General features: G+C 61.0%; 202 protein-coding genes, 1 tRNA gene and 8 pseudogenes (2 of these 211 cut by a window edge). 99 read left to right on the forward strand and 112 right to left on the reverse strand.

All coding sequences use genetic code 11. The features are described 5' to 3' along the window. Positions 1-666: the 3' portion of a transglutaminase family protein gene (locus K6M89_RS11525; protein ID WP_222139525.1), read on the forward strand. 159 nt of this gene lie to the left of the window's left edge; only the last 666 of its 825 coding nucleotides appear in the window; the start codon falls outside the window, past its left edge; it ends in the stop codon at positions 664-666. 113 nt (positions 667-779) lie between these two features. Here the strand turns inward: K6M89_RS11525 and K6M89_RS11530 are convergent, their stop codons facing one another. The 8 genes from K6M89_RS11530 to chvE all read right to left on the reverse strand — a co-directional run bounded on the left by K6M89_RS11530 (position 780) and on the right by chvE (position 9860). Beyond that, positions 780-1190: a type II toxin-antitoxin system VapC family toxin gene (locus tag K6M89_RS11530; protein ID WP_097578395.1), complete on the reverse strand. Its 411-nt coding sequence runs from the start codon at positions 1188-1190 to the stop codon at positions 780-782. Then, positions 1187-1429, reverse strand: coding sequence for a type II toxin-antitoxin system Phd/YefM family antitoxin (locus K6M89_RS11535; RefSeq protein WP_222139526.1), 243 nt, complete (start codon positions 1427-1429; stop codon positions 1187-1189). Before K6M89_RS11535 ends, K6M89_RS11530 begins: the two co-directional genes overlap by 4 nt. Positions 1430-1538: 109 nt before the next feature. After that, positions 1539-3278 carry an L-arabinonate dehydratase gene (gene araD / locus K6M89_RS11540; RefSeq protein ID WP_222139527.1) on the reverse strand — a complete coding sequence of 580 codons (1740 nt, stop codon included), beginning with the start codon at positions 3276-3278 and terminating at the stop codon, positions 1539-1541. 62 nt (positions 3279-3340) lie between these two features. Then, positions 3341-4774 carry an aldehyde dehydrogenase family protein gene (locus K6M89_RS11545; RefSeq protein ID WP_038690636.1) on the reverse strand — a complete coding sequence of 478 codons (1434 nt, stop codon included), beginning with the start codon at positions 4772-4774 and terminating at the stop codon, positions 3341-3343. A 69-nt stretch (positions 4775-4843) separates the two neighbouring features. Further along, positions 4844-5839, reverse strand: coding sequence for an AraD1 family protein (gene araD1, locus K6M89_RS11550; protein ID WP_222139528.1), 996 nt, complete (start codon positions 5837-5839; stop codon positions 4844-4846). 117 nt (positions 5840-5956) lie between these two features. Next, positions 5957-7162, reverse strand: coding sequence for a multiple monosaccharide ABC transporter permease (gene mmsB, locus K6M89_RS11555; protein ID WP_222139529.1), 1206 nt, complete (start codon positions 7160-7162; stop codon positions 5957-5959). After that, positions 7159-8697 carry a multiple monosaccharide ABC transporter ATP-binding protein gene (gene mmsA, locus K6M89_RS11560; RefSeq protein WP_222139530.1) on the reverse strand — a complete coding sequence of 513 codons (1539 nt, stop codon included), beginning with the start codon at positions 8695-8697 and terminating at the stop codon, positions 7159-7161. Before mmsA ends, mmsB begins: the two co-directional genes overlap by 4 nt. Positions 8698-8795: 98 nt before the next feature. Then, entirely contained in the window at positions 8796-9860 is a 1065-nt protein-coding gene (gene chvE / locus K6M89_RS11565) for a multiple monosaccharide ABC transporter substrate-binding protein (protein ID WP_096768932.1), read from the reverse strand. A gap of 271 nt (positions 9861-10131) precedes the next feature. Between chvE and K6M89_RS11570 the strand changes: the two genes are divergently transcribed. Both K6M89_RS11570 and K6M89_RS11575 read left to right on the forward strand, forming a co-directional pair. Further along, a complete protein-coding gene (locus tag K6M89_RS11570) occupies positions 10132-11169 on the forward strand; it encodes a LysR family transcriptional regulator (protein WP_097578385.1) in 1038 nt (345 codons plus the stop codon). 116 nt (positions 11170-11285) lie between these two features. Continuing rightward, entirely contained in the window at positions 11286-11756 is a 471-nt protein-coding gene (locus K6M89_RS11575; RefSeq protein ID WP_222139531.1) for a hypothetical protein, read from the forward strand. Here the strand turns inward: K6M89_RS11575 and K6M89_RS11580 are convergent, their stop codons facing one another. Further along, positions 11757-12041: a hypothetical protein gene (locus K6M89_RS11580; RefSeq protein ID WP_222139532.1), complete on the reverse strand. Its 285-nt coding sequence runs from the start codon at positions 12039-12041 to the stop codon at positions 11757-11759. A gap of 199 nt (positions 12042-12240) precedes the next feature. Between K6M89_RS11580 and iolG the strand changes: the two genes are divergently transcribed. Further along, complete coding sequence (iolG, locus tag K6M89_RS11585) at positions 12241-13233, forward strand: inositol 2-dehydrogenase (RefSeq protein ID WP_222139533.1); 993 nt, start codon at positions 12241-12243, stop codon at positions 13231-13233. An 838-nt stretch (positions 13234-14071) separates the two neighbouring features. Here the strand turns inward: iolG and K6M89_RS11590 are convergent. Continuing rightward, positions 14072-15295, reverse strand: a complete 1224-nt coding sequence (locus K6M89_RS11590; RefSeq protein ID WP_222139683.1) for an ROK family transcriptional regulator — start codon at positions 15293-15295, stop codon at positions 14072-14074. A gap of 227 nt (positions 15296-15522) precedes the next feature. On the opposite strand from K6M89_RS11590, the gene xylF reads away from it, so the two are divergent. The 4 genes from xylF (at position 15523) to K6M89_RS11610 (ending at position 19207) form a co-directional block, all read left to right on the forward strand. Continuing rightward, on the forward strand, positions 15523-16563 hold the full coding sequence (gene xylF / locus K6M89_RS11595) for a D-xylose ABC transporter substrate-binding protein (protein ID WP_183912206.1): 1041 nt from the start codon (positions 15523-15525) through the stop codon (positions 16561-16563). Between the two features lie 259 nt (positions 16564-16822). Next, positions 16823-18136, forward strand: coding sequence for a sugar ABC transporter permease (locus K6M89_RS11600; RefSeq protein WP_222139534.1), 1314 nt, complete (start codon positions 16823-16825; stop codon positions 18134-18136). Positions 18137-18149: 13 nt separating this feature from the next. Continuing rightward, a complete protein-coding gene (locus tag K6M89_RS11605) occupies positions 18150-18932 on the forward strand; it encodes an ATP-binding cassette domain-containing protein (RefSeq protein WP_222139535.1) in 783 nt (260 codons plus the stop codon). A 198-nt stretch (positions 18933-19130) separates the two neighbouring features. After that, positions 19131-19207: transfer RNA gene (locus K6M89_RS11610), tRNA-Arg, on the forward strand. A gap of 275 nt (positions 19208-19482) precedes the next feature. On the opposite strand, the pseudogene K6M89_RS11615 reads toward K6M89_RS11610, so the two are convergent. The 7 genes and pseudogenes from K6M89_RS11615 to K6M89_RS31015 all read right to left on the reverse strand — a co-directional run bounded on the left by K6M89_RS11615 (position 19483) and on the right by K6M89_RS31015 (position 32951). Beyond that, positions 19483-20582: pseudogene (locus K6M89_RS11615) on the reverse strand (IS3 family transposase). Positions 20583-20663: 81 nt separating this feature from the next. After that, positions 20664-20828 (reverse strand): annotated as a pseudogene (locus K6M89_RS31765) (hemagglutinin repeat-containing protein); the annotation flags it as partial. After that, positions 20803-21102 (reverse strand): hypothetical protein, encoded by a 300-nt coding sequence (locus tag K6M89_RS11625; protein WP_222139537.1) that lies wholly within the window; start codon positions 21100-21102, stop codon positions 20803-20805. The pseudogene K6M89_RS31765 and the gene K6M89_RS11625, both read right to left, overlap by 26 nt. Further along, complete coding sequence (locus K6M89_RS11630) at positions 21095-21898, reverse strand: hypothetical protein (protein WP_222139538.1); 804 nt, start codon at positions 21896-21898, stop codon at positions 21095-21097. Before K6M89_RS11630 ends, K6M89_RS11625 begins: the two co-directional genes overlap by 8 nt. Next, on the reverse strand, positions 21898-30384 hold the full coding sequence (locus K6M89_RS11635; protein WP_222139539.1) for a hemagglutinin repeat-containing protein: 8487 nt from the start codon (positions 30382-30384) through the stop codon (positions 21898-21900). The genes K6M89_RS11630 and K6M89_RS11635 overlap by 1 nt, the downstream gene beginning before the upstream one ends. Before the next feature lie 224 nt (positions 30385-30608). Further along, a pseudogene (locus tag K6M89_RS11640) lies at positions 30609-32329 on the reverse strand (ShlB/FhaC/HecB family hemolysin secretion/activation protein). A 12-nt stretch (positions 32330-32341) separates the two neighbouring features. Then, positions 32342-32951, reverse strand: a pseudogene (locus K6M89_RS31015) (invasion associated locus B family protein). Between the two features lie 838 nt (positions 32952-33789). Here K6M89_RS31015 and K6M89_RS11645 point away from each other — a divergent pair. Beyond that, positions 33790-35166, forward strand: a complete 1377-nt coding sequence (locus K6M89_RS11645; protein WP_222139540.1) for a peptidoglycan L,D-endopeptidase MepK — start codon at positions 33790-33792, stop codon at positions 35164-35166. A gap of 327 nt (positions 35167-35493) precedes the next feature. Here K6M89_RS11645 and K6M89_RS11650 read toward each other — a convergent pair whose 3' ends face one another. Next, positions 35494-36027, reverse strand: a complete 534-nt coding sequence (locus K6M89_RS11650) for a YegJ family protein (RefSeq protein ID WP_222139541.1) — start codon at positions 36025-36027, stop codon at positions 35494-35496. A gap of 187 nt (positions 36028-36214) precedes the next feature. Between K6M89_RS11650 and K6M89_RS11655 the strand changes: the two genes are divergently transcribed. Together K6M89_RS11655 and K6M89_RS11660 are read left to right on the forward strand one after the other, a co-directional pair. Then, complete coding sequence (locus tag K6M89_RS11655; RefSeq protein WP_222145464.1) at positions 36215-36529, forward strand: hypothetical protein; 315 nt, start codon at positions 36215-36217, stop codon at positions 36527-36529. Between the two features lie 104 nt (positions 36530-36633). After that, entirely contained in the window at positions 36634-36960 is a 327-nt protein-coding gene (locus K6M89_RS11660; protein WP_222139543.1) for a GYD domain-containing protein, read from the forward strand. 215 nt (positions 36961-37175) lie between these two features. On the opposite strand, the gene K6M89_RS11670 is transcribed toward K6M89_RS11660, so the two are convergent. From K6M89_RS11670 to K6M89_RS11680, 3 genes are all read right to left on the reverse strand, one after another. Continuing rightward, positions 37176-37805, reverse strand: a complete 630-nt coding sequence (locus K6M89_RS11670) for a GNAT family N-acetyltransferase (RefSeq protein WP_246642409.1) — start codon at positions 37803-37805, stop codon at positions 37176-37178. A gap of 285 nt (positions 37806-38090) precedes the next feature. After that, entirely contained in the window at positions 38091-39089 is a 999-nt protein-coding gene (locus tag K6M89_RS11675) for an ABC transporter permease (RefSeq protein ID WP_097578288.1), read from the reverse strand. A 40-nt stretch (positions 39090-39129) separates the two neighbouring features. Then, positions 39130-39873: an ATP-binding cassette domain-containing protein gene (locus tag K6M89_RS11680; RefSeq protein ID WP_246642420.1), complete on the reverse strand. Its 744-nt coding sequence runs from the start codon at positions 39871-39873 to the stop codon at positions 39130-39132. Positions 39874-40118: 245 nt separating this feature from the next. Between K6M89_RS11680 and K6M89_RS11685 the strand changes: the two genes are divergently transcribed. Both K6M89_RS11685 and K6M89_RS11690 read left to right on the forward strand, forming a co-directional pair. After that, a complete protein-coding gene (locus K6M89_RS11685) occupies positions 40119-41099 on the forward strand; it encodes an NAD-dependent epimerase/dehydratase family protein (RefSeq protein ID WP_222139544.1) in 981 nt (326 codons plus the stop codon). A gap of 44 nt (positions 41100-41143) precedes the next feature. Then, complete coding sequence (locus tag K6M89_RS11690; protein WP_097578285.1) at positions 41144-42136, forward strand: sugar-binding protein; 993 nt, start codon at positions 41144-41146, stop codon at positions 42134-42136. A 39-nt stretch (positions 42137-42175) separates the two neighbouring features. Here the strand turns inward: K6M89_RS11690 and K6M89_RS11695 are convergent, their stop codons facing one another. Further along, positions 42176-43045, reverse strand: coding sequence for a LysR family transcriptional regulator (locus tag K6M89_RS11695; protein ID WP_222139545.1), 870 nt, complete (start codon positions 43043-43045; stop codon positions 42176-42178). Positions 43046-43169: 124 nt separating this feature from the next. Here K6M89_RS11695 and ampC point away from each other — a divergent pair, with 124 nt between their 5' ends. The 8 genes from ampC (at position 43170) to K6M89_RS11735 (ending at position 55333) form a co-directional block, all read left to right on the forward strand. Next, positions 43170-44330 carry a class C beta-lactamase gene (gene ampC, locus K6M89_RS11700; RefSeq protein WP_222139546.1) on the forward strand — a complete coding sequence of 387 codons (1161 nt, stop codon included), beginning with the start codon at positions 43170-43172 and terminating at the stop codon, positions 44328-44330. A 382-nt stretch (positions 44331-44712) separates the two neighbouring features. Continuing rightward, a complete protein-coding gene (locus K6M89_RS11705) occupies positions 44713-45666 on the forward strand; it encodes an NAD-dependent epimerase/dehydratase family protein (RefSeq protein ID WP_222139547.1) in 954 nt (317 codons plus the stop codon). An 85-nt stretch (positions 45667-45751) separates the two neighbouring features. Then, the gene (locus tag K6M89_RS11710) at positions 45752-46930 is read left to right on the forward strand and encodes a glycosyltransferase family 2 protein (RefSeq protein ID WP_222139548.1); all 1179 of its coding nucleotides are present in this window, start codon (positions 45752-45754) and stop codon (positions 46928-46930) included. Next, complete coding sequence (locus tag K6M89_RS11715; RefSeq protein ID WP_222139549.1) at positions 46924-49923, forward strand: trifunctional glycosyltransferase/class I SAM-dependent methyltransferase/polysaccharide deacetylase; 3000 nt, start codon at positions 46924-46926, stop codon at positions 49921-49923. Before K6M89_RS11710 ends, K6M89_RS11715 begins: the two co-directional genes overlap by 7 nt. Next, positions 49920-50993 (forward strand): glycosyltransferase family 2 protein, encoded by a 1074-nt coding sequence (locus K6M89_RS11720; protein ID WP_438826582.1) that lies wholly within the window; start codon positions 49920-49922, stop codon positions 50991-50993. Before K6M89_RS11715 ends, K6M89_RS11720 begins: the two co-directional genes overlap by 4 nt. Continuing rightward, positions 50990-52741, forward strand: coding sequence for an ABC transporter ATP-binding protein (locus tag K6M89_RS11725; RefSeq protein WP_222139550.1), 1752 nt, complete (start codon positions 50990-50992; stop codon positions 52739-52741). The genes K6M89_RS11720 and K6M89_RS11725 overlap by 4 nt, the downstream gene beginning before the upstream one ends. Continuing rightward, complete coding sequence (locus K6M89_RS11730; RefSeq protein WP_222139551.1) at positions 52738-53856, forward strand: glycosyltransferase family 2 protein; 1119 nt, start codon at positions 52738-52740, stop codon at positions 53854-53856. Before K6M89_RS11725 ends, K6M89_RS11730 begins: the two co-directional genes overlap by 4 nt. A 1270-nt stretch (positions 53857-55126) precedes the next feature. Beyond that, on the forward strand, positions 55127-55333 hold the full coding sequence (locus tag K6M89_RS11735) for a hypothetical protein (RefSeq protein WP_003542083.1): 207 nt from the start codon (positions 55127-55129) through the stop codon (positions 55331-55333). A 1078-nt stretch (positions 55334-56411) separates the two neighbouring features. Here K6M89_RS11735 and K6M89_RS11740 read toward each other — a convergent pair. The 7 genes from K6M89_RS11740 to K6M89_RS11770 form a co-directional block, all read right to left on the reverse strand. Then, positions 56412-56660: a hypothetical protein gene (locus tag K6M89_RS11740; protein ID WP_222139552.1), complete on the reverse strand. Its 249-nt coding sequence runs from the start codon at positions 56658-56660 to the stop codon at positions 56412-56414. Positions 56661-56762: 102 nt separating this feature from the next. Further along, positions 56763-57470, reverse strand: coding sequence for a TfuA-like protein (locus K6M89_RS11745; protein ID WP_222139553.1), 708 nt, complete (start codon positions 57468-57470; stop codon positions 56763-56765). Continuing rightward, positions 57467-58642 carry a YcaO-like family protein gene (locus K6M89_RS11750; protein WP_222139687.1) on the reverse strand — a complete coding sequence of 392 codons (1176 nt, stop codon included), beginning with the start codon at positions 58640-58642 and terminating at the stop codon, positions 57467-57469. The genes K6M89_RS11745 and K6M89_RS11750 overlap by 4 nt, the downstream gene beginning before the upstream one ends. Before the next feature lie 41 nt (positions 58643-58683). Beyond that, positions 58684-58896 carry a hypothetical protein gene (locus K6M89_RS11755; RefSeq protein WP_097578267.1) on the reverse strand — a complete coding sequence of 71 codons (213 nt, stop codon included), beginning with the start codon at positions 58894-58896 and terminating at the stop codon, positions 58684-58686. A 21-nt stretch (positions 58897-58917) separates the two neighbouring features. After that, complete coding sequence (locus tag K6M89_RS11760; RefSeq protein ID WP_222139554.1) at positions 58918-60759, reverse strand: peptide antibiotic resistance protein; 1842 nt, start codon at positions 60757-60759, stop codon at positions 58918-58920. Between the two features lie 9 nt (positions 60760-60768). Continuing rightward, positions 60769-61194, reverse strand: coding sequence for a helix-turn-helix domain-containing protein (locus K6M89_RS11765; RefSeq protein WP_097578265.1), 426 nt, complete (start codon positions 61192-61194; stop codon positions 60769-60771). A 227-nt stretch (positions 61195-61421) separates the two neighbouring features. After that, complete coding sequence (locus K6M89_RS11770; protein ID WP_222139555.1) at positions 61422-62054, reverse strand: class I SAM-dependent methyltransferase; 633 nt, start codon at positions 62052-62054, stop codon at positions 61422-61424. A 515-nt stretch (positions 62055-62569) separates the two neighbouring features. On the opposite strand from K6M89_RS11770, the gene K6M89_RS11775 reads away from it, so the two are divergent. Further along, positions 62570-63424 (forward strand): DUF6030 family protein, encoded by an 855-nt coding sequence (locus K6M89_RS11775; protein ID WP_376744689.1) that lies wholly within the window; start codon positions 62570-62572, stop codon positions 63422-63424. On the opposite strand, the gene K6M89_RS11780 is transcribed toward K6M89_RS11775, so the two are convergent. Further along, complete coding sequence (locus K6M89_RS11780; RefSeq protein ID WP_246642411.1) at positions 63413-63862, reverse strand: hypothetical protein; 450 nt, start codon at positions 63860-63862, stop codon at positions 63413-63415. The genes K6M89_RS11775 and K6M89_RS11780 overlap by 12 nt on opposite strands. A gap of 192 nt (positions 63863-64054) precedes the next feature. Here K6M89_RS11780 and K6M89_RS11785 point away from each other — a divergent pair, with 192 nt between their 5' ends. The 14 genes from K6M89_RS11785 to K6M89_RS11850 all read left to right on the forward strand — a co-directional run bounded on the left by K6M89_RS11785 (position 64055) and on the right by K6M89_RS11850 (position 78501). Next, the gene (locus K6M89_RS11785; RefSeq protein WP_222139556.1) at positions 64055-65128 is read left to right on the forward strand and encodes an endo-1,4-beta-xylanase; all 1074 of its coding nucleotides are present in this window, start codon (positions 64055-64057) and stop codon (positions 65126-65128) included. 31 nt (positions 65129-65159) lie between these two features. Further along, positions 65160-66311 carry a glycosyltransferase gene (locus K6M89_RS11790; protein ID WP_222139557.1) on the forward strand — a complete coding sequence of 384 codons (1152 nt, stop codon included), beginning with the start codon at positions 65160-65162 and terminating at the stop codon, positions 66309-66311. Beyond that, entirely contained in the window at positions 66311-66823 is a 513-nt protein-coding gene (locus K6M89_RS11795; protein WP_097578258.1) for an acyltransferase, read from the forward strand. The genes K6M89_RS11790 and K6M89_RS11795 overlap by 1 nt, the downstream gene beginning before the upstream one ends. A 16-nt stretch (positions 66824-66839) precedes the next feature. Continuing rightward, positions 66840-67775 (forward strand): glycosyltransferase family 2 protein, encoded by a 936-nt coding sequence (locus K6M89_RS11800; RefSeq protein ID WP_222139558.1) that lies wholly within the window; start codon positions 66840-66842, stop codon positions 67773-67775. Positions 67776-67874: 99 nt separating this feature from the next. Further along, entirely contained in the window at positions 67875-69116 is a 1242-nt protein-coding gene (locus tag K6M89_RS11805) for a glycosyltransferase (RefSeq protein ID WP_222139559.1), read from the forward strand. A 9-nt stretch (positions 69117-69125) separates the two neighbouring features. Next, positions 69126-70466, forward strand: coding sequence for a polysaccharide pyruvyl transferase family protein (locus K6M89_RS11810; RefSeq protein ID WP_222139560.1), 1341 nt, complete (start codon positions 69126-69128; stop codon positions 70464-70466). Next, complete coding sequence (locus K6M89_RS11815) at positions 70463-71983, forward strand: lipopolysaccharide biosynthesis protein (RefSeq protein ID WP_097578250.1); 1521 nt, start codon at positions 70463-70465, stop codon at positions 71981-71983. The genes K6M89_RS11810 and K6M89_RS11815 overlap by 4 nt, the downstream gene beginning before the upstream one ends. 39 nt (positions 71984-72022) lie before the next feature. Next, a complete protein-coding gene (locus tag K6M89_RS11820; RefSeq protein WP_097578248.1) occupies positions 72023-72967 on the forward strand; it encodes a glycosyltransferase family 2 protein in 945 nt (314 codons plus the stop codon). A gap of 126 nt (positions 72968-73093) precedes the next feature. Next, the gene (locus K6M89_RS11825) at positions 73094-73978 is read left to right on the forward strand and encodes a glycosyltransferase family 2 protein (RefSeq protein ID WP_097578247.1); all 885 of its coding nucleotides are present in this window, start codon (positions 73094-73096) and stop codon (positions 73976-73978) included. Further along, positions 73975-74958, forward strand: a complete 984-nt coding sequence (locus K6M89_RS11830) for a glycosyltransferase family A protein (protein WP_222139561.1) — start codon at positions 73975-73977, stop codon at positions 74956-74958. Before K6M89_RS11825 ends, K6M89_RS11830 begins: the two co-directional genes overlap by 4 nt. Positions 74959-74982: 24 nt before the next feature. Further along, positions 74983-76377, forward strand: a complete 1395-nt coding sequence (locus tag K6M89_RS11835; protein WP_097578243.1) for an O-antigen ligase family protein — start codon at positions 74983-74985, stop codon at positions 76375-76377. A gap of 3 nt (positions 76378-76380) precedes the next feature. Next, positions 76381-77421 (forward strand): acyltransferase family protein, encoded by a 1041-nt coding sequence (locus K6M89_RS11840; protein ID WP_222139562.1) that lies wholly within the window; start codon positions 76381-76383, stop codon positions 77419-77421. A 148-nt stretch (positions 77422-77569) separates the two neighbouring features. Next, a complete protein-coding gene (locus K6M89_RS11845) occupies positions 77570-78028 on the forward strand; it encodes a glycosyltransferase family protein (RefSeq protein ID WP_222139563.1) in 459 nt (152 codons plus the stop codon). Then, positions 78025-78501, forward strand: coding sequence for a glycosyltransferase (locus K6M89_RS11850; protein ID WP_222139564.1), 477 nt, complete (start codon positions 78025-78027; stop codon positions 78499-78501). The genes K6M89_RS11845 and K6M89_RS11850 overlap by 4 nt, the downstream gene beginning before the upstream one ends. A gap of 40 nt (positions 78502-78541) precedes the next feature. Here the strand turns inward: K6M89_RS11850 and K6M89_RS11855 are convergent, their stop codons facing one another. The 4 genes from K6M89_RS11855 to K6M89_RS11870 all read right to left on the reverse strand — a co-directional run bounded on the left by K6M89_RS11855 (position 78542) and on the right by K6M89_RS11870 (position 84505). After that, the gene (locus K6M89_RS11855; RefSeq protein WP_222139565.1) at positions 78542-79237 is read right to left on the reverse strand and encodes an SGNH/GDSL hydrolase family protein; all 696 of its coding nucleotides are present in this window, start codon (positions 79235-79237) and stop codon (positions 78542-78544) included. 133 nt (positions 79238-79370) lie between these two features. Continuing rightward, positions 79371-80711, reverse strand: a complete 1341-nt coding sequence (locus tag K6M89_RS11860) for an HlyD family type I secretion periplasmic adaptor subunit (protein ID WP_097578954.1) — start codon at positions 80709-80711, stop codon at positions 79371-79373. 15 nt (positions 80712-80726) lie between these two features. Then, positions 80727-82490, reverse strand: coding sequence for a type I secretion system permease/ATPase (locus K6M89_RS11865; RefSeq protein ID WP_222139566.1), 1764 nt, complete (start codon positions 82488-82490; stop codon positions 80727-80729). 476 nt (positions 82491-82966) lie between these two features. Further along, the gene (locus K6M89_RS11870) at positions 82967-84505 is read right to left on the reverse strand and encodes a right-handed parallel beta-helix repeat-containing protein (RefSeq protein WP_222139567.1); all 1539 of its coding nucleotides are present in this window, start codon (positions 84503-84505) and stop codon (positions 82967-82969) included. A gap of 671 nt (positions 84506-85176) precedes the next feature. Between K6M89_RS11870 and rapA2 the strand changes: the two genes are divergently transcribed. Next, positions 85177-85884 carry a calcium-binding lectin RapA2 gene (gene rapA2, locus K6M89_RS11875; protein WP_222139568.1) on the forward strand — a complete coding sequence of 236 codons (708 nt, stop codon included), beginning with the start codon at positions 85177-85179 and terminating at the stop codon, positions 85882-85884. 194 nt (positions 85885-86078) lie between these two features. Here rapA2 and K6M89_RS11880 read toward each other — a convergent pair whose 3' ends face one another. The 5 genes from K6M89_RS11880 to K6M89_RS11900 form a co-directional block, all read right to left on the reverse strand. Then, entirely contained in the window at positions 86079-86783 is a 705-nt protein-coding gene (locus K6M89_RS11880; protein ID WP_222139689.1) for a hypothetical protein, read from the reverse strand. Next, positions 86783-89056, reverse strand: coding sequence for a succinoglycan biosynthesis protein ExoP (locus K6M89_RS11885; protein WP_097578227.1), 2274 nt, complete (start codon positions 89054-89056; stop codon positions 86783-86785). Before K6M89_RS11885 ends, K6M89_RS11880 begins: the two co-directional genes overlap by 1 nt. 51 nt (positions 89057-89107) lie before the next feature. Beyond that, positions 89108-89815, reverse strand: coding sequence for a sugar transporter (locus K6M89_RS11890; RefSeq protein ID WP_222139690.1), 708 nt, complete (start codon positions 89813-89815; stop codon positions 89108-89110). An 85-nt stretch (positions 89816-89900) separates the two neighbouring features. Further along, complete coding sequence (locus K6M89_RS11895) at positions 89901-91112, reverse strand: polysaccharide biosynthesis/export family protein (RefSeq protein WP_222139691.1); 1212 nt, start codon at positions 91110-91112, stop codon at positions 89901-89903. Positions 91113-91395: 283 nt separating this feature from the next. Further along, the gene (locus K6M89_RS11900; protein ID WP_222139569.1) at positions 91396-92823 is read right to left on the reverse strand and encodes an O-antigen ligase family protein; all 1428 of its coding nucleotides are present in this window, start codon (positions 92821-92823) and stop codon (positions 91396-91398) included. A 304-nt stretch (positions 92824-93127) separates the two neighbouring features. On the opposite strand from K6M89_RS11900, the gene K6M89_RS11905 reads away from it, so the two are divergent. Together K6M89_RS11905 and K6M89_RS11910 are read left to right on the forward strand one after the other, a co-directional pair. After that, positions 93128-93727, forward strand: coding sequence for a transglutaminase-like cysteine peptidase (locus K6M89_RS11905; RefSeq protein ID WP_222139570.1), 600 nt, complete (start codon positions 93128-93130; stop codon positions 93725-93727). Between the two features lie 321 nt (positions 93728-94048). Then, on the forward strand, positions 94049-95374 hold the full coding sequence (locus tag K6M89_RS11910; RefSeq protein WP_222139571.1) for a UDP-glucose dehydrogenase family protein: 1326 nt from the start codon (positions 94049-94051) through the stop codon (positions 95372-95374). 178 nt (positions 95375-95552) lie between these two features. Here K6M89_RS11910 and K6M89_RS11915 read toward each other — a convergent pair whose 3' ends face one another. Next, a complete protein-coding gene (locus tag K6M89_RS11915; RefSeq protein ID WP_222139692.1) occupies positions 95553-96344 on the reverse strand; it encodes a metallophosphoesterase in 792 nt (263 codons plus the stop codon). Between the two features lie 754 nt (positions 96345-97098). Between K6M89_RS11915 and K6M89_RS11920 the strand changes: the two genes are divergently transcribed. Then, entirely contained in the window at positions 97099-97350 is a 252-nt protein-coding gene (locus K6M89_RS11920; protein ID WP_222139572.1) for a KTSC domain-containing protein, read from the forward strand. Positions 97351-97528: 178 nt separating this feature from the next. Here the strand turns inward: K6M89_RS11920 and K6M89_RS11925 are convergent, their stop codons facing one another. The 3 genes from K6M89_RS11925 to ung all read right to left on the reverse strand — a co-directional run bounded on the left by K6M89_RS11925 (position 97529) and on the right by ung (position 99913). After that, positions 97529-98134 carry an alpha/beta hydrolase gene (locus tag K6M89_RS11925; protein ID WP_222139573.1) on the reverse strand — a complete coding sequence of 202 codons (606 nt, stop codon included), beginning with the start codon at positions 98132-98134 and terminating at the stop codon, positions 97529-97531. Positions 98135-98144: 10 nt separating this feature from the next. Continuing rightward, positions 98145-99077 (reverse strand): VOC family protein, encoded by a 933-nt coding sequence (locus K6M89_RS11930; RefSeq protein WP_222139574.1) that lies wholly within the window; start codon positions 99075-99077, stop codon positions 98145-98147. Between the two features lie 134 nt (positions 99078-99211). Then, complete coding sequence (ung, locus tag K6M89_RS11935; RefSeq protein WP_222139575.1) at positions 99212-99913, reverse strand: uracil-DNA glycosylase; 702 nt, start codon at positions 99911-99913, stop codon at positions 99212-99214. Between the two features lie 231 nt (positions 99914-100144). Here ung and K6M89_RS11940 point away from each other — a divergent pair, with 231 nt between their 5' ends. From K6M89_RS11940 to K6M89_RS11950, 3 genes are all read left to right on the forward strand, one after another. Continuing rightward, positions 100145-101569 carry a phosphomannomutase gene (locus tag K6M89_RS11940; RefSeq protein WP_222139576.1) on the forward strand — a complete coding sequence of 475 codons (1425 nt, stop codon included), beginning with the start codon at positions 100145-100147 and terminating at the stop codon, positions 101567-101569. 39 nt (positions 101570-101608) lie between these two features. After that, on the forward strand, positions 101609-103036 hold the full coding sequence (locus tag K6M89_RS11945; protein ID WP_210204038.1) for a mannose-1-phosphate guanylyltransferase/mannose-6-phosphate isomerase: 1428 nt from the start codon (positions 101609-101611) through the stop codon (positions 103034-103036). A 135-nt stretch (positions 103037-103171) separates the two neighbouring features. Continuing rightward, on the forward strand, positions 103172-103477 hold the full coding sequence (locus K6M89_RS11950; protein WP_222139577.1) for a hypothetical protein: 306 nt from the start codon (positions 103172-103174) through the stop codon (positions 103475-103477). Positions 103478-103490: 13 nt separating this feature from the next. Here K6M89_RS11950 and K6M89_RS11955 read toward each other — a convergent pair whose 3' ends face one another. Continuing rightward, positions 103491-104441, reverse strand: a complete 951-nt coding sequence (locus K6M89_RS11955) for an endonuclease/exonuclease/phosphatase family protein (RefSeq protein WP_222139578.1) — start codon at positions 104439-104441, stop codon at positions 103491-103493. Between the two features lie 273 nt (positions 104442-104714). Between K6M89_RS11955 and K6M89_RS11960 the strand changes: the two genes are divergently transcribed. Further along, a complete protein-coding gene (locus K6M89_RS11960) occupies positions 104715-105731 on the forward strand; it encodes an NAD-dependent epimerase/dehydratase family protein (protein ID WP_222139579.1) in 1017 nt (338 codons plus the stop codon). Positions 105732-106229: 498 nt separating this feature from the next. On the opposite strand, the gene K6M89_RS11965 is transcribed toward K6M89_RS11960, so the two are convergent. Beyond that, entirely contained in the window at positions 106230-106502 is a 273-nt protein-coding gene (locus tag K6M89_RS11965) for a hypothetical protein (RefSeq protein WP_222139580.1), read from the reverse strand. Positions 106503-106737: 235 nt separating this feature from the next. Continuing rightward, the gene (locus K6M89_RS11970; protein ID WP_222139581.1) at positions 106738-107052 is read right to left on the reverse strand and encodes a hypothetical protein; all 315 of its coding nucleotides are present in this window, start codon (positions 107050-107052) and stop codon (positions 106738-106740) included. Positions 107053-107849: 797 nt separating this feature from the next. On the opposite strand from K6M89_RS11970, the gene K6M89_RS11975 reads away from it, so the two are divergent. From K6M89_RS11975 to K6M89_RS12000, 6 genes are all read left to right on the forward strand, one after another. Then, positions 107850-108551 (forward strand): CerR family C-terminal domain-containing protein, encoded by a 702-nt coding sequence (locus tag K6M89_RS11975; RefSeq protein ID WP_222139582.1) that lies wholly within the window; start codon positions 107850-107852, stop codon positions 108549-108551. Continuing rightward, positions 108548-109558 (forward strand): secretion protein HlyD, encoded by a 1011-nt coding sequence (gene hlyD, locus K6M89_RS11980; protein WP_222139583.1) that lies wholly within the window; start codon positions 108548-108550, stop codon positions 109556-109558. Before K6M89_RS11975 ends, hlyD begins: the two co-directional genes overlap by 4 nt. Then, positions 109555-111300, forward strand: coding sequence for an ATP-binding cassette domain-containing protein (locus K6M89_RS11985; protein WP_222139584.1), 1746 nt, complete (start codon positions 109555-109557; stop codon positions 111298-111300). Before hlyD ends, K6M89_RS11985 begins: the two co-directional genes overlap by 4 nt. Then, positions 111297-112424 carry an ABC transporter permease gene (locus K6M89_RS11990; protein ID WP_222139585.1) on the forward strand — a complete coding sequence of 376 codons (1128 nt, stop codon included), beginning with the start codon at positions 111297-111299 and terminating at the stop codon, positions 112422-112424. Before K6M89_RS11985 ends, K6M89_RS11990 begins: the two co-directional genes overlap by 4 nt. A gap of 1 nt (position 112425) precedes the next feature. Next, entirely contained in the window at positions 112426-113538 is a 1113-nt protein-coding gene (locus tag K6M89_RS11995; RefSeq protein ID WP_097578203.1) for an ABC transporter permease, read from the forward strand. Positions 113539-113655: 117 nt separating this feature from the next. Continuing rightward, entirely contained in the window at positions 113656-114051 is a 396-nt protein-coding gene (locus K6M89_RS12000; RefSeq protein WP_009984915.1) for a DUF1236 domain-containing protein, read from the forward strand. 120 nt (positions 114052-114171) lie between these two features. On the opposite strand, the gene K6M89_RS12005 is transcribed toward K6M89_RS12000, so the two are convergent. From K6M89_RS12005 to K6M89_RS12025, 5 genes are all read right to left on the reverse strand, one after another. Continuing rightward, on the reverse strand, positions 114172-114609 hold the full coding sequence (locus K6M89_RS12005) for an EamA family transporter (RefSeq protein ID WP_097578202.1): 438 nt from the start codon (positions 114607-114609) through the stop codon (positions 114172-114174). Positions 114610-114647: 38 nt separating this feature from the next. Beyond that, positions 114648-115691, reverse strand: a complete 1044-nt coding sequence (locus K6M89_RS12010) for a Gfo/Idh/MocA family protein (RefSeq protein WP_097578201.1) — start codon at positions 115689-115691, stop codon at positions 114648-114650. Positions 115692-115700: 9 nt separating this feature from the next. Continuing rightward, positions 115701-116486 (reverse strand): ThuA domain-containing protein, encoded by a 786-nt coding sequence (locus K6M89_RS12015; RefSeq protein ID WP_222139586.1) that lies wholly within the window; start codon positions 116484-116486, stop codon positions 115701-115703. Positions 116487-116691: 205 nt separating this feature from the next. Continuing rightward, the gene (locus K6M89_RS12020; protein ID WP_097581888.1) at positions 116692-117033 is read right to left on the reverse strand and encodes an SMR family transporter; all 342 of its coding nucleotides are present in this window, start codon (positions 117031-117033) and stop codon (positions 116692-116694) included. An 18-nt stretch (positions 117034-117051) separates the two neighbouring features. Further along, a complete protein-coding gene (locus tag K6M89_RS12025) occupies positions 117052-117615 on the reverse strand; it encodes a TetR/AcrR family transcriptional regulator (RefSeq protein ID WP_222139587.1) in 564 nt (187 codons plus the stop codon). 160 nt (positions 117616-117775) lie between these two features. Here K6M89_RS12025 and K6M89_RS12030 point away from each other — a divergent pair, with 160 nt between their 5' ends. After that, positions 117776-118171: a group II truncated hemoglobin gene (locus K6M89_RS12030; RefSeq protein ID WP_222139693.1), complete on the forward strand. Its 396-nt coding sequence runs from the start codon at positions 117776-117778 to the stop codon at positions 118169-118171. Continuing rightward, a complete protein-coding gene (locus tag K6M89_RS12035) occupies positions 118168-118539 on the forward strand; it encodes a DUF423 domain-containing protein (protein ID WP_097581890.1) in 372 nt (123 codons plus the stop codon). Before K6M89_RS12030 ends, K6M89_RS12035 begins: the two co-directional genes overlap by 4 nt. Positions 118540-118748: 209 nt before the next feature. On the opposite strand, the gene hmuQ is transcribed toward K6M89_RS12035, so the two are convergent. The 5 genes from hmuQ to K6M89_RS12060 form a co-directional block, all read right to left on the reverse strand. Further along, positions 118749-119063: a heme-degrading protein HmuQ gene (gene hmuQ / locus K6M89_RS12040; RefSeq protein ID WP_097581892.1), complete on the reverse strand. Its 315-nt coding sequence runs from the start codon at positions 119061-119063 to the stop codon at positions 118749-118751. A 9-nt stretch (positions 119064-119072) separates the two neighbouring features. After that, positions 119073-119345 (reverse strand): hypothetical protein, encoded by a 273-nt coding sequence (locus K6M89_RS12045; protein WP_222139588.1) that lies wholly within the window; start codon positions 119343-119345, stop codon positions 119073-119075. Beyond that, positions 119342-119749, reverse strand: coding sequence for a DUF2325 domain-containing protein (locus K6M89_RS12050; RefSeq protein ID WP_039621588.1), 408 nt, complete (start codon positions 119747-119749; stop codon positions 119342-119344). The genes K6M89_RS12045 and K6M89_RS12050 overlap by 4 nt, the downstream gene beginning before the upstream one ends. A 107-nt stretch (positions 119750-119856) precedes the next feature. Beyond that, entirely contained in the window at positions 119857-121182 is a 1326-nt protein-coding gene (locus tag K6M89_RS12055; protein ID WP_222139589.1) for an energy transducer TonB family protein, read from the reverse strand. Between the two features lie 57 nt (positions 121183-121239). After that, positions 121240-121665 carry a hypothetical protein gene (locus tag K6M89_RS12060; RefSeq protein ID WP_222139590.1) on the reverse strand — a complete coding sequence of 142 codons (426 nt, stop codon included), beginning with the start codon at positions 121663-121665 and terminating at the stop codon, positions 121240-121242. 176 nt (positions 121666-121841) lie between these two features. On the opposite strand from K6M89_RS12060, the gene hemP reads away from it, so the two are divergent. From hemP to K6M89_RS12095, 7 genes are all read left to right on the forward strand, one after another. Next, positions 121842-122024, forward strand: a complete 183-nt coding sequence (gene hemP / locus K6M89_RS12065) for a hemin uptake protein HemP (protein WP_222139591.1) — start codon at positions 121842-121844, stop codon at positions 122022-122024. Positions 122025-122044: 20 nt separating this feature from the next. Then, positions 122045-123094 (forward strand): hemin-degrading factor, encoded by a 1050-nt coding sequence (locus tag K6M89_RS12070; RefSeq protein WP_222139592.1) that lies wholly within the window; start codon positions 122045-122047, stop codon positions 123092-123094. Between the two features lie 11 nt (positions 123095-123105). Beyond that, on the forward strand, positions 123106-124035 hold the full coding sequence (locus tag K6M89_RS12075) for a heme/hemin ABC transporter substrate-binding protein (protein ID WP_222139593.1): 930 nt from the start codon (positions 123106-123108) through the stop codon (positions 124033-124035). A 2-nt stretch (positions 124036-124037) separates the two neighbouring features. Then, positions 124038-125150, forward strand: coding sequence for a FecCD family ABC transporter permease (locus tag K6M89_RS12080; RefSeq protein WP_222139594.1), 1113 nt, complete (start codon positions 124038-124040; stop codon positions 125148-125150). 23 nt (positions 125151-125173) lie between these two features. Then, positions 125174-125968 carry a heme ABC transporter ATP-binding protein gene (locus K6M89_RS12085; protein WP_222139595.1) on the forward strand — a complete coding sequence of 265 codons (795 nt, stop codon included), beginning with the start codon at positions 125174-125176 and terminating at the stop codon, positions 125966-125968. A 149-nt stretch (positions 125969-126117) separates the two neighbouring features. Next, complete coding sequence (locus K6M89_RS12090) at positions 126118-126462, forward strand: DUF883 family protein (RefSeq protein WP_097581904.1); 345 nt, start codon at positions 126118-126120, stop codon at positions 126460-126462. Between the two features lie 9 nt (positions 126463-126471). After that, positions 126472-126870 (forward strand): hypothetical protein, encoded by a 399-nt coding sequence (locus K6M89_RS12095; protein ID WP_222139596.1) that lies wholly within the window; start codon positions 126472-126474, stop codon positions 126868-126870. Positions 126871-126983: 113 nt separating this feature from the next. Here K6M89_RS12095 and K6M89_RS12100 read toward each other — a convergent pair whose 3' ends face one another. Both K6M89_RS12100 and K6M89_RS12105 read right to left on the reverse strand, forming a co-directional pair. Next, a complete protein-coding gene (locus tag K6M89_RS12100) occupies positions 126984-127541 on the reverse strand; it encodes an RNA polymerase sigma factor (protein WP_064684848.1) in 558 nt (185 codons plus the stop codon). Positions 127542-127550: 9 nt separating this feature from the next. Next, a complete protein-coding gene (locus K6M89_RS12105; protein WP_012484947.1) occupies positions 127551-127757 on the reverse strand; it encodes a NepR family anti-sigma factor in 207 nt (68 codons plus the stop codon). A 257-nt stretch (positions 127758-128014) separates the two neighbouring features. Between K6M89_RS12105 and K6M89_RS12110 the strand changes: the two genes are divergently transcribed. The 4 genes from K6M89_RS12110 to preA all read left to right on the forward strand — a co-directional run bounded on the left by K6M89_RS12110 (position 128015) and on the right by preA (position 133099). Next, positions 128015-128809, forward strand: a complete 795-nt coding sequence (locus K6M89_RS12110; protein WP_020922074.1) for a response regulator — start codon at positions 128015-128017, stop codon at positions 128807-128809. Between the two features lie 192 nt (positions 128810-129001). Continuing rightward, positions 129002-129997 (forward strand): sensor histidine kinase, encoded by a 996-nt coding sequence (locus tag K6M89_RS12115; protein WP_170964835.1) that lies wholly within the window; start codon positions 129002-129004, stop codon positions 129995-129997. Positions 129998-130408: 411 nt separating this feature from the next. Further along, complete coding sequence (locus K6M89_RS12120) at positions 130409-131770, forward strand: NAD(P)-dependent oxidoreductase (protein WP_222139597.1); 1362 nt, start codon at positions 130409-130411, stop codon at positions 131768-131770. Positions 131771-131785: 15 nt separating this feature from the next. After that, positions 131786-133099, forward strand: coding sequence for an NAD-dependent dihydropyrimidine dehydrogenase subunit PreA (gene preA, locus K6M89_RS12125; RefSeq protein ID WP_183844326.1), 1314 nt, complete (start codon positions 131786-131788; stop codon positions 133097-133099). Positions 133100-133192: 93 nt separating this feature from the next. On the opposite strand, the gene K6M89_RS12130 is transcribed toward preA, so the two are convergent. Both K6M89_RS12130 and ftrA read right to left on the reverse strand, forming a co-directional pair. Then, positions 133193-133684, reverse strand: a complete 492-nt coding sequence (locus K6M89_RS12130; RefSeq protein ID WP_246642414.1) for a DUF6766 family protein — start codon at positions 133682-133684, stop codon at positions 133193-133195. A 362-nt stretch (positions 133685-134046) separates the two neighbouring features. Continuing rightward, on the reverse strand, positions 134047-135048 hold the full coding sequence (gene ftrA, locus K6M89_RS12135; protein ID WP_222139598.1) for a transcriptional regulator FtrA: 1002 nt from the start codon (positions 135046-135048) through the stop codon (positions 134047-134049). A gap of 71 nt (positions 135049-135119) precedes the next feature. Between ftrA and K6M89_RS12140 the strand changes: the two genes are divergently transcribed. Beyond that, positions 135120-135530, forward strand: a complete 411-nt coding sequence (locus K6M89_RS12140; protein ID WP_097581914.1) for a rhodanese-like domain-containing protein — start codon at positions 135120-135122, stop codon at positions 135528-135530. A 39-nt stretch (positions 135531-135569) separates the two neighbouring features. Here the strand turns inward: K6M89_RS12140 and K6M89_RS12145 are convergent, their stop codons facing one another. Then, positions 135570-136592: a zinc-dependent alcohol dehydrogenase family protein gene (locus K6M89_RS12145; protein ID WP_222139599.1), complete on the reverse strand. Its 1023-nt coding sequence runs from the start codon at positions 136590-136592 to the stop codon at positions 135570-135572. Between the two features lie 103 nt (positions 136593-136695). Between K6M89_RS12145 and K6M89_RS12150 the strand changes: the two genes are divergently transcribed. From K6M89_RS12150 to K6M89_RS12160, 3 genes are all read left to right on the forward strand, one after another. Next, positions 136696-137595, forward strand: a complete 900-nt coding sequence (locus K6M89_RS12150; RefSeq protein WP_222139600.1) for a LysR family transcriptional regulator — start codon at positions 136696-136698, stop codon at positions 137593-137595. A 177-nt stretch (positions 137596-137772) separates the two neighbouring features. Continuing rightward, the gene (locus tag K6M89_RS12155) at positions 137773-138309 is read left to right on the forward strand and encodes a biliverdin-producing heme oxygenase (protein WP_222139601.1); all 537 of its coding nucleotides are present in this window, start codon (positions 137773-137775) and stop codon (positions 138307-138309) included. Beyond that, entirely contained in the window at positions 138306-140870 is a 2565-nt protein-coding gene (locus tag K6M89_RS12160; RefSeq protein ID WP_222139602.1) for an HWE histidine kinase domain-containing protein, read from the forward strand. Before K6M89_RS12155 ends, K6M89_RS12160 begins: the two co-directional genes overlap by 4 nt. 3 nt (positions 140871-140873) lie before the next feature. On the opposite strand, the gene K6M89_RS12165 is transcribed toward K6M89_RS12160, so the two are convergent. Next, a complete protein-coding gene (locus K6M89_RS12165; RefSeq protein ID WP_097581921.1) occupies positions 140874-141551 on the reverse strand; it encodes a TetR family transcriptional regulator C-terminal domain-containing protein in 678 nt (225 codons plus the stop codon). Between the two features lie 272 nt (positions 141552-141823). On the opposite strand from K6M89_RS12165, the gene K6M89_RS12170 reads away from it, so the two are divergent. From K6M89_RS12170 to hydA, 3 genes are read left to right on the forward strand one after another with little or no spacing between them, the layout of a single operon-like run. Next, the gene (locus K6M89_RS12170; protein ID WP_222139603.1) at positions 141824-143077 is read left to right on the forward strand and encodes a Zn-dependent hydrolase; all 1254 of its coding nucleotides are present in this window, start codon (positions 141824-141826) and stop codon (positions 143075-143077) included. Further along, positions 143077-143667: an endonuclease domain-containing protein gene (locus K6M89_RS12175; RefSeq protein ID WP_097581924.1), complete on the forward strand. Its 591-nt coding sequence runs from the start codon at positions 143077-143079 to the stop codon at positions 143665-143667. The genes K6M89_RS12170 and K6M89_RS12175 overlap by 1 nt, the downstream gene beginning before the upstream one ends. Then, positions 143664-145118, forward strand: coding sequence for a dihydropyrimidinase (gene hydA, locus K6M89_RS12180; RefSeq protein WP_097581926.1), 1455 nt, complete (start codon positions 143664-143666; stop codon positions 145116-145118). The genes K6M89_RS12175 and hydA overlap by 4 nt, the downstream gene beginning before the upstream one ends. Before the next feature lie 57 nt (positions 145119-145175). Here the strand turns inward: hydA and K6M89_RS12185 are convergent, their stop codons facing one another. Beyond that, positions 145176-145589 carry a cupin domain-containing protein gene (locus K6M89_RS12185; RefSeq protein WP_222139604.1) on the reverse strand — a complete coding sequence of 138 codons (414 nt, stop codon included), beginning with the start codon at positions 145587-145589 and terminating at the stop codon, positions 145176-145178. A gap of 94 nt (positions 145590-145683) precedes the next feature. Here K6M89_RS12185 and K6M89_RS12190 point away from each other — a divergent pair, with 94 nt between their 5' ends. From K6M89_RS12190 to K6M89_RS12220, 7 genes are all read left to right on the forward strand, one after another. Further along, positions 145684-146469 carry an ABC transporter ATP-binding protein gene (locus K6M89_RS12190; RefSeq protein WP_222139605.1) on the forward strand — a complete coding sequence of 262 codons (786 nt, stop codon included), beginning with the start codon at positions 145684-145686 and terminating at the stop codon, positions 146467-146469. Positions 146470-146641: 172 nt separating this feature from the next. Beyond that, positions 146642-147022 (forward strand): endonuclease domain-containing protein, encoded by a 381-nt coding sequence (locus K6M89_RS12195; RefSeq protein WP_222139606.1) that lies wholly within the window; start codon positions 146642-146644, stop codon positions 147020-147022. Then, the gene (locus K6M89_RS12200) at positions 147019-147948 is read left to right on the forward strand and encodes an ABC transporter permease (RefSeq protein WP_097581931.1); all 930 of its coding nucleotides are present in this window, start codon (positions 147019-147021) and stop codon (positions 147946-147948) included. Before K6M89_RS12195 ends, K6M89_RS12200 begins: the two co-directional genes overlap by 4 nt. Continuing rightward, entirely contained in the window at positions 147945-149072 is a 1128-nt protein-coding gene (locus tag K6M89_RS12205; protein ID WP_097581933.1) for an ABC transporter permease, read from the forward strand. The genes K6M89_RS12200 and K6M89_RS12205 overlap by 4 nt, the downstream gene beginning before the upstream one ends. 59 nt (positions 149073-149131) lie before the next feature. Beyond that, positions 149132-150103, forward strand: coding sequence for an ABC transporter substrate-binding protein (locus K6M89_RS12210; protein WP_222139607.1), 972 nt, complete (start codon positions 149132-149134; stop codon positions 150101-150103). Positions 150104-150501: 398 nt separating this feature from the next. Next, positions 150502-151692, forward strand: a complete 1191-nt coding sequence (locus K6M89_RS12215) for an efflux RND transporter periplasmic adaptor subunit (RefSeq protein ID WP_222139608.1) — start codon at positions 150502-150504, stop codon at positions 151690-151692. Between the two features lie 12 nt (positions 151693-151704). Next, a complete protein-coding gene (locus K6M89_RS12220) occupies positions 151705-155031 on the forward strand; it encodes an efflux RND transporter permease subunit (RefSeq protein WP_222139609.1) in 3327 nt (1108 codons plus the stop codon). 86 nt (positions 155032-155117) lie between these two features. Here K6M89_RS12220 and ureG read toward each other — a convergent pair whose 3' ends face one another. From ureG to K6M89_RS12315, 19 genes and pseudogenes are all read right to left on the reverse strand, one after another. Beyond that, positions 155118-155729 carry an urease accessory protein UreG gene (gene ureG, locus K6M89_RS12225; RefSeq protein ID WP_038690830.1) on the reverse strand — a complete coding sequence of 204 codons (612 nt, stop codon included), beginning with the start codon at positions 155727-155729 and terminating at the stop codon, positions 155118-155120. Positions 155730-155818: 89 nt separating this feature from the next. Beyond that, entirely contained in the window at positions 155819-156490 is a 672-nt protein-coding gene (locus K6M89_RS12230; protein WP_222139610.1) for an urease accessory protein UreF, read from the reverse strand. A 6-nt stretch (positions 156491-156496) separates the two neighbouring features. Further along, positions 156497-157078 (reverse strand): urease accessory protein UreE, encoded by a 582-nt coding sequence (ureE, locus tag K6M89_RS12235; RefSeq protein ID WP_222139611.1) that lies wholly within the window; start codon positions 157076-157078, stop codon positions 156497-156499. Between the two features lie 84 nt (positions 157079-157162). Then, positions 157163-158026, reverse strand: a pseudogene (locus tag K6M89_RS12240) (GGDEF domain-containing protein). A 326-nt stretch (positions 158027-158352) separates the two neighbouring features. Then, positions 158353-159024, reverse strand: a complete 672-nt coding sequence (locus K6M89_RS12245; protein WP_222139612.1) for a TIGR02117 family protein — start codon at positions 159022-159024, stop codon at positions 158353-158355. Positions 159025-159057: 33 nt separating this feature from the next. Further along, complete coding sequence (gene ureC / locus K6M89_RS12250) at positions 159058-160770, reverse strand: urease subunit alpha (protein WP_222139613.1); 1713 nt, start codon at positions 160768-160770, stop codon at positions 159058-159060. Between the two features lie 3 nt (positions 160771-160773). After that, a complete protein-coding gene (locus K6M89_RS12255; protein ID WP_222139695.1) occupies positions 160774-161397 on the reverse strand; it encodes a Urease operon accessory protein in 624 nt (207 codons plus the stop codon). Between the two features lie 16 nt (positions 161398-161413). Further along, positions 161414-161821 (reverse strand): lysozyme inhibitor LprI family protein, encoded by a 408-nt coding sequence (locus K6M89_RS12260; RefSeq protein ID WP_222139614.1) that lies wholly within the window; start codon positions 161819-161821, stop codon positions 161414-161416. A gap of 12 nt (positions 161822-161833) precedes the next feature. Next, the gene (locus K6M89_RS12265; RefSeq protein WP_222139615.1) at positions 161834-162139 is read right to left on the reverse strand and encodes an urease subunit beta; all 306 of its coding nucleotides are present in this window, start codon (positions 162137-162139) and stop codon (positions 161834-161836) included. Positions 162140-162149: 10 nt separating this feature from the next. Beyond that, entirely contained in the window at positions 162150-162401 is a 252-nt protein-coding gene (locus K6M89_RS12270; protein WP_222139616.1) for a DUF1272 domain-containing protein, read from the reverse strand. 9 nt (positions 162402-162410) lie between these two features. Beyond that, a complete protein-coding gene (locus tag K6M89_RS12275; RefSeq protein ID WP_003561955.1) occupies positions 162411-162713 on the reverse strand; it encodes an urease subunit gamma in 303 nt (100 codons plus the stop codon). 28 nt (positions 162714-162741) lie between these two features. Next, positions 162742-163563 (reverse strand): urease accessory protein UreD, encoded by an 822-nt coding sequence (locus K6M89_RS12280; protein ID WP_222139617.1) that lies wholly within the window; start codon positions 163561-163563, stop codon positions 162742-162744. 148 nt (positions 163564-163711) lie between these two features. Beyond that, positions 163712-164407 carry an urea ABC transporter ATP-binding subunit UrtE gene (gene urtE / locus K6M89_RS12285; protein WP_222139618.1) on the reverse strand — a complete coding sequence of 232 codons (696 nt, stop codon included), beginning with the start codon at positions 164405-164407 and terminating at the stop codon, positions 163712-163714. 18 nt (positions 164408-164425) lie between these two features. Further along, entirely contained in the window at positions 164426-164944 is a 519-nt protein-coding gene (locus K6M89_RS12290; protein WP_222139619.1) for a hypothetical protein, read from the reverse strand. Between the two features lie 75 nt (positions 164945-165019). After that, positions 165020-165775, reverse strand: coding sequence for an urea ABC transporter ATP-binding protein UrtD (gene urtD / locus K6M89_RS12295; RefSeq protein ID WP_222139620.1), 756 nt, complete (start codon positions 165773-165775; stop codon positions 165020-165022). A gap of 77 nt (positions 165776-165852) precedes the next feature. Further along, positions 165853-166944: pseudogene (gene urtC / locus K6M89_RS12300) on the reverse strand (urea ABC transporter permease subunit UrtC); the annotation flags it as partial. Next, complete coding sequence (gene urtB, locus K6M89_RS12305; RefSeq protein WP_222139622.1) at positions 166941-168563, reverse strand: urea ABC transporter permease subunit UrtB; 1623 nt, start codon at positions 168561-168563, stop codon at positions 166941-166943. The gene urtB and the pseudogene urtC, both read right to left, overlap by 4 nt. A 113-nt stretch (positions 168564-168676) precedes the next feature. Continuing rightward, positions 168677-169969: an urea ABC transporter substrate-binding protein gene (urtA, locus tag K6M89_RS12310; RefSeq protein ID WP_222139623.1), complete on the reverse strand. Its 1293-nt coding sequence runs from the start codon at positions 169967-169969 to the stop codon at positions 168677-168679. 187 nt (positions 169970-170156) lie between these two features. Then, positions 170157-172061 carry an acid phosphatase gene (locus K6M89_RS12315; RefSeq protein ID WP_222139624.1) on the reverse strand — a complete coding sequence of 635 codons (1905 nt, stop codon included), beginning with the start codon at positions 172059-172061 and terminating at the stop codon, positions 170157-170159. A gap of 178 nt (positions 172062-172239) precedes the next feature. Between K6M89_RS12315 and K6M89_RS12320 the strand changes: the two genes are divergently transcribed. Together K6M89_RS12320 and K6M89_RS12325 are read left to right on the forward strand one after the other, a co-directional pair. After that, on the forward strand, positions 172240-175623 hold the full coding sequence (locus K6M89_RS12320; protein WP_222139625.1) for a hybrid sensor histidine kinase/response regulator: 3384 nt from the start codon (positions 172240-172242) through the stop codon (positions 175621-175623). Then, on the forward strand, positions 175616-176533 hold the full coding sequence (locus K6M89_RS12325; RefSeq protein ID WP_222139626.1) for a response regulator: 918 nt from the start codon (positions 175616-175618) through the stop codon (positions 176531-176533). The genes K6M89_RS12320 and K6M89_RS12325 overlap by 8 nt, the downstream gene beginning before the upstream one ends. A 192-nt stretch (positions 176534-176725) precedes the next feature. On the opposite strand, the gene K6M89_RS12330 is transcribed toward K6M89_RS12325, so the two are convergent. From K6M89_RS12330 to K6M89_RS12355, 6 genes are all read right to left on the reverse strand, one after another. Continuing rightward, entirely contained in the window at positions 176726-177847 is a 1122-nt protein-coding gene (locus tag K6M89_RS12330; protein ID WP_097581972.1) for a branched-chain amino acid ABC transporter substrate-binding protein, read from the reverse strand. A 120-nt stretch (positions 177848-177967) separates the two neighbouring features. After that, complete coding sequence (locus K6M89_RS12335) at positions 177968-178321, reverse strand: DUF6867 family protein (protein ID WP_037141013.1); 354 nt, start codon at positions 178319-178321, stop codon at positions 177968-177970. Between the two features lie 18 nt (positions 178322-178339). After that, a complete protein-coding gene (locus K6M89_RS12340; RefSeq protein ID WP_205918885.1) occupies positions 178340-179083 on the reverse strand; it encodes an ABC transporter ATP-binding protein in 744 nt (247 codons plus the stop codon). Then, positions 179083-179958 (reverse strand): ABC transporter ATP-binding protein, encoded by an 876-nt coding sequence (locus K6M89_RS12345; RefSeq protein ID WP_222139627.1) that lies wholly within the window; start codon positions 179956-179958, stop codon positions 179083-179085. The genes K6M89_RS12340 and K6M89_RS12345 overlap by 1 nt, the downstream gene beginning before the upstream one ends. Beyond that, positions 179958-181349: a high-affinity branched-chain amino acid ABC transporter permease LivM gene (gene livM, locus K6M89_RS12350; protein ID WP_097581978.1), complete on the reverse strand. Its 1392-nt coding sequence runs from the start codon at positions 181347-181349 to the stop codon at positions 179958-179960. The genes K6M89_RS12345 and livM overlap by 1 nt, the downstream gene beginning before the upstream one ends. Before the next feature lie 4 nt (positions 181350-181353). After that, positions 181354-182256 (reverse strand): branched-chain amino acid ABC transporter permease, encoded by a 903-nt coding sequence (locus tag K6M89_RS12355; protein ID WP_010051810.1) that lies wholly within the window; start codon positions 182254-182256, stop codon positions 181354-181356. Between the two features lie 534 nt (positions 182257-182790). On the opposite strand from K6M89_RS12355, the gene cysQ reads away from it, so the two are divergent. Together cysQ and K6M89_RS12365 are read left to right on the forward strand one after the other, a co-directional pair. Continuing rightward, a complete protein-coding gene (gene cysQ / locus K6M89_RS12360; protein WP_222139628.1) occupies positions 182791-183588 on the forward strand; it encodes a 3'(2'),5'-bisphosphate nucleotidase CysQ in 798 nt (265 codons plus the stop codon). A 568-nt stretch (positions 183589-184156) separates the two neighbouring features. After that, on the forward strand, positions 184157-184882 hold the full coding sequence (locus K6M89_RS12365; RefSeq protein ID WP_097581981.1) for a sugar transferase: 726 nt from the start codon (positions 184157-184159) through the stop codon (positions 184880-184882). A gap of 270 nt (positions 184883-185152) precedes the next feature. On the opposite strand, the gene K6M89_RS12370 is transcribed toward K6M89_RS12365, so the two are convergent. Continuing rightward, positions 185153-185311 (reverse strand): hypothetical protein, encoded by a 159-nt coding sequence (locus tag K6M89_RS12370; protein WP_222139629.1) that lies wholly within the window; start codon positions 185309-185311, stop codon positions 185153-185155. 346 nt (positions 185312-185657) lie between these two features. Here K6M89_RS12370 and sciP point away from each other — a divergent pair, with 346 nt between their 5' ends. After that, positions 185658-185933, forward strand: a complete 276-nt coding sequence (sciP, locus tag K6M89_RS12375) for a CtrA inhibitor SciP (protein WP_007533628.1) — start codon at positions 185658-185660, stop codon at positions 185931-185933. Between the two features lie 21 nt (positions 185934-185954). Here the strand turns inward: sciP and K6M89_RS12380 are convergent, their stop codons facing one another. Next, complete coding sequence (locus K6M89_RS12380) at positions 185955-186422, reverse strand: paraquat-inducible protein A (RefSeq protein ID WP_038690878.1); 468 nt, start codon at positions 186420-186422, stop codon at positions 185955-185957. A gap of 138 nt (positions 186423-186560) precedes the next feature. Between K6M89_RS12380 and K6M89_RS12385 the strand changes: the two genes are divergently transcribed. Beyond that, a complete protein-coding gene (locus K6M89_RS12385; protein WP_222139630.1) occupies positions 186561-186839 on the forward strand; it encodes a GNAT family N-acetyltransferase in 279 nt (92 codons plus the stop codon). Positions 186840-187082: 243 nt separating this feature from the next. Here K6M89_RS12385 and K6M89_RS12390 read toward each other — a convergent pair whose 3' ends face one another. Further along, entirely contained in the window at positions 187083-187433 is a 351-nt protein-coding gene (locus tag K6M89_RS12390; RefSeq protein ID WP_009991379.1) for a hypothetical protein, read from the reverse strand. Between the two features lie 436 nt (positions 187434-187869). Between K6M89_RS12390 and ctrA the strand changes: the two genes are divergently transcribed. Further along, complete coding sequence (gene ctrA / locus K6M89_RS12395; protein ID WP_003542362.1) at positions 187870-188571, forward strand: response regulator transcription factor CtrA; 702 nt, start codon at positions 187870-187872, stop codon at positions 188569-188571. 228 nt (positions 188572-188799) lie between these two features. On the opposite strand, the gene K6M89_RS12400 is transcribed toward ctrA, so the two are convergent. After that, a complete protein-coding gene (locus K6M89_RS12400; protein ID WP_004675721.1) occupies positions 188800-189162 on the reverse strand; it encodes a response regulator in 363 nt (120 codons plus the stop codon). A gap of 120 nt (positions 189163-189282) precedes the next feature. Then, entirely contained in the window at positions 189283-189930 is a 648-nt protein-coding gene (gene chpT / locus K6M89_RS12405) for a histidine phosphotransferase ChpT (protein WP_097582124.1), read from the reverse strand. A gap of 194 nt (positions 189931-190124) precedes the next feature. Here chpT and K6M89_RS12410 point away from each other — a divergent pair, with 194 nt between their 5' ends. After that, on the forward strand, positions 190125-190715 hold the full coding sequence (locus tag K6M89_RS12410) for a DUF1134 domain-containing protein (RefSeq protein ID WP_097581985.1): 591 nt from the start codon (positions 190125-190127) through the stop codon (positions 190713-190715). Positions 190716-190932: 217 nt separating this feature from the next. Beyond that, on the forward strand, positions 190933-192093 hold the full coding sequence (locus tag K6M89_RS12415) for a coiled-coil domain-containing protein (protein ID WP_222139631.1): 1161 nt from the start codon (positions 190933-190935) through the stop codon (positions 192091-192093). Between the two features lie 107 nt (positions 192094-192200). Here the strand turns inward: K6M89_RS12415 and K6M89_RS12420 are convergent, their stop codons facing one another. Beyond that, positions 192201-193025: a TrmH family RNA methyltransferase gene (locus K6M89_RS12420; RefSeq protein WP_222139632.1), complete on the reverse strand. Its 825-nt coding sequence runs from the start codon at positions 193023-193025 to the stop codon at positions 192201-192203. 7 nt (positions 193026-193032) lie between these two features. Beyond that, positions 193033-193416 (reverse strand): hypothetical protein, encoded by a 384-nt coding sequence (locus K6M89_RS12425; RefSeq protein WP_222139633.1) that lies wholly within the window; start codon positions 193414-193416, stop codon positions 193033-193035. A 41-nt stretch (positions 193417-193457) separates the two neighbouring features. Here K6M89_RS12425 and K6M89_RS12430 point away from each other — a divergent pair, with 41 nt between their 5' ends. Both K6M89_RS12430 and rpoH read left to right on the forward strand, forming a co-directional pair. Beyond that, the gene (locus tag K6M89_RS12430) at positions 193458-194483 is read left to right on the forward strand and encodes an RluA family pseudouridine synthase (protein WP_222139634.1); all 1026 of its coding nucleotides are present in this window, start codon (positions 193458-193460) and stop codon (positions 194481-194483) included. Between the two features lie 189 nt (positions 194484-194672). Next, positions 194673-195581: an RNA polymerase sigma factor RpoH gene (gene rpoH / locus K6M89_RS12435; protein ID WP_222139635.1), complete on the forward strand. Its 909-nt coding sequence runs from the start codon at positions 194673-194675 to the stop codon at positions 195579-195581. A 413-nt stretch (positions 195582-195994) separates the two neighbouring features. Here the strand turns inward: rpoH and K6M89_RS12440 are convergent, their stop codons facing one another. Continuing rightward, the gene (locus tag K6M89_RS12440) at positions 195995-198499 is read right to left on the reverse strand and encodes a hypothetical protein (RefSeq protein ID WP_222139636.1); all 2505 of its coding nucleotides are present in this window, start codon (positions 198497-198499) and stop codon (positions 195995-195997) included. A gap of 61 nt (positions 198500-198560) precedes the next feature. Further along, positions 198561-199859, reverse strand: a complete 1299-nt coding sequence (locus K6M89_RS12445; protein ID WP_097581998.1) for an adenylosuccinate synthase — start codon at positions 199857-199859, stop codon at positions 198561-198563. A gap of 193 nt (positions 199860-200052) precedes the next feature. On the opposite strand from K6M89_RS12445, the gene K6M89_RS12450 reads away from it, so the two are divergent. Continuing rightward, the gene (locus tag K6M89_RS12450) at positions 200053-200970 is read left to right on the forward strand and encodes a DMT family transporter (RefSeq protein ID WP_222139637.1); all 918 of its coding nucleotides are present in this window, start codon (positions 200053-200055) and stop codon (positions 200968-200970) included. Here the strand turns inward: K6M89_RS12450 and K6M89_RS12455 are convergent. The 6 genes from K6M89_RS12455 to K6M89_RS12480 all read right to left on the reverse strand — a co-directional run bounded on the left by K6M89_RS12455 (position 200967) and on the right by K6M89_RS12480 (position 211488). Next, on the reverse strand, positions 200967-201815 hold the full coding sequence (locus tag K6M89_RS12455) for a GNAT family N-acetyltransferase (RefSeq protein WP_222139638.1): 849 nt from the start codon (positions 201813-201815) through the stop codon (positions 200967-200969). The genes K6M89_RS12450 and K6M89_RS12455 overlap by 4 nt on opposite strands. 259 nt (positions 201816-202074) lie before the next feature. After that, the gene (locus K6M89_RS12460; protein WP_222139639.1) at positions 202075-203892 is read right to left on the reverse strand and encodes a putative bifunctional diguanylate cyclase/phosphodiesterase; all 1818 of its coding nucleotides are present in this window, start codon (positions 203890-203892) and stop codon (positions 202075-202077) included. A gap of 132 nt (positions 203893-204024) precedes the next feature. After that, positions 204025-205809: an IlvD/Edd family dehydratase gene (locus K6M89_RS12465; protein ID WP_222139640.1), complete on the reverse strand. Its 1785-nt coding sequence runs from the start codon at positions 205807-205809 to the stop codon at positions 204025-204027. Positions 205810-206098: 289 nt separating this feature from the next. Next, complete coding sequence (locus tag K6M89_RS12470; RefSeq protein WP_222139641.1) at positions 206099-209299, reverse strand: efflux RND transporter permease subunit; 3201 nt, start codon at positions 209297-209299, stop codon at positions 206099-206101. 136 nt (positions 209300-209435) lie between these two features. After that, the gene (locus K6M89_RS12475; protein ID WP_222139642.1) at positions 209436-210626 is read right to left on the reverse strand and encodes an efflux RND transporter periplasmic adaptor subunit; all 1191 of its coding nucleotides are present in this window, start codon (positions 210624-210626) and stop codon (positions 209436-209438) included. Between the two features lie 46 nt (positions 210627-210672). Next, the gene (locus tag K6M89_RS12480) at positions 210673-211488 is read right to left on the reverse strand and encodes an alpha/beta hydrolase fold domain-containing protein (RefSeq protein ID WP_222139643.1); all 816 of its coding nucleotides are present in this window, start codon (positions 211486-211488) and stop codon (positions 210673-210675) included. A 164-nt stretch (positions 211489-211652) separates the two neighbouring features. Here K6M89_RS12480 and K6M89_RS12485 point away from each other — a divergent pair, with 164 nt between their 5' ends. Then, positions 211653-212564, forward strand: coding sequence for a LysR family transcriptional regulator (locus K6M89_RS12485; protein ID WP_097582010.1), 912 nt, complete (start codon positions 211653-211655; stop codon positions 212562-212564). 230 nt (positions 212565-212794) lie between these two features. Here the strand turns inward: K6M89_RS12485 and K6M89_RS12490 are convergent. Continuing rightward, positions 212795-213018 (reverse strand): annotated as a pseudogene (locus tag K6M89_RS12490) (SDR family oxidoreductase); the annotation flags it as partial. On the opposite strand from K6M89_RS12490, the pseudogene K6M89_RS12495 reads away from it, so the two are divergent. The 3 genes and pseudogenes from K6M89_RS12495 to K6M89_RS12505 form a co-directional block, all read left to right on the forward strand. After that, a pseudogene (locus K6M89_RS12495) lies at positions 213004-213120 on the forward strand (LysR family transcriptional regulator); the annotation flags it as partial. The pseudogenes K6M89_RS12490 and K6M89_RS12495 overlap by 15 nt on opposite strands. 40 nt (positions 213121-213160) lie before the next feature. Next, positions 213161-213475 (forward strand): hypothetical protein, encoded by a 315-nt coding sequence (locus K6M89_RS12500; protein WP_222139644.1) that lies wholly within the window; start codon positions 213161-213163, stop codon positions 213473-213475. Between the two features lie 49 nt (positions 213476-213524). Then, complete coding sequence (locus K6M89_RS12505; RefSeq protein ID WP_376744688.1) at positions 213525-214142, forward strand: DNA-3-methyladenine glycosylase; 618 nt, start codon at positions 213525-213527, stop codon at positions 214140-214142. Here the strand turns inward: K6M89_RS12505 and K6M89_RS12510 are convergent, their stop codons facing one another. The 3 genes from K6M89_RS12510 to K6M89_RS12520 are packed head-to-tail and all read right to left on the reverse strand — an operon-like array spanning position 214143 to position 217351. Next, the gene (locus tag K6M89_RS12510; protein WP_222139645.1) at positions 214143-215684 is read right to left on the reverse strand and encodes a DHA2 family efflux MFS transporter permease subunit; all 1542 of its coding nucleotides are present in this window, start codon (positions 215682-215684) and stop codon (positions 214143-214145) included. It lies immediately after the preceding gene. Further along, entirely contained in the window at positions 215677-216894 is a 1218-nt protein-coding gene (locus K6M89_RS12515; protein WP_222139646.1) for an HlyD family secretion protein, read from the reverse strand. The genes K6M89_RS12510 and K6M89_RS12515 overlap by 8 nt, the downstream gene beginning before the upstream one ends. Beyond that, positions 216887-217351, reverse strand: coding sequence for a MarR family winged helix-turn-helix transcriptional regulator (locus tag K6M89_RS12520; RefSeq protein WP_097582019.1), 465 nt, complete (start codon positions 217349-217351; stop codon positions 216887-216889). Before K6M89_RS12520 ends, K6M89_RS12515 begins: the two co-directional genes overlap by 8 nt. 212 nt (positions 217352-217563) lie before the next feature. Here K6M89_RS12520 and K6M89_RS12525 point away from each other — a divergent pair, with 212 nt between their 5' ends. The 3 genes from K6M89_RS12525 (at position 217564) to K6M89_RS12535 (ending at position 223729) form a co-directional block, all read left to right on the forward strand. Beyond that, positions 217564-219108, forward strand: a complete 1545-nt coding sequence (locus tag K6M89_RS12525) for a cation:proton antiporter (RefSeq protein ID WP_222139647.1) — start codon at positions 217564-217566, stop codon at positions 219106-219108. Positions 219109-219371: 263 nt separating this feature from the next. Then, positions 219372-220547: an efflux RND transporter periplasmic adaptor subunit gene (locus K6M89_RS12530; protein WP_222139648.1), complete on the forward strand. Its 1176-nt coding sequence runs from the start codon at positions 219372-219374 to the stop codon at positions 220545-220547. Beyond that, positions 220544-223729 (forward strand): efflux RND transporter permease subunit, encoded by a 3186-nt coding sequence (locus K6M89_RS12535; RefSeq protein ID WP_222139649.1) that lies wholly within the window; start codon positions 220544-220546, stop codon positions 223727-223729. The genes K6M89_RS12530 and K6M89_RS12535 overlap by 4 nt, the downstream gene beginning before the upstream one ends. A 21-nt stretch (positions 223730-223750) precedes the next feature. Here the strand turns inward: K6M89_RS12535 and K6M89_RS12540 are convergent, their stop codons facing one another. Then, positions 223751-224527 carry a metallophosphoesterase gene (locus K6M89_RS12540; RefSeq protein ID WP_222139650.1) on the reverse strand — a complete coding sequence of 259 codons (777 nt, stop codon included), beginning with the start codon at positions 224525-224527 and terminating at the stop codon, positions 223751-223753. Between the two features lie 165 nt (positions 224528-224692). On the opposite strand from K6M89_RS12540, the gene K6M89_RS12545 reads away from it, so the two are divergent. Next, a complete protein-coding gene (locus K6M89_RS12545; protein WP_222139651.1) occupies positions 224693-225811 on the forward strand; it encodes an acyl-CoA dehydrogenase in 1119 nt (372 codons plus the stop codon). 54 nt (positions 225812-225865) lie between these two features. Here the strand turns inward: K6M89_RS12545 and K6M89_RS12550 are convergent, their stop codons facing one another. Both K6M89_RS12550 and K6M89_RS12555 read right to left on the reverse strand, forming a co-directional pair. After that, positions 225866-226330 carry an RrF2 family transcriptional regulator gene (locus K6M89_RS12550; RefSeq protein ID WP_097582028.1) on the reverse strand — a complete coding sequence of 155 codons (465 nt, stop codon included), beginning with the start codon at positions 226328-226330 and terminating at the stop codon, positions 225866-225868. Positions 226331-226619: 289 nt separating this feature from the next. Continuing rightward, positions 226620-227408, reverse strand: a complete 789-nt coding sequence (locus K6M89_RS12555) for an SDR family NAD(P)-dependent oxidoreductase (RefSeq protein ID WP_222139652.1) — start codon at positions 227406-227408, stop codon at positions 226620-226622. 128 nt (positions 227409-227536) lie between these two features. Here K6M89_RS12555 and K6M89_RS12560 point away from each other — a divergent pair, with 128 nt between their 5' ends. Next, positions 227537-228307 (forward strand): TIM barrel protein, encoded by a 771-nt coding sequence (locus K6M89_RS12560; RefSeq protein ID WP_222139653.1) that lies wholly within the window; start codon positions 227537-227539, stop codon positions 228305-228307. Positions 228308-228405: 98 nt separating this feature from the next. Here K6M89_RS12560 and K6M89_RS12565 read toward each other — a convergent pair whose 3' ends face one another. After that, entirely contained in the window at positions 228406-228942 is a 537-nt protein-coding gene (locus K6M89_RS12565; RefSeq protein WP_222139697.1) for a carboxymuconolactone decarboxylase family protein, read from the reverse strand. A 92-nt stretch (positions 228943-229034) separates the two neighbouring features. Here K6M89_RS12565 and K6M89_RS12570 point away from each other — a divergent pair, with 92 nt between their 5' ends. Continuing rightward, complete coding sequence (locus K6M89_RS12570) at positions 229035-229508, forward strand: cupin domain-containing protein (RefSeq protein ID WP_222139654.1); 474 nt, start codon at positions 229035-229037, stop codon at positions 229506-229508. A gap of 21 nt (positions 229509-229529) precedes the next feature. On the opposite strand, the gene K6M89_RS12575 is transcribed toward K6M89_RS12570, so the two are convergent. Then, positions 229530-229847, reverse strand: the end of a protein-coding gene (locus tag K6M89_RS12575; RefSeq protein WP_222139655.1) for a sn-glycerol-3-phosphate import ATP-binding protein UgpC. It continues 792 nt past the right edge of the window; the window shows 318 of its 1110 coding nt (coding positions 793-1110); its start codon lies beyond the right edge, outside the window; the stop codon is at positions 229530-229532.

A 229847-nucleotide genomic window follows, 5' to 3' on the forward strand; every position in this document is an offset into this window, starting at 1 on the left:
GACCAGTACGGCAACCACGTCAATCTGGTCTCGCTGGAAGGCGTGCAGCACGTGACGCGCATCTTGGCCGAGGGCGAGGTCGAGACGGCGGACAATAATGGTGTCACCGGCCCGCACACCGGCTTCTGCCCGCTTTGGCTCTTCCTGCGCGAGACGCCGCTGACCAAGGGCGGCAAGCTCATCAAAGAGCTCGTCAAGAGCGTCGGCGGCGACAACGAGCTTGCCCGCATGCATGCGCTGATGGCGGCAATCCATGTGACGGTCGACTATAAGCCCGGCACCAGCAACGCCGCGACGACGGCCGAACAGGCGCTGGAGAAGAAGAGCGGCGTCTGCCAGGACCATGCGCACATCTTCGTTTCCGCCGCCCGCGCCCTGCAGGTCCCGGCCCGTTACGTCTCCGGCTATCTGATGATGGAGGAAAAGATCGAACAGGCGGCGACCCATGCCTGGGCCGAGGCCCATATTCCCGGCCTCGGCTGGGTCGGCTTCGATCCCGCCAACGAGATCTGCCCGGATGCCCGCTACGTCAGGATCGCCTCCGGCCTCTGCTACCGCGACGCTGCGCCGATCTCCGGCATGCGCATCGGCACGCCGGGCGAAACACTGTCGGTCACCGTGAAGGTGGAAGATGGCGGGCAATTGCAAAGCCAGAGCCAGAGCTGAGCGACATCGGCTGTGAATCTATGTCCCCCTGCGGCCCGGCTGGGGAGCCGGCGACCGGCGCATCCGGCATTCCGACATACTCCGGCGCGTTAAACTCCACACCCAGGCAGCAATCAATCTGCTGCAAAAACCTGGAGGTGGCCACGCCCGCCATAGCTGAGGATCGCCTGATCGGCCGTCATTAACGGCACGCGATGGAAACGGGCTGTAGCGACGATGAGGCGGTCGGCGGGATCGGCATGAAAAGTACCGGGCAACCGAACGCTATCCACTGCAATGGATGGCTCAATCGGTGCCAGTTCAAGTCCCGGCAGAGCCAACGCACTTTCGATCCACCGCCCGACGTCGTCTCCAAGAGCCAAGCGTCCTTTCTGCACAAGCATCGCGATTTCCCAAGGTGTGATCGCCGAAACCAGGATCCGGCTTTTCTCCGTCATCTCGTCGATGATGCGCCGGGCATGTGAACCGAGACGCGCATCGTCATGCATCGCCCAGATCAGGATATGGGTGTCAATGACGATCAACGGACGGCTTCCCAATCCTCCGGCTCGCCTACCGGGGACAGCGGATCGTCATAGCGTAGGACGCTGCCCTTCATCGCGCCAATAATGCTTTTCCGCTCGTTTGCCTCGCGTGCCGGTGAGAGCACCGCAACAGGCCTGCCGCGCTTGGTGATCACGATGGTTTCGTCATCGCTCTGCATCTGATCGATAAGGTTCAGGCATTTCGCCTTGAACTCAGTGGCGCCGACGACCTTCGACATGACCATATCTCCTGTACATCTGTACAGAAATATAGACATTTTCGAAGCAAGCGCAAAGAAAAAGGCGGGATGAAGTGCCCGCCTTTTCCAGCTTCGGATAGATGCCCTGTCAGTGGCTGTCCTTGCCGACAGCATTTCCGCGACATCCCTTGAGGAAGTCGAGGTCGGCGCCGGTATCGGCGCCTTCGACATGCTGCTGGTGCAGGTAGGCGTAGCCCGACGTCGGCAGATCGTGGTTCGGCTGCCATTCGGCAAGCCGCCGCGCCAGTTCCTCGTCGGAAATGTCGAGATGCAGGCGACGGTTCGGCACGTCGAGCTCGATCATATCACCGTTCTTCACGACCGCGAGCGGACCGCCGACGGCCGCTTCCGGAGAGGTGTGCAGCACGACGGTGCCATAGGCGGTACCCGACATGCGGGCGTCGGAAATGCGCACCATGTCGAGAATGCCCTTCTTCAGCACCTTCGGCGGCAGTCCCATGTTGCCGACCTCGGCCATGCCGGGATAGCCCTTCGGCCCGCAATTCTTCATGACCATGACGCAGTTTTCGTCGATGTCGAGATTGTCGTCGTTGATCTTGGCCTTGTAGTCGTCGATATCCTCGAACACGACCGCCCTGCCCTTGTGCACCAGAAGATGCGGCGAGGCGGCCGAAGGCTTCAACACCGCGCCCTTCGGCGCGAGATTGCCGCGCAGCACGACGATGCCGCCCGACGAGGTCAGCGCTTTTTCGGCCGGCAGAATGACGTCTTCGTTCCAGTTGACGACGTCCTTGACCTCATCCCAGACGGTTTCGCCCGAGACGGTCAGCGCGTCCTTGTGCAGGAGCCCGGCCTCGCCGAGGCGCTTCAGCACGACAGGCAGGCCGCCGGCATAGAAGAATTCTTCCATCAGGTACTTGCCCGACGGCATCAGGTTGACGATGGTCGGCACATCGCGGCCGCAGCGGTCCCAGTCGTCGAGCGAAAGATCGATGCCGACGCGGCCGGCGATGGCGAGCAGGTGGATGACGGCGTTGGTCGATCCGCCGATCGCCGCATTGGTGCGGATGGCGTTCTCGAAAGCCTGCTTCGTCATGATCTCGGACGGCTTCAGGTCGTCCTTGACCATCTGCACGATGCGGCGGCCGGTCAGCTGCGCCATCACCTTGCGGCGGGAATCGACGCCGGGGATCGCGGCGTTGCCGGAGAGCGCCATGCCAAGCGCCTCGGCCATCGACGCCATCGTCGAGGCGGTGCCCATGGTGTTGCAGGTGCCCGATGAGCGGCTCATCGAGGCTTCCGCCTCGAGGAACTCGGCCTGCGTCATCTCGCCGGCCTTCACCATTTCGGAGAACTTCCACAGATGCGTGCCGGAGCCGACGCGTTCGCCGCGGAAATAGCCGTTCAGCATCGGTCCGCCGGTGACGACAATCGACGGCAGGTCGCAGGAGGCCGCGCCCATCAGCAGCGACGGCGTGGTCTTGTCGCAGCCGACGAGCAGCACGCAGCCATCCATCGGCTGGCCGCGGATCGCCTCTTCCACCGCGAGCGCGGCGAGGTTGCGGTACATCATCGCGGTCGGACGGAAGGTGTTTTCGGAGGCCGAGAATACCGGCACCTCGAGCGGGAAACCGCCGGCTTCCCATACACCCGCCTTCACCTTCTCGGCGAGCTCTCTCAGATGACCGTTGCACGGGGTCATATCCGACCAGGTGTTGAGGATGCCGATCACCGGCCGGCCATCGAACAGGTCGTGCGGATAACCCTGGTTTTTAAGCCAGCCGCGGTGATAAATCACATCGCGGCTCGTGCCGCCGTACCATTCCTGCGACCTCAGCCGGCGCGGCCATTCCGCTTTCTTTTTCATTTTCTCTGTCCTTCAGGTGAATTGCCGGGCCGCCTCGTACGGCCCGGGTCATCGGATATGTCTCAAGCCAGCGTGTAGGCGGTCTTGACCACCGTAAAGAATTCGCTCGCATACTTGCCCTGCTCGCGCGGACCGTAGGACGAACCCTTGCGGCCGCCGAACGGCACATGGAAGTCGACGCCCGCGGTCGGCAGGTTGACCATGACCATGCCGGCCTCGGCGTTGCGCTTGAAATGCGTCGCATGCTTCAGGCTGGTCGTGGCAATGCCGGCCGAAAGGCCGAACGGCGTGTCGTTGGCCGTCGCTAAGGCCTCGTCATAGTCCTTGACCCGGATCACCGAGACGACAGGTCCGAAGATCTCCTCGCGCGAGATGCGCATCTGGTTGGTCGCTTCGGTAAACAGCGTCGGCTGCAGGTAGAAGCCGGGTGTTTCGCGGGAAATCACTTCGCCGCCGAAAGCGAGCTTGGCGCCTTCCTTTTTGCCGATCTCGATGTAGTCGGTGTCGGTCTTCAGCTGCCGCTCGTCGACGACGGGGCCGATATGCGTGCCGGCCTTCAGCGCGTTGTCGACGACCAGCGTCTTCAGCTTCTCGGTCAACGCCGCGACGAACTTGTCGTGAATGCCTTCGGTGACGATCAGGCGCGACGAAGCGGTGCAGCGCTGGCCGGTCGAGAAAAAGCCGGAATTGGCGGCGGCTTCGACGGCGACGGAGAGATCGGCGTCGTCGAGCACGACCATCGGGTTCTTGCCGCCCATTTCCAGCTGGAACTTGCGGTTATGCTCGATCGAGGCGGCGGCGACGCGGCGGCCGGTGCCGGTCGAGCCGGTGAAGGTGATGCCGGCAACGTCGGGGCTTTCCAGCATGGCCTGGCCGACGACCGAGCCCTTGCCCATGACGAGGTTCAAGACACCCTTCGGCAGCCCTGCCCGATTGAGGATGTCGACAATCGCCCAGGAGCAGGCCGGCACCAGTTCGGCCGGCTTGAAGACGATCGTGTTGCCGTAGCAGAGCGCCGGGGCGATCTTCCAGGCCGGGATGGCGATCGGGAAATTCCACGGCGTGATGATGCCGATGACGCCGAGCGCCTCGCGGGTGATCTCGACGCCGATGTTCGGACGCACCGACGGGATGACCTCGCCGGCAAGCCGCAGCGCTTCGCCTGCGAAGAATTCGAAGATCTGCGAGGCGCGGATGACTTCGCCGGTGGCTTCCGGCAGGGTCTTGCCTTCTTCGCGGGCGAGCAGTGCGCCGAGCTCGTCCTTGCGCGCCATGATCTCGTCGCCGGTCTTCTTCAGGATGACGTGGCGTTCCCATATGCCCGAGCGCGACCAGGCCGGGAAGGCGGCCTTGGCGGCGGCGATGGCGTTCTTGGTATCTTCGGCGCTGCCGTCGGCATAGAGACCGACGACTTCGTTGGTGTCCGACGGATTGATGTTCTTCGTCGCGTTCGTGCCGACCCATTCGCCGGCGATCAGGTTTTGATAAATGGTCATGGGCTCAACAAGCCTCCTTTACCGTTTACAAACAACGGCCCGGCTGCGGATGCAGCCCGACCTCGAAAATCAGAGCTGCTTGACGGAAATCTCTTCTTCGGCCGCTACCTTCAGCGGATTGCGCAGCGGCAGGCCGAATTCGGCGACTTCGATCTCGAAGAGGTCGCCCTCTTCCGTCTTGATGCCGTCGGCAAAGGAAAGTGTCGCCGTGCCGAACATATGGACATGAACATCTCCCGGAACCCGGAAGAGGCCATATTTGAAATGGTGATATTCCAGATTGGCGAAGGTGTGCGACATGTTCGCTTCACCCGACAGGAAGGGCTTTTCGAAGATCACCTTTTCGCCGCGCTTGATGCGTGAGGTGCCGCGGATGTCGTCGGGGGCCGCGCCGATGCGGATTTCCGGACCATAGGCGGCCGGGCGCAGTTTCGAGTGGGCCAGATAGAGATAGTTCATCCGCTCGGTGACGTGATCGGAAAACTCGTTCGACAGGGCAAAGCCGATGCGGAACGGCGTTCCGTCTTTGGCGATGACGTAGATGCCGGCCATTTCAGGCTCTTCTCCGCCATCAAGGGCGAAGAAGGGCGAGACGAGCGGCGCGCCGGGGGCGGCAGTGCCATAGCCGTTGCCCTTGTAGAACCATTCGGGCTGCACGCCCTTTTCGCCAGCTTTCGGCTTGCCGTTCTCGAGACCCATCTTGAACATCTTCATCGAGTCGGTCAGCGTTTCCTCGGCCGCCTCAGTGGTCTTCTTGTGCATGGAATCGCGGGTGGCGGCGGAGCCGAGATGGGTAAGGCCGGTGCCGGTCAGATGCAGGTGGGCAGCGTCCGGATGGGTGATCGGCGGCAGGAAGCGGCCGTCCGCGTAAGCCTTTTCGAGGTCAACGGTTTCGCCGAAACCATGCGCCTCGATGACCGCGGCCAGCGACTTGCCGCCGTCGGCGGCTTCCATCGCCAGCTGATAGACGCTGCCGGCATTGTTGACCGATCTCGCCGCGCCGCCCTGCTCGCGCACGGCGACGACGATCTCTCCGTTGGCACCCTTGATCTGGGAAATAAGCACGACTTTGATCCTTCTCGTTTCCGCGAAGACAGAAAAGCTCCGCCTGTCCGGCTCCATCAGGAGCCGGAATCCATCTTTCATACGACTGCGAATGCCGGGGCTGGCGCCTGTCGGCGCTCAGCCCTTGTTCTTGTTGTAAACGTCGAAGAACACGGCGGCGAGAAGCACCGCACCCTTGACCATCTGCTGGAAGTCGATGCCGAGGCCGACGATCGACATGCCGTTGTTCATGACGCCCATGATGAATGCACCGATGACCGCCCCGGTGATTTTGCCGACACCGCCGGATGCCGAGGCGCCGCCGATGAAGCAGGCCGCAATCACGTCAAGCTCGAAGCCGACGCCGGCCTTCGGCGTTGCCGAGTTCAGGCGAAGCGCGACGATCATGCCGGCGAGGCCCGCAAGCACGCCCATGTTGACGAAGGTGTAGAAGCTGAGGCGCTGCGTGTTGATGCCGGAAAGCTTGGTCGCCTTTTCATTGCCGCCCATGGCATAGATGCGGCGGCCGATCGTCGTGCGCTTGGTGACGAAAGCGTAGATCGCGATCAGCACCAGCATGACGACGAGAACGTTCGGCAGGCCCCGATAGCTCGACAGGAGCCAACCGAGCCAGACAATGGCGACCGAAACGACCACGTTCTGAAGGAGGAAGAAGCCCATTGGCTCGACATCGATCCCGTGGCTCTCGTTCACCTTGCGGCGGCGCCAGGCGAGGTAGAACAGGATGACCGGCAGGATGACGGTCAGGATCAGCGAGGTCGACTGGAGGGGCGTGCCGAAGACGTCGATCATGTCGCCCGGCAGAAAGCCGGTGCTGATGACCTGGAATTCTTTCGGGAACGGGCCGATGTTCTTGCCGTTCAGCACCGTCAGCGTCAGGCCGCGGAAGACGAGCATGCCGGCGAGCGTCACGATGAAGGACGGAATGCGGTGATAGGCGATGAAATAGCCCTGCGCCGCGCCGATGATGCCGCCGACGATGAGACAAATCAGACCGGCGACCCAGAAATTCATGCCCCATGTCACGGTGAAGATCGCCGCGAGCGCGCCGACGAAGGCGACGATCGAACCGACCGAAAGGTCGATATGGCCGGCCACGATGACGAGCAGCATGCCGAGGGCCATGATGACGATGAACGAATTCTGCAGGACCAGGTTCGTCAGGTTGACCGGCTTGAAGAGGATGCCGCCGGTGTAGAACTGGAAGAACACCATGATCGCGACGAGCGCGATGAGCATGCCGTATTCACGAATGTTGCCGCGGATGTAATCGGCAACGGAAACGACGTTGCTTTCCTCGGTTGCTGGGTTAACCGGAGTCATTGTCTCTTCTCCCCTGAGCGCATGATAGCGCGCATGATGGTTTCCTGGCTTGCTTCTCCCTTCGGCAGTTCGGCGACGATGCGTCCTTCGTTCATCACGTAGATGCGGTCACAAGTGCCAAGCAGTTCGGGCATTTCCGATGAGATCATCAGAACGCCCTTCCCATCGGCGGCAAGCTGGTTGATGATAGTATAAATCTCGTACTTTGCGCCAACGTCGATGCCGCGGGTGGGCTCGTCGAGGATCAAAATCTCGGGATCGGAGAATAGCCATTTCGACAGCACGACCTTTTGCTGGTTGCCGCCGGAAAGATTGACCGTTTCCTGGAAGATGCCGTGCGAGCGAATGCGCAGCTTCGACCGGTAATCGGTCGCAACCTTCGTCTCCTTGATGTCGTCGATGACGCTGTTGTTCGAAATTCCGTCGAGATTGGCGAGCGTCGTATTGTGCAGGATCGTGTCGTTGAGCACGAGGCCGAGCTGTTTGCGGTCCTCAGTGACGTAGGCAAGACCCGCATCGATCGCCTTGCGTACGGTGCTGACATCGACCGGCTTGCCGTCGACGAAGACCTCGCCGCTAATCTTGTGCCCGTAGGACTTGCCGAAGACGCTCATGGCGAATTCAGTGCGGCCCGCGCCCATCAGGCCGGCTACGCCGACGACCTCACCCTTGCGGACATTGACGTTGATGTTGTGCAGCACCTGGCGGTCGCGGTGATGCTGGTGATAGGCGTTCCAGTTCTTCACCTCGAAGATCGTCTCGCCGATCGGCACGGAGCGCGGCGGATAACGGTCGGCGAGGTCGCGGCCCACCATGTTCTTGATGATGATGTCTTCGCTGATCTCGTCGGCGTGACAGTCGAGCGTCTTGACGGTCATGCCGTCGCGCAGGACCGTGATCTGGTCGGCGACCTTGCGGATCTCGTTCAGCTTGTGGGAAATGATGATCGAGGTGATGCCCTGATTGCGGAACTCGATCAGGAGATTGAGCAGCGCGTCGGAATCCTTCTCGTTCAGCGACGCTGTGGGCTCGTCGAGGATGAGCAGCTTCACGCTCTTCGACAGCGCCTTGGCGATCTCGACGAGCTGCTGCTTGCCGACGCCGATATCGGTTACCAGCGTATTCGGCGATTCGCGCAGGCCCACCTTCTGCAGCAGCTGCTTCGTGCGGTTATACGTCTCTTCCCAGCTGATGACGCCCTTCTTGGCGTTCTCGTTGCCGAGGAAGATGTTTTCGCCGATCGACAGCAATGGCACGAGCGCCAGTTCCTGGTGAATGATGACGATGCCGATTTCTTCGGAATCCTTCAGTACCTTGAAGTGGCGCGTCTCGCCTTCATAGACGATGTCGCCTTCATAGCTTCCTGTCGGATAGACGCCCGATAGCACTTTCATCAGGGTCGATTTGCCGGCCCCGTTTTCGCCCACCAATGCGTGGATCTCACCTTGGCGAACCTTGAGGTTCACGTTCTCCAGCGCCTTGACGCCCGGGAACGTCTTGGTGATGCTCCGCATTTCGAGGATGGTATTGTCCATAGTCAAAGTTCCAGCGCCTTGAGCCGCCGAGCGGCCTGGCGATCATAAAATCGAAGGCCGGAACCCGCAAGCACGCGGGCTCCGGCCTCGTGTTTAACTTACTTCAGCTTGTCTTCGGTGTAGTAACCGCCGTCGACCAGTATCTGCTTGTAGTTGGTCTTGTCGACCGAAACCGGCTTCAGCAGATAGGACGGAACGATCTTGACGCCGTTGTCGTAGGTCTTCGTGTCGTTGACCTCGGGCTCCTTGCCGGACATGACGGCATCGACCATGGCAACAGTAACCTTGGCGAGTTCGCGGGTGTCCTTGAAGACCGTCGAGTGCTGTTCGCCAGCGATGATCGACTTGACCGACGGGATTTCAGCGTCCTGACCGGAAACGATCGGGAGCGGCTGGTCAGCCGAACCGTAGCCGACGCCCTTCAGCGAGGAGATGATGCCGATCGAGAGACCGTCATAGGGAGACAGGACGGCATCGACCTTGGCGTCGGTGTAGTTGGCCGAGAGCAGGTTGTCCATGCGGGCCTGGGCCGTAGCCGCATCCCAACGCAGGGTGCCGACCTTATCCATGCCGGTCTGGCCGGACTTCACGACGAGCTTGCCCGAGTCGATGTAGGGCTGCAGGACCGACATTGCGCCATCATAGAAGAAGAAGGCGTTGTTGTCGTCCGGCGAACCGCCGAAGAGTTCGATGTTGAACGGGCCCTTGCCATCCTTGAGGCCGAGGGCGTCAACGATGGAGGTTGCCTGCAGAACGCCGACCTGAAAGTTGTCGAAGGTGGCGTAGTAGTCGACGTTGGCCGAGTCGCGGATCAGGCGGTCATAAGCGATGACCTTGATGCCGGCATCGTGAGCCTTCTGAAGAACGTCGGAAAGCGTCGTACCGTCGATCGAAGCGATGACGAGAACCTTGGCGCCCTTGGTGACCATGTTTTCGATCTGCGACAGCTGGTTCGGAATATCGTCGTCAGCATACTGCAGGTCGGTCTTGTAGCCGGCGGCCTCGAGCTGCTTGACGATGTTGTTGCCGTCGTCGATCCAGCGAGCGGAGGACTTGGTCGGCATCGCAATGCCGACGAGCCCCTTGTCCTGCGCCATGGCAGGCATAACGAACGAAGCGACGCCGAAGGCAGCCGCAGCCATCAATGAGATAATGGATTTCATTTCTCTCTCCCTTGTTAATAGTGCAGCGGACGAAAAATCGCCCGCCCCGAAACTGTGGCAGGTTCCGTATTGGATAGTTACTTCAGATGGTGAGAAACGAAGTAGGTCTCCTCCACGATCTCACACGTGTTGAGTGCCAACCAGCACACGGCGGCAAACTGGTATGGATTCCTATAACTGTCAAATAGAATAAGTGGTAATGTGCATAACAATTTTGGTATATCGTTAAAAAGTATTACTTTTGATGGAGCGCAGCGGGGAGGCTGCAACCATGACGATCGTTTCAGAGCCCATTTCCATGGATCACGTCGATATCCACAGCGACAATTTCGGTGATGACAGCCTTTTACGGGCAGGACTTAAGCTGAATCACCTGCGAATGATCGTCGCAATCGAAGATAGCGGACAGATTTCCGCAGCTGCGGAAGTCCTCAACATTTCGCAGCCCGCCGCATCGCGGATGCTGTCCGAAATGGAGGCGATCACCAAGACGCAGCTCTATGAGCGCGTCGCCCGCGGCGTGGTGCTGACGACCTTCGGCGCGGCCCTTGCCAGGCGGGCAAGAAAGATCCTGCTGGAGCTGCGCGAAGCGAGCCGCGAGATCGGCGAATTGAAGAGCGGCAAGGGCGGCTCGGTCTTCATCGGCGCGGTAACGGCGCCGGCCATGAGCCTCGTGGTGCCGGCGATCAACAGGGTACGCAAGGCCTATCCCGGCATCGAGATCAACATCCAGGTGGAAACCAGCAACGTGCTCGCCCGCGAGCTGCTCGCCGCCCGCCACGACTTCATCATCGGCCGCATCCCCGACGACCTCAACCCGCGCCTGTTCGAGGTGACGGAGATTGGCATCGAGCGCGCCTGCCTGATCGTGCGCAAGAGCCATCCGCTTTTAAAGCACAAAGTGAGCAGCCTTGCCGACGTCAGGGATTACGACTGGGTGTTTCAGCCGCCGGGCACGCTCTTACGCCGGACGATCGAGGACTTTTTCCTGGCGCGCGGCGTGGCGCTGCCTGAAAATATCGTCAACACCTCCTCGCTGTTGCTGACCTGCGCCATCGTCTGCGAGACCGACGCGATCGCCCCCGTCGCCGTCGACGTTGCCCACTTCCTGGCGAGCCAGGGCGCCAAGGCCTCCGACGTGCGTGTACTGCCGATCGATTTCGACATCAACGTCAAGCCTTACAGCCTGATCGCGGCAAGCGAACGGGCGCTGCCGCCGAGCGCAAGGCTGCTCTACGACATCATCCTCGAGGAAAGCCGGAAGCAGCGGGATAAGCCCGCAAGCCCGGCGCCATCTTGGCCGGCTTAATGTACACTGGAGCAATTTCGGCAAATGCGCAGCGGTTTCTTGCGTCCGGAAATTGCGTGAAAAAATAGAGCACGTCGGCCGATCGCAGACGCCGGAATGCTCTTCAAGGAAGCGGGATGCTGTTCGGACAGTCGGTATTTCAATCAGTGCTTGAGCGGCTGAAGACGCAGGACGAGACGGTGGAAGACGACGCCGAAGCGCCGGCCGCCCACCGTGTTGCGAGCCTAAGCACCGGCTTCGCCTTCGATGTCATGGAGGGTGTCTCGGTCGCCTCGCAGCGGATCGGCGAAGCCTATTTCGACAATCTGGAACACGAAGCCGCGGCCGGGCGCGTGGAAAAACCGGGGCCGCTGCTTCCACCCGAGCCTGTGATGCCGGATCACCTCACCCGCACGGCCCCGCAAGAGGTTGCCGCCGAACTGGCGATCTCGGCGACCGATACACCGCTGACGCTCGGCGAGAAGCGCCGCGCCTTCGCACGCGCCAATCATCCCGACGGCGTCGCCCTGCCCTTCCGCGATAATGCGACGAAGCGGATGATGCTGGCCAATCTCCTGATCGACGAGGCGCTCAGGCGATTGCGCTGATTATTCCGCCTGCCCGTCCTTCGACGGCTTGTCCGCAGCTGGCGTCGCGGGCTGTTCGTCGTCGTCAGCGTCAGGCACGGCTGCAGGCTCGGCGACCTCGGGCTGCGGATTGAAGCTCCAGAACAGCATATAATAGGCATAGGCGCCCGCCCCGGCCGAGATGACGGCCCAGAAGGGATCGCCGCCGATGATCTCGACCGCAGCCCAGCCGAAGCAGACGGCCACGATGGCAATCCGCACCCAGAGGCGCCGGTATGCCGGATGGTTCGCATCGATCAGTTGCATCTGTGCCCCACAGTCCAATATGTCACACATGCCCCCGGCATGTGTCGCACCCATTGTGGTCAGGTGTCGCGCTTGTCTTTAGTTTGAATCTTGCAAATGTGAAAGAGCCGCGGGCTTGACGCGACGCAGAGAAGATGGAATGAAAATTCCAGATTTTTGGCAATTCGGTTTATTTGTTCCGAATTCAAGGGAGGTTGCAATGACAGTGAGATTTGGTCTTCTCGGCGCCGGCCGCATCGGCAAGGTTCACGCCAAGGCCGTCAGCGGCGACGCCAATGCGACGCTGGTTGCGGTCGCGGATGCCTTTCCCCAGGCAGCCGAAGCCATCGCTTCGGCCTACGGCTGCGAGGTCCGCACCATCGAGGCGATCGAGGCCGCCAAAGATATAGACGCCGTCGTCATCTGCACGCCGACGGACACCCATGCCGACCTGATCGAGCGTTTCGCCCGCGCCGGCAAGGCGATATTCTGCGAAAAGCCGATCGATCTCGACGTCGCCCGCGTCAAAGCCTGCATCGAGGTGGTGGAAGAAACCGGCGCCAAGCTGATGGTCGGCTTCAACCGCCGCTTCGACCCGCATTTCATGGCGGTGCGCAAGGTCATCGACGACGGCAAGATCGGCGATGTCGAAATGGTGACGATCACCTCGCGCGATCCCGGCGCCCCGCCGGTCGACTATATTAAACGCTCCGGCGGCATCTTCCGCGACATGACGATTCACGATTTCGACATGGCCCGCTTCCTGCTCGGCGAAGAGCCGGTCTCGGTGCTGGCGACCGCCGCCGTTCTCGTCGACAAGGCGATCGGCGAAGCCGGCGATTATGACAGCGTCTCGGTGATCCTGCAGACCGCCTCCGGCAAGCAGGCCGTCATCTCCAACTCCCGCCGCGCCACCTATGGCTACGACCAGCGCATCGAAGTGCATGGTGCCAAGGGCATGGCGGCGGCCGAAAACCAGCGTCCGGTTTCGATCGAAGTCGCCAACGGCGACGGCTACACCCGTCCGCCGCTGCATGATTTCTTCATGACCCGCTACACCGAAGCCTACGCCAACGAGATCGCCGCCTTCATCGCCGCGATCGAAAAGGGCACGAAGATCTCGCCCTCCGGCGCCGATGGCCTGGCGGCGCTGGCGCTCGCCGATGCGGCGGTGCAGTCGGTCAAGGAAGGCAAGCTGATCAAGGTTGGCTGACGGCCCTCTCCCGACCGCCAGTCATGCATGAGATGGCCGGGCATACGCCCGGCCGTTTTGCGTTTGTGGTAAAGGCGGCGAGAGCGGCCTTGTCATACCGGCTGCCGGCACCGACCGGAGTCGAGCTGCGACCTCTCCCCACCTTCGCTCCTGTGCTCGTCAAAGGAATCCAGCCACCGCGCGTCGGGCGGTGAATGATTCTGTTTCGCCTTGAAGGGAGTCTCCTGCGCCCAAGGACTTGGGCGCGCTGGATCCCTGTGACGAGCACAGGGATGAGGGAGCAAGAGGAGATGCGACCTGCCCATTGTCGCGGGAGGATGCGGTGTGGATGCTCGGCTCAAGGCCGAGCAGAACGGAGGCTGCGGCCATGGATTCCAGGCTCAAGGCCTGGAATGACGGAGAGCGAGGGCTGCGTTTGCGCCAAACTTACCGTCGGCGCAGCGGATGAGGCGTCCCGGTTCCTGGTCAAAGGCGGCGATAACATGCACCGGGCACCAACCGCCGTCCGAAACCTCGACGGCTCGTTTGGCGGCAACACACCCCCAACCTCCGTCATTCCAGGCCCTGAGCCTGGAATCCAGCCACCGCGCGTCGGCGCGGTGAATGAACCTGTTCGCATTGAAGCGAGTCTGCCGCGCCCAAGGACTTGGGCGCACTGGATCTCTGTGACGAGCACAGGGATGAGGGAGCAAGAGGCGATGCGACTGCCCATTGTCGCTGGAGATGCGGCGCGGATGCTCGGCTCAAGGCCGGGCAGGACGGAGGGTGGGGCCGTGGATTCCAGGCTAGGGTGAGGGTTGTGTTTGCGCCAAGCTGGCCGTCGCTGCAGTTCTGGGCGCTACTCCCCACCCTGCACGCCTGAGACCACGATATCCTGGTCGATCACCGAGAGCGCCCGGTTGAGGTGGCCTTCGAAGACCAAGATGGGTTCTTCGGGGACGATGCGGATTTCCGGCATGCCTTCCATGCGCACGATGTGCGACTGGCCGAGGCCCTCTTCGATGCCCTGGCGCAGCAGATCGTAATAGCGGGTGCCGGGACCGGTGATGGCGATGGGCATGCGTTCGGTGAGGCTGAGCATGCGCGACAGGCCGTTGCCGAGGGCAAGCCCGGCTTGGCGGAAGGCGAAGGCGGAGGTGTGGTGGCCCTGGCGGGCCTTGGCGGCGATCTTGTCGAGTTCGGCGACGGGGACGAATTTGGCGGGGATCGTATCCAGCGGCACTTCGAAGGCGCTGCGCAGGATGGCGTAGAAGCCGGCATAGGCTTCGATGCAGCCGCGCGTGCCGCAGCGACAGAGGCCGCCGCCCGCCATGTGCAGCATGTGGCCGAAATTCGGCGCCGAAACCTCCTGCCCGGTTTGCCCTCCCCGCCGGACGATGCCGAGGCCGATGCTGTGGCCGAGGGAAAGAGCGGCGAGCGAGCGGAAATCGGCGCCCTTGACGATCTCCTCGCGCGCGCCGAGTGCGGCGGCGACCAGCAGCGTCTCGTTATCGAGGATGACCTTGGCCTGCCAATCCGGCCGCAGCGCCGATTCGAAATCGATCTGGTCGCTGCCGAAGATCGGCGACCAGACGAGCACCGGCTCGGTGGAATCGACCAGGCCCTTGCTGCTGATCGAGATCAGCAGCACTTTTTCCTGGGTAATGCGAGAGCGATCGAGAATGCGCGAAAGGCCGGCGCGCACGCCCTCCACGAAGCGGCCAGCCCCTGAGGGATCATGCGAGCGCTCCTCGCTGAAGCGGTCGATTAGCTTGCCGGCATAATCCACCAGCGAATATTGCACCGCATCCGAGGAGATGATGACGACGATGAGATAGCCGCAATCGCGCCGCTGCCGGAGCAGCACGCGCGGCCGGCCGCGGCCGCTTGCCGCCTGCTGCTCGGATTTTTCGATGATCTGGGCGCGTTCCAGATCGGCCGTGATCGCCGAGATGGTGGCCGAGGACAGGCCGGTGAAATCGGAAATTTCGGTGTGAGCAAGCGCGCCGTGACGGCGCAGCACGGACAGCACGAGCACGCTGTTTCTCTGCCGGACCAGCTCCGTGCTCGACTTGGTCAGCATGAATGCCGCCCTCTCCTCCTGCTTGTTCGCCCCTGGTTTCCACTGCATCTCCGGCCGCCGCCGCGCAAGGGGCTGAGGCCGAAAGTCCAGTGTTGACAGCTGAAAAAATCTCTGACATCAAATTTCTCGACTGTCGAGAAAATAATCCGAACTTTCCTCGACAGGCGTATCGCGGTGGCCGGAGGAAGCATGGGCTGGGCCGGCCGCAACTCACTCGGGAGGACATTATGAAGTCTATTTTGAAATTGATGGCAGGCGCCGCCATCCTCGTTTCCGTGCACACCGCCGCCATGGCTGCCGATCTCGTCGTCGGCGTTTCCTGGTCGAATTTCCAGGAAGAGCGCTGGAAGACCGACGAAGCGGCCATCAAGAAGGCTCTCGAAGCCAAGGGCGCCAAGTATATTTCCGCTGACGCGCAGTCTTCGGCCGCAAAGCAGCTGACCGACGTCGAATCGCTGATCTCGCAGGGCGCCAACGCGCTGATCATTCTCGCCCAGGATTCCGACGCCATCGGCCCGGCGATCGAAAAGGCCGCTGCCGAAGGCATCCCCGTTGTCGGCTACGACCGCCTGATCGAAAATCCGGCCGCCTTCTACATCACCTTCGACAACAAGGAAGTCGGCCGCCTGCAGGCTGAAGGCGTCTTCAAGGCGAAGCCGGAAGGCAACTACGTGTTCATCAAGGGCTCGTCCTCCGACCCGAATGCCGACTTCTTGTTCTCGGGCCAGCAGGAAGTGCTGAAGGCCGCGATCGACGCCGGCAAGATCAAGAATGTCGGCGAGGCCTATACCGACGGCTGGCTGCCGGAGAACGCCCAGCGCAACATGGAGCAGTTCCTGACCGCCAACAACAACAAGGTTGACGCCGTCGTCGCCTCCAACGATGGCACGGCCGGCGGCGCGATTGCAGCGCTCGACGCCCAGGGCCTCGCCGGCTCCGTTCCGGTTTCCGGCCAGGACGGCGACAAGGCGGCGCTGAACCGCATCGCTCTCGGCACGCAGACGGTTTCCGTCTGGAAGGACAGCCGCGAACTCGGCAAGCGTGCCGCCGAAATCGCTCTCGACCTCGCCGGCGGCAAGGACATGAGCAAGATCGAAGGCGCACAGGCCTTCAAGGGCGGCCCGAAGGGCGTGGAAATGCAGTCGGTCTTCCTGAAGCCGCTCGCCATCACCAAGGACAATCTGAACGTCGTCATCGACGCCGGCTGGATTTCCAAGGCTGAAGCCTGCCAGGGCGTCAAGGCCGGCACCGTCGCCGCCTGCAAGTAAGCAAGCTTCGAACGAAATGCCGGCGCCGCAGCGGGAAGACCGTTGCGGCGCCGGATGCGGATGCGAACTCCAAGGATGCAGTTCCTCCGCCCCGCCGCACCATCGCGGATTTGCATTCCCTGCCGGAAGGGTGTCGCGACGCCACGCCACGGTTTCCGGAAGCATCACGATGGTCAGTTGAAGAACGGACGATGACGCCGCCGACAGTTTCGGGCACGCCGGCGCACCCGTCCACACACAATGGGGGAACGGCAAACCCATGGCCGAAATGGTAAAATCCACCACATCAAGCGGGCCGCGAACGGCGGAAGCCAACCCGGTGACCCGCTTCTTCCGCGCGACCGAGATCGACACACGCCTGCTCGGCATGATCGGCGCGCTCGTCATCATCTGGATCGGTTTCCACATCATAACCGGCGGTCTGTTCCTGACCCCGCGCAATCTCTGGAACCTCTCGGTCCAGACGACCGACATCGCGATCATGACGACGGGCATGGTGCTGATCATCGTCACCCGCAACATCGACCTTTCGGTCGGCTCCGTGCTCGGCCTCTGCGGCATGATCATGGGCGTGACGCAAGCGAAGATCCTGCCTGAGTATATCGGCTTCGACAGCCCCTTCACCTGGGTGATCACGCTGCTGGTCGGCCTGATCGCGGGCGGCCTGATCGGCACCTTCCAGGGCATGATCATCGCCTTCCTGAACGTTCCCTCCTTCATTGTCACACTCGGCGGCCTGCTCGTCTGGCGCGGCGCGACCTGGCTCGTCACCAGCGGCCAGACGGTTGCCCCGATGGACCAGACCTTCCGCATCATGGGCGGCGGCGCGGAGGGCTCGATCGGCGCCACCTGGAGCTGGATCGTCGGCATCGTTGCCTGCCTTTTCGTCATCGCCAGCATTATCGGCTCGCGCCGCCAACGCCGCCGCTTCGGCTTTCCGCGCCGGCCGATCTGGGCGGAATATTTCCTCGCGACGCTGAGCTGCGTGCTGATCCTCGGCGCCGTCTGGATCGCCAACAGCTATTACTGGCCGATCAACATCGCCAAGAAATATGCCGAGACCAACAATATTCCCTGGCCCGAAACCGGCCTGGATATCCCCTACGGCATCGCCGTGCCGGTGCTGATCGCCATCGTCGTCGGCATCATCATGACCTTCATCGCCACCCGGCTGCGCTTCGGCCGCTATGTCTTCGCGATCGGCGGTAACCCGGAGGCGGCCGAGCTGGCCGGCATCAAGACCCGCTGGGTGACCGTGCGCATCTTCGCGCTGATGGGGGTTTTGGCCGCTATCGCAGCCGCGATTTCCACCGCCCGCCTCAACGCCGCGACCAACTCGCAGGGCACGCTCGACGAGCTCTACACCATCGCCGCCGCCGTGATCGGCGGGACGTCGCTGGCGGGCGGCACCGGCACGATCGCCGGCGCCATGCTCGGCGCGCTCGTCATGCAGTCGCTGCAATCGGGCATGGTGCTCGCGCATGTCGACACCCCGCTGCAGAGCGTTGTCGTCGGCACCGTCCTCGTCGTCGCGGTCTGGCTCGACACCGTCTATCGCGCCCGTGCCAAGTGAGAGGAGCCTCAAAATGACTGATCACCGCACTCCCCTCGTGGAACTGAAAAACATCTCGATCGCCTTCGGCGGCATCCACGCCGTGGACAATGCCTCGGTCGATCTCTACCCCGGCGAAGTCGTCGCCCTGCTCGGCCACAACGGCGCCGGCAAATCAACGCTGATCAAGATCCTGTCCGGCGCCTACAAGCGCGACTCCGGCGAAATCCTGATCAATGGCGAGCCGGCCGACATCCGCAACCCGCGCGATGCCAAGAAATACGGGATCGAGACGATCTACCAGACGCTCGCCGTCGCCGACAATGTCGACGCCGCCGCCAACCTCTATCTCGGCCGCGAGCTGAAGACCCGCTGGGGCACGCTCGACGACGTGGCGATGGAGGCCTCGGCGCGCGAAGTGATGGGACGGCTCAACCCCAACTTCAAGCGCTTCAAGGAGCCGGTGAAGGCGCTTTCGGGCGGCCAGCGGCAATCGGTGGCGATTGCGCGGGCCATCCTCTTCAACGCCCGCATCCTGATCATGGACGAGCCGACGGCGGCCCTCGGGCCGCAGGAGACGGCGCAGGTGGGCGAGCTGATCAAGCAGCTGAAGAAAGAAGGCATCGGCATCTTCCTCATCAGCCACGACATCCACGACGTCTTCGACCTCGCCGACCGCGTCTCGGTGATGAAGAACGGCCAGGTGGTGGGCCACGCCCGCACCGAGGACGTGACCAAGGACGAAGTGCTCGGCATGATCATCCTCGGCAAGGTGCCGCCGAACGCCATCCCCGGCCCCGGCGCCATGCAGATCTGACCGCTGCAAGCTCATCACCCGACGACCGCTCCGCCGCCCGCAAGGCCGGCGGAGTTTTTTATGCGTTCGCGGAGCTGGCGGATAAAATACGCGCCAAATCGCAAGCATCGGTATTTCTGAGAAATTCGCGATTGAAGCCGGCCGCAAGCTAGGCTAAGAACCACCCATCGGACAGGCGATTCAAACCGCCTCAGGCATGCACCCGTAGCTCAGCTGGATAGAGTGTTGGATTCCGATTCCAAAGGTCACAGGTTCGAATCCTGTCGGGTGCGCCAAATTTCGACCACTCCAGAACAAAGCTGCGCACCGTAAGTTAGTGGTAAGCCCGCGAGGGTTTGCACCTAAAGCCCCCAGTCTTGCTTTTTTTTCGCGTTAGGTCTGAACCTGTCTTCGAATTACAGAGGCGGCGGCGCCCACGACGCGCGGCCTTACCGGATGGTCTTCCGCTGACCTGCCACTGAACTTTCATCCGGCGAGGATTAGAGTCTCGGCATTTTTTGAACCGCCCCCAAACTCTGGACCAGCGCAGACTAGAGTTTTCCGGCTTCATTCAGGGAGGCGGGCTGGTTGCGCCTCCCGAATTCATCAGTGAGATCGGCACCTTATTGCCGATGGCACCATGTGGCCGCACCTCATTGTAGTCTCTGCGCCATCCTCCATCTTTTCGCGGGCATCCGCAAGGGTCAGGAACCAATGCTGGTTCAGACATTCGGCTCGGAGCGGCCGTTAAATGCTTCGATGAAGGCATTGTCCGTCGGCTTTCCTGGGCGTGAGAAGTCCAAGGTCACCCCTTGGCATAGGCCCAAAGGTCAAGATCGCGGGATACGAACTCAGTCCCCTGGTCGACACGGATCGTCTTCGGATAGCCGACGTTCCGGCACACCCGTTCCAAGGTCTGCACGACGTCCTCACCACGATAGCTGTGACGCGGATCGAGCACGGGAACATAACGCGAGAAGGTGTCGACCACCGTCAGAACCCGCAGTTTCTTGCCGGTCGACAGTTGATCATGCACGAAGTCCATCGCCCAGACGTCATTTGGTCCGACAGCCATTTGCCGATCCTCGCGAAGTTTCGCCTTCACCCGGCGCTTCGGAGTCTTGTTCCGCAGCTGCAGGCCCAAGTCTCTGTAGATGCGATAGGTTCGCTTGATATTGGTGCCCCAGCCCTCGCGTTCCAAGAGCACATGCACGCGACGATAGCCGTAGCGCACACGCGTCTCACAAATCTCGCGAATACGACGTTCAAGACCGGCCTGATCGGCGCGGCGAGAGGTGTAGTGGTAGGTCGACCGATCGAAGTTCAACGCGCCACAGGCACGCCGGATCGAGATTGCCCAATCGCGGCACATGCCCTTCACCACCTCCCGCTGCCGAGCAGGCCTTAGAGCTTTCGGCGGATGACGTCCTGCAGCATCTCGCGATCCAACGTCAGATCCGCGACGATCTTCTTCAGCCGTGCGTTCTCGTCCTCGAGTTGCTTCAGCTTCTTCATCTCCGGCGGCAACATGCCGGCATACTTTTTCTTCCAGTTGAAGTAGGTCGCCTGGCTGATACCCGCCTTGCGACAAATCTCAGAAACCGACACACCTTCATCACCTTGCTTCAAAATGAACGCCTTCTGCGCGTCCGAAAACTGCGATGCCTTCATCGTCTTCCGTTCCTTTCCCAGCCAGGAAAATGCACCGGAAAACTCTAGCTAAAATTGGTCCAGTTTGAAGGGTTCAGATCAGACCGTGAGATTGCGGACGGCGGCGGTCATGGAATTACTGGTAACGGTGGCGCCTCTCAGAGTGAGGTCGTTGGTAAGAATAGTGAGGTCGCCGGTGCCGTTAACATGGGTATTGTAATGCGCGAGTCCCGTCGTGCCATCATTGCCCTTGCCGTAGGAGCCGGTGGGCCGTTTGGCACGTGTCATCCAGCTGGTAAGTGCCCTCCAGCGTATTGTTGGCCGGCGGCGCACCGGGCAGTTGCTTGCCGGGAATGTCTATGCCGATTTGAGCGCTCAAGCCTTCGTAACCCTTCTGCGCGAGGAAATCGCTGTAGGTCAGTGTAGAAGAGGTCGGCCTGCATTGCGAAACGAGATCGGAACCGACCACCTTCATGCCGGGAGAGTGGTCGGTGATACGTTTTTGGAGATTTTCGATCGAACGCAGCGTACTATCAGCCATACAGGACCTTGCGTAAGCGATCCTGCACCTCGGGAGAGCTGGCTTCTGTGAAAGGACGTTCTGAGACACACAAGCGGATAACGTTTTCAGTTATCTGCCTGATCTCGATTGGAGTAAGTGTCGACAGACGTTCTTTATTATGAAAGCCGACGTAGCTCCAAAATATATCGCTCAGCCACATGACGGATCCCACCGCCTCCACGTACCCAGAGCGAAGCGACCACCGGCCGGGATTATGCGAAATATCGACCACCATTTGTTCAACCGGCGGAGGCAATCCGTTGGAACGCATAGGCAGTGATGAATAATCCCGATTGGCGGCCTGGTATATGATTGGATCCTCAGCATTTTGCCATTTGTCATACTCGACATCAGCAATCCAAGCCTGAACAAAGTGAGGTGATATGACAAACGGCGCCGCCCACAGTTCCCAATCGATTGATGCGCCTGGAATTTTCTCCCTTATCTCAACGTAGCAATGTTCGGCGTCCGCTACGGCGCCATACCTAAAAATAAGCGTTGATGTTTCGATTTGACTGAGTCGATCAGTATTTTTAACGGATGTTATCAATTTTTTTTGTTGTAAAGGCGACCCATGAGCTTGAAATTCCTCGTCAAGCTTCAGCATTCGCAATATTTCGAGAATTTTTTCTAAAGCGTCGATGGCTTTCAGAGCACCATATCGCCTTTCCCCTATCTCAATTCTTGGCATTTCGGCCACAACGGTCGTCCTTCCGCGATTGGGGATAAGGGTAAAGATCAGTTTCAGTTTTTCTTGCCTGATACTCGCCATCATCAAAATTCCTTGATTAGCACTGTTATGCCTTCGCTTCTGCCATAGTCTACTAGAGCCTGCGCAGCGGCCGCTCCTCCAGGCTGAACTCGGATATCGAGTATCTTCTTTGCAGGATTGCCATTGATCGTTATGCCGCTGCCACTGAGCTCGTCAATTGTTCTTTCCATCCTACCCATCCACGACGAACCGGTGGTATTGACCGTCTTTAGGCTGATGACCGTATTCCCGCTCTGGAAATCGATTAGCGGAAAGAATCCATTCTTTTCAGCACCAATGTGAAACCATCCATTCGCGCTGCTATATTCCGTTTGCGCAAGTAACGACTCGACCGAATTACCTCTCACAATGGGATTTAGCGACCAAACTTTTCGACCGAGAATCTGAGTGTCGACCTTCAGAGCTGCTTGTTCGATGGCCTTTTTATCCAGCGTTGTCAGCGCAGATAACCCTACTCCTGTTCCGCCGAGTTCAGGAGCGGAAGCAATGAAATCCTGGAAGAGCAGGTTGATTTGCGTCAGACACACCTGCGATCCCAGTCGGCAGGCTGCGGCGAGTTCGGCGGCCATGGAAGCTGCCGCGGGGCCGGCGACGGCTAGCAAATACTCAACCTGGATCAGCTTGCCGACTTTTGATTCGAAAGCGACATTGCTCATCAATCCGTCGACCAGAGCGTGATTTTCGGTGATGAACTGTTGAAGTGCTGAGCTATTGGACCCCGCAGCGATTGTTACAGCGTTGATCATCCCATCGAGGAGGTTGATATACGTCGTCTCGGATCCGCCGATAGTGTTTTCAAAACCCGTTGAGCCTGCCTGTCCCTGCTCGATAGCGTGGATGGCATCTTTCAGGCCGTTTAGAACGGCCGACGTTTGGGCAGGCGTTGCATCCTTCAGGTCCCCAGAATCATTCGCGGCGGACAAAAGGGCGTGAACATAAGCTGTGTAATACTTGCTTTCGTTTTGGTTCCCGAACCTCTCGTAGAGCTCCTTGTTTTGAGACAGGTACTCGATGTTCATGACGTGGTTGGTGTATTGGTCAGGCGTAGCGGAAAACAGGTTCTGCCCGTCCGGCAAGGCTGAAGAGGCAGCAGCCGCAAGTTTATCGAGAAAGGCAGCCGCCGCGCTCGATTCATTGACATCCGCAAAGAGACTGTCGACGCGCCTCAAGGCCTCCATCGTTAATTCCGCCTCAGCCCTTGTGATGCCTTCGGCCGAGCATGAGTCAACGCTCGCACAGTAACCCTGCTGAACGGCATAGCGGGCTGCGTTTGCGCGAATGAGTTCCCCTTCTTTGATATGAAGCTGACGATTGTATTTCTCCGCATCCAAAGCGATGGCAGCGCCTTGATTTCCTCCGATCACCGCACCGACGAGAGTAGCCGTCCATTGACTAATCGCGTTGCGCTGCTCCTGGGTCAGATTCGGGTTATCCATCAGCGCCTTGTTGATGATCGCGCCAAGCAGTTCTTGCCCGCCGCCGGCCAGCGCTCCAAGTCCGACGTTGCCGCCGGCAACAATGGCTGTGAGCGCACCTGCAGCCGCATGCAGGCCGATCTTCTCGGGACTTCCCTCTGCAAAGCCGAGCTTCTGGGAAATTTCCCCAATCGCCATGTTCAGAAGCTGCGAAACGGCTGCGGCACTCTCCTGCCGGCGTTTCAGCGTTTCGATGTCATAGAAATCAGCCTGCGTATTGGCCTTAGATAGGTCGGCGTTAAGGCCGGTGAGGTCCTGCTTTTGTTCGCTAAGCGTCAACTTGCCCGGCGACAGTGTCGCGAGCGCTACGCCATGATCCTCCTGATTCGCGGGCGTATCGACCGCCGGCAGCGGTATGCCGCTTGGGCTGAGGACGACCCCATAACCGGAGGTGGAGGCGATCGAGGCGTTCGCTATGTTCGAATAAGTCAGCGCCTTGGCGCTCAACTCGTTGTTCCGAGGATCCGTGGTTGAGGCAATGACGCCCCCTTTGAGATCAACGGTGCCGCCGGCAGCCACATGGTACCCGCCACCTCCCGCGACGATCCCACTTTGTTCGGAGACGTTGACATAGTCGCCCTTGACCTTTCCGGTGCTGGCGCCGCCGGACAGTGCGCCAGTGGGCGACAGTCCGATCGATGCGCCGGCCGTCGTTTCCCTGTAGGCGGCCGTATCCTGTTGACTAACGATATTGAGATTACCGCCCACATTCGCAATGACGGTGTTGCCGGAGACAACAGCACCTTTAAGGGTCGTATCATTGCCGGAGTTCAGGGCGACGGCGCCCGTGCCCATGACGTGGCTGTTCAGTTGCGTAACACCGGTTTCGCCGACTTTGCCCATCCCCACGCTGGCGCTGCCAGTTACGCCAATCCCACCCCCGTTGGGACCACCGATTTCCGCGCCGACGCCAATGCTGGCGCCTGCCGACATGCTTTTGCTCGAACTGTCGTTTGTCGCCTGCGCACTCTCCAGCGTGATGTCATGGCCTGCCGACAGCAGCACATTGCCGGCATTCGCATCACCCGAGACCGTCGGATTGCCGTTTGCATCGTAACCGGCGGCGAGCTGCACGCCATGGCCGGTCAGATCGCCTGAGGTTGCCTCTATCGCTATCGCCCCGCCTGCCCGCACCGAGGTGACGACGGGGGAGGAACTGGAAGCAGCATTTTCGTACTTTTGATAGTTAAAGCCTGCCGTCAGCGAAACGGAAGCGAGGCTGCTGTCACCCTTCGAGATGCTGTCGAGCGTCTTATAGGCGTTGAGAGCGGCCAGCACGGTTGGCGCTGCGGCGTAAAGGCCGGCATTGTCGCCGATACCGCTTGCTGCCGATTGCACGCTCTCGGCCGCGCTAACGAGTCCGGATGAGACCGACAGAGTGATGCCCGCGAAGAACTCCTCATGCAGATGCTCATAGTTGGTCTGATCCTGAGCCAAGAGCAAGTTGACGTCGCGACCAGTGAGGATGGCAACATCGTGTTCTGCCGTGACTTGCGCGGCCTGCAGGTTGGCGTCTCGCCCTGCGGATATCGTCAGGTCGCGGCCGGCAGACAGGGTCGAGACGGCGTTGGTCGCCGAGGACTGCGCGGTCTGATCGACCGATTTGCCAAAGCCAATACTAATCGAGGCGCCGCCATTGCCCGAACTGAATGCGATGCCGAAGCCGGAGCGTTTTTCCTTCTCCTCAGACGAAGCGCTTTCGGCTCCCGGTGTGATATTGACATCGCGGGCCGCGTCGAGGGTAAGGTCCTGCCCGGCGTCGATGCTTGAGCCGATGATATTCACATCGGTCTCGCGGGACTTGAGCGCCACGTCCGTTCCGGCAGACAGCACCGAAGCGACGTTGAGCGCGGAGGCCTGGCTGCCACTCTTCTGCTCGGCGCCCCAGAGCGAAATGAAGCCGTTGCCCGAGCCGACGAAGAGGCCGGATTTCTTGCGCGTGATTTCAAGCTCATGCAGTTCGGCCGCGCCGATCAACGAGACGCTGTCACCCTCGATGGAAATCGAGCCATCGGCATTGGCCTTGGAACCCGCAATCACCGCCGCGCCGCCGGCATTCAGGTTGATATTGCCGGATGCGCCAAGCTCGGAGGCAATAGTCGTCTCGTCATAACTCTTATAGCTGGACGAGCCCTTGGACAGGAAGCCGCTGCGCGAGCCCTTGTCGTTCTTGGCGCTGGTATCCATTCCGGAGGCGATGACGAGGTCGCCGCCGGTGGTGATGTTCAGGTTCGCCGCGGCGCCGGCCTCCTTGTCGGCCTCGATCTTCGAGGCCGAGATGACCGTGTCCTTGCCGGATTCAATGTCGACGCCGCCACCGCCTGTGATGGCGGAACCGACGGCCGTCGTTGTTTCCAGATGCGTGGTCGTCTTCTCGCTGCTGCCGAGGAAACCGCCCTTGATGCTGAGCTTGGTGTCGAGGGTAGCGGTGTCGGTGGCTTCGGCGATCGTCACGTCGCCGTCGGCCTTGAGGCCGACCTTCCCGTCGGCGGTAAGCTTGCTGCCGACGATATTGAGGTCGTGATCGCCGCTGCTATTGCCCGCCGTCACCGAGAGGTCGCCGCCGGCCGATATCTCCGAACCGACATGGGTGATCGAAGAGGAGGACTTCTTGCCGAAGGTGGATGCCGAGTGCTCCTGCGCGGCAGTGATGTTGATATCGTCGCCGGCATTCAGCGCGACATTGCCCTTAGCCTCCACGGAGGAGCCGGAGAGCAGGATGTCATCGCCGGTTTTGATCGTCGCATTCGTGCCGGCGGAAAGCTGCGATTGCTGCTGGTCGGTGGAGAGGGTCCTGGTATAGCCGGAATGGTTGTCGCGGGCGACATCGGTCGATACCACGGCCACTGAGCCTTTGTCGGCGGTCACGTCGAGCGTCGTGCCCGCCTTTGCCGAACTGCCGATGACGTTGACATTGTCGTTGGCCTTGATCGTCAGGGCCTTGCCGCCGGCGACCTGAGTACCGGTGGCATTTTGCTGGCCGTCGTTTCCGACCTTGGCGGCATCCAGCGTCACGTTTTGGCCGGAAAGCTTGACGTCGTCTGTGGCATTGACCTTGACGCCCCTGAGAGCGAGATCGCCGCTGCCGCCGGCAAGCTGCAGAGTGCCGCCTGCCGTCACGCCGGCATTGGTATTGACGACGTTCCGGCCGCCGATCGTCATCGTCTGGGCGGCAAGCGTGATGCCGTTGGTGGCATTGAGCGTCGTGTCGCCGCGCGACAGGAACGTGCCGCTGCCCTGGATGGAGCTGCCGGAGACGGTAAGGCCGCCAGCCGACGCGATCAGGCCGGAATTGTCGAGATTGCCGACATTCATATTGACCGAGCCGCCCGCCATGGCCGCGCCGGCGCCGGTCAGCTTCTGCCGGTCAGCGGCGGCAACATAAACGACGGGTGCCAGCACCTGGACGCCGTTGACGGTCTGCCACTGATAGAGGACGATCGACTCGGTGAGGGCCGCCGCTTGCTCAGGCGTGAGACCTTGGCCGACGGCCAGGCCATGATCATTCGCATAGGTGGCACCGTTGTCCAGCAGCGTCTTCATCTGCTTGATGGCGCTGTCGCCGGCGATGAAGGTGCTTCTGCCGAGCCCTTCGCCGACGAGCTGCCGCAACTGCGTGTCGATCAGTTGGTTTTCGAAATAGGCATCTCCGAGGAAGGGAACCGTCGTCTCCGGCTGATAGCCGATTTTGTCCATGAAATAGCCGGAGCCATAGAAGGTGCCGACATCGAGGTAGGCTGCGCGGGTTTCGAACAGGAAGGTCTGGTGGGCTATCTTGCCGCCGAAGCCGCCGGATTTCGGGTTGGCAGGAGGCAGAAGGGCGGCACCGCCGAGTCCTGCATTGACGTTGAACAGCGCACCGCCCGCGGTCAGGCCGCTGAGCGCCGACAGCGGATCGCCGGGACTGCCTGCCGCCGTGACGCTGGCGCCGCCGGCCATCGAGCCGGCCGCCGATGTGTTGCTGACGCTGCCGAAATCGACGGAGAGCGCACCGCCGGCCTTGATGTTGGCCGATACGCCGCCGATCGCCTCGACGGAGCTGACGATCGTCGAGCCGTTGGCGATGTTCTTCGAGGGATTGGCAGTGCCGTTGGCATTATAGGCGGTGCAGGCGCCCTGGGCATGGCAGGTCGTCGTCGTCGTGCGGAAAAGGCTGACGCCGGTATTGGTCAGCGTCGAGCCCTTCAGCGTCGCGCTGCCGCAGGCCTCGATCGAGCTGTAGGCATTGGTCAGATTCGTGGCGTCGACAGTAAGGTTGCGGCTCGCCCGGATCGTCGCTTCCGGGCTGAGTGTGCCAACCAGGCGATCTTCATAGACCGACTGGCTGAGGTGGGACGACCAATCCCAGCTATAGGTGGTGCTTTCGTCCGAGCCGCTGAAATTCACCTCGTCGACGATGAAATAGCGCGACGGATTGTTGGGATCGGCAACGGGATTGCCGTTCGCATCCCTCGGCACCCGGTTCCTGATCCAGTCGATGATCGGCTCGACCTTCTCGGGTCCGTCGGCCGAAATCCAGGTCCAGGCACGATAAGTCGTGCCGTCGGCGAGCGTCGCCTTCGACCAGAGCAGTGGCTGATAATCCTGCCACAGCCCCGGATCGACGCCGGCATAGAGCTGGTACATGTTCTGATCGGCGGTCTCGAGGTAGCCGAAAGGCAGCCCGGCGGCGACGGGGTTCAGCGTGAAGCCGCTGACGACGCCCGAGGAAACCAGCGTCCCGGCCGTCCATTGCGGTGTGACGGCCCGCCGGTTGGTCAGATTGGCCGTCAGGATGGACATGTCGTTTCCAGCCTGGATCAGGCCGGAAATATTGGTGACTTCAGTGTTTCTCAGTCCCGATGTCGTCCCGGCAATCTCAAGATCGTTGCCGGCGAGGATGGCGCCTTGATTGTTGGTGAGCACCTCGCCGATGAACAGGCCCGCGTCGTGGCCGGCATAGGCAAGGCCCGTGGCGCTGTTGGTGAAATTGCCGGATATGTTGAGCGTCAGATCGTCGCCGGCGGCCAATTGGCCGGCATTGGTGAGAGACGGCAGCGTCAGGGTCAGGTCGTGGGCGGCGAGCAGCGCCGTGCCGGCCGAGGTGGAGAGGCCGCCGGCGTTGATGGCGATGTCGCCCGAACCGCCGGCATTGGTGACGGCATTGATCCTGGTGCCGCTGAGATCGGCAGCATCTGATAGATTGAGGGTGAGCCCTCCGAGAGTGAGGCTGTTATTGCTGAGATTGGCGCTATCGGCGTTGAGCATCAGCGTGCCGCCGGCGGCGATGTTGCCTGCGCCGCCATTGGAGAGATCGATAGTGGTGGTGGTGAGCGTCAGGTTTCCCTTGGCGCTGGTGGGATTGCCGTAGCTGATCTGGCCGGAAGCGGAGAGATCGGCGCTGCCGAGGCTCTGCAGCTTGCTATAGGCGAGATTCTGGCCGGCATTGGCCGAAAGATCGCCGCTGCTGAGCAGCGCGTTGGAAACGGTGATCGAACCATTTGTGGCGGCAAGGCTCATGTCGCCCGCCGGCTGCAGCACCAGTGCGGCATTGGCGGATTGGGCGGTGGCGGCGAGATCGACGCCGGAGGCGATCGTCGAGGCTGCGATCGAGCTGCCTGAGGCCGTGACGTCGCCCTCAGCCAGGACATCGCCCGATACGGCGATGTCGGCGCCGGCGGATAGCGTGAGATTGTTGCCGCTGACAAGCGAGGCCGCGGCGATCGTGCCTGATGTCGCGGTGATCGCCAGCGCATCGCCGCTCTTTGCCGCACCGGCAATCTGGATGTCGCCTGAGGTGGCGGACAGGGTAAGCGTCTGCCCGGCCATGACGCTGCCGGCCGCAATACCGGCGTCCGATGCTATTTCAACGTCGGCAGCGCTGCTCACCTCGCCGCCGACACTCAACAATCCGCTGCCGCTGGACAGCAGGATGTCGTCATCGGCGGCGACCGTATCGAGGGTGATGCCCTGGTGCGCCTGAACGGCGATCTTTGCCTTCGAGGTGACCTTGGAAGCCATCACCTTCGCCTTCGAGGAGATCGAAACGCCCTGCTGGCCGGAGACGTTGCCGAGTGAAATTTTGCCGTCGGCCGACAACGACAACTCGTTGGTGTTGGCGGCAAGATTGCCGCTCATGCGCACGCCGGCGCCCTGTTCGGTGACGACGATCTTGATACGGTCGGCCTGCATGGCGCCAAGTGCCGAACCGTCGATCGCATATTCCGGCGTGCCTGATGTCGCGGCAAGCGGCGTGGCGTTGCCGGTGGCATAATCGAATTGATTACGGCCGGCCGTGACGCGAAGGTCCTTGCCATAAACCGGGCCGTTGACGTGCACGGAGCGCGAGACGATGTCGAAGAGGTCGACCGCGCCAGGCCCCGCGGCGAAGTTGCCGCCATTCGGTCCGATAGTGACATCGCCGCCGTTGACCGTGAATCCCTTCAGCGCGCCGTCCGCGCTGATATCGGGGACGCCTGTCGTCAACGTCGCATGCGGCGTGTTGATGAAGCCGCAGCCGTCGCAGGTGATGCCGTTCGGGTTGGCGATGACGACATCGGCGCGCCCGCCGAACACCTCGATCGCGCCGTTCAAGGCAGAGCGGTTGCCGCTGATGACCTCGTTGAGGATGACCGATGCCGGACCTGACGTGTTGAGATTGGCATTGCCCGGCGTGACGCCACCGAGATTGGAATTGCCGATCTCGCCCTTGTAATTGTTGAGGATCAGCCCCGGCGTGCCGACGTTGAAATTGTCGTATTTGTTGTGCGACAAACCCTGGCTGTTCGGCGTGACGATGTCGATGAGCGGCACGCCGTTCGGGGCCGTACCGACGCCCGGCTGGTTGGCCGCCGGCGCCGTGGTGCTCGCCGAGACCGACTGGGCATTGGCAAGCATCGGCTGCAGCACGAGCAAACTGCTGAGCAGGAGCGCCAGCGATTGCCTGAAAAGACGTGCCGGCCTGAGACCAGTTCTTTCATTTGCGCCGGCGACGCCCCTAGTTGCCGCCGTCCGCCCCAACCGCTCTTCGCTCATCACTGTCTTTCGCGCCCTGAAGTCTGCACGGCGGATAAATCCCGCCGCAGTTGTAATTTTTCATAAGGACCGAGACCACAGCCATTGGTCGTGGTCAACTTCCGCCTGTACTTGAGGTAAATGCAATCCGAAGAAGACATCGTCATTTATCGCGGTGCAGCAATCATGCTGGCCATTACTCCCAACCATCCTGGTGGAGAGGGGCATCTTCACTTCTTGCTTCACTACCAATGAGCGGATGCACTAAAATAAAAGAGCCCGCCGTCGACACCGTCGAGGCTGCTTGCAACAATCCCGGAATAGCCGAGGTCGGCACTGATATTGCCGCCGGCGGTCCGGACGCCGAATGTCAAACTGGCGAGATCGCCGCCTGATATATCGAAGCGCTGCTGCGCGTAGACGTGGCAGTAATCGAAGCCGAGATAGGGGCGCAGCTCGCCGAACGCCTTCGCCGCCGCGCCGCCGCCTTGGTTGGACCCCGTTCTCCAGACGATCTCGTTGTGGCTGAACATGCCGTTATTGCCGTAGAGCACACTTTCGCGCGTGCCGCGGACATTGCTGTAGCCGCCAAGCGAGATCTGCTCGGCGCCGAGGAGATTGTCGGGGGAATATTGACCTGTGATGAGCGAGGTCAGCTCGAACTGCCGGCCGGCGGCTTGGAACGGCTGCGTCACGCTGATCATGGCATTGAATTTCGAAAATCGCGGATCGGCGTTGCCGGCGCCAGGATCCCCCGGCTCCACCGCATCGAACAGGCCGAGCCCCTTGTCATAGCTGGCGTCGAACATCCAGATACCGCTGAACATGCGGCGGGAATGGGAAATGCCGATGTCGCCGACCGTATAGCGGCGGCTGCCGACCTCGATCAGATTGCCGAGCAGGAAGTTGTTGGTCTGCTTGTAGGTCAGGCCGCTGCGGACGGTGGTGATCGAATCCTTGTCGCGGAAGACGACGCGATCGATGCCGATGCCGGCCTGCCCCGAATTGCCGGAGCTTTCGAGCGTGCTGAAGTTTCCTTCGACGGCGCTTTCATATTGGTACCAGGAGCCGTTCAGCGAAACGGTGGAATAGCCGTAGGGGACGCTGACACTGCCGGAATAGCTGTTGCCATAGCCGTTTCCGTCATTCTCCCACGGATGATCCGGACCGCTGTGCTCGTATGAGAAATTCCACTGATCGTTGATGCCGAGCAGATCGTCGTAGCCGAGCGATGCCGAGCTGCGGGAAAGGCCGGTGCTCTCCTGCCCCATATTGTTGTTGCCGAGCGAGACATGCCATGGCCGGCCCGGACGGTTTTCGATGTTGAGGATGGAGGTTCCATCCTTGGGACCGGCAGCATGGCCGACTTGGCGTCGTTGATCTGCAGCCGGTTCATCTGGTCGAGTCCCTGCTCGATGTCGCGGATATTGACGACCCGGCCGATCAGGCCGGGAAAGGCGCTCGCCAGCGACCCATCGCCGGCCGCTTTCTTGCCGTTGAGATAGATGTCGGACAGCGTACCTTCAACGACCAGCAGCCGAAGGATCCTGGTCTTGCGGATATCCTGCTGCGGCACATAGGCCCGCGAGGTCACGTAGCCATGATCAATATAGAGATGCGTGACATCCCTCAGCACCCCATTGATCTCGGCAAGCCCGACGCAGCGGTTGCCGTAAGGCGCCGTCACCTTGCCGAGTTCGCTCGGCGACAGCAGATTCGCCCCTTCGATCTCGATGCGGGTGATGTCGAAGCAGGCACCTTTGCCCTGGCCGGCGGGCAAAGGCCTGCTTTCCGTCTCCGCGCCGCCGCCCGGCGTTGCCTGGCGAAGGGCATCCAGCCGCTGCTTTTGCGCCTGTTCTTCCTGGCGGCGCGTGAAATCATCCGCAGGCGACTGCGCGAAGGCGGGCGCGATGCTCATGCCGAAGATGGTGCCGGCGACCAGGAAGGATCGAATTTCTGCGGTCATTTCGAAATTTGGCTACTTCACTGAAATGGATTGGAGTTCGTCGAGGGCCGGCTTCAGCCCTTTCAGCGAAAAGCGAATATTGACGTCCTGGCCGTTCATCAGCCGCACCAGCCCTTCGGCGGTCCGCGCCCTTCTTCAAGGCCGTCGTCGTCTTCGTATCCAGCGCCAGTTACGCCTAGCATCCGGCCTCGTTGCAATTGCGGTAGTCGAGCTTGGCGACCGGTTTGCCGTCGGCCCTGATTGACAGGCCCGAAGGCAAGGAAGACGTTGAGGGGCAGAAGGGCGGTCAGCACCAGCCGTGACTTGCCTTTCTCGCCCTTGCGCTGGGAATCGGCTGGCGCAGTTGATATCGCCAGCGTGAGCACATTGACGTTCTTGCCGTCCGTGGCGATTTGTGCAACCTGCGCGACTTCGCATGCCGCAGCGCTGGTGCAGCGATAATACCAGTGTCGAACTTCTGGGATTTTATGGCAGGCGTCGGTTGAGTCGGCGCCTGTTCCGGCGCTTTATCGGCCGGGATAGGCGATTGCGAAAAAGACGGATTGGCACAAGCAACAACCATCAGAACGGTGGCGACAGTCCGTCCGCCCCGTTTCGTGCCGCTTTTCAAAAATGGTACCATTGAAAATGTAAAGATTTCAATCAGGTGGAAAGCCATGTCGCTACAATTGACTATGCCTGTGTTTGTCGCACACCGGCAAGTTATCGATGTCATGAAAAAGGCTCAGAGAGCGAGACCAATCATCGGCTCGATGGCTTCATAGCAGATCTTGGCGCGATACATCGATAGGTAGTGTTTGCCTCACCTCGATTTACGCTCGTTTTCGGAGAGTTGTGTGGTTAGCGCAACATATGCGCTAACCACACAACTCTCCGTACTCCGACGCATCAGGGTGTGACGCTGCGTGCGCCCAACCACTGTTGACTGACTTGATGCCGGCGGGAGGTGGGATGAGCGTCGAGGGCATCGCTGCGAATTCCGCACTTCGCGCACCAATCGCTCGCATTTGAACGAATCCTGTTCCGGGACAGAAAGACTTCAGCCGGTATGCATCCATGATTGCATACCCTCTGCGAGACGCAAGGCGATGAGTCCAACTGGACGCGTTCTCCCCGTACAATCCTGAGGCGGCTTCGTGAGCGCGATGCCATCAATTCGACTGCCGCCTCTCTTCTCAATGAGTTGATTGCACCAGGCAATGCCGCCGTCACCCGAATGTTGGGAAGTCGAGATAGGTGATCATCGCGCCGTTGAAGGCCCAGACCAAAGCACCGCGCCGCCGGTGGCAATGCCACTTCAATGACGGGCGCAGGATACATCGCGCCTCAGAGAACCCACATCCTCAACCCACTAAGCTTACGCATCCCCTCGTTAGCAATTTATTGACCATAAGCTGGCTTTAGTAAGCCTGATGGATGCGGAGTTCCCGCCCGTCGTCGAGTGTTTGGTGTAGGCGGGATTGTTCGTGTTGAAGTATCCAGTGCAAGGATTATCGGGCCGAGTCTTGGGCGGAGTTTCCACCCTGCTGTCGCAAGCAAAACGCGTCGCAACACAGACCATTGTGCCGGTTTTGTTTGCGCTCTCCGCGCTTGTCGGTTCCGCATCATTGGCCGCAGCGGAAGATCGCGCCCTGAAGCTGTTCTTTACCCATACGGGCGAGAAGGCGACGATTACCTATAAGCGGGATGGAAAATTCGATCCCAAAGGCCTTGCCCAGATCAATCGGTTTCTGCGCGACTGGCGAAGGAACGAGCCGACCCGGATGGATCCGCGGCTGCTCGACCTGGTCTGGGAGGTGTATAAGCGCAGCGGCGGCAAGGATTATATCCACGTCGTTTCGGCCTATCGTTCCCCCAGCACCAACAACATGCTCCGCAACCGCTCGCGCAGCACGGGTGTCGCCAAGAAGAGCCAGCACATGCTGGGTAAGGCGATGGATTTCTATGTTCCCGGCGTGAAGCTTGCGACGCTGCGCGCGATTGCCATGCAGATGCAGGTCGGCGGTGTCGGATATTATCCGACCTCGGGATCGCCCTTCGTACATCTCGACGTCGGCAATGTCAGGGCATGGCCCCGCATGTCGCGGCAGGAACTTGCCCGGATCTTCCCGAATGGGAAGACGATGCATCTTCCGGCCGATGGCCGGCCGCTGCCGGGATATAATCAGGCGGTTGCGAACTACAGGAAGCGCGTCAGTTCCACCGCGATAGAGATCGCCAGCACCGCTGGCGATGACGAAGACGCGGGAGCATCGACCACGCCGAGCGGCGATGCCACCAACGGCAAGCTCGTGACGGCGCTTCTGCCGACGCCGAAAAGCCGGGCGTTGAATGCGCTTGCGCTGCAGACCGGCGCGGGCGAGCGGGATGACGAAGACGCCGCTCCGGATGTTTCATCCTTGCCGATTCCGATACCGGCGATGCGCCCGCCTGCCCTCGCCCATGACGCGGGCGCGGACGACGAACTCAAGACTGCCTCGATCGGCCCGATTGCCGCCCTTCCGGAGAGACCGGCCACGGCATTGCCTGTTCACGCCCGCTTCCATCCCCGCCTTGCTGCAGCGGAGACCGCCAGGCCGAGCGCTGCTTTGATCGCCTCTCTGCCCATGACCGCGTCGTGGGAAGAAGCCAATTTCCTCGGATCGACGTCCGACGCGGCGCTGATGAAATGGGCGCTGCATTCTCCCGGCGAAGTGATGGGATTGAGCATGCCTCGTGTCTCCCCCCGCACGGTTCATCGTGAGGCTGATGTCGCGACGTCAGCTGAGGATGTTACCCCGGTCGCAGCCAGAGGCCCGTTCGATGCCAGCCGGTTTACATCGCCCCCGGAGGGTTGACTGCATTCGTCAGGTTGATGCGCTGCGCCCGTGCCAAAAACGTTTGAATGTCTCCCTCGCCAGCCGGCAGACAGAAGGCTTTCGAGAAGATGGCGGCGGGCGGCCAGTTTTGTTCGGGTGAGGTCGTGGCGGCCGTGGCTCAATGCCCCTCGCTTCGTCTGATAGCGTACGGGAACCTGGCGGATCGCTCATCGTTATAGCCGTGGGATCGCAAAGGTGGCCCCATTTTTGGGTCCGTCCGCTCTTCCTTCCTGCGCGATCCCGTCCTTTCCCCTGATTGCCCCGTTTCGGCGGGGCTTTCTTTTGCCTCGTCCAGCCGGCGTGCGGTCAGTCGCAGACAATGCCGTAGATTTCGCGATATTGCTCCAACTGTTCTTTCGGACCGGCCAGCAGCAGCGGGCAAGCGGTATAGTTGCCCTTGATTTTCCCGTTCTCGGTATAGAGCCAGTCGAAAATATCCGATTTCCCGAACGCGACGCGGTCCCCCTGCTTGATGTTGTGGATGTATTCCGGCCTATCGCCCAGAAGAGCGGTGAAATGGTCACCGGATGCCTCGATCTGGTAGACCCACATGAATTCCACATCCGGCGCCATCTGGTCCGTGGTCAGGACCACGCTCTTGTCCTTGTCCTTGAAACCAAGCTTGAGGCTGTAATTTTCGGTTCCCGCCGGTGGGTTGCGGAGTTTCTCGAGAAAGCCGTCCAGCTCCCCTATCGATTTCTCATGGGCCTTAGCCATGGCCGGATCGCCTGGCGCAATCAGCTGGACGTTTGGATTGTCTTGGGCCAGCGCGCGTTCGGCGGGAATGACCGGAATGGAGAGTACAAGCATTGAGAGGAGTGAAATAACACCGCGCAACATTCGATAGGCCTTAAATTGTTGTGACTATACGAGGCAACATAGCTATCTCAGGTTGATCTTCAATAGCCGCTTGATGCACCGGCGCAGCCGCTGCTAAATCGCTTTAGCCCTTTGTTTTTATGCGTCGTTGTCCCACAACCGCTGCACACTTCCGGGCGACATGGATCGGCTTCGAATGTTGGGGAGAATGGTATTGGTTACCGACGAGTGGGTTGAACTGTGGGTCATGTTCTGCGCGGCATCCGGCCTCTGCGGCTACAGCTGGTATTGGTGCATCCGGTCGATCATCTTCTACCGCAAAAATGATTATGATTTCAGCCAGGATGTCGGCCCGAAAATATATTGGTCCGCGCGTGGAGGTGATGATCGCCTGCTGGCGACGCCGAAAGCGAAGTTCCTGATCGCTATGCCTTTTTCCGTGCTGGCAAGCTCCTTCATGCTGCTCTTCACCGTTCTCGCTCTGGCGGGGATTATCAAGCCTTGTCTCGATTGCCGTCCATAGCGCTTGGCTGATCATTCCAAAGGAAGCCCGATACGCCCATCGAGTGACTGGCATTCCCCTCGGCATGAGCGTTTACTGGATCGCTCTGGCGGAGGAGGCAAACCATGGCCATGTATCTCACGCGCTTCAGCTACACGCCCGAGACCTGGGCGCGCATGATCGAAAAGCCCGAGGATCGCCGGGAGGCGGCACGGAGCTACATTGAATCCGTTGGCGGAAAGCTGCACGGGTTCTGGTACGCCTTCGGCGAGCATGACGGGTGGAATTTGTGGGAGGCGCCCGACAATGTATCGATGGCGGCTGTCGCGCTTGCGATCGGCGCGGGAGGTGCGCTCAGTTCGATTGAGACCACCGTTCTCCTCGACGTCGAGGATACGATCCGAGCCTTGGAAAAGGCGAAGTCGATCCGGTATCGCCCGCCGGCAAGCTAGCCGCCGTACGATTTCAGGCTGAGAGTTCATCGACCCGGCCTGTGGGGAAGACCCCGCCGCTGGAAATCGATCGGCAACGGCAAGCAGCCTGGGGAGATCTCAGTGAACAACTGAAATCACCGAAATTCCGGCTTCCTTCGCGGCGCGAATGAGTGCGGCACGGGCTATCTTGGACGGGATATTGTCCTGGCGGCCGAACAGCATCCAGCGCAGGATCAAGGCTCGAGCGGCTTTCTCATTCTTATGAGAGGCACATTTGCACCGCCGCGGCTGTCTTCCACTCGCTCGATGGCTTGATAACCGCAAACAAGATAGAGCGGTTCACCCGATAGTGTGGCCATCAATTCGATATCACGAAAGCCTTCATTGCGCGCCGCCTCCTCGCAGACAGCCATGATCAGCCGCCCTACGCCACGCCGAGTAAAGTTCGGGTGCGTGTACATCGCCCTTATGCGCGCCGCGTCGTTGGCAGGATCGAGCAGAGCAGCATCGCGGCCGGAAGTGCGATCTCCGCCATACAGTGTTGCTCGTCGGCTCCACCCGCCACAGCCCGCCAAGACGCCGCCGATCTCGACAACAAAATAGGTGCCGTCCTCGATCAACTGGCTATCGAGTCCCATGATGGCTCGGCTCGACGAAATCTGTTCGGGCGTCAGAAAGGCTTTCTGGTTCTCTGAGATGGCCGCATCCATCAACAATTTGAGGTCGGCCAGATCACTATGGCTGGCCAGTCGATGCCTGAGTAGCTCTTGTTCCATCTTGCGCCGGCCTTTGACTTTGGCAGCCCGGTTTGGCCAGTCTGCGGCACGTCTTGCATCTGTGTGGACAGCCGTGCCTTTGGTCATTGTAACAAGCGGGAGGTTTGAATTGAAGTGCGATCCTGCAGCCGGATTACCGCGGCGATCACGCTCAAATCTTCTATCAAAGGGGCAACAGAAGGTTCCCGGCTAGACGTCGACCGGCGGCCAGACTTCGGTTTTGCGATCCGGATTGGTGGTTCGTGCGGCCGATCCGCAGGCGCATCTCCGGATTGTCGGCGCAGGTGGATGCTCGCCGGGAATGTCTCTCAGACGCGCGCCGCCGCCAATAGGCCCACCGACGATCAAACCTGCCGAAACCCCGGAATGCGGCTACTCGCTCTGCCTGAGATTCCGGATTCGATCAAACAGCACGGCCAGCACAATTGCGCCGCCGATAAACGTTCCCTGCCAGAAGGCGTTGATGCCAAGCAGGCCGAGGCTGTTGCGGATCACCTCGATCAGCGCGGCGCCGACCAGGGCGCCGAAGGCGGTGCCGATGCCGCCGGCCAGATTGGCGCCGCCGATGACGGCGGCGGCGATGACCTGCAGCTCCATGCCGGCGCCGATATTGGTGGTGACGGCACCGAGCCAGCCGGTCTGGACGATGCCGGCAATGCCGGCCGAGAGCGCCGATATCATGTAGACGGCGACCTTGATGCGGCGCACGGGAACGCCGGTGAGCGTGGCGGCATGCTCATTGCCGCCGATCGCGAAGATATAGCGGCCGAAGCGGGTCCAGCGCAGCACGAAGCCGGTCAAGAGCGCCAGGACGACCATGTAAAGGACGGGATTGGCGATGCCGAGAAACCAGGCGCCGCCGCCGAGCGCCAAGAGCTTGTCGTGATCGGGGCCGAACTGGAAGACGACGGTGTTGTTGGAGGCGACCATGGCGAGGCTGCGCGCCACCGACAGCATGCCGAGCGTCACCACGAAAGGCGGAAAATCGAGATAGGCGATCATCACGCCGTTGAAGGCGCCGACCAGGAGCGCCGTGCCGATGGCGGCCGCGATGCCGATTTCGATGCCGTAGCCGGCATGCATGGTGACCGCCAGCACCATGCTGCAGAGGCAGAGCACCGAGCCGACCGACAGATCGATGCCGCCGGTGATGATGACGAGCGTCATGCCGAGCGCGATGATGGCGACGAAGGTGACGTTGCGGGTGATGTTGTAGAGGTTCTTCGCCGTGGCGAAGGAATCGGTGGCGACGGAGAGGAAGAGGCAGGCGAGGATAACGGCGATCAGCACCCAGAAGGTCTGGCTGCCGACGAACTCCGACAGCCGGCTTCGCTCTCTCTGTGCAATTGTCTGGTCGAGGGTGACTGCCATCGTTGACCTTCTTTTCTGCCCGTGAACCAAGCTGCGCCGATCAGACTTGTTCGATGGCGCCTGTTATAAGACCCGTCACTTCCTCCGGCGAACTCGCCGCGATTGCCTTATCGGCGACTTTCCGGCCGCGGCGCATGACGATGACGCGGTCGGCGACGGTGAAGACGTCGGGCATGCGATGGCTGATGAGCACGACTGCGATGCCGCGACCGCGCAGCTCGCGGATCAGGTTGAGGACTTCGGCCACCTGACGCACCGATATGGCCGCGGTCGGCTCGTCCATCAGCACGATCTTCGCCTCCGACAGCATGGTGCGCCCGATCGCCACCGCTTGCCGCTGACCGCCGGACATCTGCTTGACGAGATCGCGCGGGCGGGTTTCCGATTTCAGCTCCTTGAAGATCTCGCCGGCGCGCCGGTACATCGTCTTGTAATCGAGGACACGAAACGGGCCAATGCCGCGGCTGAGCTCGCGCCCAAGGAAGACGTTGGCCGCTGCCGTCAGATTGTTGCACAGCGCCAGATCCTGATGGACGATCTCGATGCCGTGCTGGCGCGCCTCGACGGGGCGGTGCATGACGATTTCCTTGCCCTCGAGGCGTATCGTGCCTTCGCTCGGCCGGAAGTTTCCGGCAATCATCTTGACCAGCGTGCTTTTGCCCGCGCCGTTATCGCCCATCAGGCCAACGACCTGGCCGGCTTCGAGCGCAAACGACACGTCATTGACCGCCTGGATGGCGCCGAAATGTTTTGAGATATTGCTGAGTTCAAGAACCGCTGCCAGCCGACCACCCTCCCCGGAACCTGCAGGCCTGCCTTCACTGCCGGCTGCCCCGTCTGGGCGCCTGCGATCTCGCTTTGCCGATCTCCTCCCGGAAAAGCGCTTCGGCTCATTTATGCAAAAGCGCCAGGAATCGTCAATAAAATGTCGCGTGATAGACCGGCCGAGGTAAAAATCTATTTTACCGCGCAAATACAGATTGACGGCGCAAACGCTGCGATATTAGCTGTTACTGGGAGAGAGAGAGCATGCTGATCCTTGTCACCGGGGCTACGGGCAAGGTCGGGCGGCGCTTCATAACTGGGCTGCTTGACGAGCCGAGATTTTCCAATGCCCGCATCCGCGCGCTTTGTCACAATCGCGCGCTCCAAGAGACCGACCGCATCGAGGTCGTCAGGGGTTCGATCGCCGACGCCAATGTCGTTGCGGCGGCGATGGCAGGTGTGACCCATGTGCTGCATCTTGCCACTTGCAAGGAAACGCCAGATGACGTCATGGACGTCACCGTTAAAGGGCTGTTCTGGCTGCTCGAGGCCTTCCGCACGAGCACGAGCGCCCGGCAATTCATCCTGATCGGCGGCGATGCCGGCATTGGGCATTTCTTCTATCGCCATGACGGGCCGGTGACCGAAAAGACGCCGCATCGCGCCTATCCCGGCTGTTACGCGCTTTCCAAGGTGCTGGAAGAGGTGATGCTCGAGCAGTATGCCATTCAATACGGCATCAACACCTGCTGTCTGCGCGCCCCCTGGATCATGGAGAAGGACGATTTCAAGTTCACGCTGTCCTTCGGCGACGATGTGTTCGGCGGGCCGGACTGGAAGACGTTTGTTCCGCCGCCCGAGGCCGAGCGCTACGCCCGCGAGGGCACGGTGCCGCTGCTGCGCGATGCGGATGGGCGGCCGCTGAAACGCAATTTCGTGCATGTCGACGATCTTGTCTCGGCGATATTGGCGGCGATCGACAATCCGCGCGCCAAGGGAGAACTCTTTAATATCGCGATGGATCGTCCCGTCGATTATGGGGAAGTCGCCGCTTACCTCGCCCGCACGCGCGGGCTCGGCTGCGTCGACATCGCAAGCCAGTTTCATTCCAACTGGATGGACAACAGCAAGGCGAAATACCTGCTGGACTGGCGCCCGGTTTACGATCTCGAAAAGCTTATCAATTCGGCCTGGGAATACCAGCGATCAGGGGAGGAGCCTCGCATCGTCTGGTACCCCGGTTGATCAAGCGGCGGGCAATCATGTCCGCCTTTCAAAGGGAGGAAGCTATGAGGAAGGCATTATTGCTTGCAGCTGCTGCAGTGCTGGCGCTGACGGCCGGACAGGCCCTGGCCGCCAAGAAGCAGCTGGTCATCGTCGTCAAGGGCCTCGACAACCCGTTCTTCGAGGCGATCAACCAGGGTTGCCAGAAGTGGAACAAGGAAAACGCCTCGGCCGAATATGAATGCTTCTATACCGGCCCGGCATCGACCTCCGACGAAGCCGGCGAGGCACAGATCGTTCAGGATATGCTGGGTAAGGCCGATACGGCCGCCATCGCCATTTCGCCGTCGAACGCCAAGCTGATCGCCCAGACGCTGAAGACGGCCAATCCGAGCGTGCCCGTCATGACGCTCGATGCCGATCTGGCGGCGGAGGATTCCGCTCTGCGCAAGACCTATCTTGGCACCGACAATTATCTGATGGGCGCCAAGATCGGCGAATATATCAAGAAGGCCAAGCCGAACGGCGGCAAAATCTGCACCATCGAAGGCAATCCCGGCGCCGATAACATCCTGCGCCGTGCCCAGGGAATGCGCGATACGCTGAGCGGCCAGAAGGGGCTGGCGGCCCTGAAGGGCGAAGGCGGCTGGACGGAGGTGGCCGGCTGCCCGGTCTTTACCAATGACGACGGCGCCAAGGGCGTGCAGGCGATGACCGACATCCTCGCCGCCAATCCCGATCTCGACGCCTTCGGCATCATGGGCGGCTGGCCGCTGTTCGGCGCCCCGCAGCCCTATCGCGACCTGTTCAAGCCGATGGCCGACAAGATCGCCAAGAACGAGTTCGTCATCGGCGCCGCCGACACGATCGGCGACGAAGTGGCGATCGCCAAGGAAGGGCTGGTGACCGCGCTGGTCGGCCAGCGGCCGTTCGAAATGGGCTACAAGGCGCCGACCGTGATGATGGACCTGATCGCGGGAAAGAAGGTCGACGATCCGGTCTTCACCGGCCTGGACGAGTGCACCAAGGATACGGTGGATACCTGCATTCAGAAGTGATGCGGCTGGGAGCGTCCGCCCGAGCGGACGCTCCTGATATCACGCCTGTGCAAAGAGCCAATCGGAAAAGGCGCGCATGGCCGGGGTGACCGGCCGTGACTGCAGGCGCGTCAGCCAGTAGCTGCCGAGCGATATGGTGGTGGCGAAGGGCTGGACGATCGCACCTGACGAGAGGTGCCTGGAGAACATCGAAGGCGGCGCCAGCGCGACACCGAGCCCCTGGAGGGCGGCCTCCATCATGGCGACGGAGGAATCGAAGACGATGCCCGCATTCACCTGGTCGGCCGGCGGAACGCCGGCGGCCGCAAACCAGGTGCTCCATTCATCCGTGCGGTAGCTGCGCAGCAGCGTTGCGCCGGCGAGATCAGCCGGCGACCGCAGATCCTCCGCCAGTTTGGGAATGCAGAGAGCCGAGAGCGGCGCTTCGGACAGGCGCTGCGCCTCCGTCCCGTGCCATGAGCCGCTGCCGAAGCGGATGGCAAAGTCGAGCCCCTCGGCGGCGGGATCGACGCGGTTGTTGTTGGTGGAAACCCGTACGTTGATGAAGGGATGCCGGCGCTGGAAATCCGCAAGGCGCGGCAGGAGCCAACCGACGGCGAAAGTGCCGACGACGCCGAGGAACAGCAATTCGCGCACCTGCCCGGCCTCGATCCGGTCGAGCGTCGTCGCCATCTGGTCGAAGGAGGCGGACACCGTCGGCAGCAGCGCCTCGCCTTCCGCGGTGATTTTCAGGCCGCGGGGCAGACGCTGGAACAATGCGACCCCCAGCCGCTTTTCCAGCCCCTTGACCTGCTGGCTGACGGCCGCCTGGGTGACGCAGAGCTCGATTGCGGCGCGGGTAAAGCTCAAATGCCGTGCCGAGGCTTCGAAGGCTCTGAGGCCGTTCAGCGGGAGGAATTGGCGAACCATCTAAGCCCTAGAAATTCTTGCAGCTGCTGCGAGATATCATCGTTTGTCCCTAGAAAACAGAGCCGCTAAACGCCTCCCCGGGCGCATTTTGCGCTCATGGCGACCGCCCTGGCGATTTTGGAGGATGATTGTGAAAAACCTTGGCATAAAATTTTTATCGGCCGCGTTGATCACGGCATGCGCTTGCGCAAGCGCCTTTGCCGCCGACGAGGCTGAAGTGAGAGCGATCGCGGATGCGGCGATCAAGCCGATCATGGAAAAATACGCCATTCCAGGGGTGGCCGTCGGCATTACCGTCGACGGCCGGGATCACATCTTCACCTATGGCGTCGAATCGAAGGAGACCGGCAGACCGGTGGTGCCTGCCACGCTCTTCGAACTGGGCTCGATCAGCAAAACCTTCACCGCGACGCTCGCCTCCTACGCCGAAGCGACGGGCGACCTCTCTTTGTCCGACCCGGTGGCCAAACATCTTCCCGCGATGAAGGGACGGCCGTTCGGCGATGTCGCGCTGATCGATCTCGCCACCCATACGGCCGGCGGTTTTCCGCTGCAGGTGCCGGACGAGATCAAAAGCGAAGGCCAGCTGATGGAATATCTTGCGGCCTGGCACCCTTCCTACGCGGCGGGAACCCAACGCAGCTATGCCAATCCGAGCATCGGCATGCTCGGCCTCATCACGGCGAAAGCCATGCGCGGTGATTTCGCGGAGTTGATGGAGGGCAGGCTGTTTCCCGGCCTCGGATTGAGCAGCACCTTCATCAACGTGCCGAAGTCGCGGCAGGGCAATTACGCCCAGGGCTATAAGCGCAGCGGCGAGCCGGCACGGCTGACACCGGGCCTGCTGTCCGCCGAGGCCTACGGCGTCAGATCCACCGCCGGCGACATGATCCGCTTCGTTGGCGCCAATATGGGCCTGGCCAAACTCGACGGGAAACTGCAGCAGGCGATCGACAAAACCCACACCGGCTTTTTCAGCGTCGGGGCGATGACCCAGGATCTGATCTGGGAGCAATATGCCTATCCCGCCACCCTGCAGAGCTTGCTCGAGGGCAATTCGGCGGCGATGCTGAAGACGATCCCTATCGCTGCGCTGCAACCGCCGATGAAACCGCGGGGCGATGTCTGGATCAACAAGACCGGCTCGACCAACGGCTTCGGCGCCTATGTCGCCTTCATTCCCAGCGAGCGCCTCGGCATCGTCATCCTGGCCAACAAAAACTATCCCAACGAGGACCGGGTTGCCGCGGCCTACCGGGTATTGACGGCGCTTGCGGCCGATTGATTGAAAACAGCTCACGGACGCGGGACCAGGCTGGCGGCGAGGTTTCGCGTCCGTCCGAACCGATGCGCTGTCCTGGAGAGTCGGACTTTAGCCCGATGCGCGTCTTTGCCCGTGTGATAGAGAAATTGCACGAGGAATATGCTGCGGTGCAACAGTGCCACAATCTTGCCAAATACACTGCGAAAAATCGAACGGCGGCAGCACGTACATACCCAGGGTCGCTGCCCTCTCGCCCAACAGGGATAATACTACCCAGGGTAATGCCAGTTAACAATTAATATTAACAGGCGAGTATTTTACAGAATTCTTCGAGGTAATTGCCAGTTCTTGAAGGTGATGCTAATGAATACTCACCTTTTCTTAAGTTAAGAGGCCCAATCCAGTGAAAAACGTATTGATATCTGGCGGAGCAGGGTTCATCGGTTCTCATCTATGCGATCGGCTTTTGCTTCGAAATGACGTTCAGAAGCTCGTCGTTGTTGATAATCTCTGGACAGGACTTTTCGAGAATATTTCGCACATCAGGGATCCCCGCTTTCACTTCGTGAAATCGGACGTCGAGACGCTGCAGACTTCGGAGAAATTCGACGAGATCTATCATCTCGCCTCCCCCGCATCGCCGCCCTGGTACATGAAGGAACCGAAGAGGACGATTTCGGCGAACCTGCTCGGCGCCTTCCGGCTTCTCGACCTGCTGAAGACGGGCGGCCGTTTCGGTTACACCTCCTCCTCGGAAATCTACGGCGATCCTCTGGTGTCGCCGCAGCCGGAAACCTACAAGGGCCAGGTCGACTGTACCGGGCCGCGTTCGTCCTATGACGAGAGCAAGAGATGCACGGAAGCGCTGCTGTTCGAGATGCAGCGCACCAAGGGGCTGAACGTCAAGGTCATCCGCCCCTTTAATATTTATGGTCCCCGCACCCGGCCCGACGATGGCCGCGCCGTCTCCAACTTCGTCACCCAAGCGCTTTCGGGCCGCCCGATCACCGTCTTCGGCGACGGCAAGCAGTCGCGCAGCTGGGGCTATGTCGATGACATCGTCGACGGTTTCGCCCGTTATTTCTGGATCAACGAGACCGACTACAAGGGGCCTCTGAATATCGGCAACGACCGCGAGATCACCGTTCTGGAAGTCGCGAAATATGTTTCCAAGCTGGTCGGCGGCGTGCCGATCGTCTTCGAGCCATCGCCGCCGCAGGATCCCACCAACAGGCGGCCGGACCTGACGAGAGCCTACGCCGTCATGCCCGAGTGGTCGTGCAAGGTCAGCTACGAACAGGGCGTGGCGATGACGCTCGACTGGTTCAGAGAAAAGATAAAAGTGGGCGCGGCGTAATAGCCGCCCGGCTTTCGAGGCCCTTCCCGCATTCCGGGCGCGGCTTTGTGCCGGCCTGTGCTCGTGATGCGTTGAGAGAGTAACGATGCAGGAAATCATTCCGTCCGATCTGGCGACTGTCACTTTTCCCGTACCGATTCACTATCTCGATCTCGCGTCGCATCAGCCGGATGCCGGCGCGGCGCCGATCTCGGCCGGGCTCGTCGTCTTTCTCGCCGACGGCCTGCCCGTCGGACAGGCCTATCTCGATGGGCCTGAGGCCGCGGCCGAGCTTGCCGGGCGTGTCGTGCGGCCGGAGACGCTGTCGCATGCGCGCCAGGTGGCGCAGACAACGCTGCAACATCGCGACGTCAGCATTCTGATCTGCACCAAGGACCGGCCGGACGAGCTGCGCCGGTGCCTCGCCTCGATCCCCGAACAATCGCTGAAGCCGGCCGAGATCATCGTCGTCGACAATGCGTCATCAGGCGATGCAACCCGCCGCGTCGTCGAAGAAGCGGGCGCCACCTATGTCCGCGAAGGCCGGGTCGGGCTGGATTTTGCCCGCAATGCCGCCATCGGCGCGGCGAAAACCGAATTCGTCGCCTTTACCGATGATGACGTCGTTCTCCACCAGCGATGGCTGGAGAACCTGATGAAGGCGTTCGACCGGCCGGAGATCGGCTGCGTCACCGGGCTGATCCTGCCCGGAGAACTCGCAACGCCGGCGCAGTTCATCTTCGAAAAGCACTGGGGTTTCGGCCGCGGCTACATCAGACAGGATTTCGGCCGGGATTTCTACGACAGCCACAAGCGCTACGGCGCGCCGGTCTGGACGATCGGCGCCGGCGCAAGCCAGGCTTTCCGCCGCAAGGTATTCGACGAGATCGGCCTGTTCGACGTCCGACTCGATATGGGCGCGGCCGGCTGCTCGGGCGATTCCGAATATTGGAACCGGCTGCTGCATCACGGCCATGTCTGCCGCTACGAGCCGACCGCGGTCTCCTGGCATTTTCATCGCAAGGATATGCAGGGGCTTGCCAGGCAGATCCAGCAATATATGAGCGGCCATATCGCCGCGCTGCTGGTGCAGTATCAGAACACCGGCAACGGCGGCAACCTTCGGCGCATCCTTATCTCCTTCCCGAAATATTTCGCCGGCAGGCTGCGCAAACGCCTGCGCAAGGGCGCCACCTCGCACGATTTTTTCCTGAAGCAGGAAATGCTCGGCAGCGTCAACGGCGCGCTCTACGTTCTGCGCCGCTGGAAGATGCGCGCATGGTGACAACTGTGGCGCCGGACATTTCCTTCCTCATTCCTGCTTATAACGCCGAGGACACGCTTGCCGAAGCGCTTGCCAGCCTGCAGCGGCAGACGCGGCCGAACTGGCAGGCGGTGGTGGTCGACGACGGTTCGAGCGACCGCACCTGGGAGCTGGTTGAGGCGATTGCCGCAGCCGACAGCCGCATCGTCGCCGCCCGCCAGACCAATGCCGGCGCTGCGGCGGCCAGAAACCATGCCGCCCGCCTCGCCGCCGCCCCCCTGCTCTGCATGCTCGATGCCGACGATTGGCTGGACCCGGCTTTCATCGAAACCATGCTGCCGATGGCCGAGGATAGATCACCGCCCGCCATCGCCTATTGCTCCTACCGCCGGGTCGCCCCGGACGGCCGGCCGATGCCGGTGGAACAGGCGCCCCTACTCGCCGGCGATGCCGCCCGGCGCGAATTCTCGTCCTTCTGTGCGCTCGCCATTCATACGGTGGTCTTTCCCAAAAGCCTTTTCGAGCGCGTCGGCTGCATGGATGAGAGCCTGCAGACCTGCGAGGAGTGGGATCTCTGGCTGCGCATGGCCTTTGCAGGCGCAGAATTTCGTCGTGTCGACGCCTGCCTGGCCTCCTATCGCATGAAGCCGGGCTCGCTTTCCGGCGATCCGACGAAATTGGTGCGTGACGCCATTTGCGTGACGACGAAGGCCGAGGCGCTGCGCCGGCAGCACGGCTTGCCCGCCGAGGGTCCGGAGACCGCCTGGATCACGCCCGCCATCAGCCGATTGCGCATGCTCGTCTGGGTCATCGCGGCCAAACACGATCCGAGCCTGGACATAGCGACCCTCGCCGCATTGCTGCCGGACATCCCGGATGCCGCAGGCTATGAGAGCTTTTTTGCCGGCGTGATCCTGCACGGCCTGCAGACCGGCCTCCTGCCCGACCGGGCCGACGATCTCATCGATGCGCCCGAGCAATGGTGGCCGACTTTCCGTCTGCTCGTCCAGCTGATCCAGCGGCATTCCCTGCCCGGCACCGGCCGCAAGATCCTCGAAGCCGCCGCCTGGCAGCTCTCCGCCGGCAACCTTCGGCGATCCTTCACCCTCGGCACGATCCAGGTGGTGAGCGTCGAGCTCGGCGCCCTTTCCAGGATCGCCCGGGCCGAGCAGGCCGATACGCTGATCATGCACGGCTTTTCCGGCGACGAGCATGTTGGCACCTTCGTCGGGCCGCTCTGGGGTGATCTGTCGATCCGGGCGCAGATCCGGCTGATCCTGCAGGAGATGCAGGCGGGAGAACATCTCGAGCGGCAGCCCACCCTCGCTTATGCCGCCGCATGGACAAGGGAGGCGCTGCGCGGCTACCGAACCTTCGGCGGCCTCATCATCCGCAGCGGCCGGCGGCGCGGGCGGCTCGAAAGGCTGCTGGCGCGGACCGGCCGCAATGCCGTCCTGGCCTTGGCGCCAGGCGACGGACAGGATAATGACGCCCGCCTGTCCGACATCCTGCGCGATCTCGAAGGTGGCCTGCCGCCGGTGCGACGTACAGCCGCCGCAGCGCCGGCGGAGGAAAAGCAGGCCCCCCAGGCTCAGTCGGCAGAAGACTATTGGGAGCAGATTTTCGAACGCCCGGATCCGTGGAATTACCTGTCGGTCTACGAGCAGGTCAAATATGAGCAGACATTGAGCCTGATCCCGCAGGGGACCGAAACGGCGCTGGAACTTGCCTGCGCCGAGGGGATCTTCACCGAGAAGCTGGCGCGCGCAGTCGGCCGGGTGACGGCCACCGATATTTCGCAGCGGGCGGTCGACAGGGCGGCAAAGCGCTGCCGCGATCTCTCCAATGTCGAGCTGCGGGTTCTCGACTTCGTCGGACAAGAGCTTCCACCCGATCAGGATCTCATCCTCTGCTCGGAAGTGCTTTACTACATGAAGGATGAGGAGATGCTTGCGGGCGTCTGCCGCAAGATGGCGGCGGCGCTGAAGCCGGGGGGCTGTCTGATCACCGCCCATGCGCATCTGCGCCAGGACGAGCCCGGCCGAACCGGTTTTGACTGGGGCCATCCTTTCGGGGTCGGGACCATCAGACGGGTTCTGGCCGAACAGGCTGGGCTTGCCCTCGAAGAGACGATCGACACCGCGCTTTACGCCATCCACCGCTTCCGCAAAGCGGCTGTGGCCGATCCCGTCCTGCGGGTCGAGACGCATGGAACGCCGATGGACGTCGATGTGGCAAAGCACATCATCTCAGGACCGGCGGGCGTCGCGCGCGAGACGGCATGGGCAACCGAGGTGACGACCTCGGTCCCCATCCTGATGTATCACCGGATCGCCGAGGATGGCCCCGCCGCGCTGCGGCGCTTCCGCACGCCGCCGGAGATGTTCCGCAAGCAGATGCAATTCCTGCGCCGGCACGGCTATTACGCCGTCACGGCGCCGTCGCTCGCCAATCTTTTGCACAGCGGCAAGCCGATCCAGGGCCGGCCGGTCATGCTGACCTTCGACGACGCCTATCTGGATTTCCACGCCAACGCCTTCCCGATCCTGGCCGAGAATGATTTCAGCGCCGACGTCTTCGTCGTCACCGACAAGGTCGGCGGCCGTTCGGACTGGGATTGTGCCCATGGCGAGCCGGCGGCGCTGATGGCGTGGCCGGATATTCTGGAACTGCAGCAGAAAGGCATCAGCTTCGGCTCTCATCTCGCCTCCCACACGCCGGCGAGCGCAATTGAAAACGACGCCTTGCTCGCCGAAGCCCTGCGGTCGCGCCATGCGCTGGAAAGCCGGCTGGGCAGCCCCGTGGTTTCGATCGCACTGCCCTACGGCGCCACCGACTTCAGGGTGCCGGGCATTCTTTCCCTTGCCGGTTACACGATCGGCTTCACCACACGCGCCGCGACAGCCGCCTTTTCCGACAATGTCTTCGGCCTGCCGCGCCTCGAAGTCCGCGGCGACCGGCCGCTTGAAGCCTTTCCCGCACTGATGGGCCTGCCCGGAGCCTTTATCGGATGACAATCATCACCACTGCAGCGCCCCCTCTGATCACCGTCGTCATCCCGGCCTACAACGCCGAAAAGACGCTTCTCGAAACATTGCAAAGCGTCTCGAACCAATCCTACGACAAGCTCGAAATCCTTGTGGTCGACGACGGATCGCGGGACGGCACCTTCGCGCTTGCGGGCGACTATAGCCTGATCGATCGGCGTGTCCGGGTCCTCCGGCAGGCCAATGGCGGCGTTGCCCGCGCCCGCAACCACGGCATCGGCGAGGCGCGGGGCGCCTATGTGGCGCCTATCGATGCCGACGACATATGGCATCCCGAGAAGATCGAGCGCCAGCTGCAGTCGCTGCAAAAATTTCCCGGCGGCCACGGCGTCGCCTACAACTGGTATGCGGCGATCGACGAAAACGGCGTCATTTTCGGCCATTCACGCCCGGTTCTGCATGAGGGCAACATCTTCGAACCGCTGCTGCGGGAAAACTTCATCGGCAATGGCAGCACGCCGCTGATGCCGCGCGCCGAGGTTCTGCGCTGCGGCGGTTACGACGCCGGGCTGCGCGACAGCGGCGCCGAGGGCTGCGAGGATCTGAAGCTCTACCTCGCTCTCGCCGAGAGCCTGCCCTTTGCGCTGGTTCCCGATTTCCTCACCGGTTACCGCTTCACCCGGGGAAACATGTCGAGCAACGCCCATCGGATGCTGAAATCCCACGCCCTGGTGATGGCGCCGATCATCGACCGCTACCCGCATCTGCGGCGCGATATCGAGACCGCCAAATTCAACACGACGCACTGGTATTTCAACAAGGTCCTGGCAAACCGCGATTATGCCCAGCTCAGGAAGCTGGCGCCGATGATGGCGATGCAATATGGCCCGCAGTTGATCGTCCATGGCCTGCTGCAGAGCTTTCGTCTGGCAAAACGCCATGTCGTGCGCATTGCAAGACAGATCCTGCGAAAACCTTCGGCCCGATCGAAGAACCGCGTTGCCGGTGCGGCCGTCCCGCAGGCAGGCACGCTGTTCAGCGATCGTTTTCATGCCGCTCGGCGGCAGCCCGACATCGTCGCGGATGGCCGACAATGAATAGATTTCGCAAATCCGCCTCCCGGCCGGCCGGCGCCTACAACATGGTCATCGCGGCCCGCTACCGCGAGCTGCTGCAGCTCGTGCCGGCGTTGCGGCTGAAGATGACGGTGATGATCATCCTCGGCATTCTCACCGGATTTTCGGAGATGGTCGGCATCACCTTTCTGGTGAGCCTGGTCTTTATTCTCGGCCAGCAGGGCACAGGTTCCGGCTCCGCCGTTGCCGGGCTTCCGGCGATTTTCGGCGGCGTCGACCTCAGTCTTTCCAAACCGGTGCTGATCGGCATCCTCATCGCCTCCATCCTGCTGCGCATTCTTCTCGGATTCGTCAACTCGCTGATCACCAGCGCGATCAACCACAAGATCAGCGATCGCATGCGCGACCGTCTCTACGCCAAGATCCTGACCATCCCGTTCCAGCGCTTTCAGCACTATGAGCGCAGCGATCTGATCAATGTAATCGCCACCGAAGCCTATGCGGTATCCTCGGCCCATGCGAGCCTGGTGCGTCTCGGTGTCAATTTCGGCACGATCGTCATCTTCGGCATCGGCATGCTTGTCATGGCCTGGCCGATCGCCTTGCTTGGGCTTGTCTTCGGCTTCGTCCATAACTTCGCCTTGGGGTTCTTTGCTGGCGCCTATCGGCGTCTCGGCGCTTCGGCGCTGGCCGCCGTCGAAGCCTTGACGCAGCTGAGCTGGACCACGCTGCAGACCTTGAAGGCGGTCAAAAGCTTCGGCCTCGAGCAGCGCCACCAGCAGCTCTTCGCGACACTATCCAGCGAAGTCGGCCGGACCTGGCGCCACTCGGACTGGATGGGGGCGGCGACCTCGCTGTTGAGCGAAATCCTGACCTTCGGGGTCATCCTGACGATCATCCTGTCCTCGGAATTCCTGCCGGTGGATTTCAAGGCAGCGCTTTCGGCCACCATCCTTCTTTACAGGCTCCAGCCGCACATCAAGGGATTCGACTCCCAGATTCTGCGCCTTTACGAGATGGAAGCGTCGCTGCAGAACGTCCTGGCGCTGCTTTCCGAAAAGGACGACGCTAAGCAGGCGGCGCAAGGGGTGCCGGTCGCCCGCCTGGCGGAAGCCATCGTCTTCCACGACGTCTCCTTCACCTATGAGCAGGCGAACGCACCGGCCGTTCAAAACCTCAACTTTTCGATCAAGGCAGGCGAAACGACGGCTCTGACCGGACCAAGCGGCTCCGGCAAAACGACAATCCTCAACATGATCCTCGATCTCACCCGGCCGACGCGAGGCCGAATCACGATCGACGGCACGGACCTCGCCGATGTCGACCGCGCGAGCTGGCTGCACCTGCTCTCGGTCTCGGGCCAGGATGTCGAACTGATGGAGGGCACGGTCCTCGACAACATCCGCTTCCGTCGCGATATCTCCGATGAGGATGTCAGGTGGGCCGCCGATGTCGCCTGCGCCACGGAATTCATCGAAAATCTGCCGGAAGGCTTCGACGAATGGCTGGGCGACGAGGCTGTGCGGCTTTCAGGCGGACAGCGCCAGCGCATCGGCTTGGCGCGCGCGCTGGCCGGCCGGCCGCAGATCCTGCTCCTGGACGAAGCCACGAGCGCGCTCGATGAAAATACCGAAATGCGGGTGTTTTCGGCAATCAAGGAAGATGCCGGCCGAACGCTGATCGTGGTCAGCCATCGCCCTGCGGTCGCCAGGATGATGAAGAACCAGATCGATCTACGCCCGCCAACACTTGCATCCAAACTCGGGTGACGGCGATGGAGATGTCGACCAGGTCGGAAATTTTAGTGGCGGTCGTGATCCCCGCCTACAATGCCAGTGACTATATCGCCGAGACGCTTCAGTCCGTCATCGATCAGACCCACAAGGCGCTGGAGATCATTGTCGTCGACGACGGCTCGACCGACGAGACGGCCTCCATTTGCCGCCGCTTGGCCGCCGACGATCCGAGGATCCAGCTTCTGTCGACGGAAAACCGCGGCGTCGCCGCGGCGCGCAATACCGGGATCGCAGCATCGAAGGCCGGTTATCTCGCCTTCCTGGATGCGGACGACCTCTGGCATCCGACATATGTCGAAAGAATGCTGTCGGCGCTCCATCCCCTGCCCGAGGCCTGGGGCGCGGTCTATGCCCTTCACCGTATGGTCGATGCCGAGGGATATTGCACGCGGTCCGGCTCGTCGCTCAGCGCCCGGGAATCCATTCTCATCCGCCATCTCGTCTTCCGCTTCGTCGGCAATGGCAGCGGCTTCATGGTGCGCCGTGCCGTCATAGACAAGATCGGCGGCTACGATCCGAGCTATGCCAATCAGGGAATCGGAGGATGCGAAGACTTCGATTTCGAACTCCGCACCGCCGAGCATTTCAAGATCGAGGCGGTGCCACTCGGCCTGGTGGGCTATCGCGTTCATGCCGCGGCCATGTCTGCCGACAGATCCCGAATGGCGCGATCGCTTCTGGCCGTCTATGAGCGATGCGTCGCCCGCAATCCGCAGCTTCCCGCTTTCGTCGTCAGCTGCGCCCGCGCCTCGGCCCACCTCTATGCATTCTCAAAATTTGCGGCTTTGAAAGATTGGCACAGCGCCGCAGCCTCGCTCAAGTACGTCTATCGTCATAGTCCCTTGCTTGCTGCCAGCGTCATCATCAAACTGATCTTTTCAAAAGCCGCCAGAGCCGCAAACAGGGCGCTGTCGAAAGCCCGGCCGCTCTGGCGACAAAAGCAGAAGAAATTCAAAAAATTCGAAGAAATAGACCCTGTTATCCCGCTGGTTGGCGGATGGTCACGTTTCCGAACGAAGGCCTTGTTCCGGCGCTTGTCGGAGATCGACCGTTGCGACGGAGATTGCGCTGCGACCTCGAAGAGATAATGCATTGTCGCCCGGATGTGCGCAGCGGTTCCGGGACAACGACATGCATCAAAACAGAGGACTAAAGGGCGTCGCATGATTCATGTTTGACGCGACGCGCTTTAGAGCATTTCCGGTTCTGAAGGCCGGCACCTCCCCTCCGCTGCCAACTATTTCTTAATTATTCAGTATAAATCGGACACGGCATAAAATATCTGTCGTCGCGAAATGACAAAACTGTGGGAAACTTATAATCTTCCGATAATAGTCTGTGACAATATCATGAATAAGCGCAATCATAGCTACGCACTGTGCAAGAAATCCTACCAGAGGACCCGTCAACCACCCCGGCGGGTCCTCAACTTTGCGAGGGACAGGTTGCCGCGGGGCGCCGTTATGATCGCTGCCGACAGTGATATTCCCTGTTGCGATGGCCTTGCGCAAAGACCTGTATATCCGCAAGCAATGACCGGGCTCGCTCTCAACGCCAAGTGCTTCCGCTTTGCGACGAAATTACCGGACGGAAAATCCGCCCCTGTAGAGATAATGTCGTTATTATAAAGTGATAGACCAGCTCATCTTTATTATTGAAATAAGCACATCTTGCCGTTATTAACCATAAACAGTTCAGTCATCACAAAACCAACTTTTAAATACAACCAGTATCTGAAATATATATTTTTACCTTTTGATAAAATTTTAATTTTATCTTATTTATTACCCGAAGTTATTGCAGATGCCGCTCAACGGCGCCGACTTACATTCTTGTCGAAAAAACATAACACATCCTCACATTCTTTCCCCTTTCCTTCGTCGCAATGGCGCGGCCAGGCAACACTTGGGAAGGAGCAAGCAGGACTAAATCCGACAATCCCGGCATGAGCCGGCCTCGATAGTGCGCAACACAATTCAACTTCGGAGAATGACGATCGTGAAGGCCAACGGAGGTTTAACATCTTGGCAAATCAAATGATTACGGCAGGTCACCCCGCTGCGGATAGACCGGCATTGGCAAGCCTTCGACCGGTCATTTCAAGTCCGTCAGGCGGCCCGAGACCAAAGAGCCGCAGGCTCAAAGACACCCACTCTCGTCGAGCGACTCCCGGCATGAACAGTCAATCCACCTACGCGAATGACTTCACTCAATTCAACCCACCGAAATGCCTTTTGACTGACCAAATCTGTGTCGAAATGGTCGCACCGCGCCATTGAATTAACCGTTCATAAAGCATTTGCTTGCTCAACTTATAATTTGTGTCATGGTCACTGCAAGTAGTGAGGAGCCGACCTGATGAGTGATATAGCATCGCAGATTCCGGAATTTGGTTATGATGAACGCGTGATGATCTGCCGGAAGCAGATCGAGAAAGCGGTTTATCAGTTCATTGCAAACACGAAGGTCGAGGGGTGCGATCCGGCGGAAGTCGCAATGGCCATCGCGGACATTGCCGACGATTACATTTTACTGCTGGCTCAGAAGCGCAATTTGACCCATTGAGATCAGGGATCGGCCGGCCCGGCCGATCAGACGACCACTGAGACCAAACTCGCCGCCGTCTCCCCGCCCGGAGACAACGTCAACGAAACCGCTTACCGTACATTTTGAATGTCTATTGTGCCCGGGTATCGAATACAGCCCGAATAAGCGGCAGCCCAAGACCCACTCCGGATTTCTCCCGGGCCAACTCAAATCGATTTCCGAATAGATCGATTGCGCCGCCCCTGCCCCGGCAGCACTTATCCATTGCCGCAGAGACACCAGTCGCCGGCCTCACCCTTCGAAGCCCCTGCGGGGCGCCTCAGGATGTGGATGGAGAGTAGGGGCGGTATTTTTCGCTAAGGGTGTTGTCGCCCCTATCAGTCGGCCGAGTCCAGCGCGCAAAGCAGACCATCGACGGGAATCGCGGCCAGTCTTTCGCGCTTGATATCGACCCTCCAGGCTTTGACGACGCTCTCCGATCGATAGGAACCATCCGGCTGTTCCACCATCCTGCCGAGCGCAAAGACGAAGTCCTGAGGAACCGGCTCGACGAGCAATAGCCCGGTTGCAGAAGTTCGTGGCGGGGGCTGGGCTTGACAATCGTCACTTGATCGACCGCGCTCCAGACGGCAAGGTTTCCATCCCTGCCGGTCTGGCGCTGCAGCACCAGCGAGAGCTTTGCGCCGCATTTGAGCTCGGCTGCCGAATAGGCTGGGCCTCCGGCCATTCCGCTCAAGGCCGTTCCACTGACTTCCACACAGCCCTTCGCAGCAGGAGGCGTCGATTTTCCCCGCGCCTCGCTGGCATGGCCGGCGGCCGGGATCAGAGCGAGAAAAGCGGCGATCGCAGGAAAAGACCGTGACATGGATAAACCATTGTAACGTGAAGCGGGGGAAGAGGAACGCTGGTGGCCATTAGTGTGAAGGCGTCATTTTTCCCGCCTCGCGCAAAGCAACTGAATTTCACGCGACACCCCTCTACCCGGAAGAGAAGGCCGGAGCCTTGCTCGGAGATGAGGCAATACCCTGCGGATTGCGGAACTTCGGCTGCGGTGGTCGGTCGTCGACCGCGTCCTTCGGGAGCTCCGAAAGCCTGACTAATGTCTCTTTACGCTCACTTGCGGAACCGGGGAGCTCAATTCAGCCAGATCCCTGGTCAGCCCCTCCCCGACTTCCTGCTTCACCGCCTCAAGGGCAAGATCGAGGCAATTCGTCGCGAACGGCAGTTTGACATCCTGAGCGACCTGTCGCGCATAGGCGATCATTCGCGCCAGTGCGACCAGTTCGTCCAGAGCCTCTTCCGCCCTGAGGTCAGCATTTATGTTAGCAGCCGATGTCACGCCCATGCCCATTTCTCCAACGAATTGAAGGAACAATACGCGGGCTGGCGTGGCCAAGCCCGTGAAAAAAGCGTGACACAACTCCCGGTGACGATTGCCGCATTCGTTTCACAATGCGGGCCGTGTAGGAAATGCAGTCTCGTGCAATTCCCACGGCAAATCGGCATTCACGCGGATGTCTGCGGCTGCCTGCACGGCTTTCAATAACTCCAGCGCATCGAGGCGTTTTTGATCGACGGAATGCGCGACCAGGGCCGAAAATAGTTTCGGACGATCCGGCGCAGCTATGCTCGCGCATTGCTCGACGATCGCCCGCCACGTCCGCCTCTTGAAAAAGATCGCGCTGGCGGCATCTTCAAGCTCCCGGCGCACGCCTCCTGGAAGCAATTCACGTCTTTCCATGGCATCGAGCGTGGCGCTGACATTGACCAACGGCACCGTCAACGGTTTGCTGCCGAGCGCGCTCGGCGCGTGCACGAGCGCGACGGCAGCATCATCGACCAGCCGGCCCGAGCGGTAGTCTTCGAAAATGCGGCCGATCCCGATCATGCCGAACGGATGGCATTCTGCAGCCCGCAGCGCGCCCATGCTTGCCGCCCCCAGCACCGTCACGCCAAGCGAGAGAGCGCGGAGAATTTCCTTATGCCAGACCGGCGCGGCATATTCGAAGCCGCCGTCGATCAGGCCGATGACATTGGCACCCTGTTCCGCCACAGCCAGAACATCCCCCTGCGTCGCAGGCGGCTGGACGCGTATCGCCTCGCCGGCAAGTGCGGCTGCGTCGGGAAGACTGGGACCTGCGAAAATAATCTTCAAAAGCCAATCGCCCTCGCCAGCGCCCTTGTTCCCAACCGCCGAGCACGCTCCCCTTCCGGATTTTCGAGCGCGGGAATAACGACCTTGGCGACGCTGAAGGGAAGCGTGTCCTCGCTGAGGCGCACTGCGATGACCGAGCCGATCCCTTTTATTCGCAAAGCCTCCAGCACATGCTGCAGCATCTGTGCCAGATCACGTGACCAATTTTCCGGTGCTGAGCCCGGCGATGCGGGGACTGCGTCGAAGGCTCGTCGCATCAGCGGCGGCAAGGATCTTGAAAACGTGGCCGGAGAAATATCGTCCCTGGCTCCGCTGATATATGTGAGCCGCGATTGCACGGCTTCCGTTACCGCCCGAATAGCCGCGCGCACGGGAGACGGATGGGCCCCCGTGCCGCCGGTCACCTCGACAAGGCGGATGTCCCTGCCGCCGTGGCGATGCCGCGGGTCCGGAACGCAATCCCCGGGGCCCAGCATGGCGGTGAAGCAAGGAATGGCGATGTCGCTGGTGATATCGAAGAGCCTGAGCGCCAATCCCGACGCTTCGATCTTGTCGATCAACCCGTCCAAGGCGCCATCCTGGAAACCGCGGGGATCGACGCAGCCGGCATAACGATCCGCTTCCGCGCTGACTTGCCACAGCACATGCGCGTCCCGCTCGATCCGCTCGAGCACACCTTGAAAAATCGCTTCCTCGAGGTTGTTTCCCGAGGCCAGGCCGTCGGATGACATCCAGTATCGGGCATCCCGCGTACGGTCGAGCACCACCGCTTCAAAGGGGATATAAATCTTCCCGCCGGTGAGCATATCGATGCCGGTCACCCAATCCGTCTCCTCGTCCGGCCCGAGGTCGGGTTTATGGATGGCGATCAGGCAGTCCAGCGCGTCGATCTTGTGCCCCATCGCCCGCAGGCCGGACGCGCTGCTGCGGAGCTGATCGACGAACGGTTCGCCGGCAACGGCCCGTTCCAGGGCTTCCATGACCGTGGACACCTTGGCATCGACATCGGTCAGGCCTTTCCCCTGAGCAATCACGATTGATCTAGAATTCGGGGTATATGCGCACCAGACGGGGATTCCGATGTCGTCGAGCCCGGTATGTCGCGCCACCCTGGTAACCCCGAATCTGGCCAACAAGGGCTCGACGCGGGAAAGAGTTTCCCGCGGCGATATAATCCTGTCGGAATATGTCGACTGGTTCGTCAGATGCCGGCTCAGCCGTCGACGTGGCCGGAAAGAGCGGCCTGCGCCGACGAAACGGCGACGGCCAAGTCGACGCCCTTCACGAATATGCCGCCGGCTTTGCGCAGGCTGCTCGCTGTCGCCAAATCCCCCGTCGGGTTGAGCGGCGTAACCGTGCCCGCGTCGAGATCGGCGATCCAAAGACCAGTCTCGCCCGGTATTCCTATAATGACAACTTTCGCCATGTAAATGCCCCTAAGTTATTGTTAAAAACCGGCCTTCAACAGGCCCTCCCGATACAGCTCTTTTTGCCAATGCTCCTTGAACGGAACGATGGCGAGCCACTTCTCGACGTCGAAAACCGGGTTGATGCTTTCAGCACGCTGCCGATGGAAGAGCGCCCGCTTTCGATCGCCGATCATTGCGCAACTGGCCGCGGCGATGCGATGGGCCGGCGCTTTGTCTTTCATCGCCTCGACGTAGGCGATGGCCTCCTCATACTGTTCCAGAAAGAAGCTCGCTCCCGCAGCACACCAGAGATATGCGTCAGGCGCGAGCGGATTGAGCGAAATCGCTTTTCTGATCTTGGCGAGCGCGTCACCGGGGCGGGATGCATGCACGAGCGTGTCGGCATGGCTGTAGATGACATCGGCAAAATGCGGGCTGAGCTCCTCCGCCAGATGAAGTGAGGCGACACTGGCATCGACATCGCCGAGATAGAGTTTGGTGACGCCAAGCTCGCGATGACCCGCCGCCGACGCCGGATCCCGCTCGATTGCGCGAAGCGCATTCTGCTCTGCCAGATGCAGCAGCTCGTTGTTTCCCTGCGCAGTTACGAGCCATTCACTGGTGAAGGTTCTCGCCAGTCCGGTAAATGAGGCGGAGAAATCCGCTTTATGCGACAGCGACTGCTTGAACGCCTTCCGTGCCCGGCGGATATGCGGCAAGGTCAGCTTGCTCATCAAGCTCGAGCCGACGAGATAAGCGTGATAGGCCCCAGGATTGGCTTCGAAACGTAACCGCTCCTCCTCGTTCTCAGCCAACTCACGCGCCACTGACACAGTCAGTTGCTGGGCAATCACCCGCCTTTGGCGCGGCAATATATCGGGGTTCATCGCAAAGCGGTTGGCCCAGATGATCTCGTCCGTGGGAAAGTAGATCAGCTGCGCAAACAACCCCTCTTCGGAAAATCGGGTGTCCAGAAGATAGGCGATCGAGTGCCGGGCGACCACAGCCGCCTTCTCGGAGTCACGGCGGATCTGGCCGGCCGTATGCGGCGCGACGATGGAAATGTTTCGAAGCGCGCACAGTTCTATGGTGACGTCTTCGATCAGGGCGTTGGCAAGGGCAAGTCCGGCATCGGCATGCTTGGCTGTCGGGGGAAGCAACACCAGACGAGGCAGGATCAGCGGCGGCGCCGATATGCTTTCGATGTCGGTCGGCTGGCTGCCAGGCTCGGAGCGCGTCCCCTCGACCCTTGGATGGCTGTCGCCATTTGCCAATCGGGAAAACGATGAGCCGCGGGATATCTGGTGCAGCAGCGCCCTCACCTGCTCGTCATTCGGATCCCGCTCGAGGATTTGCAGGGCGGCGCTCGAAATGATGCGCGCCGCGCCGGGCTTCTGCACTTCGGGCAGCGCCTCCAGCAATGCCTGACGCAATTGCAGCGCCTGGGCGTCCCGCTGCGCCCTGATCCAAGCATCTATCGGCCTTGTCGCCGGCTTGATATTTCCGATGAAACCGCGCTGGGCCAATTCGGCGATCGCCTGCAGCCGATCCAGCGGCGCACCGCCGGCCCGAAAGACATCCAGATCGCTGGAAACTGCCTGCATGTTGAGGCGAACCGTCGTGGCGGTGAAATCGAAGGCTATTTCAGCGCGTCCGCCGTCCATCTCGCGGATGCGAGACAGCATTTTGCGCAGATTGAGCCGCGCCAACTCCGGCTCGACGTCGCTCCATAGAAACTGTGCCAGTTCATAGCGGCTGAGCTCAGGGCTCGCCCCGGCATAGATATGGGCCATCATCAACAGACCTTTGATCGGATAGCGAACCAGCTCGCCATTCGTCTCGGTCAACCGCAGATCGCCAAATGTCTGCAGATGAAGCACGATCCATCCTCAGTTGTGCGCCACCGGATCCTGCAGCTCGCCGTCGATATCGGGCAAGCCCGTAACGGCCAGGCTTTTGGCCAATGCCACCAGTTTTTGCCTGATATTCGGATCCTCGATGGCGATAAACGCCTTGTTGAGCGCCAGTCCTTCCTTCGACGACAGGAATTTGTTCAACTCGCTCGTCTCACCTTCGATCGGTCCGGCACCGCCGTTCTCGAAGAAAAAGCCGACGGGCACGCGAAGGATTTCGGAAATGCGCTGAAGACGGCTGGCGCCGATGCGATTCGTTCCTTTTTCGTATTTCTGAATTTGCTGAAAGGTAATGCCCAGAAGTTCAGCCAAACCATGCTGGGTCATTCCGAGCGTCTTTCGCCGAACTCTCACGCGGTTGCCAACATAGACGTCGATGGAATTCGGCGATTTAGCCTTCATGAAAATAAGTCTCCCGCTTTATCAGCACGCCCGTTGTATAATGGAGAATTTGCGCAAGAATGCAACTAAAAGTAAATATTTTGTAAGGATTTTTTTCAGCGCCGCGCACAGTACAAACAACCTGTGGATTACCGCAGGCGCGCACCATGACAGCTATATAAGGAGTACATTATCGCGCAAGTCAGAGCGGAGGCGGACCGTCAAAATCTGCCTGCCGCCCTGTCTTCCTAAAGAGGCTTTTCAGCCACGGCGATCATCGACTTGGCAAGAGCAGGTATCCTTCCGACATATTCGAAACGAATACTGTGGAAACCGGCATCAAGCAGCAGCGTGCTCAGCGTGTTTCTCGACCAGAACTTGATATGTCCATGATCTTTCAGCGGCATGAAGTGATCATCCATTTTCCCAAGCGCTGCCAGGGCGACATTCTTCAGATAACCATGATAGGGCGTCGATACCACGGCGATGCCGCCAGGTTTGACCAGATCATACATCGTCGATGTGAAGGCCTTGGGATCATAGACATGCTCGACCACCTCCAGGCTGACCACAGCGTCGAAGGTGCCGTATTCCCCGGAAAGCTCGTCATAGGCCGAACCGACCTTCAACGGCAGCCCGGGGTATTTGACATTGGCTTTGGCGATGCCATCGCTTGAAGGATCGACGCCGACGACGCAATATCCCTCTTTCGCAAGAGCTGCGGCCGCCCCGCCCGTGCCGCATCCCAGATCGAAGACATCAGCCTTCGCCGAGCCGGCAAAATGGCCCTCCAGCACCCCAAGCACAGCTGGCAGGATGTAGGAATGCGCGGTTGCCGTTTTGGCGTGGATATAGGTGGTCGCGTCCAGTTCGACGGACATATCCTCTCCTTTCTGCAAGTTCGCGGCCGAACCTATAGAAAAATACGTCGAAAATTAGGTAAAACCCCGTACAACGGGATGTCGGCTAAGAATATAACCTTTAGTTTTGCAATAAAAAATTTAACCTCCGCGCGAAGTTAAAACAAAGGTCAGCAGGATCAACAGGTGGCTGCACGCGCTGAGATTGAATCGGATCCGGTGACTCTAAAATGCCACCTATAACAACAAGGACAAACTGCAGGGGCCGAGAAGCAACCGGACTGCGGTGACCCGCTTGCCAGTCACGGCCGCGGATCATCCGCGATCCTTCGCCACTGCCGCAGTGTCGGTGCCTTGGAGAGTATCAAAGTCGGGGAACTCAAAACGCTTCTGCCCAAATATGAGCGCGCGCTTCTTGCCGATGACACGCCCAACGGGGCAGAATGCCGAACAGCAAGCCAAAGATATTTAACGGATGGATGTATACTGCTGGATCAAGACAGCCCGACCGAAACCCTTCTCGCGTATCGGAGAAGATGAGCTTGCCCGAGAATCCGTCGCCCGCATATGCGAAACAGCCAGTGGGAAAACCGCGGATTCCCGTGGTCTTCTGGTTGCTGCTGACGATTTCCCTGTCGCTCATCACCGGAACTGTGCTTCTTTCCAACGACATGAAGCATTTGAGGACGATCGATCGCTATTTCGGCTTCGATCTCTTTTCATATGAGGTCAAGCCGCCGCCACCGAAGGCGCTTCCCCGCCCGGCGCCTCCGGCCTCCGTCACGCTGCCTTTACATGCCATCGAACCACCTATGGCGCAGACCGCATCAACCTTTCTCCGGACGTGGCGCATCTCAGGAGCGGCAATGTGCGCGGCCCTGCGCGACGCCGGCATCCAAACCAGCGATTGGGCGGCAGCGAGCTTCAACGCCAATACCTTCGAATGCTTTTTCGAACACAGCGGCAAACGTGAAAAGGATCAACTTCCCACTTCCATCTTCGTCATCGTTCGCGGCGACGCCGCCGGCACGATCAACAACATGCGCGTGAAGATCGTCAATCCAGAGACCGACCAGAACGGCCAGCTCGACCCGAACATCCTGCGGATTTTCGAGGTCATGCTGAGCCAACCGCAATGGCTGGATTTTCATGAAGCGCTGAACGCAATCAAGAATCTGAGGGACATCAAGGAAGACGGCTTCGGCGCCAGCATCACCTTCAGCCGCGAAGTGCTCAATCCCGACCGTTACAATTTTACGCTCTCCCTGGATGCGGCCTCGGGACCTCAAAAGAGAACAAGAAATTACTTTTCCGACAGAACCTGGCTTCCATCGCCGGAGCCGACGGCTGAGACCAACCCCGCGCAACCGGCGCCGGCATCAGGGCAATAAAATCGCGGAATGAGCGGCGGCGGACGCTGGTCGAGGCCGCACGCGGCCTGTCAGGCCGTGCGACTTGCTATCGTCGTGATGCCGGGCCAGAATTTTGTACAGCTCTTTCAAACTGTCCCCGCTCGGTCGTTCGCTGCCGTCACCGCCGGCCAGGCGCCAGACACGCTCGACCTGCAGATCCTGCGTGACCTGGGCAAGGTCGTCGTTCAGCAGGCGAATGGCATCCGCCGATCGACCCAGCTGCCGGGACATCCCCACGAGCGCTGCAAGGAGGATCACGAACACGGCGAAGACCCCGCAAACGACGGCTGCGAACCAAAGGTCATCGAGAACAGCGAGAGCGTTTCGAAGGGTCGCCATAAAAAAAACGGCATTTTGAAATGCCATATGAAAAACGCTCATCACGTCGCTGAACCAATCTTCCATCACGAGCGCCATCCGGGAAGATCTATATCTTGGCACAGGCTGAAAAGTCTAGCGGATACTAACAGTATTCGCTCCTGGGAAAGTATATTTGAGGTTGCATTACTCCGCCAAAGCAAACGCAACTCGGGACGGAACCGCCGCAAGCCGACCCGGCTGCCGCAAGTTCGGTCGCGGACATGAGAAAAGCCCACAGTGAGGGATCGAATGAACAGAAGAGGGTTCCTCGCTTCGCTTCCGCTCGCGCTGTCTTGTGTCCAGGCGGGCGCGGTCCTGGCCACGGTGCCGGCGAAAGCCGGGCTGCGCGCGCTTGCCGACAGCAAATCGTTCCGGTTCGGATCGGCAATCGACCTGCAAAATATCGGCGATCCGGGCGCCTGCGAACTCTATGTCGAGAACGTCAATTCGATAACGCCGCGCAACGAATTGAAGTGGAAAGCGACGGAAAAGAGCCCCGGCATCTTCTCCTTCGCGGGCGCCGACAGGGTGGTTGCATTCGCGCGAAATAACAACATGAGGGTTTATGGGCATACGCTGATCTGGTATCGCGTCCCGGACTGGGTGTCGGAGATCACCGACGCGCAAGCGCTTCGGACGGTCATGAACCGTCATATAAAACAGGTTGTCGCTCGCTATAAGGGGTCGATCGATGCCTGGGATGTGGTGAACGAGCCGTTGGAATATGATGCGCCCGACCTGCGGAATTGTGTTTTCCGACGCCTTCTCGGCGACGATTATATTCGCATGAGCTTCGATATGGCGCATGAGGCCGATCCGGGTGCGACGCTGGTTCTCAACGAAACGCATCTTGAGAAAAAATCCGCCATCTTCGAACAAAAGCGCGTGCACATTCTCAAAATCGTCGAGGATCTCGTCACCAGGAAGACGCCGATCAACGCGGTGGGGCTGCAGGCGCATTTCCGCCCGGGCCTCGACCGGATAGATCCAGAGGGAATGGGGCGATTCTGCGCGGCTCTGAAGGATATGGGTATTGGTGTCTATATCACCGAACTCGATGCGTCCTGCCACTTCCTGAAGCACGACCAACGCTTCACGCAGGCCGCCTACGCCGATATTTTCCGCGACGTGATCACCGTGGCGGCCGAACGCGGCGACTTGCAAGGCGTCACCGTATGGGGCATGTCGGAAAAATACGGCGAGCCCGATGAAACGGGGACCGATGCCGATGGGGCCTGCACGAAGCGCATTAATCTTTACGATGAAAACAACGCGCCGCGCAGTTCAGCTGATGGCATCAGGCAGGCAATAGAGGCGATGTGATGCGCAAGACAACGGAGACATCGACAGATTCATGAAAAAGGCAGTTATTTATGTGGAAAAATTTCTGCCTGCCAGCCAGGCATTTGTTCTCAATCAGGCGGTAGCGTTTCGTTCGTTCGAGGCTGAAATTCTTGCCGGCACGCGAATTTCCTCGGCCCACACCAGAAAATCCACTGTTCCGGTTCACGACATCCGTCGGTCGCCGATCGCGCGGGCCGGTGAACTTCTGTTGAAAATTCCGCAGATCGGCCTGCCTTTCCTCTTTCCCGCGATCGGCCAGGCCGACCTCGTTCACGCGCACTTCGGCAAGAACGGCTATGTCATCGGTCCCTTAGCGCGGGCCGCCGGCAAGCCGCTCGTGACGACGTTTCACGGCTTCGACGCCACCTATCGCGGCGATCCGAAAAAACCGGGCGGCTTCAATCAGGTGCGCTTCTTCGCCAAGGGCCGCAGCGAGATGGCCGGCTGGAACAGCTGGAACATTGCCGTTTCCGATTTCATCCGCGATCGGCTGCTGGCGCTCGGCTTCCGTGCCGACCGCGTCTATCGCCACCACATCGGCATCGATCTCGATCTCTTCAAAATGGAGCCTCGTCCCCGAAAAAAGGGGCTGGTGGTTTCCATCGCCCGTTTCGTCGACTATAAGGGCCACCGCTTCATGATCGACGCGCTATCGCGCGTGGCGGCGACCGGGACGCCGGTCGAATTCGTCATGGTGGGTCAGGGACCGCTGAAAGAGGAAATCGAGGCGCTGGCGCGTCGTTCCTTGCCAAGCGTCACGATCCATGAAAATCTGTCGCAGACTGAGATAAGGGATCTGCTGGCCAGTGCAGAGCTTTATCTCCACGGCAGCGTGACCCTCGACAATGGTCACGCAGAAGCGTTCGGCCTCGCCAATCTCGAGGCCGAGGCCGTCGGTACTCCGGTCGTCGCCTTTCGCTCGGGAGGCGTGGGCGAAGCGATCGAGGAGGGGAAAACTGGCTATCTCGTGGAGGAGCGGGATGTCGCGGGAATGGCGGAAGCGGTCGGAAGGCTGCTCAACGACCAGGCCCTGTGGACAGCCTTCAGCGCGCGGGCACCGCTTCTGGTGGCCGAGCGCTTCGACATACGTCGCCAAACGGGGATGCTCGAGGACTATTACAGTTCCGTGCTAGACGAATTTTCCAGCCGGGGTCGGACTTGATGGTGCAGACAGGAAAGAAGCCGAAGTGGGGACTGAACGTATTTCGGCCGCTGCGGAACGGAATCGTCAGGGCCAAGTGGCTCTATTATACGAAATTCTGGGGCATGGACATCGATCCGACGGCAAGCTTTTCCCTGAGCGTGCGGTTCGATAAGACCAACCCGAAAGGATTGCATATCGGCGCGGAAACCTATGTCGCCTTTGAGGCCGCGATCCTGACCCACGACCTCACGCGCGGTCTTTATCTGCACACGAGGATCGGCAAACGCTGCTTCATCGGCGCTCGCAGCATCATTTTGCCCGGCATCGAAATCGGCGACGAATGCGTCATCGGCTCGGGCTCGGTGGTAACCAAGAGCGTGCCGCCGCGCTCGCTCGTCGCCGGCAACCCGGCAAAGATAATCCGCAGCGACATCAAGATCATTTCGCGTTACGGCCGCATGGCTACGAATGACGAGCGCGATGGTTCGGTTCAGACATCCGAGTTTTCGGAATCCAGACAACCATTCTGATGGTGGGGAAATAGATATGATTCTATTAAGTGTTATTGTGCCTGCATACAATAACGAAAACGATATATCGATCATCCTGGATGCATTTTCGAAGCAGACGCTTGATGTCGATCAAGTTGAATACATAATCGTCAACAATAATAGCAAAGACAACACCAAAGGCTTCGTCAACGAATACGCCAAGAAACTACCTATAAGTGTCAGGTGCGTCGACGAAAACAATATCCAGAGTTCTTACGCCGCTCGCAACGCCGGGATTCGAGCTGCAAGCGGCAACATTCTCCTATTCACTGACTCGGACTGCGTTCCCGAACCTGAGTGGGCCGCACGAATGCTGGAAGCCTTTGACAAGCCGGATATCGGGATCGTTGGTGGTGCAATTCTAGCAAGCCACGGCGATTCTCTGGTCGAAAGATTCAGCTCCGAAGCCAACGTGCTGTCTCAGGAACACAGCCTTAAAAATCCATATCTCCCATTTTTTCAAACGGCAAACGTCGCCTACCGTCGCGAGGCTTTCCAGAAAGCCGGCCTGTTTCGCTCGCGCCTTAAGACAGGCGGCGATGCCGATATGTGCTGGCGGGTGCAGAAGAGCACCGACTTCGAGCTTCGCTACTGTGATGAAGCAAGGGTTCTTCATCGACACCGCACGACGCTGGCCGGATTAAACGAGCAATTCTCTCGCTACGGCCGGTCTGCCGTTTACCTCAACCGCCTGTATGGAACAGAAATACAGCCGGAGCCGAGAACGCAGTATTTTATCCGCAAGGGCGTTTCGTGGGCGTTTCTTCACCTTCCCATTACGCTGGCAAAACGGCTCGTTGGGCAAGCCACGAACATCGATCTGTTTCGTGAACCTTTGCGGCTTTATATTCGCTGGTGCCGCAAAACGGGCATTTCGAGTGCTGAAACCGCCGGCCTGCCCAAGGAGCTTGACATCGAATATCTCGGATAATCCAGGCTGACGCGGTATCGCGAGATCACGGCGATACTTGCCTCGATATATGAACCTGAAACGCAAATAGACCATTCGCCGTCAGACGAGGGCCTGCTGTTGAACGTTACCTATTTTTCTCTCAACTTTCCCGAGTTGACGCAGACGTTCGTTTACAACGAAATGCGGGGTCTCAAAAACCTCGCCGTCGATATTGATGTCGTCGCGTTGCGCCGACCCGCCAGCAATGTATCGAGCCTGCCGGAACAGTACGGATTTTCTGATCGCATTCGGTATGTGCAGGCGGATAAGCGTCGCCTCTCCCGTATCGCCGCGTTAGTTCGAGGAGCGATCCGGCTTCTCGCCCGCGCAGATTTCCGCACCCTCTGGCGCCTCGCCACGATGCGCGACAGCGATATAAGGTTGCCGATCTCTCAGAAATTGCGCCTAGCAGCCAGTCTGCAGCCCGGCAGCTCTCCTTCGAATGTCATTCATTGTCACTTTGGTCCGGCTGGACGCGTTGTCGCGCATTTGAAAAAACTCGGGCTTATAAAAGTTCCGATGACGACTGTCTTCCACGGCTACGATATCACCCAATATACGGATGGTCGCCCGGACATTTACCGCGAGCTCTTTGAGCAGGCGGATTTGCTTCTTCCGATCAGCGATCTCTGGCGCCGGCGTCTGATCGATCTTGGTGCGCCCGCTGAAAAAATAACGACGATACGCTTGGGGGTCGATTGCGACGCTTTCGATTATAGGCTGAGGACCATTCCCGCCGGTCAACGCACGCGTTTCATCACGATTGGACGAATGACGGAGAAGAAGGGGCATCGCTTTACCATCCAAGCGTTTTCTCAGCTTGTTTCCCGTCGCCCGGATCTCGATCTGTCCCTCGATATCGTTGGCAACGGTCCACTGTTTGACGAAATGCGAAGCCTTGCAGAAGCTTCGGGGCACTCGGACAGAATTCAGTTCCATGGAGGCCTGCCGCATCAGGAGATCAAACGCTTGCTGGACGAGGCACATATCTTTGTGCTCCCCAGCGTAACCGCCGCGGACGGAGACATGGAGGGCATCCCGGTCTCGATCATGGAAGCCATGGCGATGGGACTTCCGGTCGTAAGCACACGTCACAGCGGGATCCCGGAATTGGTGGTCGATGGGAACTCCGGACGTCTGGTCGACGAAAAAGATGTTCCTGCTCTATCAAGTGCGATGGAGGAATTGGCCAGTAGCCCCGACCTCGTAGGCACGATGGGATCGCAAGGACGGATGATCATCGAACAGGGCTACAATGAACGGAGTCAAGCTCGTTCGCTGAAGCAATCACTCCAGCAGCTTCAAACAAAAGGGATCTGACAGCTCGCCATGTTGATATTGATAGAGAACACTGTCTGTTTGAATGCGGGTGATGCAGCCATCATGCTGGCGATAATCCGGATATTGCGTCGCACGTTCGGCGAGCAGACTGAGTTTGTTGTTTTTGACAGCAATCCGGAAGTCGCCGCGCGTTACTACCCCGATATCAAGTTCCGCCCGCTGACCACACCCCTCGCAGCGCCACCGTCGATTTCGCTTCCGCTGATCGGGAAGCGCTTGGCGACACGTCTCCGTCGAAAGATTGGCGTGTTGAAAAAGCGAGAGTTCCGCAGATTGCTGACCTCCGCAAAAAACAATAACGGAAGTGTCGGCTGGAGCCCGCTTTTAACGAAGCAAACGCGGGAAAATATTGCCCTTTACGCCAAAGCGGACCTGGTTGTCTCCACAGGGGGCACATACCTGGTTGAGCACTACGATCTTTCAACTCGGTTTGAAGAATTCGAGAAGGATCTGGCACTCAATAAGCCGCTGGTGCTGTTCACACAGTCGCTCGGCCCCTTCAATAAACCGGAAAACCAACAAAGAGTTAAATCCATCATCGATCAGGTTCGAGTGGCGCTTCTGAGGGATGAAAAATCCGAAAACAATCTGCGTGCCATCGGCGTCGAGCACGATCGTCTAAAAGTGATTTCTGATAGCGTTTTTGCCTTTGCAGATATGGAACGCCTGTCAAAGCGGCAGGGATCGGAGCGATCGGAAAAACTCAAGGTCGCCGTCTCCGTCCGTGATTGGGCGCACTTTGAAGGGCTTTCACCGCAAGAAGGCATGGGTCGATATAAGAGTGCGGTCACTCAAGCGATTTCGGAGCTCGTGAAGACGAGGAATGCCGAAGTCACGTTTCTGTCGACATGTCAGGGTATTCCTGAGTACCACTATGACGACTCCATCGTCGCCCAGGCGATTGCCGATGGATTGGATGCAGAAACGCGAAAGTCGGTTTCTGTAGATTCAGGATTTTATGGTCCCGATGCCTTGCTAAAGAAAGTGACTGATTTTGATTTCGTTATCTCCACACGCATGCACATGGCCATTTTATCATTGTGTGCCGGAGTGCCGGTGCTGCCGATTTCCTACGAATTCAAGACGACTGAACTCTATCAAGGTTTGTCTCAGAGCCAATGGGTAACGGACATATCGCATATTGAACCGGTGAGCTTCACCCAACGTGTACTCGATTTCACGGGACATTTGGATGAGTTCTATCAAGCCGCGGCGCCCAGAATTCGCGAACAATCTGCATCGGCTTGGTCGGCAGGCCCCCTCATCCAGGCGTCCTTATCTTCGCAACCAGCCCACCTTGGTGCGAAAGCAATGAAGCAGGCATCATGATGACAACTGCACCCAAGCAAATAGGGGCAAAGACACTCCAGGCATCGTTTTGGTTGATGTCAGGTGTCTTCTACGGTCGGCTCGCAAATTTGGCGATGACGATCATTCTCGCGCGCATTCTCGTACCGGCAGACTTTGGTCTGGTCGCGTTGGGTACGACATTGCTGATCATCCTGACATCCGTGACCGACTTATCGCTCGCAAATGCGCTCATTCATCATCAGGACGTGAAGGAGGAGGATTACCATACCGCGTTTACGCTCAGCGCCATTCGCGGCGTTTTGCTGGCGATTGCCATGGTGATCAGCGGGTTTGTCATGGCCCACCTCTATAACGACCCGAGACTTATCGGTGTTTGTGCAGGACTCGCGTCGCGGCCCCTCTTAAGCGGGTTAGGAAGTCCTTACTACGTGACATTTTCCAAGGAACTCGACTTTGGTACGGTCGCAAAGAACGAGGCGTTGAACTATACGGCGCAGCTGGTGGTAGCCGTAGGCGTTGCTTGGCTGACCAAGAGCTATTGGGCAATCGTCGCCGGGGCGATGGCCGCGTCCATCACCGCGATCGTCGCGACCTACGTGAGAGCGCCCTACATTCCCCACTTCACTTTGTCGTCGTGGCGAAAACTCACGAATTTTTCGGTTTGGCTTACCCTGAATCAATTCGTTACGATCATCGGAAATCGCTTCGATAATTTCCTTGCCGGTGGCCTTCTCGGGATCGCGAGCTTTGGCGCATATAATGTCGGCAACAACGTTGCTGCTATGATCACGCAGTCTGCATTCCAGCCGCTGGAGCGGGTCCTATTCCCCAGTTTTGCGAAGTTGACTGGCGACAAGACAAGATTAAATGAAGCCTTCCAAAAAAGTCAGGCCTCACTGTTTGCGATCGGTTTTCCCATGGGTGTCGGCCTTGCGCTGATAGCCGAACCTTTCGTCTACCTGACACTCGGTCCGAAATGGAGCATCGCCGTCACGGTTATCCAATTCATCGCACCGGTGCTTGGAATGCAGATCGTTTTTGGCCCCTCGAACGCCCTTGCCTATGCTTTGGGCGCCACTCGGACCCTGTTTAACAGAGGTATCGTGCTTCTCATTTTTAGAGTTCCGATCGTGCTCGCCGGTCTATATTTTTTCGGACTAATCGGCTTGCTCGTTGCTAGAGTGATATCCGGCGGCATAGTGGTGTCGGTTGTCAATTTCTACATCGTCAGATCCTTAACCGGGCTCAGCCCCTGGCGGCAGCTTTTCGTGACCTGGCGATCATGGGTCAGCGGCGGTGCGATGATCCTCGCATTGTTGGCCTTGCGTGAACTGACAGGTCCGATCACGAATAATTTCGCCGCCGGTAAAGCCCTTGTCGAAACGGTGCTGCTGGGCGGCGGCGTCTATTGCTCTGTCCATGCTGTACTGTGGATAATTAGTGGCCGATCTCAAATAGGCGTGGAAGCTGAGCTGATGAAGGTAATTTCCGCCATTTTAGGACGCTTCAGGAAGCCACGTGAAAGATCCGTATAAAACCGCACGCCACATAATTCGAAAACGAGGCCCCAAGTCATGACGAATCCCAAACTTAGCGTGGTGTTCTCATCCTATAATGGCGCCAGCCGCCGGCTGCGCCACACTTTGGATTCCTTGTTGTGCCAGGAGCTTTCTCATGACCAATGGGAATTGATTGCCGTTGACAACAACAGCAATGACGGCACGTTTGATCTTTTGAAATCCTATAACGACAAGCTGCCCATCACCATCCTGCAGCACCGCACGCCCGGTAAGTCGGGGGCGCTGAACCTGGCTCTGGATCGGGTGAAGGGCGATCTCATCGTCTTTACCGATGACGATGTCCGCGCCGAACCCAACTGGCTGAAGGCGATCGTCGACTGCGCCGTCGCTCATCCGGGTTACGGCGTCTTCGGCGGCAGAATCGTTCCCGATTGGGAAAAAGAACCCAAAGACCCTTTCATCGAGTGGATTCCGATGGGATCCACCTTTGCCATCGTCGATGAAACGCAAAGCGGACCGTGTGACCCGACAAAGGTCTGGGGTCCGAATACGATCATTCGGCGAGAGCTGCTTGGCACAAGTGTGCGCTATCGCGAAGATATCGGTCCTCTTCCGGGAAAGATTTTCGCCATGGGTGAGGATGCGGAAATCATCATTCGCCTGGCGGCGAATGGCGTCAAATCCTATCGATGCGCCGAGGCCGTGGTTCATCACTGGATTCCGGCTTCCAGCGTCACCGAGGCTTGGGTACAGAAAAGAGGCGAGCGGCTTGGCTACGGCATGCCGGCGCTCTTTCCCGACGAGGTGCCTGAAGGGGTGAGATTGAGCGGAGTTCCGCTTCCGACCTGGATCGAGAGCGCGCAATGGGCTTTCCGGGCAGCGATGCTTTATCTGCTGCCGCAATCGAAGACGCGTTTTTGGGCGATCTGGAAATATTACTACATGCGCGGCTATCGCGCCGGAATTCGCCGATACGCGCCTGGGACCTTGGCGCGGTAATCGATTGGCCTGCTGCATGTTTCCTTAAATCGGAAACAATTTGAGGATAAATCATGCGGCATCTCAACGTGTTACAGCGTCTTTTGCGCGTATGAAAAGACGCGCGGCGCTGTAGGAGACGATAATTTGAAACTCTCGGTGCTGATCAACAATTTCAACTATGGGCAGTTCCTGCGCCCATGCATCGACAGCGTTCTGTCGCAGAACTATCCGGACTTCGAGGTCGTCGTGGTCGACGACGGCTCCACGGATGATTCCAGGGAGATTCTCGCTTCCTACGGGGCGCGCATTCGGTCCGTGCTGAAGGAAAACGGCGGCCAGGCCTCGAGCTTCAATGCCGGTTTTGACGCGGCGAGCGGGGATATCCTATTTCTCCTCGATGCCGACGATACGTTCCTGCCCGGCAAACTAGCGCGGATCGCCGAAATCTATGACCGCAACGAGATTGACTGGTGCTTCGACCGTGTGACGACCAAAGAAGACGACCAGCCTCCCGGGGAGTTGCAGGTGACGCTGTTCGACAAGCGGGAAACATTGCGCAAAGGCGGTTTCCCTTCGCTTCCGGTGCCGACATCCGGCTTGAGTTTCCGCCGCGCCCTGCTGTCGCAGATATTGCCGATGTCGGTGGCGACGGATGTGGTTCTCAGCGACAATTACATCAAGTTCGCGGCGGCCTATCTCGGCCGCGGCGCCATCATCGAGACGCCGCTGACGTTTCAACGCATTCATGCGTCGAACCGCTACACAGGGACGAGCCGGGCAAAGACGCTTCGCCCGCGGATCATGATCGCCACCGGGCTGGAACTGGCGCGCCGCTATGACGGTCTGCAAGCACTCGGCAAGAGCCTGGTGGCCGGTGGTATCGCGCAAACGACATCGCTGCTCAAACTCCGCAGCGAAGCCCGCAACACCGTTGCCGGCGGCCCCTTCGGCCAGGATGCCGCAACCGAAGTGGCCTTGATGGCGGCGCGCAAGCGTCTGGGAAATATGCTGCGCGGAGGACAGTCATGAACCGGCAAGACACTTTCCCGCATTCGTCGGCCGAAGCCGATCAACCAGGCATGCCGCCGTTGAACATCGCCGTCGGCGTGTTGACCTATCGCCGGCTGGACGGGATCGCCAAGCTGCTCAACGTCATGACGCGCCAGACCAGGCATCCGGCTCGCCCCTATCATCTGACCATGGTGATCGTCGACAATGATGCCGCCGGCAGCGCAAGAGCCACCGTCGAAGGCTTTGGCCAGACGGGCGCCTATGATCTGATTTATGTCGTCGAACCGAACCAGGGCATACCCTTTGCGCGTAACCGCGCCATGGATTCAGTTCCTGCCGGCACTGACCTCTTCTGCTTTCTCGACGATGACGAATGGCCCGTCGATGGCTGGCTCGATGCGATGCTGGAGACCCGGGAGAAAAACCGCGCCGATTGCGTCTATGGTCCCGTCCAGCCCGTCTATCCCGACAACCCGCCGGAATATTTCATCAAGGCGAAGGTTTTCGAGCGCAAGAAGAACAAGGACGGTCAACGCATTTCCTATGCGGCTTCGAACAACGTCATGTTCGATTATCCGCTGATCCGCTCATGGAATCTGCGCTTCGAAGAAAAGATGCGCTTCACCGGCGGCACCGATTATCTCTTCTTCAATCAGGCCATTCGCCGCGGCATGCAGGTTTTCTGGGCTGACAAGGCGCTCGTCTATGATATCGTTCCTGCCAGCCGCATGACCTGGAAGTGGGTATTGCAGCGGCAATACCGGCTCGGCAACACTTTCGCAGTCAGCGAAGTTCTGCACGGCAACCTCAAGCGCCGGCTCTATCGCGCCGCCTATGGCGCCTCGAGAGTGATACTCGGGCTGGCCATGCTGCCAGCGATCGTGATTTCACCCTATTGGGGCATGCGGGCGCTGACCCACGTGTTGCGCGGCGCCGGCATGGTCAACGGCATCCTCGGACATGCATACCAGGAATATAAGCCCAATGCCGCCCTCTGATACTGTTTGCAGGAGCGCCCTCGGATGAGTGTCGGCCCTACCTATGTTCGAGACGGAAATATCGGCCTGCAGCCGGCCGCCCGCGCACGGCCGCGCCACGGCATAAAAAAGGAGACGCTCGTCCGTCTGCTCCTGACGGGGATATATTACCTTGCGCTGCTCCGGGCCACCGGCATGTGGTATGGTTATCCTGCGAATTTCGACGAGGGCGTGTCTGTTGATCCGCTTCCTCAGAAGCTGATGCTTTATTCGCTGATCCCGTTGATCGGCCTTTATTGTCTTCTTGAACCGAACCGGTTCCTCGCCTTTTTCCGCGGCATTTCGCCCCTCGCATGCATCGTGATCTTTGCCATCGTGGCTTCATTCGCCGGTTCGCTCGATTTCGGCGCCTCTGTTCGCGGCGCCGCGGCCGTCGGTCTCCTGGCGCTTGGCCCCCTGCTCTTTCGACTGCGCTACGGCAACGAGGAAACCTTACGTCTCCTGGCCAATTTCGCCGTTTTCTCCGCCTTCGCAAATGTCCTTTATACGGCTGCCTTCCCGCGTTTCGGGATCATGGGCGGCTCGCTGGCGGGAGCAGTGAAGGGACTGTTTTATCACAAGAATACGATGGGACAGTTCAGCGCGATCTGCTTTATCGTGCTTATTTCCCATCGCCTGCCCTCCCCCAGGCTCCGCTACAGCGGCTTGTTGAGAAGCTTCGCCATCCTGCTGACCCTGCTCCTTGTCGTGGTCTCCTTGTCGTCGACCGCCGTCGTCATGGTGGCGATCGGTCTCGCCACGATTTTCGGTCTGAAGATGATGGAGAACGTCAGGCACAATATGGCTCGTGCTTTGATCGTGCTCTTCCTCTGCATCCTCATCGGCGTCGCCGGCTCGATCGCCTATCTCGGCGTCGCCCAGGCCGTTGCTGAAGCTTTCGGCAAGGACCTGACGCTATCTGGCCGCTCCGATATCTGGGAACAGGTGATCCCGCTGATCTACGACAGGCCGATCTTCGGCTATGGCTTCGCCACGTTCCGGCAGGCCGACATTGTCGAGGAATATGTCCGTCTCGGCCACACCGTCCGCTCCCTGCACAACACCTATCTCGAGATTTGTCTCAATATCGGTATTCCGGGCTTTCTCTGCTGGATCGCTTTCCTGTTGACGCGGATCTTCAAGAAGATTGCCGCCGTCTACAGGAGCCAACAGCTTCAGACCGTCCAGGCGAAAGAGGTCGCCCTGATCCTTCTTGTCATGATCGGGGCGATGACCGAAGCGGGAATGATGCTCGCGCCGATCGGTCTATGGCCGGTCCTCGTCTCCGTCTTGCCCATGACGACGGAACCCATCGTCCCGCCGCGTCGGCGGCGGCTTCTCTCGAGAAGATCGGCCGGGCGGCGGAGCTTCGACCATTCACAACCCGTTTCAGGAGAGTAGGCAATGACCAGCGCCCCAATGGCCGTGCCGGAATCGAAGAGAGCTGCGGTCAGCGTTGAACGCGAGAAATTGCTGGATATCGAACGCGGCAAAGGCCTCGGCATCCTGCTGGTCGTCTACGGCCACCTCGTCATGCAGGGCACGCTTGGCGAACAGGCATGGTACCAAGCGACGAAAGCCGCGATCTACACGTTCCACATGCCGTTCTTCATGTATCTCAGCGGCTTCGTGTTCTTTTTCACCGGCGCGCACAATGCGCTCGACCGGAATTTCGGCGCGTTCTTCGCCAAGAGATTTGACCGGCTGCTGATCCCGTTTATCGTGATGTGCCTGGTCAACGTCTTCGGCAAGCAGCTCGCCGAGATGTTCATTCACGTCGACGATGGCGTCAGCGGCTTCTGGCAGGGCCCATGGGCTGTGATTTCGAACAGCCCGAACAACCCGACCATTTCGATCTGGTACCTTCTGGTGCTTTTCGTCTATTCGGTGCTGACACCCATCCTGTGGCGGCTGAGCGGCCGGCAGATCGGCATCCTTTTCCTGTTCTCGCTGGCGATCTACTTCATCCCCGCTTCGGAGAGGTTTTATGTCGCGCGAATTCTGAGCTATTTCGTATTCTTCGCCGCGGGAATGCTGAGCTGCAAATACTCGGCCCAGGCGCTTAACATATTCTCCAAATATATCGTCGTCTGGCTGATCGTTTTCGCAGCCGCACTTTATATCGGACGGAGTTTCCCCTATTGGCTTCTTCTATGCGGGGCAGCGTCGATCCCGTTCCTGCATGCTCTGGTCAGATTGCCGATTTTCGAAAACGACAAACTCCTTCTCTGGTTCGGCCAGAATTCAATGGTGATCTATCTGCTCAATACGATCTTCATTGGAATCGCCAAAGGTGTCTATGTGAAAATCCTGCCCTATCACGGGCCATGGTTTGCATTCATGATCGTTATATTGATGATTGCCGGGACGTTATTGCCGATCTTAGCCAAGATGGCGCTTCAGGCAGTGCCGATGGCTGGACCCGTTTATAAGTATGTCAGGTGAGCTGCCCCGAATTGAGATTTTCCCGTCCCATGCGCTCGACCTGCCGGCCAATGATGTTAGAATTCGATTAAACTGCCGTGCTACAGCCACGGTTTCGGTGGAATGGTCTTGCCTCTAATCATCGGTCAAACATAGGAGATGCCTGTCTATGGCTGAGAAAAAATTGAAGGTTCTCGCTGCGTCGTCAGGGGGCGGCCATTGGGAACAGCTGATGACCATGCGCAGCGCCTTCGAGGGCTGCGACATCATTTTTGCAACCACCATCCCGGGGCTGCTTTCGAAATACGAGATTCGGGACGGAGTGGTCCTTCCCGATTGCAGCCGCGACTCGATCACCATGTCGATCCGCTGTTTTTTCAGCGCTTTCGCCATCGTCATCAGGCACAGGCCCGACGTCATCATCTCCACCGGTGCCGCGCCCGGGCTTTTTTGCCTGCTCGCCGGGAAATTGACGGGCAAGCGCACGATCTGGATCGATAGCGTCGCCAATGTCGAGAAACTGTCCCTTTCGGGGAAACTGGCCGGCCATATCGCGACGCTCTGGCTCACGCAATGGCAACATCTGTCGCGGCCGGACGGCCCGCATTACGCAGGAGCTGTCCTTTGATCCTGGTCACCGTCGGAACGCAGCTGCCGTTCGACCGCCTCGTCAAGGCGGTCGACGCCTTCGCCAAAGAATTGAGCCGGCCGGTTCTGGCGCAGATCGGCAAGGGCACCTACACGCCCGAAAACATGAAATGGATCAAGAATATCGAACCTGCCGACTTCGACAGGATGTTTCGCGAGGCGAGCGTCATCGTCTCTCACGCGGGCATCGGCACCGTGCTCACGGCGAAACGTTTCGGCAAACCGATTATTCTCGTTCCCCGCAAGGCAGCCCTTGGCGAGCACCGAAACGATCATCAGCTGGCGACCGTCAGCCAGCTCGTTGACCGGCCGGGCATCTATGTCGCGCATGACGATGACCAACTGAAAGGTTATCTCCTGCAGGACCTCAGCAGTCCCTCTCATGAAGATCCGTCCGATGTCGGCCGGACGTCGCTGGTCAACTATTTGAAGGGTTATCTCGCGGCAGGCTGAGCCCGCGACCGGCCGCAGACATCTCCGAGACGGCGGAAATTCATTCTCCGCAATCGCGGCCGGCGATATGTCCGAGGAGTGCGGGCACGATGATCCTCGCAGCAGCTTCGGGCCGCGGATGCGCGCCGTCGGGAATTGCGGCGGCCCGATCGTCCGGGCTCAGGCGCTCCCAGCCCGGCCGGTGGTCGACGAACTCCAAACCGCGCTTCTGTGCCTCCGCCTGATGGGCCGAGATATAACTGCCGACGAAGGGACGGATCAGTCCCCGCAGTCCCGAAAACGGGTTCATCGCCATGAGGATGATCCGCGCGCGCGGCAGGCGCCGATGCAGCTGATCGAGAATGTCGCCGATATTCTTTCGGCTTTGCGCCAGCGACACGAACCGGTGCAATGTTGCGTCATTGGCGTAGAGCTCGATCAGGATGATATCCGGCTCCTCGGCGACGACGCGGTCCAGCTGGGTCAAGGCCCAGGCCGACGTCTCGCCACTCTTGGCGACGCTCTCGACCCTGACGGGTCTCTGCAGGCAGGCGGCAAGCTTTGCCTCAAGCCCGGCCTGCCATCCCCCGCGCGCCGTCAGCGATGTTCCGAAAGCCACGATTTTCATCGGCGGAAGGTTCTCGGCATCACTCTTCCCCGTCGATGAAACCATGAAGAGGCAGGCCAAAAACAGAACCCGCGCCCATGCCAGTCGCCTCTCCGTCGGCACCGCTCGCCAAAGCCGCAAACATATCATGAAGAGACCCTATCGCGGCGGGAGCTATCCGTCACCCGTCAGGATGGCACAAGGCAAGCTTTGCCTCCAGCCGGATGGGCAAAGCTTGCCTGAGAGGTTGCTATATGCAGCAGCGGCGCGCAGAAGCCGCCGATCATTCCTCACGAAAGACGTGCTGCATCTGATCGGTCAGCGGCTTGGTGAGATAGGAGATGACGGTACGATCGGCAATCTTGATAAAGACCTCCGCCGGCATACCGGGATAGAGCTTCATCGACTTCAGCTTCGCGATACTTTGCGCCTCCGGCTTGACGCGCAGCGGATAGTAGCTGATCCCGGTTCGCTCATCCTTGACGGTATCAGGCGCAATCGAGGTGATCACCGCCCGCACGTCCGGCGTCGTGCGCTGATCAAAGGCGCTGAAACGCACATCGACGGATTGGCCGACATGGAGCTGGTCGATATCGCGGGTGGCGACCTTCGCCTGGACGGTCAGATCGTCGTTTTCGGGAACGACGAGCATCAGCGTCTGGCCCGGCTCAATGACGCCGTTGATCGTATGAACGGCAAGTTCGTGGACCCTGCCGCTCAATGGCGCGGTGATATCGAGACGGCGGAGCTGATCGAGCGCGGTTTCACGGCGCTCTTCATTTTCGGCGATCTTCGCCTCGACATCGGTCAGTTCCTTGGCAATCTCCGAACGGCGATCCTCGTCCAGCTGAATCGACTGGCGATCGATCTCGATCGCCTTGCCTTCGGCCTCCGCCTTTGCGGCGATTTCCTGGCCGCTATTACCCTGAAGGTCGGCGCGTGCGCGCTTGAGCGCGTTCAAGCGCTGCAGTGTGACCAGTCCCTTCTTGTAGAGCGCATCGACGCCTTCCAGTTCCTGTTCGATCAGGCTGAGGGAATCATTGGTGGCGTTGATCTGAACGACCAGACCCTTGATCTGCTCGGCCAGCTGATCCTTGCGAGACGCCAACTGGCTCTTCATTCCGACGAGCGCCGACCTGCGGCTGTCAAACAATTTCTGTTCGCCGTCGAGAAGGTCCCGTGCGGCATTTCTGGACGCCGCCTTGTTGGATGCGGCAGCGCTGGATGTCATGAGATCGCTTATGTTTTCCTCGACCTTGAACGAATCGGCGCCGATCCGTTCAGCCTTGAGACGGGCACGACGCGCATAAAGCTGCGCCAGCGTGCTTTCGACGATCGAGAGCTGCGCTTTCGTCGTCGTTCCATCGAGCCGTATCAACACCTGCCCAGCCGACACATGGTCGTTTTCGGCGACCAGGAGTTTCGACACGATGCCACCGGTCGGGTGTTGGATCTTCTTGACGTCGCCGTCGACGATAACCACGCCTTCGCCGATAACGGCGCTGGAAAGCTCGGTCGTCGCCGCCCAACCGCCGATGCCGCACACCAGCGCGATGGACAGCGCGCCGACAACGGCGACGTGACGGTTGAGGGACCGTTTCGATTCATTGGTGATTTTGCTCATCATCGTCCTTCCGGCCTATTCGGCTGCATTGCCTTCGACCACGACCTTGAGCTGAGCCACGCGCTCGGCAATCGGAGTGCGCGTCGCTTCAGGCCGGCTGACCCGGGCCAGAACTTCTTCCTTGGGGCCGAATGCGATCATTCTGCCCTCCTGCATCATCAGCACGAAGTCGCATACGGCCAGAACGCCGGAGCGATGCGCGATGACGACGACAATGCCGCCGCGTGCCCGCACGCTCATGATCGCAGCGCTCAGCGCCCGCTCGCCTTCCTCATCGAGATTGGAATTCGGCTCGTCGAGCACGACCAGGAACGGTTCACCGTAAAGCGCTCTCGCAAGGGCGATACGCTGTCTCTGACCGGCCGAAAGCGCGGCACCGCCCTCGCCGATTTCAGTCTCGTAACCGTTTGGCAGACGCAGAATGAGATCATGAACGCGGGCAGCCCTCGCCGCCGCGACCACGGCATCCGGCGACATCTCCTTGGCGAAGCGGCATATATTCTGCGCGACGGTGCCGGAGAAAAGCTCCACGTCCTGCGGGAGGTAACCGATATGGCGGCCAAGGGCGTCGCCGTCCCACTGGTCGAGTGCCGCGCCATCCAGGCGAATGGACCCCCTGACCGTCGGCCAGATGCCCATCATCGCCCGCGCCAGCGACGACTTGCCCGAGGCGCTGTAGCCGATGACGCCGAGCGCGCTGCCCGCGCGCAGACCGAAGCTGACATCGGAAATGACCAGCCGCTGGCCGGCCGGCGGTCCGCTGGCTACACCCTCGACCGTGACCTGCTTGCTGGGCGCCGCAAGCGTCAGCGGAGCCGGGATCTCCGGGATCGTCTTCAGCAGGTTCGACAGCCGGCCCCAGCTCTGCTGGGCGGACACGAAACCGCGCCAATTTCCGATCGCCGCTTCCACAGGCGCCAGAGCGCGGGATGTCAGGATGGAGCCGGCGATGATGATGCCCGGAGAGGCCTGTCCCTGAATGACGAGAATGGCGCCGGTCGCCAGCGTTCCCGATTGCAGGGCGATACGGAAAATCTTCGAAAGCGTCGCATAACCATTACCGACATCCGATGCCTGCCGGGTGATCTGCCGGTACTCGCCGTTCTTGCGATCCCAGATCTCGGCCATGGTGCCCGCCATGCCCATGGCGTGGATGACCTCGGAGTTGCGGATCGAGCTCTGCGCAAAACCGTTGCGCATATTGGCGGCTTCCGACTGCTGCTTAGAGAGTGTACGCGTACCCTGGTTGGTCAGGAACGTCAGGAGGGCGAGAACCAGCGATCCGCCGATGGCGATATATCCGATCGCCGGATGGAAGAGGAAACAGATGACGATATAAAAGGGAAGCCAGGGCAGATCGAACATCGCCGTCGGCCCCATGCCGGACAGGAAGGTTCTGATCTGATCGAAATCGCGCAGGGGCTGCAGCCCGTCGCCGCCGACCTTGACCTTCAGCGGCGCCCTGATCAGCGCCCGAAACACCCGCCCGTTCATCATCTCGTCGAGCGCACCGGCGACGCGTACGAGCATTCTGCTCCTGAGAACCTCGAAGGCTCCCTGAAAGGCGTAAAGGGTTAACGCAAGAATTGCCAGCGCGGCGAGCGTCGGTATGCTTTTGCTGGGAATAACCCTGTCATACACCTCAAGCATAAAAAATGAACTTGTAAGGTAGAGGATATTGATAAGCGCGCTGGCTATGCCAATGAAGATCAGCCCGTTTTTGCATTTCCGCAAGGCCTTGGACGGTTCATTGACGTCAGCTGTTGAACTCTGAAACACGAAGCAATCCTCTCCTGCCGCACGCGGACGCAGCGAATACGCCGGTCCGCACTGCAGTTGCAGGCCCCTCAGGCCCGATCATTGACATGGCTGCCCTCGGACCTGGCACCCTCGCCGAACCCGTTGGCACGCTCCTACACTAGTACATGAATCCCACCGAAACGTGACCGAAAATACAAATTTATCACGAACAATTTCAGAGGCCCTAACTTTAACGGTACGATAATCATCCCGTCACAAGCAAGTGAAAAGCGCAAGTCGCCCAATAATGGTCCAAAGCGGCGAAACCGTGGCGCGTTAGCTTCGCAAGCTACTACCGTGTTAACTATAAATGCAATCTATAGTTCGATTTATTCGCGCCGGCGGAACATTTTGCGCCGCTCATCCCGCATATTCCAGTCCGGCAGACGGACCCCGCCCGACCTCGGACGGAGATCGAGCGGCCTCGGTGGGGACATGCCGGGGCCGCTCCAACCTCAGGAAAGCATGTGCGAGCTCTGGCTGCTGTGGAATGTGTCGACATTGATGGAGACGCTCAAGCTGTCGGCGTCAATATGGGAGGCGCCATCGGAGATCTTGTATAGGAAGGATTCGCTGACCTTGCCGCTGAGGCCTGCGAGCTTGGCGGCATCGACCGTGTAACTGTAATCGCCATCGCGTTCCACGTGAATGACGCCGTATTTCCCGGTCAGCGTCAGCCCGTACTTGTCGACCGCGCTGTCGCCGAAGCGGCGAAGCAGTATCGTGCCGTTGCTCGCCTTGTCGTTCTCGAGCAGGTTGCCGTGAAAGGCGCTGCCGGTATCTTCCGTGATCTTCAGGCTGTCATGGACGGCGACAATCTTTTGGGTGGCGGCAGGCACGGCGGCGACAGGCGCAGGAGAGCTGACCTGCGTATCGCCGGTCGCGCTGCCGGCGGCGCTGTCGAGTTCGGCCTGCGCCTGCTCGATCGTCTTGCTTTCGCCGATGGAGAACGTGTTCTGGGCGGCGATTGTGGCGGGCATCGTCAGCGTCGACACGGCGCTGTCGATGATATTGTCGTAGAAGGAGCCCGATGCGGGCTTGTCGACCTTCAGCGCCGACGACGACAGATCGTCGAAAACATTGTCATGGATGACGATATTCTCGCGGATATAGGCGGGATTGCCGATGGCACTGATCAGCACGCCGTATACGCCCCCGTGCAGATAATTCCCGCTGATATCATAGTTTATCGCGTTGCCCTGATCGCCGAGGCCGATGCCGTAGGACCAGCTGTAGCCGCCATATCCCGAGATGTCATTGTCGTGGATGGCGATGTTCGTGCCCGCCTGCGCGCTCAGCCCGAAACCGCCGCCCACCAGCGTATTGCCCTCGACCAGGGCGTTCTGCGCCCGGATCAGCACCAGCACACCCTTGGCGCTGTTGGTTTCGGTCTGCTCCAGATGGTTGTCCTTGACCAGGATATTGCTGCTGTCGTTGAGCTGGATGGCGTCGGCCGCGCTGCCCAGGCTGTTGGTGACCGTATTGTTGACGAGCGTGACGCCCTTGACCTTGTCCATCCAGATGCCGTCGGAATGCACACCGGTCAATGAGCTGTTCTCGATCGTGATGTTCTGGCTGCTCTGGAAGCTGACCGACCCCGGCTTTCCGGCGAGGCCGGTATTCGACACTTCGACATTGCGCACGGTCCAGTTCGAGACATTGCCCGCGTAAATCGCGTTGGCGCCGGTATCGGCGATTTTGATGTTCTCGATGACGATATTCGACGCCTTGGAACCGTGGATCCCGTCATTGCTGCTGCGAATGACCGGCGCCTCACCAATGCCATAGCTGCCGATGGTGATCGGAGCGCTGACGCTGCCGGAATATTTCAGGTCGAACTGTTCGTTAAACACGCTTCCGGCGGCAAGCAGCACGCTATCGCCCGGATTTAACCTCAAGGCTTCAACAGCAGCCAATGTCGCGAAGGCTGAACTCTCACCGGTTCCGTTGTTACTGTCGGATCCTGTCACTGAATTCACGTAGTAGACGGTCATGCTGCGATCTCCCAAGGTAATGGAAAATCTTCTAACCGCCGACCTCTCTCCGGCCGCTAAAATGAAACACTAAAATGCGTGATATCTGGCAATAATTCTTGCGCCATCAATATAAACAGCTTGGTGTACTGATTATACTTAATCGCGACGAGGTTGCAGCCTCACGGCGGCAAGCCGGCTTTACTGGGTCGGATGCAGTTGCCAAGATCCGATCCCGAGCATGCAGAATTTCGGCTGATCTACGCCGCGCCAGGACAACGCTCACGGAAATCCCTGTATGATGGTAATATGATAGGCATTGCCTTCCAGATTCTCCGCCGGAACTTGCAGAAATACCCATAATCCGAAGTGATTACACGCATGCCTCGCAGACGATTACATCATCAGCCATTTTAATTACAATTGCTTCTGAATAACGATTCCTTTAGCGAGAAGAAAGAGCCGTAACAATATGACAACTTGAGACAATCACTTATTATTAAAGCAACATTATCCAAGTCTTTCATTGTCTTATGCACATTGCACGTGTGTCATTATTGATAAAATACACTCATGAAGGTCAATCTGTTGTTAACCATGCGCTTGACTCCATGTGTTTAAGATATACTTAATCGGACGGCTCGCTGAAGTCAAAAATGACCGGTAGAGATCAATTTCAAGGAGAGAGGCACATGGCTATTCACGCAACCGACGATACTGCAACATTTTTGGAAACCGATGTTATTTCGGGTAACCTGCTCAGCAACGACACATCTGACGGCAACCTTTTTCTGCGCGCCTTCGACCAACAGAGCGTCGGCGCCAAACAGCCCGGCCAGGTCACCACGATCCAGGGCGATTACGGCACCTTCTACGTCAAGGCCGACGGCAGCTACACCTATGTGCTGAGCGATGCCGCCAAGATCGGCTTCGCCAACGGCGAACTGCTTCAGGAGAAGGTTTCCTACAAGATCTCCGATGGCGCCGGCCACACCGATATGGGCTTGTTCACCCTGAACATTCAGGGCGTAACACAGGTCAAGCCGGTCGCGGTCGACGACCATTACAGCTTCAACGAAGGCGATCTGATCAGCGGCAACGCGCTGGCCAACGACATTCCGGGCGACAATGGTCAGCTTTTCCTCCGCCAGTTCGACGGCACGAACGTCAACGGCAATAGCGGCGCCGTTACCGATATTCTCGGCACCTATGGCACGTTCCACGTCAAGGCAAATGGCGACTTCACCTATGAGCTGACGCAGGATATTGCTCCCGGCGATCAGGTCACCGAAACCGTCCAGTACTACAAGATCTCCGATGGCGAAGGCCACACGGACGCCGGCATTCTGTCGCTCAACATTACCGGCACCGACGTGGTGTCCGGCGGCGTCGGAGTCTGATCATCGACAACCATCAAGAACAACGCCCGCTGCACAAACAGCGGGCGTTGTCGTCGCGTGAAGGTGAAAATTTCGCGAGCCATTCGGCCGCATCAATGGTGATGGAAGCTGATACCGCGACATCAACTCCTTCGATCATCGTCCACAGCCGCTTCAGGGCGCCGGCTTCAATCGTCGAAGCTTTGCAGCTGGAATCACCGGCTGCAGCGCTGTCGAAACCGCGCCGTCGCCCCTTCACCGACACTCGCCCAGATCCGATCGAAGACCGGACGGAGCTGAGGGCTGATGGCTTTCATGGTGGCATTGACCCTGCAGCGGTCGCCGAGTTTCAACATCGTCGTCAGATCGCCGTCAACGGCACTGCTGGCCGCCGAAAGTGTTGCATCGGTGAAATCGTTCCAGAAATAAAACCGGGTCAAAACGATCGACTCGTCATAGGGCGCAAGAGAGACCGACCGTTTCATCATTTCTGCAATCGCAAGCGGTTCCTCCGCGATTGTCGACTGAACAGCGGCAAGACGAAGCCAGAAATTGCTGTTGGTCGGCATGCAGGAGAGCGCGTGCCGGAGATAGCGGCGGGCATTCGAGGCCGCCGCAACCCAGGCATCGTAGTTGCCATTGACGCTTTGTCGGTCGAGCTGCGCCAGAACGAGCGTGACGCCGGCGGCGACGATGTCCGATCGGCAATAATGTCCGTCAACCACGGCGATGGCGCGCGCCGCATATCTGGCCGCGATCTCATTCGTGACGGTGTCGCCGCGCTCGATCCTTTCGGCAACGATCGAGATGCTGGCCGTTCTTATCGAAGCATACAGATCCCGGCCGGCCAGCACCGCGAAAACCGCGGTCACGATAAGGAAAACGATCCTTGCAGGTGAAATAAGCCGACCGGCGAGCATCACTCGGTATAGTATCGCGAATAACGCTTATAGTAATATTCGCTGGAACCGAATGTCCGGTAGAGTTTCATCTGCGACGGATCGACCTTGGTCAATATCGCGCCGACGCATTTGGTATAGAGATCCGGCTCGGACAACAGGGTCGACTGCACCACCTTGCGCGAGGTCTTGCCCCACTCGATCACGAATACGACGGCATCGAGCTTCGGGTTAATGGCGCGCGCGTCGACGACAGGAGCGAGCGGCGGCAAGTCGACGATAATGTAATCGAAGCTCTGGCGCGCCATCTCAAGCAGCTGATCCATGCCGCGCGAGGCCAACAGCTCCGAAGAGTGCGGAACGCGGTATCGCGCCACCGTCGGCAGGAATGCAAGCTTCGTTTTGGGATCGAGAAGAATGAGATCCTTGAGCGGGCGGTTGTCGACGATTGCTTCAAGCAAGCCGGCTTCGGCATGGCGGCCGATCGCCCGGGTCGCCCCGGGATTTCGCATATCGCCGTCGATCAGCAGGCAACGCGCGCCCTGCATTGCCAGAAGCTTGGCAAAGTTGATGGCTGTCGTCGACTTGCCCTCGCCCGGCAGGCTCGACACGACGCCGATGACCTTGCAGCGCTGATCCGCCGCGCTGATATCGATGGCAATCTTCGCACTTCGAAGCGTCTCGGCGAATGCCGATAGCGGATGCTCCTCGACATAGGTCGTCGTCTTGCCGCCCCTGGCGATGCTGCGCGGATTGCCCGGATCGACGAGGGTCGGATCCTCGACGTTGTTCTCGATCAGCGGCATGACACCGAGAGACTCGACGTCGAGCATGTCCTTGACATCGTCACCCGTGCGGAAGAAGCGATCGCGGAATTCGCGGAAAGCGCCGATGCCGCTACCGAATGCACATCCCAGGAACATGGCAAAAGCGACAACGAGGCTTCTCTTCGGCGCGCTCGGCTTCGTCGGCGTCTCCGCGATTGTGATGATACGTGCGGCGGTAATCGGGAAGCTCTGCTGCTGGATCGCCTCCTGGTAGCGCGTCAGGAAGTTCTGATAGAGGTTCTTATAGGTATCGCGCGTCCGTTCGAGCTCACGAAGCTGAACTTGCGTCTCGCCTGCCGTTGCAGCCACGCCGGTTGCCTGGTCAACGCTGTCGCGCAGCGATTTCTCACGGGATTGCGCAACCTGCAGCTCGCTCTGGTAGCTCTCGGCGATACGATTGAGTTCGTCGAACATCAGCCGTTCATATTCGGCCATTTCGGCGCGAAGCCGGACGGCCTGGACGTGGTCCGGACCGAGCCGTGCCTCGATTTCGGCCTCGAGCTTCGACGCTTCCAGATATTTCTTGCGAAGATCGTTCGAAATCGAGCTGTCGAGCACGTCGGTCACGATCGCATCGGTCTGCTTGGCCTGGATGATCGACTTGATGCGGGCGTATTTCGCCTCAGCCTGGGCCGTCGCGGCCTGGGCGGTGATCAACTGGCTGTTGAGCTCGGAGAGCTGCTGTTCGCTGAGCAGCGTGCCGGATCCTGACTCGACAAGCCCGTGCTCGCTGCGGAATTTCTGCACCGCGAGGTCGGTGTCCAGCGCCTGCTGCCGGAGCTCTTCGATACGCTCCTGCAGCCACTCGCCGGCCCGGCGGGTCGCCTCATATTTGGAATTGAGCTTATCGACCATATAAACGTCGGCGATGGCGGCGGCGATTTCGCGCGCCAGATCCGGCGACTGCGAGGTATAGCTGACATCGAGAACATAGGATTTGCCAACACGTTCGACATCGATATTGCCCGCGACCGTTTCAGCGGCACTTCGCCGCTTCCTTGCCGGATCGGGTGCAACAGCCACGTCATCGGCAAACCAGGAACGAAAATTCACCAGCGATTTCAGCGTTGCGACAGAAAAAAGCGAATTCTTCGGCGCCGTGAACACCGGGTCGTCAACCAGTTTCAGCTTGTCGACGACCGCATAGGCGATCGTGTCCGACTTCAACAGCTCGACCTGGCTGAGAACGGTGCCTTCGTCGTCGTCCAACTGGCCGAAAGCGGCGAGCTGATTGATGACCTGATTGTCGCTGCGGTCGATCAACACGCTCGTATCGGCAGTGTAAACCGGCACGGATGTCAGGACATAGACGACGCCGAGAATGCCAAAAGCGAAAGCACAAGCTGCAACGATCCGCCACTGCCGACGAGCAATGGCGATGAGCTTGTCGAAATCGATGAAATCAGCTTCGTTTCCCGTATCGCGGGAGGGGTCGATACGCGGCGTAAGTTTATCTGGCGACAGCAATTTCGATCTCCAACAAAGGCGTCAAGCGCTAAGATCTACAGGCAATTCCAGCTATTGTGTGACGGGCACACTCTGACTCGTCGATTGCGTCGGGTCGGTTGACGACTGCCCTGCCCCGCCCGTGCTAATCAGTGTCGTCGTTGAGGTCGACGAACTATCGCCGTCCCCTGCATTCGAAACCTGCAGCGTGCCGGCAGTGGTGGCGCTGCCCTCAAACGGCGTACCGTCATCCGCTCCGGGACCGGTGCGACCGATCGATCCGTCATTGCCAATACCGGATGCTGCGGCAGCCGCGCTTGCGCCCGGACCGAGTGCCGCTGTGCCGCCTTCGGCGAGAACTTTTGCAAAGGCTGCCAGCAGCGGCGCAAGGTTAGGATCGGCAGTGGCCGCCTCGGCGACCGCTTTTTCGATCGCCAGCTTGAATTGCGGGTCCGAGACCTGGCAGCTGTTGGCCGCCCGTCCAAGACCGGCCCCGATCGCCGCCATCTGGGCGGCATTGGCCATCTTGGCCTGCTCGATCACCGGCGACAGGGCGTCCTCGCTGCTTCCGACCAATGCGCGTACACGCGATGACAAAACCAATGGATCGGACATGTCGAGCAGAACGGCGGGATTGGCCGTAAATCCGCTGATGTCGACGGGGGTCAGATTTGCCGGCCCCAGGCAAGCAGCCGCAAATGCGCTTGAAGTCATGCCGGCAAAGGCCGCGACGATAATTCCGCTATAAGCAAGCCGACGATAAACAGCTGACCTTGCCATACCCAAAATTTCCTTCATCAAATCCGCTAGCTGATAGGCCGCCGGCCTCGATCATTCACGATCGACGCCGGTCCGCCCATTTCAATCAACGTCCGAGATTGCGCACTGCGTTGCGAGTATCGTTCACGTCGTCCGACACGCCGGCGACAGTGGACGATACCGAGTTTACGATGTCAAGGAACTTGACCAATTCAACAGAGTCCGAATTGGAGATATAGATAACGTCCTTGTCTTCCATCTTGAATTGCTGAGTGGCAAACAAGGTTGCCGGATCGCGAAGATTGGCGCGAACGATCACCGGAATCGTATCGCCAGCAAACCTCGTCGTATCGACATGCATCGCGGCAACCGTCTTCTTCGGGACAAGCCGATAAAGCAGGATCTGAGCCGGATCGGCGCGATCGTCGCGCAGGCCGCCCGCCTTGGCGATAGCCTCTCCAAGGGTGAGGTCGGACTCCTCGAAATCAAAGCGGCCACTGACGCCGGCGGCGCCGAGCGCAAGATAGGTACGGCGCTCATGATCGATCGAGATCGTATCATCCGGCGCGACATAGATATTCTCCGCCGGATTCTTCAACAGCGTATTGTAGGCGACGGTTGCGGTTCTGCCGCGGCGCTGCAGTGTCACGTTCGTTTCGATGTTGTTGGTCGTCAAACCGCCCGCGGCGGAAATGACATCGAGAACGCGCTCCCCGGCCGGGCTGATCGTGACGCGCTGAGGACTGTTGACGTCACCGAGCACGGCCACCTGACTGGAGCGGCTGGTCGTTGTCGTAATAACCACCTGCGGCTCGATCGCGCGGCTGGCCAGCCGGTCTTCGACGTCCTGCTCCACGGTCTCCTTCAGGCGACCGGCAGCCGGAACGCGACCGGCATAGGGGATCGTGATCGTTCCGTTTCTGTCGATGGTCTGCTCCGGCAGAGAGATGTAATTGCCGGGTCGGCTGCCGGCGTCCGACGGAATAAATAACCCACCGGACTGGGCTTCGAAGATCGCGACCTGGACGACGTCGCCATAACCAAGCGGAATTTCAGGCGCCCCACCGCGACCACCGCCAAACCCCTTGAAGGAGGTCGGCTGCGGAGACGTGAAATATGGCAGGACGTTCTTGCTGAGATCAATCAGGGCGTAGTCGATACCGACGCGACGCTCCTTCGTTGTTACTTTCACTGCCGCGCCTCGATCAACATCTTTGTGATCGGGACCGGATCTTGGCAACGACGTGCAGCTTGCCAATATAGTCGTTAGCGCTACAACAATGGCGACGCGTGTACTACCGATAGGAAAACAACCCATAGAATAACCTGTGTTGACGCCCCTGAAGCTACTGCCTCGCAATTTTACAAAATACAAGACAATCCCTGACCAATAATCAATGTAGACGGATTAACATTCCTCTAACTGTGGCAGGCTGGCAACGCCAAGCCCTTCACCAAGCGAAACGCTCGAACCCGGCTTCTCTGTTGCCGGCAACGACCTGAAGGCTGCCCCCGCTATAAAATCTCTTGCGTTTCAGAGTCAACAGCGCGTTACCCACAATCGGCATTTTCGAAAAACCTTCACGAAACCATCTGTTCAATCATCGACTGTTGACCGGCGGCACATATTGCCGTTCCGCTTCGCCGCCGTTGCGTGCAAGGCTGATGGCGACGATGGCGCTGAGGAAAGCGGCAAAAAATACTGCAAAGCCTGGTATTTGCAGCGAAAAATCAACCGCGGCATGAAGGGCGACCAAGACCGTCGCCGCGAGACCAAGAAGAACATAATGTCTCAAGCGGCGCCGTTGCGCGAGCCCCCGCCAAAACACTCTGGCAAGCACCGAGAAGGCAACGAGCGCCGCGATCGGAAATAAAATCCCGAGGCCCAGAAATCCTTCGAGGTAGAAATTATGAGCGCGATCGAAAATCCCGAAAATGCCGCAGGCCGGATCGCGATAGGCGGAAAACACGGTGCGGAAGGTGCCGAGACCCGTCCCCGTCACCCAATGATCCGAAATGGCACGCAAGATACCCGGCAAGATGCAAAAACGATCATCGTCCTCGAGACGCCGCTGTTGCGCACGCAAAATCGCCTGGCCGGCAAACATGCTCAGCAACAGGACGACGAAGGTCATCGCCGAAAGAAGCTTCACTATCGACCACCATCTTGGCGTCTGTCTCATGTGGCGCCTGGAGTTGTTCCAAGAGATAACAAGCCAGGGAAAGTAGATGAGAGCGGCAACAAAGGTCGCGAATATCCCAGCGCGTGATCGGCTCAGCATCAGCGCGGTGAAACATGCGCATAAGAGCAGAATGTAGACCCACACTCTCAAAAGAAGAACGTTTCGGCCCGGCTCGCCGGGCGGATGGTTTGAATAGGAACGGGCTATGTCCCTGACCAGGGTCAGCATGAGCAGCGTCCCCAACCCGAGGAAGGTCGCGGCGGTATTGCGGTTGACGAACACGGCCGTCAGGCTGTCGAGGTAGGCGTGTTTTTCGATGACGATCAGGATGTTGGGAAACATCGAAAATTGTATCAGACTGAAAACCGCGATACCGCCCGCCGTGAGCCCCAGGCTGGTCAGCACTTTCCGCGCCCGTTGATCGGTATCGCACAAGACCAGTCCGGTCAGGAAGGTCACGAAAGGCAGAGCCACCCAAAGAACCGAGGCGAGCGTATCGGCCGGCTCGACGGAGATCGCCGCGTATTGAACGCCCGCCAAGTCACGCGCAGCGCTCCAGGCAGGGTTTGCCAGCCAATTGGCCGGCAGTTCGATTGTCTGGACGAACGTCCACGCCGTCAGCACGACCAGCAGAAACAGAGCGATGCTGAACACCCATCCGGCCTGCCTCGGCTCTCCAAACAGCAGCCCTGCAATAATGGCCAGAGCAAACATCCCGATCGCAGCGAAGGCGAAAGGAAAGGGCGTAACGCTTCCGAACGGAATGAGCGTCAATATTACCAGGCCAATGAAGGCAAAGAGGATCGTCTCCCGTAAGACCTGCCCGTTGATGAGGTTGGATAACATTTGATTCGCTCACCAGCAGCAGCAACGAGAGAGAGATACAACCAATACGGTTAATATACTCGTACTAACATAAGTTGCATATCAAACGCTTGCGTGTTAAAGTGCAACAGAATTCCACATCGTTTAAAATTGTCGCGAAAGGCTTAAGCCAATCGAGACCGGCCCCGATTATGCTCCTTCAAGCAGCAGAAACGGGACAGACGTTCTGTGCCCAATACTTGGCAGATCACTAATCCGCCATGCCATTGACTGAGAAAAAAGGCAAGCCTGATCTCAATCGGTTGCCCTGAACGGGGATTAAGAGATGAAGAAGACGTTCGTTACACTTCTGGCACTGGCTTTTACAGCAGCGAATGCCTGCTCTGCACTTGCCGCCGGTCCCGCAGGGTTCGCCCGCGGCCTGACCAGCGGTTCGGCAGTGAGCTATATCTCTGAAAAAGGAACGATCATTCCGCCCTTCGCCCAGGTGCTGTTCTGCGCCCAGAACCCGGCCGAATGCCGCGACAACAATGGTTTGTCGGTCCTGGCGCTGACCGACAAGGAAATGCTGCAGCTGAAGGATGTGAACAACTCCGTCAATCGCACGATGATCGGCAGAAACGACCCGCGCAACGAACTGAACGGCGATGTCTGGAAGGTGAATGTCCGCAGCGGCGACTGTGAGGATTTTGCGCTGACCAAGCGCAGCCGGCTGATGGCAATGGGCTGGTCGTCGCGCGCTTTGCGAATTGCGACGGCCTATACGCCCTCCGGCGAAGGACACGCCGTCCTTGTGGTCAGAACCGACAAGGGCGACCTGGTGCTCGACAACAGGAAAAGCAGCATCAAGAACTGGCACGATACCGATCTGCGCTGGGATAAAATCCAATCGGATACCGACCCCTACGTCTGGTATCGCCTGTGAAAACGGGCGCGGCTGGGGCAATTCCGGCAAAGCCGTGAAGTGCCTTAGCCTCCGCAATGCCCACATCTAACTAATTGAATCCACCCGTTCCGGGTTGAAGTCGAGCCGGCGCCAATGCGCGGCTCGACTTGTCATATCTTCCACACAAACCTATGTTTTTGCTGTCGACAGGGCAGCTGGCGCGGGTCGCTGCGCCCTGAGTTAGAATTCCGATTTGGGCCAGCAGGCGATCTTCGATGTTGTCTTTTCGCCCAGATTAAGTATGACGGGGGCCATGCTGCGACGCAGCATGACGTTCTACTCTAATGATTTGAGGGAAATATGCGCATCACGATGATTGGATCAGGCTATGTCGGCCTCGTTTCAGGCGTTTGCTTTGCGGATTTCGGCCACGACGTCATCTGCGTCGACAAGGATCTGAGTAAGATCGAGGCCCTTCGCGAAGGTCGCATTCCGATTTACGAGCCAGGTCTCGATCAACTGGTCGCCGAAAACACCAGCACCGGCCGCCTGTCCTTTTCGACGGATGTCGGCGAAAGCGTTCGTGGCGCCGACGTCGTGTTCATCGCGGTCGGCACGCCCTCCCGGCGTGGCGACGGCCATGCCGATCTCTCCTACGTCTATGCGGCGGCACGCGAGATCGCGACCTACGTAGAAGGCTTCACCGTCGTCGTCACCAAGTCGACCGTACCGGTTGGGACCGGGGATGAGGTTGAGCGCATCATCCGCGAAACCAATCCGACAGCCGATGTCGCCGTCGTTTCCAATCCCGAGTTCCTCCGCGAGGGCGCGGCGATCGAAGATTTCAAGCGCCCCGACCGCATCGTCGTCGGTCTGAACGACGACCGGGCGCGCGAAGCCATGACCGAGGTCTATCGTCCGCTTTATCTCAACCAGGCGCCGCTGGTCTTCACTTCCCGCCGCACCTCCGAACTGATCAAATATGCTGCCAACGCCTTCCTCGCGATGAAGATCACCTTCATCAACGAGATCGCCGATCTCTGCGAACGGGTTGATGCAAATGTCCAGGACGTTTCGCGCGGCATCGGTCTCGACGGCCGTATCGGCGCCAAGTTCCTGCACGCCGGCCCGGGTTACGGCGGCTCGTGCTTCCCCAAGGATACGCTGGCCCTGGCCAAGACCGCGCAGGATTTCGACGCGCCGGTCCGTCTCATCGAGACGACGATCTCGATCAACGACAACCGCAAGCGGGCGATGGGACGCAAGGTGATTTCGGCGGTCGGCGGCGACATTCGCGGCAAGAAGATCGCGATCCTCGGCCTGACCTTCAAGCCGAACACCGACGACATGCGCGACAGCCCGGCAATCGCCATCATCCAGACCCTGCAGGACAATGGCGCCCAGGTGGTCGGTTACGATCCCGAGGGTATGGAGAACGCCCGCAAGGTCATCGAGAATATCGAGTATGCGAGCGGCCCCTATGAAGCAGCCGCAGGCGCGGACGCGCTGGTCATCGTCACCGAATGGAACCAGTTCCGCGCGCTCGATTTCAACCGGCTGAAGCAGTCGATGCGGGCTCCGGTCCTAGTCGACCTGCGCAATATCTACCGCAGCGACGAGATCCGCAAACACGGCTTCACCTATACCGGCATCGGCACCAATCTCTTCGAAACGACCAACTCCTGATAAGGTCTGCCGAGATCTGACATCCTGACGCCGCGGAACATAAATTCCGCGGCGTTTTTTTATGCATGACGTGCGGAAGCCTGCAGTGGCACCGGGACAACGACATGGGTGACAAACCAGCAAAAGCGCGTCGTCGAACACCGCAAGCGATTATCGCACGACACCACGCCCTCCTGTTCTACAGCAGTCCGACCCGCGTCCCTTTGATCGTCAGCACGGTCAGGCGGCCCGTCGCCGAAACCGCGGTGTCGATACCGATGCGTTGCGGACCGAATGTCGGGATTCGCGCCGGGGTGTGTCCATGGATCACGAGGAAAGGAAGCTGCGGCCCGTCGTCCAGAAAGGGCTGGCGGATCCACATAAGGTCGCTGTCCTTTTGTCTCTTGAGATCGATGCCAGGTCTGATGCCCGCATGGACAAAGACAACCCTTCCCATCTGCAGCAAGATCGGCAGCGATTCCAGGAATTGGATATGCCGCTCCGGTATCATGTTGTGAATGACGCGGGCGATCATTTCGTTTCCAGCCGCCGATTGCAGCAGATGCTCGATGTCGATGCCATATGAATTCAGCGTCTCCGTCCCGGCAAAACCAAGCCATTCAAGAAGGCGCGTCGGCTTGCGATAGAGCTTCACCAGCTCCGCATCGTGGTTGCCGCACAGGGCGAGACGCTGAAATTCCGGCGGCGGCGGCTTGCTCAGGAATTCCAGCACTGCGCTCGAATCCGGTCCGCGATCGACATAATCGCCGAGCAGGAGAATGAGTTTCGGCCCCGGAATGCGCTCGGCATCCGCTTCGATGCGGCGATGCGCCTCAACGAGTTCGTTATAACATCCGTGGACATCGCTCATCGCATAGACCGCGGCGAAATCGCCTTCGGCAAATGTCAGCCGAGCGCGCTTTTTATGGCTGCCAGTCAATATCGGTATCTGTTGTCGCCACGGGACGAGATAGTTAAACATGTAACCCATTTGTGAAACCCGGCCGTGTGGCGGGCTGTCGGAACCGATCCATTTCTCACCCATCGCCGCAACGGCACGAAGTTTAGTGATCATAAGAAGTTGGCCTGATCGCGGCCGCCTCGACATTGTAGCCGGAACCTGTTGCCACATTCAAAACGACGGTACCCATCGCCCTTTTGCTGAACCGCCTGCGCCGGGGCTCGCCTGGCTTGTCGTGGCCGAATGCTGCGCGTCCAGCACATCGGCAATGACGATCGTCCATCCTCGTCGCGCCCGATGGAAAGCGCAAGCGTCTCCTGCGCGGTCATTATCTGGGCGCCAAGCGCTTGAACGACTTTCGCGTCGCGATGGACCAACGAGAATGCGAGGAATCTCGCCTGCCGATCGGTTGTCGGCGGCACGTGGACAGGGCTCCTCACGCCGCTCGACGGGCATAGAAAAACGGCTGCCACGAACAACGGCACGTCGTATTGATCCATAATTGAGAAGATTTTTCGATCAATATTTCCAAATCTCTTAATATAGGCTGGTTAACGGCTGGTTAAGCTTGTGCTTATTTACCCGCTTCTTCGAAATTTAGCTGCATCATCCAATATTTCTGCGCCTGGAAGAACCGGAGACTGTCAATTTTCCACAGGCGGGGTCTTCGAAAAAGCTGTATTAATCAACTAAAACGAGAGGCGCCAGGAAATAATGAACGTTAAAGCAGATCACGCTTGACGACCTTGCGACACCGCATAAAGATGGCGCGTTGCGAGCGCGAATGACATTCTTGATCCAGAATCTCAGATCCAAAACTGCGGGGTGCAAAGTGGAAACTGCGGTTGATTCGAAACTTATCGAGGCGATTACCTACGACGAAGACAGCCGGCATCTACGGGTCTACCTGACCAACGGTCAGAGGCGAGAATATGAAGGGGTTCCCAAAGGTGTCGTCGTCGGCTTGACGATGGCGGAGTCACCGGGGAATTTTTACATGAAGGCAATCAGGGGCAAATATCCTCCTCGTCCCTAGAACAGGGATGATGTTAGGCCCGGTTGGCCTAACATCTGAATCCTGTTCTCAATTAAAGAGTTAGAGCTCTTTTGGTGGCATCTCTATTGGCGATGCCAAGTCGTCGTTTGAGCCGAGATGCGGGACCGGTTTTCGCCGACCCCGCAATTCGGCCCTCGCCGATTGGCGGTGCAATCGATCAATCGCCGCTGAAGAAGTCGCGAACTGCATCGATTTCGAGCGGCGCGATCTCATGGCCACCGGGATGCCAGACCGTGCCGACCTCGGCGCCGCGGCCTTTCAGGTGTTGCGACAATGCTTCGGTCACGGCCATCGGGGCGATCGGATCCCGCCGCCCGGCCGTCACCAGCACCTTTCTTCCCGCAAGCGTCGAATTGGCTTCCGGTTGAAACGGAATGAGCGGGTGCATCAGCACCGCCAAGTCGAAGATACCCTTCTCGATCAGCACGTTGGCAAGAATGTTGGCGCCGTTCGAAAAGCCCAGGCCAAAAATACGGGAAGCCTGGTACTCGTCAGCGAATGCTTTGACATAGGCGGCCATCTTCTCCGTCGCCCGTGAAAGGTCGACCATGTCGTAGGCCCCTTCACCGCTGCGCCGGAAGAACCGGGCAGCACCGTGTTCGGAAACATCGCCGCGCGGAGCAAGAACCGTCGCTTCCGGCAGCAGCTGTCGACCGAAATCAAAGAGCTGGTTTTCGTCGCCGCCGGTGCCGTGCAACACGATCAGAATTGGTTTGCCAGGTGCGCCGGCATGCAGCCGGTGCACATATCCGCTTTCCGTCATGCCGCCCTCCTTACGCTTCCAGCGGCTGCAAATGCTGTTCAAGCAGCGCTCGAAGATGGGCGTGCTGCTGCGGCAGCTTCAGAGCTTCGCCGAGATGGGCTGTATCCTCGTCGCGGTTGAAGCCGGGTTCATTGGTCGCGACCTCGAACAGAACGCCACCCGGCGTGCGGAAATAGATCGCCCAGAAATAATCGCGGTCGATCACCGGGGTGACCTGATAGCCGGTGTCCATCAGCGCCTTGCGCACTTCGAGCTGCTTTTCACGGTTTTCGACCGAGAAGGCGACATGGTGGACGGAGCCGGCGCCGGGAAGCGCGCGGGCAATATTCGGCATCGTCTCGAGATCGATGAGATGCGCACCGTTGCCGTCAGGCTTGATCAGCCGTTTGACCCCGTCCCTTTCCTCGGCGACTTCATAGCCCATGAACTTCAGCAGTTCGACCGTGGCGCCGTCATCCCGCAGCCGCATGGCGACGGAGTGAAAGCCGCGAATGGCATAATCCTCGCTGATGCCGCCATGCGTCCACGGCTGGCGGCCATCGTCCCTGACCTCGACGAGCGCAAAGCCGTCGCCATCGGGACCGGAGAAATTCAACCGCTTTTCACCGAAGCTTTCATCGGTCTTCAGGCCGCCGACGCCGAGTGCGGCAAAACGATCGCTCCAGAAGCCGAGCGAACCTTGCGGAACCGAAAACACCGTCGTACCCACTTCACCGGTGCCGGGCCGGCCCTGTGCCATCTTCGGGAAGGGGAAATAGGTCATGATCGTGCCGGGCGCACCGGTCTCATCACCATAATAGAGATGATAGACATCCGGGGCGTCGAAATTCACCGTCTTCTTGACGCGGCGAAGGCCGAGCGCATGGGTGAAGAACTGATTGTTGGTGCGGGCGTCCTCCGCCATCGACGTGACGTGGTGCAGACCCTTGATTTGATCGAGCATGTGAGACCCCTTTCTCGCCCGCAGCTTGCGGGCTTTCGATGGATCATAAATGCGCTCGGTCAGGCCTCCGGAATAGAGGTGCAGACCAAAACGCATTGTCTCCTTTTTGTGAACGCTGATCCACGTGCGTTCACTTAAGAGCCGTGAGGATCGAGCGGCAACTGCCAGTCGATCGGCGCGCGCCCGCGGGACTGCAGGAAGGCATTCGCCTTAGAAAAATGCTTGCAGCCAAAAAAGCCATTATGGGCCGAAAGCGGCGACGGATGCGGCGCTTTGAGCACCATATGCCGCGCCGCATCGACAAAGGCTGCCTTGCGCTGAGCATAAGAACCCCAGAGCATGAAGACGACGGATTCGCATTCGTCGTTGACCTTGCGGATGACGGCATCGGTGAAGCGTTCCCAACCCTTGCCCTGATGGGCAGCCGCCTGCCCTTCCTCGACTGTCAGCACGCTGTTAAGCAGGAGCACGCCCTGCAGTGCCCAATGCTCGAGAAAACCGTGACGCGCCGGCGCTATACCGAGATCCGTCTCCATCTCCTTGTAGATATTGACCAGCGAGGGCGGTATGCGGACGCCGGGCCGGACGCTGAAACATAATCCATGCGCCTGCCCTAGCCCGTGATAGGGATCCTGACCGAGAATGACGGCCTTGACGTTGGTGATCGGTGTCAGGTCAAGAGCTCGGAAATATTCGCTGCCTTTGGGAAATATCCGTTTTCCGACCTGCTTCTGCGCGACCAGGAAAGATTTGAGCTGCTGCATGTAGGGGCTTGAAAATTCCCCCTCGAGGGCGGACTTCCAGCTCTCCTCGAGACTGACGGATGTATCGCTCATCGGCAAACCTTCGATATGGAACGAACAATGGATACACGGTTCTAACAAAATAGGCTGAGGCCGCAATGCCTGTCGGTCTCGCGGCGGCTCCGACCCTCGAAACCTGGCGAGCGGGCGCAAACCTTGTTGGTGACTTCACCGCCTGTGTTTAACTATAAGCCCGCTTCGGTATTTACGCCGGCTGGCGGGCTGAGTAGAACTTTGATCGTGACAATCGGAGCTTGTCTTCACATGAAATTCGGCACGAGCGGCCTTCGCGGACTTTCAGTCGATCTCAAGGGACGCGCCTCCGCCCTCTACGCCACCGCATTCGGCAAATATCTGCTGGAGACTGGCAAGGCACGGGCCGGCGACGTCATTCTGATCGGACGCGACTTTCGCGATTCGAGCCCTGAAATCTCGGCAAACTGTGCCGGTGCGCTGACGGCCCTCGGATTCCGTGTCTTCGACTGCGGCAATGTGCCGACGCCGGCCCTCGCCCTTTATGGCCTCGAAAGCAAGGCCGCCTGCCTGATGGTCACGGGCTCGCATATCCCGGCGGACCGCAACGGCATCAAATTCTATCGCCCGGATGGCGAAATCGACAAATCGGACGAGACGGCGATCACCGCACAGGCGGCCGAGATCGAACGAAGCGGCAAAGCGCTGATCCAGGCGCCTGCCAGGACGGAAGATCATGAGGCGATTTGCCGGCAGCTGTTTTTCGAACGCAATACGGCCCTGCTTCCGCAAGGTGCGCTCTCCGGGCTGAAGATCGGCGTCTACCAGCACAGCACGGTCGCTCGCGACCTCCTGATCGACGTTCTCGCCCATTACGGTGCCGAGATCATCGCCCTCGGCCGCTCGGAGAGTTTCATACCGGTCGACACCGAAGCCGTTTCCGACGAGACGATCGCGCTGATGAGGCGCTGGGTCTCCGAGCACAAATTCGATGCGATCGTTTCGACCGACGGCGACGGCGACCGCCCCCTGGTTGCCGATGAAACCGGCACGCCCTTGCGCGGCGACCTTCTCGGCCTGGTGGCAGCCAACTTCTTGCGAGCCCGAACGGTGGTGACGCCGGTAACCTCCAATTCCGGCATCGAGGCCGCCGGCACTTTCGCCGTCAGGCGCACGCGTGTCGGTTCGCCCTTCGTCATATCAGGCATGGAAGAGGCAGTGGCCGCCGGCGACGATCACGTCATGGGCTTTGAAGCCAATGGCGGTCTGCTGACGGCAACCACGTTCGAGATCAACGGCCGAAAACTGCGCGCATTGCCGACGCGTGATTGTTTTATTCCCATGCTCGCAATCCTGTCGCTGGCGGCCGCCCGCAGGCAACCGCTTTCTGCCATTGCCGCCTCCTATAAGCTGCCCTTTGCCGCCGCCGATCGTCTGGAGAATTTCCCCGTCGAGACGAGCGCGGCATTGATGGAATATCTGCGCGCCTCGGATGAAAACCTCGCCTCTTTCCTGCAGCCGATCGGCGCGGTAGCGACAAAATCCGATATCGATGGGCTTCGGGTGACACTGAGAGATGGCGGCATCATCCACTTCCGCCCGTCCGGCAATGCGCCGGAAATGCGCTGCTACGTCGAGGCAGGGAGCGAATCCGCCGCCCTCGACCTGCTGCACAGCGGGCTCGACAGAATAAGAGGCTGGGCAACCGCCCGCTAACATGCAACGAATAAGCCGTTTATTTCAAGGAACACGCCTATGACGCAGAAAATCGTTCCCGTGATCATGGCCGGCGGCAAGGGCACGCGGCTCTGGCCGCTTTCCCGCGCCACCGCGCCGAAACAATTCATTCAGTTCGTCGGCGACAAAACGTTGTTTCAGGAGACGCTCGAACGCGTTTCCGATCCCGAGCTCTACGAAGCCCCGATCGTCGTTACCAATGAAGAGTTCCGCTTTCTGGTCGCCGAGCAGGCGCGCGAGCTCGCCCGTCCGCTCGCCGCCGTCCTGCTCGAACCGGTCGCCCGCAACACTGCCGCGGCGGTCGCTGCCGCGGCGACGCTGGCCGCCGACCTGTTCGGCAAGAATGCCATCATCCAGATGCTCGCCTCGGATCACGAGATCCTCGCCGACAAGAGCTATTTCGATTGTATTCGCATCGCCCGCGAGGCGGCGGCCGACGGCAGGCTCGTCACCTTCGGCATCAATCCGACCGAACCGGCAACGGGTTACGGCTATATCGAGATCGGCGATGCGCTGGAGAACGGTGCTCATAAGGTGAGCCGCTTCGTCGAGAAGCCGGCATTGCAGGAAGCCCAGCGGATGCTCGACGATGGCGGCTTCTACTGGAATTCGGGCATCTTCATGTTCCCGGTGACGGAACTTCTTGCCGAACTGCAGGAACATGCGCCCGAGGTGCTCAAAGCCGCAAGCAAGGCTGTTTCCAAGGCAAGCCGCGACCTCGACTTCACCCGCCTCGATGCCGATCATTTCGCCAAGAGCCCGGATATCTCGATCGACTATGCGATCATGGAAAAGACCTCGAAGGCCGCCGTCGTCCCCTCGCCGTTCCGATGGTCGGATATGGGAAGCTGGGATGCCGTGTGGAAATCGGGAAAACGCGACGATAACGGCAATGTCGCCGCCGCGAACACGACCGTGGTCAACACCCGCAATTCGCTGGTCATGACCCATGGCGTGCATCTTGCCGTCCAGGGCATGGAGGATGTCGCCGTCATCGCCAGCGAGGACGCCGTCTACGTCGGACCGCTCAAGGACAGCCAGAATGTCGGACAATTGGTCAAGATGCTGGCTTCCACATCGGCGACAGCGAAGTTCACTGAAACGCATCCGACGTCCTACCGTCCCTGGGGCGGCTATACCTCCATCTTCAACGGCGATCGATTTCAGGTGAAACGCATCTTCGTCACGCCGGGCAAGAAGCTTTCGCTGCAAAAACACCACCACCGCTCCGAGCATTGGGTCGTCGTCAAGGGAACGGCCGAAGTGACGGTTGGTGAGAATGTACGGATGCTGCGCGAAAACGAAAGCGTCTACATTCCGCTCGGCGAAGTCCATCGTCTCGCCAACCCCGGCAAGATCGTCCTCGAACTGATCGAGGTGCAGACCGGATCCTATCTTGGCGAGGATGACATCATCCGCATCGTCGACGAGTTCGGTAGAACGTAAAGCGGCTTTCGGAACGGCTGGCGGGCTCGAGGCAACGCGCCGCCGGTTCCGTCGCGATCAGCGTTGCTGTTGAATTTCCTCTCGGGGTTCTCGTAGAATGAAGGCGCCGACAGACATGACCGGAGATATCCTCTGATGCGTATCCTGCCCGCCCTCGCCGGATTTCTTTCACTGGTGCTGCCGGCAATCGCATTCGCCCAGACAGCGAATATGCGCGTTGCAAACGAGGCTGAAATTCGCCAGCACCTGCCCGGCACCTCGGAGCTGAAAGAAGCCAGCAACGGCTACGAATATCGCGAAGGCAACAAGAATGGCTACAAGATAGACAACGGCCAGATCTGCGTTCTGTTTCCCAACAAGTCGAAGGACTGCGTCAGCGTGAAGACCGACGGCAAGACCTTCCAGATGATCGACCGGAAAGGCGGCCGAACGCGATTCTGACTTGCCGCATGCGTCACCTCATCGGTGAAGTTTCCTGGCCGAGCGCGAATTCGGCGATCAGACCGGAATGGTTCGAGCCGAGATTGTCGTCGAGACGTTTGAGTGAGATCAGGCGAAGTGGCGCCCGCGCGAATATGTGGTCGATGGCGATCCCGAAGGCGCCGGCAGCGATCGGCCATGTCGCCGGTTCAGGTGCAAGCGTCTTCAGTTTCTGTTCGCGCAGAAGACCCTGGATGCTGGGCGCGATCGCCGACGAATTGAAGTCGCCGGACAGCACCAGAGGGCCGGAGAGCGAACCGAGCGCCTTGCCGAGGTCGTCCAGTTCGCCCATCTGGTAGTCGTCGTAATAGGGTTTGGACAGGTGCGCCGACGCGAGATTGATGACTTGGCCGCCGAAGTCGATGCTTGAGACGACCAGCCTGTCTTTTCGCAGACTGCCGATGCTTGCGACCTGCCGCATCACGAACGGCCGTTTGGACAGGACCAGCGTATCACAGCTATCTTTGCCATTGTCGCAGCCGATATGATAGGGATAGGCCTTGAACAATCGCTGCAGATGAAATGTCAGCGGCTTGGCTTCGAGCAAATTGACGACATCGGCGTTCGAAGCAATCACCATGTCGGCAAGGGCCGTCGAGTTTTTCCAATTGTCGATGGCGATGTTGAACGACATCAGACGGAAAAGCGGCGCGGGACCCGTCTGCTGATCATCCTGCGCAAATTCGCGCAGCATGACGAAACCGTGAGCGGTGAGAAAAAGCGAGGCGAGCAGAAGAACCAAGCCGTAGATCTGCCTTTTGACTGCCAGAATTGCCAGACTGGCGGCAACAAAGATGACCCCGAGATGGATCTGAAAGCTGTAGACAAAGGATAACAGCCAGAAGTTCGTGACATAGCGCAGCGACACGATGGCAATGGCAATGGTCAGAAATGCGCAGAGAATCCAATAGATTATATCTCGCATCGATCCTGATTCCGCTTGCCGACGACTGGGCGGGCATAACATGCAGGCCGGCATGTTGCAACGCAGCATAACGATCGGCCATCATCTCGGCAGATAAGCAATATCGATGGAATGCGCCAAGCAGACCCGCGCCGACGCCCATGAAACCGGCATAGGTGTCGCAGTCTTCTCCCTCAAACACCTATCGACTCGGCCTCTTCTTATCTTGTAAGGGGGGTCACGTGATACGGAATCGGCTCTTTGCCGTCGGCAGGGGGCCAAGAAAAGGTGGGAATGCGCTACTTCATTACAGGGACGGCCGGTTTCATCGGTTTTCATCTGGCCAGGCGCCTGCTGCAGGAGGGGCATGAGGTAACGGGCTTCGACGGCCTCACGCCCTATTACAACGTCAAGCTCAAGGAGATGCGCCATGCGGCCCTCTCCCAGTTTCCGGCCTTCAAACCGGTCATCGCGATGCTCGAGGACCGGCTGGCGCTGGAGGCGGCTGTTCTCGCGGCCAAGCCCGACATTCTGATCCACCTCGCCGCACAGGCCGGCGTACGCTACAGCCTGGAAAATCCCGAAGCCTATATACATTCGAACGTCGAAGGCTCGTGGAATATCATGGAAATCGCCCGGCGGGTCGAAGTCCGCCATCTGATGCTGGCCTCGACATCATCGATCTATGGCGCCAACGCGACCGTCCCCTTCCGCGAGACCGATCGCGCCGACGAGCCGCTGACCATTTACGCCGCGACGAAGAAATCGATGGAGCTGATGGCGCACAGCTATGCCCATCTTCACAAGATTCCGACCACGGCCTTCCGGTTCTTCACCGTCTATGGCCCATGGGGCCGGCCCGATATGGCGCTGTTCAAATTCACCAAGAACATGCTCGACGGCCAGCCGATCGAGATCTACGGCGAAGGCAATATGAGCCGCGATTTCACCTATATCGATGATCTCGTCGAAGCGATCGTCAGGCTGTCGGCCATTGCGCCCGGCGAGGAAAATCGCCTCGACGACGCGGCGGTCGAAACGCTTTCACGCCAGGCGCCCTTCCGCGTCGTCAATATCGGCGGCGGCCAGCCGGTCAGCCTGATGGATTTCGTCGAGACGGTGGAAAAGGCGCTCGGCCGGCCTGCCATTCGCCAGATGCTGGCGATGCAGAAGGGCGATGTGCCGCGCACCTTCGCCGCCCCCGATCTGCTTGTCGCGCTCACGGACTACAAACCGGGAACGACCTTGGACGTCGGCGTCAAGGCTTTCGTCGAATGGTATCTCGATGCGCGCGGCCAGCTCGACGGCTAGATCCGGATGATTTTCAGGCGCGTTCGTAACCGGCTTCCGTGGCGTGGTTTGGGCAGTCTTTGGGAAGCCCGGTCCATGACCAATATCGCTCCCCAGTCACGACATGGGGTCCATCCCAAATATGAGCAAGCCCGCGAACAGGAGCGTGGGCAGGCTCTGTGCCAGCGTAACCATTCTAAGCCAACGAGGGGCTCTACCGAAGCACCAATAGATACCATTGCAGATGCTCGAGACCAGATTTCCGGTACCGAGGACCAGTAGCCCCAGAACAGCGCCAAGGTTGGGAAACAAGCCGCCGCCTGAAGGACTCATAATCAGGAAAGCGCCGAGGAAAATACCGCCGCTCAGAGCTAGGACTGAAAAGACAGCGCAAACCGTAAGTGCGAGACTTCTCATCGCTCTGCGATCCACGAGTTGAGGGGTTATGGGCGCGTCGACCTCTGTAATCGCAAGCCACCGATAGTCATGAGATGCGTGTTCGCGCCGTCCGGCTCCGCATCAACGAGGGAACGATCCGATTTCCAGTTTTGCAATCAACTGGGCAGGAAGATCGCCGCTTATTATGGACGCATCCGCTTTAGCAAAGACCATTTCACCCTCCTGCCATGCATCACATTCCATATCGATCCGCATCCCGTCGCGTTCGACTGCAGCCCAGGAGAAGTCCAGGCCGCCGCCGTTCCGCACGGACCAGCCTGCCGCTGCCAGCGCTTCGATGACCGCCCGCCAGCTTTCTTCCGACAGCCCGGAAAGAGAAATCTGATCAACCATAGCGATGCCTTCCGCCCCAGTGACCAGATCTTTTTGAGCGCGCGCGGGGGCCTTGGCAACCCATTAAGGACCTTCCCGGGGCGTCACCGCTACCCACAGCACGCGCATCAGCAATCTCGTGTTATCCTCGAGGCCGGAACCGCCAGCCAGCTGCGCATGTTGGATGCCATCCATAGGTACGACGATAATATCTACCAGTTGCGCAGGCAGCGCCTCAAGCAGCGCATGATCGATCTCAGCGCCGAAACGTCACCGCCTGCACTGCGTCGACCGTCTTCCACAACACATAGTCGACAACGGCGGCCAGGCTCTGCGAATAGGTCTTGAGTTCGTAACCCTGATCCTCGGCCGCAGCAGGGCTGCGCAGAACGAAAGGAACGACCGGGCGCACGAAACCGGCGCGTGTCGTCAGCGGAACCTCTGGCGAATGGCCGATGGCGGACGTGTACATCAAATCGCGTGCGAGGCTGGCGGGGCCGACGGCGAAGGCCGGCCCGGCAGCGGCAGTCACGGTCAAAGTCAAGGCGATGGCGGCAAGTGCTCTCTGCATGTCAGGTCCCCATTCGTGGATCGGCCGGCGTTCGCTCCGTCCGGCTCCAAACGATCGACGCGTCTGTCCACGCCTCGGCCGCTTTCATGAGACCACTCTACACGCCAGGATTTGCAGGGCTTTTAAGCGGATCGGTCAAATTTTACGAAATTTGACTTTCTCCGGCTTTCTCGGATTTTGAGGACCGAGAGGCGCCCGGGCACATGGCGAACGCATCCGGCGGCCGATACGCCGCCTCGACCAACACGCAATGCCAATGGTGTGAACGCCGGCCCGCAGTCTACAGAATGCGATCCAGCTTCTTGTTGATGTGCAAATTGGGCATCAATCCCGCACTCTGGGCAGCGTGATAGGACTCTCGCGCCGCGTCGAACGAGATCGACCACATAATGGCGCTCAGCAGGAGCGCGATAATATAGATCTGAATACGCATCGAACCGGCGGTACGGAAAGAGCAAGGCGGTTTTGTGTCAAAACATGGCCGGGAAGCAACGAAAGAGCGTCGGCCGCTTGTTTTGCAACCGGCCGACGCCAGACATATCAGTGTCGTGAAAATTAGCGATAGTCGCATCGCTACCCCTGTTGGCAGCCATACCGAGGCTTGGTTCCTCTTCTCACCCCGAGAACCCTGAGAGGTCCGTTCCCACGGGCCTCTTTGCCTTTGCTTATTCGCGCTGCCGTCGATCACCGAATGCAGGCTCGATCGATGTCGACCGTCAGGACGGCGGCGGTGCGAACGGCGCTCCAAAAATAATCAATCGATTGACTTATTTTTCCTGCCATGTTACAAAATCTTCATGATCAAGGAAAAGGCCAATCCACCACCAGCCTCGGCTCGCGCCGATGTCGCGCGGCAGAAGATGCTTTCCGCCGCCCTCGACGTCTTTGGCCGCTATGGCTTCGACGGCGCATCGACCCGCCAGCTGACCGAAGCGGCCGGTGTCAATCTGCAGGCCATCCCCTATTATTTCGGCAGCAAGGAAGGCCTTTACATCGCCACCGCCGAATATCTGATGGCCCGCATCGACACGCATATCGGCGATATGAGAGCGCGCATCGGCACGCATCTGCTGAGCCTGGAGGCCGCAGGCAAACCGCTCGGAGAGGCCGAAGCCCGGCGCTTCCTCACCGACATTCTCCAGACCATGGTGACGCTTTTCGTCGGCAAGGAATCCGAATCCTGGGCGCGCTTTCTGATCCGTGAGCAGATGGAGCCGACGGAAGCCTTCGCCAGGGTCTATCAAGGCATCATGCGGCCGATGATCGAGATCGGCCGGCGGCTGATCGGCGCCATTCTGCGTGAGGATCCGGCTTCGGAACATGTGCGCATGCGCACCTTCAGCCTTCTCGGCAGCATCCTCGTCTTTCGTGTCACTCACGCTGCCGTGCTCGCTCAGATGGAGTGGGACGTCATTGGACCGGAGCAGGTGCAGATCCTGCGCGGGCTGGCCGCCGAACTGGTCGATGTGCTCGGCCCGCCGAAGGAAGGTGCGGCATGAGGCGTATCCTTCCCATCGCTCTCCTTCTCTTCGTTGCCGCAGCGGCCGCGGCCTGGTGGTACGGCCTGCCCGAAAAGCTCGGCTGGTTGCCTGAGGCCCGCCGCGAATTCGTCCTTTACGGCAATGTCGATATCCGCCAGGTTTCGCTCGGTTTCCGCGTCAACGGCCGCCTCTCCGAACTCCGCGTCGATGAGGGCGATGTCGTCAAGAGGGGAACACTGCTGGCGAAACTTGACGCCGCGCCCTATGAATTCGCCGTCCGTTCGGCTGAGGCCAATGCGGCTGCTCTTCGGGCGACGCTCGACAAGCTGAAGGCAGGCCCGCGGCCGACCGAGATTGCCCAGGCGCGCGCCGCCTATGACGAGAGCCTCGCGGATCTGCAGAACGCCAACCTCGCCTATGAACGCGCCCGCCAGCTTCGTCCGCAGGGCACCATTTCCGAGGCTAACCTCGACCAGGCGACCGCCGCAAAGGCGATGGCCGCCGCCCGCTCCCAGTCCGCCAACGAGGCGCTGAAGCTCTTGCAGGAAGGCTCGCGCGTCGAGGATATTGCCGCCGCCGATGCGCAGCTGAAGGCAGCCGAGGCAACGCTGGCCTCGGCCCGCACCTCGCTTGAAGATACCGAGCTTCGCGCCCCGAACGACGGCGTCGTCCTCTCGCGGGTGCGGGAAGACGGTGCGATCGTCTCGCCGGCTGACACCGTCTTTGTGCTGTCCCTGACCGAACCGGTCTGGGTGCGCAGCTATCTCGCCGAGCCCGATCTCGGCCGCATCCACCCCGGCATGAAGGTTTCCGTCACCTCCGATACGGCGCCCGACAAACCCTATGAAGGCACCATCAGTTTCATGTCGCCGGTCGCCGAATTCACCCCGAAATCGGTGGAGACGCCGGAGCTGAGGACCGATCTCGTTTATCGCCTGAGGATCGTCATCGACAAGCCAGGCCCGGACCTGCGCCAGGGCATGCCGGTCACCGTGCGGCCTCCGGCGTCTGCGGTCGGACGATGACCGCCTCCCAGACAGGTTGGGACGACAAGCCGCTCGTCCGGATCGACGCCGTCACGAAACGTTTCGGCGACGCTCCCCCTGCCCTTGACAGCGTCTCCGGCACGATCGCCGGCGGTGCGATCACCGGCCTCGTCGGCCCCGATGGCGCCGGCAAGACGACGCTGATCCGCCTGATGACCGGGCTGATGCTGCCCGACAGCGGAACGGTCGAGGTTCTCGGCTTCGACACCAGGAAGAATGCCGCCGGCATCCAGGCGGCGATCGGCTACATGCCGCAGCGCTTCGGCCTCTATGAAGACCTCTCGGTGCAGGAAAATCTCGATCTCTACGCCGATCTGCGCGGCCTGCCGAAGAGCGAACGCGCGAGAACCTTCGACGAACTGCTGAGCTTCACCGATCTCAAGCGCTTCACCGGCCGGCTGGCCGGCAAACTCTCCGGCGGCATGAAGCAGAAGCTCGGCCTTGCCTGCGCGCTTCTGAAAAAGCCGCGACTGCTGCTGCTCGACGAGCCGGGCGTCGGCGTCGACCCGATCTCGCGCCGCGACCTGTGGAAGATGGTCGAGAACCTGACCAAGGAAGGCATCGGCGTGCTCTGGTCGACCGCCTATCTCGACGAGGCCGAAGCCTGCGACCACGTGCTGCTCCTGAACCAGGGAAAGCTGCTTTTTTCAGGCAAACCCGAACAGATGACCGAGCGCATGAGCGACCGGGTCTTCAGAGTATCCGGCGTCAAAGGTCGCCGCCGGCAGGTGCTCGCCGAACTCCTTGAAGCCAACGGCGTCATCGACGGCGTGATCCAGGGCGAAGCGATCCGTCTCGTTGCGGCAATGGACATGAAACCCGATATCGACACGGCCGGCGGCAGTGCAACGCTCGCTGCCGCCCCGCCCCGCTTCGAGGATGCCTTTGTCGATATGCTGGGCGGCGGCCCCGGCGGCCGCTCCCGGCTGGCCGAAGCACAGGAACCGCTGAAGGCCGAGGGCGATCGGCCAGTGATCGAGGCCAGGGGCCTGACCAAGCGCTTCGGCGATTTCACCGCGGCCGAGGACATCAGCTTCGATATCCGCCGCGGCGAGATCTTCGGCCTGCTCGGCCCGAACGGTGCCGGCAAGTCCACCACCTTCAAGATGCTCTGCGGCCTGTTGAAGCCGACCGGCGGCGAAGGCCGCGTCGCCGGTTTCGATCTTCGCCGCGATGCCGCCGAGGCGCGCAACCAGCTCGGCTACATGGCGCAGAAATTCTCGCTCTACGGCGATCTCACAGTCATGCAGAACCTCGAATTCTTCGCCGGCGTCTACGGCCTTCGCGGACAGCACAGACGCGAGCGCATCGCGCTGATGGCCGATATCTTCGATTTCGGCCGCCATGGCCGCGAGGCCGCCAAGGACCTGCCGCTCGGCCTGAAGCAGCGCCTGGCGCTCGCCTGCGCCGTCATGCACGAGCCGCGCGCCCTCTTCCTGGACGAGCCGACCTCCGGTGTCGACCCGATCACTCGGCGCGAGTTCTGGACGCATATCAACGGATTGGTCGAAAAGGGCGTCACCGTGCTCGTCACCACCCATTTCATGGACGAGGCGGAATATTGCGACCGCATCTCGCTGATCTATCGCGGCCGCTCAATCGCGCTCGGCTCGCCCGATGAATTGAAGGCCAGGGTGGCGACCAAAGAGCAGCCGGACCCGACGATGGAGGATGCCTTCATCGCGCTCGTGCAGCAGTCGGAAGCAGGGGATGCGGCATGAATGCTTCCGGCGGTCGCCTTCGGCGTCTTTTTGCCCTGGTGCGCAAGGAAAGCCTTCAGGCGATCCGCGATCCGAGCAGCATCCTCATCGCCTTCGTGCTGCCGCTGATCCTGCTCTTCCTCTTCGGCTATGGCGTCTCGCTCGATACCACCCGCACCCGCATCGGCTTGGTCGCGGAAGAGATGACGCCGCTGACGCAGGATCTCGCGGCCAGCTTCCGGGCCTCGCGTTATTTCGAGGTGGTGATCGGCCGCGACCGGCGCCTGTTCGAGGAAGATCTTGTGCTCGGCAAGCTGCGCGGCATCGTCGTCATCCCGGCCGATTTCACCACGCGCTACACCGCCGGCAACCGGCCCGACATCCAGGTGATCGTCGATGGCTCCGATCCGAACACCGCGAACTTCGTACAGAATTATGCGCAGGGCGCCATTGCCAATTGGGAACGGCAGAGGCAGGCGGATGTTGCCTCCTCCGGTCCCCCCATCGCGGTCGAACAGCGCTTCTGGTTCAATCCGGAGCTGACCAGCCGCAATTTCCTCGTGCCGGGCTCGATCGCCATCGTCATGACGCTGGTCGGCACGCTTCTGACCTCGCTGGTCGTCGCCCGCGAATGGGAGCGCGGCACGATGGAGGCGATGATGGCGACGCCGGTGACGGCGGTCGAGCTGCTCGCCGGCAAGATCCTTCCCTATTTCCTCCTCGGCCTCACCTCGATGACGCTCTGCGTGCTGCTTGCTGTCTTTCTCTTCGGCGTGCCGTTCCGCGGCTCCGTCGCCGCCCTTTACGCCTTGTCGGCCGCCTTTCTGATCCCGGCGCTCGGCCAGGGTCTGTTGATCTCGACGGCGACGAAGAACCAGTTCCTCGCCTCGCAACTGGCGCTGATCTCCGCTTTTCTGCCGGCCTTCCTGCTGTCGGGCTTCCTGTTCGAGATCAACTCCATGCCTGAGGTCATTCAGTGGATCACCTTCATCGTGCCGGCGCGTTACCTGATCCCCGGTCTGCAGACCGTGTTTCTCGCCGGCGACATCTGGCCGATGTTTGTTCAAGCCATCGCCGTCATGCTGACGATCGGCGCCATCATGTTCGTGCTCGCGGCGCGCAGCACCCGAAAGAGGATCGGCTGAGATGGGATGGACAAGGCTCTACGCCCTCATCGTCAAGGAACTGCTCGCCGTGCTGCGCGACCCCAAGGGCCGCGCCATCCTGATCGGCCCACCGATCGTCCAGCTTCTGGTCTTTTCCTATGCCGCCACGCTCGAAGTGCGCAATGTCGACGTCATGATCCTGAACCGTGACAGCGGCCACTGGGGCCAAGAACTGATCGAGCGCATCGATGGCTCGCCGACCTTTCGCACTATCGAGATCGCCGCCAATCAGGCCGAAGTTCAGGTGGCAATCGACAACCAGACAGTGATCGCAGCGATCGAAATCGGCCCGGATTTCTCCCGCAACATCGAGGCGGAAGCGCCGGCCGATCTGCAGGTGATCCTCGACGGCCGCCGTTCCAATGCCTCGCAGATTGTCGCCGGCTACCTCTCGCAGATCAGCGCGGCCCTTGCCGCCGAGACACCCGCAGGCAGGCGCGCCGGCCCCGAGATGGTTTCGACCATGCCCCGCAACTGGTTCAACCCCAACCTCACCTACCAGTGGTTCATGGTGCCGAACCTGATCGCCAGCATCGCGCTTTTGATCGGCCTGATCGTCACCGCCTTGTCGATCGCCCGCGAGCGCGAACTCGGCACCTTCGATCAGCTGATGGTCTCGCCGCTGCGCCTGCATGAGATCCTGATCGGCAAGCTGATCCCGCCGATGATGATCGGCCTGTTCCACATCACCGTCTATATCCTGGCCGCCGTCTTCCTCTTCGAGGTGCCGCTGCGCGGCTCACTCTTCCTGCTTTACGGCAGCGCCATCTTCTACCTCGGCTCGGTCGCCGGCCTCGGCCTCTTCATCTCGGCGCTGTCGATGACGCAGCAGCAGGCGATCCTCGGCGCCTTCCTGTTCATGGTCCCGGCCATGCTGCTTTCCGGCTTCGCGACCCCGATCGAGAACATGCCGGGCTGGCTGCAGCCAATAACCTTCATCAATCCGCTGCGTTATTTCCTGGTGATCGTCAAAGGCGTTTTCCTCAAGGATATCCCCTTGAGCGAGGTGATAAACCAGACGATCCCGCTGGCGCTGATCGCCACCGTCACGCTCAGCGCCGCCGCCTGGCTCTTCCGCCGGCGGCTGGAATGAGGCGATTTCAGCCGCCTCACAGAATGTGAACCGGGCTTCCAAAGCGTGAATCTCCTGCCGGAACATCGGCCAGGCGGCGTCGTTACCCAGACGCAACCCCAGCAAAGGAGAAGCAAAATGTACAAGATTCTACTTGTCTCCGGCGCCCTTGCGCTTTCGTCTTTCGCCACCAACGCGCTTGCTGACGGCGCTGTCACCGGTGCGGCCGGCGGCGCCATCACCGGCGCGATTGTGGGCGGCCCCGTGGGTGCCGCCGTTGGCGGCATAGCCGGCGGTGTCGCCGGCGCTGTCGTCGATCCGCCGCCGCGCGAGGTCGTCACCTACGTCCAGCAGCAGCCTGCCCCGACTGCCCGTGTAGTGGTTGAGGAGCCGATCGTCGTCGGCAAGCCGCTCCCGGCGGATGTCGTCGTCACTCCGGTGCCCGATAACCCGAAATACGCCTACACGGTCATCAACAATCAGCGCGTGATCGTCGAACCCCGCACGCACCGCGTCGTGCAGGTCATCGAATAATCAAGCGGCCGATGCCGCCCCTGCGGCTCGGCAACCTCCGGCCCCGCTTCGGCGGGGCTTTTTTTCGCGCGATGCACTTCACCGCCGGAGCTTCCTTTGCGTTATGATGGTATCGATGCTTCAAGCCCTGTAGGCTATGAGCACCGCGCCTCCGGCAATCATGATGACGCCGAGCCAGTTCGGCAGCGACAGGCGTTCTCCGAGGAAAAGCACCGCAAAGACGGACACGAAGACGACGGACAGCTTGTCGATCGGCGCAACACGGGCAGCATCGCCGAGCTTCAGAGCCCGGAAATAACAAATCCAGGATGCGCCGGTGGCAAGGCCCGAAAGCACCAGGAAGAACCAGCTCCTGCTCGACACCGAGGACGGCTCCTGCCAGTTGCCGGTCACATAGATCATCACGCCCGCCGCCAGCAGGATGACGATGGTGCGAATGAACGTCGCGAAGTCGGAATTAACGTTCTCGACGCCGACCTTGGCGAAAATCGCGGTGAGCGCTGCGAAGCCGGCGGAAAGAAGCGCCCAAAGCGGCCAGTTTGTGAGAAGGCTTTTCATGCAGCTTGTCCCCGCCCTCGGCTCTTTCTCCCGCAGGATCAGACCTTCAGCTCGCGCCGCTCACGCTCGGTGACCATGGCGAGGTCGAGAACCTTCTGCAGGTTGGCGGCGTGGCGGAAATTGGGATCCGGCTGGATGCGGCTTGCTACCGCCTCGGCGAAGCGCTGGTAGTTGGTCGGCACCGGCGTCACCTCGATCTCCCTCCAGGTGGCGGTCTCGGCATCCTCGCCGAGGCAGCCGCGCAATTCGGAACCGCCGGGGCGATGAATGACCTCGAGGCTGCCTTTCTCGCCGTAGATGCGCAGCTTCAGTTCATTCAGATGGCCCGTCGCCCAGCGGCTGGCATGGATGACGCCGAGCGCGCCGTTGGCGAAATCGACCGACATGGTGAAGCTGTCATTGGCGTCGAGCATATATTCGCCGATCTGGCCGCCCGGCGCCTTATTGAAGGTCTTCAGCCGCGCAAAGACATGATCGATGTCGGTTGCGGCGCCATAGGCGGCGAAATCGAGGATGTGGATGCCGACATCGCCGAGCACGCCGTTCGAGCCATGGCCGGTGGACAGCCGCCATAGCCAGGTCGATTCCGTGCGCCAGTCGCCCCAGGCGCGCGAGACGAGCCAGCTCTGCAGATAGGATGCCTCGACATGTTTGATCGTGCCGAGCTCGCCGGCGAGCACCATCTCGCGGGCGCGCTGCAGCGGCGCGACATTGCGATAGGTGAGGTTGACCATGTTGATGATGCCGGCCTTTTCGGCCGCTTCCGTCATCTCCAGCGCCTTCGGATAATTCTCCGCCAGCGGCTTCTCGCAGAGCACATGTTTGCCGGCGGCGATCAGCGCCAGCGTCGTCGGGTGATGGATGCGGTCGGGCGTGATATTTGTCGCCGCATCGAATTCGCCCCAGGCGATCGCCTCATCCAGCGACAGAAACCGCTTTTCGATGCCGAACTTGTCGGCGAAGGCGGAAAGCCGGTCGGGATCGGTGTCGACGGCGCCGACCACCGTTACGCCGTCGATTTTGCTGAAGTGGGTGAGCTGGTTTTTCGCCATCACGCCCGTGCCAAGAACGAGTAGTCGCATGAATGCTCCTCAGCGGTAACCGGCTTCGCCGGCCTGGTGCAGTTTCGGGCCGCGTTCGATGATCGGCTCCAGCGCCTTTTCTACCGGCACATTTGGAGCGTCGGTAATAGCAGTCAACGCCCCTTGCGGGTTGTACGCCCATTTGACGCCATTGATCAGCACCTTCTGGACGGTGGCGTCGTGATAGGTCGGATAGGTCTCGTGGCCGGGGCGGAAATAGAAGATGTTGCCGGCGCCGCGCCGCCAGGTCAGGCCCGAGCGGAACACTTCGCCGCCCTGGAACCAGGAGATGAACACCGTTTCCAGCGGCTCCGGCACCGAGAACTGCTCGCCGTACATTTCCTCGTTCTCGAGTTCGAAATGCTCGCCGATGCCGGCGGCGATCGGATGGCGCGGGTTGATCGTCCACAGCCGCTCGCGTTCGCCCGCCTCGCGCCATTTCAGCGCGCAGGGCGTGCCCATCAGCCGCTTGAAGATCTTCGAGAAATGACCGGAATGCAGCACCAGCAGGCCCATGCCCTCCCAGACGCGCCTGGCGACACGCTCGACGACGACGTCGGAGACCGCCCCATGATCCTTGTGGCCCCACCAGGTCAGCACATCGGTTTCGGCAAGCCGGGCTTCGCTGAGCCCATGTTCCGGCTCCTGCAGCGTCGCCGTTGTCGCGGAGATGGCTGGATCGCTGTTCAGCGCGTTGGCGATCGCCGTGTGCATGCCCTCGGGATAGATGCCGCGGACGATCTCATTGGTATTCTCGTGAATATTCTCTCCCCAGACGACGGTGCGAATGGCCATGTTGTGCTCCTGTAGAGTGGAAGTCTCGAAAGGCGGGAAGGCAGGAAGGCAGGAAGGCAGGATTCAAAGCGCTTTGGAAAATGGCGCCGCGTGCGCCTCATTCTCCTCCACGTTCAAGCAACACATAGCCCTTTGTCAGGAATTTGACAAAGGGGAAAATTTCTCTCGTGGGCGCACAACGGCTTTAGGTAATATCGCAGCAATATCAATGCGAAACGGATTTCGAAAACAGGTTGACGACGACGACGCCGGATACGATCAGCCCAAGCCCGAGGATTGCCGGCAGGTCGAGCCGTTGCTTGAAGAAGATCAGCCCGACCGAGGAAATCAACACGATTCCCAAAGCGCTCCAAATCGCATAGGCGATACCGACCGGGATGCTCTTCAGCGTCAGCGACAGGCAATAGAAGGCGGCCGCATAACAGGCGACGACGAGCACCGTTGGCCCGATGCGGGTGAACTGCTGCGACAATTGCAGCGCGGTGGTGCCGATGACTTCGAGCACGATGGCGGCAAAAAGCAGCCCGTAAACGGCGGCCTGGCTCATGACGAATTCCCTTTCGGATTACTTGCCGGTCAGCTCCACGAGGCGGCCGATGAGATCCCGCCTCAGGGCACCGTCGATATCGTGGCTTTCCAACGTGTCCGCGAACCAAAGCCCGTCGGCGGCAAACCGCACGATCTGGGCGTCGAGCGAGGAGTCGGTGCCGACATATTCCTCTGCCCGCGCCTGCACCCACTGGCGCCAGCGCAGACGCAGCCGGGGTTCGGCAAGCAGCGCGATCGTCACCTGCGTCCAATTTCTGGAATCGTCGGGACGGTGCTTGAGACCGGATACCGCCATGACATAAGCGCGGGTGAAACGGCCCTGCGGCAGCGGATCTCCCCGCATCAGCTCCTCGATATCGGCGTCGAACGTTTCAAGCAGACTCTCGAACAGGGCGTCGAGCAACGCATTCTTCGTCGGGAAGTGATGCAGCAGCCCGCCCTTGCTGACGCTGGAGGCGGCCGACACCGCATCGAGCGTGACCGCGGCCATGCCTTCGCTCGCAGCAAGACGCGCGGCGACATCCAGCAATTGCTGGCGCACGAGGGCCGGTTGTTTCTTGCGGTGATGAGCGTTCGGCATGCGAGACAAAGATACCGTCCGGACGGTTTTGTCAAGCAGAATCGATGAAACCCTTGCGGCGCCGGCATTATGCGCGAAATGCCGCGGCAGCTTGATGACAGTTGCGATCATTTTCCGCCCGGTGCATGAAGGGGCGGGGAAAGACATCTGGGATGGTTTCGTGACGGAGAAGGTCACCACTCTATATCAAGCGATCGGCGGCGATCCCGCCGTCAGGGCGCTGACGCGCCGTTTCTATGAACTGATGGACAAGCTGCCGGAGGCAAGCAACGTGCGCGCCGTGCACCCGCCGAGCCTTCAGGAGAGCGAAGAGAAATTCTACGAATATATAAGCGGTTATCTCGGCGGCCCGCCGCTCTATACCGACAAACGCGGCCATCCGCGCCTGCGCAGCCGCCATTTCGTCGCCGAGATCGGCCCTGTCGAGCGCGACGAATGGCTCATCTGCTTCCGCCGCGCCCTGGACGAGACGATCAAAAGCCAGGCGCTGCGCGATCTCATCTGGGCGCCGGTCGAGCGCCTCGCCTACCACATGCAGAACAAGGAACAGCCATGAGCCTGAATGCGCGTCTGGAACCGGTGCTCTATCTCTTTGCCGGCCTGTTCGGCGTGGCCGGCGTCGCGCTTGCCGCCCTTGCCGCCCATGGCGGCGGGCAAGCCAACCTGGCCGCATCGGCATCCGCCATGTGCCTGGCGCACGCCCCTGCCCTGCTGGCATTGGCTCTCGGCACCGCAAGGCTCAAAACCGCCTGGCTGGCCGGTTTTCTGATGATCGTCGGAACGCTGCTCTTTGCCGGTGATCTGGTCTCGCTGCGTTTTGCCGGTTCCGGCCTCTTCCCCTATGCCGCGCCGACCGGCGGCTGGGCGATGATGCTTGGCTGGCTGGCGGTTGCGGCTGGTGCGGTCTTGCGGGTTCGGGCGTAGAGTTTGGCTATCGCTGCCGGTTGCTCAACAGCAAACTAGGAGTCGCATGAAGCGCGTGCCGTGTAGCCCCCTCATCCGACCCTTCGGGCCACCTTCTCCCCGAGGGGAGAAGGGAAAACCAGCGCTGCGGCACGTCCCTTCTACCCTCGGGGAGAAGGTACCCGAAGGGCGGATGAGGGGGCTACGGACGCCGAGCCAACTGTTAGCAGCTATATCCCATCGACCACATTGAAGCCTTCAAACACCGGTGGTCCCTTGTACATCGCCTTGCGGTCGCCGGCATTTCGGTGCGCGGCGCGAAAATTCTCGGATTTCGTCCAGTTCTGAAAATCCGCTTCGCTCTTCCAGATCGTGTGCGAGGAATAGAGCGTATAGCCCTCCTCTTCGTTGGCCTTGCCGCGCAGCAGGCGAAATTCGACGAAACCGGGCACCTCGGCCAGGCTGGAATCGCGATTGCGCCAAACCGTCTCGAAATCACTCTCGCTGCCGGCTGCGACCTTGAAGCGGTTCATTGCGATATACATGAAATCACCCTACGCCTTCCGCTTATCCATCCTTGCCGCAAGCGCGGGAAAGGCGAGAATATTATTGCCGTTTGCCGCCGCCGGGCCAAGTGCTCTCGTCGTCGCTTCTCCAGGCATGCGCGCCTCCCAGGTCGGGAACAGCGTCACATTCTGATAGATCCGCTGGCGTTCGGCATGCTGCTGAAAAAGTTCGTAGAGTTCGGGCACGAGGCCGTCGCCGCCCTGCGCAGCGAGCTTGTGCAGGCCGATCATGGTGAAGCCGTCGGGATGCTGGTCGTTCATCGGGAATTGTCTCGTTCGTTCATCGTCTGCAGCGCACGCTCCAGGCTGGATTTGCTGCCGTTGCGCAGCGGGATGAAGGCCTTGCCGAACTTCTTGCAGCCGGTCTTCACCCGAAGGCAGGCATCGTGGCTGATACAGTCGATCGGGCAGAAGACGCAGTCGACCGAGGGAAGCACGGTATCGATGCGGGACACCGCTTCGCGCAGGCCGCCGTCGTGATGAATGAGCTCGGCGCCGAAATTGCTGCAGATTTGGCGAAGATGCGCCACCTGGCAGTCGCGCCCGCCGACATAGAGGAAACTGCGGCCATCCAGTTTGGACCGTCCGGGGGATGCCTGACTTGCGTCCTCGCCCGCGCTGTCGCGGACCTCCCGGTTCGAACCCTTCTTGCCCTTGCGAGCCATTTACCACCCGTTCGCTCGTTGATCGTCACACGATTCCTGCGTGTGCGAACGGACCTTATTAAACTTGATTTTTAGAGTAAAGTATAAAGCTGATTATTTTTATCATATTATCGCGGAGTGACCTCGACGGGGAAGGTGTAGGAACGCGAGGATGCCGCGATCGTGTCCGGCATCGCCGGCAGGTTGCAAGAGGCTACCCTGGCAAGAGCCGCGCTATCAACCTCGGGGAGCCCCGAGCCACGGACAACACTCGATGCGGTGATATCGCCGCTGCGATTGACGGTGATGCGAACGGTCAAGGTGGCCGGAGCCGTACGATACCGAGACTCCATCCGGTCTACGCAACGGAACAACCGCGCGACAAGCTTGCCTTTGTAATTGGCTTCCGACGCACCGCCCGCTCCATTCCGTCCACCGGATGTGCGCGAATTATCGTTCGAATTGGCGTCTGCCTGTCCGTCTGCAGCACCCCGGCGCGACTCCTGCTTGGCATCGCCCTCCGAACCCTGTGCTTTCTTCGGCGGCTGCTTTCTTTCCACCGTCTTCTTTTCTACAGGCTTTTCCAGCTTCGGCTTCGGCTGCGGAGTGACCACCTCAGTCGGAGGCTCCGGCTCGGGAGAAACGGGAGGTACCTCGACAGGCTTGATCTCTTCGGGTTCGGACTGCATTGCGGCTGCCGTTGGGGGTTCGCTAGACATCACCGGCCGCTCCGGCACCACCGTCGACATCGGCTGCACGACAGAAGTTTCGGCAGGGGTTTCGGATACCAGGACTTCAGGTTCCGAAGCCGCAATCGTCTCCGCTGATTGACGTGTAACCTCCTGCACAGGCTGGATGGTTTCGATCGGCTCTGCGTCAGCGGGCTGCACGGTTTCCGGCTGAACGACCTCCGGCTGCACCTCGGCTGTCTCGACTGGCTTAACTGTATCGGGTTCAACAGCCTCTGGGACCACTTCTTCCTGAATGGTCACCTCAGTGTCGCCGGCTGCGCTCTGATCGGCGTCGGAACTGCCGAGCATGACGACGCTGATCGCCTCGCCCGCCTCCATCAGCGTTTCATCCGAGGGCGCAGGCATCACAATAAGCAGCGTGGCGGCCAACGCAGCATGGAAAAAGGCTGAACCGACGCAACTCAGCGCCACCCGCCGCCGCACCGGTGTCTTCTCTGCTTCCTGTTTTTCCACCGCCGCGTCCATCGGCGGCGCGGAAACGGGAGCTGCTGGGGCAGTTTCCGGATGATCCGGGAAGGATGAAATCTGCGCGAAACGCGTGTAGTGGATCACCGTTTCGCCGGCCGGCTGCCGCTGCGCGTGGCGCAATTCGGAAAGCTCGTGGCCGGGATGCATTCCGGGCGTATTATCATTCAGGCTGCCGCCGGCGTCCGCCCCCCCGATGAGCACCTGTCTCGATCTGGTTTTCGCTGAAATCGCCATTGTCTATGCCCCGGACAGCCTGAAACATGCCCGCCGGGGATCATCCCCGGCGTCTTCTTATCCCTCGAAGGGAACGAAAATCTGCGAGCGGGTGACGATACCCTTCATGCATTCGCCGGCAGCCGGCCCGTCGCAGACCGGCGTGTCGTTGATCAGGATGCGGGTCACGCTCTCGCATTTGACATTCGGCATGTCGAACTGACGCACCCGCTTCTTGCCTTGCGGCAGATCGCGGAAATCGAGCACGGTGATGCGGTCGACGGCATTCTTGTCGTTGAAGAAGGCAAGTTCGAAGGACACCTTGTTGATGGCGGCGGGCAGCTGGTTGAGCGCGACGAAGGTCATCATGCAGCCCTTCTGCGAGGGTGCCAGCGCGTTGAGCTCGACATTGAGAGAGGCTGCCGGCGCCGTCTCCTGTGCCTGGCATACGCTCGCAACCGCCATCACCCAGCCGGCCGCAACGGCCGCAAACCTACCCGTCATGATCTTCTCCGCCATTGTCGCCGGCCGCCGGCGGGCAGCCGCAAATCAGCAATCTCAAAAACTTGACTACGTTAGTCTCCTATTGCGTCTTTAAGAAACTATGAGTAAGAAAGTCAAGTTAATTGTCACCACACCGGGGACCACCGATCCCCGGCTTCACGGAATTGCCAACCGACATGATGGTTGAAAAGCCAGATAGCTTTAAGCATGCGCCGCTGCCCAGCGAGCCGGCGGCGCAACATCGGATCGTCGACAGCGCGGATCTTTTCCGCGGCACGAACGAGATCGTGATCAGACACGACGGGCTGGTCTACCGCCTGAAGATCACCCGCCAGGGCAAGCTCATTCTTAATAAATAGGGCCAATAAGTAGGTAAGATATGACTGAACAGAAAAGACCGGCGCCGGCCGAAATCCGTGCGTTTCGCGCCGAAAATCCAAAGATGCGCGAGCGCGATATCGCCGCCCGGCTGAAGATTTCCGAGGCAGCCCTCGTTGCCGCCGAAACCGGCATCAGCGTGACCCGCATCGATGGCAGCGCGCTGAAGCTTCTGGAACGCGTCGCCAGCCTCGGCGAAGTGATGGCGCTGTCGCGCAACGAAAGCGCCGTGCACGAGAAGATCGGCGTTTTCGAAAACATCAAGATGGGCATGCAGAGCGCGATCGTGCTCGGCGAGAACATCGACCTGCGCATCTTCCCGAGCCGCTGGGAGCATGGCTTCGCCGTATCCAGAAAGGATGGCGACCAGGAGCGTCTCAGCCTGCAATATTTCGACAAGGCGGGCAACGCCGTGCACAAGGTGCATCTGCGACCGAATTCGAATGTCGAGGCCTATCACGCGATCGTCGCCGAATTGAAGCTCGAAGACCAGTCGCAGGAATTCGTCGAGGCGGAGATCTCCAATGCCGCCGATGAGGCCGCAGATGTCGACCGCGACGCGCTGCGCGACAACTGGAGCAAGCTCACCGACACGCATGAGTTCTTCGGCATGCTGAAGCGCCTGAAGATTGGCCGCCAGGCGGCCATCCGCAGCGTCGGCGACGACTATGCCTGGAAGCTCGACAACGGCGCGACGGCGGAGATGATGCATGCCTCGGTGAAATCAGGTCTGCCGATCATGTGCTTCGTCACCAATAACGGCATCGTCCAGATCCATTCCGGCCCGATCTTCAACGTGCAGGCGATGGGCCCGTGGGTCAATATCATGGACCCGACCTTCCACCTGCATCTGCGCCAGGATCACATCGCCGAGACCTGGGCCGTGCGCAAGCCGACCAAGGACGGCCACGTCACTTCGCTCGAGGCTTACAATGCCGACGGCGAGATGATCATCCAGTTCTTCGGCAAGCGCAAGGAAGGCTCTGACGAACGCGTGGAATGGCGTGAGATCATCGAAAACCTGCCGCGGGCAGCAAGCGTCGCCGCATAAGGATCGCGACGATGACGATGCGTAACAATCTGCGCCGAATCCGCCCCTGGCAACTGGCGCTGACGGCGGCCGTCATGGCGCTGCCGCTGATCCCTTCGGCGCCGGCGGTCAAAGGCATCGCCTTTGTCCGCGCCGCCCGCGCCGAGGACAGCAAGCTCGACACGTCGCGCCTGGTTTCGGTCGGCGGCGATATCACCGAGATCGTCTATGCGCTCGGCGAGGAACGCCGGCTGATCGCCCGCGACACGACGAGCACCTATCCGGAAGCGGCGCTGAAACTGCCCAATGTCGGTTATATGCGCGCGCTCTCGCCCGAAGGCATCCTCGCCATGAACCCGACAGCGATCATCGCCGTCGAGGGTTCGGGCCCGAAGGAGGCGCTGGCCGTGCTGAAGAATGCCAGCGTGCCCTTCGAGACCGTGCCGAGCCCGTTCACCCGCGACGGCATCATCGCCAAGATCGATCGCGTCGGCGCGCTGCTCGGCGTGCCCGACAAGGCGAAGGCGCTTGAAGGAAAGGTCGCGGCCGATCTCGATGCGGCGATCGCCGACGCCGAAAGGCGCCCGGAGGCCGAACGCAAGCGCGTCCTCTTCATCCTCAGCGCCCAGAACGGCCGGATCATGGCCTCGGGCACCGGCACGGCGGCCGACGGCATCATCCAGCTTGCCGGCGCCGTCAATGCCGTCGGCGCATTCCCCGGTTATAAGCCGCTGACCGACGAGGCGATCATCGAAGCCAAGCCCGACATCATCCTGATGATGGACCGCGGCGATGCCGCCGGCACCAGGAACGAGGACCTGCTGGCCCAGCCGGCGATCGCGCTGACGCCGGCCGGCGAAAAGAAGGCGATCGTGCGGATGGACGGCATCTATATACTCGGCTTCGGCCCGCGCACGGCCGCCGCCGCGCGCGAGCTCAACGCGGCGATCTACGGGGGCTGATCATGGCCCTGCCGCAAGCCATGACGCAACGAAGGCGACGCTTTGCGGTGGCAGAGATCGGCGAAACCAGGCGGGCGGGCGACAGAAGGCGGCTCGCCGTGCTGGCGATCGCGCTGCTTGTCGCCGGCTCCGCCTTCGCGATGCTGTTTTCGGTGACGACAGGCGCCTCGGATGCCTCGATCTTCGACGTCATCGGCAACATGACCGGCTCAGAGGCGGCGCTGAGCGCCCGTGACCGGATCATCATCTTCGATATCCGCCTTCCCCGCACGATCCTCGGCTTTCTGATCGGCGCCTCGCTGGCCGTCTCCGGCACGGTGATGCAGGGCCTGTTCCGCAATCCGCTCGCCGATCCGGGCCTTGTCGGCGTCTCCTCCGGCGCAAGCCTGGGCGCGGTCGCCATGATCGTGCTCGGCAGCGGCCTCGCGGCACCGTTCCAGGCGTTCTTCGGCATCTATGCCTTGCCGGTGGCCGCCTTCGGCGGCGGTCTTGTCACGACGCTGCTGCTCTACCGGATCGCCACCCGTCACGGCCAGACCTCGGTGGCGACGATGCTGCTTGCCGGCATCGCGCTCGGCGCGCTCACCCTCGCCCTCACCGGCCTGCTGATCTACGTCGCCAACGACCAGCAGCTGCGCGACCTGACCTTCTGGAGCATGGGCTCGCTTGCCGGCGCCACATGGACGAAGATCGCCGCCGCCGGCCCGATCATCCTGCTGTCCTTTATGGCCCTGCCCTTCATGGCCCGCGGCCTCAATGCCATCACGCTCGGCGAGGCAGCCGCCTTTCATATGGGCGTGCCGGTGCAGCGGCTGAAGAATGTCGCAATCGTCGGCGTCGCCGCGGCGACCGGCGCTTCCGTCGCCGTCAGCGGCGGCATCGGCTTCGTCGGCATCGTCGTGCCGCACATCCTGCGCATGGCGATCGGCCCGGATCATCGTTTCCTGCTGCCGGCCGCAGCCCTTCTCGGTGGCTCGCTGCTGATCTTCGCGGATGTCCTGGCGCGCACCCTGGTCGCCCCTGCCGAACTGCCGATCGGCATCATTACCGCAGCGGTCGGCGGCCCCTTCTTCCTGTGGATCCTGCTGAAGCAGCGTTCGCGCCTAGCCCTGTGAGCGATCTTGTGAGTGACGTGCAGATGATCAAAGTGTCCGGCCTCTCCGTGCGCCTTTCCGGCAAATTAATCATCAGCGACGTCGACTTCACCGCGAAGGCCGGCGAGCTGACGGCGATTGCCGGGCCGAACGGCTCCGGCAAGACGACGACGATGAAAGCGATCTCCGGCGAGCTCGCCTATGATGGCTCGGTGCGCATCGGCGGCGGCGAGGTGCGAGGACTGAAAGCCTGGCAGCTTGCCGCCATTCGCGGCGTGCTGCCGCAGGCGAGCACCATCTCCTTTCCCTTCACCGTGCGCGAGATCGTCCGCATGGGCCTGACTTCGGGCCTCAACCTCAATCCCGACCAGGCCGATGAGACGGCGGCCGCAGCACTTGCGTCCGTCGACCTCTCCGGCTTCGAAGGCCGTTTCTATCAGGAACTCTCGGGCGGCGAGCAGCAGCGCGTGCAGCTTGCCCGCGTGCTTTGCCAGATCGCCGAGCCCGTCGTCGACGGCAAGTCCCGCTGGCTGCTGCTCGACGAGCCGGTCTCCAGCCTCGACATCAGCCATCAGCTGACCATCATGTCGCTCGCCCGCGATTTCTGCGAACGCGGCGGCGGCGTCATCGCCGTCATGCACGACCTCAACCTGACGGCGCTCTTTGCCGACCGCCTCGTGCTGATGAAATCCGGCCGTCTCGCCGCCGCCGGCGGCATCGATGAGGTGTTGACCGATGAGACTATGCTCTCGGTCTTCGGCTGCGCGTTGCGCATCAATCAGGTGCCTGCCGACGGCACGCCCTTCGTGCTCGCCCACAGCGCCGTTTCCCAGCGCTAACCGCCGAGCCCGGCGGAACTTTTGACCGCCCGGCACGTTGTCGGCAGTGATTTGGGTCAATGCCGCGCGGTCTCCTCTATGCAACGAACGGTGGTGACCCTGGTGCAGAACAGGCGGGCTTGCGCGCGCCCCAGCCAATGGAGACAGCCATGACCTATTCCATCTTTCACTCCGGCCGCAGCCGCCGCAACGGCACTTTCCAAAATTTCGAATCCGGCATCGAGGAACAGATCGAGGCGCTGCGTGACGAGCTCGCGGAACTGACGCGCCTGGTCGGCAAGAGTTCGCGCCATCAGGGCGATAAGATGCGCAGCCAGGCAAGTGCCGGCTATGAGGAACTGCTCAGCCGCAGCGAGGATCTATTACGCGAATTGCAGCATGGTTACGAGCGCGGCGCGACCGAGATGCGCGAGACCGTGCGCAAACATCCGCTGGCAACGATCGGCGCCGCAGCCGCCTTCGGCCTGGCCATCGCCTTCCTCGCGCGGCGCTGAGGAAGCGCGATGCTCTCGATCCTCAGCCTGCTGACGGGCGCAAGCGTGCATCGGACCGTCGCGCGCGCCAAGCGCGCCAGCATCTTCCTTGCGCTCGCCCTGCTCTTCCTCCTCACCGCCTATGCGCTGGCCGTCACCGCCGGCGCCATCTGGCTCGCCGGCATCTACGGCCCGGTCGGCGCCGCCCTCTTCCTGGCCGCTTGTGCGCTGCTGATCGCCGTCATCCTGGTGGTGGTGATGGTGATGATCAACGCCCAGGACAAACGCCGCGCCCGCGAGCGCCGCGCGGCGTTGGAATCGTTGGCGGCAGTCGGGCTCGGCCTCGTCCGCGCCCAGCCCCTGCTGACCGCCGGCGTGCTGGCGGCCATCGTCGCGGCCAATCTGGTGGGATCGAAGCGGGAGGATTGAATTCCTTGCATCGCGCCTCCCCGACGCCGAAGAGGTGGTGCTCCGAATGACGATCGCTCTCTAAAACGATCCAAGCCGGCGCCGCTACAGGCAGCCGGCCTCTCGATCTCTCCTCAGAACGCAAACGCCTTCGAGGTCAGCGGCGCCGATGTAGCATCCGGGCCGAAATCGGCTTCGCCCGAGATTTGCAGCAATTCCTGCAGGCGTTGGCGGGCGCGGTTGACGCGGCTCTTGATCGTGCCGACGGCGCAGCCGCAGATTTCGGCGGCCTCCTCGTAGGAAAAGCCCGAGGCGCCGACGAGGATGATCGCTTCGCGCTGGTCCGGCGGCAGCTGATCGAGCGCCTTCTTGAAGTCCTGCAGATCGAGCGCGCCATATTGCGAGGGGTGCATCGCCATCGATTCGGTGAAGAGGCCGTCGCTGTCCTGCACCTCGCGACCGCTTTTCCGCATCTGGCTGTAGAGCTCGTTGCGAAGGATCGTGAAGAGCCAGGCCTTCATATTGGTGCCCATCTCGAAATGATCCTGCTTGGCCCAGGCTTTCATGATCGTATCCTGGACAAGATCGTCGGCACGGTCGTGGCGGCCGATGAGCGAGATTGCAAAGGCGCGAAGACTGGGCAGGGCCGCCAGCAGTTCCCGCTTGAAGCTGGGTTGCATTTTATCTTCCATGCGGCGATCCTATTCGGCCATCTTGGCGGAAGCCATCATCTCGGCATGGTCGAGCTTTTCGAGAAGATCGAGAAAACGATCCGGGATCGCTTCACCCTGTGCGGCCGCATAAAGCGACCGCAGTTTGACGCCGATCTGGTTGTTCGGGTCCAGGATATCGCTTGCCCGCAGCTCCAGCTTGCGCTGATCGGCTGCTTCTTTCTTGCGTGTGGTCATCAATTCGTCTTCTCGCCGGTTGTCTGTTCTGGGGGCGTGCACGGGCATCATCACGACTTCAACCAGCGAGACCGAGGCTTTCGATTATCGATATCGCCGAAGTTTGCCGCTGCGTGGGTCAAAATGCTACGCCCTTTCTGTGTCGGCTGGAATAATGCGGCGCGGCAAAAAAAGTTCCTGCCGTTCCGGAACTTTTTTATCAAGATGACGTTAATCGGTCATTGAAGCCAATGCCGGCCTGTATACAGGAGCCATATATGACACTTTCTACTCGAATTGCGCCGCACCTGCCTTATCTGCGTCGCTATTCCCGCGCACTGACCGGCACTCAGACTTCGGGCGACGCCTATGTCGCCGCCGTTCTTGAAGCCATCATCGCCGATCTGTCGATTTTCCCGGATACGGCGAATGACCGGGTCGCCCTCTACAAACTGTTTACGCAACTGTTTGGTTCCACTGCAGTCCAGATTCCAGAGCCGACCTCGCCATATGCGTGGGAACAGCGCGCCACCCTCAATCTGTCCAAAGTTTCGCCAGGCGCCCGTCAGGCCTTTCTGCTCGCTTCCGTGGAGAATTTCCGCGTCGCTGAAATCGCAGAAATTCTCGAGCTCGACGAACAGGATGTCATGCAGCTGCTCGACAAGGCTTCGCAGGAGATTTCCCGCCAGGTGGCAACCGATATCATGATCATCGAGGACGAGCCGTTGATCGCCATGGATATCGAACAGATGGTCGAAAGCCTCGGCCACCGCGTCACCGGCATCGCCCGCACGCATGCCGAAGCCGTGGCGCTCTACAATAAGACGAAGCCGAGCATGGTGCTCGCCGACATCCAGCTTGCCGACGGCAGTTCCGGCATCGATGCCGTCAACGACATTCTCAAGACGTCGAGCGTGCCGGTGATCTTCATCACCGCTTTCCCGGAACGGCTACTGACGGGCGAGCGCCCCGAACCGACTTTCCTCGTCACCAAACCTTTCAACCCCGACATGGTCAAGGCACTGATCAGCCAGGCGCTTTTCTTCAATGAATCGACCAAGGTAGCCGCCTGAGACGCAATTTTCCGGCCTTCGGAACCAAACCGTCGAAACAGGCGTTCCGGTGCTGCCGGGACGCGCCGAAGGCCTTAACGGTTTTTGCAGCGCTTTGTTCTAAAGTTGGCAGACGGTTTCTGAAGGGGCGTTCCCTTCAGCGACGTTCAAGACGTCACAAGGAAAGGCGGCCGAGTGAATACGACTGAACCATTGTCGGGCACGCCTTTCACCTTCGAAGGCAAAGCCGCAATGATGGAACGGGCGCTCGGCAGCGCCGGTATTTCAATACTCTGCCAGGACGCCCGGCTTTCAATCTTCTACGCCGAAAATCTGCCGCCGTATTTCGCGGCACGCTTCATGCCCGGCGGCACTGATGCCGGCCTTTTCGGTGATATCCATGGGCAGTATCTGACAGCGCTGAAACACAAGGTGCTGGAGACCGGCATCCCCAACAATGCCGAGGTCGAGATCGACGTCGACGGCGAAATGCGCACCTATGAACTGAAAATCCAGCGCACCGGTGCACGCGGCACGCATGGGCTTCTGTCCGTCATGACGGAGGTCACCGAAAGCCGGCATCGTGAAAAAGTACTGAAATCGCTGCTGCGCGAACTCTCGCACCGCTCGAAGAACCTTCTTGCCATCATCCAGGGCATTGCCACGCAGACGGCGCGCAACACGCTCTCTCTCGACAGCTTCCTCCTGAAGTTCCGCGGGCGGCTGCAGTCGCTTTCCAATTCCCAGGACCTGATCACGGATTCGAGCTGGCGCGGCGCCTATCTCTTCGAACTCGCCGAAAAACAATTCGCCCCCTACTGGCCGGAAACATCAGGCTCCATGCCGATCTACGGCATCAATGCGCATCTGACGCCGAATGCCGCTGTGCATCTTGGACTTGCTCTCCACGAACTCATCGTCAACTCCGCCTCCTATGGCGCAATTGCCGGCGGCGCTGCCTCCATCACGCTCAACTGCCGGGAAGCTGCGATCGGCGACAGAAGGGCGATCGAGATCGCCTGGGCGGAAGTGCTGCAGGATCAGTCGGAAGTCCACGAATTCAGTGACAACAGCTTCGGCCGCACCGTGCTGGAGCGTGTCGTGCCCTCGTCGGTCAACGGCAAGGCGGAACTGAACCTTGTGCCCGGCCGCATCGAATATAGGCTGACCATTCCGGAGACCGAATTCGAGATCTTCAAGCGCATCTGAAGTGCGAAAATAAGACGAGCGAAAACAGAAAAACAGCCGGTGCGAGGGCGGCGCACCGGCTGTCTTCACTCACCGGGAGGGGACCGTGAGTACGTCCGGATAGTGGGTTGGGGGCGCGCATGTTGGGTCGATGCGATCACCATCCGGATATCGCATTAACGACGACGTCCAAATTTGGTTCCCTGCGATCGTAAATAAATTCCATTTTTTTGAATCTTTTTTCGGATGCCCTTGCTCGGCCGAACGCAGAAATATTTCGTCGACCCAAGGCGGCAGTATTTCCTATGCGAAAACAGTAGCTTGCGTGGACGTCCGCAAGAGCGAACCGTCAAAATTTTACCGTTTGATAAATTTTTAAACCTGAGTTACGCTTTCCCTCACAGGCCGTTTACCAATAATGAGGGAACTTCAATGGAACGACTGGAAACTGGGATTCATGCCGGCCGGCTATCGCCCGCCGAGTATGAGGCTAATTTTTCCGATCTGCATCCTCGCCTCGACATTCACGAGGCGCTGGTCGCCGCCGACCGCTGCTATTTCTGTTATGACGCGCCGTGCATGACGGCCTGTCCCACCTCGATCGACATTCCGCTCTTCATCCGGCAGATTTCGACCGGCAATCCGATCGGCTCGGCGAAGACGATCTTCGATCAGAATATCCTCGGCGGCATGTGCGCCCGCGTCTGTCCCACCGAAGAGCTCTGCGAACAGGCCTGTGTGCGCAACACGGCGGAAGAACGGCCTGTCGAGATCGGCCGCCTGCAGCGTTACGCGACCGATGCCGCCATGCAGGCCGGCAAGCAGTTCTATAACAGGGCCGAAGCATCAGGAAAGAAGATCGCCGTCGTCGGCGCCGGCCCGGCAGGACTGGCCGCTGCGCACCGCCTGGCGGTGAAGGGCCACTCGGTCACCATCTACGATGCCAGGGAAAAATCCGGTGGCCTCAACGAATACGGCATCGCCACCTATAAGACGGTCGACGACTTCGCCCAGCAGGAAGTCGATTACATCATCTCGATCGGCGGTATCGAGGTGCGCCACGGCGCCCTTCTCGGCCGCGATTTTTCGCTTTCCGATCTGCAGGCGCAATATGACGCCGTCTTCCTCGGCATCGGCCTCGCCGGCGTCAACGCCTTGCGCATCGAGGGCGAAAACCTTGCCGGTGTCGACGATGCCGTCGATTTCATCGCCAAACTGCGTCAGGCTGAAGACAAGAGCGATATCGCCATCGGCCGCCGCGTCGTCGTCCTCGGCGGCGGCATGACGGCGATCGACGCTGCCGTGCAGGCAAAGCTGCTCGGCGCCGAGGAGGTGACGATCTGCTACCGCCGCGGCAAGGAGCATATGAACGCCTCGGAATACGAGCAGGATCTGGCAAGCTCCAAAGGCGTCATCATCCGCCATTGGCTGGCGCCGAAGTCGATCCTGGCTCAGGACGGCAAGGTCGCCGCCATCGAAGTGGAATACACCAAGCTCGTCGAAGGCCGCCTCGTCGGTACCGGCGAAACCGGCGTGATTGCCGCCGACCAGATCTTCAAGGCGATCGGCCAGACCTTTGACGCCTCCGGCCTCGGTTCGCTTCGCATGGAATCCGGTCGCATCGCGGTCGACGTCGAGGGCCGCACCTCCCTCGACGGCGTCTGGGCCGGCGGCGACTGCGTCTTCGGCGGCGAGGATCTTACGGTTTCCGCCGTCGCGCACGGCCGCGACGCGGCTGAATCCATCCATCGCGCCCTCTCCGCAGCAGCCGCTCCGGCTGTTGCGGTTGCTTGAAGGGGAGAATGAACAATGGCTGATCTCCGCAATAATTTCGTCGGCATCAAATCCCCCAACCCGTTCTGGCTGGCGTCAGCGCCGCCGACCGACAAGGCCTACAACGTCGAGCGCGCCTTCAAGGCCGGCTGGGGCGGCGTGGTCTGGAAGACGCTCGGCGAGGAAGGCCCGCCCGTCGTCAATGTCAACGGCCCGCGCTACGGCGCGATCTGGGGCGCCGACCGCCGGCTGCTCGGACTCAACAATATCGAGCTCATCACCGACCGCGACCTCTATACCAACCTGCGTGAAATGAAGCAGGTCAAGATGAACTGGCCGGACCGGGCGCTGATCGCCTCGATCATGGTGCCTTGCGAGGAGCAGGCCTGGAAGTCGATCCTGCCGCTGGTCGAAGAGACCGGCGCCGACGGCATCGAACTCAATTTCGGCTGTCCGCACGGCATGTCGGAACGCGGCATGGGATCGGCCGTCGGCCAGGTGCCGGAATATATCGAAATGGTCGTGCGCTGGTGCAAGCAGTACACCCGCATGCCCGTCATCACCAAGCTGACGCCCAACATCACCGATATTCGCCGTCCCGCCCGCGCCGCCAAGGCCGGCGGCACCGATGCCGTCTCGCTGATCAACACGATCAATTCGATCGTCTCCGTCGACCTCGACAATTTTGCCCCCAACCCGACAGTCGGCGGCAAGGGCAGCCATGGCGGTTATTGCGGCCCGGCGGTCAAGCCGATCGCCCTCAACATGGTGGCCGAAATCGCCCGTGATCCCGAAACCTACGGCCTGCCGATCTCGGGTATCGGCGGCATCACCACCTGGCGCGACGCCGCCGAATTCCTCGTTCTCGGCGCCGGCAACGTCCAGGTCTGCACCGCGGCGATGACCTACGGCTTCAAGATCGTAGACGAGATGATTTCGGGCCTTTCCGACTGGATGGACGAAAAGGGCCATCGCACTCTCGACGACATCACCGGCCGCGCCGTGCCCAATGTCACCGACTGGCAATATCTGAACCTCAATTACGTCGCCAAGGCGAAGATCGACCAGGATGCCTGCATCAAATGCGGCCGCTGCCACATCGCCTGCGAGGACACCTCGCACCAGGCGATCACCAACGTCGTCAATGGGCTGCGCCATTTCGAGGTGATCGAAGAGGAATGCGTCGGCTGCAATCTCTGCGTCAACGTCTGTCCGGTCGAGAACTGCATCACCATGGAACCGCTGGCTGCCGGCACCCTCGACAAGCGCACCGGCCGCGTCGTCGATCCGAACTATGCCAACTGGACGACGCATCCGAACAACCCGATGGCCCGCCAGGCGGCGGAGTGAACGAATGGCAACGCCGCGGCGAATATCGCCCGCGGCGTGCTTCGGATCGCTGGAGCTGTCGCGCATGTGCGCAGTCGCGTGGCCGGGACTGGCTCAAGTGGCGCCGCCGGTCCTGTGCGGCCCCCTGCGCATCTCCAACTCATGCTCGTATGGTCCCGCATGCCCTCCGGTTCTCATGAAGTGCTTATCGATCTCGGCGATGATCGCTTCGCCCTTCTCTCCGGCATTGAGCCGGATGAGAGCATCGAGTTTTGCTTCCGTGCGGTCATCGTTTTCCTTTGAAGACGGAGAGCCGATGTAAAGAAAATAGGCAAGACCAACGACCTGCCAGAGCAATTGCAGGAATTCGGACTGCCAGTTTTCAAAGGTGTCTCTGCTCATTTCCATGAGATAAGCATTGATATCAGGCGCTTGCCCGTGGCTCTGCTGCTCGCCGACAAAGGCGAACCAACCGAACATCCAATGGCCGACGAGCGAAAATAGAAAGAAGGCGACGGTGATCCAGGCATAGGCGTACTTCTTGAACATGATACCTCCTTTGGAAGGCTTCCCTCCTCGAGTGCCGGCGGTCGCGACCAGCAGCATTTGCCGAGATCCATATCAACCGATCCCGGGCGGCCCTTCAAGCGATCCGGCCCGGAGACCGCGGATGAAGCAATCGGCGCGCCGGTCGTGAACGAGGGTACTTCACGTCCAAAGACGTCGATGGAAAGCGCGCTGATTGCGCCCGACATTGTGAACAGTCCCTACTGGAAACCCCTAACGGTTCTGGAAGGGCGGGGGTTCCTCGAAACCGCTCCGCTCCGGAGGAGGCTTTTGCATAATATCCAGGTGCGGCTGCGAGAAAGTCCTGTCAGCGCCCCGCCGGGACAGCCGAGTGACGGCTTTGCAACGCTGCGGCAAAGTTCGATCCGCGAAGTCAGCCGTAATTGCAAGCATGAGGCGCGCTAACCGCAGAATGATTTCCGATAGGCGCTTGGGCTCGTCCCGAGCCGCCTGCGGAAATGATGCCGCATCGTCGCCAGCGTGCCGAAGCCGCTTGATATCGCGATGTCGTCGAGTGACACCGCAAGCTCCTTCTCCAGCAGATCGCGCGCATGGCGCAGCCGCTCCTTCAGCAGCCACTCGCCGACACTCTCACCCGTTGCGGCCTCGAAGCGGCGTTGAAAGGTGCGCATGCTCATGCCCGCTCTTTTGGCGAGCAGATTGATCGGCTGCTCCTCGGATAGGCTCTCCCGCATCCATTCGATCAGCGGCCCTAGACGGATGCCCTCGCGCGCTTCCGGCACGGGAGCCGCGATGAACTGCGCCTGCCCGCCCTCGCGATGCGGGGGAACGACGAGCCGTCGCGCCACGCTGTTGGCGGCATCGGCGCCGAAATCGCCGCGCACAACATGCAGGCAGAGATCGATGCCGGCCGCGCTGCCCGCCGCGGTCAGCAGGCTACCCTCGTCCATGTAGAGAACATCGGCGTCAAGGGTGATGTCGGGATAACGTGCGGCGATCGAGGCGACGTATCGCCAATGCGTGGTCGCCCTGCGATTGGCAAGCAGCCCTGATCCGGCCAGAACCGCGACGCCGGAGCACAGCGATATGATACGCGCGCCGCGCTGATGGGCTGCCCTAAGTGCACCGGCGAGGGGCGCAGGCACCGGCGCATCGATCGCCCGCCAGCCCGGCACGACGATCAGATCCGCCGCATCAAGCACCTCCAGCCCGTTGTCGACCGCGACCGTCAGCCCGCCCGCGGCGCGCAGCGGCCCCGGCTCGATGCCGCAGACGGAGAAGCGATACCAGCTATCGCCCATCTCCGGGCGCGGCAGGCCGAAGACCTCGTAGGCGATGCCGAATTCGAAGGTGCAGAGCCCGTCATAGGCAAGGGCTGCGACCAGCGGTCCTTTCGTCTGATGCGGCGAAGTGTTTGGCATGATCTTTACGTAGTCAGTCATGATGGCCAATTTCGCAAAGCTCTACCATCGGCGATACCAAGCTGCAATTCCACCACGGAAAGGAAAGACAGATGCCAAGCCCCGTCGCCGAAATACCAGCCGCCGAGCCTGATCTCGCCGCCGCCCACTATGTTGCCAAGCTCGCTTTCGAAACCGATTGCTCGGATGTCCATGCCGCCTTTGCCGGCGCCAAGGTCGATTTCGTTCTCCTCGACGTGCGCTCGCCGGCCCTGTTTGCGCAATCCCACGTGCCGGGTGCGATCAACCTGCCGCACGGCAAGATGACCGCGCACCGCATGTCGGAATGGGCAAGGGACACGCTGTTCGTCGTCTATTGCGCCGGCCCCCACTGCAACGGCGCAGATAAGGCCGCTCTCCGCCTCGCCAAGCTCGGCCTGAGGGCGAAGCTCATGATCGGCGGCATGACCGGCTGGGCCGACGAAGGTTTCGCGTTCGAAAGCGAGGCCGTCGCTGCCGAATAGCAGCAAGCTCCCCTCCACGACGCGAGGGGAGCGCGTGTTTCAAAACTCGATGACGACCTTGCCGAACGGGCCGCGATAGAGATGATCGAACGCCTGCGGCAGTTCCCCGAAGGCATAGCGCTTGTCGATAACAGGCTTCAGCCCGGTCCGGTCGACCGCGCGCACCAGATCTTCCAGCGCCCGGCGGTGACCGACCGAAATTCCCTGTACGATGGGCGCCTTCAGAAGCAAGGGCGCCGCAGGCCCCGAGACGTCGAACCCCTCGAACACGCCGATCACCGAGATGCGGCCGTTGACGGCCACGGCCTTCAGAGCCTGGCCGAGATGCGGCCCGCCCACGATTTCCAACACGTGGTCGGCGCCGTAATCACCGGTCAAGTGATAGAGCTGCTCCACCCAGTCGCCTTCGTGCCGGTTGATCAGATGATCGGCGCCGAGAGCGGACGCCCGCTCGAGCTTTTCGGTGCTGCCTGACGTAATGAAGACCTCGGCGCCGTGCGCCTTGGCGATCTGCAAGCCGAAGAGCGCGACACCGCCGGTTCCCTGCACCAACACCTTGTCGCCGGCCTTAAGCCTGCCGCATTCAATGAGGGCAAACCAGGCGGTCAGGCCGGCGCAGGGCAACGTGCTTGCTTCGGCGGCATCGAGTGTTGCCGGCGCAAGCGTGAACCACTGCTCGGAAAGCACGGTATGTTCGGACAGCACGCCCGGATAGAAGCCGCCCCGTGTCCGGTAATGCGGGGTGCGGGCCGTGCCCGGCCCCCGGCCCTCGATCCAGTCCGGGGAAAAGGTGGAGATCACCCGGTCGCCGGGTTTGAAGCGCGTGACATCCGGCCCGACGGCCTCGACCACACCCGCCATGTCCGAGGCCGGCACGAAGGGAAACTGTAGCGGCAGCCCCATGCCGCTCTCCAGGACCAGCCTGTCGCGGAAATTGAGAGAAACCGCCTGCGTCCGCACCCGGACCATCGTGCCTGATACCTCGGGAATTCCGGCTTCACCGATCTTCAGATCTGCTTCCGGTCCGATTGCCTCGGTCTGCCACTGCCTTGTCGTCTGCATCTTTCTGCTCCTTCTCGATTGGAGGAGCAGCAGATATATCGTTGAAAATCCGTCCGCTGTTGCGATAATAAATCGACAGAATGGTGCTGGAATGGAAACAAATATGGAGCAGCTGAAGGGAATTTCGATCTTCGTCCAGACGGCAGAAGCCGGCGGCTTCTCAGCCGCTGCCGAACGGCTCCATCTTACCCGTTCGGCAGTCAGCAAGGCGATCGCAAGGCTCGAACAGCGGCTCGGCGTCCGGCTCTTCAACCGCACGACCCGGACCCAAAGCCTGACCGACGAAGGCCGGTTCTTCTATGAGCGCTGCCTGAGAGCCATCGAGGAAATCCGGATCGGTGAGGCCCAGCTTGAATCGGGCAGGCGCGAGGTCCGCGGCAGGCTGCGGGTATCGATGCCGGTGCTGTTCGGACGCCATTGCGCCGCCCCGATCCTAACCCGCCTGCTCGACGATCACCCGGATCTCGAACTCGACTTCTCCTTCAGCGATCGCGTCGTCGACCTCCTGGAGGACGGCTTCGATCTTGCCGTCCGCAACGGCCCGCTGAAGGATAATCCCGACCTGATGGCGCGGGCGATCGCCCGGCAGTCCATGACGGTCTGCGCCTCGCCTGCCTATCTGGAAAAATATGGCGTGCCGCAAACGCTCGGCGAGCTCGCCCGCCATCAGGGTATCGTCTATCGCAGGGGTGATACCGACAGGGCCTGGATCTTCCCGGCGGCGGCCGGTCCCCCGCGCGAAGTTCTGCCGAAATCGCGGCTGCGCCTCGACGATCTCGCCTCGATAGCGGACGCCGCCGTCGAAGGCCGGGGGCTCGCCTGGCTAACCTGCTGGCTGGTGCGGGACAGGGTCCTGTCAGGTGAACTCGTGCGGGTTCTGACCGATATGCCGTCCACCATCTTCGAAGCCTATGCCGTATGGCCGAGATCGCCGGTGATGCTGCCGAAGGTGCGCCTTGCCATCAATATATTGGCGGCAAATCTGCCTCGCTTGATGGATTGAAAAGCGCTCGCGCCGTAAGTCGTGCCTGCGCTTAGGCCGAGCAAGGACCGCGAGGCAAGGGAAGCTCATGTTTTTCTATGGGTTTCTCTGGAAATACTGCGATGCTGCAATATATCGCTAGTTCGTCGTTCTCCTATAAACGGCATCATCTGCCATATCACCCAGAATACGGTCCGCATGTCACTTCGCAGCGTGCTCCGCGCACAAACAGCAGATTGCCACGTCGAGGTCGACAAGCTTTTCGGCACGTTCGACCTCTCCGATAGACAGCAGTACGGGGCATTCCTGCGCGCGCATGCCCGGGTCGTCCCTGCGGCCGAAAATGCGCTTGAGGAAGCCGGTATAGACCGCCTGCTGCCCGACTGGCCGGAGCGCAGGCGCACGCAAAAGCTGTTGGCCGATATCCACGAGCTCGGCGATCCGTTGCCCCCGTCCCTGGCGCCACCGGCATTGCATGGCGAGGCAGCGCTCTGGGGGGCCCTCTACGTGTTCGAAGGGTCCAAGCTCGGGGGCGCCTTGCTTGCCAAAGCCGTGCCTGATTACCTGCCCAGCAGCTATCTCACGCCACAAGGTCCTAAGAGCGCCATGAGGATCTTCATGGACCGTCTCGGTGCCAGCAACCTGGACGACCCCGACGCTGCCGTCGCCGCCGCCCGCGATGTTTTCGGCCTTTTTCTCCAAGCGGGCCAACTCGAACTGGAAGCCGTCCCATGAGCGGCACATTTGAACCCGTCGATCTCACCAATTGCGACCGCGAGCCGATCCATCAACTTGGCGCAATTCAGCCTTTCGGCTTCCTGCTGGCGGTATCCTCGGACTGGATTGCCGTCCGCGCCTCGGCAAATCTGGTAGAGTTCCTCGGCATTGCGCAGGCCGACGCGCTCGGCCGCCCTGTTGCCTCCCTGATCACGCCCGAAGCGCTCCACACAATCCGCAACAAGCTGACGACGCTGCGTGGTACCGACGTCGAGCGCATTTTCGGCGTCGTCCTGACACCCGGCCAAGACAGGTTCGACCTTGCCGTGCACATGAACGAGGACCTGGTCATCATCGAAGGCGAGCGCTGCCAGGAGGCCAGACGCGACAGCTCTTCTCTCTCCATGCGCAGCATGATGTCTCGCCTCGACCACACGGAAACGATGGAAGCTTTCTTCCGCGAAGGTGCAAGGCAGGCGCGCGCCCTGACCGGTTTCGACCGGGTGATGGTCTATCGTTTCGACGAAGACGGATCCGGCGAAGTGGTGGCGGAAGCCGCCCGGGCCGGCATCGGCTCGTTCCTGGGGCTGCACTATCCGGCTTCCGACATTCCGGTACAGGCCCGCGCCCTCTATCTGCGCAACCTGTTCCGCATCATTGCCGATGTCGACGCCGTCCCGGTCCCGATACTGCCGCAACTCGACGAGCACGGTCAGCCGCTCGACCTCTCCATGTCGGTATTGCGCTCGGTCTCGCCGATCCACATTGAATATCTCAAAAACATGGGCGTCGGGGCGTCGCTCTCCATTTCGATCGTGGTGGATGGCAAGCTCTGGGGCCTGTTTGCCTGTCATCACTACGGTCCGCGCCTGCCGTCGGCCCAAAGCCGCTCCACCGCCGAACTCTTCGGTCAGATGTTCGCTTCGCGCCTCGAAAGCCGTGAACGCCGGCTGGCGCTGGACTATGAGACCAAGGCACGCCGCATCGCCGACCGGCTTCTGACAGCCGTGGCAGACAATGCCAGCCTGCTCGACGATCCCGCCTGGCTGGTCGAAGCGCTTGCCGAAGCCATTCCTGCCGACGGCATCGGTGTGTGGATCAACGGCCGCTTGGCGCTGGCCGGCATCGGACCGGATGAGAAAGGCTTCGCAGCGCTTGTCCACCACCTCAACCGCACTGCCGCAGGTCGTATCTATGCCGTCGACAGGCTGGGGGACACCTACCCGGATCTTGAGGTCGACGATGCGGTGGCAGGCATGCTCGCCATCCCGATCTCGCGTTCGCCGCGCGATTATGTCGTGCTCTTCCGCCAGGAGCTGGTGCGGACCGTCCGTTGGGGCGGCGATCCGCACAAACCGGTGGAATACGGACCCAACGGCCCGAGGCTGACGCCGCGCAAGAGTTTCGAGGCCTGGTCGGAACTGGTGCGCGGCCGGTCCCTGCCCTTTAGCGAAGCCGAGCGTCGTGTCGCCGAAACGATCCGGGTTACGCTGATCGAGGTGGTTCTGCGCCTTACCGACGAGGCCAGCATGGCGCGCCAGACGGCAAACGAGCGGCAGGAGCTGCTGATCGCCGAACTCAACCACCGGGTCCGCAACATATTGAGCCTCATCACCGGCATCATCCGCCAATCGCAGGCAACCTCCGTGAGCCTCGGTGACTATGTCCGCCAGATCGAGGGCCGCGTCCAGTCACTCGCCCGTGCCCATGACCAGATTACCCGCGATCACTGGGCGCCTGCTTCGCTTCGGCAATTGCTGCTGGCCGAGACCGCCGCCTATCTTGGCAAAAATGCGCAACGCATTCAGATGCGCGGCGAGGACGTACTACTGGAGCCGCAGGCCTTTTCCACCGCTGCCCTTGTTTTCCACGAGCTGATGACCAACAGCGCCAAATATGGCAGCCTTTCCGGCACCGGTCGCGGCATCGTCGAACTCGGCTGGTCCCGCGATGATGAAGGCAATCTGCGCATTAGCTGGCGCGAAACGGGTGGTCCGCCCGTCACCGAACCGACGCGCCACGGCTTCGGCTCGACGATCATTCGGCGCTCGATTCCGTATGACCTGGGCGGCAAGGCCGAGTTGCGCTACAACAAGGACGGGCTCGAAGCGGATTTCTTCATTCCCGGGCGATATGTCGTCGGCCCGACGAGCGATCGATCAGATTCAACGCCGTACGGAGCAGCGGCACCCAAGGCGATTGCAGGAGGACAGCCGCTTTCCGGCCTGAGCGTGCTGCTGGTGGAAAACAACCTGATTATTGCCATGGACGGCGAAGATATCCTGCGCCGTCTAGGCGCCGAAGTAGCAACCGCACCGAGCGTTGCCGAGGCGATGGAAATCCTGGCCGGCCGGTCCTTCGATCTGGCGCTTCTAGATGTCAATCTCGGCGATGAGACCAGTTTCGGGATTGCCGACCGACTGGCAGCTGACGGCGTGCCCTTCGTTTTTGCCACGGGTTATGGGGAAGGCATCACGCAGGCAAACAGCCATTCGGACGCGCCCGTGTTGCAAAAGCCCTATACGATGGAAGGCGTAACGGACATTCTCGCCCGCATACCGCTGCCGAACAGGCAATAAATCTCAGCTCTCGGAGCGATCCGGCCGCAGCCCACCAATAAAGAGCTGTTCCAGAAACCGCGCCGCATCCTCGAAGCGGCCTTCGCCGGCATGCTCCTGTCCGAGCACAGCGCGCACCTGCACGTCGAAATCCGCATAATGCTGGGTCGTCGACCAGATGGAGAAGATCAGATGGTAGGGGTCGCATTTGACGATCTTACCCGATTTCGTCCAGGCGCGGATGACCTCCGCCTTCTCGTCGACCAGTTCCTTCAGCGGACCCTTCAGCTCGTCCTCGATATGCGGCGCGCCCTGCAGCACCTCATTTGCAAAGAGCCGGCTTTCACGCGGAAAGTCGCGCGCCATCTCCAGCTTGCGTCTGATATAGCTGCGGATTTCCTCTTCCGGATTGCCGTCGGCATCGAAGGCGCGCAGCGGCTCCAGCCAGGTGTAAAGCACCCGGTCGATCAGCGCCCGATGCATGGCTTCCTTCGTGCGGAAATAATAGAGCAGGTTGGGTTTCGACATGCCGGCCACTTCGGCGATCTGGTCGATGGTCGAGCCGCGGAAGCCGCTTGCCGAAAACACGTCGAGCGCCGCTTCCAGGATCTGCTCTTCCTTCTCCTCCTGGATTCGCGTCCGCCTCAGGGTTTTCGCTGCTCTCGGTATGGTCACAGGCTGTCGTTTCCCCTTGAAATTCAACTTCTTCGCTCAAGTTTTGGCTGGAGGCACACCGGCCGCTTTCTTGAGCAACTGCCCGTATTTTTATCGGCAATTTTCGTGATTTTCGTCTTGAGCCCGGCGGTGGAAGTTGTAATGTTTACCAATCGGTCAAATTATCCGCCAGATGAAAAACAAAGGCAACTGGCGATTTTCCGGCGCTCGACAAAACCAATAAGAGGCGCGGAATAGACCACGGGAACAGGCGGGCATGTCACTTCATATGACTGCCGCAAACAGGTGAGGGCATAAAAATGGTGGCAGCACCAGGCGAGAACATGCGCGTCAACGGCGACCGTCTCTGGGACAGTCTCATGGACATGGCGAAGATCGGCCCCGGCATTGCCGGCGGCAACAATCGCCAGACGCTGACGGATTCGGATGCCGAGGGTCGCAGCCTCTTCAAAAAATGGTGCGACGAGGCCGGCCTGAGCATGGGTGTCGACCGCATGGGCACGATGTTCGCCACTCGCGCCGGCACCGATCCCGATGCCCTGCCGGTCTATGTCGGCTCGCATCTCGACACCCAGCCGACCGGCGGCAAATATGACGGCGTGCTCGGCGTGCTCGCAGCCCTCGAAGTCGTGCGCACGATGAATGATCTTGGCATGAAGACCAAGCATCCTGTTGTCGTCACCAACTGGACGAACGAGGAGGGCGCGCGTTTTGCCCCGGCGATGCTGGCCTCGGGTGTCTTCGCCGGCGTCCACAGCCTCGATTTTGCCTATAATCGCCGCGACCCCGAGGGCAATCTCTTCGGCGACGAGCTGGAGCGCATCGGCTGGGTCGGCGACGAAGAGGTCGGCGCCCGCAAGATGCACGCCTATTTCGAATATCACATCGAACAGGGCCCGATCCTCGAGGCCGAGGACAAGCAGATCGGCGTCGTCACCCATTGTCAGGGGCTGTGGTGGCTGGAATTCACCCTGACCGGCAAGGAGGCCCATACCGGCTCGACGCCGATGAACATGCGCGTCAACGCCGGCCTTGCCATGTCACGCATCCTGGAAATGGTGCAGAGTGTGGCGATGGGTGAACAGCCGGGCGCCGTCGGCGGCGTCGGCCAGGTCTTCTTCTCGCCGAACTCCCGCAACGTGCTGCCGGGCAAGGTGGTCTTCACCGTCGATATTCGTTCGCCCGATAAGGCCAAGCTCGACCGCATGCGGGCAAAGATCGAGGCGGAAGCGCCAGGCATCTGCGACGCGCTGGGTGTCGGCTGTTCCGTCGAGGCGATCGGCCATTTTGCGCCCGTCACTTTCGACGAAAAGCTTGTTGCCTCGGTCCGCTCCGCCGCCGAACGCCTCGGCTACACCCACATGAACCTCATCTCCGGCGCCGGCCACGACGCCTGCTGGGCCGCCAAGGTCGCGCCTGCAACCATGGTCATGTGCCCCTGCGTCGGCGGCCTCTCGCACAATGAGGCGGAAGAGATATCCAAGGAATGGGCGACGGCGGGTGCCGATGTGCTGTTCCATGCGGTTGTCGAGACGGCGGAGATCGTGGTGTGATGGCTAATGTCGCGCCCGGAGCCCCCTCATCCGACCCTTCGGGCCACCTTCTCCCCGCTGGGGAGAAGGGATCGGCTGCCGCCGCGGCTTCCCCCTTCTCCCCTCGGGGAGAAGGTGCCCGAAGGGCGGATGAGGGGGCTCCAGGCTCGACCAAAATTATCAGACAGGATATCCGCAAACACCGCCCCGCCAAAACAGGGCAAGCCCGCCAGCTTCGCCGCAACGAAACCGAAGAGGAATACCACCTCTGGAGCGACTTACGCGCCCGTCGCCTCAACGGTTATAAGTTCACTCGACAAGTTCCGCTCGGCCCATTCATCGTCGATTTCCTGTGTCGCGAAGAACGGCTGATTGTCGAAGTCGACGGCTTTCAACACGCGGAAGGCACGACCGATCAACGCCGAACCGAATGGCTCAATACCAATGGCTATTCGGTCCTGCGCTTCTGGAATCAGGAAATCTCGCGCGAGCGGCGCTCCGTACTCGAAACGATCCTTGCGGCCTTGCAGGGGCGGCTCGAATTCAGTCCCGAACTGCCCGGCTTCTATTCGCCAGCCGCATTCACAAATAAGGATAGGCAACGATCATGACCACAGTCATCAAAAACGGCACCATCGTCACGGCCGACCTCACCTACAAGGCTGACGTCAAGATCGACGGCGGCAAGATCGTCGAGATCGGCCCGAACCTCTCGGGCGATGAAATCCTCGACGCCTCCGACTGTTACGTCATGCCTGGTGGTATCGATCCCCATACCCATCTGGAAATGCCCTTCATGGGCACCTATTCCTCCGACGATTTCGAGAGCGGCACGCGCGCGGCCCTTTCCGGCGGCACGACCATGGTGGTCGATTTTGCTCTTCCCGCCCCGGGTCAGTCGCTGCTCGAAGCGCTGACCATGTGGGACAACAAATCGACCCGCGCCAATTGCGACTATTCCTTCCACATGGCGGTTACCTGGTGGAGCGAGCAGGTCTTCAAGGAGATGGAGACCATCGTCCGCGACAAGGGCATCAACACCTTCAAGCATTTCATGGCCTACAAAGGCGCGCTGATGGTCGATGACGACGAGATGTTCGCCTCCTTCCAGCGCTGCGCCGAACTCGGCGCCCTGCCGCTGGTGCACGCCGAAAACGGCGACGTCGTCGCCTCGATGTCGGCAAAGCTGCTCGCCGAAGGCAATAACGGCCCCGAGGCGCATGCCTATTCCCGCCCGGCCGAAGTCGAGGGCGAGGCCACCAACCGCGCCATCATGATCGCCGACATGGCCGGCTGCCCAGTTTATATCGTCCATACCTCCTGCGAACAGGCGCATGAAGCGATCCGCCGCGCCCGCGCCAAGGGCATGCGCGTCTATGGCGAACCGCTGATCCAGCATCTGACACTCGACGAAAGCGAATATTCCAATCCCGACTGGGATCACGCCGCCCGCCGCGTGATGTCGCCGCCCTTCCGCAACAAGCAGCATCAGGACAGTCTCTGGGCCGGGCTTGCCTCCGGCTCGCTGCAGGTGGTAGCCACCGACCACTGTGCCTTCACAACGGCGCAGAAGCGGTTCGGCATCGGCGACTTCACCAAGATCCCGAACGGCACCGGCGGCCTGGAAGACCGCATGCCGATGCTCTGGACGCACGGCGTCAACACCGGCCGACTGACGATGAACGAATTCGTCGCCGTCACCTCGACCAACATCGCCAAGATCCTCAACATCTATCCGAAAAAGGGCGCGATCCTCGTCGGCGCCGATGCCGATATCGTCGTCTGGGATCCGAAGCGGTCCAAGATCATCTCGTCCAAGAGCCAGCAATCGGCGATCGACTACAACGTCTTCGAGGGCAAGGAAGTGACGGGCCTGCCGCGCTACACGCTGACACGCGGCGTCGTCGCGATCGAGGAAAGCACCATCAAGACCCAGGAAGGCCATGGCGAGTTCGTCCGGCGCGAACCAGTGACGGCCGTCAGCAAGGCACTCTCCACCTGGAAGGAAATCACCTCTCCGCGCAAGGTTGAGCGCAGCGGCATTCCGGCAACGGGCGTGTGACATGGTGCATCACGAGACGGCCATCAACCGGGGAACGACGCCTCCATGCGGATGACCTCACGCCGGTACCAGCGCGTCCAGTTCCGGCAGAAGAACGACGCTCTCCTGCTCGTTCGGGTCGGTGCGGGCGATGACCGCCGTGCATGGCGTGCTGCTGAGGTTTGCCGGCATGTGCGGCACGCCGGCCGGGATATAGAAGAGCTCGCCGGCATGGACGACGACATGGTGCTCCAGCCGGTCCCCATACCAGGTGTGGGCTTCGCCGGAGAGCATGTAGATCGCCGTTTCGTGCGCCTCGTGCAGATGCGCCTTGGCGCGCACGCCGGGCGGGATCGTCAGGAGATGCATGCAGATCCCTTTGGCGCCGACCGTCTCGGCCGCGATCCCTTCAAAATAGCTGAGCCCCTGCTTGCCGTCATAGGCGTGCTTGGGGCGAACGATGTGGCAGGTGGGTTGTGATGACGCGTCCATTCTCTTCCTCCATGAAATGTGCCGCCGGCAGGGCCTGTGGCGATGGTAACATGCAAACCGCCTCCCCGCGGCGAAAACAAGAACGGTCGCATTGATGCAAGCACCCTCCGTCGTATCCGCCAAGGATCTCTGTCTCACCTACCAGGCGAATGACGGCCCGGTGCAGGCGCTGAGCGATGTCAATCTCGATGTCCGCAAGGGCGACTTCGTCTCTTTCATCGGCCCGTCGGGCTGCGGCAAGACGACGTTCCTGCGCGTCATCGCCGATCTCGAAAAGAGCACGTCGGGCGAGATTTCCATCAACGGCATGACGCCGGAAGAAGCCCGCAAGGCCCGCGCCTACGGCTATGTCTTCCAGGCGCCGGCGCTCCTGCCCTGGCGCACCATCGAAAACAACATTGCCCTGCCGCTGGAGATCATGGGATATTCCGGCGCCGACCGCACGCGGCGCATCGCCGAAGCGCTCGATCTCGTCAGCCTGTCCGGCTTCGATAAGAAATTCCCCTGGCAGCTTTCCGGCGGCATGCAACAGCGCGCCTCGATCGCTCGTGCGCTCGCCTTCGACGCCGACCTGCTGCTGATGGACGAACCCTTCGGCGCGCTCGACGAGATCGTCCGCGACCATCTGAACGAAGAACTGCTGAAACTCTGGGCCCGCACCAACAAGACGATCTGCTTCGTCACCCATTCCATCCCCGAGGCCGTCTACCTCTCGACCAAGATCGTGGTGATGTCGCCGCGCCCGGGCCGCGTCACCGACGTGATCGACTCGCCGCTGCCGGCCGAACGCCCGCTCGACATCCGCGACACCCCTGAGTTTCTGGAGATCGCCCATCGCGTTCGCGAAGGGCTGAGGACGGGGCATAGCCATGAGGTGTAGGCGCGTGTCGTTGGTAAAGACCCCTCCCCAACCCCTCCCCACAAGGGGGAGGGGCTTGAGCGCCGAGCCCGCCGCCGACCTTGATACTCTTTCGCGCCGGTCGCTGGAGAACTCGGCGAGCGCCCCAGGTTTGCCCCTCCCCCTTGTGGGGAGGGGTTGGGGAGGGGTTTAAATGCCACATTCAAACATCACCCCCAAAACCCGCGACACGGCAAAACGCCTTCGTCGTGAACTGACGAAAGCCGAGGCCGCGATGTGGGACATGCTGCGCGATCTCAGGCCTTATGGCGCGAGATTCAGGCGTGAGACGCCTATCGGTCCCTATATCGCCGATTTCGCCTGGCTTTCAGCAAGACTGATTGTCGAAGTCGACGGCGACAGTCACGAGACGGTCGAGGGCCGCCGCCACGACCTTGCCCGCGATGCATTCCTGCGCAATCAAGGTTTCAACGTGCTGCGCTTCGACAACGCTCAAGTGTTGGACGGCCCTGACTACGTGTTCATCACCATCGAAAAGCACGCCGCTCCATTTTTGAAGGAGCGCGTAGCGTGAAACCCGACACCCTCAAAAACAAGGTCGTCCCCGTCACCACCATCCTGCTCGTCCTCATCGCCATCTGGTATTTCGCCGCGGTCCTGATGAACGCGCCGTTCCAGCGCGACATGGATAGCCGTGCCGGCGCCACGCCGACGACCATCGAATTCATCGGCAAGACGCTGGCGCAGCCGAAGCCGATCTTGCCGGCACCGCATCAGGTGGCGCAGAATGTCTACGAGAACACCGTGCTGCGCAGCCTTTCGAGCAACCGCAGCCTTGTCTATCACAGCTGGGTGACGCTCTCCTCGACTCTGCTCGGCTTCGGCTTCGGCATGCTGCTCGGCATCCTTCTTGCCGTGCTGATCGTGCACAATCGCGCCATGGACCGCTCGCTGATGCCCTGGCTGGTTGCGAGCCAGACCATACCGATCCTCGCCATCGCGCCGATGATCGTCATCATCTCCTACAATGTGCTGACCGGCGACAATGCGCTCGCCCATCTCCTGAACCTCGATTCCGACGCCTCCCGCCTCGTCTCCAAGGCGCTGATCTCCACCTACCTCTCTTTCTTCCCCGTCGCCGTCGGCATGGTGAAGGGATTGCGGTCGCCTGAGATCATGCATCTCGACCTGATGCGCACCTATTATGCGAGCCCCATGCAGACCTTCTGGAAGCTGCGCGTCCCGGCCTCGATCCCCTTCCTCTTCACGTCGATGAAGGTCGCGATCGCCGCAAGCCTCGTCGGCGCCATCGTCGGCGAACTGCCGACGGGGGCCGTTGCCGGCATCGGCTCGAAGCTGCTTGCCGGCTCCTATTACAGCCAGACCATCGATATCTGGGCAGCACTCGTCGCCGGATCGCTGCTGGCCGGCATCCTGGTGGCGATCGTCGGCCTTGCCGCCAAGATCGTCGACCGCGCCATGGGCGGGAGGCCGGCATGAGACATCTGACCTTCTCCTGGCAGGGCGTAACCGCCCTCCTCCTCTGCCTTGCAGCGCTGATCAGCCTGCCGCTGCTGGCCGACGGCGCGGCGCAGCCCTTCACCGACGGCACCGCCAGCCTCGTCTTCACCATCGTCATCGCCGCCGCCCTGCTGTCCTTCGCGCCGCAGCCGCCGGCCTATCGTGCCACCGTTCTGTTCATCGGCGCACATGGCGCCGCCTGGATGCTGCTTTCCGCGCTCTCGGGCAACGAGGGCATGGCGACGCGGGCATTCTTTCTGCTGCTCTTCGCCTGCTGGCTGCTGGCTTGGCGATGCGTCACCGAGCTGTCGAAACAGCAACCCGTTACCGCCTTCGGCAAATCGACGCTCCAACTGCTGATCCCGGCGATCTTCGGTGCCTGGATCCTTATCCTCTGGGAGGCGGCAACGCGCGGCGCCGGCATTCCTTTCATCATCCTGCCGCCGCCGAGCGCCATCGGCGCCCGCATCATGACCTCCCTGCCGATCCTCGGCGACGACGTCAGGCAGACGATCTTCAAGGCTGTCCTGATCGGTTATGCCGTCGGCTGCCTTGCCGGTTTCGCCGTCGCCGTACTGGCTGACCGCATCACCTTCCTGCGCCGCGGCCTTCTGCCGATCGGCAACATGGTGTCGGCCCTGCCGATCATCGGCGTCGCTCCCGTCATGGTCATGTGGTTCGGCTTCGACTGGCCTTCGAAGGCCGCCGTCGTCATCATCATGACCTTCTTCCCGATGCTGGTGAACACCGTCGCCGGCCTTGCCGCCTCCGGCAACATGGAGCGCGACCTGATGCGCACCTATGCATCGAGCGATTGGCAGACGCTGCTCAAGCTCAAGCTTCCGGCAGCCATGCCCTTCATTTTCAACGCACTGAAGATCAACTCGACGCTGGCGCTGATTGGTGCCATCGTTGCCGAATTCTTCGGGACGCCGATCGTCGGCATGGGCTTCCGCATCTCCACCGAGATCGGCCGCATGAATGTCGACATGGTCTGGGCGGAAATCGCCGTTGCGGCGCTGGCCGGCTCGATCTTCTATGGCGTCATCGCCCTGACGGAACGGGCGGTGACGTTCTGGCATCCGTCTATCCGTGGTGGCTAGGCGCGCGCGGGCTTCGCAAACGGGGTCCGGGCATAACTTCAGAGGGTAAGGACAAGAAAATGAAGAAGTTGATGGTTGCAATGATGGCGGGCGCCATGTCGCTTGCAGCGGCCCATGCGATGGCCGCCGACAAGGTGGTTCTGCAGCTGAAATGGGTCACGCAGAGCCAGTTCGGCGGATATTATGTCGCCAAGGACAAGGGCTTCTACAAGGAGGAAGGCCTCGACGTGGAGATCAAGCCGGGCGGTCCCGATATCGCCCCTGAGCAGGTGATCGCCGGCGGCGGCGCCGATGTCATCGTCGACTGGATGGGCGGCGCTCTCGTTGCCCGCGAAAAGGGCGTTCCGCTGGTCAATATCGCCCAGCCCTACCAGAAGTCAGGCCTGGAAATGATCTGCCGTAAGGACGGGCCTGTTAAGACCGAGGCCGATTTCAAGGGTCACACACTCGGCGTCTGGTTCTTCGGCAACGAGTACCCCTTCTTTGCCTGGATGAACAAGCTGGGCCTTTCCACGGACGGCGGCCCGAACGGCGTCACCGTGCTGAAGCAGAGCTTCGACGTGCAGCCGCTTGTCCAGAAGCAGGCCGACTGCATCTCGGTCATGACCTATAATGAATACTGGCAGGCGATCGATGCCGGCTTCAAGCCGGAGGAACTGACGGTTTTCAACTATACCGAGATGGGCAACGACCTCTTGGAAGACGGCCTTTATGTGATGGAAGACAAGCTGAAGGATCCGGCCTTCAAGGAGAAGATGGTCAAGTTCGTCCGTGCCTCGATGAAGGGCTGGAAATATGCGACCGAAAACCCCGATGAAGCCGCCGAGATCGTCCTGGACAATGGCGGCCAGGACGAAAACCACCAGAAGCGCATGATGGGCGAAGTCGCCAAGCTCGTCGGTGACGGCTCCGGCAAGCTGGACGAAGCGCTCTATGCCCGCACCGCAAAGGCGTTGCTCGATCAGAAGATCATCAGCAAGGAGCCCTCGGGCGCCTGGACGCACGACATTACCGACGCTGCGTCCAAGTAATCGCGGCAACATTGCGAGGGAAACGCGCGGGGAAGATCTCCGCGCGTTTCGTATTTTTCCCGCTTGCACGAAAAATCACCCTGCAACTGTCGCATTTGTCCGGGCTCAAACGTCATTGCGGTAGAGGCAGGATCAATCATCGTCATGCTCGCATAACCCTTCGGTGATTGATTCAGGTTCTGATGGTAACTATTATCGCTCATGGGGAATTGTTTTCTGCCGGGCTTGCATATCGAGCAAATCGATACCAATTAGAAGCCGATTTGCCGATGAGGGATGAAGACGGCAAATGATGTGCGGATACCCTTGAGAATGCAGGAAAGGCAGTGGCCTGGTCGCGAGCTGAAGGACAGACGCGCGAGTTCGGCCAACCTTGTTACAGGATTGGACGACGACGCATGGCACGCAGGCCGATTGGAATTTTAGGCGCATCCACCCTTTTTGCGGCGGCACTGGCTGCATCCACTGCATTTTCGCAGGAAGCGCCAGTCGCAAAACCGCAGCAGAACCTGCCGGCGATCGTCGTTACCACGGCGACGAACCGCACTCTCGTCGACCGTGTCATCGGCACGGGAACGGTCAAGCCCGTCGAGGAGGTCTATATCCAGCCGCAGGTCGAGGGCCTGTCGATCCGCACGCTGAAAGCCGACGTCGGCGACAAGGTTCAGGCCGACAGCACATTGGCGACGCTCAACGATGACGCGCTGGTCCTGGAGAAGAGCCAGATGATGGCGACGAAGGCCAAGGGCGAGGCAAGCCTCGCCCAGCTGCGCGCGCAGCTCATCGAGGCCCAGGCCAACGCCGAACAAGCCAGGCAGCAGCAGGCCCGCTCCCAGGAAATGGGCAAGAAGGGCACGGTTTCCACTGCCCAGGTCGAACAGGCCGATGCAACCGCCGCCGCGGCCAATGCCCGCGTCGTCTCCGCCGAACAGGCGATCGAGGTCGCCGAAGCCGATCTGAAGGTCTTCGACAGCCAGATCGCCGATGCCGATCTGAAGCTCGCCCGCACCGATGTGAAGACGCCGGTCGCCGGCACGATCGCCGCAAAGAACGCCAAGGTCGGCGCCATTGCCGCCGGCACCGGTGACCCGCTGTTCACCCTGATCCGCGACGGCGATATCGAGCTCGTCGCCGAGGTCGCCGAAAGCGACATCGTCAGGATCGTGGCCGGCCAGAAGGCGACGATTTCGCTTTCCGGCAGCCGCGAGAAGCTTTCCGGCGCAGTGCGCCTGGTGTCACCGACCGTCGATCCGACCACCCGCCTCGGGCTCGTTCATATCTCCATCGACGATGACAGCAAGGCGCGCTCCGGCATGTATGGCAGTGCCGAGATCATCGTGCGCGAGACCCAAGGCGTATCGCTTCCCCTGACCGCGGTCTTGACGAGCAATGAAGGCTCCTCGGCCCGCAAGGTCGAGGATGGTGTGGTAAAATTCGCCAAGATCGAGACCGGCATCCAGGACGGCGCCTATGTCGAGATCATCAATGGATTGAAGAGCGGCGATGAGGTCGTGGCCAAGGCGGGCGCCTATGTCCGCGACGGCGATCACATCACGCCGGTGCGTGAACAGCCCTCGGCTTCCAACTAAAGAGACCATCCGATGAATTTTTCAGCCTGGTCCATTCGAAATCCGATCGCGCCGCTGCTGGCCTTCTGCCTGTTGATATTCATCGGCATCCAGTCCTTCAACACGCTGCCGATCACGCGCTTCCCGAACATCGACGTGCCGCTGGTTTCGATCAGCGTGACGCAGAGCGGCGCTTCGCCGGCCGAACTCGAAATGCAGGTGACGAAGGAAATCGAAGACGCGATCGCCTCGATCACCGGCATCGACGAGATCCAGTCGACGGTGACCGACGGCAGCTCGCAGACCAACGTCATGTTCCGCATGGAAGTGCCGACGGAACAGGCTGTGCAGGACGTCAAGGACGCGATTGATCGCATCCGCAGCGATCTGCCGGCGACGGCCGAAACGCCGATCGTTACCAAGGTCGACGTCGAGGGCCAGGCGATCCAGACCTTCGCCGTTTCCTCGCCCGCCATGTCGCTCGAAGAACTCTCCTGGTTCGTCGACGATACGGTCAAGCGCGCCCTGCAGGGCCAGGCCGGCATCGGCCGCGTCGACCGCTACGGCGGCGCGGAGCGCGAAGTGCGCATCGAACTCACCCCCGCCAAGCTCGATGCCCATGGCATCACCGCGGCAAGCGTCAACCAGCAGCTGCGCGGCACCAACGTCGACCTCGGCTCCGGCCGCGGCCAGGTGGCCGGTAGCGAACAGGCGATCCGCGTTCTCGGCGATGCCCGCAATGTTGCCGAACTCGCAGACACGACGATCGCGCTGCCGAACGGCCGTTTCGTCAAGCTGTCCGACCTCGGCGTCATCAAGGACACTTATGAAGAGCCGAAATCCTTCTCGCGCTTCAACGATACGCCTGTTGTCACTTTCGGCGTCTTCCGTTCGAAGGGCGCCAGCGAGGTCAGCGTCGCCGAAACCGTAGCGCAGAGCCTCGACAAGGTCAGAAGCGAAAACCCGAATGTGAAGATCGAGATGATCGACGATTCGGTATATTTCACCTACGGCAACTACGAAGCCGCCATCCACACGCTGCTCGAAGGCGCGCTGCTCGCAGTCATCGTCGTCCTGCTCTTTCTCCGGAACTGGCGCGCGACCCTAATTTCGGCGATCGCGCTGCCGCTGTCTGCGATCCCGACTTTTTGGGTCATGGACATGATGGGCTTCTCGCTGAACCTCGTCAGCTTCCTGGCCCTGACGCTGGCGACCGGTATCCTTGTCGACGATGCGATCGTCGAAATCGAGAACATCGCCCGCCACATCAAGATGGGCAAGACACCCTACCGGGCGGCGATCGAGGCGGCGGATGAAATCGGCCTTGCCGTCATCGCCACCACCTTCACCATCATCGCCGTCTTCGTGCCGGTTTCCTTCATGCCGGGCATTCCGGGCCAGTACTTCATCCAGTTCGGCCTGACCGTCGCCTTCTCCGTCTTCTTCTCGCTGATGGTGGCACGCCTCATCACCCCAATGATGGCCGCCTATCTCATGCGCGCCGAAGACGGTGTCGACGACCATCACGACAATGACGGTCTGCTGATGAAGGGCTACACGCGCCTGATCCGCGGCACGACCGGGCATAAATATTCGCGATATCTGACACTATTCGCGGCGGTCGCCTTCCTCGTTGGTTCGGTTATGCTGCTGATGAAGGTTCCGGGTAGCTTCCTGCCGCCCGAAGACGCCTCGCGCATTGTTCTCTCCGTCGAACTGCCGCCGAATGCGCGGCTTGACGATACCGAGAAGACGGCGGACGCGATCTATGACAGGGTCAAAGATATCAACGGCGTCGAAAGCGTCTTCGTCCTCGGCGGTGCCTCGCCGAAGGGTGATCTCGAACTGCGCCGCGCGACGATCACGCTGGCACTCCACAAGCTCGACCAGTCGCTGGTCAAGAAGGTGGTCAACGACGTGCTCGGTGACATCCCGGTCATCGGTCCGATGCTGCCGAAGGTGGAAGTCCACGGCCGTGAACGCCCGCAATGGGATATCGAAAAGGAAGTCTTCGCGAAGGTGCGCGACATTCCCGACGTCCATATCCTGAAGCTCAACGACCGCGGCGAACGCGACCTCTCCTTCAACTTCCTCTCCAAGAACGAGAAGGATCTGAACGAGGCCGTCGGCATTCTGGAATCCAAGCTCCGCGCCGACCCGCTGCTCGCCAATGTCAGCGCCGACGGCGCCCTGCCCCGTCCGGAACTGCAGGTCTACCCGCGTAAGGATGAGGCCGCCCGCCTCGGCATCACGCCGCAGCAGATCTCCGAGACGATCCGCGTCGCCACCATCGGCGATGTCGATGCGGCCCTTGCCAAGATCTCGCTCGACGATCGCCAGATCCCGATCCGGGTGCAGGCGGCACTCGACATGCGCCGCGATCTTGCGGCCCTCCGGGCATTGAAGATCCAGACCGCCAGCGGCGGCACCGTTCCGCTCTCGAGCGTCGCCAATATCGACTATTCGGAAGGCGTAAGCTCGATCAAGCGCAACAACCGCAACCGTGTCGTCTCTATCGGCTCCGATCTACCGCAGGGCGTGGCGCTCGACACGGCTTCGGCCCGCTTCCGCGAGATCGTCGAGGCGGCCAACATCCCGGCCTCCGTACGCCTTGCCGAAAGCGGCGATACCAAGGTGCAGACAGAGATGCAGCAGAGCTTCGTCAACGCCATGTTGATGGGCCTGTTGCTGGTGCTGACGGTGCTGATCCTGCTCTTCAAGGATGTGATCCAGCCCTTCACCATCCTGTTCTCGCTGCCGCTTGCCATCGGCGGCGTCGCGGCGGCTCTGATCATCACCAGCAATCCGCTGTCCATGCCCGTCATGATCGGCATTCTGATGCTGATGGGTATCGTCACCAAGAACGCCATCCTGCTCGTCGATTTCGCGATCGAAATGCGCCATCAGGGCATGGCCCGTGTCGAAGCTATGGTCGAAGCCGGCCGCAAGCGCGCCCGGCCGATCATCATGACCTCGATCGCCATGTCGGCAGGCATGCTGCCTTCCGCGCTCGGCGTCGGCGAAGGCGGCTCCTTCCGCGCGCCGATGGCGATCGCAGTGATCGGCGGCATCATCGTCTCGACGGTGCTCTCGCTCGTCGTCGTGCCCTCCTTCTTCCTGATCATGGACGATCTCTCCCGCCTGCTCGGATGGATGTTCGGCCGCATGGTCGGCAGGAAGGACGAGGAGGAACTGCCTCTGTCGCCCGAGGATCTCACCCGCGTGACCCGCGAGAACCGCAGCGACATCGATGCGCTGGACGAGCGCCTGACGGCGATCGAAAAGCCGGAAGGCAAGCGCAAGAGTGCCAAAGGCAACGACACCAACGTTCTACGGCTGCCGCCTTTCGCAGCGGAATAAGCAAGATCCAGACAATGAAACGGGCCGGGAGATTACCCCCAGCCCGTTCGTTTTGCCGTTTTCGCTGCTGCGGCAGGTCCGACCGCTCAGAGCCCGCCCTGCTCCCTGAGGAAATTGACGATCGAACTGATGCCGTCGCCGCGCTTCATGTCCGAGAAGACGAACGGGCGGCTCGCGCGCATGCGCGTCGCATCCCGGTCCATCACCTCGAGATCGGCGCCGACATAGGGCGCCAGATCCTTTTTGTTGATGACAAGCAGGTCGGACCGGGTGATGCCGGGCCCGCCCTTGCGCGGGATTTCCTCGCCCTGGCAGACGGAGATCACGTAGATGGTGATATCGGCAAGATCCGGCGAAAAGGTCGCCGCCAGATTGTCGCCGCCGGATTCGATGAAGACGACGTCGAGATCGGGTATGCGCTCGTTGAGGCCGGCGATCGCCTGCAGATTGATCGTCGCATCCTCGCGGATGGCTGTATGCGGGCAGCCGCCGGTTTCGACGCCGACGATCCGCTCCGAGGGCAAGGCCTGCATGCGCACCAGCGCCTCGGCATCCTCGGTCGTATAGATGTCGTTGGTGACGACGGCGACGGAATAGTCGTCGCGCATCGCTTTGCAGAGCTTTTCCGTCAGCGCCGTCTTGCCCGAGCCGACCGGCCCGCCGATCCCGACGCGCAGAGGTCCGTTCCTTGATTTCATGTGTTTCACTCCAATCGAACCGGATGATAGCGACGGCGGCGGCGCGCGCCACCGTCAAATGACGCAGTTTCTGCGAATAATTGACATCCTCACGAGCGGAACAACCGCGTCGCCTGCGTCTCGTGGCGCAGGCTGGCGATATCGGCCTGCACGGTCGCCGATCCGAGATCGTCGAGCGACGACGCTGCCGCCCGTCGGGCAACCTCCGCAATGTGCTCTTCAAGGCCGGCCAACAGGGCAACACCGTCCCTCTGCCCGGCAACGCCGAGGCGGATACCGGACGAAACCGCTTGCGAGGCATAGGCGTGCAGGAAGACTGCGAGCACCTGCTCGGACCCTATGCCATGCGCACCGGCAACCGCGCCCACCGCGACGGGATAAGCGGTCTTGCCGGGCAGCCTCTCGAATACTTCGTCCGGCCAAGCCCGCGCCGCTGCGAGGAAGGCGTCACCGAGCAGCATGGTTTCCTGATGGCGCTCACGCGATCCGGCAAGAGCCTCGGCCAGAGCGGCGGTTTCGGCAAGGCGCCCGGCATCGGCCTGTTGCCTGTGGCTCTCGGCCAGAAGCACCGCATCATTCCAGACGGCACCATGGCCAATCAGAGTGCCGATCCAGTTTGCAAGCGAAGCAGCATCGACGACGAGCCCATCGGCCACTGCCCGCTCCAGCCCACCCGAATAGGCGAAGCTACCGACGGGAAAGGCCGGCGAGAGCCACGCCGTCAGGCGCAGCAATGCCTGCAGTTGGCGATCCCCTGTCATCGCGCCTCAATCGTGCTTGTGGCCGTGATGATGCCCGTGACCGTGGTCGTGATCGCAGCTGTGATCATGCTGGTGGTCGTGGCCATGCGCGTGGCCGTGATCATGTCCATGATCATGGCTGTGAGCGGCATGGCCGTGATCATGCGCATGGCCGCCATGGGAATGATAGGCTCCGCGCGCGGGTTGAAAGGGTTCGTCGATCTCCAGCACGGTGGCGCCGAGGCCCTGCAGCATCGAGCGGATGACATGGTCGCGCAGGATGACGATGCGGTGTTCCTCGATCTGGGCGGCAAGATGACGGTTGCCGAGATGCCAGGCGAGCTCGACGAGATGCGTGCGGTCGCGTCCGCGAATTTCGAAGAGTTTCTCGTCGGTGGCCAGAATCTCGATCAGCTCCCCATCCTCGCGCACCAGCAGGTCGCCATTGGCGAAGAGCACCGGATCCTTGAGATCGAGCATGACCATCTCGCCATTTTCCAGATGCAGCAGCTTGCGGCGCAGATGGCGCAGATCGTGCGGCAGCTTGACCTGGGCGGTCGGATGGGAGGACGGGGTACCGGCGGGAAGATAGGAAGTGACGCGCTGCATGATATGTCCGTTTTGCTGAGACGAACATGCAAAATAGTCTTTCCCGATGCAATCACCAATGGCCTTTTGCTCAGACCGGGGCGTTTATATCCCGTAAGCCTGCATCACGTTGTCGCTCTCAGCTCCCCTGCCCTTGGCATCGACGCCATTTTCGACGAGCCCGTGCTAGGCATGATGCAGGCCTTCCCGTTCATGCACGACGCGATTGCGCCCGAGCGCCTTGGCGAGGTAGAGCGCCCGGTCCGCCGAGGCATACACCGCCTGCTTGCTGCGCCCGGCGGCGAGATCGGCAACGCCGCCGGAAACCGTGATGCGGATATCGTGCCCCTCGGCCGCGATGGCACCGCTTGCGATCCGTGCTCGCACCCCTTCGATGCGTTCCATCCGCGCCTCCAGCGGCTCGCCGGAGACGATGACGCCAAACTCCTCCCCACCCAGCCGTGCAATGACGGACATTTCGTCGAAGGCGGATATGAGCATGGCCGAGACCGCGATGATGACGGCATCGCCGCAGGCATGGCCGAAACGGTCATTGATCGCTTTGAAGCGGTCGACGTCGAAAATGACAAGCGAGGCATTGCCCTCGGTTTTGTCGAGCGCCTCCGTGAAGGCGCGGCGGTTCAAGAGGCCGGAGAGCGTATCCGTGCGGCTGAGCTTTTCGAACTCCGCTCGCGAAACTGTCAACTCATGCATGGTAAACCCAGCGGTCAGCGACAGCATGCCGCAAACCGTGCCGCCGACAAGCCAGGAAAAAACGGCACCGAAGCCGATCGCATGCGAAAGGCTCACCGGCAGCAGCCCGAAAAAACCGAGTGGCGGTATCGTCAGTGCGAGGATGGCGCCTGAAAGAATGACGGCAAGAAAACTCATCCTTAACGCAAAGAGATAGACGTTCCTGCGATATTGAAAATCGCCGAAACCGGCCTGCAGCGACATCCAGCTTCTCATGAGAATCGACCTTCCTGCCCGGGCGTTTCACGGCATTGATAAGAGCCCAATTGCTGCGGGTGTCTTAATCGACTCGTTAAAATTCGAACGGTTTTGGACGATTTGACGGACAGATTTTTTCTAGCAGGGGATGCAAACATCCGATCCCTGAATGGGACAGCGCGAGTAGACGCCGAGATAATTGATATTAAACGCTTTTTTCCAGTTGGCCAGCGCGCCTGTTCCGGAATGGTTACCTGTGGAAAACGGCTCCCTATCGATTTTTACAACCAGACGGCGATCTCCGTTCACAATTCCGTTTACACCGGGACCGGTCCACAGCTGCATCAATTGTAGACACTGGCGGATAATCGCAATGATTGTGGAAGCGGGTTCCATAAGCCGGCTCGAAGCCCGGCCGAACGGAGTGCTGCAGCAGTCCAGGTGTTGCAGCCGAAGAGGGCGTTGAAATATCCCTTGGCCTCGAAGAACCGGTCGATCTCGCCGTAACCTGCGTTTGAGATCAGCTTCACCTCGCCCGCATCGCGGACAAAACTATCCGAGATGAAGCTGCGCAGCCGCGCCAATTGTTCGTCGCTGATATCGAAGGCCATAACGGCCGGCTGCGGCTCGGTGATATGACCGGCGAGATCCACGTGCAGCACCGAACGGTCGATCGTCAGCGCCCGCAGCACCGGCAGCGGCTTCAGCTCCGACCAGGTCGGCGTTTCCAGATAGAAGGCGCGGCCGCCCCAGCCAATGACGAGCCATTCCGCGTTCGGATGGCCGAGCGGAAAACCGGGATCGTCGAGGAAGGAAAAGGCCGCCCGCGTTTCCTCGTCGAGCGGAATGGCAATATCGGTATGGATCGCTCCCGACAGAAGCAAGATCCGGTGGGACGCCGCCGCGGACGATGCTTCGACCGGCGCAATCAGCGGCCGGGGAACGAAGGTTCCGGCCGTCGCCAGAGCAACGACCAGCAATACGATCCGCAACAGCCAGCGGATGCCTTTTTTCATCGGAACCGTCCGGCGCGCACGGAACGAGCGGGCCTAGAACAGGAAATAGCGCTGCGCCATCGGCAGCACCGTCGCTGGCTCGCATGTCAGCAATTCGCCGTTCGCCCTGACTTCATAGGTCTCCGGATCGACCTCGATCGCCGGCGTCAGGTCGTTGTGGATCATCGATGCCTTGGAGATGCCGCCGCGGGTATTCTTCACCGCCACCAGCTCCTTGGCAACGCCGAGCCTGCCTTTCAGGCCGGCATCGAGCGAGGCCTGGCTGACGAAGGTCACGGAGGAATTGGTGAGGCTCTTGCCGTAGGAAGCGAACATCGGCCGGTAGTGCACCGGCTGCGGCGTCGGTATCGAAGCGTTCGGATCGCCCATCGGCGCTGCCGCGATCGAGCCGCCGAGCAGCACCATGTCGGGCTTCACACCAAAGAAGGCTGGGTTCCACAGCACGAGGTCGGCGCGCTTGCCGATTTCGACGGAGCCGATCTCATGGCTGAGACCATGCGCGATCGCCGGATTGATCGTGTATTTGGCGATATAGCGGCGAACGCGGAAATTGTCGTTGTCGCCTTTCTCTTCCTTTAGCCGGCCGCGCTGACGCTTCATCTTGTCGGCCGTCTGCCAGGTGCGAATCGCCACTTCGCCGACGCGGCCCATGGCCTGGCTGTCGGACGAGATGATCGAGAATGCGCCGATATCGTGCAGAATGTCCTCGGCCGCGATCGTCTCCTTGCGGATACGGCTTTCGGCAAAAGCGATATCCTCGGGGATCGACGGCGACAGGTGATGGCAGACCATCAGCATGTCGAGATGCTCGGCAATCGTATTGACCGTATAGGGCCGCGTCGGATTGGTGGACGACGGGATGACGTTCGGCTGGCCGCAGATCTTGATGATATCGGGCGCGTGCCCGCCGCCTGCCCCTTCCGTGTGGAAGGCATGGATGGTGCGACCCTTGATGGCGCCGATCGTATCCTCGACGAAGCCGCTTTCGTTCAGCGTATCGGTGTGGATCATCACCTGCACGTCATAGTCGTCGGCGACCGACAGGCAGCAGTCGATCGCGCCCGGCGTCGTGCCCCAGTCTTCGTGCAGCTTCAGCGAAGTGGCGCCGGCCAGCACCATCTCGGTCAGCGCGCCCGGCAGCGAGGCGTTGCCCTTGCCGGCAAAGGCGAGGTTCATCGGGAAGGCGTCGGCCGCTTCGATCATCCGCGCGATATGCCATGGGCCGGGCGTGCAGGTGGTGGCGAGCGTGCCATGCGCCGGTCCCGTGCCGCCGCCGAGCATGCAGGTCATGCCCGACATCAGCGCTTCTTCGATCTGCTGCGGCGCGATGAAGTGGATATGGCTGTCCATGCCGCCAGCCGTGACGATCTTGCCTTCGCCGGCGATCGCTTCGGTGCCAGGGCCGACGATGATATTGACGCCGGGCTGCGTATCGGGATTGCCCGCCTTGCCGATCGCCGCGATGTGCCCGTTCTTGAGGCCGATATCGGCCTTGTAGATGCCTGTATGGTCGACGATCACCGCATTGGTGATGACCGTATCGACCGCGCCGTCCGCCCGTGTCACCTGGCTCTGGCCCATGCCGTCACGGATCACCTTGCCGCCGCCGAACTTCACCTCCTCGCCATAGGTCGTGAAATCCTTCTCGATCTCGATGAAGAGCTCCGTATCGGCAAGGCGCACCTTGTCGCCGGTCGTCGGTCCGAACATGCCGGCATAGGCGGCGCGCGAGATCTTATAGGGCATCCATCAGACTCCGTAGAAGGAAGAGACAAGCGTTTTTCCGCCGAGCCGTCTGATGCGGCCGCCGGCAATATAACTATCGACAAACTGTCGTTCGGCCGCGAACGGATGCCATTCCCAGCCGACGTGGCCGAAACCGGCCAACATCACTTCGGCTTCGGGAAATTTGCTCAGCACCTCGGCAATGACGATCATGCCGCTGCTCGGCACGACATAGGGCGCGGGCGCAAAAGCCGAAAGCGAGGCATCGACGGCCTCGTGAACCGACTTTTCGATCACCACATGTGTCTTGCCGGTCAGCGCGCAGAAGGCTTCGAACGCGTCGGTATAGTCGTCGCAGAAATCGTCGAGATCGGGATGCGAGACCGCAAGCGGCGCCCGCATGGCGGCGAATTTCGTCGGGTCGCGAACGCTCCAGATTTCTTGAGCCGAAACGACGCCGGGATGGGTCCGCCACTCCCGCGGGCCGAGCATCGCCTTTGCCGGGCGGCCGGTATTGCAAACCGCCACGGCGTCCGTCCGACTGCCGCCGGCGCCATAGGAACGGCAATCGTTGAAGCGGATGACGAAATCGGCGGCATCGATGATGCCCGCCTCTCCCTCACCAATCTCGCCATTGCCGACGATCACGATCTTCCTGATCACCTTAGTTGCTCATCGTGTCTTCGAGCTCTTTCAGCTCTTGCGTCCGTTTGTCAGTGATGTTGGCGAGACATCCGGCGACCAGCATCGGCTCCATCGTGCCGCCACGGGCCTGGAAGCCAAAGGCGTCGCACTCGGCGTCGCGATAATCGATCCAGGCGCGCTGTGCCTTGACCAGCGCCTGCTCCGCGCCCTTCATGTCGCCATCGAGATCCTTGTCGATCGCCGCAAGAGCCGCCCGGGTCTTCTTATATTGCGCATTCAAAGCTTTGTCCGCGGTCTCGTGGCGCGCCGCCTCGCAGGAGGTCATGTCCGATTGCGTCTTGGGATTCTGGCAATCGATGTCCTGAGCAGAGGCACCACCCGCGGCCAGCTGCATCGCCGCCCCGATGAGGCAGATGTTCAAACGCATGCATCCCTCCCGTTAAAGCTTGCCCATCACCAGCTGACGGAAACCATAGACCTCGCGCTTGCCGGAAAGCGGGATCAGCGTCACCGAACGCGTCTGCCCCGGTTCGAAACGCACGGCCGTTCCCGCGGGAATATCGAGCCGCTTGCCATGTGCGGCCGCGCGGTCGAAGGAGAGCCCGGCATTGGTCTCGGCGAAATGATAGTGGCTGCCGACCTGCACCGGCCGGTCGCCCGTATTGGAAACTTCCAGCGTCACCGTCGGTGCGCCGGCATTGAGTTCGATGTCGCCCTTTGCGGCAATGATCTCGCCTGGAATCATCTCGTTCCCCTCAAGCTGCCCTGGGCGCGCAGCCCTCGGCCTTCAGCACGCGTTTCGTCGACGCCGGATGTTTGGCGAGCATATCAGCCGGCCTGATGGGCCTCGCAACGAGATTGCAGCCGCAATTCGGGCAGGCGCCCTTCAGCACATCGTCTGCGCAATCGGCGCAGAAGGTGCATTCATAGGTGCAGATCCGCGCCTCGGCGCTCTCCGGCGGCAAATCCTTGTCGCAGCACTCGCAGTTGGGCCTGAGCTCCAGCATTCTACTTCCTCACCGGATCGGTTCGTGGACGGTGACGAGCTTGGTGCCATCGGGGAACGTCGCCTCCACCTGCACGTCATGGATCATCTCGGCAATACCCTCCATCACCTGGTCGCGGCCAATCACATGGGCGCCGGCCTCCATCAGCTCGGCGACCGGACGGCCGTCACGGGCGCCCTCGACGACGAAGTCGCTGATCAGCGCGATCGCTTCGGGATAGTTCAGCTTGACGCCGCGCTCCAGCCGCCGCCGCGCCACCATCGCCGCCATTGAAATCAGCAGCTTGTCTTTTTCTCTCGGAGTAAGGTTCATTGCTTGCCCATCTGCTTGATGCTTAGCTTTAGAGATTCCAGACTTTCGGCACAGGCGCACCGTTGCGCAAGACGGAAATGACAGGGATCAGGATTTTTCTCAGCGTGAAGCCGTCGGCCGCCGCAAGGCGAACGACCAGCTTGCCGCTCCAGGCGCTTGCGCCGCCCATCATTCCCTCGATGAGCGGCCGGACCCTGCCGAGATAGGCTTCCGCCAGCGGCCCGGCATAAAGCAGCGTCGCGAAGGCAACCTGACCGCCGAGCACCGCCTGGCGCGCCGCCAGCGCCGCAACGCCCTCGGAAAGCCTGAGCTCCTCGGCATGGATCAGCCGGCCCGAGCGGCGGATGCGCCAGCGGTCGCGGAAAAGCCCTGATACCACCGCCTCGCCCATTGCCTTGCGGCCGAGCAGCACGGCTTCGACGGCGAGGAATTCGGCGCTCTTGTCGAGATCGACGTCCAGCCGGCGAAAAAGTGCCGATCGGTCGAAGAGGATCGTTTCTTGCGGCAGCCAGTCGACGCGGGCTTGGGCTCCGACCTTGATGCTGGTCGTCACTTCAGCGGTGCCGGCCGATGCCTTGTAGATCTTCTCACAAGCCTGGGTGGTGACGTCGATCTTGGTGCCGGCGCCGGCGTCAACGCTCCACTCCATCCGGTCGCCGCCGGTCAACCCGCCTGATGTGTTGATGATGACCGCTTCCATCGAGGCATCGAAGGTATCCGGCAGGCGGATCTTCGCCGCGCCTTCCTGATAGAGCTCGCGGATACGCGTGCGGCCGGCGAACAGCTTTGCCGCCAGATGCCCGCGTCCCTCTGCTCTTTGCGGTCTCGTGCTCGCCGCCACGCTGGTCATATTGTCCCTTTCGGTCGCGCCACCGTTTTCATTCAAGCGCGCGTATGACGGAAAGCAAGCAATTCCTGTGCCGTCCAGCGATACCGCAGCGGACCTGCAAGACTGGAAGGGCGCAACACCACCTGCCGAAAAATACGGCATCTGCCGGTCAAACGGTCAGATGACGGCGAGCCTCCGGCGTATCTAGCGTCTCGGCAAGTCCTTCATGCACGATCTCGCCGCGATCCATGATGTAGACGTAGTCGGCAAGCTCCCGGCAGAAATCGAGATATTGTTCGACGAGCAGGATCGCCATGCCGGTGGAATCGCGCAGGTAGCGGATCGCTCGGCCGATATCCTTGATGATCGACGGCTGGATGCCTTCGGTCGGCTCATCGAGCACGAGGATCCTCGGCCGCGTCACCATCGCCCGGCCGATCGCCAGCTGTTGCTGCTGCCCGCCGGAAAGATCGCCGCCGCGACGCGACAGCATCGACTTCAGCACCGGGAAAAGGCTGAAGATATCGTCGGGGATGTAGCGGTCGCGGCGGCCGAGCGGAGCAAAGCCGGTTTCGAGATTTTCCTTGACCGTCAGCAACGGGAAAATCTCCCGCCCCTGCGGCACATAGCCGATCCCTTGCTTGGCGCGGGTGAAAGGCGGCAGGCCGTTCAGCCTGGTATCGTTGAAGGTGACGGTGCCGGCCGACAGCGGATGCTGGCCGGTCACGGCGCGCAGGAGCGAACTCTTGCCGACGCCGTTGCGTCCCAGCACGCAGGTAATCTTGCCCATCTCCGCTTTGATTGAGATGCCGCGCAGCGCCTGCGCCGCGCCATAATGCAGATTCGCGTTTTCGACTGTCAGCATGAGTTCACCCATTCCTCATCAGTTCATCAGCGTACGCCTCAGCATCTGCAAGACGTACTCCTGTTCTTTCGTTCTCTCGCCGCCAACTGCGGCAACGTCCTCGGCAATGCCGATCAGCTGCTGACGCTCCTGCATGTCGAGCGCCTTTAGCCAGAGATCCCGGAAGCGGCGGATCGGATCTTCGGGGCTGGTCACGCTCCTGGACGCCCACTCGCCGAAAACCAGCACCTCTTCCATATCGCCCGGCCGGATGATGCCCTTCATGCGGTTGCGGACGACATCCTTCGCCGCGTCGAGATACATCGGCTTCTCGTTGCCAAGGCAGAAGAAGAAGGCCACTGCCGCAATCACCGGATCGGCGATCGAGGCCAGCGGCGCTGCCTCCGCCTGCTTGCGAAGCTTTCCGCGCTTATAGGCACCCCGCATGCGCTCGACGGAATCGATGATCTCGTTTCCCGCCTCACGCACCATTTTAAAACGCCAATACCAGATGACCGCGCCGCTGATCGACGCGACCAGAATACCGAGAAAAGCCATGATGAAACCCCACGATAAAACCCGCTCGTTTTAGAGCGTGTTCTCTTGTCAGGTTCAAGCCTGCAGTTGCATTCATCACCGCCCCAGATAGTTCTCGATCACCTTCGGATCGGCGCTGACGAAGTCGATCGAGCCTTCCGCCAGCACCGAGCCTTCTGCAAGGCAGGTCACCTTGACGCCGAGGTCGCGGATGAAGCCCATATCGTGTTCGACGACGACGACCGAGCGGGTCCTGGCAATGTCCTTGAGCAGGATCGCCGTCTCCGCCGTTTCCGCATCGGTCATGCCGGCCACCGGCTCGTCGACCAGCAGCAGCTTCGGCTCCTGCGCGAGCAGCATGCCGATCTCCAGCCACTGCTTCTGCCCGTGCGAGAGGTTGGCGGCCAGTTCGTCGCGCCGGTGCGTCAGCCGCACCGTCTCGAGGATCTCCTCGATGCGTGCCTTGTCCTCCCCTGAAAGCCGGTAGATCAGCGTCGAGAACACCGAGCGGCGGCGGTTGAGCGCCAATTCGAGATTGTCCCAGACCGTATGGCTTTCGAAGACCGTCGGCTTCTGGAATTTGCGGCCGATGCCGAGCTGAGCGATATCGGCTTCGTCCTTCTTGGTGAGGTCGATGGTGCCGTTGAAGAATACCTCGCCTTCGTCAGGCCTGGTCTTGCCGGTGATGATGTCCATCATCGTCGTCTTGCCGGCGCCGTTCGGGCCGATGATGGCGCGAAGTTCGCCCGGTTCGATGACGATCGACAGCGAATTCAGCGCCTTGAAGCCGTCGAAGGAAACCGAGACGCCGCTGAGATAAAGCACGCTGGTGGGTTTGACGTCGGGGATCATGACCTTCACTCCGCTGCCTGGATTTTCGGCTCGATGCCGTCTTCCTGCACCGCCGGCGGCACAGGCTTGTTGACGACTTTCCGCTTGGCGAAATAATGCGAGACCGTGCCGACGACGCCCTTCGGCAGGAACAGCGTGACGGCGACGAAGAGACCGCCGAGCGCAAACAGCCAGAACTCCGGAAAGAGGCCGGTGAAGATCGTCTTGCCGCCATTGACCAGGATCGCGCCGATTATCGGCCCGATCAGTGTCCCCCGCCCGCCGACAGCCGTCCAGATGACGACTTCGATGGAATTGGCCGGCGCGAATTCGCCGGGATTGATGATGCCGACCTGCGGCACGTAGAGCGCGCCGGCTATGCCCGCCATCATCGCCGAGACGACGAAGGTGAAGAGCTTGAAATGCTCGACCCTGTATCCGAGAAAGCGCGTGCGGCTTTCCGCGTCGCGCACGCCGACCAGCACCTTGCCGAACTTCGAGCGCACGATTGCCGAGGCGATCGTCAGCGAGAGCGCCAGGAAGACCGCGGTCGCGGCAAAGAGGCTGGCGCGCGTTCCGTCGGCCTGGATGTTGAAGCCGAGGATATCCTTGAAGTCGGTCATGCCGTTATTGCCGCCGAACCCCATGTCGTTGCGGAAGAAGGCAAGCAGCAGCGCATAGGTCATCGCCTGGGTGATGATCGAGAGGTAGACGCCGTTCACGCGGGAGCGGAAGGCGAACCAGCCGAAGACGAAGGCGAGCAGGCCCGGCACGGCGAGCACCATCAGCGCCGCGAACCAGAACTGGTCGAAACCGTACCAGAACCAGGGCAGCTCCTTCCAGTTCAGGAACACCATGAAGTCGGGCAGGACTGGATCGCCATAGACGCCGCGCGAGCCGATCTGGCGCATCAGATACATGCCCATCGCATAACCGCCGAGCGCGAAGAAGGCGCCGTGGCCGAGCGAGAGGATGCCGCAGAAACCCCAGACGAGATCGAGCGCCAGCGCCAGCAGCGCATAGGTCAGATACTTGCCGAACAGCGCCATGATATAGGTCGGAATGTGCAGCGGATGGCTCGGGCCGGTCGCAAGGTTCAGGACCGGCACCAGAATGGCGACCGCCAGCAACAGCGCGACGGCGACAGAGATCCTGCGATCGAGAGACCGGAGAAGGAAGGCCGTTATCATGCTTCCACCGCCCTTCCTTTGAGTGCGAAGAGCCCGCGCGGACGCTTCTGGATGAAGAGAATGATGAGGACGAGCACCAGAATCTTGCCGAGCACGGCGCCGGCGAAAGGCTCGAGGAACTTGTTGACGACGCCGAGCGACAAGGCGCCGACCAGCGTGCCCCAGAGATTACCGACACCGCCGAAGACGACGACCATGAAGCTGTCGATGATGTAATTCTGGCCGAGGTTCGGCGAGACGTTGTCGATCTGCGAGAGCGCCACGCCCGCCATGCCGGCAATGCCCGAGCCGAGCGCGAAGGTGAAGGCGTCCACCCAGCCGGTGCGGATACCCATGGAGGAAGCCATGCGCCGGTTCTGGGTGACCGCCCGCATCTGCAGACCGAAGGCCGAGCGCTTGAGCAGCATCAGAAGCGTCAGGAACACGACCATCGAGAAGACGATGATCCAAAGCCGGTTCCAGGTGATGACAAGCCCGCCGAAGTCGAAAGCGCCGGACATCCAGCTCGGGTTGCGGACCTCGCGATTGGTCGGGCCGAAATAGCTGCGGATTGCCTGCTGCAGGATCAGCGAAACGCCCCAGGTGGCAAGCAGCGTCTCTAGCGGCCGGCCATAGAGATAGCGGATCACCGAACGTTCGATGACCAAGCCGACGAGGCCGGTGAAGAGGAAGGCGGCCGGCACCGCAAAGGCCAGCGAATAATCGGCGAGCGAAGGAAAGGCCGAGGCGATCGTTTCCTGCACGACATAGGTCGTATAGGCGCCGATCATCACCATTTCGCCATGCGCCATGTTGATGACGCCCATCACGCCGAAGGTGATGGCAAGACCGATCGCAGCAAGCAGCAGCACCGAGCCGAGCGACAGGCCGTACCAGACGTTCTGGACGACATCCCAAAGCGCCAGATCGCGCTTGATCGAGTCGATCTCGGCCTGGATTGCCGGCTTCAGATCGTCGGGCGCGGTCGCCATCGCCATCGACAGGATCGTCAGCGCATTCCGGCCGCCGCGGGCGGCGATCGTATCGATCGCGGCCTTCTTCTCCTCGATGCCGGCGTCGCTCTTCAGCACCATCACGGCCCGCGCCGCTTCCATCGTGTTTTTGATCTCACCGTCCCTCTCGGCCGACAGGGCCGAATTCAGGAGATCGAGATTGCCGGGATCGGCATCCTTGAGCATGCCCGCGGCCGCTGCGAGCCGCGCGGAGCGATCCGGGCTCAGCAGCGTCAGCTGGCTCATCATGGTCGTAATCGTGGTGCGCAGCGCGTTGTTGATCTTGACCTTGGACATCATGTCGGGGTCGATGTCAGCCACCGCCTCGCCGGTGATCGGATCGGAATAAGTCGGCTCGTCCTCCGTGCCGCCCTGCACGAGAACGGGGCCGCCTTCCGAATTGACGTAGAGCTGGCCGTCGCTCAGCTGCTGCAGGATCTGGCTGACATGAGAATCCCCGGAAGCGACGAGTGCCCGGATCGCCGCATCGCGCTCGGGAAAGCCGCCGACGCCGAGCGCATCGACAAGGGTGTGCACATCGTCCTGGGCGCGAAGGCCGGCCTCCGATAGCGTCAACCCCGAAATCAGGCACAATGTCAGAAGAAAAATCTTGATGGCGCGAAACATCGGCTCTCTCGCCTTGATTGTCGCTGACCTGGAGGCGCAGCGGTAAGGACGGAGCTTCCGCCCGGATCAGCTCCGGACGGAAGTCTTCAGGCTGTCAACGGATCAGGTCTTCCTCAGGAGCCCTTGCCGCCGCACTTGCCGGTCGCAACATTGAAGTTGCCGCAGTTGAGGGGCTTGCGCCAATCGGAGATCAGGTCCTTGGAGTCGGGCAGGTAATCCGACCATTCGTCGCCGACGACGGCAGGCGTCTGCTGGACGATTTCGAACTGGCCGTCGGCCTGGATCTCACCGATCAGCACCGGTTTGGTGATGTGGTGGTTCGGCATGACGGTGGCATAGCCGCCGGAGAGGTTCGGAACGGTGACGCCGATGATGTTGTCGAGAACGGCATCGGTGTTGGTGGTGCCGGCCGCCTGCACGGCCTTCACCCAGGCGTTGAAGCCGATATAGGCGGCTTCCATCGGGTCGTTGGTCACGCGCTTGTCGTTCTTGGTGAACGCATGCCATTCCTTGATGAACTTCTTGTTGGCCGGGCTTTCGACCGACTCGAAGTAGTTCCAGGCGGCAAGATGGCCGACGAGCGGCTTGGTGTCGAGACCGGCAAGCTCTTCTTCGCCGACGGAGAAAGCGACAACAGGAATATCGGTTGCCTTGACGCCCTGGTTGCCGAGTTCCTTGTAGAAGGGCACGTTGGCATCGCCGTTGATGGTGGAGACGACGGCGGTCTTCTTGCCGGCCGAGCCGAATTCCTTGATCTTGGCGACTTCCGTCTGCCAGTCGGAGAAGCCGAAGGGCGTGTAGTTGACGAGAATGTCTTCCTTCGGAATGCCCTTGGATTCGAGATAGGCCTCAAGGATCTTGTTGGTCGTGCGGGGATAGACGTAGTCGGTACCTTCGAGCACGAAGCGCTTCACGCCTTCGGTGTTCATCAGGTAGTCGACAGCAGGGATCGCCTGCTGGTTCGGCGCAGCACCGGTGTAGAAGATGTTGCGCGAGGATTCTTCGCCTTCATACTGCACCGGGTAGAAGAGCAGCGAGTTCAGTTCTTCGAAAACCGGCAGCACCGACTTGCGTGAAGACGACGTCCAGCAACCGAAAACTGCTGCGACCTTGTCCTTTTCGATCAGCTCGCGTGCCTTTTCGGCAAACAGCGGCCAGTCGGAAGCCGGATCGACGACGACGGCCTCAAGCTTCTTGCCGAGAAGACCGCCCTTCTTGTTCTGCTCGTCGATGAGCATCAGCATGGCGTCTTTGAGCGTGGTTTCGGAAATCGCCATGGTGCCGGAAAGCGAATGCAGCACGCCGACCTTGATCGTGTCGTCGGCGGCAACTGCACCGCTGAAAGTGGCCGAAGCCGCCATGATGGCGCCGAGCGCAGCGCCTGTAATAGTGGTTCTGAGATTCATCTGATTGAACTCCCCTCTTTGTTCCGCAACAGGCCGGAAACGGAAATCAACTGTTGCCGAGGGGACTATCGGGTGCCGCAGCGCGAAAACACATACGCAAAATGACGTAGGCGCAGGGGGTAAACGGGCAGGCCGGAAGCAAGGGCATCCCCGCAGCCGGGGACGCCCTCCATCTGTGAGACGGAAATCAGCCGTCGATCGTCAACGTCACCGATGTCGAGCCGTAGGAGAGGCTCGCCTTATGGCCGGAGATGGTGAACCTGCCGAAGCTGCCGGTGACGTTGCCTGCTTTCAGGATCTCGATTTTCGTTCCGGGCGTCCGGGTGAAGCCCTCGGCAAGCGTCACGTCGAGATCGCCGGCGAGTTCTGCCTTGCCCTCGACAACGAGGGTGCCGGCGCCGTTCGCGCCGAGTGCAAGCTTCGCCACAGCTTTAGCGATCTGCTGATAATCGCCCCCCACGATCAACGGCTTGTCGGCCGCCACCACGAGCGAACCGCCGTTCACCGTCAGCCCGCCTGTGCCGAAAGCCGAAGACGAACCGGCGACCAGCACGCCTTCTTCCAGAACGGTGCCGCCCGCATAGCTGTTGGCGCCTGAAAGACCGAGGATGCCGCTGCCGCTCTTCACCAGCCTGCCCTTGCCGCCGATGTCGTTGCGCCAGGTGTCGATTGCACTGAAGCCACCCTTGGCCGCATCCATCGTCACAATCACATCCTGGTCGAAAGCGCCATAGCCGTCGGCGGCGGCAAACAGGTTGAGGCGGCCGTAACCCTCGGCGTCGTCGATGAGCGGATAGCCCGAGGCGATCGCCGTCGTCTTCAGAACCTCGCGGCGCTGCCCGCCATCAAGATAGGGCAGACGCGTTTCGAGAAGCGCTTCGGCGCCCTGCGGCACGCGGGCGGGCTGATCGGTCGGATGGATCGCCGGCAGGCCATAGGTAAGGCGCTGCAGAACATAGGCACGGTTGGCGTCATGATCGGCAAAACGGTCTGCGGCAAGTGGCGCCGCATGAGCGGCGACTTCGAGCGCACCCGCATCCGCAACTCCAGACTTTGCGATCAGCCACGACTGCGCCTGGGCATAGGCATCGCTCTTCAGCGCGGCATTGTCGGCCTTGTTCAGGTTATAGACGACCGTCGCAGTGCCGAGCATGCGGCCGCCCATCACGTCGAGTGGAGAATGCATGCCGGCGAGGATGCGGTCTTCGCCCAGTTCGCTGGCGCGCGTGATCATTTCCTGGAAGCGCTGCGGCACGAGATAGGCCATGGCGAGCGCATCGCGCCATGCTTCCGCCGTATGTCCGCTCGGGAAGCCGCCATCCTCGACCGGCTTGCTGCTCTTGGCAGGCTCGAGCGTCGGGACGACCGAGACGTCCTGGCTCCAGCGATAGGGGCGCGCATATTTGAAGTAGCGCTTGGCGGGCTCCGTCGATCCGTCACCGCTTGCCGCGTTGAGGAAGTCGATGGCAAGGCCCATATCGGGATTGGCCTCGGTCTTGTTTTCCGTGTCCGGCTTGCTGCCGGCGCCGCGATTGTTGCCCTTGTCGTCATATTTAACCGTCGTCGCATCGGCCGCCACCTCAGTAATCGTGGTGGTCTGTTTGGAACCGGCCTTCCAGGCATCCGTCAGAGGGCCGAGGCCGTCGACGATGCTGGCATTCTTGCCGCGCCGATCGTCGAGATAGGCGGCCACAGCCTGCTCGGGCGTCCGCGCTTTGGTCACCTTGACGGCATAAGCGATATTCGCGTCATGGACGAGCTTGTTGACGATCTGGCCGTCGGTCTTGCTGAAGGGAATACCGTCCCAATCCGTCTTGGCGACCGCCGCGCAATTGTCCTTGGCAGGAGCGTCGACGCCGGCATCGACGAAAGGCGTGCGCGGCCTCCAGACCTCCAGGAAGCCGGAGAGGAGATGAACGGCGGCGTTGGTGTCGGCAGTCGAGAAGCAGGCGTCACCACGCTTGTTGGTATTTCCGGTCTCGGCGTAAGGCACCTTTGCAGCCGTGGCCTGATCGGCGGCAGCAAGCGACGGGACGATCGAAACCAGGCAGACGAGAGCGGTGCTCAAACGGAAAAGGCTTAAAACAGACATGGATGCACCCGAAATGGTTGAACGAACGGCGGGAGGGTTAGAGCGCTTATGTGACAGTGCCGTTTCAAAAATATTACTGTTCTGCGAATCTGCCGGTGCTCCGCCTCTTGCCTTTCCCGTCCATCCCGCCAAAACTGCGGGCAGAAGATGAGCCCAACGAGAGTGCCGGAAAGAGGGCATGACAGCGCGCCAACGCATCATTCCGGTGAGACGCGAATATAATCGCTGGGTCGCCAACCAGACGCTTGAAGACTATGCGCTGCGCTTCACCGCAAAGAGCGCCCGCCATTTCTCCTCCGAGCGCATTTCGCAGACCGCCATCGGTGCGATCTCCTTCCTGGCGCTCGAAGCGATTGGCGGTGCGATCACCCTCTCCTACGGCACCACCAACGCCTTCTACGCCATCATCGTCGCCTCGCTGGCCATGCTGGCGATCGGCCTGCCGATCAGCCGCTATGCCATCCGTCACGGCGTCGATATCGATCTTCTGACGCGCGGCGCCGGTTTCGGCTATATCGGCTCCACCATCACCTCGCTGATCTATGCAAGCTTCACCTTCATGCTGTTTGCGATCGAAGCATCCATCATGTCCGGTGCATTGGACCTCACGCTCGGCATTCCCCTCTGGATCGGCTATATCGTCAGCGCCGTCATGGTGATCCCGCTGGTGACGCACGGCGTGCGGCTGATCAGCAAGTTCCAGCTGATCACCCAGCCCTTCTGGATCGTGCTGAACATCCTGCCCTTCATCTTCATCGCTTTCATGGACTGGGAGAAGTTCGATCTCTGGCGCGCCTTTTCCGGCATCCGCCACGCCTCCGGCCCGCCCGGCACCATCGCCGATTTCGATCTGGTGGAGTTCGGCGCCGCCTCCGCCGTCATCCTGGCGCTGATGTCGCAGATCGGCGAGCAGGCCGATTTCCTGCGCTTCCTGCCGCCGGTGCCGCAGCGCAAATGGCGCCATCGCCTGGCCGTCTTCCTTGCCGGCCCCGGCTGGGTCATCATTGGTGCGCCGAAGCTGCTTGCCGGCTCCTTCCTCGTCGTGCTGACCTTCACCTCCGGCGTACCGCTCGACCGCGCCGCCGACCCCGCGCAGATGTATCTCACCGCCTTCGGCTACATGGTTCCCTGGCACAATGCCGCGCTGCTGCTGATGGCGGCCTTCGTCGTCGTCTCGCAGCTCAAGATCAACGTGATGAACGCCTATGCCGGATCTCTCGCGTGGTCGAACTTCTTTTCGCGGCTGACCCACAGCCATCCCGGCCGCGTCATCTGGCTGGTCTTCAACGTCGCGATCGCCCTGCTCCTGATGGAGCTCGGCATCTACCGGCTGCTGGAGGAGACGCTCGGCATCTTCTCGATCATCGCCATGGCTTGGCTCTGCACGATCTCCGCCGATCTCTTCATCAACAAGCCGCTGGGGCTCGCCCCGCCCGGAATCGAGTTCAAACGCGCTCATCTCTACGACATCAACCCGGTCGGCCTCGGCGCCATGACGCTGTCGGCAACGGTGTCGCTGATCGCTCATTTCGGCGCCTTCGGCCCGCTCGCCGCCTCGCTTGCCCCCTATATCAGCCTTGTCGTCGCGCTCGTCGCCTCGCCGGCACTCGCCTGGGTGACGAAAGGCAAGTTCTATCTCGCCCGCAAGCCGCGCCAGAGCTGGAAGAACCTGACGAACATCACCTGCTCCGTCTGCGACCACCCTTTCGAGCCGGAGGATATGGCATGGTGCCCGGCCTATGCCGCGCCGATCTGTTCGCTCTGCTGCTCGCTCGACAGCCGCTGCCACGACATGTGCAAGCCGGCTGCCCGTTTCAACGCGCAGGTCGGCACCGTCGCCAAGGCGCTGCTGCCGGAAACCGTGTTGGGCAAACTGACGACGCGCCTCGGCCGCTACGGCATCGCCGTTGCGCTGGCCTTGACCGCCATCGGCGCGATCCTGGCGATGATCGCCCACCAGGTCGCCTCCGCCTCGCCCGAGACGGCTGAAGTCGTCAACCGCACCATCCTCATCGTCTTCTTCGTCTTCTCGGTGATTGCAGGCGTCGTCTGCTGGTTCTACGTGCTCGCCCATGACAGCCGCGTCGTCGCCGAGGAAGAATCCTCGCGCCAGAACACGCTGCTGCTCAAGGAGATCGCCGCCCACAAGAAGACCGACGCCGCCCTGCAGAATGCCAAGGAAATGGCCGAAGCCGCCAACCGCGCCAAGAGCCGCTATGTCGTCGGCCTCAGCCATGAACTGCGCACGCCGTTGAACGCCGTGCTCGGCTATGCCCAGATCCTCGAGCGCGACGAAACCATTCCTCCGCCGCGCCAATCCTCGATCAAGGTCATCCGCCGCAGCGCCGAACATCTTTCCGGGTTGATCGACGGCCTGCTCGATATCTCCAAGATCGAGGCCGGCCGCCTGCAGGTCTATTCCAACGAGATCAACATCCAGGATTTCCTCGACCAGATCGTCGAGATGTTCCGGCCGCAAGCGCAGGCAAAGGGGCTTGCTTTCCTGCATGAGCGCTCGCCGGCCCTGCCGCAATTCGTCCGCACGGACGAAAAACGGCTGCGCCAGATCCTCGTCAACCTGCTCTCCAATGCCATCAAGTTCACCGACGAAGGCAGCGTAACCTTCGATGTCGGCTATCGCAGCCAGGTGGCGACCTTCACCGTTGCCGATACCGGCCGCGGCATCACAGAGAAGGACCTGCCCCGCATCTACGAACCCTTCCAGCGCGGCGAGGCCGAAAGCGTGCGGCCGATGCCGGGTCTCGGGCTCGGTCTCACCATCACCCGGCTTCTGACCAACACGCTCGGCGGCGAGATTTCGGTCTCGAGCGTGAGGGACGAGGGTTCGACCTTCCGCGTGCGGTTGATGCTGTCTGCCGTCATGCGCGCTGCCGCGCCGCCGCAGGAAAAGCGCATCATCGGTTATGACGGTTCGCGCCGCACCGTGGTTGTCGTCGACGATAATGAGGATCACCGCGAGATGATGCGCGAAATCCTGGCGCCTCTCGATTTCATCGTCCTGACCGCGGCAGGCGGCACCGAATGCCTGACGCTGATCGACGGCATCATGCCGGATCTCTTCCTCGTCGATATCCTGATGCCCGGCATGAACGGCTGGCAGCTCGTCTCGCGCCTGCGCGAGGCCGGCCAGACAGCGCCGATGGTAATGCTGTCGGCCAATATCGGCGATGCCGCCGTTCTGAGCGACAGCGACGACAGCCACAATGATGCGATCGGCAAGCCGGTCGATATCCGCCAGCTGCGCGACAAGCTCGCCCTCCATCTCGGCCTGAAATGGGTCTATGCCGACGACGCCCACGCCATTGTGGAAAAAACCGAAGCGCCGATGCTCAGTCCTGGCCCGGCCCATGTGCAGGAATTGCTGCGGCTCGGGGAGATCGGCTATATCAGAGGCATCGAAGCCAAGCTTTCGGACCTTGCCAAGCTTGAGGCAAATCGGCCATTCACGGAGGAGCTTCGCGCCTATGTCGCCGCCTTCGATATGGCCGGCTTCATGACCTTCCTGCACGACTTCGACGAAAAGGTGGAATCCATTGGCTGAGCCGGCCCTCCCCCGCGACATCGTTCTGCTTGTCGATGACTCGCCCGAAGCGCTCGGCTTCCTGACTGATGCGCTCGAACAATCCGGCTTCTCCGTGCTGATCGCCACCTCCGGCACGGCAGCCCTTGGCATCGTCGAGCGCATCACGCCCGATCTCATCCTGCTCGACGCCGTCATGCCCGCCATGGATGGCTTCGAGACCTGCCGCAGACTGAAGGCAAATGCAGCTGTGGCGCAGGTGCCCGTTATCTTCATGACCGGTCTGACCGAGACCGAACATGTCGTGCATGCGCTGGAATCCGGCGGTGTCGATTACCTCAGCAAACCGATCAATATCGACGAGCTGCGCGCCCGCATTCGCGTCCATCTCAGAAATGCCCGCTCGACCCAGAGCGCCCGCGTCGCCCTCGACGCCGCCGGGCGCCATCTGCTGGCAGTCAAGGGCGACGGCGCGATCCATTGGTCGACGCCGCAGGCAACGCGTCTTGTCGACGCCGCGATGGGAAGCGACGGCGGCATGGAAATCGTCGTCCGCCATATCGCGGGCTGGATGCGCGACCGCGCAAGTGCTACGCGCGACGGCATCATCTCGATCGCCCATGCCGGCCAGGCGGCGCTGCAGCTCGCCTTCCTCGGCGCGATCGGCCCTGACGAATATCTGTTTCGCCTCACCGCTGCCAATCGGCGCAGCGACGACGAGGCGCTGCGCCAGCGCTTCTCGCTCACCCAGCGCGAGTCCGAAGTGCTGCTCTGGATCGCCAAGGGCAAGGCCAACCGCGACATCGGCGAAATATTGGGATTGTCGGCGCGCACGGTGAACAAGCATCTCGAACAGATCTACGTGAAGCTCGGCGTCGAAAACCGGGCCTCGGCTGCAGTAAAAGCCACGCATGTGCTGCACGAGATGTGAGTGATATCGGGGGGCGCGGCATCGCCGCTGCTTCCGCCGAAACTGCCGAGGATCTTAGCGACGGCCGGAATCGCGCAGGCTCTTCGGCGGCAGGTCAGCGGCACTGCCCTAGACGGAAATTGAACTTCTATAAACAAAGAAGCCCGGTCGGAACCGGGCTTCAATCTCACATCCCCAAAAGGGAAGTTATGCTTACATGCCCTGCGGGACGTAGGTGTACTTGCCGTCCGCGCCCTTCTTCCATTCGTACATGATGTAACCAGGAATCTTCGGGTCGCCCTTTTCGTCGAACGAAATGTCGCCGAGAACCGTCGGGAACGGACCCTTTTCCTTCATGGCCGTGGCGACGGCTTCAGGATCCACCGAACCGGCAGCCTTGGCCGCGCCGGCGATCGCCTGCATCGCAGCGTAGGAATAGAGCGTATAGGCTTCAGGATTGAAACCGGCAGCCTTGAACTTTTCGACGAGTTCCTTGTTGGCCGGGTTCAGCGTCGGGTCAGGACCGAAGGTGTTGAGCGTACCGGCAACGGCGTCACCGGCGATTGAGGCCAGTTCGTTCGAAACGATACCATCGCCCGAAACCAGCGTTGCCTTCAGGCCCTGGTCGGCAGCCTGGCGGATGATGAGGCCGGCTTCGGTGTGCAGGCCGCCCCAATAAATGATCGAGACGCCGGCTTCCTTCATCTTGGCGATGAGGGCCGAAAAGTCCTTGTCGCCGACGTTGATGCCTTCGTACATGGCTTCGGTCACGCCGGCGGCATTCATCGCCTTCTTGGTTTCGTCTGCAAGGCCCTGACCGTAGGGGGTCTTGTCGTGAACGACGGCGATCTTGGCGTCCTTGAAGTGGTCGGCAAGATACTTGCCGGCGATGGCGCCCTGCTGGTCGTCACGGCCGCAGGTGCGGAAGGTGTTCCAGAGACCGCGCTCGGTGAACTTCGGGTTGGTAGCGGCCGGGGTGATTTCGAGAATGCCGTTTTCGGCATAAACTTCCGAAGCCGGGATCGAAACGCCCGAGTTGAAGTGGCCGATGACGAACTTGACGCCGTCAGCAACGAATTTGTTGGCGACCGAAATGCCCTGCTTCGGATCGGAGACGTCGTCGCCGAGCTCGATCTTGATCTGCTCGCCGTTGATGCCGCCAGCAGCGTTGATGTCGGCGGCCGCCTGCTCGGCGCCCTTCTGAAGCTGCGCGCCGAAGGCGGCGTTCGGGCCGGTCAGCGGACCAGCGACAGCGATGAGGACGTCGGCCCAGGCGTTGCCGCTGAAGGCGACCATCGCCGTCAGAGCCACTGCCGACAGAAGAGACTTCTTCATATTGTTACTCCCAATTTTTGGGCGGGTTCCGGTCCAAGGCCCGGCGCATTACCCACCATTGACTGCGCCAGGAAAGCTGTTCCACTCTGAAGGCAATTCATGCCTAGTTTCAACGGACTGTCAATGTTTGTCCTTCCACGAAAACGCGGAAGTTTTTTCGTACAGCCAGTAATAGTTGTTGACCATCTGATTGGTGCGGCGAAAGCGGAAGCCGGCGGTCGAGAAGACCAGCAGCGTCACGAAGTCGATGCCATAATAGAGGGCGCTGAGCATCGGCCCATTGAACAAGGCGTGGTGGAGGAACTGCATCGCCCAGGCGAGCAGGAAGGTATAGACGACCGCCAGCGGATAATTGTTCCAGCCGTCGGCGACTGCCTTGCCGGCCCGCCACGCGGTCCAGAAGCCGATCAGCACGACAAGGGCGCGAATGACAAGACGGACGCTGTCATCGCTTTCGAAGAAAAGTCCCTGCATCTCAACTCTCCCTTCGAGCTAGTGTCTTCCGCCTTCGAGATAGGCGGCGCGGACCTCGGGATTGGCGAGCAGTTCCTTGCCGGAGCCGCTCATCGTCACCTTGCCGTTCACCATCACGTAAGCGCGGTGCGAAAGCCTCAGCGCCGCGAAGGCATTCTGCTCGACGAGGAACACGGTCAGCCCTTCCTGCTCATTGAGCTTGCGGATCGCCTCGAAAATACCCTTGACGATCAGCGGCGCGAGGCCGAGCGAAGGTTCATCGAGCAGCAGCAGCTTCGGGCGCGCCATCAGGGCGCGGCCGATCGACAGCATCTGCTGCTCGCCGCCCGATAGCGTGCCGCCGCGCTGGGCGTGACGTTCCTTGAGACGCGGGAAGAGCGTAAAGATCTTCTCGACGTCCTCGGCGAAATATTTGAGATTGTCGAGGCCGGCACCCATCTGGAGGTTTTCCAGGACCGTCATGCGCGGAAAGATGCGGCGCCCCTCAGGCGATTGCGCGATCCGCAGCCGGGCGATTTCATGGGTCGGCATATGGGTGATGTTGCGGCCCTCGAAGACGACCGAGCCGGTGCGGGCCTGCGGGCTGCCGCAGATCGTCATCATCAGTGTCGACTTGCCGGCGCCGTTGGCGCCGATCAGGCTGACGATCTCGCCCTTGTTGACCTGAACATCGATGCCGGCCAGCGCCCGGATATTGCCATAATAGGTTTCGACGCCATTCACCTGAAGGAGCGGTTGGCCCGTCATTACTTCGTCGCCCATCAGTTTGCGCCTCCTTCGAGCTGCTCGACGGTTGCGATCACCTCTTCCACTTCCTCATCCTCGACGCCCAGATAGGCCGCGATGACCTTCGGATCGTGCTTCACATGATCCGGCGTGCCATCGGAAATCTTCTGGCCGTATTCGAGGACGACGACGTGGTCGGAGATTTCCATGACAACCGACATGTCGTGCTCGATGAGCAGAATGGAGGTTCCGGTTTCGGCGCGGATGTTCTGCAACAGCGCATTCAGCGTTGCCGATTCCCGCGGGTTGAGACCGGCCGCCGGCTCGTCCAGGCAAAGCAGCTCCGGGCCGGTGCACATGGCGCGCGCGATCTCGAGACGCCGCTGGGCACCATAGGGCAGATCGCCGGCCGGATCGTCGGCGCGGTCGATCAGATCAGCCTTCTCAAGCCAGTGCCGTGCAAGCTCGACCGCAGCCGTCGCCTCTCGCCGATAGGGACCGATGCCGATGAGGCCGAGGATCGTATAACCCGATGCCTGCATCAGCTTGTTGTGCTGGGCAACCAGCAGATTTTCGAGGACGGTCAGGCCGGAGAACAGCCGGATGTTCTGGAAGGTGCGTGCCACCTTGGCTTCTTTGGTGATGCGAAAGTCCGGCAGACGCTCCAGCAGGTACTGTTTGCCGTTACTCTGATTAAGCGTGATCATCCCCATCGTCGGCTTATAGAAGCCGGTAATGCAGTTGAAGACGGTGGTCTTGCCGGCGCCGTTCGGCCCGATCAACGCGGTGATGTCACCGCGCTTGGCTTCGAAGGAGAAGTCGTTGATGGCCATCAGGCCGCCGAACTTCATCGACAGGTGCTCGACCTTGAGCAGCGTATCGCTCGACATCGTGTTGGTCACGGGGCTCATCAACCATGGCCCTCCTTGGTAAAGCTTCCGGATATTGCCTTGCGCTCCTTGAGGAAGGCGGTCGGTTCACGCGAGCCGACGAAACCGCGCGGCTTGAACAGCATGACGACGACCATGGCAAGGCCGAAGAGCAGCATGCGGTAAAGTTCCGGCGTGAAGTCCGGCCCGAAGACCGCTTTCAGGAAGTCCATTTCGCGCAGCGCCTCGGTGCCGCCGACCATGACGATCGCAGCGATCGCGATGCCGGTCAGCGAGCCCATGCCGCCGAGAACGACGATGGCGAGAACGACCGCCGATTCCAGGAAGATGAAGGATTCCGGCGAAACGAAACCCTGCCGCGCTGCGAAGAACGAACCGGCGAAGCCGCCGAACATTGCACCCGTCGCGAAGGCCGTGAGCTTGGTCGTCACCGTGTTGATGCCGAGCGAACGGCAGGCGATCTCGTCTTCGCGCAGCGCTTCCCAGGCACGCCCGATTGGCATGCGGCGCAGCCGGATGGTGACATAGGCTGTCAGCATGCAGAGCATCAGGATGAGATAGAAGAGGAAGATCTTGTAGTAGGCGGAGGACATCGGCAGTTGGAAGAGCTTGGCAAAGCCGCCGGCCGTCGCATCGAAGGGGATGCCGAACAGCGTCGCCTTCGGAATGCTCGAGATACCGAACGTCCCCTTGGTCACCTCGGTCCAGTTGATGAGAACGAGACGGATGATTTCCCCGAAGGCAAGCGTGACGATGGCAAGGTAGTCACCGCGCAGGCGCAGCACCGGGAAGCCGAGGATGACACCCCAGAGTGCGGCCAAGATGCCGGAAAGCGGCAGCAGCACCCAGAAGGACAGGCCGAAATAGCTCGACAGCAGCGCGTAGGAATAGGCGCCGACCGCGTAGAAGGCGACATAGCCGAGATCGAGCAGGCCGGCGAGACCGACGACGATGTTCAGCCCCCAGGCGAGCATCACATAGATCAGGATCTGGATGCCGAAATTGTCGACCCATTTCAGCGAACCCTGGGCACCGACGAGTGCCACGATTACGACAGGATAGAGCACGAGCGCGAGCAGCGCGATCTTCAGGAAATGGCGATGGAAGAAGTTCTTCTCGGTCGAAATGTCGAGATCGCCTTGCCGTGCCTTTCTGAGCTTGCGGCGGTCGATGTTCGGCTTGATGAAAACGACCATGAGGAAACGGCCGATCGCGGCGACAGCGACGAAGATCGCAAGCAATCCCCAGCGCTGGACGATGATCAGCTCGTTGTTGATGTTCTGGTCGGTCTTCAGACCAACATAGAGGACGAACATGCCGAGTGACAGGACGGCGGCGAAAAGGGCTTCGGTAAGGCCTTTGCGGACAAGTCCGGCATCGGGCTTGCCTGCAGAATTCTCGATGTTTGCCATGACGTTATACCTTCTCGACTTCCGGCCGCCCGAGGATACCCGTCGGCTTGAAGATCAGCACGAAAGCGAGGATGGCGAAGGTCGCCACATCCTTGTACGCGATGGTGAAATAGGCCGACCACAGCGATTCGATCAGACCGATCATCAGCCCGCCGAGAACGGCGCCCGGCAATGAGCCGATGCCGCCGAGAACGGCTGCGGTGAATGCCTTCACACCCGGCGTAAAGCCGTCGGCGAACGAGGCAACGCCATAATACATCAGATACATCGTGCCGGCGACGGCAGCCAGTGCCGCACCCATGACGAAGGTGATCGAGATCGTCTGGTCGACATTGACGCCGAGTAGCGCCGCCATCTTGCGGTCCTGCTCGGTGGCGCGCTGGGCGCGGCCAAGCGCGGTACGATTGACGATATACCAGAAGGCCGCAAGCAGCACCGCCGTGATCACGATGATGATGATCTGCTTCAGCGACACCGAGATATTGCCGAACTGATAGACCGAGCTCACCATCGGCGGGATCGGCTTGTTGCGCGGACCCTGCGTCACCTGAATGAAGTTGGACAGCACGATCGACATGCCGATCGCGGTGATCAACGGCGCCAGGCGGAATGAACCGCGCAAAGGACGGTATGCGACGCGCTCGATCGTCCAATTCCACAAACTCGTCATCAGCATCGCCACGACAAGCATCGCCAGCAGAAGAATTGCCACCGGGAGACCTGCGAAGATGGATGTGAGGACGAGGAAGACGATAAGAGCGGCGAAACCACCGAGCATGAAAATGTCGCCATGGGCGAAGTTGATCATGCCGATAATGCCATAAACCATCGTATAGCCGATAGCCACAAGGCCATAGATGGATCCGAGCGTCAGCCCGTTGAAGAGCTGCTGGACGAAATACTCCATATGTCGTTTTCCCCTGGATGCGAGCCGAATATGCTGCATCTCTTTTTGGTTCTTCGGTCACCCGTTTCAGGCAACCTCATGACCGCATGCATAGCGGTTTCGTTGCAAATGTGAAGACAAAAAGGATTTACTCCGGCAGATTCTTGTTCGAACAGGGCTAAATGGCGCATTTTGCACCAAAATCCACAGAAAATCGGCGAAGCACGTCCTGTTTTTAGCCAAAAACTGGCGTCGAATTAACCATCCGGCGATTTCGCCTTCAATTTCATGAACCTCTTGCGACGTAACCTATTCCACAGAATTGGAAGATGGAGCAAATTCAGACCCGCAGCGCGTCGCTTTGGCGAATCCCATTCCAGCGAATGACTGCCATCTTCGTCTGACAAGACCGAAAGCTTATGGTAGCATCGCAAACTGCGTTATCGGGGTGCGGAGCGCGGGGCGAAACACCATATAAGATTGACTATGGTGGCAGGGATGGTTTGCGGACGAGCGACAACGGGGTGCTCACCGCGCGGCGAACGGCAAAGGACAATGCTGAGGACATTCGAAAAGGCGGCGCTCGAAGCCGGCAGGGCCATTATAACGGTCTTGCGCGAAGGCTTTCCCGTCGCCATGAAGGCGGACGCAAGTCCGGTCACGGTCGCCGACGAGGAGGCCGAACGGATCATCCTCGCGCATCTTGCCCGAGACTATCCCGAAATACCGGTCGTGGCGGAAGAGTCGGTCGCGGCCGGCAGGGTGCCCGACATCAGCGGTCGGGGCTTCTTCCTGGTCGACCCTCTCGACGGCACGCGTGAATTCGTCGACGGGCGGCAGGAATTCACCGTCAACATCGCTTATATCGAGAACGGCGCTCCGGCGGCCGGGATCGTCTACGCGCCGGCGCTCGGGCTTGCCTTCTCGGGAGAACGCGGCCACGCCGAAAGGCTCGTGGTTGCGGAGGATTTCACCGTCGGCGCACGCAGTGCAATCACCGTGCGCGAACAGCCGGCCGACAGGCTGGCGCTCGCGAGCCTTCGCCACAACAGCCCGGAGACCGGAACCTTCCTCGCCGACCATGCGATTTCCAACTGCACCAACATCGGCTCGTCGCTGAAATTTTGCCTGCTGGCCGAAGGCAAGGCCGACGTCTATCCCCGTTTCACCCGCACGATGGAATGGGACACGGCGGCCGGCGACGCAGTGCTTCGCGCCGCCGGCGGTTCGACCGTGACGCTCGACGGTGCGCCGCTGACCTACGGCAAGACCGGAACGGCGGCTGATTTCGATTTCGCCAACCCGAACTTCATTTCCTGGGGCGGCAGGAAACGCGTTCTCGAACCCGCCTGACCGCCCGCAAGGGTGCTGAAAGGCCCGGCGCGCTTCTCCATCCGGCGCCCCTCCCCTACATGCCGATTATCTCAGCTCGGCCGGCCATCAACTGATTCGCATGGCCGCGTGACAGACGTGATTCTCCGGGATAGCCCCGCGTCTCCACACCTTCTGCCTGCAAACGCGCGTCGATCCCGCCTTGGTTTTGTCACATTTTGGCACTGTTAGATAACAAGCCGACCGTTCTCGCGAAAAAATTTCGCCCCGGTTTCTGTTAAGAAATGGCGCTTGTGGGCAATGCGGTACGTGCCGAAAAGACACGTCCGAGGCACCCCGGAAGCCCCTGCCAAGGGCCTAAAAACCTTGACGAAATTCCAATTCTTAACGAAATATCATGAGTTTGCCTCAACTTAACGCAAGTGCGAAAGATTTATTGCGATGCGATATTTCTCTGGACACCATTACACAATTGTCGCATTTTTCCGTTTTAGTAGGGTTACCAACACCTGAGTGCAGCCCTGGTGACAGGGTAAACCATTGATCGCCTATTGCCGCCGCGCCCCTCGAAGACAACAGAGTACGATCCTTGAGCATCACGGAACTAAACAACACCATTTCGACAGAGTCCTTCCGGCCGAGCCGCCGCCAGCAGCCGAGCCTGAAGATCCAGACCCCTGTAATCCACAGCGATGCGCCGCAAGCGCCGTGGGTGGATCTCGTCCTGAAGCGGGCGTTCGACATTGTTTCGTCGTTGAGCGCCCTCCTCGTCCTCGCACCCTTACTTCTTCTCGTCGCCCTCTTGATCAAGCTGGACAGCCCCGGACCGGTGCTATTCAAGCAGACTCGTTGGGGTAGGAACTGCAAGGCCATCAAAGTCTACAAGTTCCGCTCCATGCGCACCGATCTCTGCGATGTCTCGGGCGTTGCTCAGACGGTGAAGAACGACCCGCGCGTCACCCGCATCGGCGCCATCCTGCGCCGCACGAACATCGACGAGTTGCCGCAGCTGTTGAACGTGCTGTTGGGCGACATGTCTGTTGTCGGTCCGCGCTGCCACGCGATCGGCATGCGCGCCGGCGGCATGCTCTACGAAGAGCTTGTGCCGGAATACCACCAGCGCCACGCAATGCGTCCGGGCATGACCGGTCTCGCCCAGATGCGCGGCCTGCGCGGCCCGACCGATCGTCCGGCCAAGGCGCGCGCCCGCATCGCCAGCGATCTCTATTACGTCGAGAATTTCTCGATCTGGATGGATATGCGCATCATCGTCGGAACCGTCGCATCGGAACTGGCCGGCGGAAAAGGCTTCTAAGCGTTTTGTGAGAAACGGGCCGGCTGCTCGGAGCAGCCGGTACCGGAATGTTCGGGCAACTGCCCGCATGCGGTTGAGCGAATCGCGCTTGCCATCGCACTCCTCAGATACCCCCACGATCATATGCGACGAGAGATCGAGAATCGCCTCTCGTTCCTGCTCTTGCCGTCAGCCGACCCAGCGCCGCTTCTCTGAGGCGCAAAGGACGCTGCCGCACTTTGGATAAGTTCAGGCATCCATTGCCTGCTTCCCTGTCGGCTTGGCCACTGCCTAACAAGGCGAAATGTATTGTTTCAGGTCAGCGCCATGCAATGCGAAGGCGACGGTATTTCTCACCGCATCCTCGAAGAGCGTGTCGATTTCCTGATTGGCCGCCCTCCTCGCAAACGCCCCTTCCGCACAGAAGATCGTCAGGATCGTCCGCTTCATCGCCGTCACCGGTCTGCAGCAATAAAAGAGGTCGGGGGCCTGGTAAAAGCTGACGAGGCTTTGCTGCCGATTGCTGATCAACGGTTTCGATACCGGCGACGAGAAGCTCACGCCGGAGTGACGACGAAGACCGATTGGCTGCCTAAGCAAGGACAGGAGGCATCAAATCGTACGAACTGGGCCGATAGGGGGAGACCGGCGACGAAGTCTTGCGAGGCAGACACCCATTCATCGGCGACTCCGGGGCGTCTAAATTTGTTATCAAAGTCTTACGTTGGGCTTAGGCAATTTTTAAATGTGGCAAGCTAGAGTGGCGCTCGTGGTCTTGCGTTGTGTAGAGAGTCCAATGACCGAAATGATACGTCCCCGAGTAAAATATGTCATCGGCCCCGATGGCAGCCCCCTGACCATCGCGGACCTTCCGCCGCCTAATACGCGGCGCTGGGTGATCCGCCGGAAGGCAGAGGTTGTCGCGGCTGTTCGCGGTGGCCTGTTGAGCTTGGAAGAGGCCTGCGAGCGTTACACGCTCACGGTCGAAGAGTTCCTGTCCTGGCAGTCGTCGATCAACAGCCATGGCCTCGCCGGCCTGCGCACCACGCGCATTCAGCAGTATCGCCACTGATCGCACGCCAGCATCGACGATTTATTTCGGGCCGGACGCATCTCCCGTCAGGGAGTGCAGAAGGCCCGAAATCATTGACGAGGCCGCATAGCACCACAGGCCAGGCTGAGTGAATGCATCCGCCAACCCCGTCGTCTTCGCCGCCGCAATGACGATCGCGACCAGCAGCACGTCCATCATTGACCACTTGGACAGATGCGGCACGACGCGACGATAAAATAGACTGCCGGCCCCGCCGCCGGCACCTGTCGCTTCCGCAGCGATCCCAACCATCTTCAGAATCGGAAGCACGATCGACACCAGTGCGACGATCGCCGCCAGCAGCCCATCCCCACCCTGCCAGAGCGAGGCGACGATTTCGACAAGCGACGGGGTCTGATCGAAGAAATACAAAGTTTCGAAACGGACCAGCGGCAAGATGAGGCCGAGCGCCAGGAGGAACGGCGCCGCCACGAGCAGTACCGGGCGGATCATCGAAAGCGCCCTCATCCGCGAACCTTGCACCGATCCAATCTTTTTCATGAACACTCCGTCTCCTCGAGGAATTGCCTCGCCGGCTTGGCATGATCGCGCCGCCGTGTCACCGTCGCCGGCGACAATATCCCCATCCCTCTGCGAGGAAAGACAATGGACATTCGAAACGAGGAAGGTCCCTCCGGCGGCCGTTATGCGGCCGAGGTCGAAGGGCATGAGGCGGAGATGACCTATTCGCGCACTTCGCCGAAACTCGTCATCATCGATCATACCGCCGTTCCCGACGCCCTGCGCGGCAAGGGCGTCGGTCAGGCACTGGCGATGCATGCGGTGGAGGCCGCTCGCACCGGCGGCTGGAAGATCATTCCGCTCTGCCCTTTTTTCAAGGCGCAGGCGCAGCGCCACCCGGAATGGCACGACGTCGTGAACTGATTCCTGTGAGCTGGCTGCGATTTCTAAAGCGCCGCGCGTCTTTCAGACGCGCGGAGGATGCACTTCCGTGCATCGCGCTTCCGAAAAGCGATTCCGATTTTTCGGGCCGTTGCACCAAGCGGGCGACATGGAGATGGAAAACGGCAAACACCAAAAGCCATGTATGACGGACCAGCGCGCCCATCATACATGGCTTCTCTGTGGCGATCCCGGGGCGCCGAAGCCGGCGCCCGTCGTTTTCACTTACGCCCGCGCTCGAGCGCCGCTGTCACGTTCTTCCAGCGCCGACGCCCTTGCATATTCCGCCTGCATCTCCTCAAGCGCCAATTCCAGCGCCTCTTCCTGCATCTTCAGTTCCTTGATTGAAACCTGCAGGTTGTCGGCCCGCTGACGCGCGGCCTTGGCGAAGGTCGGATAAGCAAAGTGATTCGGGTCTGATATACCGGACTTCTTTTCCTCGACGACGATCTGGCTCTCCAGATCCTTCGTCATCCGTTCGAATTCGGACATCATCATCTGCAATTGCTGCAATTGACGTCGTTTTTCGTTCACCTGAAACTCTTTCAGGCGAACGAGACTTTCTCGCGACTTCATACGCATTACTCCCGTGATGCGAGACCCCGGCTCAACTTGAAACCGCCCTGCGCGCCGCTTTGACACGGTTTGCTAAAAAATTTCCTGCGATATTAACAAAAACCTACCGCTGGTAACCTTTCGTTTACGGGCATCGTTAATGATAGGCCCGATGATTTAAGGGTCGGTAAATGCCGCGGCATGAAGTTCGAACCTTTTCATTGGCGAGTCGGATGAATCACTTAGCGCTGTTTCCTAATGTTAAAATTGAGGAAAGCCTTTTTGAGATTCCTATTGGAAAACAGAGAAATGGAAAAATTATTTAATAAATTCGATACTCCTTGCCAGAGTGAATCAGAATTTGTTAACCATTTCGTGGCAGCTTCCAAATCACGTAGCTTGTTCGGTAGCGTGTAGGGGGCCAGACCACCTTTCGGCGGCGGTAAAGGGGATAATTATGCGGGTACTTCTCATCGAGGACGACAGCGCTACGGCGCAGAGCATCGAGTTGATGCTGAAATCAGAGAGTTTTAATGTTTACACCACCGATCTCGGTGAAGAAGGCGTCGATCTGGGCAAGCTGTATGATTACGATATCATCCTTCTCGATCTGAACCTGCCCGACATGTCCGGATATGAAGTGCTCCGCACTCTCCGGCTGTCGAAGGTCAAGACACCGATCCTCATTCTGTCGGGCATGGCCGGCATCGAAGACAAGGTTCGCGGCCTCGGCTTCGGCGCTGACGACTACATGACCAAGCCGTTCCACAAGGACGAGCTCGTCGCCCGCATTCACGCCATCGTCCGCCGCTCCAAGGGCCACGCCCAGTCGGTGATCATGACCGGCGAACTGATCGTCAATCTCGATGCCAAGACCGTTGAAGTCGGCGGCCAGCGCGTCCATCTGACGGGCAAGGAATACCAGATGCTGGAGCTGCTTTCGCTCCGCAAGGGCACCACGCTCACCAAGGAAATGTTCCTCAACCACCTTTACGGCGGCATGGACGAGCCGGAACTGAAGATCATCGACGTCTTCATCTGCAAGTTGCGCAAGAAACTCGCCAACGCCGCCGGCGGCGCCAACTATATCGAGACCGTCTGGGGCCGTGGTTACGTTCTTCGCGAGCCGGATGGCGCCGAATATGCGGAAACCGCCTAAAGCCTCCAATCTTCCGATCCCCCTTATCGGATGACGAAATCCCGCCCTTCCGGCGGGATTTTTCGTTTTTGGCTGGCAATGAGAGTGAGATGGCCTGAGGCCCTTATCGACCTGAAGTCCTTCATCTCGGTAAGGGAAGGAGAAGGAGAGCCGCAGCATCAGCCGACGTCCGCACTTTTTTGGCGGAACGCTCCGGGAATGGATGATGTCGGCGGAATGCGCCTGCCGTCAGGCAGCGATCGCGCGGTTTCCGAAAACGGCGGTCAGGATTTTGCGATCGAAGGGTTTCAGCAGGAAATCCGTGGCGCCGGCCCGTTTGCCCGCCATCAGTTTCTTCAGATCCGCTTCGATGACGCAATAATAGATTTTGACGTCCTTGCCCCCGTCCATAGCGCGGATGGCGGCAATGAGGTCGAGGGCGCCTTCCATGCCGGAATCGACGATCAGATATTCCGGCAGTTCCGCCTGGCAGCGCTGCAGCGCCTCGCTGGCATTGGAAGCCTCGCTGACGAGAAAGTCGAGTTCGGAGAGAATGCGCTTGCCGACCTTGCGGACGATGTCCGAATTATCGGTGATCATGAACCTTTGCATGACTGCTCCTTTGCCCCCGCATTCGTCGCAACAAGAGGCCTCTTACAACCCTGGAGGATAGGTCCATCAGGCTAAGGAATCGTTACCGGACGGGCGCCCGCACCCGTTCAGGCCCCGAAATCAAGCAGCAGCGACCACCGCCGTGAACACCAATTCATCGGCGCTGGCGCTATGATCGAGCGTCATTCCGCACTCTTCAGCCAATAGCACGGCGTAATAGGGCTGTATCGAATGGGCATCGATTGCCTCCTCGATCGTGCCGGTCGATATTTCAACGAATTTCGGCGGCAAGCGCATCATCTTGCCCTTGGCCGTGAGCGTGAACTTGGCGTCGAATTCTGGGTTTTCGAGCGTCACCTCGAGCACGCCGCCGCGTGGAATGGAGGAATAGGCGACGAGGAAGAGATTAAGCAGCAGCTTGACCCGGTTCTTGGCAACGATGGCGCGCGGCCCATTCCAGATCACCTCGGTTTTCTTCTCCGCCAGCGCAAAATCCTTGGCGGCCCGCTCGGCCTCGCCGGTGTCGATCGAGGCGCCAACGGAACCGGACGCGCCGAAGGCGAGACGCGCGAATTTCAGCCGGACGGAAGCATTGAGCGCACTGGTGCGGATCAGGTCCATCGCATCGGAATCGGCGCCACCTTCATCGAGAAGTTCCAAACCGTTGTTAATCGCGCCGACGGGCGAGATGACGTCGTGGCAAACGCGGCTGCAGAGGAGCGCGGCCAGATCCGGGCCGGATAGGGTAAGGTTCGGGTTCTTGGACATCATCGTCTCCTGAGGGGCGGCAATCTCATCGCGCTCGGTAATATGCGTCATCTTAATTGCGCGAAGTTTGCGATCGTATTCGGTGCCATAATGACACCATATTTGGTAAACCGATTGTTAAGATCATCGGCGCAAAATGCAGCAATTGACGCGAGCGGTTGTCCGCTCCCGACCAACGACGAACGGATGACACCATGCGCCCTCGATTTCCGCACCGCATCATCGGCTTCTGCAGGTTGCTCTCGGCCCTCGTCTTCTCCTCGATGATGGTTGCCGGGCCGGCCGCCGCTCAGAACAACAACGGTCAGTATACGATGCAGGAAATCATCGATACCGGCCACTCCTTCTTCGGCTCCGCCAGCGGCGGTCTTGCCAAGGTGGTGGAAAGCGCCTTCCAGAAATACGGCCTGCCGAACGGTTATATTCTCGGACAGGAAGGCGGCGGCGCCTTCATCGCCGGCCTCACCTATGGCGAAGGCCAGCTGAACACCAAGAATGCCGGCGAGCATCCGCTCTACTGGCAGGGCCCATCCCTCGGCATCGATTACGGCGGACAGGGCTCGCGCGTCATGATGCTCGTCTATGATCTGCCCTCCATCGATGGCATCTATGCCCGCTTCGGCGGCGTCAGCGGCTCCGCCTATGTGATTGCGGGCTTCGGCATGACGGTGCTGAAGAACAACGACGTGCTGGTCGTGCCGATCCGCACCGGCGTCGGCGCCCGGCTCGGCGTCAATGTCGGCTATCTCAAGATCACCCAGGCGCCGACCTGGAACCCTTTCTGAGGCCGCAGGACCGTTGGAAACTGCCGCCACCCGCATCGGCGGCCTTGCCCCGATGCGCCATGCGTGCTTAATCATCACGGATGACCCGGAATAGGACGCCGAAAGCGTAATCGGTTTTCGGATGTCAAGTTCCGGCCAACGGAGAACGGGATTCAGACCTTAGGCCGACTGGGCTGACATCCTGTTTTAGTATCAACGTCGAATCGATGGCCCCGCCGTGATCGAATACGCTCTCTTGTTCGGACTGGGCTTCCTGACCGCGGCCTTCCTCGTCTTTCTGATTTCGCCGGCCGTACACCGCCGCATCGTCTGGTATACCGAAAATCGGCTGAAAGCGACGATGCCGCTGAGCCCGCAAGAGGTCCGCGCCCAGAAAGATATGGTGCGCGCCCTTTATGCCGCCGAAAACGCGCGCACCACCCAGGACCTTCTGCGTGAACGCGAAAAATCCCTCTCGCTTCAACTGTGGCACGATGCCCTTGCCGTCGATGCCGGCAGGCTTGCCGCCGATATCGGTGAATTGCAGGCCCAGATCGGCGAGATGCATGTCGAGGCGGCCGAGCAGCGCTCGCACCTGCGCAAGGACGAGAACTACATCAGTCAGTTGAAGACCAATCTGCATATCGCTGAGCAATCCGCTGCCAACAAGGAGAGCGAACTGGCGGCAATGCGGACGCGGCTGAGCAAGCTCAGCGAACAAACCGACGGGCTGAGGATTGATCTGGCCGCGCGTGAAACAGAGGCGGAAAGCCTGAAATTTCGCGCCAACGCGTTGCGCGACGAACGCGACACGCTGCGCCAGGACGTCACCCTGCTGCAGAAGCGGGCCAAGGATGCCGAGCAGAAACTGACACAGCAGCAGCATATGGTGATCCGCCTGGAAGACAAGGCCGCGCGTGAGAGCGCATCCGCCGCCGAGAAGGAAAACCTGCTCGCCCGCCGTCAGCAGGAAATCGTCAAGCTGAAGGAGCAGTTGAAAGCCGCCAACGCCGAGATCCGCAGGATCAACCGGGTGCTGCGCGACGCCGGCCTGGCCAAAATGGCGGCGGAATTACCGACCGAACTGACGGCCGACGACTCAACCGTGTCCATGCTCGACACCGCTGCGGTGACGGCTGAGATGAGCGAGGATGCCCGCAAGCGCAGCGCCGCCCTTGCCGAACGCCTGCAGAAGGCAAAGTCCGTCGCCGGACGTGATGGTGCGATCCGCGAGGAGATCGCCTCGATCGCCGCCAATATGGTGGCGCTGACCGCACTCAACGAAGGCCCTTCCTCGCCGATCCGCACGCTGCTGGCGGATGCCGGGACCAAGAACCCGAACGACCGCGTCAGCCTTGCCGACAGGGCGGCCGCCATCATCGCCAATCCGGTGCGATAAAGCATGTCGCGCAAAAGTGTGCAGCGGTTTTGCGATAACGACATGCGAGAAAATAAAGACCTAAAGCGCGGGGAGCGAATCTGAAAGATCGCGACGTGCCTTGGGGGTCAGATCCGTCCCATGGCCGAGGCCATGGAAAACAACGCGATCCCCGTCGCCGTCGCCGCATTGAGGCTATCGAGCTCGTCCGACTGCGGGATGCGCGCGCTCTGAAAGCGGGCCAGCAGCGCCGCCGGCAAGCCCTCCCCCTCCGTGCCGACGACGAGCGCCATGCGTGCCGCAGCCGGAATGACGCGAATGTCCGTTTTCCCATGCGGCGAAAGCGTCCAGATGGCAAAACCCTGTTCGGCGAGTGCAAGGAGCAGATCCAGTGCCTTGCCGCCGCGCCGGTGTGGAACGCTCAGGACCGACCCGACCGAAACACGCAGCGCTTTGCGATAAAGCGGATCACAGGAGGTTTCGTCGAGCAGCACGGCATCTGCCCGGAAGGCGGCGGCGTTGCGGAACATCGAGCCGGCATTGTCGTGATTGGAAATGCCGCAGCCGACGAGGACCAGCGCCCGTTCCGGCAGGGCGTGAAGAAGCGCTGCCTGGTCGCGCTCCTCCCGGCGGCCAAGCGCGAGAACACCGCGATGCAGATGGAAACCGACGATGCCCTCGAGCGCGTCAGCCTCGGCGACATAGACCGGCACGTCGGCGGGAAACCGCTCCAGGATCGGCAGGATGCCCTCGACGCGATTGCGCAGCAGCAGGATCTTCTCGGCGCGAAAGCCGCGGCCTTGCGCATGCGCCTCGGCGAGCATTCTAAGCACGACGGTACCCTCGGCGATGAAGCGGTTTTCCCGCCCGGTCAGATCGCGCTCGCGGATGTCGCGGAATTCCGCGACGCGCGGATCGTCGGCATTCGCGATGGCGATCGGGGGAGCGGCCATGCCGGCCTCAATTGCCCGTGACTGTCAGGTCAGCGACGGTGCGGCCGCTCCGGAGATCGAAGATCAGCGCCTTGCCCTTGCCCTCGACGGTCTCGCCGTAAAACAGGATCTGCCCCGCCGAAAACGAGGTCGACTGCACCTTGAAACCCAGCGGCAGGGAAACAGTCGCCGCGAGCGGCGCCTCCGAGGGCACACCAGAGGCGGCGGCAGCGAGGGCCGTGTCCTTCGGCTCGCGCATCGTCTTGTAGACAACCGCACCGAAGACCGCCATAAGGCTCACGAACATGATGGCGCCGGAAACGATCTGCAGGCGGACCATCTTGCGCCGGACACTTTCCATCGCCGGATCAAGGGGCTTCTCTTCCTGGTCGTCTGGCTCGATTGCTGTCATCTGTGCGTCCCGTTCTAAAAATACGTCGGAGAAGAAGCGTCTTGAGCGACCCCTTTAAACAAGCAGTGGGCATTAGAAAAGTCCTGACCGCCGATGAAACCGCGGAAGGCCGGCTCGACGCCTGGCTGACGGCGCAGGTCGGCGAGGATTTTTCCCGCAGCCGCATCAAGGCGCTGATCAAGGACGGCCAGGTTTCGATGCGCGGCGAACCCGTCACCGATCCGCAGCGCAAGGTGCGCGTCGGCGACAGTTTCGAGATTACCCTGCCCGAGCCGGAAGATCCGACGCCCAGGGGCGAGGATATTCCGCTCGATATCCTCTATGAGGACGATGACGTCGTCGTCATATCGAAACCGGCCGGCCTGGTCGTCCACCCCGGCTCCGGCAACTGGACTGGAACGCTGGTCAACGCGCTGATCCACCATTGCGGCGATACGCTCTCCGGCATCGGCGGTGTGCGCCGCCCCGGCATCGTCCACCGTCTCGACAAGGACACCACGGGCGTCATGGTCGTCGCCAAGAACGACATTGCCCATCGCCATCTCTCGCTCCAGTTTGCCGATCATGGCCGTACCATGCCGCTGGAGCGGGCCTATCAGGCAATCGTCTGGGGCCGGCCCCGGTCACTGACAGGCACGGTCGACGCGCCGCTCGGCCGCGCCACCGGCGATCGCACCCGGCGCGCCGTCAAGCGCCCCGACAGCCATGACGCCGACGAGGCGATCACCCATTACGAGGTGATCGAGCGCTTTCACGAAACCCCGGACGCGACGGCGCTCGCCTCGCTGGTCGAGTGCCGCCTCGAAACCGGCCGCACCCATCAGATCCGTGTGCACATGGCTCATATCGGCCACCCGCTGCTCGGCGACACGGTCTACGGAGCCGGCTTCAGGACCAAGGCCAATCTGCTGCCCGAAGAGATCCGCAAGGTGGTAAACGGGTTCGACCGCCAGGCGCTGCATGCCTTCATGCTGCAATTCGAGCATCCCCGCACCGGCGAACTCATGCATTTCGAGGTACCGCTGCCTGAGGATATGGTGGAACTTGTCGAGGCATTGCGGAGTTAGAAGGGACTGCGAAATTCAGCCTTCCCCGTCTCACACCTGCGTGAGCGGCGCCTTGAACCGCCGTTTCGCCATACTTATCTGTATATAGACTTAGTGCGGGCTTGGTAGAAAGCCGCACGTCCCGGTTTGCCATTCGACGCGGGGACGCGTTTTCATTGGGAACCGGAATTCACTTTAGGAGGGTGCACTATGGCCCGAAATACCTTGCCGTCCATTACCGCCGGCGAAGCCGGCCTCAATCGTTATCTCGACGAAATCCGCAAATTCCCGATGCTCGAACCGCAGCAGGAATATATGCTGGCCAAGCGTTATGCCGAGCACGGCGACCGCGACGCCGCCCACAAGCTCGTCACCAGCCATCTGCGCCTCGTTGCGAAGATCGCCATGGGTTATCGCGGCTACGGCCTGCCGATCGGCGAAGTCGTCTCCGAAGGCAATGTCGGCCTGATGCAGGCGGTCAAGAAATTCGATCCGGAACGCGGCTTCCGCCTCGCGACCTATGCCATGTGGTGGATCAAGGCCTCGATACAGGAATATATCCTGCGGTCGTGGTCGCTGGTGAAGATGGGTACGACCGCAAACCAGAAGCGCCTGTTCTTCAACCTGCGCCGGCTGAAGGGTCGCATTCAGGCGATCGACGACGGCGACTTGAAGCCGGAGCACGTATCGGAAATCGCCACCAAGCTGAACGTCTCGGAGGAGGAGGTCATTTCGATGAACCGCCGTCTTTCCGGCGACGCCTCGCTGAACGCGCCGATCAAGGCGGCCGAAGGCGACAGCGGCCAATGGCAGGACTGGCTTGTGGACGATCACGACAGCCAGGAAGACGTGCTGATCGAGCAGGACGAGCTCGAAACCCGCCGACGTATGCTGAGCAAAGCGATGAGCGTGCTGAACGAACGCGAGCGCCGCATCTTCGAGGCCCGCCGCCTCGCCGAGGAGCCGGTGACGCTGGAAGACCTGTCGGCCGAATTCGACATCAGCCGCGAACGCGTCCGCCAGATCGAGGTTCGCGCCTTCGAGAAGGTGCAGGACGCTGTCCGCAAGGAAGCCCTGGAACGCGCCAAAGCCGTCCGCGTCGTCGACGCCACAGCCTGAAAAGGCTGAAGTCTAGAATTGGCAACGCCATCTCCCCGGTGCGGGAGGTGGCGTTTTTGTGTCTGAGGTGAGTGCTTAGGGAGGACGCGAGACCTTGCCACGATTCCCTGTCTCCCGGCGGGGGTCCGAAGGACGGGTCGAGACGCGTGGCTCAACCCCGGCGGATGCCGGCAGGCAGATGAGGGGGTGAGCGGCAAAGCCGCGAATGCGCTGAGCGCAAGCGAAGGGCAATATGAGCGGCGTGCCGTGTCGCCCCCTCATCCGACCCTTCGGGCCACCTTCTCCCCGCTGTGGAGAAGAGGGGGCCAAGCCGCTTGCCCATACTCTTCACCCAACCGGGAAAGGTGGCGGCAACCGGATGAAGGGGAGCGCGAGCGAAGAGAAATGAAACCACTCGCCGCCCACGAACCACCTCACTGGCTGGTCGAGACATCCCCGAGCGCGGTCCATTCCTTGATAGCGGTATTGAAGTCATCCGTTCCCGTGCCGCCCTTGTCCATCGTCAGCAGCGCGCGGCGACCGTTGCGGTAGGTGATCGGGATATCGATCCAGTTGCGGGTCGACATCAGGTCGAGATTGGCCTTGCGCGCATCGGGATAATCGTTGAGCGCGATCATGTGGAAATCGTCGGTGATCTTGGCCGGAACCGCAATCAGCGCGTCGCCGCGATCCTGCTCCGTGCGCTTCATCGAGATGCGCTGGACGCTGTCAATACTGCCGCCTTCAAAATTGGGCGGCACCGAGAAGACGATCTCGACAAGATGGCTTGCCGGCAGCGACGGATCGGAGTTGCGCTTGAAGGTGACGAGAGCCGAGAGATTACGCTCGGGAACGGTGACGTTGCCCTGGACTGTCGCTTCCTGCCGGCCACCCTGGCCGGCCTCGTGCTGCACGCTCCAGACAACCGTTCCCTCGATCGCCGTCGGCGAGCTCTGGCCGATACGCTCCTCGTAGAGGAACATCTTTTCCGACGACCCAACCGGGGCGGCCTGCTGCGGCGATGCCGCAGGACCGTTCGGCGTCAGCGTTTCCGGCCGGGCCGTATCACCTTGGGCGCTGGCGGCCGGCGTATCCGCAGCCGCGACATTCTGCTCGGCCACCGATTTCCCCTCGGCGGTCGGCGTTCCCGGCACAGCCGCCGGGCCGCTGTCGACTTCGCTTCCATCGGAAAGCAGCCGCTGCGTGAATTTGGAATTGGCCGCCGCACCGTCATTGTTCAATGACGCCACTTGCTGGTTCGGCTCTGCCGGTGCCGGCGGCGTATTCTGCGCTTCCGGGGTAGCTGGCTCGGCTGGCGTCGGCGTGCTCGGCTGAGCAGGCGTCTCGGGTTCCGCCGGCGTCGTTGCCGCCTCGTTCCTGGTGGACTGCGATGGTGCCGAGCTGACAAGCCCATCGACCATCGCCACCAGCGCCTCTCTGTTCGTCCAGCCGGCATAGACGCCGCCGCCGATCAGGATAAGCGCGAAGATCAGGGTGATCACCGTGCCGATGCCGAAGCGGCGCCGCTTCGGCTCCATGCGGAAATTCTTGCCCTGCAGCTTGGCGGCGACGATCTGATCGATATCCATCGCCGGATTGGCGTCGTCATCGTCAGCGGCGACCGAGCCGCGGCGGTCATAACCACGCAGTGCCTTGGCTTCGCGCCATCCTTCGCTCGGCGCGCCGGCAGCGGGCGCGGCCTTGCCGTCGTGCACTTCAGCAAAGATATCGACATCGTCGAAATGCGAGGAAACCGGCGTCTTCTTGTTGTTGCCGGCCTCGATCGGCGGCAGATCGTCGAAGGCGGCCGTTTCCCAGGAGAAACTTTCCTTGGCAGCCGGCATGACGGCCGCGGGTGCTATCTTTTCGAGGCTCGATATCACCTCTTCGAAGGCGCGCGCCGAGGTGTCGGCGGCGGCCGGAGCGGTTTCCGAATATTGCCGGAGCTCCTCTTCCGCCCATTCGGTCTCGGCATCCTTCGGCGCCGGAGCCGGTGTTTCGGCAGCGGGTTCGGTCCAGACGGGGTCGAAATGCGCCGCCGCATCCGCCTGCAGCGGCTCCTCGCGGCTATGTTCGACGAATTCCTGCGCACGATCGAAATCAGCGACCGGCTCGACCAGCCGATTGGATGCATGCTCCAGGCCGCGTGTGACCGGCTGAAACGATTCGATGGGCTCGTAAGCCGTCTCGGCATTCGGCTCATGGCTTTCAACAGTCGCCGGTTCGGCCGCGACCTCTTCGGCTTCCGCGGGAGGCTGCTCATCGGCACGATCGTCGTCGGCTTGCTCGTAGCCATGCCCGGCAGGCGGCGGTTCGAAGCCGTCATGGTCAGACGCCACCTCTTCGCCAGCGACCTCACGCGCCTCGCCGGCATGCCATTCCTCGGCCGGCGCCTCCTCCTCATGGGAGGGATGCCAGTATGACTCAATGGGCGCTTCCGTCTCGGTGGAAACGGGTGTTTCCACGAGCTCGGGCTCTGCAGGCTGGGGTTCCGCAGGCTCGGCTTCCTCGGCTACGACCTCTTCCTGAGTTTCCTGCGGCGCGGCAGCTTCGACCTGATCGGGCTCATCGACGGCCTCTGCCGCCGGCGGTTCTGCATCGGCTTCCTCGGCCGGCTCGTCGGCGGCCGGCTCTGACACCGGCACCGGTTCGCTTTCACCGTGAGCCGCGTATTCCTCGACGGGCTCCGGCACAGCGACGGCGTCAGCCGCCTTATCGAGTGACAGCGCCTCGGAGTGCTCACCCTCCACTTCGCGGATGGCGGCCTCGAGCTTTTCGAGCTGGCGTTGCAGCATGGCTTCCGGCGGACGCGGCTTCATGTTCTCGAGCTGCCGCTGCACTGCGCCGCGAGCACGTTCGTAGACCTTTACCCGCATCTCGGGGGTATTTTCGGCCAGGCCGTCGACGGCCCGCCGAATAACTGCAATAAAATCCGCCATCAGTACTTTCTCAAGAAGTCCGGTACTCTCCCGAACCTATCCTCCGCAGTGACCGGTGACCTTAATCCTCAAACGGATCGGTCACAAGTATCGTGTCGTCCCGCTCCGGGCTGGTGGACAGGAGCGCGACTGGCGCCCCGATCAGCTCTTCGACCTGGCGAACATATTTGATCGCCTGTGCCGGAAGATCTGCCCAACTGCGGGCGCCGACGGTCGATTCCTTCCAGCCCTCCAGCGTGATATAGATCGGTTCGACCCTAGCTTGCGCTCCCTGGCTTGCGGGAAGATGATCAATCTGTTCGCCGTCGAGCATATAGCCGACGCAGATCTTCAGTTCCTCGAGGCCGTCGAGCACGTCGAGCTTGGTGAGCGCGATGCCGGTGATGCCGTTGGTGGCGACCGACTGGCGCACCAGCGCGGCGTCGAACCAGCCGCAGCGGCGCTTGCGCCCTGTGACGACGCCGAACTCATGACCCTTTTGGCCGAGAAACTCTCCGATCTCATCCTTCAGTTCCGTCGGGAACGGGCCTTCGCCGACGCGTGTCGTATAGGCCTTCGTGATGCCGAGAATATAACCCAGCGAACCCGGCCCCATGCCGGAACCGGCCGCCGCTTGACCAGCCACGGTGTTCGAGGAGGTGACGAAAGGATAGGTGCCGTGGTCGATATCGAGCAGGCTGCCCTGTGCACCTTCAAAGAGGATGCGGGCGCCCCTGCGGCGCTCCTTGTCGAGGAAAAGCCAGACGGTATCGCGGAACGGCAGTATCCGTTCGGCGACCGAGGTCAGTTCGTCCATGATGGTCTGGTGGCTGACTTCGGCGACACCGAGGCCGCGGCGAAGGGCGTTGTGATGGGTGAGGATCCGATCGACCTTGCCGGGAAGGCTGTCGAGATCGGCAAGATCCATCACACGGATCGCGCGGCGGCCGACCTTGTCTTCATAGGCCGGACCGATGCCGCGGCGCGTCGTACCGATCTTGGTGCCGCTGTTGGAGGCCGCGTCCTCGCGCATCGCGTCCAGCTCCCGGTGCAGCGACAGGATGAGCGTCGCGTTGTCGGCCACGCGCAAATTGTCGGGGGTGATCGTCACACCCTGGCCGGCGAGCTTTTCGATCTCGGCGATCAGCGCATGCGGGTCGACGACGACGCCGTTGCCGATCACCGCCATCTTGCCCGGGCGCACGACGCCGGACGGCAGCAGCGAAAGCTTGTAGCTCGTGCCGTCAATGACGAGCGTATGACCGGCATTGTGACCGCCCTGATAGCGCACGACGATATCCGCGCGTTCCGAAAGCCAGTCGACAATCTTGCCTTTGCCTTCGTCACCCCATTGCGAACCGACCACGACTACGTTCGTCATCTAACTCTTCCTGTTACCGGCGCGGAACCGCGCACCTGCTCAAACCCGCGCATCTATAAAGCTTTGTTTTTGGGAAAGCGACCCTGTTGTCACAGGCGATTGGGCTTTTTACGTGACAAATCAGCAGTCGGCAGGCTATTTCCCCTGGGAAAACGCCGCTTGTTGATCATCAAAAGACGAGGAAGAAACGCTCTTGCAAGCCACGGCCTATATTTGCCTCGTCATCGCCACCCTCTGCTGGGGCGGCAACTCCGTCGCCGGCAAGCTCGCGGTCGGCCATGTCAGCCCGATGATGCTGACCTTCCTGCGCTGGTTCCTTGCCGTCGCGCTGATCGCCCTGATCTCGGTGCCACAACTCAAGAAGGACTGGCCGGTCGCCAGAAAAAACCTGCCACTGCTGCTGTGCTACGGCGCCATCGGCTACACCCTCTTCAACGCCATGCTTTACTCGGCGGTGCAGTATACGACGGCGATCAATGTCGCCATCGAGCAGGCCGGCATTCCCATGCTGATCTTCCTGCTGAATTTCGTCTTCTTCCGCACCGGCATTTCGCTGGCGCAATGCCTCGGCTTCGGAATGACGCTGGTGGGCGTGGCGCTGACAGCGGCGCATGGCGACCTCGCCTCGCTGCTGCAGCTGCAGCTCAACCGGGGCGACGGCCTGATGCTGATCGCCATCGTCGCCTATTCGCTCTACACGATCTTCCTACGCTGGAAACCCCGGGTCGACTGGCGAACGCTGATGGCCTTCCCGGCCTTTGCCGCCATGCTGACATCGCTGCCGCTGCTCCTCTGGGAGGCAGGCCGGGGTGCGGCGCAATGGCCCGATCAGGCCGGCTGGGGCATCACTCTCTACACGGCGATCTTCCCCTCGCTGCTGGCGCAGATTCTTTATATCAAGGGCGTCGAGGCAATCGGCGCCAACCGGGCCGGCCTGTTCATCAACCTCGTGCCGGTATTCGGAACCCTGCTCTCCGTCGCCCTGGTCGGCGAGACGCTGCAGTCCTTCCATATGGTCGCGCTGGCCCTGACGCTCGGCGGCATCGCCATCGCCGAAAAAGGCCGTCCGAAAGCTTCGGCTCCAACCGTGCCCGCCTCACCGGTGGATTAGCCAAGCTCCAGCGTCGTGACGCCGAAGACGTGCTTCAATGGCGTGGCTGGCGCTGGCCCGCGATACATGCGCATGGTCTCGAACACCGGCTGAAGGCCCATGCCTTCGGCAAGCGCGATCGCCTCGCGGTTCTCGGCGGGAATATCGATGAAGACTGTTGCTCCTTTCGCTTCGGGGGCCAGTTCGGCAAGCAGTGCTGCGGCGCTATCGGCATCATTGGCAAAGAGCGGGCCGATCTTGTAGCCCTCGTAGCAGCGGCGGATCGTGCCATAGCCACGGATTTTGTGGCTCTTCCGTACGACGGCGGTACGCCGTCCCTTGCGGCCGGTGCACCAGGCGGCAAGGAAGGCTTCCCGCGGCTGCGGAAAGATCGCTGAATCATAACGCAGCAGCCCTTCCAGGCGCGAATCCAGCACCGGATGCGCAACGAGCGTCGAAGCCGGCAGCGCGCTGGCGACGCCGCCATAGCGAATGGTGAGATAAGCGGGTTCGAAGCCGGCCCTGCGGTAGTTCTGCTGCTGGGCGGCGACGCCGTCGAGACCGATCGTTCGGCCTTCCGCCGTGGCGATCCCCGTTTGCCAGATCGCCTTGCCGTAACCCTTGCCGCGGAAATCGGGGTGGACGATGTAGAGGCCGAGAAAGGCAAAGCTGTCGCCATATTTGACGACCGAGATCGAGCCGACAGGGACTTCGCCGATGGCGCCGACGAAAAAACCCGTCGGATCAGCTTCGAGGAATGCCAGCGAATCGTCGAGGCCGGGATTCCATCCCTCCTGACGCGCCCATTCGAGCACGAGCTCCAATTCGCCGGGCCGCATCGAACGAACGGCAAATTCCGAATTCATGCGACCTTCCCAGATTGAATGTCCTGCAAGTCCATCCCGCCAACGGCAAAGCAATTGTCAGGTCACCGCTCCCCCGATCGCGGCTGCGAATGATGGAGAAGCCGCGCTGATGGTCTTGACGACGCGTATAATCATTTTCGATGCAATGCAGTAAGCTTTGTTTCCGCATTACCATGAAACAATGTCGTTGCAAGCCCAAGAAAATTACTTGCCGCCCGATTATCGTCCTGCCGGTGACGAGCAAGCAATTCCACCGACATTAGCCGCCTATCGCTGCCTTGTGCTTTCCGGCCCCGCCCACCGCCGACGAGAACAGCAGGCCCGTCTCGGTTGCCGGCGTGGGATAGCCAAAGACATAGCCCTGCAGGCCATCGCAGCCGAGCTGCGCCAGCACGGTGGCATGGGCCTCGGTCTCGATGCCCTCGGCGATCACTTCGACATCGAGCGCCTTGGCGATTTCGACGATCGAACCGACCACGCGCCGCTGCTCCTCCGAGCTGACGACCTCGGCAACGAGTTGCCGGTCGATCTTCAGCCGCTTCGGCCGCAGCTTAACGAGACCGATGAGCGAGGCGTGGCCCGATCCGAAATCGTCGATTTCGATGTCGATGCCCAGCTGTTTGATATCATTGATATGATCGAGCAGCGTCTCGTCGCTGTCATCGAGGAAAATCGTCTCGACCAGCTCGAATACGATTGCGCCGGGCGGAATGTCGAGTTTTTTCAGCTTGCCGAGCAGCGCCGGGTCGGCAAGGCGCGACGCCGAAATGTTGACGGCGATGCGCGGAACCGCAAGGCCGTGCAACTGCCAGAACTGCCGGTCCTCGAGAACACGTTTCAAGATCGCCGAATCGATCTCCGCCGCAAACCCGTGCTCGTCGGCAATCTTCAGAAATATGCCCGGAGCGAGCACGCCCTTGTCAGGATGTTTCCAGCGCGCCAACGCCTCGAAGCCAATAACCTGACGCGTTGTGGCGCAGAGCTGCACCTGATAATAGGGAATGATCTCGCCGCGCTCCAGCCCGAGCTTCAGCTCTTCGACCAGTCGACGCTTGGATCGCAGATCCTCCTGCAGTTGCCGCGTGAAGAATTCGATGCGGTTTCGCCCGAGCTGCTTGGCTTGGTAGAGCGCCAGGTCGGATTCGGCCAGCAGGTTGCGCGCCCGCCGATCGCCGCTCCACGATACGCCGATCGAAGCCCCGGATTGCAGCATCTCCTGGCCGAAACGGATCTTTTTCCGCAGCCGCCGCTGAACATCCTCTGTAATCAGTTTCAGCTCGGCCAGATCGGTGAAATTGACCAGCACGACGACGAACTCGTCACCGCCGACGCGGGCGACCATGCCGTTTGCGGGAATGGCGGCGGCGATGCGAAGGGCCGCAGCCTTGAGTACGGCGTCGCCGGCCGCATGGCCGTGGCTGTCGTTGATCTGCTTGAACTGGTCGATATCGAGATGCAGCACGCCAAGCGTCGCAACGCTCCTGTCAGCCGGCAGCTCCGCCAGCCGCTTGTCGAGAAGGCGCCGGTTCGGCAAGCCGGTGAGATAATCGTGATCGGCGACATGCTCGATGCGCGCGTTGCTTTCCTCAAGCGCCAGCGCCCTCGCCTCTGCCATCATCTTTTGCCGTGCAAGCTCGGCGTTGAGCTGCACGTCGGCCGTCACATCCCACTCGGCGCCGATGAAGGAGGGCGCGCCCTCCGTATCCACATAAAAATGCGCCCGCGAGCGAAGATGCCGGATTTCGCCGCTCGGCAGCACGATCCGGAATTGCGAGTCATAGGCGCCGCGCGCAGCGATGGCCTGCTCGAAATCACGTTCGGCCCGCTCGCGATCGTCGGGATGGATCGCATTCGACCAGAACCATACCGGCACTTGCCGACATGTTTCGCCGGTCTCGTAGAGCCGGTGCATCTGTGCGTCCCATAATATCCCGTCCTTTGCGATGCTGTGCTCCCAGACACCGATCCTGGATGCGTCGAGAGCGAGTTCGAGCCGGCGCAGAAGATCCTGAAACTCTTGTTCTGATCGTGTGGCTTTATTTTCTGGCAACACGGCCTCAGCCTTCGAAGCTTGCATAATTGCAAATATGGTCTTCGGCCGGCATTAAGGAAGCCTAGTCTTATGTACCGAACAAATGACGAGGTGAAATCTTCGTTACGGCTTTCCCCTTTTGGATCAACGGACTTGCGATCTGCCGCAACTAAAGGATCAGTGATTATGCCTCGGTGGTTTTTTCGCGATCTGGCGGAAGTCCGCTGCCCCTTCCAGAACGGCGCCGTCCGCCAGTTGTGTGACGGAACGGCGGTAGATTTGCTGCCACGGCGTGGCATCCGCCGGCACCGGCGGAATGCCCTCGCCTTTGCGCCGTTCGATCTCGACGTCATCCACCAGCATGTCGCAGCGCCCGTGGTTGAAGTCGATGCGGATCGTGTCGCCGCTGCGAAGCCATGCGAGGCCGCCGCCGGCAGCGCTCTCCGGCGAAGCGTTGAGGATCGAGGGGCTGTCCGCCGTGCCCGATTGACGGCCGTCGCCGATCGTCGGCAGGCTGCGGATGCCGCGCTTCAGAAGATGATCCGGCGGCTGCATGTTCACAACCTCGGCCGACCCCGGCCAGCCGAGCGGCCCGGCGCCGCGGATCACCAGGATCGTATTCTCGTCGATGCCGAGGGCGGGATCGTTGATGCGACGATGATAATCTTCCGACCCGTCGAAGACGACCGCCTTGCCCTCAAAGACGCCTTCTCGCCCCGGCTCCTGGAGATAGCGCCGGCGGAAATCCTCTGAAACCACGCTCATCTTCATGATGGCGAAGTCGAAGAGATTGCCCTTGAGAACCAGGAAACCGGCGCGCTCCTTCAGCGGGTCCTCGAACGGCCGGATGACCTCGCGGTCGCCGGCCTCCCGCCCCTTCAGGTTCTCGGCAATCGTCCTGCCTGTCACCGTGCGACAGTTGCCGTCGAGTTTTCCGGCCTGCAGCAGCTCCCACATGATTGCCGGCGTCCCGCCGGCGCGGTGATAACGCTCGCCGAGATAGGCGCCGGCCGGTTGGACATTGGCCAGCAGCGGGATATCGAAGCCATGCACCTGCCAGTCGTCGGGATAGAGTTCGACGCCGGCATGCTTGGCCATCGCAGCCAGATGCGGCTGTGCATTGGTCGAGCCGCCGATCGCCGAATTGGTGCGGATCGCATTGAGAAAGGCCGCCCGCGTCAGGATATCCGACGGCTTCAGATCCTCGAACACGATCTCGACGGCCCGCCGTCCGGTGCGGTAGGCCATCTGGCCGCGCTCTCGGTAAGCGGCCGGAATGGCGCCGCACCCGGTCAGCGACAGGCCGAGCGCCTCGGCCAGCGCATTCATCGTCGAAGCGGTGCCCATCGTGTTGCAATGGCCGACGGAAGGAGCCGAATCGAGCGCCGCCTGCAGAAACTCCTCCCGGTCGATTTCGCCCGCCGCATATTTCCGCCGCATCCGCCAGATCACCGTGCCGGAGCCCGCCAGCTCCCCCTCGTGCCAGCCGTCGAGCATCGGCCCGCCGGAGAGCACGATCGCCGGAATATCGACCGTCGAAGCCGCCATGATCGCCGAAGGCGTGGTCTTGTCGCAGCCGGTGGTCAGCACCACGCCGTCGAGGGGATAACCGTAAAGGATTTCGACGAGGCCGAGATAGGCGAGATTGCGGTCGAGCGCGGCCGTCGGGCGCTTGCAGTTCTCGAAGATCGGATGTGTGGGAAATTCAATCGGAATGCCGCCGGCATCGCGAATGCCGTCGCGCACCCGATTGGCGAGTTCGATATGCACCCGATTGCAGGGTGTAAGATCGCTGCCGCTCTGGGCAATCCCGATGATCGGCCTGCCGGAGCGCAACTCCTCCGGCGTGATGCCGTAATTCATGAAACGCTCGAGATAGAGCGCCGCCATGTCGATGTGATCGGGATTGTCGAACCAATCCTGCGAACGCAAGCGGCGTTTCTTCGTCTGGCTGTCCGTCATTACCATCCTCCCGATCGGCCATACTTCTCTTCGAAGTCGAGAAGTCGGGGCTTCAGTCCGTCTAACCATCTCCCGCAAGCGCTCCGGCCTCGCCGGCATTGCGTATCGAGATGGCGGAGGTAAGGCCCGCGCCGATCCTCCCAGCTGCTATCCGTCTTTGATAGTCCCCTCGCCCATGGTTGCAACCGTTTTGATGAACGTAACGCATTTTTGTCGGACGCCCGGAAACGATACGGGCGAGAACCGCAGTTCCCGCCCGATTTACTCGACAAAGGAAGGTTGAATTCGTTTATTCGGCCGCGAGCCTGATGACCTCGGCCTCTTCCTCCTTGTGCTCGTCCGGCTTGTGCTGGACCAGCGGGCGGTTGCCCGTCATCCGGCGCAGCAGCACGTAGAAGACGGGCGTCATGAAGATGCCGAACAACGTCACTCCGATCATGCCGGAGAAGACCGCGACACCCATGGCGGCACGCATTTCCGCACCGGCGCCGGTCGAGACGACGAGCGGCACGACGCCCATGATGAAGGCCATGGAAGTCATGAGGATCGGGCGAAGACGCAGGCGGCTGGCCTCGACCGCGGCCTCCCGCGGCGTCCTGCCTTCGAACTCCAGTTCACGGGCGAACTCGACGATGAGGATCGCGTTCTTCGCCGATAGACCGACAAGAACGACGAGGCCGATCTGGGTGAAGATGTTGTTGTCTCCACCGGTGAGCCAGACGCCCGTCAAAGCAGCCAGCACACCCATCGGCACGATCATGATGATCGCAAGCGGTAGCGTCAGGCTTTCATACTGGGCGGCGAGCACCAGGAAGACGAGCAGCAGCGCCAGCGGGAAGACGACAACGCTCGAATTGCCGGCCAGGATCTGCTGATAGGTCAGATCCGTCCATTCGAAGTCGATGCCCGCAGGCAGTGTCTCGCGAAGGATCTTCTCGATTGCCGCCTGCGCCTGGCCGGAGGAGAAGCCCGGTGCCGGACCGCCGTTGATATCGGCGGCAAGGAAGCCGTTATAGCGGTTGGCGCGCTCCGGACCCGTGCTCGGCTCCACCTTCAGGAGGGCCGACAGCGGGATCATCTCACCCGATGCCGAACGAACCTTCAACTGGCCGATATCTTCCGGCTGGGCGCGGAATTTCGCATCGGCCTGCACCCGGACGCTGTAGGTGCGGCCGAAGGCGTTGAAGTCGTTGACATAGAGCGAACCGAGATAGATCTGCAGCGTCTGGAAGACGTCGGTGACGGAAACTCCGAGCTGCTCGGCCTTGGCGCGGTCGAGATCGGCATAGAGTTGCGGCACGTTGATCTGGAAGCTCGAGAACAGCCCGGCAAGTTCAGGCGTCTGATAGGCCTTGGCAAGCACCGCCTTGGTGGCCTCGTCGAGTGCCTGGTTGCCGAGACCGGCGCGGTCCTCGATCTGCAGCTTGAAACCGCCTGTCGTGCCGAGACCGTTGACCGGCGGCGGCGGGAACATGGCGATGAAGGCATCCTGGATGGCGCCGAACTTCTGGTTCAGCGCCATGGCGATGGCGCCGCCCGAGAGATCAGGCGTCTTGCGCTCCTCGAAATCCTTCAGCGTCACGAAGACGATGCCGGCATTCGAAGAGTTGGTGAAGCCGTTGATCGACAGGCCCGGGAAGGCGATCGCATTGGCGACGCCCGGCTGGGCGAGCGCGATGTCGGTCATCCGTTTGATGACGTCTTCCGTACGGTCGAGGCTTGCGGCATCCGGCAACTGGGCAAAGCCGATCAGATACTGCTTGTCCTGCGACGGCACGAAGCCGCCCGGGACGGTGGTGAACATGCTGTAGGTGGCGCCGACCAGCGCCAGATAGACCACCATGACGATGCTCTTGCGCGACACCAGCCCGCCCACACCCTTGCCGTAGGCGTTCGAGCCGGCGCCGAAGACGCGGTTGAAGCCGCGGAAGAACCAGCCGAAGATGGCGTCCATGAACCGCGTCAGCCAATCCTTCGGCGCGTGGTGCCCCTTCAAGAGAAGGGCTGCGAGCGCCGGAGACAGGGTGAGCGAGTTGAAGGCCGAGATGACGGTAGAGATCGCGATCGTCAGCGCGAACTGGCGATAGAACTGACCCGACAGGCCGGAGATGAAAGCGAGCGGCACGAAGACCGCGACCAGCACCAGCGCGATCGCCACGATCGGACCGGAGACCTCCTTCATCGCCTTGTAGGTAGCCGCCCGCGGCGACAAGCCGTGCTCGATGTTGCGCTCGACGTTTTCGACCACGACGATCGCGTCGTCGACGACGATGCCGATCGCCAGCACCAGCCCGAACAGACTGAGCGCGTTGATCGAGAAGCCGAAGACGTACATGACCGCGAAGGTACCGATGATCGAGACCGGAACCGCGATCAGCGGAATGATCGAAGCGCGCCACGTCTGCAGGAACAGGATGACGACGAGGACGACGAGCGCGACGGCTTCGAGCAGCGTATCGATGACCTTCTCGATCGAGGCGCGCACGAACTTCGTCGTATCGTAGACAATTTCGTATTTGACGCCTTCGGGCATGGCCAGCTGCAGCTGGTCCATGGTCGAGCGCACATTGTCGGCGATTTCGATCGCGTTCGAACCGGGCGCCTGAAGAACGGCGACGGCAACAGCCGGCTTGCCGTCGAGCAGCGAGCGCAGCGTATAATCGGCGGCGCCGAGCTCGATACGGGCGACATCGCGAAGGCGGGTGATCTCGCCGTTGGCGCCCGTCTTCACGATGATGTTGCCGAACTCTTCGGGCGTGCGCAGGCGACCCTGAGCATTGACGTTGAGCTGCAGGTCGACGCCCGGCTGGCTGGGCGATGCGCCGATGATACCGGCGGCGGCCTGGACGTTCTGCGAGCTGATGGCGTTGCTGATATCGCTGGCGGCGAGATCATGCTCCGCAGCCTTCTGCGGATCGATCCAGACGCGCATCGAATAGTCGCCGGCGCCGAAAACCTGCACCTGGCCGACGCCCGGAATGCGGGCGAGCCGGTCCTTGACGTTGAGTGTCGCGTAGTTGCGCAGATAGGTGATGTCGTGATTGTCGCCGTCGGAGACGAGATTGACGACCATGATAAAGTCGGGCGAGCTCTTGACCGTCGTAATGCCGAGCGCACGGACTTCCGCCGGCAGACGGGGCTCGGCCTGCGAAACGCGGTTCTGCACGAGCTGCTGCGCCTTGTCTGGGTCGGTGCCGAGCTTAAAGGTGACGGTGACATTGAGCACGCCGTCCGACGTCGCCTGGCTCGACATGTAGAGCATGTCCTCGACGCCGTTGATCTGCTCTTCGAGCGGTGTCGCCACCGTTTCGGCAATGACGCTCGGATTGGCGCCGGGATAGGTGGCGCGCACGACGACCGACGGCGGCACGACGTTGGGATATTCGGAAATCGGCAGCGCCCTGAGGCCGATCAGGCCGGCAACCACGATGAGGACCGAAAGAACGCCGGCAAAAACCGGGCGGTCGACAAAGAATCTGGAGATGTTCATATCAAAGCCCTCTCCGGGGTGAACATGGATGCAAAGTGCCTCTCCGGCGGCTTGGGAACCACCGGCGGGTCATATCAATTCGAGCATGGGCCTCCCGGGCGAGGCATAGTCTTGCCCCGCCGGGGAGGGCGAAGTCTTACTGAGCGGTCGCGACCTTCTCTTCGATCTGCGGCACGACGACGGCGCCCGGACGGATGCGCTGCAGACCGTTGACGACGATCTTTTCGCCGGCATTCAGGCCGCTTTCGACCACCCGTTGACCGTCAGACAGCGTGCCGAGCTGCACCTGCCGATAGGCCACCTTGTTCTCGCCGTCGACGACGAAGACGAACTTCTTGTCCTGGTCGGTGCCGACGGCACGATCGCTGATGACGATCTTGTTCTCGGTCTTCGGCTGGCCCATGCGCACCCGCACGAACTGGCCGGGGATCAGGCGCCCGCCCGGATTGTCGAAGACGGCGCGCACGCCGATCGTGCCGCTTGACGCATCGACCTCGTTGTCGATCAGCTGCAGCTTGCCCTTGATCGGTGTGCCGCTGTCGGCCAGCGTGCCGACCTCGACGGGGATCTGTTCGACCGGCGGCAAGGCGCTGTCCGTCTGCGGCAGCTGGGCAAGGGCACGCGTCACCATCTCTTCGCTGGCATTGAAGCTCGCATAGATCGGATCGACCGAAACGAGCGTTGTCAGCGCCGGCGAAGCCGAGCCGGCAGCAACCAGGTTACCCGCGGTCACCTCGATCTTGCCGATGCGGCCGGACACCGGCGCCCGCACTTCGGTATAATCGAGATCGAGCTGGGCCGACTGCAATGCGGCCTGTGCCGAACGCAGTCCTGCCTGCGCCTCGGCCAGCGCGCTCTGGCGCTGATCGAGATCGCTCTGAGAGATGGTGCGGTTGTCGGAAAGCCTGCGGCCGCGATCGAGTTCGGTCTGCGCCAGGCTGACCTTGGCTTCGGCCGAGGCGACCTGGCCCTGCGCCTGCGCTACGCTCGCCTGATAGGGAGCCGGGTCGATGGTGAAGAGCAGGTCGCCCTGCTTGACCAGCGCACCTTCGCGGAAGGCCACCGACAGGATGGCGCCGGCGACGCGGGAACGAACCTGGACACGGTCGACGGCTTCGAGGCGGCCGGAGAAACTCTCCCAGGCCGTCACGTCGCGCGCCGTGACGACGGCAACCGTCACCGGCACGGCAGGAGGCTGCGCCGGGGCGGAAGCGGCCGTGGCGGTCGTGCTCATCGGCAGTTCGAAAAACAATGCAGCGCCGGAAACCGACGCAATAAGGCCTATGCCGGCGCCCACCAGGGCCCAGCGCTTGCTTCTGGACGTCATCAGTACTCTCCTTGCGGCCCCAAGCCGCCGAAATATCAGATCTTCTTCAATGCAATTGCGGTTGGACGCTTACGTCCTGAAGGAAATCTCCGAAATGGCGGCTGACGTGTTCCTGCCAATCGGGCACTTCCCCGGATTTCCCGCCATAAATCGAGGGCCAGCCCGTCCCGGCGGGAAGGACATGCTGGCGCACACCGACACCGGCCTTCTTCAGGCGGGCACCGTAACCAATAGTTTCGTCGTGCAGAGGATCGTCCTCGGCGGTGAAGATCAGCGCCGGGGCGACGCCTGCAAGACGCGAACAGAGGCAAGGTGCTGCGTAAGGGTGGCAGCCGCCGCCGCTCAAGTAATGGCTCCAGCCCTCCGTCCAGCGCTGCCGCATGCCGATGCCTTCCGCCTTGCGGATCGAGGAAGTGCCCATGAAGGGATCGAGCAGCGGCGAAATCAGCACCTGACCGTCGAGCGCGTCGGGCAACTGGTCGCGCGCCTTCAGGGCCACACCGGCGGCGACATTGCCGCCGGCCTCCTCACCGGCCACGAACAGCAGCGACTTGCGGTCGCCAAGGCCGGCAGCGCGCTTGTTGGCGAGATAGGTGAAAACGGAAAAGGAAACTTCCAGCACTTTCGGAAACAGATTGTCGGACAGGCTGCTGTAATCGACGGCGGCGACGATGGCGCCGGCCTTGGCGAGGCTGATCGCCACCGGCCGGTCGACATTTGTCTCCTGATCGAGAAACGCGCCGCCATGCAGGTAAAGCACGATCGGCGGTCCTTTGCCGTAATCGGCGCCCTGGTAGATGCGTGCGGAAACGGGGCCGATGGCCACCTTGTCCAGCATCATATCTTTCCACTCCACCGTCATGGTTCCGGCCTCTGTGCGCATCGCGACAAACAGACAACGCCCGTCGCTTGCATTTTGCATAAAAAAGATATTGTTATTCAGAACAGGGAATAAGAAGCGATATCGCGATTACACTGTTCCAATTTTCGAATAATGGTGCAACGCAAACTGCGGACTTGAAACCGATGGATCAGCTTTCGGCAATGCGCGTCTTCATCCGTGTGGTGGAGACGGGCAATTTCACCCGCGCCGCCGACATGCTCGCCATGCCCAAGGCGACGGTGACCAATCTTATCCAGGGCCTGGAGGCGCATCTGCGCACCAAGCTTCTGAATCGTACCACGCGCCGGGTGATGGTGACCACGGACGGCGCGCTTTATTACGAACGCGCCGCCCAGCTTATCTCCGAACTGGAGGAACTCGACGGCAGCCTCTCCAACTCGCAGAGCCTGCCGAGCGGTCGGCTGCGCGTCGAAATGAGCGGCGCCTTTGCTGACGCAATTGTCGTCCCGGCCCTTTGCGACTTTTATCAGCGCTATCCCGATATCCGTCTGGACCTCGGCGTCAGCGACCGAACGGTGGATTATCTGGTCGAAAACGTCGATTGCGCGTTGCGGGCCGGCACGCCCACCGACCAGTCGCTGATCGCCCGGCGCGTTTCGGAGATGGAGCTCATCACCTGTGCTTCGCCAAGTTACATTCAGAAATTCGGCATGCCCGAACGCCCTGAGGATCTGGAGGCCGCACATTACTCGGTCAACTATTTCCGCGCTCAGAACAACCGGACGCTGCCCTTCGAATTTCGCAGGGACAACGAGACGATTGAAACCAACCCGCGCTATATCGCCTCCGTCAACGACAGCCGCACCTATCTGACCGCGGCGCTGACGGGGCTCGGTGTCGCGCAAGTGCCAACCTTCATGGCGCGCGAGCCGATGCGGCGGGGCGAACTCGTCCGCGTGCTGCCGGAATGGCGCCGCGATCCGATCCCGCTCTATGTCGTCTATCCGCCGAACCGCCACCTCAGCAACAAGGTCCGCGTCTTCGTCGACTGGCTGGTGAAGCTTCTGGTCGAGGCCAAGCTGAACGACTATTGAGCCGCAAAACAGATACGGCCCGGAAGGAGTGGTACCTTCGACGGGCCGCAATATTTTGAACATCGGGCCTGTCGCGCCGCAGAGCGGGCGCGGCAGGCTCTGGAGGTTCGCAAGAGAGCGTCAGGGAACGCCACTCTCTCGCGATAAAACAGTTATAAGCACTCTCCATAAGATTGTAAGAGGGAAAACCCACAAGCGAAGTTCACATAATCGCGATGAGGTCGCCTTCGTCAGATCATGCCGCCATTGGCGCGCACGTCTGGCCGTTGATCCAAGCCGCCGTCCGGGCCGGGAGGAAGGCGACCGCCGACGCGATGTCCTCGGGCGTGCCGAGGCGCTCCAGCGGGTTCATCTTCGCTATGCGGACGACGAGTTCCTGTAGTTTGCCGTTGAGGAAAAGATCGGTGGCGACAGGACCGGGCGCAATGGCGTTGACGGTACGCCGGTGTCCCTGCTCTATCCCCGCAACCGCCAGCTTTCCACCGCGCGTGCGATCTTCATCGACTGGCTGGTGAAGGTCTTCTCTCGACAAAATCCGGAAAGCGCGCATCATTAAACCGCGCCTTGCTAATGTAAGGGCTTTTTTGGGGGGAGCCATGGCACTCAGCGACATCACTGTCTATCAGACGGAAGACGGCTTCGTCGTCGAATTCGGCGGCGAGGGCGAAGACAGCATTGCCGTAACGTTGCGCAGCAGGCCCGAACTGACCTCGGAAAACGCCGTCTCGCGCGCCAAGGCCCTGCTTGCGACGGCCATCGAACCCGCCCATGGCGACGGTCCGCGCAGCAAGGATCCCGCGCTGCTCGAAGAAGAACTGGAAGAAGGCCTGGAAGATTCTTTTCCGGCAAGCGACCCGGTTTCGGTCACCGTCTCCTCGATCCCGATGCGCGATCCGAATGCCGGCCGGTAACACGCGCTTGTCACGTCAAACGGTTTTGGGGTGACGCCAAGCGCGCCGAATGGTATCTGCCTCGGCCATGACCGATGGTGGAATGACAAGGGGCGCGATCGGCGCCGGCCCGCTTGCCGGCGAAAGCCTCAAGGCGTTTTTCGAGCGCGATGCGATCACTGTTGCCCGGGCTCTGCTCGGCTGCCATCTCACAATCGACGGCGTCGGCGGCCGCATCACCGAGACGGAAGCCTATTTCCCCGATGACGAGGCCTCGCACAGCTTCCGCGGCCCGACCAGGCGCAATGGCGCCATGTATGGCCGCCCCGGCAATGTCTACATCTACCGCATTTACGGCATGTACTGGTGCCTGAACTTCGTCTGCCATCCGGGTTCGGCCGTGCTCATCCGGGCGCTTGAGCCGGAAACCGGATTCCCTCTGATGATGCAGCGGCGCGGCACCGACATGCTGACGGCGCTTTGCAGCGGCCCCGGCAAACTCTGCCAGGCGCTCGGCATCGATATCGAGATCAACGACCGGCTGCTCGACCGCCCGCCCTATGCGCTGACGCCCTCCGTGCCGGTGCCGATCGTTTCGGGAAAACGCATCGGCATCACGAAAAATGCCGACACGCCATGGCGCTTCGGCATCCAGGGATCGCGTTATCTCAGCAAGCCGTTTCGCTGACTATTCCATGACGGTACTTTGGTCGACGGCGGGCGCTGCCTTCGGCTTGCGCAGCAGGAGCACCAGCGGAATGACCGCAAGCGACATCAGCATCAGCAGCTTGAAATCGTCCATATAGGCGATGATCGTCGATTGCAGCGTGATGATCTCGTTGAGCGAGGCGCGCCCGGCCGCCGTCACGGGACTGAGCCCCTGCGCCGCCGCCGCGTTGAAGGCGTGATTGAACGGCGTCACATAGGCTGCGATCGATTCATGATTGCTCTGCGTGTTCTCGACGATCAGCGCCGAGACGATCGAGATGCCCACCGACGAGCCGATATTGCGCGACAGATTGTAGAGGCCGGTGCCGTCGCCGCGCATATGGGCGGGCAGCGTGGCGAAAGCGATCGTCGTCAGCGGCACGAAGAGGAAACCGAGACCGGCGCCCTGGATGAAACCGACCGACACGATCGTCCATTGCGAGACGTCGGGCGTCCAGCCGGTCATGTCATACATCGCCCAGGCGGTGAGGCCGAGGCCGAGCACCAGCAGCCAGCGTGTATCGACCTTGCCGATCAGCCGCCCGACGATGAACATGCAAAGCATGGTGCCGAGTCCACGCGGCCCCATCACGATGCCGGCGGTGATGACGGGATAGCCCATCAGCGTCTGCAGATAGGGCGTCATCAGCGCCAGCGAGGCGAGATAGGTGATGCCGATCACGAAGATGAAGATCATGCTGATCGTGAAATTCTGGTCGAGGAACAGCTTCGGATTGACGAAGGATTTCTCCGCCGTCAGCGTGTGCACCAGCAGCAGATAGAAGGCGGCAGCGCAGATGATCGCTTCGAGCATGATCTCGCCGGAGGAGAACCAGTCGAGCTGCTCACCGCGGTCGAGGAAGAGCTGCAGCGAGGCGATGAACAGGCTCATCATGCCGAAACCGAACCAGTCGAGCTTGGCGAGCGCATCCCTCTTCGTTTCCGATACGAAGATGACGATACCGGCAAAGGCAAGCGCGCCGATCGGCACGTTAATGTAGAACACCCAGCGCCAGCTGATATTGTCGGTCAGCCAGCCACCGATGACCGGGCCGAGGACCGGCCCGACCATGACCGAGACGCCGAAGAGCGCCATGGCCGAACCGCGCTCCTCGACCGTGTAGATGTCGAGCAGGATGCCCTGGGAAAGCGGCACCAGCGATGCGCCGAACAGGCCCTGCAGCAGGCGGAAGGCGACGATCTGGTTCAGCGATTGCGCCAGGCCGCAGAGGACCGAGGCGGCCACGAAGCCTGATATGGCGACGAGCAGCACGCGCTTGCGGCCGAACTTGGCGGCAAGGAAACCGGAGGGAGGCGTCATGATCGCCGCCGCAACTATGTAGGAGGTCAGCACCCAGTTGATCTGGTCGGCGGAGGCCGACACGCTGCCCTGAATATAAGGCAGCGCCACATTGGCGATCGTCGTATCCAGCGCCTGCATGATGACGGCAAGGATGACGCAGGCGGTGATCGCGCCGCGATTGGCAACAGGGGTCGCCGGAGATGCGGGAGGGTTACTCATCATCCTTGCCCTGAGACCGGCCCAGAAGCTTGTTGACGAAGTCGGGCAGTCCGCGGGCATGGCCGGTTTCGACATCGACGACGGTGCTCATGCCGACGCGAAGCGGCGGCTTGCCCTCGGTGTCCTCGATGCTGACGCGCATCGGAATGCGCTGAACGACCTTCACCCAGTTGCCGGTGGTGTTCTGCGCCGGCAGCAGCGAGAAGCTGGAGCCGGAGGCCGGGCTGATGCTCTCGACCTTGCCCTTCCATGCCACGCCGGGATAGGTGTCGACATGGATCTCGGCCGTCTGGCCGGGCTTGATATAGGTCAGCTCGGTTTCCTTCGGGCTGGCGGCGATCCACAGATGATCGGTGGCGACAAGCGAGAAGGCCTGCTGCGAAGCCTGCAGATAGGAACCCACCTGCAGCGCGTTGACATTGGTGACGATGCCGTCGAACGGCGCCTTGACGACGCTATGGTCGAGCTCGCGCTGGGCATTGTCGACATTCGACTTGGCCTGCAGGTAGAGCGGGTTTTCCTCGATCGGCTGGTCAGCCGAACCGCCGAGCTGGGCGAGCGTCGTTGCGGCTTCCGCCTTGGCGACGGCAACCTTCTGCCGAGCGGCCTCGAGATTGTGCTTGGCCTCGTCATAGGCCGATTGCGTCGCACTGCCATTGTTGACGAGGCTCTGCTGCCGGTCGAACTGATCCTGGTAATAGGGCAGATCGGCCTGCGCCTGGGTGATCTCGGCGAGCGACTGCTGATAGCTCGCCTTGAGGTTCATGATCTGGTTGCGCTGGGCGCCAAGCTGCGCCTTGGCGCCATCGAGCGCAATCTTGAAGGAATCCGATTTCAGGCTAAAGAGCACCTGCCCCGCCTTGACCGCCTCGTTCTCGTGCACGTTGATTTGCTCGACGATCCCCGAGACATCGGTGGTAATCCCGACCATATCGGCCTGGATATAGGCGTTATCGGTCGACATCACCTGGCCGCCATTGACGTAATAATAACCGCCGCCGACGAGCGCCAGAGGCAGCAGGGCAAACAGGATCGGCCGCGTGAGACTGCGCCGGCGGCGGACCTTGTTGCCGCCAGGCGCAGCCACGGCGGCAGCCGGCGCTGAATTGGATGAAGGCGCTTCGGCTACCGTTTCCTGCTGTTTGATTTGGTTTTCAGATGTCTTGGCATTGGCGTCGGCAACGACGCGGAGGTTGGGTTGATCAGCCATCGTTCATCTCATTCTCTTCAACCGGTGTTCGGCAAGCCTGCACCAGGTTCGTCTTCATTGCGGATAGGATCTGGTAAAGCTGCTCGCGCTGCTCGGCCGAAACGCCTTCGAGCGCCTCGGCTCGGGTTACGTCGCCGAGCTCGCGCATTTCGGCGAGCAGCGGGTGGGCTTCTTCGCGCATGTAGAGCAGCCAGATGCGCCGGTCGGTCGGGTGCTGGCGGCGTTCGATCAGCCCGCGTTCGGCGAGCTTGTCGAGAATGCGCACCAAAGTGATCGGCTCGATTTCGAGAATTTCGGCAAGGCCGCTCTGATGGATGCCTTCATTGTTGGAGAGATAGGCAAGCGTTTGCCATTGCGACCGGGTCAGCCCAAGGCACTTCGCGCGCTGCTCGAACCGCTTGCGCAGCAGCCGCGCGACATCATGGAGTAGGAAGCCGAGTGTGGGCGTAGCGCTCATGAAAACCTGTGACGTTAGTTCATAAGGATACTTATAATATCGTTAGATATATTGAGCTTGCAGCCAGCACAAGGACGCGGACGGCAGATTCAGCAAGGTCGGCTGAAATGCCGCAGCTTGGGCTCGAGCCCGTTTGACAGTGGCCGCGGCCCTGCGCCGCCCTAATTCTGCGGCAGGAACGCCTCCGCAGGAGGCGCATGTAGGGGAGCTTGATGGCGTTCTTTGAAAGCATGCTGACCCTGCTGCTGGTGGCAATCGTCTTTCTGCAATTCTCCAGGAAGTTTCGGATCCCCTATCCGACAATGCTGTCGATCGCCGGCGTCATCGTCGCGGCTGTGCCCTGGGCTCCCGAGGTTGCCATTGATCCCGACCTTGCATTGGCGTTGCTGGTCGCGCCCGTGCTCTTCGACGCCGCTTATGATCTGCCGCCGAGGACATTGAGGCGCAACTGGCTGCCGCTCTTCTCGCTCGCCGCGATCGCCGTGATCCTGACAGCTGCAGCCGTCGCCGTCGTCGGGGTGACGATGGCCGGCCTGCCGTTGGCCGCGGCCGTCGCGCTCGGCGCCATCGTCGCGCCGCCGGATGCCGCCGCCGCCACCGCCATGCTCGATCGCTTCGCCCTGCCGCGCCAGACCTATGCCGTCCTGAAGGGCGAGAGCCTTTTAAACGATGCCGTCGCGCTTCTGATCTTCAGCGCTGCGGTTTCGGCCGCGGCCAGTCCGGCCTTCTTTTCCGGCGCTCTGGCGGAACTGGCTCTCGCCGTCCCCGGTGGCCTCGTCTTCGGCTATCTCATGGGCCGTCTCTACATGGTCGTCGGCCTGAGGCTCGCCGGCACGCTCGGCGGCACCCTGCTCGAATTCGTCGCCACCTTCGGCACGTGGATCATCGCCGAGCGGCTGCATCTTTCGGCGATTCTGGCCATCGTCGTCTACGCGATGGTGATTGCCCGCTACATGCCGGAACGGCAGACGGCCCGCCACCGCATCCACTCCTATTCTGTGTGGGAGGCTGCGGTCTTCCTGCTCAATGTGCTCGCTTTTCTGCTGATGGGCCTGCAGGCCCGCCAGATCGTCCTCGACCTCGATCCCGGCCGACTGAGTTTCGCGATCGGCTTCGCCGCCGCGGTCTTCGGCACCGTCGTCGTCGTCCGTCTCGCCTGGGTGCTCTTCTACAACCGGGCGATCAAATTTCTCGCAGCGCGCAGACGCACGACACAGGCCGCTCCGACGTTTGCGGCCAGCCTGCTTGCCGGCTGGTGCGGCATGCGCGGCCTCGTCACACTGGCGACCGCGCTCGCCCTGCCGGTCGACTTTCCCGATCGCGACATCATCCTGCTCAGCGCGCTCGCCGTCGTCCTCGGCACGCTCATCGTCCAGGGACTGACGCTCGGACCGCTGATCCGTTTTCTGAAATTCGATCCGGACACGTCCCTGGAGCGCGATCTCGCCAGAGCCCGCGTGGCGTTGATCGATGCGGCGCTGGCCGAGCTTACAGGCGGCGAGGACGATTCCATCCGCATCCTGCGCGACGTCTACACCTCGGAGCGCAAGATCGCCGCGGACGGCAAACATCCGCGCGAGGTCAGCAGGCTCGATAAACAGCGCCGCAATGTCATCGTCGCAAAACGCGCCAAGCTGGCAGCGATGCGCCGCTCCGATGAGATCGACGATGATGTCTTTCATATGCTGGAACAGGAGCTTGACTGGGCCGAGCTCGGCGCGCTTCCGCCCGGCAGGGACGAGATCGTCGAGAGCTGACGCCCCTTCCGCGACGTCTCGATGGATTCAGGAACCGCCGCCAATTGGCATTTGCAATTTTTCGCCGCTGCCGTTTATAGTCCAATTCCATAGGGTTACGATTTTTCTGATCTGCATTGCCTGCCGGCCTTCCTTTCCAGGGATTGGACGCCGGAGAATTCAAGGAGGCGGACGCCTCCGCTCAAGCAGCAAGACATGAACGACATCACTTCATCTTAGGTTTGGCGGCAGCAAAAAGCGGGCGCCGAGATTGGAGGACCGGTATGACTTACGCGCTTCGACAGATCGCGGTGTTTGGCTGCATGGCGGCGTTGATGCCTCTGGCCGCGCTGGCCCAGAACGCCCCGCCGCCCCCGCCCGTCACCGTCGCCAAGCCGGTCGTTCGCGACGTCGTCGACAGCGACGAGTTCATCGGTCGCTTCGAACCGGTCGACGAAGTCTCCGTTCGCTCGCGCGTTGGCGGTTACCTGCAGGAAATCCATTTCCAGGACGGCGCCCTGGTCAAGCAGGGCGATCTGCTCTTCGTCATCGACCAAAGACCCTTCATAACGGCCCTCAACCAGGCAAAGGCGACCCTTGAGGCCTCACAATCCACCCTGGTCTTTGCCGACGCGCAGTACAAGCGCGCCCAGTCGCTTGCTTCCAGCGGCAGTCAGTCGGCGCAGACGCTGGATGATCGCCGCCGCGAATTCGATTCAGCCGAGGCCAATGTCCGCGGCGCGCAGGCCGCAGCCGACCGTGCGTCGCTCGACATGGAATATACGGAAATCAAGGCGCCGCTCAGCGGCCGTATCGACCGCCGGCTGATTTCGGCCGGCAATCTCGTGCAGACCGACCAGACCGTGCTCACGACGATCGTTTCTCTCGACCCGATCGATTTCTATTTCGACGTCGACGAACGCCGCCTGCTGAATTTTGCCGACACCGCCCGCAAATTGGGCAAAGACCTCCAGCAGGGCGGCGGCGGACTGGATGTGTCCGTCACGATCTCGGATCCCAATGCCAAACCTTTCAAGGGAAAGCTCGATTTCGCCGAGAACCGGGTCGACAACCAGAGTGGCACCATTCGTCTGCGAGCCCGTTTCCCCAACCCTGGCCTTGTCCTGCAACCCGGCCTCTTCGGCCGCATACAGGTCGAAGCCTCCAACACCTACCAGGCCATTCTTGTCCCCGACGAGGCAATCGGCTCGGATCAGAACGAGCGCGTCGTCTATGTCGTCGCCGACGACGGCACGGTTTCGAGCAAGCCCGTCAGGCCTGGACCGCGGCTCTACGGCTACCGCGTGATACGCGAGGGTCTCGACGGCACCGAGACGATCATCGTCAACGGCGTGATCCGCGCCCGTCCCGGCTCGAAGATCACGCCTCAGATGACCGAGCTGCCGAAGGAGCGGCAGGACACGGCGCCGGAAACCGCCGGCGCGGAGAGCGGACAATGAGATTCGCTCATTTTTTCGTGGACCGGCCGATCTTTGCGGCCGTGATTTCGATCGTTCTTCTCGTCGTCGGCGGCATCGCCTATACGCAGCTGCCGGTCTCGCAATATCCGGAGATCGCGCCGCCGACGATCGTCGTGCGCACCTCCTATCCGGGCGCTGATCCGCAGACCATCGCCGATACGGTTTCGACGCCGCTCGAGCAGCAGATCAACGGCGTCGAAGACATGCTCTACATGTCTTCCTACTCGAGCGCCGACGGCGCCATGTCGCTGACGATCACCTTCAAGCTCGGCACCGACCTCGACAAGGTCCAGGTGCTTGTCCAGAACCGCGTCTCCATCGCGCTGCCCCGCCTTCCCGAGGAAGTCCAGCGGCTCGGCGTGACAACCGACAAAAGTTCGCCGGATCTGATGATGGTCGTGCACCTGTTGTCGCCGACGCATCGTTATGACCAGCTTTACGTCTCGAACTACGCCCGCAACCGCATCCGCGACGTTCTCGTTCGCCTCGATGGCGTCGGCGACGTGCAGCTGTTCGGCGAGCGCCAGTATTCGATGCGAGTCTGGCTGGACCCGGAAAAGCTCTCTGCCTACGGCATGACATCCGATGACGTCGTCGCCGCCCTCAGAGACCAGAACGTCCAGGTGTCGGGCGGCAAGATCGGCGCGCCGCCGGTCACCGGCAAGAACGCGTTCGAATATACGGTGCGGACGGACGGCCGCTTCTCCGACGTGCGCGAGTTTCGCTATGTCATCGTCAAATCGACGGATAGCGGCCGGCTTGTGCAGTTGCAGGACGTCGCCCGCATCGAGCTCGGCGCGCAGGACTACGTCACCAACAGCTATCTCAACAACGATCCCGCGGTCGCACTCGGCATCTTCGCCCGGCCGGGGACCAATGCCCTCGACACCGCCCATCAGGTCCAGACGATCATGAAGGACCTGTCGCAGAATTTCCCGCAGGGGCTAGAATATCGCATCGTCTACGACACCACCGAATTCATCTCGGATTCGATCTCCGAAGTGTATCGAACCATCGTCGAGGCGGCGATCCTGGTGGCGATCGTCGTCCTCGTCTTCCTGCAATCCTGGCGCACCGCGATCATTCCGATCATTGCCATCCCGGTCTCGCTGATCGGCACCTTCGCCGTCCTCTTGGCCTTCGGCTTCTCGCTCAACATGCTCACCCTGTTCGGCCTGGTGCTGGCGATCGGTATCGTCGTCGACGACGCGATCGTGGTGGTGGAAAATGTCGAGCGCAATCTCGCCCGCGGCATGACGCCGAAACAGGCCTCCCACGTCACGATGGACGAAGTCGGAACCGCCGTCATCGCCATCTCGCTGGTGTTGATCGCCGTCTTCGTGCCGACAGCCTTCATTCCGGGCATTTCGGGACAGTTCTACCGGCAGTTCGCCGTCACCATCGCTGTGACCACCGCGATATCAGCGTTGAACTCGCTGACGCTTTCGCCTGCCCTGGCAGGCATATTGCTCAAGCCTCATGACCATGAAACCAGGCGCACCAATGTGGCCACACGCCTGGGACGCGGCCTTGCCGATGGCTTCAACCGTGGATTCGACCGGATGAGTTCCGGCTATTCATGGACCGTTCGGCACCTGGTCAGCAGCTGGGTCGGCTTGAGCGCTGCCATGCTCGCCTTCGTCTGCCTGCTGGGGGCAACCTGGTACATGGGCACGCGGGTTCCCTCGGGTTTCATCCCGACCATGGACCAGGGTTACGCGATCATCGTCATACAGCTTCCTGACGGCGCCTCGCTTGCGCGTACCGACGCCGTCGTCAAACAGGTGGGCGACATTGCCCGCACCGTGCCGGGTGTCGGCAATGCCGTGCAGTTTGCCGGCTTCAGCGGGGCGACATTCACCAATGCCTCAAATGCCGGCGTCGTCTTCGTGCCGTTCAAATCCTTCGCCGAACGCGAAGAAGGCGGAGACAACGCCAACAAGATCATCGGCGAGCTTTTCGGCAAGCTGCAAAGCATCCAGGAAGCCTTCATCATCGCCATACCGCCGCCATCCGTGCGGGGTGTCGGCAATTCCGGTGGCTTCAAGATGCAGATTTCCGATCTTGAAAACGCGGATATGACGCGGGTGCTCGCCCTCGCCCGCCAAATGATGGGTGCGGCAGCGACGACCGAGGGGCTGACCGGCGTCTTTACGACATTCTCCGACGCAAGCCCGCAATATTTCCTGGCGATCGACCGCGACAAGGCACGCTTCCTGAATGTGCCGATCCCCAATATCTTCAACGCGCTTTCCATCAATCTCGGCGTCGCCTATGTCAACGATTTCAACGCGTTCGGCCGCGTCTATCAGGTTCGCGCCCAGGCCGACCGGCAGTATCGCATGGATAGGGAAGATATCCTCGCCCTGAAGGTTCGATCGGCGACCGGCGCGCTGGTTCCGCTTGGAACCTTGATGGATATCCAGGATGCCAGCGGCCCGGCGCTCGTCCAACGCTACAACATGTATGTCTCGGTGCCGCTTCAGGGCAATCCGACGCCAGGCACGTCAACGGGCGACGCCATCGCGAAGATGGAAGCGCTGGCGGCAAAGATCCTGCCGCAGGGAACGACCTTCGAATGGACGGAACTCGCCTATCAGGAGACCCATACCGGCAACACCGCCGTCTACATCTTCGCCCTCTCGGTGATCTTCGTCTTCCTGGCGCTGGCGGCGCAATATGAAAGCTGGGTTCTGCCGCTGGCGATCATCCTCATCGTGCCGCTCGCGGTGCTGGCGGCGCTGATCGGGGTTTCGCTCCGCGGCATGGACAACAATGTCCTGACGCAGATCGGCCTGATCGTGCTGATCGGCCTTGCGGCCAAGAACGCCATTCTGATCGTCGAGTTCGCGAGACAGGCGGAAGAAGAAGGCAAATCGCCGGTCGACGCGGCCATCGAGGCCAGCCATCTTCGCCTGCGACCGATCCTAATGACGGCTTTCGCCTTCATCTTCGGCGTGCTGCCGCTTGCCATCGCCACCGGCCCCGGCGCCGAAATGCGCCAGTCGCTCGGCACTGCCGTCTTCTCAGGCATGCTCGGCGTGACGTTCTTCGGCCTGTTCCTGACGCCGGTTTTCTACGTCGTGCTGCGCGGCCGGCGTCGCAACCGCTCAGCTGAAAGGCCGGTCGAAGCGGTCCCGACCGAAAGGGAGACGGTTTGATCACTCCAGTGACAATGCCTGTCAGGTGGAAAACAGATGCACCTGGCCCTGCCACAGACGGGCGACGGTCAGCCTGCCGCTGCGATAGGCGCGCGTATCGAGATTGAGCCGCCTCGCGCGAACCTCTGGCTCGTCGTTCGGCGTATGACCATGGACGACGAGTTTCGGCAAAGGGATCCTGCTTTCGAGAAATCGGTGGCGGATGAGCACCAGATCCTCGTCGGTCTGCGCCGCGATTGGCCGCGCCGGATCGATGCCGGCATGGACGAACAATACGCTTGGCGTGTCCAGCATGATCGGCATCGCCCGCATGAAATCGATATGCGTGTGCGGCAGCGAATGACGGAGGAAGGCGTCGAGCTGTGCGCCGGAGGGGAAGACCAGCGGCAGATGCTCCGGATCGAGCCCATAGGATTTCAGCGAGTGCGCCGATCCCATCCGCATCCAGTCGTCATAGGAAAGCCAGCCGTCGATATAATCGAGCATGGCGATCTCGTGGTTGCCGGCAAGGCAGATCCGATCGAAACCTTGCGGCGGCGGATCCATGAGGTGAGCGATGACCTGCGCCGATTCCGGGCCGCGGTCGATATAATCGCCGAGCGTCACGATCAGCTTGCGCCCGGGCAGCCGTGCCGCATCGCGCAGGATAGCCTGTTCGGCCTTCACGAGCAGATCGCACCGGCCGTGAATGTCGCCGATGGCATAGGTTGGAATATCGGCGATATCCAGCGTCGGACGCGGTCTCGGCTCGCGTGCCATTTTCGAAACCTCGCTGCGGCGAGCAAGAGAGTCGCTCATCATGTTTCTCAATCAAGGAAGCCCCGGTTAACCATAAGTAGCGCCGAGGGCAAGGCGATCAAGTTGGTGAGAAAATTCGAAGCATCGGTTTTTTCTAGAAAAACCGTTCTTATCATCCGCAGCGAAATCCCTCACTCCTGTTGTCCGTCGAGGAAAGAGTGACCGATGGGAACCATATCGCAGTTTCGTGACCGCCTGAGACCGCCAGCGCAGCGCATCGAGAGCGAAGAGGCGGCAATATCCACGGCCCGTGACCTCGCCACCGCCTTCCGGCGCGAGGCGAGCGAACGCGATATCAACCGCATTCTGCCGTTTGCCGAACTCGACGCGCTGTCGATATCGGGACTGACCGCAATCACTGTTCCACCCGACCATGAAGGGCTCGACGTGCCGAATGCCCTGCTTGCCGAAATCGTTGCGATCATTGCCGAGGCCGATGCTTCGATCGGCGAGACCCTGGAAAATCATTTTTCCGCGCTGGAAACACTCCGCATTCAGGCCGGAGAGGATCTGAAGGCCTCGCTGTTTGCCCGTGCGCTGCTCGGCGACCGCTTCGCCTCCGCCACTTTCGCCGAGGGGTGCGAGGTAACCGACGAAGGCCCGGGCTATCGCCTCAGCGGCCGCACTCGGCAGGCCGCCGGTATCCTCTATGCCGACTGGATCGCCGCCGCCCTCACACTTCCGCCCGGCCGCCCGGTGACGCTCTACCTCACCGGCAGCGATGAAGACCTGCAGGTGGTCGATGATTGGGACGGCTTCGGCCAGCGCACCAATGGATCGGCAACGACGATCGCCGGCGCACTCCATGTCAATACCGCTGCCATCGCGCCGGCGTCTTCATTTGGATATTCGACAGGCATGTCGCTCCGCCTGCTGCTCAAGGCCGGGGTAAGCCTCGGCATCGCGCGAGCCGCGTGGGCCGACCTGATGACAGCGATCGGCGATCGCGCCGCCGTCCTCTCTCACCTCGGCAAACACGCCGTCGGCATCGAAGCGACGGCGGCGGCCTTGGAACGGGCTGGCCGAAAACTCGACTTTGCCCAGGTCAATCCCGTGGAGGCGGCGATGGCAGACGCGCATTTTTCCGCTTCGGCGGCCGCGATCATAGCCGGCGATACGGCGCTCGCCGCCGCCAATGCGCTGTTCGAACTCGCAGGGCAGGCATCGGCCGGCATCGGCCTCAATCTCGACCGCCATTGGCGCAATGCCCGCATTCACGCGCTTTCGCTGCCACGGGATAGGATGCTGCGCAGCGCAGGCGAGTATATGTCGAAGCAAGCCTGAACGACTGCCACAAGGCACCGTCGTTGTGCGGGACGATGTGGAAACGAAGAGATCTCAGCTGGCGGCAGAGATCGGAAATTCTTCCGTGGCGCCCTCGACATGGCCGCCGGCCGCTACGAATTGTTCGAGGGTCATATTGTCGAGGATGGCGGCGATCGCGTCCCGAACATCGGTCATCGAACGCCGCACCTGACAGGTTTCCGGATCGGCGCAATCGTCGCAGGCCTCATAGGCCGTACGGCTGGCGCAGCGGATCGGCGCCAGGGGCCCGTCGAGCGTGCGGATGACATGACCGATGCGGATTTCGGAAGCCGGACGCGACAGGGAATAACCGCCGCCAGGCCCCTTCTTCGACCGCAGGATGCCGACATTGCGCAGCTCCAGCAGGATCGTATCGAGAAACTTCTTCGGGATATTGTTGCGGGCGGCGACGTCGTTGATGAAGGCGGTCTCGCCAGGCGGCAACCGCGCCAGGTCGACCAATGCCTTCAGGCCGTATTTTCCCTTTTTCGTCAGCATTGTCTTTGTCCTGTCGAAAACGCAATATCATCCCGCCAATAGCAGGCAAATAGCGTCGAAAGCGTGAAGATACAACAAAATAGCTATTATTTATAGCTTATCTCGGCAACACTGGCGGGCTTGCAGGCAGCAAAGCGGCATCCGACGTACCAATGCATGTCACCCGGAAGTGTGCAGCGGTTCCGGGACAACCACATGCATTAAAACAAAGAGCTAAAGCGCGTTGCGTGAATTTGATTCGACGCGCTTTATGGCTGGCCACGCGCTGCCTGCCGGCCGCGCTTTGCCGTCAGATCGTCTTCAGCATGCCGCCATCGACAAAATAGGTCGATCCGATGCAGTAGCTTGCCCGCTCCGAACTCAGAAAGACGAAGACGTTCGCCAGTTCCTCCGGCGTGCCGAAGCGTTTGGAGGCAGCGTGCTCATTGGCGACGCTCTGCAGATAGCCTTCCCAGTTGCCGCCGGTTTCGGCCGTCAGCTGCTTGGCGGTCTTGATCCAGTCAGGCGTCAGGATCAGGCCGGCATTGATGCAGTTGACGCGGATATTGTCCTGGATCAGCTCGGTCGAGAGCGTCTTCGAAAACATCATCAGCGCCGATTTGCTGACATTGTAGATCGGCTCGTACCAGAGCGGCTGGACGGCGCAGATCGAGGCATTGTGCAGGATGACCCCGCCGCCGCGCTTCTTCATCTGCGGCGCGATACCGCGGGCAAGCCGCACGGCGGCCATCACGTGCAGGTCCCAATAGGCCTGCCACTTCTCGTCCGGGGCCTCCATCACCGTCTCGTTCGATCCGGTGCCGGCATTGTTGATGAGGATGTCGGCGCCGCCCATTTTGGCCGCCGCCGCAATGATCGCCTCCGTTCCCGCTGCCGTCGCGACGTCGGCGACAACGGCGATAGCACTGACGCCATGCTTCTCAGCAATACGGGTGGCCTCCGCCTCCAGCCGCTCGCCGCCGCGCGCCGCCAGCACGAGATCCGTGCCCTCGGCCGCCAGCCCTTCGGCGATCGCCAGTCCGATGCCGACCGACGCGCCCGTTATAACCGCAGTCTTTCCCTTCAATCCCAGATCCATATCTTCCTCCAGCAGCGCCGGCGACCCCGGCCCGATGGGACGAGTGTTCCGCCAGTGAATCCGGGCGTCAAGCCTTGCGGCAGGTTCCGATCTGGCGCATGTCTGCATCGGTTGTTGGGAGGTGTTTCATGCGACGTTATTCGGCCTGCATAGAGTGGCTGTTTGCCGAAGAGGCCGACCGTTTTCCCGATCGCATCCGCCGCGCCCATGCCGTCGGCCTGACGGCTGTCGAATTTTGGCGATGGAGCAACAAGGACCTGGATGCGATCGAGGCGGCGCTTGACGAAACCGGCCTTGCGGTGACCAGCCTCGTTACCGAACCGATGATCGCGCTGACCGACGCCGCCAACAGACACGCCTGGCTGAAGGGGCTTGCGGACTCCGTTGTCGTCGCCAGACGTCTCGGCGCACCGGTGCTGATCGCCCAGGCCGGCGACGATCTCCCGGGTTTCAGCCGCGAAGAACAGCGCTTGGCGCTGACCGAGACGCTCAGAGCCGGCGCCGACGTCCTCGCTGGCAGCGGCGTGCGCCTCGGCGTCGAGCCGCTCAACACCCGCATCGACCATATCGGCTATTTCCTCGATTCCACTCGCGAAGGCCTCGACATCATCGATGACGTCGCCCGCCCCGAAATCGGCATCGTCTACGACATCTACCATTCCGCCGTCATGGACGAACGCACCGAAGAGGTGCTGGAGGGCCGTCTCGACCGCGTCTTCCACGTCCACGTCGCCGATCATCCCGGCCGCAACGAGCCGGGCTCCGGCGGCATCGACCTCCCCCGCCGCCTCAATTGGATCTTCGCCAATGGCTATGACGGCGCCGTCGGCCTTGAATACCGGCCGACCAGATCCCGCGCGGACGCAGTCAAAGCCGCGATCGCCTCGCTCGGCGGGTAAAGCATGTCGCGCAGAAGTGTGCAGCGGTTTTGCGGCAACAACATGCGTAAGACAAAGACCTAAAGCGAGAGGAACGATCCGAAAGATTGCAACTCGCTTCAGGCCGGGCCGGCGCCCTCCGCGAAGGCTTCAAGTTCGGGATCGAACTCGACCTCGACGACATTGTTGAACACGGCGGTCGCCAGCATGATGCCGGCAAAGGCGACGAGATCGACCAGCGCCTTGGTCTCGTAACGCTCTTTCAACCTGGCCCAGAGCTCGGCCGGAACGGCGCTGGAATCGGCGACGATCGCCCTGCCGAATGCGTCGAGCAGGGCCTCCGCTTCGGAAAGCTCCAGTGCATCGGGGTCGAAACCCTTATTGATCAGCGCCCGGCGAAAGAAGGTGATGGCGATCTTCGATTTCGCCGCTTTCGATATCGCATGCGAGAAAATCCAGATCTCCCGGTCGCTGATCACAGGATCGAGCTCGGCCCGCAGCGCAAACCACTCGGCATAGATGCGATGGGCGACCGGCGAATGGAGGAGCGTCCGCTTCATGTTGGTCATGCGCCCGCGCAGCCTGATTTCCTCGTCATGCGCCGCGCGAACCTCGTGCGAAGCGTTGTCGTAATCGATCTGCGGGAGGTGGCTCATCGGGTGAACTCTTTCCTGATGCATGAAGATAATCCGCTTGGCCGTCGCGCCGCGCCCACCTAGATTGTTTACATCGAAGGTGGAGGCAAGGCATGAGCGGCGACCATGAACATTCTCACATCGACTGGCGGGAACATGGCGTCAAGGTCATTCCCGGCAATTCGCTCGATCCCAACACCGCGCAGACGCCGGGCATGAACCGCGCAACTGCGATCAACAATGCGCGTGCCGGCGCCGAGAAAATCTGGGCCGGCACGGTGACGATCCACGCCAATGCCAAGACCGGTGCCCATCATCACGGCGATCTCGAAAGCATTATCTATGTCGTCAAGGGCAAGGCCCGCATGCGCTGGGGCGAGCATCTGGAATTTACCGCGGACGCCGGCCCCGGCGATTTCATCTATGTCCCGCCCTACGTGCCGCATCAGGAGATCAACGCCAGCCGCGACGAGACGCTGGAATGCGTGCTCGTCCGCTCGGGCCAAGAGCCCGTCGTCGTCAATCTCGATATCGAGCCGGTCGAAAAACCGGAAGACGTCCCCTGGATCGATCCGATCCATCGCTGACGCCGACCGGCGATGAATTCGTCAGGCGTGGACGGCGCCGGCGCTGCTCATGGCAGGGTTCTCGATGATCCGGCCGGTATCGGCGGCATAGAGGTGGATCGCGTTATGGTCGATCGCGATGCCGATCGGATCGCCCGATTTCACGCTCACGGCATCCGTCAGCGCCACGGCAAAAGGCAGCCCGTCGAAATCGGCATGAACGACGCGGCTCGCGCCGAGCTCTTCGATGAAATCGGCCGTCGCGATCAAGGCGCCGGGTGCATCCGGCGCCACCAGCCGGGCGGCCTCGGCGCGCATGCCGAGCACGACGCGCTTGCCCTTCAGGCTCGCGGCGCGTTC

The organism is Rhizobium croatiense, from assembly GCF_019793465.1.
In the GTDB taxonomy this organism is placed as follows: Bacteria; Pseudomonadota; Alphaproteobacteria; order Rhizobiales; family Rhizobiaceae; genus Rhizobium; species Rhizobium croatiense.

Excerpts from the sequence above, each read along its gene's own strand:
- K6M89_RS12330 (WP_097581972.1), bottom strand. The coding sequence starts at position 177,847 with ATGAAGAAGTCTCTTCTGTCGGCAGTGGCTCTGACGGCGATGGTCGCC.
- K6M89_RS12170 (WP_222139603.1), top strand. The coding sequence starts at position 141,824 with ATGGTGGCAGCACCAGGCGAGAACATGCGCGTCAACGGCGACCGTCTC.
- K6M89_RS12150 (WP_222139600.1), top strand. The coding sequence starts at position 136,696 with ATGGAGCAGCTGAAGGGAATTTCGATCTTCGTCCAGACGGCAGAAGCC.
- K6M89_RS12100 (WP_064684848.1), bottom strand. The coding sequence starts at position 127,541 with ATGGAAGATAAAATGCAACCCAGCTTCAAGCGGGAACTGCTGGCGGCC.
- K6M89_RS12015 (WP_222139586.1), bottom strand. The coding sequence starts at position 116,486 with ATGGCCATTCGCACCGTCGTCTGGGGAGAGAATATTCACGAGAATACC.
- K6M89_RS12345 (WP_222139627.1), bottom strand. The coding sequence starts at position 179,958 with ATGAGCCCCGTGACCAACACGATGTCGAGCGATACGCTGCTCAAGGTC.
- K6M89_RS11920 (WP_222139572.1), top strand. The coding sequence starts at position 97,099 with ATGACATTCTTGATCCAGAATCTCAGATCCAAAACTGCGGGGTGCAAA.
- hmuQ (WP_097581892.1), bottom strand. The coding sequence starts at position 119,063 with ATGTATATCGCAATGAACCGCTTCAAGGTCGCAGCCGGCAGCGAGAGT.
- urtE (WP_222139618.1), bottom strand. The coding sequence starts at position 164,407 with ATGCTGACAGTCGAAAACGCGAATCTGCATTATGGCGCGGCGCAGGCG.
- K6M89_RS12445 (WP_097581998.1), bottom strand. The coding sequence starts at position 199,859 with ATGACGAACGTAGTCGTGGTCGGTTCGCAATGGGGTGACGAAGGCAAA.
- hemP (WP_222139591.1), top strand. The coding sequence starts at position 121,842 with ATGATGGTTGAAAAGCCAGATAGCTTTAAGCATGCGCCGCTGCCCAGC.
- K6M89_RS11950 (WP_222139577.1), top strand. The coding sequence starts at position 103,172 with ATGCGTATCCTGCCCGCCCTCGCCGGATTTCTTTCACTGGTGCTGCCG.
- urtD (WP_222139620.1), bottom strand. The coding sequence starts at position 165,775 with ATGATCCCCGACGTCAAACCCACCAGCGTGCTTTATCTCAGCGGCGTC.
- K6M89_RS12455 (WP_222139638.1), bottom strand. The coding sequence starts at position 201,815 with ATGAATTCGGAATTTGCCGTTCGTTCGATGCGGCCCGGCGAATTGGAG.
- K6M89_RS11675 (WP_097578288.1), bottom strand. The coding sequence starts at position 39,089 with ATGGCAGTCACCCTCGACCAGACAATTGCACAGAGAGAGCGAAGCCGG.
- K6M89_RS11990 (WP_222139585.1), top strand. The coding sequence starts at position 111,297 with ATGAATGCTTCCGGCGGTCGCCTTCGGCGTCTTTTTGCCCTGGTGCGC.
- K6M89_RS11600 (WP_222139534.1), top strand. The coding sequence starts at position 16,823 with ATGGCCGAAATGGTAAAATCCACCACATCAAGCGGGCCGCGAACGGCG.
- K6M89_RS12130 (WP_246642414.1), bottom strand. The coding sequence starts at position 133,684 with ATGCTGCTGGTCGCGACCGCCGGCACTCGAGGAGGGAAGCCTTCCAAA.
- K6M89_RS11785 (WP_222139556.1), top strand. The coding sequence starts at position 64,055 with ATGAACAGAAGAGGGTTCCTCGCTTCGCTTCCGCTCGCGCTGTCTTGT.
- K6M89_RS12485 (WP_097582010.1), top strand. The coding sequence starts at position 211,653 with ATGGATCAGCTTTCGGCAATGCGCGTCTTCATCCGTGTGGTGGAGACG.
- K6M89_RS12095 (WP_222139596.1), top strand. The coding sequence starts at position 126,472 with ATGCTCTCGATCCTCAGCCTGCTGACGGGCGCAAGCGTGCATCGGACC.
- K6M89_RS12185 (WP_222139604.1), bottom strand. The coding sequence starts at position 145,589 with ATGGACGCGTCATCACAACCCACCTGCCACATCGTTCGCCCCAAGCAC.
- K6M89_RS11855 (WP_222139565.1), bottom strand. The coding sequence starts at position 79,237 with ATGATATGTTTGCGGCTTTGGCGAGCGGTGCCGACGGAGAGGCGACTG.
- K6M89_RS12390 (WP_009991379.1), bottom strand. The coding sequence starts at position 187,433 with ATGAAGTCGCGAGAAAGTCTCGTTCGCCTGAAAGAGTTTCAGGTGAAC.
- K6M89_RS12140 (WP_097581914.1), top strand. The coding sequence starts at position 135,120 with ATGCCAAGCCCCGTCGCCGAAATACCAGCCGCCGAGCCTGATCTCGCC.
- K6M89_RS11720 (WP_438826582.1), top strand. The coding sequence starts at position 49,920 with ATGACAATCATCACCACTGCAGCGCCCCCTCTGATCACCGTCGTCATC.
- K6M89_RS11755 (WP_097578267.1), bottom strand. The coding sequence starts at position 58,896 with ATGGCGAAAGTTGTCATTATAGGAATACCGGGCGAGACTGGTCTTTGG.
- K6M89_RS12425 (WP_222139633.1), bottom strand. The coding sequence starts at position 193,416 with ATGACAGCAATCGAGCCAGACGACCAGGAAGAGAAGCCCCTTGATCCG.
- K6M89_RS12355 (WP_010051810.1), bottom strand. The coding sequence starts at position 182,256 with ATGGAGTATTTCGTCCAGCAGCTCTTCAACGGGCTGACGCTCGGATCC.
- K6M89_RS12060 (WP_222139590.1), bottom strand. The coding sequence starts at position 121,665 with ATGACGGGTAGGTTTGCGGCCGTTGCGGCCGGCTGGGTGATGGCGGTT.
- hydA (WP_097581926.1), top strand. The coding sequence starts at position 143,664 with ATGACCACAGTCATCAAAAACGGCACCATCGTCACGGCCGACCTCACC.
- K6M89_RS12025 (WP_222139587.1), bottom strand. The coding sequence starts at position 117,615 with ATGCCGAACGCTCATCACCGCAAGAAACAACCGGCCCTCGTGCGCCAG.
- K6M89_RS12475 (WP_222139642.1), bottom strand. The coding sequence starts at position 210,626 with ATGACGTCCAGAAGCAAGCGCTGGGCCCTGGTGGGCGCCGGCATAGGC.
- K6M89_RS12465 (WP_222139640.1), bottom strand. The coding sequence starts at position 205,809 with ATGACGGACAGCCAGACGAAGAAACGCCGCTTGCGTTCGCAGGATTGG.
- K6M89_RS11880 (WP_222139689.1), bottom strand. The coding sequence starts at position 86,783 with ATGCTCGCCGGTCGGCTTATTTCACCTGCAAGGATCGTTTTCCTTATC.
- K6M89_RS12525 (WP_222139647.1), top strand. The coding sequence starts at position 217,564 with ATGGCGTTCTTTGAAAGCATGCTGACCCTGCTGCTGGTGGCAATCGTC.
- K6M89_RS11605 (WP_222139535.1), top strand. The coding sequence starts at position 18,150 with ATGACTGATCACCGCACTCCCCTCGTGGAACTGAAAAACATCTCGATC.
- K6M89_RS11575 (WP_222139531.1), top strand. The coding sequence starts at position 11,286 with ATGCTGTTCGGACAGTCGGTATTTCAATCAGTGCTTGAGCGGCTGAAG.
- K6M89_RS11995 (WP_097578203.1), top strand. The coding sequence starts at position 112,426 with ATGGGATGGACAAGGCTCTACGCCCTCATCGTCAAGGAACTGCTCGCC.
- K6M89_RS12190 (WP_222139605.1), top strand. The coding sequence starts at position 145,684 with ATGCAAGCACCCTCCGTCGTATCCGCCAAGGATCTCTGTCTCACCTAC.
- K6M89_RS12500 (WP_222139644.1), top strand. The coding sequence starts at position 213,161 with ATGGCACTCAGCGACATCACTGTCTATCAGACGGAAGACGGCTTCGTC.
- K6M89_RS12050 (WP_039621588.1), bottom strand. The coding sequence starts at position 119,749 with ATGGCTCGCAAGGGCAAGAAGGGTTCGAACCGGGAGGTCCGCGACAGC.
- K6M89_RS11650 (WP_222139541.1), bottom strand. The coding sequence starts at position 36,027 with ATGTTGCGCGGTGTTATTTCACTCCTCTCAATGCTTGTACTCTCCATT.
- K6M89_RS12245 (WP_222139612.1), bottom strand. The coding sequence starts at position 159,024 with ATGAAAAAAGGCATCCGCTGGCTGTTGCGGATCGTATTGCTGGTCGTT.
- K6M89_RS12550 (WP_097582028.1), bottom strand. The coding sequence starts at position 226,330 with ATGCTGACGAAAAAGGGAAAATACGGCCTGAAGGCATTGGTCGACCTG.
- ftrA (WP_222139598.1), bottom strand. The coding sequence starts at position 135,048 with ATGACTGACTACGTAAAGATCATGCCAAACACTTCGCCGCATCAGACG.
- K6M89_RS12400 (WP_004675721.1), bottom strand. The coding sequence starts at position 189,162 with ATGCAAAGGTTCATGATCACCGATAATTCGGACATCGTCCGCAAGGTC.
- K6M89_RS11770 (WP_222139555.1), bottom strand. The coding sequence starts at position 62,054 with ATGTCCGTCGAACTGGACGCGACCACCTATATCCACGCCAAAACGGCA.
- K6M89_RS11940 (WP_222139576.1), top strand. The coding sequence starts at position 100,145 with ATGAAATTCGGCACGAGCGGCCTTCGCGGACTTTCAGTCGATCTCAAG.
- K6M89_RS11710 (WP_222139548.1), top strand. The coding sequence starts at position 45,752 with ATGCAGGAAATCATTCCGTCCGATCTGGCGACTGTCACTTTTCCCGTA.
- K6M89_RS12460 (WP_222139639.1), bottom strand. The coding sequence starts at position 203,892 with ATGCAAGCTTCGAAGGCTGAGGCCGTGTTGCCAGAAAATAAAGCCACA.
- K6M89_RS12270 (WP_222139616.1), bottom strand. The coding sequence starts at position 162,401 with ATGCTGGAGCTCAGGCCCAACTGCGAGTGCTGCGACAAGGATTTGCCG.
- K6M89_RS12085 (WP_222139595.1), top strand. The coding sequence starts at position 125,174 with ATGATCAAAGTGTCCGGCCTCTCCGTGCGCCTTTCCGGCAAATTAATC.
- K6M89_RS12470 (WP_222139641.1), bottom strand. The coding sequence starts at position 209,299 with ATGAACATCTCCAGATTCTTTGTCGACCGCCCGGTTTTTGCCGGCGTT.
- K6M89_RS12275 (WP_003561955.1), bottom strand. The coding sequence starts at position 162,713 with ATGAACCTTACTCCGAGAGAAAAAGACAAGCTGCTGATTTCAATGGCG.
- K6M89_RS12045 (WP_222139588.1), bottom strand. The coding sequence starts at position 119,345 with ATGAACGACCAGCATCCCGACGGCTTCACCATGATCGGCCTGCACAAG.
- xylF (WP_183912206.1), top strand. The coding sequence starts at position 15,523 with ATGAAGTCTATTTTGAAATTGATGGCAGGCGCCGCCATCCTCGTTTCC.
- K6M89_RS11810 (WP_222139560.1), top strand. The coding sequence starts at position 69,126 with ATGTTGATATTGATAGAGAACACTGTCTGTTTGAATGCGGGTGATGCA.
- K6M89_RS11740 (WP_222139552.1), bottom strand. The coding sequence starts at position 56,660 with ATGGGCGTGACATCGGCTGCTAACATAAATGCTGACCTCAGGGCGGAA.
- K6M89_RS11965 (WP_222139580.1), bottom strand. The coding sequence starts at position 106,502 with ATGGTTGATCAGATTTCTCTTTCCGGGCTGTCGGAAGAAAGCTGGCGG.
- K6M89_RS12555 (WP_222139652.1), bottom strand. The coding sequence starts at position 227,408 with ATGGATCTGGGATTGAAGGGAAAGACTGCGGTTATAACGGGCGCGTCG.
- K6M89_RS11795 (WP_097578258.1), top strand. The coding sequence starts at position 66,311 with ATGGTGCAGACAGGAAAGAAGCCGAAGTGGGGACTGAACGTATTTCGG.
- K6M89_RS11955 (WP_222139578.1), bottom strand. The coding sequence starts at position 104,441 with ATGCGAGATATAATCTATTGGATTCTCTGCGCATTTCTGACCATTGCC.
- K6M89_RS12055 (WP_222139589.1), bottom strand. The coding sequence starts at position 121,182 with ATGGCGATTTCAGCGAAAACCAGATCGAGACAGGTGCTCATCGGGGGG.
- K6M89_RS12000 (WP_009984915.1), top strand. The coding sequence starts at position 113,656 with ATGTACAAGATTCTACTTGTCTCCGGCGCCCTTGCGCTTTCGTCTTTC.
- K6M89_RS12315 (WP_222139624.1), bottom strand. The coding sequence starts at position 172,061 with ATGTCTGTTTTAAGCCTTTTCCGTTTGAGCACCGCTCTCGTCTGCCTG.
- K6M89_RS12440 (WP_222139636.1), bottom strand. The coding sequence starts at position 198,499 with ATGGCGGATTTTATTGCAGTTATTCGGCGGGCCGTCGACGGCCTGGCC.
- K6M89_RS12570 (WP_222139654.1), top strand. The coding sequence starts at position 229,035 with ATGAGCGGCGACCATGAACATTCTCACATCGACTGGCGGGAACATGGC.
- K6M89_RS11780 (WP_246642411.1), bottom strand. The coding sequence starts at position 63,862 with ATGGCGCTCGTGATGGAAGATTGGTTCAGCGACGTGATGAGCGTTTTT.
- K6M89_RS12515 (WP_222139646.1), bottom strand. The coding sequence starts at position 216,894 with ATGGCTGATCAACCCAACCTCCGCGTCGTTGCCGACGCCAATGCCAAG.
- K6M89_RS12020 (WP_097581888.1), bottom strand. The coding sequence starts at position 117,033 with ATGAGCCAGGCCGCCGTTTACGGGCTGCTTTTTGCCGCCATCGTGCTC.
- K6M89_RS12155 (WP_222139601.1), top strand. The coding sequence starts at position 137,773 with ATGTCACTTCGCAGCGTGCTCCGCGCACAAACAGCAGATTGCCACGTC.
- K6M89_RS11835 (WP_097578243.1), top strand. The coding sequence starts at position 74,983 with ATGAGTGTCGGCCCTACCTATGTTCGAGACGGAAATATCGGCCTGCAG.
- ung (WP_222139575.1), bottom strand. The coding sequence starts at position 99,913 with ATGAGCGATACATCCGTCAGTCTCGAGGAGAGCTGGAAGTCCGCCCTC.
- K6M89_RS12070 (WP_222139592.1), top strand. The coding sequence starts at position 122,045 with ATGACTGAACAGAAAAGACCGGCGCCGGCCGAAATCCGTGCGTTTCGC.
- K6M89_RS12410 (WP_097581985.1), top strand. The coding sequence starts at position 190,125 with ATGCGCCCTCGATTTCCGCACCGCATCATCGGCTTCTGCAGGTTGCTC.
- K6M89_RS11545 (WP_038690636.1), bottom strand. The coding sequence starts at position 4,774 with ATGACCATTTATCAAAACCTGATCGCCGGCGAATGGGTCGGCACGAAC.
- K6M89_RS12480 (WP_222139643.1), bottom strand. The coding sequence starts at position 211,488 with ATGACGGTGGAGTGGAAAGATATGATGCTGGACAAGGTGGCCATCGGC.
- K6M89_RS12220 (WP_222139609.1), top strand. The coding sequence starts at position 151,705 with ATGAATTTTTCAGCCTGGTCCATTCGAAATCCGATCGCGCCGCTGCTG.
- K6M89_RS11580 (WP_222139532.1), bottom strand. The coding sequence starts at position 12,041 with ATGCAACTGATCGATGCGAACCATCCGGCATACCGGCGCCTCTGGGTG.
- K6M89_RS11630 (WP_222139538.1), bottom strand. The coding sequence starts at position 21,898 with ATGATGGCGAGTATCAGGCAAGAAAAACTGAAACTGATCTTTACCCTT.
- preA (WP_183844326.1), top strand. The coding sequence starts at position 131,786 with ATGGCTGATCTCCGCAATAATTTCGTCGGCATCAAATCCCCCAACCCG.
- K6M89_RS11690 (WP_097578285.1), top strand. The coding sequence starts at position 41,144 with ATGAGGAAGGCATTATTGCTTGCAGCTGCTGCAGTGCTGGCGCTGACG.
- K6M89_RS11895 (WP_222139691.1), bottom strand. The coding sequence starts at position 91,112 with ATGGGTTGTTTTCCTATCGGTAGTACACGCGTCGCCATTGTTGTAGCG.
- K6M89_RS12265 (WP_222139615.1), bottom strand. The coding sequence starts at position 162,139 with ATGATTCCAGGCGAGATCATTGCCGCAAAGGGCGACATCGAACTCAAT.
- K6M89_RS12110 (WP_020922074.1), top strand. The coding sequence starts at position 128,015 with ATGACACTTTCTACTCGAATTGCGCCGCACCTGCCTTATCTGCGTCGC.
- ureE (WP_222139611.1), bottom strand. The coding sequence starts at position 157,078 with ATGCAGCGCGTCACTTCCTATCTTCCCGCCGGTACCCCGTCCTCCCAT.
- K6M89_RS11695 (WP_222139545.1), bottom strand. The coding sequence starts at position 43,045 with ATGGTTCGCCAATTCCTCCCGCTGAACGGCCTCAGAGCCTTCGAAGCC.
- chvE (WP_096768932.1), bottom strand. The coding sequence starts at position 9,860 with ATGAAATCCATTATCTCATTGATGGCTGCGGCTGCCTTCGGCGTCGCT.
- K6M89_RS12215 (WP_222139608.1), top strand. The coding sequence starts at position 150,502 with ATGGCACGCAGGCCGATTGGAATTTTAGGCGCATCCACCCTTTTTGCG.
- K6M89_RS11765 (WP_097578265.1), bottom strand. The coding sequence starts at position 61,194 with ATGAAGGCTAAATCGCCGAATTCCATCGACGTCTATGTTGGCAACCGC.
- araD (WP_222139527.1), bottom strand. The coding sequence starts at position 3,278 with ATGAAAAAGAAAGCGGAATGGCCGCGCCGGCTGAGGTCGCAGGAATGG.
- ureG (WP_038690830.1), bottom strand. The coding sequence starts at position 155,729 with ATGAAATCAAGGAACGGACCTCTGCGCGTCGGGATCGGCGGGCCGGTC.
- K6M89_RS12565 (WP_222139697.1), bottom strand. The coding sequence starts at position 228,942 with ATGAGCCACCTCCCGCAGATCGATTACGACAACGCTTCGCACGAGGTT.
- mmsB (WP_222139529.1), bottom strand. The coding sequence starts at position 7,162 with ATGACTCCGGTTAACCCAGCAACCGAGGAAAGCAACGTCGTTTCCGTT.
- K6M89_RS11670 (WP_246642409.1), bottom strand. The coding sequence starts at position 37,805 with ATGACCAAAGGCACGGCTGTCCACACAGATGCAAGACGTGCCGCAGAC.
- K6M89_RS12075 (WP_222139593.1), top strand. The coding sequence starts at position 123,106 with ATGACGATGCGTAACAATCTGCGCCGAATCCGCCCCTGGCAACTGGCG.
- ampC (WP_222139546.1), top strand. The coding sequence starts at position 43,170 with ATGATTGTGAAAAACCTTGGCATAAAATTTTTATCGGCCGCGTTGATC.
- K6M89_RS12105 (WP_012484947.1), bottom strand. The coding sequence starts at position 127,757 with ATGACCACACGCAAGAAAGAAGCAGCCGATCAGCGCAAGCTGGAGCTG.
- K6M89_RS12385 (WP_222139630.1), top strand. The coding sequence starts at position 186,561 with ATGGACATTCGAAACGAGGAAGGTCCCTCCGGCGGCCGTTATGCGGCC.
- K6M89_RS12090 (WP_097581904.1), top strand. The coding sequence starts at position 126,118 with ATGACCTATTCCATCTTTCACTCCGGCCGCAGCCGCCGCAACGGCACT.
- K6M89_RS12145 (WP_222139599.1), bottom strand. The coding sequence starts at position 136,592 with ATGCAGACGACAAGGCAGTGGCAGACCGAGGCAATCGGACCGGAAGCA.
- K6M89_RS12540 (WP_222139650.1), bottom strand. The coding sequence starts at position 224,527 with ATGAGCGACTCTCTTGCTCGCCGCAGCGAGGTTTCGAAAATGGCACGC.
- K6M89_RS11570 (WP_097578385.1), top strand. The coding sequence starts at position 10,132 with ATGACGATCGTTTCAGAGCCCATTTCCATGGATCACGTCGATATCCAC.
- K6M89_RS12510 (WP_222139645.1), bottom strand. The coding sequence starts at position 215,684 with ATGAGTAACCCTCCCGCATCTCCGGCGACCCCTGTTGCCAATCGCGGC.
- K6M89_RS12560 (WP_222139653.1), top strand. The coding sequence starts at position 227,537 with ATGCGACGTTATTCGGCCTGCATAGAGTGGCTGTTTGCCGAAGAGGCC.
- K6M89_RS12230 (WP_222139610.1), bottom strand. The coding sequence starts at position 156,490 with ATGACAGGGGATCGCCAACTGCAGGCATTGCTGCGCCTGACGGCGTGG.
- K6M89_RS12120 (WP_222139597.1), top strand. The coding sequence starts at position 130,409 with ATGGAACGACTGGAAACTGGGATTCATGCCGGCCGGCTATCGCCCGCC.
- K6M89_RS11775 (WP_376744689.1), top strand. The coding sequence starts at position 62,570 with ATGAGCTTGCCCGAGAATCCGTCGCCCGCATATGCGAAACAGCCAGTG.
- hlyD (WP_222139583.1), top strand. The coding sequence starts at position 108,548 with ATGAGGCGTATCCTTCCCATCGCTCTCCTTCTCTTCGTTGCCGCAGCG.
- K6M89_RS12260 (WP_222139614.1), bottom strand. The coding sequence starts at position 161,821 with ATGCGTTTGAACATCTGCCTCATCGGGGCGGCGATGCAGCTGGCCGCG.
- K6M89_RS11590 (WP_222139683.1), bottom strand. The coding sequence starts at position 15,295 with ATGCTGACCAAGTCGAGCACGGAGCTGGTCCGGCAGAGAAACAGCGTG.
- K6M89_RS11845 (WP_222139563.1), top strand. The coding sequence starts at position 77,570 with ATGGCTGAGAAAAAATTGAAGGTTCTCGCTGCGTCGTCAGGGGGCGGC.
- K6M89_RS12535 (WP_222139649.1), top strand. The coding sequence starts at position 220,544 with ATGAGATTCGCTCATTTTTTCGTGGACCGGCCGATCTTTGCGGCCGTG.
- K6M89_RS12340 (WP_205918885.1), bottom strand. The coding sequence starts at position 179,083 with ATGGGCGACGAAGTAATGACGGGCCAACCGCTCCTTCAGGTGAATGGC.
- K6M89_RS11870 (WP_222139567.1), bottom strand. The coding sequence starts at position 84,505 with ATGACCGTCTACTACGTGAATTCAGTGACAGGATCCGACAGTAACAAC.
- K6M89_RS11735 (WP_003542083.1), top strand. The coding sequence starts at position 55,127 with ATGAGTGATATAGCATCGCAGATTCCGGAATTTGGTTATGATGAACGC.
- ureC (WP_222139613.1), bottom strand. The coding sequence starts at position 160,770 with ATGCCCTATAAGATCTCGCGCGCCGCCTATGCCGGCATGTTCGGACCG.
- K6M89_RS12505 (WP_376744688.1), top strand. The coding sequence starts at position 213,525 with ATGGTATCTGCCTCGGCCATGACCGATGGTGGAATGACAAGGGGCGCG.
- mmsA (WP_222139530.1), bottom strand. The coding sequence starts at position 8,697 with ATGGACAATACCATCCTCGAAATGCGGAGCATCACCAAGACGTTCCCG.
- K6M89_RS12545 (WP_222139651.1), top strand. The coding sequence starts at position 224,693 with ATGGGAACCATATCGCAGTTTCGTGACCGCCTGAGACCGCCAGCGCAG.
- ctrA (WP_003542362.1), top strand. The coding sequence starts at position 187,870 with ATGCGGGTACTTCTCATCGAGGACGACAGCGCTACGGCGCAGAGCATC.
- chpT (WP_097582124.1), bottom strand. The coding sequence starts at position 189,930 with ATGTCCAAGAACCCGAACCTTACCCTATCCGGCCCGGATCTGGCCGCG.
- K6M89_RS11860 (WP_097578954.1), bottom strand. The coding sequence starts at position 80,711 with ATGAGCAAAATCACCAATGAATCGAAACGGTCCCTCAACCGTCACGTC.
- K6M89_RS11890 (WP_222139690.1), bottom strand. The coding sequence starts at position 89,815 with ATGGCAAGGTCAGCTGTTTATCGTCGGCTTGCTTATAGCGGAATTATC.
- K6M89_RS12420 (WP_222139632.1), bottom strand. The coding sequence starts at position 193,025 with ATGGCCGCTCCCCCGATCGCCATCGCGAATGCCGACGATCCGCGCGTC.
- K6M89_RS11915 (WP_222139692.1), bottom strand. The coding sequence starts at position 96,344 with ATGGGTTACATGTTTAACTATCTCGTCCCGTGGCGACAACAGATACCG.
- K6M89_RS11925 (WP_222139573.1), bottom strand. The coding sequence starts at position 98,134 with ATGACGGAAAGCGGATATGTGCACCGGCTGCATGCCGGCGCACCTGGC.
- K6M89_RS12160 (WP_222139602.1), top strand. The coding sequence starts at position 138,306 with ATGAGCGGCACATTTGAACCCGTCGATCTCACCAATTGCGACCGCGAG.
- K6M89_RS12370 (WP_222139629.1), bottom strand. The coding sequence starts at position 185,311 with ATGAAGCGGACGATCCTGACGATCTTCTGTGCGGAAGGGGCGTTTGCG.
- K6M89_RS11635 (WP_222139539.1), bottom strand. The coding sequence starts at position 30,384 with ATGAGCGAAGAGCGGTTGGGGCGGACGGCGGCAACTAGGGGCGTCGCC.
- K6M89_RS12320 (WP_222139625.1), top strand. The coding sequence starts at position 172,240 with ATGACAGCGCGCCAACGCATCATTCCGGTGAGACGCGAATATAATCGC.
- K6M89_RS11900 (WP_222139569.1), bottom strand. The coding sequence starts at position 92,823 with ATGTTATCCAACCTCATCAACGGGCAGGTCTTACGGGAGACGATCCTC.
- K6M89_RS11790 (WP_222139557.1), top strand. The coding sequence starts at position 65,160 with ATGAAAAAGGCAGTTATTTATGTGGAAAAATTTCTGCCTGCCAGCCAG.
- K6M89_RS11800 (WP_222139558.1), top strand. The coding sequence starts at position 66,840 with ATGATTCTATTAAGTGTTATTGTGCCTGCATACAATAACGAAAACGAT.
- K6M89_RS12210 (WP_222139607.1), top strand. The coding sequence starts at position 149,132 with ATGAAGAAGTTGATGGTTGCAATGATGGCGGGCGCCATGTCGCTTGCA.
- K6M89_RS12280 (WP_222139617.1), bottom strand. The coding sequence starts at position 163,563 with ATGACCAGCGTGGCGGCGAGCACGAGACCGCAAAGAGCAGAGGGACGC.
- K6M89_RS12035 (WP_097581890.1), top strand. The coding sequence starts at position 118,168 with ATGAGCCTGAATGCGCGTCTGGAACCGGTGCTCTATCTCTTTGCCGGC.
- K6M89_RS11715 (WP_222139549.1), top strand. The coding sequence starts at position 46,924 with ATGGTGACAACTGTGGCGCCGGACATTTCCTTCCTCATTCCTGCTTAT.
- K6M89_RS12010 (WP_097578201.1), bottom strand. The coding sequence starts at position 115,691 with ATGCGACTACTCGTTCTTGGCACGGGCGTGATGGCGAAAAACCAGCTC.
- K6M89_RS11660 (WP_222139543.1), top strand. The coding sequence starts at position 36,634 with ATGGCCATGTATCTCACGCGCTTCAGCTACACGCCCGAGACCTGGGCG.
- K6M89_RS11970 (WP_222139581.1), bottom strand. The coding sequence starts at position 107,052 with ATGCAGAGAGCACTTGCCGCCATCGCCTTGACTTTGACCGTGACTGCC.
- K6M89_RS12005 (WP_097578202.1), bottom strand. The coding sequence starts at position 114,609 with ATGAAAAGCCTTCTCACAAACTGGCCGCTTTGGGCGCTTCTTTCCGCC.
- K6M89_RS11830 (WP_222139561.1), top strand. The coding sequence starts at position 73,975 with ATGAACCGGCAAGACACTTTCCCGCATTCGTCGGCCGAAGCCGATCAA.
- livM (WP_097581978.1), bottom strand. The coding sequence starts at position 181,349 with ATGGCAAACATCGAGAATTCTGCAGGCAAGCCCGATGCCGGACTTGTC.
- K6M89_RS12195 (WP_222139606.1), top strand. The coding sequence starts at position 146,642 with ATGCCACATTCAAACATCACCCCCAAAACCCGCGACACGGCAAAACGC.
- K6M89_RS12080 (WP_222139594.1), top strand. The coding sequence starts at position 124,038 with ATGGCCCTGCCGCAAGCCATGACGCAACGAAGGCGACGCTTTGCGGTG.
- sciP (WP_007533628.1), top strand. The coding sequence starts at position 185,658 with ATGACCGAAATGATACGTCCCCGAGTAAAATATGTCATCGGCCCCGAT.
- K6M89_RS11655 (WP_222145464.1), top strand. The coding sequence starts at position 36,215 with ATGGTATTGGTTACCGACGAGTGGGTTGAACTGTGGGTCATGTTCTGC.
- K6M89_RS11840 (WP_222139562.1), top strand. The coding sequence starts at position 76,381 with ATGACCAGCGCCCCAATGGCCGTGCCGGAATCGAAGAGAGCTGCGGTC.
- K6M89_RS12205 (WP_097581933.1), top strand. The coding sequence starts at position 147,945 with ATGAGACATCTGACCTTCTCCTGGCAGGGCGTAACCGCCCTCCTCCTC.
- K6M89_RS11910 (WP_222139571.1), top strand. The coding sequence starts at position 94,049 with ATGCGCATCACGATGATTGGATCAGGCTATGTCGGCCTCGTTTCAGGC.
- rpoH (WP_222139635.1), top strand. The coding sequence starts at position 194,673 with ATGGCCCGAAATACCTTGCCGTCCATTACCGCCGGCGAAGCCGGCCTC.
- K6M89_RS12290 (WP_222139619.1), bottom strand. The coding sequence starts at position 164,944 with ATGGCTTTTCTCGGTATTCTGGTCGCGTCGATCAGCGGCGCGGTCATC.
- K6M89_RS12520 (WP_097582019.1), bottom strand. The coding sequence starts at position 217,351 with ATGAGCGCTACGCCCACACTCGGCTTCCTACTCCATGATGTCGCGCGG.
- K6M89_RS12175 (WP_097581924.1), top strand. The coding sequence starts at position 143,077 with ATGGCTAATGTCGCGCCCGGAGCCCCCTCATCCGACCCTTCGGGCCAC.
- K6M89_RS12380 (WP_038690878.1), bottom strand. The coding sequence starts at position 186,422 with ATGAGGGCGCTTTCGATGATCCGCCCGGTACTGCTCGTGGCGGCGCCG.
- K6M89_RS11625 (WP_222139537.1), bottom strand. The coding sequence starts at position 21,102 with ATGGCTGATAGTACGCTGCGTTCGATCGAAAATCTCCAAAAACGTATC.
- rapA2 (WP_222139568.1), top strand. The coding sequence starts at position 85,177 with ATGGCTATTCACGCAACCGACGATACTGCAACATTTTTGGAAACCGAT.
- urtA (WP_222139623.1), bottom strand. The coding sequence starts at position 169,969 with ATGAATCTCAGAACCACTATTACAGGCGCTGCGCTCGGCGCCATCATG.
- K6M89_RS12335 (WP_037141013.1), bottom strand. The coding sequence starts at position 178,321 with ATGCAGGGACTTTTCTTCGAAAGCGATGACAGCGTCCGTCTTGTCATT.
- K6M89_RS12530 (WP_222139648.1), top strand. The coding sequence starts at position 219,372 with ATGACTTACGCGCTTCGACAGATCGCGGTGTTTGGCTGCATGGCGGCG.
- K6M89_RS11930 (WP_222139574.1), bottom strand. The coding sequence starts at position 99,077 with ATGCTCGATCAAATCAAGGGTCTGCACCACGTCACGTCGATGGCGGAG.
- K6M89_RS11960 (WP_222139579.1), top strand. The coding sequence starts at position 104,715 with ATGCGCTACTTCATTACAGGGACGGCCGGTTTCATCGGTTTTCATCTG.
- K6M89_RS11820 (WP_097578248.1), top strand. The coding sequence starts at position 72,023 with ATGACGAATCCCAAACTTAGCGTGGTGTTCTCATCCTATAATGGCGCC.
- K6M89_RS11945 (WP_210204038.1), top strand. The coding sequence starts at position 101,609 with ATGACGCAGAAAATCGTTCCCGTGATCATGGCCGGCGGCAAGGGCACG.
- K6M89_RS11815 (WP_097578250.1), top strand. The coding sequence starts at position 70,463 with ATGATGACAACTGCACCCAAGCAAATAGGGGCAAAGACACTCCAGGCA.
- K6M89_RS11725 (WP_222139550.1), top strand. The coding sequence starts at position 50,990 with ATGAATAGATTTCGCAAATCCGCCTCCCGGCCGGCCGGCGCCTACAAC.
- K6M89_RS11975 (WP_222139582.1), top strand. The coding sequence starts at position 107,850 with ATGATCAAGGAAAAGGCCAATCCACCACCAGCCTCGGCTCGCGCCGAT.
- K6M89_RS11985 (WP_222139584.1), top strand. The coding sequence starts at position 109,555 with ATGACCGCCTCCCAGACAGGTTGGGACGACAAGCCGCTCGTCCGGATC.
- iolG (WP_222139533.1), top strand. The coding sequence starts at position 12,241 with ATGACAGTGAGATTTGGTCTTCTCGGCGCCGGCCGCATCGGCAAGGTT.
- K6M89_RS11685 (WP_222139544.1), top strand. The coding sequence starts at position 40,119 with ATGCTGATCCTTGTCACCGGGGCTACGGGCAAGGTCGGGCGGCGCTTC.
- K6M89_RS11535 (WP_222139526.1), bottom strand. The coding sequence starts at position 1,429 with ATGTCGAAGGTCGTCGGCGCCACTGAGTTCAAGGCGAAATGCCTGAAC.
- cysQ (WP_222139628.1), top strand. The coding sequence starts at position 182,791 with ATGCTGAGGACATTCGAAAAGGCGGCGCTCGAAGCCGGCAGGGCCATT.
- K6M89_RS11905 (WP_222139570.1), top strand. The coding sequence starts at position 93,128 with ATGAAGAAGACGTTCGTTACACTTCTGGCACTGGCTTTTACAGCAGCG.
- urtB (WP_222139622.1), bottom strand. The coding sequence starts at position 168,563 with ATGTTTCGCGCCATCAAGATTTTTCTTCTGACATTGTGCCTGATTTCG.